The organism is Streptomyces jeddahensis, from assembly GCF_001642995.1.
GTDB classification, from domain to species: domain Bacteria; phylum Actinomycetota; class Actinomycetes; order Streptomycetales; family Streptomycetaceae; genus Streptomyces; species Streptomyces jeddahensis.
Window position 1 is genome coordinate 1 of record NZ_LOHS01000061.1, and the last position, 181,810, is coordinate 181,810.

Genomic DNA, 181,810 nt, shown 5'->3' on the forward strand with positions numbered 1-181,810 from the left:
GGTTCGGCAGCGCCCCAAAGGGGCGCGGGGAACTGCGCGACCAGCCGCGATGGTGCCGCAGACGATCGACGGCATATCGCGGCACCTCGAGCGGAGCGCTTAGCGGCGGGGCAGACTCCGCTGCCGCTCCCGGTAGTTGGCGGCCCTCTCCTTGCCGCCGCAAGCGGTGCTGGAGCACCAGCGGCGCCTGCCGGGGCGGCTGAGGTCGACGAACAGCAGTGAGCACGCGTCGCTCTCGCACTCCCTCATGCGCTCGGCCTCCGGGCTCGTGAACAGCCCGATGGCGTCCCGCGCCAGGGTGCTGAGGGCGGCCCCCTCGGCACCGTCGACCGGGGCGGCGAGTGTCGCAGCTCTGCCGTGCATGCGGGGGATCAGCGGAGGCTCGGCCGCGGCGGCGTTGATGGTCTCCTCGTCCGCCGGAGAGGGGGAGCCGCCCGCGATCAACGCCTTGGCTGCCCGGTAGACGGCCTCGCGCACGGTGCGCGCCCGTGCGAGGGCGGCCGCCGTGACCTCGACCGGCTCGACGAGAAGCCCGGCCTCGATGTACCAGCGCGCCAGGTCGGCGGGCGTCCGCAGGCGCTCGTAGCCGCCGTCGCGCCACCGCGCGCCGAGTGTGCCGGCGAAGTCCAGGCAGAGCCGTCCGGAGCGGAATCTGAACTCCAGGTCGGCAGCGGTCGGCTCGTCGACGGTTGCGCGCTCGATCACGTCACGAGTATAACTCGTGACGAATGAGGAAGGCCGAAGCAGGAGGAAGCATGAGCACGTCACGTCTCACGGTCGCTGTGCTGGGACCCGGCGGGGTCGGAGGGCTCATCGGCGCACTCCTCGCCCGTGCGGGACACCGTGTGCTGTGCCTGGCCGGACAGGACACGGCGGATGCCCTGCGGCGGGACGGCCTCACCGTCCGCAGCGGGCGCTACGGGCAATTCACCCTGCCGGTCGAGGCCGACACCGTTCTACGAGAGCCGGTGGACGCCTGCCTGATCACGGTCAAGGCGACGGCGCTTGCCCCTGCGCTCGACCGCGTCGACAGGGACGCCCTCGGCTCCGGACTGGTCGTACCGTTGCTCAACGGCATCGAACACCTCGACCTCCTCCGCGAGCGCTACCCCGCCGAGCAGGTGGCCGCCGCCACGATCCGCGTGGAGGCCACCCGAGTCGCACCCGGGCAGATCGAACACACCAGCCCCTTCGCCGCCGTCGAACTGGCCGGCCACACCGCGCTGCGGGACCGCCTCGACGGTTTCGCTGAGCACCTGCGAGGGGCGGGCCTCGACGTGACCCTCCGCGACGACGAGACGGCGATGCTCTGGGACAAGCTCGTCTTCCTCGCGCCCTTCGCCCTCCTGACCACGCGTCACCGCACGGACATCGGCGGCGTACGCACCGAACAGCGGCAGGAACTGCTCACCGTGATCCGCGAGATCACCGCCGTCGCACGCGCCACGGGCGCGCCGGCCGACGCCGACGCGGTCCTGGCCTTCTTCGACCGTGCTCCGGCCACCATGAAGTCGTCGATGCAGCGGGACGCCGAAGCCGGCCGCTCGATCGAGCTGGACGCCATCGCCGGCGCGGTACTCCGCACAGCCGAGGCCCACGACCTCGCCACTCCCGCCACCGCCCGGCTGGTAGCCGAACTGGCCGGCGGCTGAGGCGGGCTGCGGGCGCAACGACGAAGACCGACTCGCCACGATCAGCGCGCGTGCGTGCCTGGCCGCATGCCGGTCGCACCATGGATATGCGGTGGAGGGACGTCACGGCCTGGCCAGCCCTTTGCCTGCACGGTCAGCGTCCGGTTGGGGCGGCCACGGTTGGATCCGAGGGCGTCGACGGATGTCCGTCCGGTGGGGCGTGGCCGCCCCGGTCCGGTCGTACCGGGCTGATCGCCGCCAGCCGCGTCATGACGGCCAGGGCGGCGAGCGAGGCGACCACGAATCCGTAGTCGCCCTGCCGCCAGTACGCCACGGGCAGGCCGAGCTCGGGCACGCGCAGGCGCCCGAGGCCGAGGACCGAGGACGGCGGTACGGGCGTGGAGTCGACGGCGGGATTGTTGTCGCCCGCGGTGATCAGGTTCCCGTCGCGGAGGACTTTGCCGACGCGGTGGACGAGCAGACGCGGCGGCCTGGCGGGGTCGACCGCGACGACGACCTGGCCGCTCTTGGGTGTGCGGCCGCGCAGCGGCTGGTACACGACGACGTCTCCCGGCGACAGGTGCGGCCGCATCGAGCCGCCGAGGACGACGGTCGCGTGCCAGCCGAGTACCAGGCCGGGCGCGTGTGCCCAGATCAGCAGGCCTGCCGCCGTGCTGAGCCCGATGCGCGCCACGATCACCGTGAGGAGCCGCAGCCAGGACCTGAGGGACATCTAGACGGTCTGGGCTTCCCAGGTGAAGTTCACGTTGGGCGTGGAGCCGCCCTGGGTGGAGTCGGGGGCGGTGGCGCTGAACGTCCAGGTGACGCGGAAGGTCTTGGTCTCTGGCGGGTTTCCGGTGAGCGCCCAGGGGCCGATGCCGTTGGCGTAGTTGGTGCGGGTGGTGGTCAGGTTCTCGAGGGTGCCGGTGTAGTCGGTGGCGCCGGCGGGGGTGAATCCGTCGCAGGAGTCGAAGGAACCGCCCGTGCCGTCCTCGACGGTCACGTTGATGTAGGGGCTGATGTCGTTGGCGGGCGGGTTGGCCGTGGACGTGTAGAGCTTGATGTTCGTCGGGCTGGTCGCCTGGGACGTGATGGCGATGCACCTCGTGCCCGTGTCGCCCGGCGTGATGTTCGTGAGGTTGAACATGGGCTGGCCGTCGCTGTCGTTGGTCAGGTTGACTGAGCCCGCGGTCCAGGAGGTCCCGGAGCTGGTCGTCCGTCCCGAGAACGCGGCGTGGGACGCCTGCCAGACCAGCGCGCCGCTCAGAACGAGACCGATCGGAACAGGCACTACATAGGCTGCCAACGTGAGCGGGGATTTCCGCATGTCCGTGGTGGCTCCCTTCTGCCTTCTGTGAGGGGTGAATGGGTGGCCTCATCCGACCGACAGGTTGCTGAAGGAGTTGGAACCTGTTCTCATCGGGCGGGCCTTGAGGCCGGGAACCACGGTGGGTGTGTTGCGGGGAGTCGTGTCGCCCAGGCCGAGCTGTCCGTCGGCGTTGCCTCCCCAGCAGGAGACGTTGTTCCCGACGCGTACCCCGCAGGTGTGCGCCCGGCCAGCCGAGACGGTCGCCCACAGGGTGGCGGTGCCCACCTGCATGGGGCTGTTGCGGTCGGTCGTGTCACCGAGCCCGAGCTGGCCGTTGGCGTTGCGTCCCCAGCACCACAGCGTTCCCTTCAGCCGGGTGGCGCAGGTGTGGAGGCGTCCCGCGGCGACAGACGCCCAGTCGGCGCCGGTGCCGACCTCGGTCGGGTTGGTGCGGTCCACGTTGTCGCCCTGGCCGAGCTGGCCGTAGGTGTTCTCTCCCCAGCACCACAGCGTCTGGTCCGTCCGCGCGCCGCATGTGTGGGTATAGCTGGCGGCGATGTCGGCCCAGGCGGCGGTGCCCGCACGGGTCGGGACGTTGCGGTTGACGTTGTCGCCCAGGCCGAGCTGATACGAGGTGTTCCGCCCCCAGCACCACAAGGTGCGGTCGTGCCGGATGCCGCAGGTGTACTCGAACCCTGCCGTGAGGGCCACCCAGTCGGATGCGGTGCCCACCTGGACCGGAGTGTTCCGGTTGACGGTGTCGCCCAGGCCGAGCTGGCCGGTGTTGTTCCTGCCCCAGCAGTACAGGGTTCCGCTCGCCCGGGTCGCGCAGGTGTGGGTCTCACCGACGGCGATCGCCGCCCACGTCGTGCTGATGCCGACCTGTGTCAGCGTGGTGCGCTGGGTGTTGTCGCCGAGCCCCAGCTGGCCGTAGTTGTTCATCCCGGAACACCACAGCGAGTCGCGGCGGACGGCGCACGAGTGGTTGGGGCCGACGGACACCCGCTGCCAGTCGTTGAAGGTGCCCACCTGCGTACGGCTCGACCTGTCGGTCTTGTCCCCGAGACCCAGCTGCCCCGCGAAGTTGTCCCCCCACGCGTACAGGTTTCCCAAGCCGAATTCCTCGGCCGACTTCGCGATCGCCACCGAGGTGGATCTGCCGGATTGTTCTGCGGAAGCCCCTGGAACCATGGCAAGCGTCGACATTCCCATGCCCGCACACAACAGCACCGCCAGGGGTCTGACCCCCACTCCACCGCGGCTGTCGGCACGCATCCCGGCACGTCGGAGGAAGCGCAGCAGAACTCTCACACCGTCAGCTTCGGCGGATTCGACCACGACTTTTAGCCATCGGCGTGCGGAGCGTTCATTCGGGCTCCCACTGTTCGGGGGACGCGAATGGGGTTCACTTCCGGAAAGCCTTGCTGCGCGCCGGAATTCTGGGGAAGCGGCATAGGGGAAGTAGCCTCCGTCTGGACGATCACCGGGGCGAACGCAAGTGATCACCAGGACGTACGCTGCCGGGTAGTGCCCGGAGGGCGGCTGGTCGGGGAGGAGGGGCGTTGAGGGCCGACCATGGCAACAGGTTTTCGCCCGGGCAGATCGCACTCCTGCGAGGAGGCGGGCTGTGAAGGTCGGGCCGGCACGTGCTGCCGCGGTCCAGTGGGTCTCTGAGTACGCCGCATCCGATGCCGGCTTCCGGGGCGCCTACTTCTGCGGCTCGACCGTCGGGCTGCCGGACGACGCCGAGCTGCCGCCGTCCTCCGACATCGACCTTTTCGTCGTCACGGCCCAGGACCCGCCACGGGCCAAACCAGGCAAGCTCCGCTACCGGGGCGCCCTGCTGGAAGTCAGCCACCTGCCTTGGGCGCAGCTCGCCTCCGCCGACGACGTCCTCGCGTCGTACCACCTGGCCGGCAACTTCCGTACCGGCGCGATCATCGATGACCCCACCGGCCGTCTGCGCGAGCTGCACCAGCACGTCTCGACCCGATTCGCCGCCCGGCCCTGGGTCCTCCGCAGATGCCAGGACGCCCGCCACCGGATCGAGACCCGCCTCGCCGCGATCGTCACCTCGGCGCCGTTCCACGAGCAGGTCACCGCCTGGCTGTTCCCCACCGGCGTGACCTGCCACGTGCTCCTCGTCGCCGCCCTGCGTAACCCCACCGTCCGCTTGCGCTACCTGGCCGCTCGTGAGGTCCTCACCGACTACGGTCATCTCGGCCTCTACCCGGACCTTCTGGGCCTTCTCGGCTGCTCGCACCTGTCCGCGCAGCGCGTCCAGCATCATCTCGACGAACTCGCAGCGACGTTCGACGCCACCGTCCACGTGGCGAAGACGCCGTTCTTCTTCAGCAGCGACATCAGCCCCGTCGCGCGGCCGATCGCCATCGAGGGAAGCCAGGCCCTCATCGACGCGGGCCACCACCACGAGGCGGTCTTCTGGATCATCGCGACCTTCGCCCGCTGCCACACCATCCTGGCCACCGACGCTCCCCACCTGCACGAAGCCCTCGCCCCGGCCTTCCAGGCAGCCGTCGCCGACCTCGGCATCAGCTCGACCCGTGACCTCCTCGACCGGGCTGGGGAGGTCACCGGATGCCTCCCCCGGCTCTGGCAGACGACCGAGGACATCCTGGCCGGCAACCCGGACATCACAGAGTAGGGGCGGACAGAGCGCCGAACATGGTGAGGCTGGAACGCCTTCGGGCCGACCACGCGCCTGCCCTGCCGGCTCGGTATCGACGCCGACTGGTCGCCGATCGCTGAGCACGTGTCGTCAGCACGCGGAGCGGCAACGGACGTGCGCGATTCTTAGCGGGACGTTAGATCTCCGTGCCGGACCTTGTACGGGCAAGGCGGCCGCCCGCATGCTCATGCCGCACTTCGTTACCCGGCGAGGGCCCTTCCCCCACCTCATGGGCCCTTCCTGGGTCTCCCATGAGGGACTTTCCAACTGGAGCCGCCATGTCCTCTGCTGCCGCCATGCCCGGAACACCGCCCGGGGACCTCCGCGCGAAACGCCGCCTCGCCCTCGTCGGCGGATCGCTGGGCAACCTCGTCGAGTGGTACGACTGGTTCGTCTACGCCAGCTTCGCGATCTACTTCGCCGACTCCTTCTTCCCCGGCGACAACCCGACGACCCAGCTGATGAACACAGCCGGAATCTTCGCGGTCGGCTTCCTGATGCGGCCGGTCGGCGGCTGGGTGCTCGGCCGCGCCGCGGACCGGCACGGACGCAAGAGCGCGCTCACCCTCACCGTCACGATGATGTCGGTGGCCGCCCTGCTGATCGCCGTCGCCCCCACCTACGGCCAGGCCGGCTACTTCGGTGCCGTGGTGCTGCTGCTCGCGCGGCTGCTGCAGGGCATGAGCATCGGCGGCGAGTACGCGGCCAGCGCCACCTACCTGACCGAGGCCTCGGCCCGTAACCGGCGCGGCCTCGGCTCGTCCTTCCAGTACGTGTCGATGACCTGCGGCCAACTGCTCGGCCTCGGCATCCTGATCGCGATGCAGCGCACGCTGACCACCGCCCAGCTGGAGAGCTGGGGCTGGCGCATCCCGTTCGTGCTCGGCGCGCTCTTCGCCGTGGTGGTGTTCTGGATCCGGCGCCGGCTGACGGAGACCGACGCGTTCACCGAGGAGACGTCCGGTGAGGCGGGCGGCGACGACAACACGCGCGGCACGCTGAAGGCACTGTGGCAGCACCGGCGCCAGGCGGGCCTGGTCATGGCGCTCACCCTCGGCGGCACGGTCGCGTACTACACGTACACGACCTATCTCACGAAGTACCTGATCGGCAGCGCGGGCATGTCCAAGAACACCGCCACGCTCGTGAGCTTCACCGCGCTCGCCGTGTTCGCCGTGCTGCAGCCCTTCGCCGGGATGCTCTCGGACCGGATCGGGCGCCGTCCGCTGCTGATCACCTTCGCCGTCGGCTGCACCGTCGGCACGTATCCGATCATGACCGCCCTCGGGTCGGCCTCCTCGTACTGGCCGGCGCTGGGCCTGTCGCTGCTGGCCCTGGTGATCGTCACCGGGTACACCTCCATCAACGCCGCCGTGAAGGCGGAGCTCTTCCCGACCCGGGTGCGCGCCCTCGGCGTGGCACTGCCGTACGCGATCGCCAACGCCCTGTTCGGCGGCACGGCCGAGTACGTGGCGCTGTGGTTCAAGGACAGCGGTCACGAGACGATGTTCTTCTGGTACGTGTCCGGGTGCGCGCTGGTCTCCCTGGTGACGTACGTGCTGATGCCGGACACCCGGCACGCCGCGCTGAGCCGGGCCGAAGAAGCCGAAGAAGGCGCCGACTCGGGAGCAGCCGACACCGGCTCAGCCGAAGCCCGTGTTCGGGCGGCAGCGGCCACAGCGGATTTCGGGCGCTGACCCCGGCGGTGACCTGGACCGGCGGCTTTCCGTAAGCTGCGGCCCAGGTCACCAGGCCCGCGAGGGCCGCAAGCGTCAGTAGGAAGCCGGTATGCACGCGCTGCTCGTCGAGGACGACGACCGCATGGCCCATGCCCTGGGCACCGCCCTGGCCCAGCGCGGGCACACCGTCCGCAGGGTCGGCCGGGCCCTGGACGCCCTGCGGCACGTACGCGAGGCCGAGTTCGTGCTCCTCGACCTCGGCCTGCCCGACCTGGACGGCCTCGAGCTCCTGCGGCGGCTGCGCACCGTCTGCGACGCGCCGCTCATCGTGGTCACCGCGCGCTGCGAGGAGCGCGACATCGTGCAGGGGCTGCGTGCGGGCGCCGACGACTACGTGGTCAAGCCGTTCCGGATGGCCGAGCTGATCGCCCGTATCGATACCGTGCGCCGCCGGACGGGAACCGCGCACGGCGGTACGGACACCGGCCGTACCGCCGGTACAGGAGAGCCGGTCCGCACCGGCGACGTGGAGATCGACCTCGCGGGCCGCACCGTGGTGGTGGCGGGGGAGGAGGTCCGGCTCACCCGCCGCGAGTTCGACGTGCTCGCGTTCCTCGCCGCCCGGCCCGATCAGGTGCACTCCCGCGAGGAGATCCTGGACCGGATCTGGGGCGACGCCTTCCTCGCCGCATCGCGCTCCCTGGACGTGCACGTGGCGGGCATCCGCGCCAAGACCGGCCGGTCCGGCCTGGTCCGCACCGTCCGCGGCTTCGGCTACCAGCTCGGTTCCCCGCCCGCCCGCGAGGGAGGAGAGGGCGAGCGGGGCGGCGCGCCATGAGACGCAGACTCCTCGCCGTGCTGATGGTGCTCATGGGCGCCGCGACGCTGCTCCTTTCCGTGCCCCTCGCCGACGCCTACGCCCGAGGGCGGACCGAGCACCTGCTGCTCCAGCGGCGCTCCGACGCCGTGCGGTTCGCCGATCTCGCCGACCGGATACGCACCGGCCCCGACCGGCTGGAACTGCTCGCCGAGATCCGCCGCTACGCCGAGCTGTACGGAGCCGGAGTGGCCGTCGTCGACACGACGGGCCGCACCATCGCACGGGCGGGTTCCGACCCCGGTGCCACGGACTCGGAGGCGGACTACGCCCGGCGCCGCGCTCTCACGGGCCGCTCCACCGAACACCTGCCGACCGTGCGCCCCTGGGGGCCGGACACCGTCGTGCTCGCTGAACCGGTCGGGCGGGACGAGCGGGTGAGCGGCGCCGTCCTGCTGTCCGTACCGACCGACGCTGCCCGCCGCGACGTCACCGTCCGCTGGTCGCTGATCACCAGCGGGGCGATCGCCGCCTTCGCGGCCGCGGCCCTGGTCGCCGCGGGCATCACCCGGTGGCTGATGCGCCCGGTCCGCGACCTCGACCGGGCCGTGGAGAACCTGGCCGCCGGCAGCCTCCACGCGCGCGCCGTCTCCGACACCGGACCACCCGAGATACGCCGCCTGCGACGCCACTTCAACACGATGGCCGAGGCCGTCGCCGACTCCATCGCCCGCCAGCGCGACTTCGTCGCCGACGCCTCCCACCAGCTGCGTAACCCGCTCGCCACCCTGGTGCTGCAGCTCGAGAACGTCGAACCGCACATCGCCCCGGGCCCCGGCAGGGCCGAGCACAGCCGCGCCCTGGACGAGGCGGAACGCCTTGAGGAACTCCTCGACGGCCTGCTCGCCCTGGCCCGCGTGGAGTCCGCAACGGCGACGGTCACGGACCAGGACGTGTCCCAGGCGGTACAGGAACGCGTCGCGGCCTGGACGCCCGTGCTCGAGAGCGCCGGTACCACACTGATCCCCGACATCGCCGAGGGACTGCGGGCACGGGCACTGCCTGACGCGGTGGGCCGGATACTCGACGCGCTCCTCGACAACGCCGCCAAGTTCGTCCCTCCCGGCGGCCACGTCGAGGTGCGGGCCGCACCCGCCACGGACGGGCAGATCGTCGTCTCCGTCGCGGACGACGGCCCGGGAGTCCCCGACGACCAGGTGCCCCTGCTGTTCCGGCGCTTCGCCCGGTCCCCCGAGCACCAGAACGTCGCCGGCAGCGGACTGGGGCTCGCCATCGCCGACGAGATCGCCAGGATCAGCGGCGGCCGGCTCGGCGCAAGCAGCCGCAGCCCGCACGGACTGGCCGTGGAACTCCGGCTGCCTTCCGCGTGACCGCTCCGCCGTCCGTCGGCGTCAGCCGTACACGGAGCGGTAGTACGCCTCCGCGCCCGGATGAAGCGGCACCCGGCCGGTGGAGATCGCGAACCGCGGCTCCAGCCGGGCCCCCGCCGTCACCCCTCGCAGCAGCGACTGCCACCGGTCGAACACGACGTGGAGCAGCTCACGCACCGCGGGACCGGGCACATCGGCACGGGCCATCAGGTAGTTGCCGATCCCGATGGTGGCGACCGGTTGCGTCAGCCCGTACGCCCCAGACGGCAGCGTGACCGCCGCATAGACCGGACCGTAGCGCTCGCGCAGCGCGCTCACGAACCCGTCGAGCGGCAGAAACCGCAGCGGCAGTTCCCGCGCGAGAGCCGACAGTGCGGGTGTCGGCACGCCGCCGGACCACATCAGCGCGTCGACCCTGCCCTCGCGCAGCGCGTCGGCTGAATCCTCGAGGCCCAGCCGGCGCTCCTGCACCGGTGAGCGGCCGTCGGTCAGCCCGGCCGCCCGCAGCAGCCGGCCCGCCAGCACATTTCCACCGGATCCTGCCGAGCCTGTCGCGACCCGCCGGCCGGCCAGCTCCTCCACCGACCGCACCGGGCCGTCCGCAGGGACGACAAGATGCGTGTAGTTCACATAGATACGGGCCAGGGCGGTGACCCCGGCCGGCCGGGAGAACGGTGCGCGGCCCAGCACGGCGTCCTCCGATGCGTCCGCCATGGCCAGCGCCAGCTCCGCCGAGCCGTCCTCCAGCCTGCGGAGATTGTCCACGCTCGCCGCAGTGCCCACCGGAACTATCTCCAGTCGGTGCCCGCTCGCGGCCGCCGCACCGGCCAGCGCCCTGCCGAACGCGTTGTACGGCCCGCCGCGCGGCCCGGTCGCCACCCGCAGCCGCCGTACCGGACCGGAATCCTCGGCGCACCCGGACAGCAGCGTCGCCGCCACACCGCCGAGCCCGGCCCTGAGTGCCCGTCGGCGGCTCACCTCTGCGCTGGTCACCGCCGAAGGGTAACCGGCATGCGGCGGAACGCTGCGGCCGGGCGGCGAGTGACCGAGTGGTGCACGGCGGCGACGTTCGTATCCTGCGTGTGTGATGGCTGGTGTGGTGTGGCGCCCGCTGGAGTTGCGCGACGGAGGGTGGGCGCAGCCGCTGACGGGGTCGGTGACGGGGGACCGGCCTGATGTGTGGCTGGTGCGGGCGGAGGCCTTCAGGACGGTGGTGGCCCGTCTGGCCCATGCGGTGCTGGACCGGAACGAGACGGAGCGCGCGGCGGCGTTCCGGCAGGCCCGGGACAGGGACACCTATCTGGCGGGGCATGTGGGGCTGCGTCTGCTGCTGGGCGCGTATCTCGGTGTGCCGCCCGCCGATGTTCCGCTGGAGCGGCTGCCGTGCCCGATGTGCGGGGAGCCGCACGGGCGCCCTGTGGTGCCCGGCAATCCCGTGCATTTCTCGCTGTCCCACACCGGCGGGTTGTGCCTGCTGGCTTTCGCCGCGACGCCGGTGGGCGTGGACATCGAGGCGGTCCCCGACCTTGCCGCGGCCGATGAGGTCGGGGCCTGTCTGCATCCGCGGGAGAGCGCCGAGCTGAGCGCGCTCCGGGCGGTGGACAGACCCACGGCCTTCGCCCGGGTCTGGGCGCGCAAGGAGGCCTACCTGAAGGGCCTGGGCACGGGGCTGGGCCGCGCCATGTCACTGGACTACCTGGGGACGGCGACGGCAGCCCCGGCCACGGTGCCGGGCTGGACGATCGGGGATGTGGCCGTGGGCGACGGTTACGCCGCCGCGGTCGCCGTCCGGGCGAGCACGTCGTCGCCGTAGAGGCCCTGGACCCAGTTGGTCTGGTAGATGGTTTCGAGGTAGCGCTCGCCGAGGTCGGGGGCGATGGTCACTGCGGTCGGCTGCCGGTGGTGCCCCGAGTGCTCGGCGAGCCATCGGGCGGCGCCGCTGACGACGGTGCCGGTGGAGCCGCCGAAGACGAAGCCGCGGCGCGCCAGCTGGTGGCAGGTGCGGATGGTGTCGGCTTCGTTGACGTGTATCACTTCGTCCACGTACGACTCGTCCAGCAGCGGCGGACGGACGCTCGTGCCCAGGCCGGGGATCATGCGCCGCCCTGGGGTGTCGCCGAAGGTGACGGATCCCTCGCTGTCGATGGCCACGATGTGTACGGGCTTGTGCCAGTTGCGGAAATAGCGCGCGCAGCCCATGAGGGTGCCCGTCGTGCCGGCGCCGACGAAGAGGACGTCCAGGTCCGGGAAGCGGCGGGCGATGGCGGGGGCGGTGGTGCGGTAGTGGGCCATGTGGTTGTTGGGGTTGCTGTACTGATTGAGCCAGACGTAGCGGTCGTCTGAGGCGCACAGCGCGCGGACGTGGTTGAGGCGCGCGGCCAGCAGACCGCCGTCGGCGGCGGGCTCCGTGATGATGTGGATCTGGCTGCCCAGGGCTTCCATGAGCAGCCGGGTGGGCAGGTTGCAGCGGGCGTCGGTGACGCACACGAACCGGTAGCCCTTACTGGCTGCGATCATGCTCAGGGCCACTCCCAGGTTGCCGGACGAGGACTCGACGAGGATCGAGTCCTTGGTGAGCCGGCCGTCGCGTTCAGCGGCCTCGACCATTGCGGCGGCGGCTTTGAGTTTGATGGAGCCGGCGAAATTGAATCCTTCGCATTTCAGGAAAAGCCGCTGGCCGATGATCGCCTCGAGATCGACGTAGAGGTCGTCCTCATTGAATTCCTGCGGGGTGGAAATGACCGGCACGATCGCCTCCCGATCTTCGCTGAAACATCTCGTGCCGCTCCGTGATGCGTGCGGCTGAGAGAAGAGGTCGCCTGCGGAGGCGACGTCTTTCGGACTCCTCCAGTACGCGAGATCAGCGAGTTCCTGTCATGCCACCGGATCTCGGGGCTTGACAGGGGCTGCGATGAGGCGTAAAGGAGCGCGGTCGTTGATATTCGAGGCGAGTCGGGACGGCCGCGACTACAGAACAACGAAGATCGGCAATATCCGGGCGACTCCGATTACCGCTCCCGGTATGTGGTGTCAAGTGACGAAATTCAGCGGCGTGACGCGGATATGCGGGCCGGGCGTACTGGAGAGGCGGGCGCCCCGTCAGCCCCGTGCTCCACGCCCCTCGCCACATCACAACCCGAGCAAAAGGACCGACCCCGATGGCAATCAACACGTCCGCCGGCCGAGACTTCTGGCACGGTGTGCTGGCCGCATCCGGCGGCTTCACGCCACTTCCGCGCTGGACCCGGGAGCCGGCTGCCGGTCCGATCGCCGAGCACCACGCAGCGATCTCCGTCAGCCACGCGACAGCCCTGAGCCGGCTGGCAGACGACCTGGCCGTGCCGCTGAGCTCCGTGATCCTTGCCGCGCATGCCAAGGTGCTGGCCGCGCTGACCGGCGAACGCGACATCACCACCGGCTACATCGCCGGAGGCGTAGGCCAGGGCCGACCGCTGCCATGCCGGCTGACGACCGGACCCGACTCGTGGCGGGCTCTGCTGCTGCACACCCACCAGATCGCCTCGCAGCTGCTCACTCATCGGCACTACCCGGTCGACGACCTCAGGCGCCAACTCGACCTGGCCGAACCACTCTTCGACACCGTGCTCGATGCGACGGGCGCCGACGGCGATGCGGCCGGCGCCAGCTCCGAGCCGACCGCGGACAACGGCGAGTCGACCGCGGACAACGGCGAGTCGGCAACGGACGCAGTGCTGCGGGTGAGCATCGTGCGCCACGACGACGGCCGGCTCACGCTGCGGCTGCGCTACCGCACCGACGTCCTCGACGCCGAGTACGCCGCCCGCGTCGCCGGCTACCACCTCACCGCGCTCGCCCTGATCACCGCCGACCCGGACGCAGAGCATGCGCGGCAGAGCCTGCTGTCCGCGGAGGAACTGCGCTTCCAGCTCGACGGGCTTGCCGGGCCGGACCGGGGCCTGCCCGACGCCCGGGTCCATGAGCTGATCGAGCAGCGCGTACGGCACAACCCGCACGCGATCGCAGCCGTGCACGGCAACCAGCAGTGGACGTACCGGGAGCTCAATGCCCGCGCCAACCAGCTGGCGCGCGCCCTGCTGGCGCGAGGACTCGGCCGCGAAGACGTCGTCGCGGTGGTGATGGACCGCAACCTGGACTGGCTGGCCGCCGTCCTGGCGGTCTTCAAGGCGGGCGGTGTGTACCTGCCCATCGAGCCGCATCTGCCTGCCGAACGGATCAAGGCCATGCTCGCCCGTTCCGAGTGCAGGCTGGTGCTGACCGAACTCGCCAGCACCCGCACCCTCCAGACAGCCCTCGCGTCGATGCCGGCGGTCCGGACTCTGCTCACCGACACCGCCTACGAGGAGGGCCACGCCACGTGCGACCTCGGCGTGGCCGTCGCGCCGGACCAGCTGGCCTACATCTACTTCACCTCCGGCTCGACCGGGGAGCCCAAGGGCGCGATGTGCGAGCACGACGGCATGCTCAACCACCTCTACGCCAAGATCGACGACCTGGAGATCGCCGAGGGTCAGGTGGTCGCCCAGACCGCGCCCCAGTGCTTCGACATCTCGCTGTGGCAACTGGTCTCCGCCCTGCTGGTCGGTGGGCGGACGCTGCTGGTCGAGCAGGAGGTGATCCTGGATGTCGAGCGGTTCGTCGACAAGGTCGCTCGCGGCGGGGTCTCCGTACTCCAGGTCGTGCCGTCGTACCTCGAAGTCGTCCTGACCTACCTGGAGCAGCACCCGCGCGGACTGCCGGACCTGCGGTACGTATCGGTCACCGGCGAGGCGCTGAAGAAGGAGCTCGCCCAGCGCTGGTTCACCGCCAAGCGCCACGTCAAGCTGGTCAACGCCTATGGCCTGACCGAGACTTCGGACGACACCAACCACGAGATCATGGACCGCGCACCCGACGGCGACCGGGTCCCGCTCGGCCGGCCGGTCGGCAACGTGCACGTCTACGTCGTCGACGAGCACCTGAACCCGGTGCCGCTCGGCGCGCCGGGCGCGATCGCCTTCTCCGGGATCTGTGTCGGCCGCGGCTATGTCAACGACCCCGAGCGCACCCGGCCCGCCTACCTGCGTGACCCCCACCGTGCAGGCCGACGCCTCTACCTCAGCGGTGACTTCGGCCGCTGGCGGCCCGACGGCAAGCTGGAGTTCCTCGGCCGCCGCGACACCCAGGTCAAGATCCGCGGCTTCAGGATCGAGATCGGCGAGATCGAGAACACGCTGCTGCAGGTGCCCGGTGTCCGGGACAGCGCCGTGGTGGTCGCCGAACGGCCCGACCGCAGCGCGCACCTGGTGGCCTTCTACTCCTCCGCGCAGCCCCTCGACACCGGCGTTCTGCTGGACCGGCTGGGCGCCGCACTGCCCGCGTACATGGTCCCCTCGGCAGTCCACTGGCGCGAGGCCCTCCCGCTGACCGCCAACAGCAAGATCGACCGGAAGACCCTGACGGCCCTGGCCGCTCAACTCCACTCCGCCGAGGACGACGTCCAGGCGCCCGGCACGCCCACCGAACAGCGGCTCGCAGCCGCGTGGGCGGGCATCCTCGGCATCCCGCAGGGCCGGATCGGACGCCACGACCACTTCTTCGACCTGGGCGGCACCTCGCTGGCGGCCGTGAAACTCGCCATCAGCCTGGGCCGCGCGGTGTCCCTGGCGGACATCACCCGCCACCCGGTCCTCACGGACCTGGCCCGGCTCCTGGAGGCGCCCACCCGCCGGCAGCCGACCGCACAGCCGGTCACCGCGTGACCCCCTGCCTCTTCCTCGACACCACGGATTCCACGACCCCACGGACATCCCGACCAGCACCACCGCCAGCCAGCACCACTGAAAGCCAGCACCACCGAAAGGACGAAGACGATGTCCCTCCCCACCTCCGCCACCCCCACGCCCGCCGGCGCGCCCGCACCCGCGATGGACGTGGACCTGCATCCCGGCAAGCCCCCCATCCTGCACACCCCCGCCCACGCCTCCGAGGACGCGCCCGGCTGGGCGGCCGAACACCGCCGGGCGCTCCGCAACCTCGTCACCGAACACGGCGCGCTCCTCGTCCGCGGCCTCGGCCTGCGCGACACCGGCCAGGCCGGCGCCGTCTTCCACCACCTGGCCCCCCGCCTGATGACCGAGAGGGAATCCTTCGCACCCCGCCACACCCACGCGCCGGGCGTCTACTCGTCCACGGCCTGGCCGGCCAACCAGCCCATGTGCATGCACCACGAACTCAGCTACACCCACGCGCCGCCAGGTCTCCTGCTGCTGGCCTGCCTGACCCCGCCCGCAACCGGCGGAGCCACGGCCCTCGCCGACGCCACCGCCGTCCTCGACTCGCTGCCGTCCGCACTGGTCCAGCGGTTCGAAGAGGAGGGCTGGCTGCTCACGCGGACGTACAACGACGAGATCGGGGCGTCCTGGTCCGAGGCGTTCGGCACCGACGACAAGGCCGCCGTCGAGGAATACTGCCGCGCCAACACGATCGAGTTCCGCTGGCAGCCCGGCGGGGGCCTGCGCACCCGCCAGCGCCGCCCCGCCGTGGTGCGCCATCCGGTCACCGGCCGGCGCTGCTGGTTCAACCAGATCGCGTTCCTCAACGAGTGGACGATGGCCCCGGAGGTCCGCGAATACCTCATCGACGTCTACGGCCCCGAGGGGCTGCCCTTCAACACCCGTTTCGGCAACGGCGACCCGATCGGCGAGGACGTCGTCCAGCTCATCAACACGGTGTACGAGAGCCACACCGTCCGCGAGCCGTGGCAGGCCGGCGACCTGATGCTCGTCGACAACGTCCGCACGGCACACAGCCGAGAGCCCTTCGAGCCACCGCGCGACGTCGTCGTCGCCCTGGCAGAGCCGCTGCACCCGGCCACCAGCCCGTCGACCCTCGAGGAGAACACCCGATGACCACGTCCCGCCCGAACGTCCTGGAGTCCGCAATGCCACAGCAGACGACGACCACCCCACCGCAGATCACCGTGCCACCGTTCGCGGTGATCCCCGGCGCCCAGGTCCAGCAGACCCTGCAGGGCCAGGAACAGCAGATCGTGAACCTGGTCGAGGCCACCTACCGCCTGCACGCCGCCGGGGACTCGGTCAACCCGCCGTCGTACTTCCTGCGTTTCCCCGACCGCCCGACGGCGCGCATCATCGCGCTGCCCGCGTCGATCGGCGGTCAGGTGCGGGTGGACGGCATGAAGTGGATCTCCAGCTTCCCCGCCAACGTGACCGCCGGCGTCCCGCGCGCGTCGGCCGTCCTCATCCTCAACGACCACGACACCGGCTACCCGTTCGCCTGCCTGGAAAGCTCCATCATCAGCGCCAGCAGAACGGCCGCGATGGCCGCATCGGCGGCCGACCGGCTCACCCGCCACCGCGGGCGCCCCACGCGCATCGGATTCTTCGGTACAGGACTGATCGCCCGTTACATCCACACCTTCCTGTCCGCGACAGGCTGGTCCTTCGAGCAGACCGGCGTACACGACGTGTCCGCCGACAGCGCAGCCGGCTTCCGTACCTACCTGCAGCAGACCCCCACGGGGCGGATCACCGTGCACGACAGTCCCGAGCAGCTGATCCGCGCCAGCGACCTGGTCGTCTTCGCCACCGTCGCAGGCCGGCCGCACGTCACCGACCCGGCGTGGTTCGACCACAACCCCCTGGTGCTGTACGTGTCGCTGCGCGACCTCGCCCCGGAGATCGTCCTCGCCTCGGCGAACATCGTCGACGACGTCGACCACTGCCTCAAGGCCGACACCTCACCACACCTCGCCGAACAGCTCACCGGCAACCGGGACTTCCTGACCGGAACGCTCCACGACGTCATGACCGGCCGCGTGGAACTCCCGGAAGACCGGCCGGTGGTGTTCTCACCCTTCGGACTGGGAGTGCTCGACCTCGCTGTCGGCAAGCACGTGTACGACGAGGTGACCCGCGCCGGACAACTGCACGTCGTCGACGACTTCTTCCACGAGACGCGCCGCTATGGATGAGCGGCCCGAGGCAGGACCCTTTCCCGCGGGCGCAGGATCATCCGTCCCCTACGAGAAGTCGGGGCTGCCGGAGACGAACACCCGCACGTCCCACGCGCCGAGATCCAGGACGGTGCCTGCGGGCACCGAAGTGCCGCCCAGCGCGTCGGACAGGCCCACCGGCGCCTCGACGCGGGTGGGCTCCCAGCTCCAGTTGTGTACGACGTGCACGCGGCGTCCGTCGGGGGACGTCCCGGTCGTCGCCGTGACGGACGCCGGAAGGTTCCGCCAGCCGCTTCTCGCCGAGGGCGCCAGCCATGCGGCCAGCGCCTGGGCGAGGGAGCGGCCGGGCACCGTGCCGACGTACGTGACGCGCCCGTCGCCGTGGCGGCGGGTCGTGACCGCCGGCCAGCGGCCGAAGTGCGGGTGGTCGTACTCGACGAGCACGTCGGCGTCGGTGACGGTGAGGCCGTCGGCCCAGCGCGTCGCCGTCGCGTCCTCCCGCAACGGGAACGGGCCGCCGGGCGCGGCACGGACCGGGATTTCATGCACGAGATTGCTGAACTCGTCGTACCCGACACCCGCGGCCTCGACGAGACGTCCGGGGGCGGGCTCGTGCCGGGCCCGCGCCTCGTGGTCGGCATAGGCCGTGCGCGGGCCGACGACCAGGTGGCCGCCCGCGTGCGCGTAGGCCGCGAGCCAGTCGACCGTCGAGTCGGCAGCGAGGTACAGGGCGGGGACGACGAGGACCGGGTGACGCAGCGCGGCCGCCTCCGGCGTCATCCCCTCACGCTCACCCCGCGGGTCGTGCAGCTGCCGGGCGTGGACGATCCGCACCTGGCGGCCCGCGTCGAAAGCGCCGCGGTAGAAGGGGTCGAAGAACCGGTGGTAGGCGGTGGCGTCCGGGCCGCCGCCGGCCTCCGGCAGCGGCGGGTACTTCTGCATGAGCCACTTGCTCGGCGTCGAGTAGACCATCGTGATGTCGGCGTCCGGTTCGATCCCGGCAACGAACGTGCCTGCAGCCTCGAACTCGGCTCCCAGGCGGGCCAGTTCCGCATACGTACGGCCCGGCCGACCGGTGTGCGGAAGGACCCCGCCCCAGTAGGTCTCCGCGCCGAAGTGCAGCGTGTGCCAGTGCCAGTACTCGATCATCCGCGCCCCGCGCGCGACGAGCGCCCAGGCGGCCTGTCGCCACTGGCCGTCGTAGGCAGGGCGGTTGTCCCACGGGGTGCCGATGGAGCCGGCATTCGTCTCGGTGACCAGGAACGGCTCCTGCCGCGATGAGAACATCCAGTCCGCGGTCTGGTACAGCGCCCAGACGCCGGTGGTCTTCCAGTTCTGCTCGTGGTCGTCGGGCGTGGGGTCGGGGAGCAGGAGGCCGCCCTGCATGTCGTAGTACGGGTTGCCCGAGGCGATGTCGAGCCGGTCGGTGAGCTCGTCGTCCTCCACCGCCTGGCGGGTGTAGGAGATGCACGTGGTGACGAACTGCTCGGGCCGGGCGTACTCGCGGACGATGCCGGCCTGCCAGCCGATGAACTCGTTCACCTGGCGTGCCTGGAACTCCCGCCAGGCGACGTCGTACTGCGGCTGGACGTTGCCGTCGGGCGTCCACAGGTCGGCCCACGTCGAGAGGCGGTGCGACCAGTAGACCAGGCCCCACGCGCGGTTGAGGGTCTCGACGTCCCCGTACTCGGCCCGCAGGTGGTCCACGAAGCGCTGGAAGACACCGTGGTTGTGCAGCAGGTGCACGCCTGGCTCGTTGTCCACCTGGAACCCGATGACCGCCGGGTGGTGGGCGTACCGGGCGACGATCTTGCGGATGACCCGCTCGGCGTGGAACCGGAACGCGGGATGGGTGAAGTCGACCTCCTGACGGGCGCCCCAACCGAAGCGCTGTCCCGTGGCGTACTCGCCCGTGATCTCGGGGTACTGGCGCGCCAGCCACGGCGGAACGGCGTACGTCGGCGTCCCCAGGACGACCGCGATACCGCGTTCGTGGGCGCCGTCGAGCACCGGCTGCAGCCAGTCGAGATCGAACCGGCCGTTCTCCGGCTCCCAGGTCGACCAGACCGACTCGCCGACCCGGATGACGCTGAAGTGCGCGTCGGCCATCAGGTCGAGGTCGGTCTTGAGCCGTTCGTCGGGCCGTTCATACGGCTGGTACTCGTGATAGTAGGCGGCGCCGAAGAGGACGCGGGCGGGCAGAACCGCCATGGGATACCTCCGGGAGGTCGAGTGGTGGTACGGGGAGCGGGAGCGGGTACAGGTGCGTCACTGCCGGCGGTGCGCCCGTCGAGTTCGGGAAACGGTCTGTTGCGAACCGGTCTGTTACGCGGACGGGGAGGCCGTACGCCGCCCGTGTCCCCGGGTCGTACGGGGAGGCGGGGGCGCGGTCGAAGCGCGGACGACGAGGTCGACCGAGGGGTCGCTCGCCACCAGCGGGTCTGCCTGCGGGTTCTCGATGGCGTGTACAAGGCGCTTGAGGCCGTCCTGTGCCACGGCGTCGAACGGCTGACGCACCGTGGTCAGGGGAGGAGTCACATAAGCGGCGACCGGAGTGTCGTCGAAACCGACGACGCTGACGTCCTCCGGCACGCGCAGTCCGGCCTCCGTGAGCGCGCGGATCAGACCGATGGCCATGTCGTCGTTCGCGGCGAACACCGCCGTCACGTCCGGGTCGGAAGCCAGTTCGCGGCCCGCCGCGTACCCGGACGCGGCCGACCAGTCGCCCGCGACGACCGGCGGTTCCGGCCTGCCGCGCCCCGCCAGCGCCGCCCGCCAGCCGTCGAGACGATCCCTCGCCGCGTACCACGGTTGCGGCCCGGCGAGGTGATGGACCGTCAGGTGCTCGAGATCCAGAAGATGCTCGGTCGCCGCCCGCGCCATCACGTCGGCGCAGCCGCCTGCGGTCAGCACCCGGGGCGCGGTGAAGGGGGGTGGCGCAGAGAGGACCAGGACCGGTACGTCGACGCGGGCGGAGACCTCTCCCTCGTCTCCCCCCTCGTCGATCGGCTCGGAGATGACGATGCCGTCCACACCCTGATCGAGGAGCGAGTCCACGGCACCGGCGATGCCCGCCGGTTCGCCCTCCACCGTGTTGACCACGCGGAGGGTATAGCCCATGTCCCGGACGGCCCGCTCGATGCCCATGAGCAGCGAGGCGGGCCCGTACAAGGCCGTCCCGAGCGTCACCACACCGATGGAACGCGTCCGTCCCGAGGCCAGGGCCCGGGCCGCGTTGTTCCGTCGGTAGCCGAGTTCCCCGGCGGCCTCGAGAACGCGTCGGCGGACCTCGGCGGAGACGTACGGCTCGTCGTTGAAGACCCTCGACACCGTCTTCTGCGAGACGCCCGCCAGACGCGCCACGTCCACGCTGCGCGGCGCAGCCGAGCGCCCGCCCCGTCCCGCCGGTCGCGTCATGGTGCCCCCTGATGGCGCCGCAGCCTGCCCGATTCCGACAGGATCTCGTCCGTCGGCACCTGTCTGATTACGCAGTCATGTCTACGCAGTCAGACGGTCCCCGTCAAGACTCTCCCCGGCCGTGCGCCACGGGACGGGACGGCTCGGCCATCCGGTCAGGCTGATGGTGGGGTGGTGCGAGGTCACCCCGTCAAGGCCGCCCGGGCCACCCCGAGTGCCTGTTCGGCGTAGCTGCGGCCGAACAGCACGGCGTGCACCAGCAGCGGGAACAGCTGGTGCAGCCCGATGCGGTCTGCCCAGCCGTCGGCGAGCGGTGCTGCGTGCTGGTAGCCGTCCAGCACCTCGTCGAGGTGGGGGCAGCCGAAGAGGTGCAGCATCGCCAGGTCGGTCTCGCGGTGTCCGCCGTGCGCGGCCGGATCGATCAGCCAGACGTGTCCGTCGGCGCCCCACAGTACGTTGCCGTTCCAGAGGTCACCGTGCAGCCGGGCCGGCGGCTCGGCGGGCCCCGACAGCTCGGGCAGCCGCTCCACGAAGCGCTCGACCACGGCTGCTTCGGCGTGGCGGATGGTGCCATCGTCGACCGCCTGGCGCAGATAGGGCAGCACCCGGTGCTCGGCGTACCAGCGCGGCCAGTCGGTGCCGGGGATGTTGCGCATGGGGGCGAGCCCGATGTACGCGTCCTTCGGGCCGCCGGGCGGCGGGGCACCGAACGCGGGTGCGCGGGCGGCGTGCAGGGCGGCCAGTTCGCGGCCGAACCGGACCGCTGCCTCACCGCTCGGCCGGCCGGTCAGGACCCGGTCGGTCACCAGCCAGCGCCTGTCGTGGCCGTGCACGGCCGGGACGCGGACTGCGGCGGCGTCGCCCAGCCAGCGCAGCCCCGCAGCCTCCGCCTGCACCGCACGGGGGTCGTCGCCGCGCTTGACCATCACCATCTGCCCGCCGTCGAGGGCGACTTCGGCGAGGGTTCCGGACAGCCGGCGCGCACCGCCCACCGGGCGCCCAGTGAGCCGTGCGGCCGCGGCACCCGGGCCCTCACCGTGACCGTGCCCCGGGCGGTGGGTCATACGCCCGGGTCCTCAGGCACCCAGAGCAGCGGCAGGAACGCGTCGGTGACGCGCACCACGCCGAAGACGTTCGTGTCGAGCACCTGCCGCATCATGTCGACGGTCACCTCCGCTGCGCCGATCACGCTGTTGTCGTGCCTGCTGTCGCCCCTCCGTCCGTACCATGCCGACAGGGCCGCACGCATCCGAGGTGCGTCTCGCGTCCGAAAGCTGTCGGTGCGGGACCACGACAGCTTCACCGGCTTGCCGATCTTCTGCGAGATCTCGGCGGCCTCCGCGGCCACGTCGTGGAAGAGATGGCGCCCGAACGAACCGCCGCCCGGCACCACATGCACCGTCAGGGCATCCTGCGACGGCCCGAGCGCCGCGGCGATCTCCTGCTGGGCCACGATGGGCGACTTGAGGCTCGCCCAGGTCTCGGCGCGGTCCGAGCGGACGTCGCCGATCGCGTTGTCGGGCTCCAGCGGACTGTTGCTGGCGAACGCGAAGGTGAACTCGGCATCGATCGTCTTGCTCAGCAGCGGCGGTACGGCCATCGGCAGCGCTGCGGTCTTGAGCTTCGCCAGGACGGTGTCGACGTCAGGACGGCGGCCGGCGCCTATGAAAGCTCCACATGACCACTACGAGCGTTCGGTCCCGACGCGGTGGGGCATGGACGGCGTGCAGCGCGGTCGGCCGTGACTCCTGACGGCGCGTCACGGCGAGGACTGCGGGTGGATGAGGAGCAGGGCGACGTCGTCGCCGCGAGGTCCGCTTCGGTGGGCGTGGTGGATGAGGGCGTCGGCCAGAGCGTCCATGGTGCGCAGTTCGGCATGGGCGAGCTGGTCGGCGAGGTCCTGCGTGGCGTCCTCGATGTCGATGCCGGCGCTCTCGACGAGGCCGTCGGTGTACAGGGCGAGCACGGAGCCGGGCGGCAGGGGGACCTCGGTGGCCGGGTAGTCGGCGGCGGAGTCGATGCCGAGCAGGAGACCGGGCGGCACGTCGAGGACGTCGGTGTGCCCGTCGGGGTGGCGCAGGAGCGGTGGCGGGTGCCCGGCGCTGGCCAGGCATGCGGCGTGGTGGCCCAGGTCGAGGTGGACGTAGAGACAGCTGGTGAAGAGCCCGGGGTCGAGGTCGGTGAGAAGGCGGTTGGTACGGGCGAGTACGTCGCCGGGAGCCGCGCCGGCGGTGGCGTGGACGGCGGTGCGGACCTGTCCCATGAGGGCGGCTGCGTTCATGTTGTGGCCCTGGACGTCGCCGATGGCGGCGGCGACGATGTCGGTGTCGAGGCGGATGAGGTCGTAGAAGTCGCCGCCGACGTTTACGCCGCGGGTGGCGGGAAGGTAGCGGGCGGCCACCTCCAGGCCGGGGACGGAGGGCAGCCGCCGCGGCAGCAGACCGGCCTGCAGGCTGTGGGCGAGCGCCTGCTTGGTGTCGTAGAGGCGGGCCCGGTCCACGGCCTGGGCGATCAGTCCGGCCAGCGAGGTGAGGACTGCGCGTTCATCCGGAGGGAAGGGATGGGGCCGCTCGTAGGCGAGGACCAGGGAGCCGACCGGGTGGCCGGAGGTGATCAGCGGCAGGAAGGCCCAGGCGCCCATGTCGTCCTGCAGGACGGCTGGGGGATACGCGCGCTTCAGCTCGGCGAAGGTGGCGAAGAAGCTCGGGATGCCGGTGGTCAGGACGTGCACGGCAGGGGTGTCCGACGTCAAGGGGGCGGCGTCGAAGCGGTCCATGAGCTCGGCGGTGTAGCCGCGGTGGCCGATGATCCGCAGCCGGCCCTCCTCCGCGGTCATCAAGGCGAGGGCCTGGGCAGCGAAGGCGGGCATGACCTGGTCGGCGACCCGCTCGACCACGTCCTGCACCCCGACGGCCTCGGTGAGCGTGGCGGCCAGGTGCATCAGGTGGTAGAGCGCGGTTGCCCGGCCCGGTGCGGCGGGGTATGCGGGATGCCGCAGTTCCGGGGCGTCCGCGGCGTGGGCCGAGGCGGCGGGGGTGATGCGGACACTCATCCCGGAGGCGTCCGGGTAGAGCTGAAAGGAAAGCCACCGGTCAGGCGGGCGCAGGGCCGTGAAGGAGGTGGGCTGGTGGCTGAGCACCGCGGCCCGGTAGCGGTCTTCCACGACCGGGTCGTCCAGCCACGGCAGTGCCTGCCGGGGCACCGCGCCCAGCAGGTCAGGGACGCCGGCGCCGAGCAGGTCGGCGGCGGTGGCGGATACGTAGCTGAACCGGCCCTCCAGGTCCAGGGCGCAGCAGCCCCAGGGCAGGCGCTCGGCGAAGTCGAACGCGGCCGCCGCCTCTGCCGGTCCCGGGACGCGGGCGCGGCGCGGAGACAGGATCCGTGGCTCCGGATCGGGTAGCACCGGGTGACCGTCGTCTGCGGTCTGCTGCAGCAGCAGCCCCAGGCGGTGGCAGGCTGCCATGATCATGTCGCGCTCGTGCGGCGTCAGCTGGGGCGGGTGCGAGCCGGGCCACAGCAGCAGGAGTGCACCCCAGGCGGTGGTGCCGGTGGTGATCGGTGCGGCGGCCACCGTGAAGTCGTACGGGAGCACGAGCGCGGGCCGCGGATAGCGGCGCGCCATCTCCTCCCGGCTGCCGACCCACACCAGGCGTTGCTCGCGCACGGCGTCCGCCACCGGAACCGGGGCCGCCAGCGCCACCCGCGCCCAGTGCACGACGAACTCCTGCGGCGCCCCGATTAGCATCGCCAGTCGCACCACCTGCTCGCCCGGCGGCAGCAGGTACACCGCCACCACGTGGGCATCGCTCTCCCGTGCGATCTGGGCCACAGCGGGAGCCAGCAGCTCCGTGCGGGAGCCCGTGGCAGCGTCGAAGCCGACAGGGTCCTGCACGCTCTCACCTCCCTGGCGGCGGGCACCTCCCGCCGGTGGCGGCGCCTGCTCTGGCGGCGGGCGGGGATCTCCACACGTGTCTGCGCCCGGCGGCCGCCCCGGTGTAGTGGGGAAGGTCTGCATTCGCTCTACATTCGGTCTGCATTCGCTCTGCATTCAGGGCCTTACTACCCATAACGCAATCAAGCACCCATATTGGTGCAGACGTGACGTACGGAATGCCGTATGGCCTGACCACGATCACGGAAGTTCTCGGGCTGACCTCGACCAGCAGCCGTAGGACCTCGGCTTCCCCAGGGACGAGCGGCGGTGGCAGCCTGGAGGTGCAGCCAGCCGGAGACGGACTCGCCCAGGGGGCCTGAAGGCTCCGGAGGGGAGGCGCGGTGCCGGCACATCCGCCGCGGCGTACCGCAACCGACCCCCACGGCCGCGCCCTCCACATCGGCTGCGGTGCCGCCCTGATGAACCTCCGCGTCGCGGCCGTGCACGCCGACTGGCATCTGGAGATCCGGCTGCCACCGGAAGCCTCGGACAAAGACCACCGCCGCTGTCTCCTGACGGCGGATCAGGATCGGGCGCTGCCTTGCTGCGGGCGGTGTCCGGCCCGTTGGGTTCCTGTACGTGATGGCGAGCGCGGATCGCCGAGGCGGCCGCCAGGAGCGGCACCGCGCCGGTCCTGGCGGTTTCCTGCCTCACGGTTCCCAGACCGAGCAGTCGTGCGCGAACAGCACACGACGGGGATCGAAGTCGGCGAGCCGCTCCAGCCAGGGGTGGTAGGTGGGAAGCGGCTGTTCCGCGCCGTGCAGGGCGGCCTGGCGGGCCAACTGGTCCGACGCGAACTGCGAAGCGAAGTCGTGTGCCTGGCCGGCGAGGACGACGGTGCCGTCGCCTTGGCGGAGAACGAGCGACTGATGTCCCGGGGTGTGCCCGGGCGTCGGAATGATCCACGCGCCGGGCCAGACCTCCGTCTCACCGTCGAGCTCTTCGTAGGCCGCGCCGGGGAAGTCGACGAGTTCGTCGATGGTGTAGTCGCCGCGGCGGGCGGTGGTCAGCTCGACGTCCTGGACCAGGATGGGCTTGCCGCCCAGGAGGGGATTGCCGCCGCAGTGGTCGAAGTGCAGGTGGCAGTTCACCACCAGGGAGATGTCGTCCAGGGTGACTCCGGCCGCCGACAGGGCGTCCTGCAGCGCGCGGCGTCGCGGCCGGTAATGCGCCTCGGTCTCCGGGTCCGCGCTGCCGATGCCGGTGTCGAAGAGGATCAGCCCCTGGTCGTGTCGCACCAGATAGGCGAGCACGGGCTCAACCCGCGGTTGCGGGCCGCCCGTTTCCGACGCAGGCCGGATGAAGTACCCCAGGTCGAGTCGCCGCACCGCCCTGTTCTTCCCCATGCCGCCATCCTGGCAGGCCCCGACGTGCCCGCCGGCCGGTCCGCCGACAGCGGAACCGCCCCGACGTGCCCGCCGGCCGGTCCGCCGACAGCGGAACACATGCCTTCTCGTCAGCGCGCCGATCGGAGTACCCGGTACCACGTGCCCCTGACACGACGGGTTCGAGGGGCTTCCGCTGCTCCGGCCTGGGCTAACCCCGGTCCGGCCTGAGCAGCACCTCGCTGCCGATCGGGGTGAAGCCGCAGGCGAGGAAGGCACGCAGGGAGCGGGCGTTGCCCGGGGAGACCGCGGCGAAGACCGGTTCACCTTCGGGAACGAGGGTGAGGGCGTCGGCGAGCAGACCGCGTCCCCGGCCCCGGGCGCCGTCCTGGGGAGCGTGGAGTTCGATGCTCACCTCACGCCGCCCTGCGAGTCCGTCGGCCAAGGTGACCAGGCCGCGCTCGTCGCCGTAGACGCGGACGCGCGTGCGCACCTCGCGGGCGTGGCGGACGCGCGGGTGGTCGTCCGCGCCGGTCAGCACCGCCAGGCGCGGGGTGCCGCCCGTTCCGCGGGCGGTGAGGGTGGCGTCGATGACGCCGATCCGGCCGCCGGGGCCAGCAAGGCGGCGCAGGAAATCGGGGGCCAGGGAAGCGCCGAAGCCGTCCGGCTCCCCACCGCCCACCTCCCGGGCGCTCAGCGCGGTGGCGACGAAGGCGTGCCCCGTGAAGGCGACGGAACACTCCAGACCGCCCGGCAGGGGCGGCAGGACCGTCACACCTCCGTCGACCGGCGGGAAGCGGCCGTCGGCGGCGGCGGTGAAGTGGGCCAGCAGCGGATGCGGCTCAGGCACGGTCGGTCGCTCGGTGGGGCACGTGCGAGGTGAGGAAGTCCAGCAGCACGGCGTTGAAGCGCTCGGGCTGTTCGGCTCCCGGAAGATGCCCTGCCTGTTCGATGACGGCCAGGGTCGCGTGCGGTACGAGACGGCGGATGTCCTCGGCGGCGGCGACCGGGGTGTACACGTCGTCCGCGCCGACCACGATCAGGACCGGTGCCTCGACAGCGGCCAGCGTGTCCCGGTAGTCGGGCCGTTCGGCGCGTCCGCGCAGAGCGGCGGCGGCGCCCCGAGGGTCGGTGGCGCGCATCATGCCCAGGACGTGTGCGGCCACACCCGGCATGGCGGCGACGTTGTACGCGGCGATCATCTTGTCGATGACCTCGCTCGCGTAGCCGTCCATGCCCTCGGCGAGCAGCCGGTCGGCCAGGCGGTTGCGGAACTCCTTGCCCTCAGCGGTCTCGGCGGGCGCCGACGTGTCGGACAGGACGAGGGCCCGTACCCGCTGCGGATGCCGGCGCTGGAACTCCATGGCGATCTGGCCGCCCATGGACACGCCGCCCACCACGGCCCGCTCCACGCCCAGGTGGCCCAGGAGCGCGGCGATGTCGTCCGCGAAGTCGGAGAGGAACACCGTGCCGGGCGTGACGCCGCTGTCGCCGTAACCGCGCAGGTCCGGCGTGATCAGGCGGTATCCGGCCGCACCGAGCGCCGTGGCCTGCGGTGCCCACAGGCTGCGGTTGAACGGATGCCCGTGGATCAGGACGACGGGCGGCCCGTCCGACGGGCCCAAGTCGTCGTAGTGGATCGTGACGCCGTGCAGGGCTATGCGACTCATCCCCGGCACCCTAGTGCCATGATCGGCTAGGGCTCCAGCGAATTCCGGCACCCCGGGGCGGCTGCTCGAGCCGCGGCGCCGCGGGCGCCGGCCCGGGGCGCCGGGTCGAGGGCGTGCAGAGGCCCCGGGCGAGCGTACGGAGGCAGCCTCCTCTCGCCGCTCCAACGGGCTCCCAGAGAGACCGTCCCCGCGGTAAGGCCTGTCAACCGATTACGTACCTTTTGTCGGGGTAGACGAAAGAGCGACAAGCATTACTTGGAGGCCGCCATGATCGTGCTCGGCGTCATCTTGCTCGTGATCGGATTCGTCACCGGGATCAATATTCTGTGGACGATCGGAATCATCCTGGCGGCCATCGGCCTCGTCCTGTGGCTGCTGGGAACAACAGGTCATGCGGTGGGCCCCCGCCCCCACTACTGGTGATCTGCGTTCCGACCAGCGCAGCTGCCCGTCATCGGCTGCACATGGGCGTGGAGGAAACCCCGGCCTCCAGCAGGCCGGGGTTCGTCATGTCCTCGTTGGCGCAGGCCTGTTCGGCCATCGACCGCCACCGAGCCCGCGACTGCTTGGGTACGTCGGTGACGTCACAGCCCGTGGCATCCGCTCCGCCGCGGTCAGGCTGCGGGCTTCTCCCAGACCGAGACGTGCTTGCGGCTCTCGCTGGTGAAAGGGGCCCGGGACCAGTCCTCCCACCGGTCGCGCAGCCGTAGCCCGGCGAGCTGAGCCATCAGATCCAGCTCGGCCGGCCACACGTACCGGAACGGGATGGACCAGTGCTCTGCGTGTCCGTCGACGATCGTGACGTAGTTCGAGCTCATGGCCTGGGTGGCGACGTCGTAGGTGTCGAACGCCCACTGTGTCGGGCTGATGTGGAACGGTACGGCGTTCTGCCCGGGGGGCAGCCGCCGCAGGTCCGGCACCCCGACCTCGATGACGAAGCAGCCGCCGGGCCTGAGGTGGGCGGCGGCGTTGCGGAAGCAGGCCACCTGGGCGTTCTGCGTGGTCAGGTTGTTGATCGTGTTGAAGACGAGATAGGCGACCGCGAAGGTGCCCGCGACGCGTGTCGTGGCGAAGTCGCCGATCGTCACGCCGATGGTGTCGCCGCCTGGCTTGGCGCGCAGCCGGGACACCATGGCCTCGGACATGTCGATGCCGTGCACCGGGACCCCGCGGCGGGCGAGCGGCAGGGCGATCCTGCCGGTCCCGATGCCGAGTTCGAGCGCCCGGCCGTCGCCGGCGAGTCCGGCCAGCACGTCGACCGCGGGGTCCACGACGTCCGGCCGGAACATGTCCGCCGCCGACGCGTCATAGCCGGCCGCGACGCCCTCTCCGAAGTAGCCGTCCTTGTCGAGCATCCCCGGACCGTACCGCTCGAGGGCCCGCCGTCGCGCGGGGTTTTTTTGCCGGGGCCGGCGTCGCTCTGCCGCCGGCCCGGCAGGCCGGGGAATCACCACGCGGTGACCTGGTCCGTGCTCACGGCCGCGGTTTCCAGGGAGACCGGCAGACGGCCGCCGCCCGATCCAGCGCAGGGGCGAGCCGATCTGTTGCCGTGTGCTCCGCGTGGTTCGGTCGTTCCCACAGGGCATCGCGCGTTTGCACAGCACTGGTCACGGTCACTCGCCGCGGGAGAGCGGTCCTGCTCCGCCACGGAGGTCTCGGACGGATGTCTCGGACGGATGTCTCGACCGACGTCGGGGAGCGGGAAGACGTACCCAAGAAACCCAAAGAAACCCCAAGAAACACGGAGGAAGTGCCGTGAGCAGTGCGGACACAGAACGTGCCGAGGCGGCGAAGCTCCCGGAAGGTGACGTGGTGGGCATCCTGCTCGAGCAGCACGCCCGCATCCGGGACCTGTTCTCGGACGTGAAGAGTGCGGAGGGCGAGCACAGGCAGCAGGCGTTCGACGAACTGAGGGCACTGCTGGCGGTGCACGAGACCGCCGAGGAGATGATCCTGCGACCCGTCGCGCAGGACGTGGCCGGCGAGGCGGAGGCCGATGCCCGCAACCACGAGGAGCAAGCGGCGAACAAGGTCCTCGCCGACCTCGAGAAGATGGACGTCTCCGGCGCCGAGTTCGACGCCGCGTTCGCCAGGTTCGAGCAGTCCGTCATCGACCACGCGGAGCACGAGGAACGGGAGGAGTTCCCCTTCGTGATCCGGGACTGCGCCGAGGACAAGCGGAGGGGCATGGGCACGATGCTGCGGGCCGCCGAGAAGATCGCCCCGACGCATCCGCATCCTGGTGCAGCCGGATCTCCGATGGCCCAGTGGACGGTCGGGCCGTTCGCGTCTCTGGTCGACCGGACGAAGGACGCGCTGAAGGCCGCGGCGCCCGGCGGCTGATCCCGGGCCGAGACGGAGCGGCACGGCGCATGTGCACAGAACCTGGTGGCCGCGCTGGACGGCATGTACAGAGGTTTCTCCGGCGTACTGGGCGGGCGTACTCGGCCGGCCAGGAGCGGCCGCTGGGCGGTTACCTCGCGGCTCTGGCTGCCTTCGGCACGTACACGGGAGCCTGGGCTGCAGTGGTGCGCCGCCAGGGCCGGCCGCTGCCCGACCGGCCCGAACCGTGGGACGTGGCGCTGACCGCCGTCGCCACCTTCCGGCTGAGCAGACTCCTCAGCAAGGCACCGGTGACCAGCCCGCTGCGTGCCCCCTTCACGACCTTCGCCGGTCCGCAGGGCCCGGCCGAGCTGCACGAGAAACCGCGTACCGAGGGCGGCAGACAGACGGTGGGTGAACTTGTGTCCTGCCCGTTCTGCATGAGCGTCTGGATCGTTTCCACCCTCACCGCCGGCCAGCTGCTGTGGCCGCGTGCGACGAGGACGGCCATGGGCGCGCTGACCGCGCTGGCCGGGGCGGACGCGCTGCAATTGGCGTACAGCAGATTCGCCGACACGACCACATTCGCGGACAAGACCACATGACCCGACGGCCCGGTCAGCCATCCGCTTGGGCCGACGTGCCTTGGGTCGCGCTCATCGACCGGCTGGAGGCATCCTCGTTGTGCATGCCGGACATGGAGTTCGGTATCGACGTGGGTTGACCTGCGGCGACCGGGGTCGTTCGCAGGCCTCGGAAGGCGATCTCCACATTCGCCGTACCGTGCCACCACCCCTGTGGATCACAAGGGGGCGCTATGCACAGGGTGGACCTGGCCCGATGGGCTGACGAGGTTCTGACGGACCTGCCGGACGACGCGCGGGACGAAGTGTTCATGCTGATCGATGCGGTGGCTGACGTGCCCGGGCCATGGCCGGTGGGGATGTCTGCGGCGTTCGCGAGCAGCTGCTGGGTGACGTTCGTGGTCCATGGCGACGTGCTGGAGGTACTGGACGTCGGGTGGGCCGGCTGACGCCCGCCCCAGGCAGCGCGCCGTACGAACGCCTCACCGGCCGATCAGAACAGGGCCTCGAAGCCCTGTGGGGCGTACCGGTCCAGCAACCGGATCCGGGCCGCGTGCAGCCGGTGGGCGAGCACCTGCCCGACCCAGTGGCCGACCGCAGAGCCGAAGGCCGGATCGGCGTCCATCATCGTCCGCACGGCCAACGCGTCGAACTCATGGGTGCGCACCGGCGTCATGGCCTCCGCGCCCAGCTGCCAGACGTACGGGGCGAACAACCAGGACCAGCCGACCAGCTCACCGTGGCCCAGACTCTCGATGACGATGGTCCGCCCGCCCGGCACACGGAAGTCGAGGTTGACCGTGCCGGAACGGACGATCCAGAAACGGTCCGCGACGGCACCTTCCCGGAACAGGCGCGCTCCCTCGGCAAAATTCACCTCGCGGGCCAGTGCCATCAGTCGTTCCCGGTGGTCCGCCGACAAGGAGGCGGCGATCCGGGTGGGAGAAAGAGCATTCATGGTTGCCCTCCGTTCCCCAGTCCACCTCATGGTGCGTGAGACTCCATTGTCGCCCCGCGCGGTGCGGAGTGGGAAAGGAACGCTCAGGCCACCGCCGTGGCTCATGGCGGTCACAGCTCCCTCGCGAATGCGTCCTGGTACGCCGCCCTCCCTCCGAACACGTTGAGGCCGATGTGTCCATCGGTATACGTCGTGTCCGTCACGTCGATGATCCGCCTGCCGCCGAGGAACACCTGGATGCGGTCGCCCTCGGCGAGGATGCGGACCGGGTACGTCGTGCCGCGGCGGACCAGGGCCGGGACGCGGGCGAGGGCGGCGGCGTCGTCGAAGAACCCGTCGGCCTTGGCGACCAGGCGGATCACCCGTAGGTCGGGGTCGATGTTCAGGCAGTAGGCGTCGTTGCCGTCGGAGGAGGCGCGCCAGAGGAGGGAGAGGGCGCCGCCGGTGTCCGGGTCGGGGCCGCCGAGCCGTACCAGCGTGGTGAGGTCCAGATCCGTCGCCGTGCGCGCCGACATCGCGTTGGAGTCCTTGTCGAAGGTTCCGGAGTGGCCCGCGCTGTCGGTCGACCAGTGACCGGCTGGGATGATCGTCAACTTGCCGAGGTCCGAGCGGAATTCACCGCCGGTCGGAGCGGCCACCAGCGGCTTCACCCGGTCCACCAGGCGGTAGGTGCTCTCCAGCCGGTGCACCTTGAGCGACTCGACGTGCGCGGTGCCGCCCTTGGCGTAGAAGGCCATGCCGTCGGCATCGGGGTCGGGGAAGATCAGGCTCGTCACGGCGGCCCGGCCGTCGGCGCCGAACACCTCGACCGACGACATGTCCACGTACACGCGCAGGGTCACGCGGCCGTCGCTGGCCTTCATCGGCGCGGTCGTGCGGCCCGCGAAGTACTGGGTGAAGTCGCTCAGGCCCGATGCCGACCGGTCGACGAACAGCTGGTTCGCTTCGGCGTCGTATCCGACAGCCGTGTGCTGGTCGTCGTCGGCGCGGAGCCGGAAGCCGATCTCCGTGGCGGTGCCGAGGGTGATCTCGGCCTCGATCTCGTAGGCGATGCCGGTGACGCCCGCGAGCGGGTTCGCGGAGCCGGGGCTGACGGAGACGTCCTCGCGAGTGCTGGCCGGTGACGTGCGGAGCGCGGTCAGCTCGGGGACCGGGCGCTGCACCAGGCGGGCGCCGTCGGCGGTGTCCGTGAGGGTGAGTTCGCGGGGGATGCTCAGCTGGCCCTTCCAGGAGCCGGTCGGGGCGCTGAACGGGTAGTCCCAGTTGCTCATCCAGCCGAGCCAGACGCGGCGGCCGTCGGGCAGGCCGTAGAAGGACATGGCGGCGTAGTAGTCGCGGCCGGAGTCGGCGCGCAGGACCGTGCCCGCCATCTGGTCGGGGGCGAAGGACGTACCGTTCCAGTCTCCGGTGAAGTACTGGGCGGCCGAGCCGTTCGTGGCGCGTACGGCGCCCGTGCTCAGGGTGAGGACCCACTTCACCTTGTCCTCGTCGCCGTCGACCGGGAGCGGGAAGAAGTCGGGGCACTCCCAGACGCCCGGCGTGACCCAGTCGCCGTAGCCGAAGGAGCTGACGTGGGTCCAGGTGAGGAGGTCGGTGGACGTGAAGAAGCGGACGTGGTCGCCTCCGGAGACCACCATCAGCCACTGGTCGTGCTTCTCGTCGCGGATCACCTTCGGATCCCGGAAGGTCCAGCCGGCGTCGGGGCCGCCCGGGTTCTGCACGGCGGGGGTCGAACCGCCGTGCAGCTGCCATGAGCGGCCCTTGTCCTTGCTGTACGCGATGCGCACGCTCGCGTTTCCGCCCGGCTTGTCCGGGTGGTAGCTCGTGTAGTACGCGATCAGGCCCGAGCCGCCGTCGAAGAGACCGGAGGTGTCGTCGGTGTCGACGACCGCGCAGCCGGTCCAGCAGTGGCCGTACGCGTTCCAGGGCAGGGCGATCTGCAGGGCCTGCCAGTGGACGAGGTCGGTGCTGACCGCATGTGCCCAGCGGCCTTCGTCCTGGTGGAAGAGGTGGTACTCGCCGTCGTAGGAGAGCAGGCCGCAGGGGTCACTGGTGGAGCCGCTGAGCTGGGAGTAGTGGTACGTCGGGCGGTACGGCTCGGTGAAGTAGTCGGCGGTGCTGCGGACCTCGACGTTCTGGAAGTACGACGTCCCGTGCGCGGCCGCGGTGCCGACCGCCCCGCCCGTGGTGCGGGACACGCGGGTCCTGAGCGCCCTTACGCCGTCCACGTACAGCTCGATCGTCCTGCCCGTCGCTCGGGCCTCGACGCGGTACGTGCCGCCGGACGCGATGCGCCGGACGGGACCGGATGCGGACGCGAGGCGGGCGCCGGAGGAGCGGTCCAGCAGGACGACGGCGTTCCGGCCGGCGTCCAGGCGGGCCTCGTAGCCGCCGGAGCCGTTCGCGGACGCGCGCAGGACGAGGCCGGCCGAGGAGGAGGGGTCGCCGGGTGTGATGTCGGCCCTCGCCACCAGGTCCCCCTCGGTGAAGAGGGCCGTCCGCAGGCCGTTCTCGCCGCGGATGCCGCGCAGGTCGGGGGTCCAGGCCCCGGATCGGGCCGTCCAGCCCTGGACGCCGGTGACGAGGTCGGCGGCGGCGATGTTCTCGAAGGACACCGCGCCGGCCGATGCCGTGACGGCGAGTCGGCCCTTCACGTGGGACGAGTCCTGGGCGGTGATCACGGGGCTGTAGCCGTCGGGTGAGAGGAAGTTGGTCTGCCAGTGCACGCGCAGTTCGCCACGCTCGGCTTCGACGCGCAGGCGGTAGACCGCGTCGGCCTTGATGGTGGTCGCGTACGTGCCGAGGGTGACGTTGCCGTCGATGCGGTACAGCCGCAACCTGCCCTGGGCGGGGTCGACTTGGACGCCGTAACCGCGTGTGACCTTGGCGTCGGTGCGCACAAACAGCGACGCGACCGCGGAGGCGTCGTGCAGGAGCAGGTCGGCCTGGACCGCGGTGTCGTACGCCCGGGTCGTGGTGACGGCGCGGGCGGTGGCGCCCTGGGACGGGTCCGCGTGCCAGCCGAGCGAGGTCGCCGTCCAGCTGCCGCCGCTCGTGGTCCAGCCGGTGAGGTTGGTGGTGACCGCGGAGACGGAGAGCGGACCGAAGGTGACGGAGCCGCCCTGGGCGAGCAGGCCCACGGAGCCCATGTCGTGGCGGTGGTCCTCGGCGTGGAGGAGCCGCTCGCCGTCGACGTACACCGTGAGCTCCGGTCCGTCCACGGCCACTTCGAGGTCGTAGGGTCTTCCGGTCTGTGCGCCCGGCAGTGGCGCGGTGGCGAGTGTGTCGCCGGTCGCCAGTTCGTAGAGCCGTATGCGGGCGCGTTCCGGGTCGAGGGCGGCCGCGTATCCGGTCGAGCCGTCCAGGGCGGCCCGGAACACCAACGCACCCACGGCGGATCCCGATTCGGGCGTCATACGCGCCGTGTACGTGCCCTTGGTCGCGAGCTGCTGCTCGGACAGGGCGAGTGCGCGCTCGCGATGGCCGGGGGTCGCCTTCTGGCCGCCGTCGGAGGTGCGGCTCCAGGTTCCGGTGACGGGGAGGGGGTCGGGGACAGGGGTAGGGGCCGGGGTTGATGCGCGGGCGCTCGGGGTGGCGGCTTGGGCTGCGGGGAGGCCGGTTCCGAGGGGCAGGAGGGCGGCGGCGGTGCCTCCTGCGAGCAGGAGGGTACGGCGGGACACGCTCATGGCGGCTCCTGAGGGAAGGGCAGGGAAGGGTGGGCCACGGCCCGGGCGTCGTCCGCTCCGCGGGCCGTGGCCGGGTGTACCGGGTGTACCGGGTGTACCGGGTGTACCGGGTGTACCGGGTGTTCCGGATGTACTGGGTGTCAGACCGTCACGGCCACAGCGGCCGGGGGTCCTCGGGGAACGCCGACGCCATCTGCCAGGCGTCGAACCGCTCCAGGCTCACGTCGCCGTCGGCACCGATGCCGACGCCGACCGCCTCGTCGGGGCGGGTGGGGTAGATGCGGGCGGTGAGGGGACGCCCGTTGGCGAAGATCTCCAGTGCGGAGTGGTCGACGAGGACACGCAGGTCGACCCGGCCGTCGGGGTCCAACGGCAGCTCGCCGTACCGAGGTTCGGCGTCGACCGCCGGGTCGAGGCTGCTGGTCTCGCGGTGCAGGCGGAGGGTGCCGCTCGCTCCGTCGTGGGTCCGGCTCACCTCCACGACCGTGCGCTCCGCGCCGTCCGGTGTCTCGCGGACCACGAGCCGGGCGGTCGCTCCGGGGGCGAGGCGCAGGGTCGTCTCGATGTCCAGCTGGTCTCCGCGCACCGGGTGCAGCCGGGTGTACGGGTCGGTCAGCGGGCCCGCCGCCACCTCCACGCGCTCCCGCCGCAGCTGGGTCAGTTCAGGCACCGGGGCCTGGGCCAGCCGTCCGTCCGCACCGCGCGTGACGACCCTCGGCAGGGACATCACACCGCACCAGCCGGCCTGCGCGTTCGCCTCGTCCGTCCGGCCCTCCTGGAGCCAGCCGAACATGATGCGGCGGCCGTGCTCGTCGCGGGTGGACTGGGGGGCGTAGAAGTAGCGTCCGCCGTAGTCGAGGCGGTGGACGGCGACGGGGGTGAAGGTGTCGCCCTTATAGCGGCCGGTCCAGTACAGGGGGTGGTGGGTGGTGCCCTCGTCCCAGGCGGAGAAGACCAGGACGTCCGTACCGTCGCCGATGCCGAACAGGTCGACGCACTCCCACATCGTGCCGGTCCAGTCGAGCTCGCCCCGGTTCTGCGAGGCGTCGCCGGTCAGCAGGGGACCGACGTACCGCCAGGTGCGAAGGTCGTCCGACTCGTACAGGAAGGCCGTGCCGCCGACGCCTCGGATGCCCGAGCCCACCAACTGCCGCCACACCGTGCCTTCACCAGAGCCCTCCCGCCACACGCAGTGGTCGCGGAAAGCAGTGATGTCGATGCCCTCGGGCGGGGCGGTGATGACGGGGTTGGCCGGGTCCTTGGTCCAGTACCTCAGGTCCGCCGATCCCCTTGCCACACAGGGGAGTTCACGGTCTCTGTGCCTGCCGGAGTAGACCAGCGTGGGTACGCCTCCGTCGTCGACGAGGACGCCGGACCAGCAGCCGTCGCGGTCGGGGCCGTCGGTGCCGGGGACGAGGGCGACCGGTTCGTCGGTCCAGTGGACGAGGTCGGTGCTGGTGGCGTGGCCCCAGTGGATGCGATGGTGGGCGGGGGCGAGCGGGTTGTACTGGTAGAAGAGGTGGTAGACGCCGTTCCAGTGGGTCAGCCCGTTGGGATCGTTGAGCCAGCCGCCGGGCGAGGTGAAGTGGAAGTGGGGGCGGTGGGGGTCGCGCAGGGCGCGCTCGGCCAGCCCCTCGGCGACGGGAGTGCCGGAGGGGAGGGTGAGGTCGTGGGTCATGCGGCGGTGGTCTCCGCTTTCTCGGTGTCTTTCGCGGTGTCATGGGTGGCCTCGCCGGCAGGCCTGTCGGTGGCCTTGAGCACGCGGCGGGCGATGTCGGAGGCGGGTGCGCGCAGGTGGCAGCGCACCCAGTGGGGCTGTCCCTGGTCCTCGCCGACGATGTGACGGACGGGCTCGGTACGGCTGCACGTGCCGTCGGCGCCGTACGGGCAGGACGTGGGGTTGAGGATCTCCTCGCGGAGCCGGGCACGCTCGGCCGGGTCGTAGCTCCCGGCCTGCTCGGGGTCCGGTACGGCGGACAGCAGTAGGCGGGTGTAGGGGTGGGCGGGGGCGTCCATGACGGCCAGTGCGTCGCCGCCCTCGACGAGTTCGCCGGCGAACATGACCATCGTGGTGTCCGCGAGGTAGCGCGCGGAGCCCAGGTCGTGCGTGATGTAGAGCATGGCGATGTCCCGCTCGTCGCGCAGGCGCCGCATCAGGTTGAGCACGCCGACGCGCACGGAGACGTCCAGCATCGACGTCGGTTCGTCGGCCAGGATCAGACGCGGCTCGACCGCCAGCGCACGGGCGATGGCGACGCGCTGACGCTGGCCGCCGGAGAGTTCGTGCGGGTAGGACTGGAGCATGTCCTCGGTCAGGCCGACCGTAGTCATCACCTCCCGCAGCGCCTCGGTTGTGGCCGGGTGGCCGTGCAGGACGAGGGCCCTCGTGAGGAAGTGCTCGATGCGGTGGACGGGGTTGAGCGAGCCGAAGGGGTCCTGGAACACCATCTGGACCTTGCGGCGGTACGCCCGTGACGCCCGGCGCCGCTCTGTGCGCAGGACGTCCTCGCCGTCGAGCAGGACCTGTCCCGCGGAGGGCTGTTCGAGGCGGGCGAGGCAGCGGGCGATGGTGGACTTGCCGCTGCCGGACTCGCCGACCAGGGCGGTGATCCGGCCGGCGGGGAGGTCGAAGGAGACGTCGTTGACGGCTCGGACGCGGCGCCGGGAGAAGACGGTGCCCACCTGGAAGTCCTTGGTCAGGCCCCGTACGGACAGCAGGGGTTCAGTCATCGGGAGGCTCCTTCAAGACTGCGGGCCACCCAGCGGCCGGGCGCGACCTCGCGCAGGTCGGGGATGTTCATGGAGCAGTCCGAGCGGTCCTCGGGACAACGGACGTGGAAGCCGCAGCTGTCGGCGGTGCGCGGGGCGTCGAAGAGGCCGGTGAGCTCCCGGCGCGGACCGGTCAGCGGCGGGAAGGCGTTCATCAGCGCCTCGGTGTACGGGTGGAGCGGCTTGGCGAACAGCTCCTTGGCGCCGGCGAGTTCGACGATCCGTCCGCCGTACATCACGCCCATGCGGTCCGACAGCTCGACCATCAGGGACATGTCGTGGGTGATGAAGAGGATGGAGAAGCCCAGCTCCCGCTGGAGGTCGCGGATCTGCGCCATGATCTCCTGCTGCACGACGACATCGAGCGCGGTGGTCGGCTCGTCCATGATCAACAGTCGGGGGCGGAGCGCTACGGCCATGGCGATGACCACGCGCTGGCGCATACCGCCGGACAGCTGGTGCGGATACGCCTTCAGCCGCCCCGGGTCGATGCCCACCAGCTGAAGCAGCTCGCCCGCCCGCTCCCGCGCGGCCCGCTTCTTCATCCGCTCGTGCGTGGTGAAGATGTCGACGATCTGCTCGCCGATGGTGAGGACAGGGTTGAGGGAGTTCATCGCCGACTGGAAGACCATGGCGATCTGCCGCCACCGGAAGGCACGCAGCTCACGTGCGTCCAGCGCGAGGACGTCCCCGCCCTGAAAGCGGATGCTGCCCGCGGTGATCTCTGCCGGGGGCTTCAGCAGCCGCATCACCGCGTTGGCGATGGTCGACTTGCCGCAGCCGGACTCACCGGCGAGACCGAAGATCTCACCCGCGCCGATCTCGAACGACACGTCGTCCGCCCCCACGACCGTACGGCCGTCGCCGCGGTACTCGACCCGGAGGTCACGCACCTCAAGTACGGGGTCCATGACTCAGCCCCTCCTCTTCTTCACGGAGCGCAGCCTCGGGTTGGTGATCTCGTCGACCGCGTAGTTGACCAGCGCGAGCGCGAAGGCAACCAGCGCGATGCACAGCCCGGAGGGAACGAAGGCCCACCACGTGCCGGTCATCAACGCGCCGTCGTTGCTCGCCCAGTACAGGTTGGTGCCCCAGCTGACGACGCTGCTGTCCCCGAGGCCGAGGAACTCCAGGCCGGCCTGGGCGCCGATGCCGAAGATCACGCAGCCGAGCAGCGTGGTCATCACCACGGACGCCATGTTGGGCAGGATCTCGCGGAACATGATCCGCAGGGGGCGTTCCCCGGTGACGACGGCGGCGGCCACGAAGTCCTTGCCCCGGATCGACTTGGCCTGCGCCCGCAGTACCCGGGCCGAGCCCGCCCAGCCAGTGACGACGAGCACCAGGATCACGGTGGAGGTCCCGGGCGGCAGGAACGCGGCCAGGATGATGAGCAGAGGCAGCCCGGGCAGCAGCAGAAAGACGTTGGTCGCCAGGGTCAGCGCGTCGTCCACGATGCGGCCGAAGTACGCGGACGCGAGGCCGACGACGATGGCGACCGCGGTCGCCGCGAGCCCCACGGTGAACCCGACGAAGAGGGAACTGCGCGCGCCCCACAGGGTGAGGGCGAGCACGTCCTGTCCCTTGGCGGTCGTACCGAGCCAGTGTGCGGCCGAAGGGGCCCGACTGCCCGTGGAGTTAATGAGTGACGGGTCACCCGGGGCGAGGACGGGAGCGAGCACGGCGAGGAGCGCGAAGAGAGCGAGCAGCGTCAGCCCCGTCAACGCCTTCCTGTTGTCAATGAGCTGGCGCAGGAGTCCGCGCCGGCGAGCCGGACGCGCCGGGGTTGTCGGGGTGGTGGCCGTCGCGATCTCGATGGCGGTCATGTCGGCAACCTCCTCAGTGGACGCGGACGCGCGGGTCGAGGCGGACGTAGACGAGGTCGACGAGGAAGTTCGCGAGGAGCACCGCCGCCGTGATCGTCAGGAAGATGCCCTGCATCAGCGGGTAGTCCAGGCCCTGGACGGCCATCAGCAGCTGGTAGCCGATGCCGGGATAGGCGAACACGACTTCAGTGAGCAGGGCACCGCCGACGACGAAGCCGAGTGCCATGCCGAAGTTGGTCACGGACGGGAGCAGCGCATTGCGAGCGGCGTAGCGGAACATGATCCGTGAAGGGCTGAGCCCCTTGGCCTCGGCCATCGTGATGTAGTCCTCGGCCGCCGTGGCGATCATGGTGTTGCGCATGCCGAGCATCCAGCCACCGACGGAGACCAGCACGATGGTCAGCGCGGGCAGCACCAGGTGGGTAGCGACGTTCGAGAGGAACTCGGCGTCGAATCCGGGGGCCAGACCCGCGTCGTAGGCGTGCCGCAGCGGGAACCAGCCCAGGCTCACCCCGAACAGGTACAGGGCGCCCATCGCCAGCCAGAAGTACGGGAACGAACCGACGAAGATCAGCAGGGGTGGGAAGGCGGAGTCGAGGGCGCCGCCGCGCCGCCAGGCGGCGACGATACCGAGCAGATTGCCGACGACGGCGGCGATGACGAGCGCGACGCCACCGAGCAGCAGGGTCCAGCCGATCTGCGAGCCGATCACGTCGGAGACCGGGGTCGGGAAGCGGGTGATTGAGATGCCGAGGTCGCCGGTGAAGACGCTCGTGACGTAGGAGACGTACTGCTCCCAGAGGGGGCGGTCGTCCAGGCCGAAGAGTTTTTGCAGCTGGGCTATCTGGTCGGGCTGCATCGTGCCCTGGGCCTGCGCGAACATCCGGGAGACCGGGTCCCCCGGCATGAAGCGCGGGAGGACGAAGTTCAGGGTGATGGAGGCCCAGAAGGCGAGCAGATAGAACCCCAGGTTGCGCAGGATCAGACGCACGGGTCGTGCTCCCTGTCAGTGGGGGGGAACGGTCATGCGGTGTGCGGGGCGGCCGTCCGGGGAGGAGGACGGCCGCCGGTCCGCGGGGCGGCGTCAGCCCTTGACGGGCTTCAGCGACGTGAGCACGAGGATCGTGCTGCCGTTGCGGTTGCCGAGAGTGGCGTACGGGTTCTTCTCGGTGGGCCAGCCGGTGAAGCGGGCGTCCGTGTACGCGCCCCACTCGGGGCCGGTGAACAGCGGCACGACGGGCGCCTCCTCGTCGTACAGCTTCTGCAGGCCGTTCATCTGCTCGCGCTGCGACGGCTCGTCCGGGGCGGCGGCGAAGCCGTCGATGAGCTTGTCGGCCTTCTTGTCGCCGTAGCGGTGGTAGTTCTCGGTGGCCTTCTCGCCGACGGGCTTGACCATCACGGTCGACATCACACCGCGGAAGTACTCGTACGGGGTGGCGCCGTTGTTGCTCCACACGATGCCGGTGTCGAACGTGCCCTGCTCGTACGAGTTCACCACGGCCGACCAGTCAGGCGTCTTCACTGTGGCGGTGATACCGACCTTCGCGAGGTCCTGCTTGATGATGTTGGCGACCGAGATCCAGTCGGAGGAGGCCGAGCCGACGGAGATGTCGAGCGTGAAGGGCTTGCCGTTCTTCAGCAGCCGCTTGCCGCCGCTTTCCTTGTAGCCGGCCGCGTCGAGGGCCTTCGCCGCCGCGTCGGTGTCGTACTTCGTCCAGGTGCAGGAGGCCGCGAGGGACGTGTCGCGCCACTTGTCGTAGGTGCGGGCCAGACCCGTGCAGTCGGCGGGTTCGGCGTAGCCGTTCATCGCGACCTTGGTGATCTGGTCGCGGTCGATCGCCGTGCTGAGTGCCTTGCGCACAGCCGGGTCGTTGAAGGGGGCCTTGGTGGTGTTCAGCTGCCAGTTGATCATGGCGCCGGTGGCCGGGAACCAGTAGTGGTTGTGCTTCTTGTCCTTGGCGACGAAGGACTTCTCGATGTCCGGGATGAACGACTGCGTCCAGTCCACCTCGCCGTTGGTGAAGGCGACGTTGGCGCTGTCGTTGCCGGAGAAGGCGAGCATCCGGATGCCGGCGATCTGCTGCTTGGCCGGCTGCCAGTAGTCAGGGTTCTTGTGCAGCTCGTACGACTGGCTCTGGAACTTCTCGATCTTGGTATACGGGCCGGTGGCGACCGGGTTCGGGTTGGTGAACTTGGCAGGGTCCTTGACCTTGGACCAGATGTGCTTCGGCAGGATGTAGTGGCCGCCGATCTCGAAGAAGGCGGGCGAGAAGGGCTTGTTGAAGGAGAACTTCACCGTGTGGGCGTCGACCGCGGTGACCTTGTCGAGGTAGTCGAAGCCGCCCAGGACCTTCTTCTGGAGCTGGAAGGTGTAGACGACGTCGTCGGCGGTGAGCGCCTGGCCGTCCGACCACTTGACACCCTCGCGCAACGTGAAGGTGAGGGACTTGCCGTCCTTGGCCTGCTCCCACTTGGCGGCGAGCCACGGTGTGTCCTTGCCGTCGGCCATGCTGTGCACCACCAGCGGCTCGTACACCGCCTGCAGGGTCATCGGGGCGGCCTGCGGGGAGAGCGGGTTGAAGTTGCGCGTGAACGTCGCCAGGTCCTCGCGCGGGATGGTGAGCAGCTGGTTGCCGGAGGTGTCACCGGCGCCGGCGGCGCCCGAGCCGCCCGTACAGGCGGACAGGAGCAGGGTTGCGGCGGCCGTCGCGGTGACCGCTCTCAGGACGGGCCGCAGCCGCCGTGAGGGTATGGAGGGTGCCATAATGGAGACTCTTTTCCTCTCTTCAACACAGGACGAAGACGGGGATGGGATTACTCGGCGGACTGATTCGCGGTCAGACCGACGAGCGTTCGAGCAGCGGGCAGTCGATCGTCACCCGGTGGGTGTCGAGCGGCTGCCCCGCTGCGAGAGCGGCGAGCATGTCGACGCCCTTGGTGCCCATGGCTTCGAAGGGCAGAGCGAGCGTCGTCAGCTTCGGCCGCAGATAGGCGGCGATGAGTTCCTGGTTGTCGAACCCCACCACGGCCACGTCGTGCGGGATGCGCAGGCCACGTTCCTTGATCGCGTCGTACGCGCCCATCGCCATCCGGTCGTTGCCGCAGAACAGCGCGGTGGGCCGGTCGGCGGCCGGGCGGTCCAGCAGTTCGCAGGCGGCGGTGTAGGCGCCGTCGGCGGTAGCCCAGCCGGGGATGACGAGGGAGGGGTCGGGGGTGATCCCGGCCTCGCGCAGGGCACGTTCGTACCCCTCACGCCTGCCGATGGCGGCCGGGATCGCCGGATCGAGGTTGATGAACCCGACGCGGGTGTGCCCGGCGTCCAGGAGCCGGCGGGTCGCCCGGTATCCGCCCGACACCTCGTCGGGCAGGATGCACGGCAGCTCCCCTTCCGCGTCGTAGCAGTTCACGAGCACCGTCGGCACCTCGCGGGCGGCCTTCGGCAGGCTGACGGCCCGGTGCCAGGTCGTGGCGTACAGCAGCCCTTCCACGCGGTGCTCCAGCATCTGGTCGAGCGCGGCGGCCTCCTGTGCGGGGTCACCCTCGCTCGCGGCGATCAGCAGGAACCTCCGGTCGCTCCAGGCGCGGCTCTGCGCTCCTGTGATCACCTCGGCCGCGAAGGGGCCGGTCACGATCTCGGTGATCAGCCCGAACCACCCGCTGCGGTTCGCCGCCAGGGCCCGCGCCCCGGCGTTGGGCCGGTAGCCGAGCTCGTCGATCGCCTCCAGGATCCGCCGACGGGTCTCGTCGGGGATGGCGGCGCCGGGCTTGTCGTTGAGGACGAAGGAGACGGTGGTCCGCGAGACACCCGCACGGCGAGCCACATCGCTCATGGTCACGCGCTGCGTCTTGTTCGTGGCCACTTTCGGGTCCCTTCGGCCGTCCGGAGGCGCGACATCGCCTTCGGTTTCGCGCTTTAATAACGCGCGTTAGTTCCGTGTTGCACGGAAGTTACGTCCGACTTGAGCGGCATGTCAATACCTCGGCATGACGGCATCAGGCCACGGGCCCGGTGTCCTTCGCCGGTACGTATGCGCGGGAGCGCGGCGCAGGGTGGCCGCTCGCAGGCGGCCAGCGACCCGGCTGCCGCCCGACTGGCCGCCACCGGATTGTCCTTCAGCGCCATCGGCCACCGCCTGCGACTGTGGTGATGCCGTACCGCCCGCGCCCGTACCCGCGCCGCGAGCGAGCCCTGCATTGGCTCATCCGTCGCGGCTGCCCGGCGCCGTCGCCCCCATGCGGCGCTCAGCAGTAACACCCGACGTCGGTGACTTCGAGTATGTTGCCGCGTGACATGTACTCGACCCAGCACTGCTGGCCGAACGCCGCTGCCGTCACCCCTCGCGCCGGGGCCGGGGCCTCGGCCACAGCGGCAATGATCATGATGATCTCCTTACGCGCGTCGTCCGGGACGTCCCACAACACGTCGGCGGCGCGTTGGATCAATTCCACTCGCATTGCACACCCCTTGGCAGGAGCAGAGTGGTACGGCGGAGCACCCAGGACCCGCTGGACCTGCGGCCAACTACGACCAGAGTCGCTCGGCCTCTGTGCGCATGTACAGAGGCACAGCTGTAAAGAGGCACAGCAAAGCCCCCGGCACACGGTGCGGGGCGCACGCCTCTCTGCGGCGCCGCCGTGTCCTGAGGCCGGTGCCGGCTGCCGCCCGGGTTCCGCCGTGCAGTTGCCGAGGTGCGCGGCGGGCCCAGCACGCGCGAACGTGCACGGCTCGCCATGTCGCAGCGACGCAGCCGTGGCGAGGGCCCGAGGCCTGGTCCCAAGGTCGCTGTGGAGTTGGTTCCGTCGGCCGATGCTCGCCCCGGACATGGGGGCGAGCATGAGGGCTGTTCGATCGAGCTGAGGCGGGAGTGCGGATGGAACAGGTGGACTGGATCGAGGTCCCAGCCGGGCTGCTGCATCGCGGTACGCCCCTTGAGGAGGTGGCGCAGGTGGCCCACCGCTATGCCGACACCGGGGTGCCGGTGGAGTGGTACACGAAGGAAGCCCCGCGCACAGAGATCCACGTCCCGGCATTCCGGATCGCCCGAACCCAGGTCACTGTCGGCCAGTGGATACTCTTCGCGGTGGCCACCGGCAGGCCCGTCCCGCAGGCACCGGCGGACCACCCGGTCATCGGAGTCGCCTGGGAGGCGGCAACTGCCTACTGCCGGTGGCTCGGGAAACAGCTCGGCGGCCTTGACGTGCGGCTGCCCACGGAGGACGAGTGGGAGCGCGCCGCCCGTGGCGACGACTGCCGAGAGTTCCCATGGGGTGCGCAGTACCGCACCGGCCTGGCCAATCTGGTAGACCTCGGCATCGGCACCACGATGCCGGTCGGCTCGTTCCCCGGGGGCGCGAGCCCTTTCGGTGTCCTGGACATGGCGGGCAACGCCGACGAGTGGACCTCCACCCTCTACGCCCCCTACCCAGGCGCTCCGCTCGAGGTGCCGAGCGTCGAGGACTGGGCCTTCGATCCGCACGTCACCCGAGGCGGCGCCTTCTGCCACGATCGGGATCTGGCACGGTGTGCCCGCCGGCACGGCGCCTACATGCAAGACTTGGCGGCCATCGGCGTGGGCTTCCGCCTGGCTGCATCGGCCGAGTGAGAGGGGTGCCGCGGTCCCTGGTGGTCTCGTCTGTCCACGGACAGTGGGACGTGCCGGAGATCAGCGCTTCCTCGGACTGGCCGGCCCACCCGGACGAAGCGGATGGGCCGGTCTGGGCCGTGGCCGATCTGATACCCGACTGCGTCAGCGCCTTTGACCCGTTCGCCCGACGGCCCACGAGTCTGCCGGTTACGGCGTTACCGCATTGCCGCCGAAGGTGACGACGAGGCGGCCGTCCGTGGCGAAGGACCAGCCCAGGGCTCCGCTGTAGGAGGAGCAGCGGGAGCCGTTCGTGCCGGACCAGAACTGGTTCGAGCTGTCGGCGTTCCCGATGATCCGGTCGTTGGTCCCGCTGCTGCTGCGGCATGAGGTGTTGTTGCGGAAGACCGAGGTGCCGGCGTCGAAGTTGAAGTTGCGTTCGGTGTTGTCGATGCTGACGTTGTTCGAGATCGTCATCGTGCCCGGGTTGCTGTTGTAGGTGAACCCGTGCTTGCCGTTGTCGACGGCGAAGCTGCGCTGGACGACGTGGTTGACCGGAACGTCCTCGCCGCCGAGCTTGTAGCCGTTGCGGTCGCCGTTGCCGGCCTGCGAGCCGTCGCTGAGGGTGCCGTTCTCGTAGGAGAGGGAGTCCTCGATGGTCACCGGGCCGATGGGGTCCTCGTCGGCGTAGGTGTACAGGTCCCAGCCGTCGTCGATGTTGTTGTGCGCGACGGCGTAGCGGAAGACGTTCCCGGTGCCGGAGGTGAGCTTCGCCGCGAAGCCGTCGGCGTCCTCACCGTCGGAGTCGGCGTTGTCGTGCGATTCGGCGCTGAGGATGAGGTTGTTGGACGGCCACTGGCTGGTCGGGGTGGTGGAGGAGATCCGCCCGAGTTGCAGGCCCGTGTCGCGGTTGTAGCGCGTCACCGTGCGCTCGATGACGTTGTTGCTGCCGCCGACGAAGATGCCGTTGTCCCCGGCCCGCTCGACGACGATACCGTAGACATGCCAGTACGACCCCATCACCTGAAGTCCGCGGTTCGACGAACCCTCGCTCTGCGCCGAGAAGTTCAGCACCGGCTTCTCGCCCGGGTAGGCGGACAGCTTCGTTCGGGCACTCGACGTGCCGTTGTTGCCCACCGGGATGGTGACCGTCGACGAGTAGTTGTACGTCCCTCCGCGCAGGTAGATCGTGCCGCCGGAGGAGATACGGCTGATCGCCGAGGTGAGTGTCGTGGGGGCGGACTGCGTTCCGGCCGCGCTGTCGGTTCCGTTGGGCGCCACGTATAACGCGTTGCTCGACGGCGGTGTGGTGGTGTCGCTCACCTCGACAGCGAGGTAGTCGATGTTGGGGAGGCCGGCCGAGCTGGTGGGGCTGATCCGGATGGTGTTGCTGCCCGAACTCACCGGCACCGTGAGCGTCTTCGTCGTCCACGACTCCCATGTGCTGGTGCTCTCGAACGACGCCGACGTGGCCGCCGAGCCGTTCACCGTGACGTCCGCGGGCCGAGCGGTGGTGGTTCCGTTGGCGAAGCGGACCGTCAGTGTCGCCGTGCCCGAGGCGGGCGCGTTCACCGTGAACTGTGCGTAGGCGCCGACCGCGTTGGTGCCGTTGCAGAAGCCACTGCCGGAGTAGCCGGCCCAGTCGGAGTCGATGGTGCCGGTGCAGACCGCCGGTGAGTTCTCGGCCTCGTAACGGGTGCTTGCGGCCTGCGCCGTGGTGCCGGACAGCGCGACGAGTGTGCCGGCCAGGAGGCTGACGCAGGCGATGACGGGTCTCGGTTGCATCGTTTTTCTCCAGGGGGTTGGGGGGTTGGGTTGTCTGACCAGGGGTTCGGTGAACGGCTCTTCCGTGCCCTCTTCCCAGAGGTGACAGCGCGGGGGCGATCGGGCCTGGCGCCTGGAGAGCAGATGCATGGGGCTGACCCCTTTCAGCGGCGGCTCCAGCTGCGACGTCCGGCCGGTTCGACGACATGAACGGCGGGACAGTCGGACATCGCAGCCGAGGGATGGGGATCGGGAAAGCGCTTTCTCGGGACCGTAGGGGCCTTGCTGTGAACGCGTCAATAGACTCGTACTTGATTCTTATTCACGGACATGAACGACGGTTGGGATGGGTGGATCGTCGTCGCGTTGGGTCAGGCTCGGGGCGGGCGGCGGGTCGCCGCCGGGGCGAACTGGTACGGCGGCCGGGTCGGCTGCTGCTAATCCAGGCCGCCTGTCAGTGGCCGCGCTATTCTGCGCAGGTCCGACCAATTGCCCCGTTCCGGGAGATTCTCATGGTCTCGCGACTCAACCCGTATCTCAGCTTCGGCGGCGATGCCCGGCAGGCGATGGAGTTCTACAAGGAGGTGTTCGGCGGCACGCTGACGCTCAACACCTTCGGCGAGTACGGCCAGCAGGGCACGCCGGAGGCCGACAAGATCATGCACGCCATGCTGGAGACCCCCAGCGGCTTCACCCTGATGGGCGCCGACACCCCACCGGGCATGGAGCGCACAGCGGGCAACAACTTCTCGGTGAGTCTCAGCGGTGACGGCGACGCCGAGCTGCGCGGCTACTGGGAGAAGCTGTCCGCCGGCGGCTCTGTGTCCGTTCCGCTGGAGAAGCAGATGTGGGGCGACGTGTTCGGCATGTGCACGGACCGCTTCGGCGTCCCCTGGATGGTCGACATCATCCAACCACGGACCTGAATGAAGCCATCCGCGGTGACCCGGTCGGCTGATGCCGCATCAGGCGACGTCCGCTCTGCCGTGGCGGAAGCGTTGCGGCCGGATGGCGATCTCCGACCGGCGCATGGGGGGCGATGCATGGACCAGCAGGTGAGCCTGGTGACCTTGGGCGTCCAGGACTTCCGCGTACAGCAGCGATGTACCTACCAGTCGGCCGCACCCCGATCGCGCCGCGTCCCGCAGTGACATCCGTCTTCTGGCCGGCGGTGGGCACGGTGAGGTAGTCGGTGTAGCCGGTTTGCCGCCGACCCTCGGGTCCGGCGAAGCCGACGTCGACGGCCCTTGCGAGCGGTGGCGAAGTCGGTCATCGTGGCGCGGATGTCCTCGGCGGTCAGCTCTCGGGGGCCACGGGCTCCTGTCGCCCGGTGTGCGGCGGAGAGGCCGAGGAGGAGTCGGAGCCGGTTCCGGCTGAGGCGCGCTGTTCTTCGGGGCCTGCTCCGGTGCAGTACGGCACCGGAGCAGAACCCGCCCGACGTACGTCAGGTCAGTGCAGGTCCTGGACCGCCGGGTCGGTGAAGCCGACGGCGAAGACCGTGCGCAGGGACGAGGTCGTCGAGCCGTTGTAGCCGTAGCAGGCGTCCAGCGTGCTCGTCGGCGTGTGCTCGTCGTACCGCGGGTCGCTCGGGCTCCAGCAGATGCCCTCGGTCAGCCCCCACAACTCGTCGACCTGGGTCGTGTCGAGCTTCGGCCAGTAGCTCAGGGCCTGCGGCGGCCCGGCCGCCCAGTTGCCCCCGGCCGCGCAGGTCGTCCCGGCTCTGGTGTCGCCGATCCATGTGTGGGAATACACGCCGGGCTGGGTGCCGCAGCCCTTGTGGAAGGCGAAGTTGAGCACGCCCTGGTCGTCGGTCCAGGTCATGCCGCCCTGCAGCCCCCGGTAGCGGGAGGCGGCGTAGGCGTCCTGGATGACGGTCTTGCCGCCGGACATGTTGAGGAGCCCGGGGTAGGTCGAGGAACTCGTCGGGTTGAGCTGGTAGCGCACCACGCGGCCGCCGTCGACCCCGCCGTACCACTCGCCGGTGACCAGCTTGTACGGGCTGCCGCCGGTCTTGTCGAGGGAGAGCCAGGAGTAGCAGAGGTGGTCGGGGTCGAGGGTGCCGGCGTTCGCGTCGGAGTCGCACGCGGTGGGTGTGCCCGACTGCTGGTAGTAGTGCACCTCGGGCAGCACGTACGGGTAGCCGCACGCGCTGGAACGGCCGCCGGTGATGCCGTAGGTGTCGACGCCGGAGCCGTAGTCGTCGACCTTGGCGAGCTTGTTGATGTCGAACACCCGGATGCCGTGCGCGGTGTCCGTGACGTAGATGTAGTTGGCGTACCAGACGATGCCACCGCCGTGGCCGGTGACGAACTTGAAGTTCGACGCGCTCGACGAGGTGCTGGTCGGCTCGGCGAGCAGGACGTGGCGGTACTTGCCGGTGTCGCGGTCGATGAAGGTCAGCTTCAGCAGGTTGTCCGTCTTGCAGCCGCTGGAGGTCTCCCCGGACAGCGTCTCGTAGTGCCAGGAGACCGCGGCGACGTGCTCGCCCTGGATCGCGCCGTCGCCGCCGTCGGCCGTGCCGGTGGTGCTCAGGCCCTGCGGGTACCAGTGCTGAGTCGTGTCGTCGGCGTGCGCCGAGGACCAGCACCAGGCGACCTTGGTGGTCACCGGCGGCAGTGCCTCGGTCTCGTTCCCGGAGCAGGCCCGCATCGAGCGCAGGTTCAGCCAGGAGTCGGTGGCGCCCGACGAGTTCGTGGTGTAGTTCGTGGTGATGACGTCCGTCAGGCTGGCGTGGTCCGTCAGGTAGTTGGTGTAGAGGTTGTTCGTCGCAGCGGCATAACTGGTGTCCGTCATCTTGAACTGGTCGCCGCTGAGCGTCAGTTGCGTCACCGTGGGTGTGTCCGCCGCCGTCGCCGGCTGTCCCGTCAGCCCGGCGAACAGGGCGGCTACGGCCACGACCACGGCCAGTCGTCTGAATCTTCGTATGGGCGCCACGCGCACCTTCCATGAAGTGGACCGAGGCATGTCTCGTCTGGAACATGCCAAATGCGTAAAGCGCGTAGATCATAGGTGTGGAATGGCGCCGGGCGCGGGGTTGTATTCGCACATTTGACCTAGAGTTTGTGATGATCCGTTGGAGCCTGCGACCGGAGGCGCCGAACTCATGTGGGTGGCAGCCGGGCGAGGCGGGCAGCCGTACGTTGCCGACGTACAGGTCGGCGGTGACGGAGGCGCGCAGCGACATCGTCTGCGCGCGTCCTTGTGCAGTGGACTTGGCCCGCGCGTCGAGGCCGAGGCGCCGGCCAGGTCGAATTCCGCGAGAAGTTGTCGCGGAATGAGCGACAGTTCACGGCTCCTGGCGTCCCGGGCTGCGCAGGTAACGGCCGAACGACGCACCGGCGTCGACAGCGCATCGAGGTCGGAGCGCCCGGCGTATGAGCTGCGTCAAAGGCGAGCGGGCCGCCGTATGGGAGCCGTTAAGGGTGGTCGAAACCGGGCGGTGCGCGGGCTTTCCTGAAGCGGTCCGATCCATTCGATTCGAACCTCATCCAGGAGTTCACGATGGCCGACCTGGCCTTCGTCGTCGCCACGATCGCGGTGTTCGCGCTGGTGGCTCTCGTCGCCAAGGGGGTGGCGAAGCTGTGACCGCCGAGAACATCGTCGGCCTGGTCGTGGCCGTCGCTCTGCTGGGCTATCTCGTCCTCGCCCTGATCTTTCCGGAGAGGTTCTGAGCCGCGACATGAGCCCCGTACTTGCTGACGTGCTACAGGTGACCGCGCTGATAGCGGCGCTGGCCCTGGTGCACCGCCCCTTCGGCGACTACATGGCCGCCGTCTACGCGTCCGGGAGGCACCTGCGGGTCGAGAAGTGGATCTACCGCTCGATGGGCGCGAACCCCGACGCGGAGATGCGCTGGCCCGCGTACCTGCGGGGAGTGCTCGCCTTCTCTGCGGTCAGCGTGCTGTTCCTGTACCTGCTGCAGCGGGTGCAGGACAAGCTGCCGCTGTCCCTCGGCTTCAAGCCGATCAGCCCGGACCAGGCGTTCAACACGGCCGTGTCGTTCGTGTCGAACACCGACTGGCAGTCGTACTCGGGCGAGGTGGCGATGAGCCACGTCACCCAGACCGCCGGGCTGGCCGTGCAGAACTTCGTGTCGGCGGCCGTCGGCATGGCCGTCGCGGTGGCGCTGGTGCGCGGCTTCGCCCGGTCCCGCACCGGGGACCTGGGCAACTTCTGGGCGGACCTGGTGCGCGGCACCGTCCGCATCCTGATCCCCATCTCCGTGGTCGCGGCCGTGGTGCTGATCGCGGCGGGTGTCATCCAGAACTTCGGCGACATCCACACGATCATCACGCTCACCGGTGACAAGCAGGCCATCAGCCCCGGCGCCGTTGCCTCGCAGGAGGCCATCAAGGACCTGGGCACCAACGGCGGCGGCTTCTTCAACGCCAACTCGGCGCACCCGTTCGAGAACCCCAACGGCTTCACCAACCTGCTGGAGATCTTCCTGCTGCTGGTGATCCCGTTCTCGCTGCCGCGCACCTTCGGGAAGATGGTCGGCAACGTGAAGCAGGGGTACGCCATCGTCGCCGCGATGGGCATCATCTGGTTCCTCGCCGTCGTCGCGGTGACGTGGATCGAGTACGCCCACCCGGGCACCGCCTCGCAGATCGCAGGCGGTTCGATGGAGGGCAAGGAGCAGCGGTTCGGCGAAGGCCCGTCTTCCCTCTTCGCGGTGTCGACGACGATGACCTCGACCGGGTCGGTCAACTCCTTCCACGACTCCTTCCAGGGGCTGTCCGGCGGTGTGCTGCTGCTGGGCATGATGATCGGCGAGATCGCGCCCGGCGGTGTCGGCTCCGGCCTCTACGGCATGCTGATCATGGCGGTCATCGCCGTGTTCATCGCCGGTCTGATGGTCGGCCGCACGCCGGAGTACCTGGGCAAGAAGATCGGCACCCGCGAGATCAAGCTGGCCGCCTGCTACATCCTCATCACGCCCGCGCTGGTGCTGATCGGCACCGCGGTCGCGATGGCCCTGCCCGACGGCAAGGAGGCCATGACCAACATCGGGGCGCACGGATTCTCCGAGGTGCTGTACGCGTACACCTCCGCATCCAACAACAACGGTTCAGCGTTCGCGGGATTCGGCGCCAACACCCCGTTCTTCAACACGACGCTGGGCCTGTGCATGGCGCTGGGCCGCTTCCTGCCGATGGTGTTCGTGCTGGCCCTGGCCGGCTCGCTCGCCGAACAGCAGCCCGTCCCCGCCACCGCCGGAACGCTGCGCACGGAGAAGCCGCTGTTCACCGGCCTCCTCGTGGGCGCGATCCTGATCATCACCGGTCTGACCTTCTTCCCGGCACTGGCGCTGGGCCCGCTCGCCGAGGGGCTGGCGGCATGACCACCGACACCAACGAGCAAGAGGACTCGATGTCGACGGTTAACCCGACCCGGGCACCGCACCCGGACGTACGGACCGGGCCCAAGACACCGGAGGGCCGTGTGGGCGCGGGCCTCTTCGACCCCAAGCAGCTGGTCACGTCGCTGCCGGACGCCTTCCGCAAGCTCGACCCCCGAGTGATGATCAAGTCGCCCGTGATGTTCGTGGTGCTGGTCGGCTCGATCGTCACCACCGTGCTGGCGATCAAGGACCCAGGCGACTGGTTCGGCTGGGTCATCGCCGCCTGGCTGTGGCTGACCGTGGTCTTCGCCAACCTCGCGGAGGCGGTGGCCGAGGGCCGCGGCAAGGCGCAGGCCGACACCCTGCGCAAGGCCAAGACCGACACCGTCGCCCGGCGTCTCCTCAGGGACGGCACGTCCGAGGAGCGGGTGCCCGGCACCGAGCTGCGCGTCGGCGATCTGGTCGTCTGCGAGGCCGGCGACGTCATCCCCGGCGACGGTGACGTCGTCGAGGGCGTGGCGAGCGTCGACGAGTCGGCGATCACGGGTGAATCGGCCCCCGTCATCCGCGAGTCCGGCGGCGACCGGTCTGCGGTGACGGGCGGTACGAAGGTGCTGTCCGACCGCATCGTCATCAAGATCACGACGAGGCCCGGCGAGACCTTCATCGACCGGATGATCAACCTGGTCGAGGGCGCGGCCCGGCAGAAGACGCCGAACGAGATCGCGCTGAACATCCTGCTCGCGTCGCTCACGATCGTCTTCCTGCTCGCCGTGGTGACGCTGAAGCCGTTCGCGATCTACGCCGGGGCCGACAAGCAGACCTCGCTCATCGTGCTGACCGCACTGCTGGTCTGCCTGATCCCGACCACGATCGGCGCACTCCTGTCCGCGATCGGCATCGCGGGCATGGACCGGCTGGTGCAGCGCAACGTCCTCGCCATGTCGGGCCGTGCGGTCGAGGCCGCCGGCGACGTGTCGACGTTGCTGCTCGACAAGACCGGCACCATCACGCTCGGCAACCGGCAGGCCGCCGGGTTCGTGCCGGTGCGCGGGGCGACGGAGGCCGAACTCGCGGACGCCGCACAGCTGTCGTCGCTGGCCGACGAGACGCCCGAGGGCCGCTCCGTCGTCGTACTGGCGAAAGAGAAGTATGGGCTGCGCGAGCGGCACCAGGGCGAGCTGGCGCACGCCGAGTGGATCGGGTTCACCGCCCAGACGCGGATGTCCGGTGTGGACGTCGACGGGCACAGGATCCGCAAGGGCGCCGTCGGTTCGGTCATCGCCTGGGTCCGGGAGCAGGGCGGCTCGGTCGCCGAGGACGCGGACGGGATCGCGAACCGGATCTCCGAGGCGGGCGGTACGCCGCTGCTCGTGGCCGTCGAGGACGAGGTGGGGGCACGGGTTCTCGGTGTCATCCACCTCAAGGACGTCGTCAAGGACGGCATGCGCGAGCGGTTCGAACAGCTGCGCCGCATGGGCATCAAGACCGTCATGATCACGGGTGACAACCCGCTGACCGCCAAGGCGATCGCCGAGGAGGCCGGCGTCGACGACTTCCTCGCGGAGGCCACGCCCGAGGACAAGATGGCTCTCATCAAACGGGAGCAGGCGGGCGGCAAGCTCGTCGCGATGACCGGCGACGGTACGAACGACGCGCCCGCGCTGGCCCAGGCGGACGTCGGCGTGGCGATGAACACCGGTACCTCGGCCGCCAAGGAGGCCGGGAACATGGTGGACCTCGACTCCAACCCGACCAAGCTCATCGAGATCGTCGAGATCGGCAAGCAACTCCTCATCACCCGGGGCGCGTTGACGACGTTCTCGATCGCCAACGACGTCGCGAAGTACTTCGCGATCATCCCGGCGATGTTCGCGGTGGCGTACCCGTCGCTCGACAAGCTCAACATCATGGGCCTGGCCTCGCCCGAGTCGGCGATCCTGTCGGCCGTCATCTTCAACGCGCTGATCATCATCGCGCTCGTACCGCTCGCCCTGCGCGGCGTGCAGTACCGGCCGATGAGCGCGGACCGGATGCTGCGCCGCAACCTCGGCATCTACGGCCTGGGCGGGCTGGTCGCCCCGTTCGTCGGCATCAAGATCATCGATCTGCTCATCTCGCTGATCCCCGGGATCCGGTGAAGGACATGAACAACTCCGTAGTGAACACCGCGCGCCTGGCGTGGGCCGCCCTGCGCATGCTCCTCGTCCTCACCGTGGTGACCGGCGTCCTGTACCCGCTGGCCGTGACCGGCATCGGGCAACTGGCCTTCCACGACCAGGCCAACGGCTCGATGGTCAAGGTCGACGGCCAGGAGGTCGGCTCGCAACTGATCGGGCAGAGCTGGAACATCGAGGGCACCGACAAGCCCGACCCCAAGTGGTTCCAGGGCCGCCCGTCCCACAGTGGCTACGACCCGCTGGCCACCGGCTCCAGCCAGCTCGGGGCCAGCGACCCGCGGTTGGTCAAGGCGGTGAAGGAGGCGAAGGAGCAGGTCGCCGCGTTCAACGGCGTACCCGAGTCGGAGGTCCCCAAGGACGCCGTCACCGGCTCCGCCTCTGCGATCGACCCCGACATCTCCCCGGCGTACGCCCAGATCCAGGTCAAGCGGGTCGCCGCGGCGAACGGGCTCTCGACGGAGGCGGTCGAGAAGCTGGTCGAGGACCACACCCAGGGCCGTACGGCCGGTTTCCTGGGCGAGTCCCGGGTCAACGTCCTCGAACTCAACATCGCGCTGAAGGAACTGGCCGGAAACTGATGACCTCACCGCCGGGAGTCGACGGGCCGGGAGTCCCGGATCCGTCGGCTCCCGCCGCGGTCCCGCGCGTCGTCGACCAGCACCCGCGCAACGGCAGGCATCGGCGCAGCTCGCTGGAGCCGTCCACACCTTCGACAGCATCGAGTGCACCGCCCAGAGACTGGCACCGATCTGCGACAACTGCCGGTGCCGCATTCTCGGCCACGGCCTTCAAGCGGACGGACAGTTCTAGGCGTGCGGACCCGCCCAGGGTCCTTCCGCTCTCAGGCGGCCACGGCGTGGCCCTGCTTCAGTGCCTGTTCGCCGGACGTGCGGTCCACCAGACCGAGCAGGCGTCCCTCGGGGTCGGTGACCAGGACGGTGTGCACCCGCGCCCGCTCCATTCGCTGAAGCAGCGGGCCCAGAGGTTCGTGTGCCCGTACCGTCGCCGGTCCGGAGCGCAGCGCCTGTTCCGCGGTGCTCCCCGCGTGTGCCTCGGCGTCGCGCCGGCGCAGGAGACCGGTGACGACCCGCTGATCGTCGACCACCACGCACACGCTGTGCCCCGTGTCCCGCATCCGTGCCAGGACGTCGTCCACCGGCTGGTCCGCTGCGCAGGTGAGCACCTCGCGCTGCGCCACGTCCCCGGCGGACAGGGCCTGAGCGGTACGGCCCTCCGCGGGCAGCCCGGCGGCCAGCCAGTCGGCCTTGCCGGGCACGTAGTCGTAGACCTGCTGGAAGCCGAGCTGCTCCAGGCGGGCCGCGGCCCGCGGGCTCATGTCGCACATCCAGTCCCAGCAGTACACGACCACCGGCCTGTCCGGGTCGAGCCGTGCCGTCGCCTCGCGGTCCAGCTCCCGCAGCCAGATGTGCAGCGCGCCGGGCAGATGCATGTCGTCGTACTCCTCCCGCGGCAGCACCTCCACCAGCTGCGCACCCTCCTCGGCGAGACGGCGTACCTCCTGCCTGTCCATCAGCCGTGTGGGCATGGCTCCCACCTTCCCTCTTTGCTGCTGGGCCGGGCCTTTCCCTTCGGGTTCCACTGAAGGGACGGGGCATGCCCGCAGTGCTGCGAGCCGTGCTGCGCGGTGGAAGGCCACGTCCTCAGGTCGGTTCGACTCGTTCGGGAACGTCAAAGAGTCCGGCGTAGTCGCTGGGTATGCGGCTGAGGATTCCTTTGAGCTGAGTGCCGCTGACGGTGTCGGTGATGGCGCTGAGCACGGCCTCGGCATCGGCAGCGGCTTCCTGTTCGAGGGTGCCTGCCGCGTGCGCGACCCGAGTGACGAAGGTGGTGACGTCCCAGGAGGTCATGGTGGCGGCCGAGCCGGCGATGAGGGCCTCACCGGCTTCCGCGGGGAGCTGGGTGGCCACCTCACGCGCCATGACGGGTCCGATGCGGCGGCCGAGGACGCCGAGGACGATGTGAACGGCGTCCTCGGCGCTCTGCCGGTCGTCGTAACCACCGCGCTCGCACACGGCGGCGAGGTACGTCGCGTAATCGCAGAGGTGCCTGTCCATCGGCAGCCTCCCGTGTCGCTACCGGTCGGAGTGTGTGCCTACGGCTCCCCATGGGCCAGGGCGGGGATGGTGCCGCCGGCCAGGACGGCTGTCCGCTGGCGGTCCGAGAGGCGGTGATGGACCGCGTACTCCTCGCTGCGGGTGGTGTTGCGCACCCGGAGCGTCGGCGGTGTGCCGGGGGTGAGGGTTGCGCGGAGCCCGTCGATCCGCAGCCTGTCGCCCGCGGTGATGCGGTCGTAGTCGGCGGGGTCGTCGAACTCCAGGGCGAGTACGCCGAAGTTGGCGAGGTTCTGCCAGTGGATGCGGGCGTAGGACTTGGCGATGATGACGCGTAGCCCGAGATAGCGCGGGGTGATCGCGGCGTGCTCCCGGGAGGAGCCCTGTCCCCAGTTCTCGCCGGCGACGATGACGTGCCCTCCGGCGTCCCGGAGCCGGGCCGCGCGGTGCGGGTAGTCGGGGTCGAGGCGGGTGAGGGTGAACTCGGCGAGCTTGGGGATGTTGGAGCGGAAGGGCAGCGCCTTCGCTCCGGCCGGGGAGATCTCGTCGGTGGACACGTGATCGCCCGCCTTGAGCAGGACCGGGGCCTCGATGCTGTCGGGCAGCGGGTCGAGGTCGGGCAGGGCGGAGATGTTGGGTCCGCGCTCCAGTTCCACCTCGGCGGCCTCGTGCGGGGGCAGCGGCGGCTCGAGCATGGCCGTGTTGACCGTGGCGCGCTCCGGCAGGTCCATGGCGGGGTAGGTCACGCCGTCCCGAGCGGCCCAGTCGCGCGGGTCGGTGATGGCTCCGGTGAGGGCGGAGGCGGCCGCGGTCTCCGGGGAGCACAGCCATACCGCGTCGTCCTCGGTGCCTGAGCGGCCGGGGAAGTTGCGGGGGAAGGTCCGTAGCGAGTTGCTCCCGGCGGCCGGTGCCTGGCCCATGCCGATGCAGCCCAGGCATCCCGCCTGGTGCAGCCGGGCCCCGGCGGCGATCAGGTCGAAGACCGCCCCCGTGCGGAGGAGGTCCTGGAGGATCTCCCGCGAGGTCGGGTTGACGTCGAAGCTGACTCCGGGCGCGGCCTGCCGTCCTTCGACCATGGCGGCGGCGATGGCGAAGTCGCGCAGGCCGGGGTTGGCGGAGGATCCGAGCACCACCTGATCGACGCGCTCTCCCGCCACATCGCGCACCGGCACGACATCGCCGGGCGAGGAGGGCCTGGCGATCAGCGGCTCCAGCGTGGAGAGGTCGATCTCGTCCTGCAGGTCGTAGCGGGCGTCCGATGCGGCGCCGACGTCCGTGTAGTCCTGCTCGCGGCCCTCCGTGCGCAGGAAGTCGCGCACCGCTGCGTCGGCGGGAAAGACGCTGGTGGTCGCGCCGAGTTCGGCACCCATGTTCGCGATGACGTGCCGGTCCATCGCCGTCAGCCCTGCCAGCCCCGGACCGTGGTACTCCACGATGCGGTTCACCGCGCCCTTGACTCCGTGACGGCGCAGCATCTCCAGGATCACGTCCTTGGCGCTGACCCACTCCGGCAGGGCACCGGTCAGCCGTATCCCCCAGATCTCGGGCATACGCAGATACAGCGGCTGCCCGGCCATGGCCAGGGCGACCTCGAGACCGCCGACGCCGATCGCGAGCATGCCCAGGGAACCGGCGGCGCAGGTATGGGAGTCAGAACCGGCCAGGGTCGTGCCCGGGATGCCGAAGCGCTGCATGTGGGTGGGGTGCGAGACGCCGTTGCCGGGCTTGGAGTACCAGATGCCGAACCGGCGTACCGCCGAGCGCAGAAAGGCGTGGTCTTCAGCGTTGCGCTCGTCCGCCTGCAGCAGATTGTGATCCACGTACTGGACGCTGACCTCGGTACGTACCCGGTCCAGGCCGAGCGCCTCCAGTTCCTGCATCACCAGTGTCCCGGTGGCGTCCTGGGTGAGGGTCTGGTCGATACGCAGGCCGATCTCCTCACCCGGCACCATCCGCCCCTCGACCAGATGGTCCTCGATCAGCCGGTGCGCCACCGTGCCACCGGACCGTGGTCCGCCGCCCATGCCGCACCTCCGCGCGCTCGATACGGGGCCGGAGCCTCCGGAGTACGGTCCCCGCGTACCCGCAGACACGCCCGCGACCCGCAATCACGCCCGCGAGCCGCACGGAACGCGGCGCGGTTCGCCGCACGACCCGGACGTGCGTGGTGCCGTCGGACGTTTCCGGTGATGAGGGCCGGTGACGGACCATGTGAAGGGAGGGGCGGATCGCGGTTCGTCGGCCGTGGCGGCCGCGCGTCGTCTCCCGTCGGCAGGTGAGGGCGATGAAGGGTTCGATCCGGATCGGCAGTGTGCGTGGGGTGGTGCTGCGTGCGCACTGGAGTGTGCCGCTGCTGATGCTGCTGTTCGCCTACGCTCTGGCCAGCCGGACACTGCCCGGATACGCGCCCGGCCTGGCCGCGGCCGTGTACGCGGTCGCCGGTGTGCTCGGCGCTCTTCTGCTGCTCGCCAGCCTGGTGGTGCATGAGGCGGCACACGCGCTGACGGCTCGCAGGGCCGGAATCCCGGTGCGGGACATGACTCTGTGGGCGCTGGGCGGGATGACCCGGATGAACCGCCCGGCGACGGCACGCGCTGCGTTCGTGGTCGCCGTCAGCGGGCCGCTCGCCAGCCTGGTGCTCGGCGGAGCCCTGCTGGGCACGGCTGCCATGGTGGACGCGGCGCTGACCTGGCCGATACCCGTTGCCGTGCTGCTCTGGCTGGGCGCGACGAACGTCATGCTGGGCGTCTTCAACCTGCTGCCCGCCGCACCGCTGGACGGAGGCCGGGTCCTGCAGGCCGCGCTGTGGTGGCGTACCGGTGACCGGGACCGGGGGGAGCGGGCCGCCGGACGCAGTGGGCAGATCGTCGGCACGGCGCTGGCCGTGGTCGGCTGGCTGGCGTTGCTGAGGGGCGTGGCGAGCGGGTTGTGGCTGGCGCTCATCGGCCTGTTCGTGATGGTCATCGCCTCCGCCGAACGACGGTGGGCCGAGGTGGGCACAGCGGTGCGGGGCGTACGGGTGGCCGAGGCGATGACCACTCCGGTGGTCACCGGTCCGGACTGGCTGACGGTGGACCGCTTCCTGCCCGAGGTGGCAGCACACGCAGGTCATTCCGTGCTGCCGCTGCTGGACTTTGAGGGCCGCCCCAGCGGCGTCGTGCAGGTGCGCCGGCTCGCCGCCGTGCCGTCCGGGCGGCGGGAGTCGCTGCGCGTGCGGGATGTGGCGACCCCGATGTCACGGTGCACGGTCGCCGCACCGGACGAGCAGCTGGAGCGCGTCCTGGACCGCGTGGCCTCCGAGGACGGCGGACTGCCTATCCTCGTCGTGGACGGCGGCCGACTCGGCGGGATCATCACCGCGCACGACATCGGCCGCCTGGTCGAGCGGCACAGGACGGGCGCGGCCTGCGACGCTCCACCACACCGGCCGGGTACGGGCGAGTGGGGTCCTTCGGCGTAATGACACACGGGAAAGCAAGGGCACACGGGCAAGCAATGGCACACGGGAAAGACGATCAGCTGGCCCAAGTCCAGCGCGAGCACTGGCAGAGCACCTACCGCATCCATCCGGAGATGTACGGCGGCCTGCCGTCCGCCCCGGCCCGCCACGCCGCCGAGGCCTTCCGTGCGGCCGGGGCCCGCGACGTGCTCGAGCTGGGCGCGGGGCACGGCCGTGACGCGCTGTACTTCGCCCGCGAAGGCTTCACTGTGCAGGCCGCCGACTTCAGCCCCGTAGCCCTGTCGCACCTGCAGGAGGCCGCGCAGACCCAGGGCGTGGCCGAGCGGGTCGACACCGTGGTGCACGACGTCCGCGACCCGCTGCCCCTGCCCGACGCCTCCGTCGACGCGGTCTTCGCGCACATGCTGCTGTGCATGGCGTTGTCCACGGAGGAGATCCACGGCCTGGTCGGCGAGGTCAGGCGGGTCCTGCGGCCCGGCGGCATCTTCGTCTACACCGTCCGGCACACGGGTGACGCCCACTACGGCGGCGGTATCGCCCACGGTGACGACATCTACGAGCACGGCGGCTTCGCCGTCCACTTCTTCCCCCGCCACCTCGTCGACGCCCTGACCGAAGGATGGCAGCTCGACGACGTCCACAGCTTCGAGGAGGGCGAACTGCCCCGCCGCCTGTGGCGCGTCACCCAGACCGTTCCCCGATGACCGCACGGGTGGCGCCGTCCGAGCAGCCCGTCACCCCGAGACGTGATCGATGCGTGCGGCCCCTGCCGTTGCCAGGACGGCGTCCTCACAGCGGATCCGTACGGTCAACACCGCGGCATTGCACACGGTGAAGACGACAGCGGTCATCCAGGCGTTGTGCACCAACGGCAGAGCGATGCCCTCGGCCACCACGGCAGCGTAGTTCGGGTGGCGCAGCCACCGGTACGGGCCGCTGGTCACCAGAGGCATGCCGGGGACCACGAGCACGCGCGTGTTCCACCGCCGGCCCAGCGCGGCGATGCACCACCAGCGAAGGCCCTGCGCGGCCATGACGACGGCCAGCATCGGCCAGCCCACGAGGGGCACGAACGCACGGCCGGCCGCCCATACCTCCGTCAGGCATCCGGCGAGCAGACCGGTATGCAGCAGCACCATGGCCGGGTAGTGCCGCTGCCCGGCCTCGACGGCGCCGTGGGCCAGGCTCCAGAGACGGTTGCGGCGGGCCACTACCAGTTCGGCCAGCCGCTCGACCGCGACCGCCCCGATGAGCAGCGTGTACCAGATCACCGCCGGTGTCCCGCCTCACCAACGCAGCAGGACGAGTTCGGCACAGAAACCGGGTCCGAGAGCCGACAGCAGTCCCCATGTTCCGGCCGGCGGCCTGCGCCGGGCCGTGTCCCACAGCACGTGCAGGACCGACGCCGAGGAGAGGTTCCCCACCTCGGCGAGCGAGCCCCAGCTCGCGTCGAGGGCTCCGTCCGGCAGGTCGAGCGTCTCGGCGATGGCGTCCAGGACCTTCGGTCCGCCAGGATGGCAGATCCACGTCCCGATGTCGCGCCTGGTCAGGCCGTGGTCGCCGAGGAAGCCGTCGACGTCGGCGGCAAGATGCGCGCGGACGATCCCGGGAATTCCAGGATCTAGCACGATGTGGAACCCGTCGCTGGTGATGTCCCAGCCCATGACCCGCTCCGTGTCCGGGTAGAAACGGCTGCGGGAGGCCACGATCACCGGCCCGTCCACCTGTCCGTCCCCGTCAGCCGGGGGCATCGCCGTATCCCTGGTGTGCGCCTCGCACCCCTGCGCGACCAGCGCGGCGGCACCGTCCCCGAAGAGCGCGCTGCCCACCAGGTTGGCCGGTGACGTGTCGTCCCGCTGGAAGGTCAGCGAGCACAGTTCGACCGTCACCAGCACCGCGACATGTGTGGGCCAGCCACGCAGATAGTCGTGCAGCCTGGCGATTCCTGCCGCTCCGGCGGCGCATCCGAGTCCGAAGACGGGCAGTCGTTTGACATCCGGCCGGAGACCGAGCAGATCGACCAGGCGGGCGTCGATCGAGGGAGCAGCCATGCCCGTCGTCGAGGCGAACATCAGCAGGTCCACGGCGTCGGGCGGAATGCCGGCGGTCCGCAGCGCGCCCTCGACGGCATCGGAGCCCATCTCCACCGCGTTGCTGATGAACGCGTCGTTGGCCTTGCCGAAGTCGTCGAGAGAGGCGTACGCGTCGAGCGGCAGCACGGTATGGCGGGACCGGACCTTCGCCGCGGTGTGCAGCCGGTCGAGAACCGCCGGATCCACACCGGGCAGGCTGGCCTGGGCGATTTCGGTGATCTCGTGCTGATCATGCCGATACGGTGCCAGAACCTTGTGTACGGCGGCGATACGACTCATAGGCACCCCGGAACGACGTCGCGGACTTCGTCTGGGTTCCCCCTCTGCACCTCTCCAACCTCTCCAACCTCACGCCACGTCCATCGCCGCACCGGCCGCCCGTCCATAGTTCGACGGCAGGGCGCATGGGTACTCGTAAGACGCTTCCGGCGGCGGACGAACGGGCGGGCCCATCCGATCCACCGCACGGAGGCCGACGGCAGCCCGACGAGCACCACCGCACCACACGGCTGGCGTCGACGCACACAGGGAAGGACAGGCACATGCCTTCGGCGACTCAGGCTCGCAGTGCCCGGCGCTGGACCGAGCTTGGTGAGCCCGACGACGAGCCCGATCTGCTCGGCCAGTATCTGTCGCAGGTCGGTTCCACCCCGCTGCTCAGTGCGGAGGAGGAAGTAACGCTGGCACAGCGCATCGGGGTCGGGGTGGACGCTGCCGAACTATTGCGGCAGGAAGAGGCGGGCGAGCGCGTTCTGCCGCCGGAAGAGCGGCGCAGCCTGCAGGAGCTGGCCCGCGCCGGCCAGCAGGCCAAGGACCATATGATCCGGGCCAATCTCCGCCTCGTGGTGGCCATGGCCAAGCGGCACGCGCGCCGCGGTCTGCCGCTCCTGGACGTCATTCAGGACGGGAACCTCGGGCTGATCCGGGCCGTCGAGAAGTTCGACCCCACCAAGGGGTTCAAGTTCTCGACGTACGCGACCTGGTGGATCCGTCAGGCGATCGAACGCGGGCTGGCGCAGCACGCCCGCACCGTGCGGTTGCCCGTGCATGTCGTGGAGCAACTGTCCAAGATCGCCAAGGTGGAACGCCGGCTGCAACTCCGTCTCGGCCGGGAGCCCGCACCCCAGGAAGTCGCCGAGGAGGCCGACATCCCGGTGGACAAGGTGATCTGGCTTCGCCGGGTGGGCCGCGAACCCATCAGCCTGGACACACCGGTGGGCGAGAACGGCGAGACCGTGGTCGGCGATCTCATCCCGGACTCCGAGGTCCTGCAGGCCGCGGACGTCGCGGAGTTCCACGCCTTCGCCCGGCAACTCCGCGAGGCGATAGGCGCCCTGCCCTACCGCGAGTCCATGATTCTCTCGCTGCGCTACGGCTTGCACGACGGCCGGCCCCGCACCTTGGAGGAAGTCGCCCAGCAGGTGGGCCTCACCCGCGAACGGGTGCGTCAGCTGGAGAAGCAGTCGCTTGCGCAGTTGAGGTCCGCGGAAGGCTGGGAGCGATTGCTGGAGTGGGCAGGCTGAGACCGGCGGACCGGTCGTTCTTCTGGCAGGAGAGGCACATGCGATTCCACGACCGTCGGCACGCCGGCGATGACCTCGGCCTCCGGCTGCTGGTATGGGCAGCCGACGGTGAGCTTGCCGGCACCCTCGTCCTTGCTGTGTCGCGCGGGGGCGTCCCTGTGGCCGCGGAGGTCGCCCGCGCCCTGCACGCGCCCCTCGATGTCCTCGTGGCCCAGGAGATCTGTGCCCCCGGCGCGCCGGAGACGGTGATCGGCGCGATCGTCGCCGACGACCCGCCTCTGTACGACCGACGGGCCCTCGCGATGCTCGACCTGACCGAGGACAGGCTCGGTTCGTACGTTGCCCGGGTACGGACCGAGCTGTACCGCTGCGAAGCTCTCTACCGCAGCGGCCGCCACGCACCGGACATCGAAGGGCGGACCGTGATCCTCGTCGATGACGGGCTCACCCCCGGCGTCACGATGCGTGCTGCCGTGCGCCATCTGCGACGCCGGCAGCCCGCTCGGCTGATTGTGGCCGTCCCCGTCTGCGCCCCGAGCACCGCCGCCACGCTCCGGGAGGAGAGCGCCGACCTCATGTGCCTGCACCAAGCGCCGGAATCCCTGTACGCCGCCGACGAGTGGTACGAGGACTTCGGCCAGGTGACCGATCAAGAAGTGATCGACACCCTGAGCAGGCTCTCCGCTGAGTTGAGAGAGCGAAGCTGAGCCAGCGGAGCCGAGCCCATCACCTGACCCGTCCCGGCCACCTGGCCGGCCGGCTGACGGGGGCGACCCGCCTCCGCCGGCCGGCCATGCCATGGTCCACCTGCCGGTACTCAGGACTGGTACGGCTGCTGCCGCGGTTGCCCGTGCGTCTGAACGCCCTGGCCGCTCGCACCCTGCGCCTGCAGCTGCTCGGCCTGCTCCTTGGTCAGCTTCTGCTCCGCGCCGCAGAAGGTGCACTGCGTCATGTACTTCGTCGAGAAGGGGAACAGCGGCACGAAGAACAGCGTGAACTTCGTGACGCGCTTCTTGAGCGTGTGCGCGGAGGGGTTGCCGCAGTGGCCGCACACCAGCGTCAGTATGGCGAGCTGGTACAGGTAGCCCTTGGTGCCGAAAATGATCACGCCGTTGGTCCTTCCCGGGTCAGTGCCTGCCGGCACAGTGCCAGCGAGCGGCAAGATGGGGTCACAGAAGACAGTGTGGTGCACGTCGCTTCGCGACCCCGCGTCGGCCGATGGCCGGGGCGGATGCCGTGCCCCTTCCGGACCCGCTCCGGAGGAGGAGCCCTCACTCCGCCCTGAGGACGATGTCGAAGCGCACCGACGTCCACGTGCCTTCTGGTCGGCGCCCGTCCGGCGCCGGCGTACCGGCCTCGTGACGGTCGAAGGGACGGATGAGCGAGTGCTTCACGCCGAAGACCGAGTCGGTGTCCAGATACGGGTCGCCGGAGACGAAGATGTGCGTGGTGAGCGTGTGGAAGCCGGGCGCCGTCACCCTGAAGTGCAGGTGCGGTGCGCGCATCGGTGAACGGCCCGCATGGGCGAGGAGCCGGCCGACGGGGCCGTCGTCCGGGATCGGGTACGGCGTGGGGGTCAGACCCCAGAACCGGTAGCGGCCCTCGGCGTCGGTGAACATGTGTGCGCGCCCCGCGAGGGCGCCGTCGTCGTACTGGACGTCGTACATGCCGGCGTCGTCGGCCTCCCACACCTCGATGCGCGCCCCGGCGACCGGGTTGCCGTCGGTGTCCGTGACCGCGCCGCTGACCCACGACGGCTCGCCGCTCGCCCCGTGCGCGATGTCGCCGCCCAGCTCGATCCGAGGCGAGTGCTGGACGAAGAACGGACCGAGAACGGTGGATTCCGTCGCGTCACCGAGGTTCGGTTCGTTCACCGCGACAGTGAGCATGGAGATGCCGAGGACATCCGAGAGCAGCACGAACTCCTGGCGTGTGTCGGTGGTGATGCGTCCGGCCGCCGTCAGGAACTCGATCGCGGCGGTCCACTCGTCCTCGGTGAGCCGGGTCTCGCGTACGAACGCGTGGGCGTGCCGCACGAGCGCCTGCATCACCTCGCGGAACCGTTCGTCCTTCGCGGAGTCGAAGCTCGCGACGACCTTGTCGGTCACCTCCTGCTCGCGGCGGCCTTGTAGCCCACTGACATCCAGGATGTCGGCGGTGCGTTCGTCTGCCGTCTCTGACATCGATGTGCTCTTTCGATCGAGGGTCGGGGGCCGTGTCTCATACGTCGGTGAGGGGGACCAGCACCGGGGTGTCTCCGCGGTGTGCGCGCCCCAGCAGCTGCCGCATCGCGTTGTGTGTCACCCGGCGCGGGTTGGTGTCCGGCACCTGTGCCATGACCAGGTCGGTGGCCCGGTCGAGCTCCTGCTCGGCGAGGCCCAGATCGTGGAGCGAGCGCGGCGGGTCGAGCGTCGCGTAGAGGTCGAGCAGCGCGTCGAAGGGGTCGGTTCCGTCGTCGAGCGCCGCTCCGAGGTGGCGCGCCGCGTCGGGCGCAGCGGGCAGGTTGAGGCCGGCCACGTGCGGCAGGACGACGGAGTGCAGGGCGGCGTGTTCGAGGTCGTACGCGCCGCCGAGGACGTGGCACACCTTGTGGTGCAGTCCGGAACCGGCACCGGCGAAGGCGACGGCCCCGAGGTAGGTGCCGAACAGGATGTCGCGACGGGCTGCAACGTCCTGGCCGTCGGCGACGATGCGCGGCAGCGAGGACGCCAGCGACCGGACGCCCTCGACGGCCAGCGCGGAGCTGATCGGATTGTGCCGCGGTGCCCACCACGCGTCGACGCAGTGGGCGAGGGCGTTGAGCCCCGATGTCACCGACAGGCGTGTCGGCAGCGACAGCATGAGGGTGGCGTCGTAGACGACGACGCGGGGGAGCACCTTCGGGTCGACGCCGGTGCGCTTGTGGCCGTCCTCGGTGAGACCCCAGACAGGGGTCGCCTCGGAACCGGCGTAGGTCGTGGGGACGGCGAGGATCGGCAGCCCGGTGGTGAGCGCCGCCGCCTTGGCGGTGCCCGTCGTCGATCCTCCGCCGATGCTCAGCAGCAGGTCGGCCGCGTGCTCGCGGGCGGCCGACCGCACCGCTTCCGCCACCTCGGCCGGCACATGCGGCCTGACGGCGCTGAAAGTCGCCACGACGGGAACGTCCTTGCAGACGTCCTCGGCCAGAGCGCGTTCCCGTTCGGCCGCGATCAGCAGGACACGGGTCGCGCCCAGCCCGGCGACCTGCGCCGCCACGTCGGCCCGGGCGGTGCCCGAGCCGAAGACGACCCGCTGGCCCCAGGACTCGTAGACGACCGCAGACGGGAGGAGAGCCGTCACGCCGTCACCGCCCGCACCCGCGGTACGGCGCCCGCAGCGACCGCCCCGAGGAGCGCGGGTCCGGCGAAGGCGTAGAAGGCCCACTCGACGCCGGCGCCCGAGGCGAGCACGAAGGCGCCCAGCGACGGACCCACGATGGCGCCGAAACGCCCCACGGACAGGGCCCACGCGAGGCCGTTGCCCCGCACGGCGTCCGGATACCGCGTCACGATGAACGCGTTGCCGAGGATCTGCGAACCGATGAAGCCGAATCCGCTGATGAACATGAGCACGAACATGACGGGCGTCGGGGGGCGTGTGCTCATCGCGATCAGGCTCAGGGTGCCGACCAGGAACGCGACGACCACGACGCGCTTGGCGCCGAGCGCGTCCGCGACACGTCCGCCGACGATGGCGCCGAAGCCGACGCCCAGCCACATGGCCGCCGTCTGCAGCAGCGCCGACCCCAGGGAGAAGCCGGCGGCCTGCATGATGCTGGGCAGCCAGGTGCTGATGCCGAAGACGAGCAGGAGCCCGCAGAAGGACATGGCCCAGAAGAGTACGGTCGACACCGCGAGGCCGCCGGTCAGCAGCGAGCCGAGGCCGAGCCAGCGGCCCGGGTCCGAGGTCGGCGCGACGTCGGAGGGGGCGAGGCCCAGCCGCTCCTCCACGGCCCTCGCCTCGGTCGTCCGGCCCGTACGGCTGAGGTGGAACGGGCTCTCCGGGAGCCGGAGCACCAGCGGCAGCGCTACGAACACCGGGAGCACGCCGATCACGTAGAGCCAGCGGTACGAGACGTCTGGGAGCAGGGCCGTGCCGAGCAGTGGGGAGAGCAGGGCGCCGGCCGCGTAGCCGCTCATGATCAGGGCGACGTTGCGGCTGCGGCGGTCCGGCCGGCTGAGGTCGGCGACGAAGGCGTTGATCGTCGGCAGCACGACGCCCAGGCCGAGGCCCACGACCAGGCGTCCGGCGCCGAAGGACGGGACGCCGCCGGCGACCGCGCAGACCGCCATGCCGACCGTGAACACGGTGGTGCCGGCGAGCAGGAGCCGGCGCGGCCCGGTGCGGTGGACGAGGGCTCCGGCGAGTGCCGCGCCGACCAGCATCCCGATGCCGACGAGCGAGCCGATGGTGCCGGCCTCCGCCTTGTCGATGCCGAGCGAGGGGTCGCCCAGGATCGCGGGCACGGTGACGCCGTACACGGCGAGGTCGTAGCCCTCGAGGGACGCGACGACCCAGGCGGCGAGCAGGATGAACGTGCTCGCGGGCACTCTGCGGACGGCCGGGCCTATGGCGGACGGTGCGGTCATGGCCGGATCCTTTCTGCGACGGTGGCAGGAGCCTGGACCGGCTCGACTGCGATGGCAAGTGTCTTCAGGAGCGCCGGGACGTCGGACAGGACGCCCGCGGTGCCGAGGATGTAGAAGTCGGGCCGCCACAGGACGGCGGCGCGGCCGGTCTCGTCGAACCAGCGCCCGTAGACGCCGCCGACATCGGTGATCCCCTCGGTGGTGAGGCGGCGATCGGTCAGGTGGTGGACGGCCACGCCGAGCCCGTCGGCGAGCTCGGCGGCCGAGGCGTCGAGCGAGGTGCCGTCACGGCCGTCGACGAGGAGCACGAATCCGCGGCCGAGCACGTCGTCGAAAAGCCCCTCGGTGCCGTGCGACTCCACCCGGCCCTGCGGCATCAGCAGCCCTGCCTGCGGGGACTCGTCGTGCAGGCCCGGACCGAGGCCCGGGAAGCGCATCTTGTCGGGGTGCCCGTTCGCCGCGCGCTGGGCGATCAGGCGGGCATCCCGCTCGGCCGCGGCCACCGGATCGCGCATGGTCTGTACGCGTCCCAGCTCGATGCCCTTGGCGATGATGGCCCGCACATGCGGTTCGCGTTCACTCTGGTAGGTGTCGAGCAGTGCGTCGTCGGCGCCGCGCAGCACGGCGTCGAGCTTGAAGGCGATGTTCTGGGCGTCGCGGATGCCCGAGCACATGCCCTGCCCGAGGAAGGGCGGCATCTGGTGGGCCGCGTCCCCGGCGAGCAGGATCCGGCCGGTGCGCCAGCGCTCCGCGACGAGCGAACGGAACGTGTACGTGGCGACCCGGATGAGCTCGGCCTGCTCGCGGTCGAGGTAGGCGCCGACCCGTGCCCACACCCGGTCGGGCTCCCGCTCCACGGGGAAGGACTCCGCCGAGTCGAGCATGAAGCTGAACCGGTGGTGGCGGGGCCCCAGCGAGATGATCGATATCGGCTGCTCGGGGTCGCAGACCTGGCGGGCCTTCGGGACGTCCGCGGCACCGGTCAGACGGAAGTCGCAGACCATCCACGGCTCGGAGAATCCGTAGTCCTCCTGCTCGATGCCGAGCCATCCGCGGGTGAAGCTGTTGCCGCCGTCGCAGGCCACCACGTACCGGGCCGAGACGACGGCGTCGTCTCCTTCGACGTGGATGTCCACGCCGTGGTGCGTGCTCTGGAGTGCGGTGACCCGGGAGCCCATGCGGATCTCGACGTTCCCGAGACCGCGGACCACGCCGTCGAGGGCCTCCTCGAGGTACGGCTGGTACATCATGTACCACTCCGCCCAGCCCTGGCCCCCGACGGCGGCGAAGTCGTGCTCGATGAGCAACTCGCCCGCGCCGTTGCGCCATTCGTAGTTCCGCTGGACGTGCAGGGTGGGCAGCAGGTCGCGGGCGATGCCGAGACGGTCGAACGTCCGCATCGTCTCGTCGTCGAAGATGGCGGCGCGTGGAAGGTTGTAGAGGGTGGGGTAGCGCTCGAGCACGATCACGTCGTGGCCTGCCTGCCCGAGCAGTGCCGCGGTGACCATGCCCACGGGGCCGTACCCGATGACGGCGACGTCGTACACGTGCGTTCCCTTCTGTTCCGGTGCGGGTTCCGGCTGGCGTGTCACGGCTTCCGGCTCCGGTCAGACACCCGCGTACGCGGCCGCGGGGGCGAGGCCGAGGAGCTTCTCCGCGTTCTGGTGGCCGATCTTGAGCCGGTCGGCTTCGCTGATCGGCGCGGTGCGCAGGAAGTTCGTGGCCGTCTCGATGTCCTCGAAGGGGTAGTCGGTGCCGAAGAGGATGTGGTCGGCGCCCATCGAGAGCAGGGCGGTGAGCAGGGGCGCGGGGGAGCAGACGCCGCTGGTCGTGATGTAGAGGTTGTGGCGGATGTACTCCGAGGGGCGCCCGCGCCTGAGCTCGATGCCGTGGTGCGCGTGGAAGTCCCAGCGCGAGTCCATGCGCCACAGCACGAAGGGCAGTCCCTCGCCCATGTGTCCGAGCAGCAGCTTGGCGTTCGGGAATTCGTCGAACACGCCGCCGAATATGAGCCGCAGGACATGGGTGGCGGTGTCGACTCCCCAGCTCCACATGGGGCCGACGAGCTCCGGGTGCCCAGAGAACACGTGCGCGGTGTCGACGCCGTTGGCCGGATGCAGATAGAGCGGTACGTCGAGGTGCTCGGCACGCTCCCAGACGACGCGCAGGGCCGGGTCGTCCAGGTACATGCCGTGGGTGTGCGCGTTGACGAGGGCGCCGCGCAGGCCGAGCTGCGTCACGGCACGCTCCAGTTCGTCGGCCGCGGCCTTGGGGTCCTGCAGGGGCAGGGCACCGAAACCGGAGAAGCGGTCGGGGTGCCCGGCGATGACACCGGCCAGGAAGTCGTTGACCGTGGCCGCCTGGCGCACGGCCGCCGCGGGGTCCTTCTCCGCCTGGATGCCGGGGGAGTTGAGGGAGAGGACCTGCATGTCCAGACCGGCGGCGTCCATGTCGTCGAGGCGCTCCTCGGTGAGATCGAGGAGCCTCCGGGAGGCCTCGGCCCAGGCGCTCGGCTGCGCGATGGACGCGGTGGACGCGCCGTGGCCCACCAAGTCCGGGGTCACGAAGTGCTCTTCGAGGCCTATCAGCTTCATTGCGGAGTTCTCCTCGGTTCATGGCATGGGTTCGGGTGACACGCCGGGTATGAGCGAGCGGCGGCTACGGGGTGGGGCCGGGCGTGTGAGGTGACGGAGGGCCGGGCGTGTGAGGGTGTCGCCGGCGTGTTCGCAGCCGGAGGCGGTTCTGGGCGGCCGCCGGGTCGGCCGCCAGAGCGGCGGGGAGCGGCCGGGTGGCCGGGAGGGCCACCGCTCGCAGTTCACCAGAACGTAAGGCGTTACGCAATAGTGAATGCGAAACTTGCTGTGCGAGCTCGCACGCGCGGTCCGCCCGCACGGAAACCCGCAGGCCAAAGCGGGGAAGAGGGCGGGCCGAGCGCTCCTATACGCTGAGCGCGTTCATGCACCGGCAGGAAGAGGATGGCTCTGTGGCGTCGACTGGCCCGACCGAGAACGGGGAGAACCCGGAGCCCACGGCTTCCGACGGCCTCGGGCGACAGGGGATCCAGTCGGTCGAAACCGCGATGCGCGTACTGCTCGCGCTGGAGAGCGGCGGAGGCGCGCTCAGCCTCTCGGCGATCGCGCAGGCGAGCGGGATGCAGCCCAGCAAGGTGCACCGCTATCTCGTCAGCCTCGGCCGCATAGGGCTGACCTCGCAGGACCCCGCGTCGGGCCTCTACGACTTCGGGGCCGCCATGCGCCGCCTGGGGGCCGAGGCGCTGCGGCGCACCAACGAGGTGGCGGTCGCGAGCGGCCACGCGATGCGGCTGAGGGACCGCACCGGTCACTCCGTGAACCTCGCCGTCTGGGGCGACCGCGGCCCGATCGTCGTGAGCTGGGCGTACGGCACCCGCCCGCTCCCGCTGACGGTGCGGGTCGGTGCCACGCTTCCCCTGCTCGCGTCATCGGTCGGCCAGGTCTTCCTCGCGTACCTGCCCGAGAGCCTCACGGACGAGGTGCTCGGCGACGAACTCCGGGCCAAGGGCGCCGACTGGACGCGCGAGCGCGTCGCCGCCACGCGCGCCGAGATCCGCGAGCGCGGGCACGCCGTGACGCACGGCGGCGTCATCCCCGGCATCATCTCCATCGCGGCACCCGTGTTCGCGGCGAATGACCCGCTGCCGCTCGCCATCTCCGTCGTGCTGCCGGAGAGCATCGGCACGCCGGAACACCTCGCAGAAGTGACCGGCGAGTTGCACAGCACGGTGAAGGCCGCGTCGCACGAGCTCGGACACCTGTCTTAGCGCTGTGCTCTTATCGGTGTGGCAGCCGTGGGCTGCTGGCAGGTCGCGCTGACCGGCGCCGGCGAGGTGTTCCGCACCGACGCGGAGCGCATCCTCAAGGCCGTCGACGAGGCCGTCGCGAGGGTCGGGCGCTTCGCCGCCGGAGCCGAGGGGGTGCTGCGGATCGGCTGACCGGAGCCGCCTCGTACCGTCAACTGCCCGCCCTCGCCCGGCTGGTGAAGCGCGAGATGCCCCACGTGGTGCAGCGGTGCTATGTGTCTCCTTGTGCTTCGGACATGGCCAGGGCCTGTTCAAGCAGTGAAGTGGAGCGAGCGTGGTCTCCTTGGATGACGGCTGAGAAGCCGAGTTGGGCGATGCACTGCTGCTGCGACAACAGCATCGTGGATCAATGCCTGGCTCGAAGGGACGCCGACGGCCAGTGACAGGCAACTCGTCCTTCTTACGGCCGTGCTCATCATGCTGCTCACGCCGTCGATGCTCCGCAGCGGAGACCCTGCACTCCTGTACGCGGCGCGCACCCTTCGCGCGCACCACGGCCATGGAGAGAGCAGGCCCTGTGGAGTGACCCACTGCGGGTCGCCGCTGCGGCCTGCGCCGCCGACCGAATGCTGCGCGCGGCAATTCCGCGGCCGAGGCAGCCCAGTTGGTCGCTGACCTCCGTATCCACGACTACCGTCACACACGTTGGCGGTTTGGACGTCATGGACTGGGCATACGGCCCTGCCCTACGACCGAACCCGTACGTAGAGGAACTCGTCCGGCGTCAGGTCATCGTCATCGGCGACTTCCGCCATGGCTGAAGCAGCCGCCCACGCCATGGGTCACCTGCGGTCGACTTCATGCACACCCTGCTCGACGAGGAGTACCGCGACCGCGCCACCGGCCACACCGACGTCAACGCCAAAGCCCACATGTACATCAACCACTACTCGATCAGCTCCGGCATGATGACCTCCCGGGTGGCGCGGGTGCCAAGTACGCCAACGCCTACGTCGACCGCAGCGGCGAGCTGCTGACGGGCCCACACACCGACCGCATCGACCTGCCCGCTGGCCCCCGTCCAAGCTCTTCTGGTCGCTCACCCTCTACGACGCCGAAACAGCCGCCGAAGTCGACGCCGAAGGCCAGACCTACTCCTCGCTCAACTCAACTCCCTGGGCGACCTGCCGCAGCGCAACGCCCAGTTGAGTGGTCCGTTCTGCTGAACTCAGACTGCGTGAGCATGGCCTTGAGGCGGCGCCTACCGACCCAGGGGCCAGCTGTCTCCCTACCGTGCGCGTATGGCCACAACAACGAAAACCATGAGCCTGGCCGCCTGCGGCGGCTGCCTGGCTCTGCTCACCGCCGCGCTCGGCGGGACCGCCGCCGCCGACACTGTCTCGATCGGCAACCCCGTAGACGGCAGCAACGGATTCGGTGTCGTCACGGAAGGTGACGCCGTGCTGGGCAGTACCGAGAGCGAGGGGCCAGTCGCCATCGGGGGCGATCTGAGCTTCGGCTCCGGCTACAACGTCGCCTTGCACACCCCGGGTTCGTTCACAGCTCCGGGCGACGCGCAGCCGACAGCGCTCCTGGTCGGTGGTCGCGTCGACTACGCCGCCAGCGATCCGACGGGGGTGCTGAGGGTGCTGCAGAACGGCTACGTGAAGATCGGCGACATGACCGGGAGCCAGGTCATGAACACTGACGCCAACGGCGCCGAGGTCAACACGCACATCGGCCGCACCGGAGGCGGCTACGCCGCCATTCCGCACATCGAGTTGACCACCCGCGAGCCCGCCGCAGCGGTCGGCCCCGCTGACCTGATGGACTTCCCTTCCCTCTTCTCCACCTTTCGCGACCGTGCCGACACCATGGCCGCATGCGCGAACAACGTCACCCTCCTGGACGGCAACGAAAACCCGCTGCCCGACCAGCAGACAGTGGCACCCGGTTCCAACGTCAAGATCGCACTGACCCCGGGCGAGACGAATGTCCTCCACGTCACAGGTGAGACGCTCAACAACATCGCCAACCTCACCTTCCTCGACCAGCCGTCCGCCGACACCCCGTTCCTCGTCGTCGTGGACACCACCGCCACCGGCGGCACCTTCACCTGGCACACGCCCAACCTGGCCGGCGTGTCCGGTGTCAACGCCCCGTACATGCTGTGGGACTTCCCCGATGCCACGGACATCACGATCGCCGACGGCGACACCCTCGACGGCACCATCTACGCGCCGCGCGCGAACCTGACCGACCTGGATCCCACCAACATCCAGGGCGACATCATCGCCAAGACGCTCACCGCGGGTCCCACGGCCGGGTCGGGCGGTCCTGTGAACGCCGGCGAGATCCACTACTTTCCGTTCGCCGCCAACCTGCGGTGCGACGACAGCGGCGCGTCGCCGTCGCCGTCGGACATTCCCTCTCCGTCTCCTAGCGACAGCCCCGCTCCGCCTCCTAGCGACAGCCCCTCCCCGTCGCCCTCGGACAGTCGTCCACCCAGCCCCACGCCGCAGCCGCCCACTCCCGCTCCTGCACCGAGCCACGCCGGCCCCCACCTCCCTGACACGGGCGCCAGCGCTATGCACATCGCGGCCACAGTGGCGGCCCTGTTGGTCACATGTGGGGCTTGGCTGGCTGTGCGGGCGGGACGGCAGCGCAGCAGGAGGAGCTAGACCATGACGCCTCCGTCGCCGTGGCCGGGGGAGTGGAGTCGATGACCCGGGCGCCGTACGTGCTGCCCAAGTCAGACAAGCCGTTCCCGGCCGGGCACACCGAGCTGTACTCCACCACCCGGCGTATCGCCGCCACCGGCGTGTCGGCCATCGATCCGCACTACTCCGGTCTGGCCCCCGTCGAGGCCGTCAACCGCGCACTCGGCAAGGCGGGCAAGACCTTCGCCGACCTCGACGTGCTCGAACTGAACGAGGCGTTCGCCGCCCAGGTCCTCGGCTGCGTGGCCGAGTGGCCCGAGTTCGACCCCGCGATCCTCAACCCGCAGGGCGGCGCGATCGCCCTCGGCCACCCCCTGGGCGCCTCCGGCGCCCGCCTCGCCGGCACCGTCGCCCACCAGCTCGCCGCCAAGGGCTCCGGCACCGGCGTCGCAACCCTGTCCATCGGCGTCGGCCAGGGCCTCGCGCTCGTCCTCGAACGCTGAGACCTCGCCACACGGGTGCCGGACCTCGTTTGCTCGAGCGTGCTCAGGACGTGGCGCGGGCAAAGCGGAGGGACGCGGTGACAGTGGTGCGGCCGCGCATCATGCCCAGCTGGTTCCAGTCCATGCCGAACTGCTCCCGCTCCACGGTGAACTCCGTCGTGAGCGTGACCGCGTCGGCGCTCGCCTCGGTGAGCTGCGCCGTGAAGGACAGCGGACGGCTGATGCCCCGCACGGTCACCTGACCGGCAACCGGGACCGTCTTGTCCCCTCCGGCCGTCGCGCTGCGCACCACGAAGGTGATTTCGGGGTGCCGGTCCGCGTCGAAGAAGTCGGCGGATCGCAGGTGCGTGTCGCGCTTGGCGTTCTTGGTGTCCAGGGAGGCGGCGGCCAGGGTGATCGAACCGCTGGCGGAACCGTCGGAGCCGACCTCGCCTCCGCCGCTGAGACCGGTGAAGGTGCCCTTCACGGTGACCAGGCCCCACATCGTCTTGTGCCGCACACCCACCGTGGAGCGGGCGGGATCGAGCTGCCAGGTACCGGTTTCGATTGCCACGGTCATGAAGTCCTCCTGAGGGGATTGCGTGGGGTCAGCAGGTGCAGGGGAGGCGTCGCCCCCCAGTCGTCCAAATCTGGATGACCGCAGGCTAGTCGATACTCCAAAATTGGACAACAGGTAGACTGGGACGCCATGGCTGACTCTCCCGACCTCGCCGACCTGCCCGAACGTGATGCGGCAGGCGAGTCCGCGTTGCTGCCCCCCGAACTGCGCGCATGGATGGGGCTGCTAGCTGCGGCGGGTGCGATCGAGCAGCAACTGCGTTCACGTGTGAAGGAGACGCTCGGCGTCTCTCACGACGAGTTCCTGGTGCTGTGCCTCCTGGCCGACGGGCCCGCCACCGGCCTGCGCATGACACAGATCGCCGAGCGCCTCGGCCGCCCCAAGACCCGGCTCACCTACCAGGTGGCCTGCCTTCAGCACGCAGGGCTGATAACCCGCAGCACCGCGTGCGGCGACCGGCGCGGCGTCCAGGTCACGCTCACCGACAAGGCGCGGCGACTCCTCCGGGAAGCCTCCGGGGCGCTGGCCGAAGCCGTCACCCAGGCCGTCAACGGGCTGGAGGGCCCGCATGACTGCGCGCTGATGCGCAGCCTGCTGCCGAATTCGGCGGACGCCGAGGACACCGCGTAGATACGCCCTGGTCCCCTGGTGTGAGCCGGAGTCGATCTCCTGCCCCTGGCACTCCTGGGGTCGTGGAGCGTGGGCGTCCCGCCCTGGGCGAGTGCAAAGTAATTGAAACGTTAACCGAGCGCCTCGTGGTGCCACGCATTGCGATGGCGGAACGTTTCTGCATAGCTGTGGTCACGTCCGTGAACGCGCACCAACCCCCCACGAGGGGGAAGTCCGTTGAACCACACGCGGTCCTCGTCCAACAGAGCCACCACTGCCGACGCCGCCTCTCCCGCCGCCTCCGGAACCATGCCGGCCGACAAGCTGGCTTGGGGACATCCACGCCGCCACGGAGGTGCTCGCACGGCTCGTGGACAACGCTGTACGCCATGGCCTGCCTCTCTCACGCACAGGTCAGCGGATCAGGGTCCTGCTGGCCGTCACGGAGATGCGTGAGCTCGTCATCGACGTCGAGGACCGTTTCTAGAGACTGAGCGGGAGTGAGTCCTGGTGCCAGGACTCGTGCTCAGCCGTGTGCCCCGAACGGTTGTGGGCACACTGGTCCCCCGCTTTCGCTCCGCATCCAGCGCCGACGGATCGTGTCCGTGGTCCGGGAATGCGGGGGCGGGTTTCCTCACGCCCCGGGAGATCCGATGCGGCCTGGACGGTCCGATGCCCCACCGCATCGCTCCGGTGCTGTGGGGGCGGTGCCGTCCGTCGCCGGATCGGGCATCCCAGAGCGCGCCTGCCGATCGCCACGGCGGCAGCGTCGTGGCGCGTGGTGTGGCGTGTCTTCGTGGTCAGGGGCTTTTGCCAGTGCTGGGCGCCCCACCGGCTGGTGTAGGCGGGATCGACGGCGACGATGGTGACGCCGAGCTCGGCGGCCATCGACACCAGCCTGCTGCGCAGCTTCGAGGTGGGCATGCCGGAGATGAGCGTGCGGAACCGCTTGCGCCGCCCGTGCTTCTCCCGGGTCTTGTCCGCAGCAAAGTCCAGGTCTTCGATCGCGACGGCCAGGCCGTGGCGCTTGGCCCAGTGCAGCAGGCGGATCAAGGCATGCCGCACCTGCGCATCCCGATGCCGTGCGCTGCCGGTGAGGTCGTAGCCGAACCGGCGGGGCCCACCGACGGGGTTGCCGTGAGCGTCCAGTCGCCAGGCGGCCAAGTGGTCGGCGTTCATGTCCACCCCGACCACCCCACCGGACCGGGCCGCCTCCACAGGCACGTTCCTGACCGGCGGGATCTGCCAGGAGGCGGTCAGGTACCAGCGCCCGCGGACGGTGTCGTAGTGGATGCGGTAGGCCACGGCGCGGTTCGCTGCGACGCGGTCGGCCCACTGCTCGCCCCGGTGGCGGAAGCTGACCCGGCAGGCCAGCACGTACCGGCCGTGGGGCGCGTTCGCCAGCGCGGCCAGCGACGCCGGAAGCTTGATGCTCACCTCCCCGTCCAGGCTGACGCGGATGGTCTCGTTCCCGTACCGCTTCCCGGACTCGCCATCGGCCTTAAGGAACCAGCGCTCGGTCTCCCACCGCACACGCCACCCGGCCTCGGTCAGCTGGGCGGCTTGGAGGTGGTGCCGGGTGCGCAGCAGCTTCTTTCCGCCGCGTACCACCCGCACGCGTCCGGCCTCATGGTCGGCACGTTCCCGCTCCAGCCGGTCTTCGAGCAGGTGCAGGCGGCGGGACTTGGCAAACCACTCCTGCTTCGAGCGGTAACCACCCGGCGAGCCCTTGGAACCCTTCGCCCCGACCGGCAGTGACAGCCGCTGCGCGATCGTACGAACACCGGCCTCAAGGGACTGGATATGCGCGAGCTGACCGCGCCGGGCCAGCGCCCACTGGTCATGTGTGGCCTTGGTGATGCTGCCCGCCCAGCGTGAGGAGGACTCCCCGGTCACAGCCCGCTTGCGCTGCGCCCACTGATCACTGTCGTGATCCAGCCCCGCCGCGCAGCGGGCCTTCAGGTCGCGGGAGGCCAGACAGCCGAGCAGGCCACCGACCAGGCGCAGGACCTCTCGTCTTGCCCGGTCAGGCCCTTCATGCTGCCGCGGATCGCCACCCCGGACGGGCTGGGCACCACGAACGGCGCCGCCACCTCGCGCAGCCCGGCCATCCCCCACCCCTGCCCGATCACGAAGAACCCATCACCGCACCCAACGAACACCTCCCGCGAAGGTCACGCATTCGACACAAGAACTCCCGTTCCCAACGCCCGTCGCGCGGCGTCGATGCTCACTCATACACACCAGAACGCGCGCCCAAGTACTGTCAACCGGCAGCAGCTCCCAACCCCGCCTTCCCTGCCTTCGCCGAGGCGCTCCAGGGCGAGCGGGGTCGCGGCCTGAGGGAGGTTCAGAGGCTCAACGCCTACGTGACATGGTTCCAGCGCCCGGACGCCGGCACACCATGAGTCCCGGGCCGGTGGAGCCATGCCCCTCACCGCTGTGGGGTCCACGGCGCATCACGCCCCAGCCGACGCGCACGTCGGGGCGGCCTCTTCGCCAGGCGGGCTCATTCGGCCGTCCAGGCCCGCGCTGCTGAATCAGTCATCCATCCAGATGTTGACTTTCGGCTCATCAATCCAGAAGATGCCCCGTGTGACCCCCTCTGAGCATGGGCTCGCCCGTCCGGGCCTTCCGACCGACCTGGACGAGGCCGTCCACCGCTGCCTCGTCGCGGGGTTCGACGGCACCATGACCGTCCCCGACACCCTGAAGCGGCTCATCGACCGCGGTCTCGGCGGCGTCATCCTGTTCACGCGGAACGTGCGCGACGCGGAACAGGTCCGCCGGCTCACCGACACGCTGCGGGCGTTCCGCCCGGACGTGCTGGTGGCCATCGACAACGAGGGCGGCGGCATCGGTCACCTGGTGGGCGCGGGCGCGCCCGAGGTACCCGGCTCCTGGGCCCTCGGCGTCGTCGACGACACCCGGCTCACCGCCCGGTGCGCCGACGCGCTGGCCGGACACCTGGCCTCGCTCGGAATCACCGCCTCCTACGCCCCGGTCGCGGACCTGCAGCACCAGCCGCGCAACCCGATCGTGCGCACCCGTTCCTTCGGCGCCGACCCCGACCTGGTCTCCCGCCACCTGCGTGCCTGGATCACCGCCACCGAGGCGCGCGGGATCGCCTCCTGCGCCAAGCACTTCCCGGGCCACGGCGGCACCGTCACCGACAGCCACCATGAGACGGCGGTCGACCCGCGGCCGTATGACGAGCTCGACCTCGGCCCCTTCCGGGCCGCCGTCGCGGCGGGTGTGCCGATGCTGATGAGCGCGCACGTCGTCTTCCCGGCGCTCGACCCGGACCGGCCCGCCACGCTCAGCCCCCGCATCCTGAGCGGCCTGCTCCGCGATGAACTCGGCTTCGACGGCGTCCTGGTCAGCGACGCCCTGGAGATGAAGGCGATCGCCGATCGCTACGGCGAGGCGGCCGGCGCGCGGCTCGCACTCGCCGCGGGCGCCGACCAGGTCATCGTCGCCGTCCCGGACCTGGGCACCACGCTCGCCTGCCGGGACGCGGTGTGCGAGGCGCTCGGCAGCGGTGCCCTGCCGGCGGAGCGCGTGGCGCGGGCCGCGGCACGGGTGCGCCGCCTGGCCGAGCGGTACGCGACTCCGGCGGCCGCCGTCGCCGACTGGGACGGCGCGGCCGGGCTGGAGGCCGCGCGCCTGGCGGTGCGGAGCCGCCCCGGCCCTGGGCCCGTACGGGGCGCCCACGTCGTCGACCTGTTCCCGCCGCCGCACCCCGCGCTCAACTGGGGCGGCGAGGACCTGCTGACCGAACTGGGCGCCGTCGACCCCACGGCCACCGGTACGACGGTCGCCGGGCAGCCGGACGACCCCGCGGCCCTCGCTGCCGCCGTCCTGCGCCGGGCCAAGGGTGTGCCCCTGGTCGTCGCCACGTACGACGCCGGGCTTCACCCCTGGCAGGTGCACGTGCGGGACACCCTGCTGGCCGCGCGGCCGGACGCGGTACGGGTGTCCACCGGGATGCCGGAGGACCGGGACGTCCTGTGCTCGTACGGACGCGGCCGCGCGAACCTGCGGGCGCTGGCGGAGGCCCTGACCGGGGCGTGACCCCGGTCAGAACGCCCCGGTTCAGAACGGTCGTACGACCTCAGTGATTCCCCGTGCCGTCAGGTACGCGGTGTCCTCCGCCCGTCCGGCCAGGACGACCGCAGGGCGTGCGCCCTCCGCGCGCAGCCGCATCCAGGCCTCGAAGAAGGCGCCGCCCGGACCGGACGCCGAGCGGGTGGCGGGCGTGCAGTCCAGGAGCAGGGCCGTCTCGCGCGGTGACACGGACGGCGGCTTGGCCCGCAGGTCGGCCACCGTGCCGGCGACGGCGTCCGCGATCGGCTTGGCGCGGCCCGCCGAGTCGAACAGGCCCAGGGTGTACTCGAGTTCGGGGTAGTCGGCCAGCGAGCGGTCCACGTCGTGGGAGCACCACCAGGTCACGCCCCACAGCCCTGTGCATCCGGCCGCGTTCAGCAGTGTCGCGCGGGCGAACTCCGGGGCGTCGGCCGCCGGGATGTGCGGCTCGGGCGCTCCGGTCTCCTGGACCCAGACCGGGCGGGCGGGGTCGTCGGCGTAGGCCTTGGCGAGCTCCGTGCCGTACTCGGCGAGGTGCAGCACCTGCGGGGAGCGGGGGCCGTAGCGCCGCGCGCAGTCGCCCGAGAACACCCAGGGGTGGACGGTCGTCAGGTCGCCCTTGCGCGCGGACGCCTCGGGCGTGAAGGGATGGTCGTCGCCGTACCAGGCGGCGTCGTAGGCGGAGTGCGTGGCGAGCTGGCCCTGGCGCAGGCACTCGCGGGCCGCGGACAGCAGCGTGTCGAGGTAGTGGTCCACCTCGTCCACCGTCACCGGGTTGTGTTCGACCAGGTTGTTGAGCTCGTTGCCGAGCTGGAGCCCGATGAGGTTGGGGCGGCCGGCGAGGGCGCGACCGAGCGTACGCAGCAGATCCGCCTGCGCCTCGATCGCCTCGGGGTCCGTGAACACGTTGCGGTGGTGCCAGCTGCGGGTCCACTCCGGGTAGAAGTCGAAGCTGGACAGATGGCCCTGTACGCCGTCCACGAGGACGTCGAGACCGGCCTCGGCCGCCAGGTCGACCAGCTGCGCCAGCTGGTCCACCGCGGTGGTGCGGATGAGGGTGCGGTTGGGCTGCAGGAGCGGCCAGAGGTGGAAGACCCGGACGTGGTCGAGGCCGAGCCCGGCGATCTGCGCCAGGTCCTCGCGCGCGTGCCCCGCGTCGAAGTCGTGCCAGGCGTGGAACCAGCCGCGGCGGGGGGTGTAGTTGACGCCGAACCGCAGTGCGGCACCGGCGGACAGGTGCGGACTACTGATGGGGTCCTCCTCGAAAGCGGGCGCGACGAAGGGGCCTCTCTGAGACGGACGGAGCGGCGGACGCGCAGACGCGCGGCCACGGTCACCGGTCGGCCCTTGCCTCCTGCGAATGTATCAACCACCATGGCCGCCAATGAATAGTGATTTCAACCAGGGCTATGTGGTCGGTGTGGACGCCGGCGGCACCCGCACGCGTGCCGTCCTGGCGGACGCACGCGACGGCCGGCCACGGACCGAGGGCGCCGCCGGGCCCGGCAACGCCCTGACCGTCCCGGTGCCCGAGCTCACCGACCACCTCGCCGAGGCCATCGGCCACGCCGTGCCGGAACCGCTGCGCGGCCGGGTGGTGGCGGTGGCGGGCGGATTCGCAGGGGCCTCACGGACCGCCGCCGACGAACCCGGCCGACTGAGGGCGCACTCAGCCCTCTCCGCCGCACTGCAAAGGCTGGGCATCGCCGCCGGGGCGGTCGAGATCTGCAGCGACATCGAGGCGGCGTTCGCCTCAGCGCCCGGCCACCCCGCCGACGGCCTCGCGCTGGTTGCCGGCACCGGCGCGGTCGCGGCCCGCATCACCGGACGCGTGTGCACGGCCACCGCGGGCGGCGACGGCTGGCTGCTCGGCGACGACGGCAGCGGCTTCTGGATCGGCCGTGACGCGGTCCGCGCGGCACTGCGCTCGGCAGACGGCCGCGGCGGCCCCACAGCGCTGGCCGCCTCGGTCGGGCGGGCACTGGGCCTGCCGGGCGACGTGCTGCCGTACGACGACGCGGCGTGGACCCGAGCGCAGCGCGAGGCCTATCGCATGCACCTGCTCCCCGCCGTCATGGCCCAGCAGCCGATCCGGCTCGCCCGGCTCGCGCCCCTGGCGGCCGATGCCGCCCGGAACAAGGACCCGGTCGCTGAGGCGATCCTCGCGGAGGCCACCGGCCACCTCGTCGACACCGTCCGCGCCCTCGACCCGCGCGCCGGTGAGCGGATCGTCGCCACCGGCGGCCTGCTCGGCCCGGACGGCCCGCTGACGCCCCTCCTGACCGACCGTCTGCGCCCCCTCGGGCTGGACCTCGACTGGGTGGCCGACGGCTCCCGGGGCGCCGTGGCACTCGCGCGCCTGGCCCTCTGACCGAACCGCACGAACTCGTCCTCACGAAAGGGACCGGCCGCATGCCGATTCCAGAACCCATGGCCGCCGTGGCCGACCAGCCGCCCTCCGGCGAGGACAGCCGCCCCCTCTACCGGGACCCGGCCGCCCCTGTCGACGCCCGCGTCCGCGACCTGCTCTCCCGTATGACCCTGAAGGAGAAGGTGGGTCAGCTCAACCAGCGGATGTACGGCTGGAAGGCCTACCGCCGCACTCCGGACGGCTTCGAGCTGACCGACGCGCTGTACGCCGAGACGGAGCGCTTCGCCGGACTCGGCGCCCTGTACGGGCTGTTCCGCGCCGACGCCTGGTCGGGAGTCGACCACACCACCGGAGCCGGGGCGGCGGACAGCGCCGCGCTGGCCGACATGGTGCAGCGCCACGTCATGGAGCGCAGCCGGCTCGGCATCCCGGTGCTCTTCGTCGAGGAGGTGCCGCACGGCCACATGGCACTGGACGGGACGGTCCTTCCCGTCAACCTGGCCGTCGGCGCCACCTGGGACCCGGCCCTGTACGAACGCGCCGCCGCCCACGCAGCCGCCGAACTGCGGGCCCGCGGCGGCCATGTCGCCCTCGTCTCCGCACTGGACATCGTCCGCGATCCGCGCTGGGGCCGTACCGAGGAGTGCTTCGGTGAGGACCCGCACCTGGCGGCCCGGCTCACCGAGGCGCTCGTCCACGGAATGCAGGGCCAACCCGCCGGACCGCACGAGCTCTTCGCCGACGACAAGGCCCCCGTCGTCCTCAAGCACTTCGCCGGGCAGGGTGCCACCATCGGCGGCCGCAACTCCGCCGAGTCCGAACTCGGCCTCCGGGAACTCCACGAGATCCACCTCCCCGCCGCGCGTGCCGGAGTCCGCGCCGGAGCCGCCGCCGTCATGGCCGCGTACAACGAGGTCGACGGACAGCCGTGCTCCGGCAACCGGGCTCTGCTCCACGAACTGCTCCGCCGCCGCTGGGGTTTCGAGGGTCTGGTCATGGCGGACGGCCTGGCCGTCGACCGGCTGGCCCGGATCAGCGGCGACACGGTCTCCGCGGGAGCCCTGGCCCTGAACTCGGGTGTCGACCTCAGCCTGTGGGACGAGGGGTTCACCCGTCTCGAGGAGGCCGTCGAGCGCGGTCTCGTACGCGACGGCGCGCTCGATGCCGCCGTGGCCCGCGTCCTGACCCTGAAGTTCCGTCTCGGCCTCTTCGAACGACCGTATGCCGCGGACCGGCTGACCACCCCGGCGCCCCCTGCCGCCCATGGCAGGGAACTGAGCACCGCCCTCGCGCGGAGCGCGGTGACTCTCCTCCACGACGAAGGCCGCGTACTGCCCGTCTCTTCCAACGTCTCCCGCATCGCCGTCCTGGGCCCACACGCCGCCACCACCGCCCACCAGCTCGGCGACTACACGGCCCCGCAACACCCCGGCACCGGCACCAGCGTGCTCGACGCGCTGCGCCGTCTCGCCCCGCCGGGCGTCGACATCCGCCATGCCCGCGGCTGCGCGCTCACCGGCGGTGACCTCTCCGGCATCCCGGACGCGGTCGCGGCGGCCGGCGCATCCGACCTCGCCGTGCTCGTCCTGGGCGGCAGCAGCGCCCGTACGCCCGAGACGGGCTTCGCCGCCAACGGTGCTGCTCTCCAAGGCGTTTCCGAGATGACCTGCGGAGAGGGCGTCGATCTCGCCGGACTGCGGCTCGGTGAGGCCCAGTACGCGCTGCTGGACGCGGTCACGGCGACGGGTACGCCCACGGTGGTGGTCCTGGTGCAGGGCCGCCCGCACGCCGTCCCGGAGGCGGCGGAGCGTGCGGCGGCGCTGCTGACCGCCTGGTATCCCGGCCCCTGGGGCGGCGAGGCGATCGCCGAGGTGCTGCTCGGCCACGCGGATCCGGTGGGCAGGCTGCCCGTCTCCATCCCGCGTTCGGCCGGGCAGCTGCCGGTCTACTACAACCACAAGGACACCGAGTACGGGAACTACGTGGACGCCGGCGCACGGCCGCTGTACTCCTTCGGGCACGGACTGTCGTACACGCGTTTCGCTTACGGAGTGCCGCGCCTGTCGCACGACACGGCCGCCGCGGCAGGGCTGAACACCGGTGCGGAAGCGCCGACATGCGATGTGGAGGTGGCCAACACGGGGACACGGCACGGCCGGACCATCGTCCAGGTGTACGTCCGGCGGCTCACGACCCCCGTGTGGCCGCGGACCCTCGAGCTGCGGGCCTTCCGGAGCGTGGACCTCGCCCCCGGAGAATGGCGCACGGTCTCCATCGCGCTGGGCCGTGACGAACTCGCACAGGTGAGCGGGGACTTGGAAACGGCCGTCCTGCCGGGCACGGTGGAGATCCGAGTGGCCGAGTCGTCCTCGGCCGCGCTCGGCGCCGTACCGGCCGTTCTGCGCATCACCGGGTGATACGCAGAACGGCCGGTACGGCCCGGCTCAGAACTTCACCGCCCCCGACGCGACGCCCTTGTAGAACCACCGCTGCGTGATGACGAACAGCACCAGCACCGGAATGAGCGAGATCACCGACCCGGCCATCACCACCCGCTGGTCGTAGCCGAACGACGACGTCTGCAGCCGGGCCAGTCCCAGCGTGAGAGTGAGGTTCTCCTCGGAGCGCAGCACGATCAGCGGCCACAGGAAATCGTCCCAGGCGGCGATGAAGGTGTTGATGGCGACGACCGACATCGAACCCAGGGCGCTGGGCAGGTACAGGTACCGGAAGCGCTGCCATTCCCCGGCCCCGTCGAGCATGGCCGAGTCCTCGATCTCCCGGGGAACGGCGAGGAACGCGGCGCGCATGACGAGGACGTTGATGGCGCCGACGAAGCCCGGCAGCCACACGCCGACCAGGCTGTCGACCAGTCCCAGGTCCCGGACGCTCAGGAAGAGCGACACCATGATCGCTTCGAACGGGAACATCATCGAGGCGATCAGCAGCAGCCAGACCCCTTTCGCGCCCCGCCACGCCGGCTTGGAGAGCATGTAGCCGGCCATGGTGGAGAACAGCAGCTGGCTGACGAGCGACAGCACCACCACGATCATGCTGTTCCCGATGTACGTCGCCACCGGCACCTGGTCGAAGACCTGCTCGTACGCCCGCAGCGTCGGGTGCTGCGGCAGGAGGGAGGCGTCTGCGCCGAAGACGTCCTCCGTCGTCGACTTCAGCGAGGTCAGGAACTGCCACAGCAGCGGACCGACGGTGATCGCCAGCACGAACAGCAGCAGGAGGTAGCGGACCACGAGCTCGCGGGGGCGTCCGTAGTCCCGCCAGCGAAAGCGCCGCCGCGCGGGCCGCGGAGCGGCCGGGGTGCCGGTGGCCGCCGGAGTGCTCGTGGTCATTCCTCATCCCCTCTGGTGAGGCGCTGCGCCAGCAGCGTGAGGCCCAGGGTCAGTACGAAGAGGGCGACGCTGACCGCGGCGCCGTACCCGGCGTTGCCGCTCAGCGGATCGAGTCCGACGTCGCGGATGTAGAAGGGCAGGGTGCGGGCCTGGCCGCCGGGGCCGCCGGTGGGGCTGCCGAGCATGTAGATCTCGGTGAACACCCGCAGCGAGCCGATGCCCGTCAACACGCCGACCAGCAGCATCGTCTGCCGCACGCCCGGCACGGTGACGTGCCAGAAGCGCCGGACCGGGCCCGCGCCGTCCATGGCCGCCGCCTCGTGCAGGTCCTTCGAGACGTTTCCCAGCGCGGCGAGGTAGAAGATCATGTACCAGCCGAGCCCCTTCCACAGCGTCAGACCCATCGCGGACAGCAGGATCAGCCACGAATCGGACAGGAAGGGGATCGCGTCTCTGATCAGATGCGCCTTCTCCAGCCAGGTGTTGATCAGTCCGTCGTCCTTGAGCAGCCACTGCCAGCTCAGTCCGACGACCACGCTGGAGGCGATCACCGGCGTGTAGAAGGCGGACCGGAAGAACCCGATGCCCGGCAGCTGCTTCTCCACCAGCACGGCGAGCAGCAGCGGCAGCAGCACCATCAGCGGCACCACGATCAGCGCGTACAGCAGACTGTTGCGGGTGGCCAGCCAGAAGTCGTCGTCGCCGAGCATGCGGGTGTAGTTGGACAGCCCCACGAAGTGCGCCACTCCGCCGAGCGGCTTGGCGTCGGTGAACGACAGCACCAGGGTGTTGAGGAACGGGAACACACCGAAGCCCGCCGCGCACACGATGGCGGGAAGGGTCCACAGCCAGGGCAGCCACCAGCGGCGGTACAGGGCCGCGCCGTTGGCGTCCCCTGTGGGGCCGGGCCGCAGCGCCCGGCCCAGATGCCGCAGACGGCCCCGGGCCGGGCCCGGTACGGCGCTGCTCGCCGTACCGGGCCCGGCCGTCGGCTTCGCGATCTGCGTCACCACGGTCAGCCGCCCTGCTTCAGCAGTTCGTTGGCCTTCTCCTGGGCGTCCTTCACCGCCTGTGCAGGGCTCTTCTTGCCCTGCATGGCCAGCTGCACCTCGGCCACGATCGCGTTCCGCTGCGGGTCGGAGAGGACGACCTCGTCGGCGGTGGCGGTCTTCAGCTGCTCGGCGACCACCTTACGGGCCTCGGCGAAGGGGTCGTTGCCCTTCACCGTGGTGAAGAACGGGTCATCCAGCGACTCGGTGGTGGTCGGGAAGATCACCACGTTCGGGTCCTTGCACCAGGCCGTCTGGTTCTCCGCATTGGTGAGGAACTTCGCGAACGCCAGCGCGGTGGGCGCGTTCTTGCTGGTCGCGGCCGTCCCGATGTACTGCGGGGCGCCGGTGGTGTGGCCGAGCTTGTCGAACGGGTACTGGCCGACGCCGGTCTTCTTGTAGACCGACGGGCTGTTCTGCTTCACGAAGCGCACGAAGCTGGGGTTCGTCGATCCGTAGGCCACCTGGCCGTTGCTGTAGGGGGTCGAGGGGTCGTCGCTGGACGACAGCGAGTCCTTCGGCATCGCGCCGCCCTGGTACAGCTTCTTCATCCAGGCGACCCACTCGGTGGTCCTGGGGTCGTCGGCGAAGACGAAGGACTTGCCGTCGTCGGAGTACACCTTGATGTCCATCTGCTGCCAGTCGGCGGGTATGCGCCAGAGCGGGTTGGCCATCGTCGCGAAGTACTTGCCCTTGGCCGACTTGGCGATCTTCTCGTAGTCCTCGAACAGCCCGAAGATGGTCGTCGGCGGCTTCTCCGGGTCGATCCCGGCCTTCTCCAGCATCTCGGTGTTGTACGTCAGGTTGATTCCGCCGGTGTACCAGGGCAGCACGGAGTGGATGTCGGCGCCCGAGGGGTCCTTCAGGGTGCTCGAGTCCCAGAACGCCTTCACGAAGGGCTTCCCCGCCTCGGGGTCCTTCTCGTCCAGGTTGAGCAGGTAGCCGGCCTTGGTGAGGGCGGTGGCGGTGACCTTGTTCAGGTTGATCACGTCGGGCAGCTCGCACGCCTGGGCGTTCGCGACGTTCCTCTCCGAGAACTTGGCGTCGCCCGGGTCGTCGATCCACTTGACGGAGGTGCCGGGGTACTTCTTCTCGAACGCGTCGATCACCCCGTTGAAGAAGTCCCCGAAGTCCTTCTTCAAGTTGGTGGTCTGGAAGGTGATCTTGCCCTTGACGTCGCCCGTGAGCTTGCCGGAGCCGACGTTCTGCTGGTCGACCTTGCAGCCGCCGGCGGTGGCCTCGCCGTCCTCGGAGTCACCTCCGGAAAGGCCGCAGCCGGCGGCGGTCAGCGTCAGGACGATGAGCCCGGCCACGGATGCGGTCAGTCTTCTTGCGCGCATTGCTGCCCTCCTGCGGAGTGCGGGCCCCGGCCCTCCGCCCCCTACGGTGGTGGCGCGGGTGACCCTCGATAGCTGGTTCAATTAACCAACTTGAAGTTCGATTGATGAAAAGGTGGACCAAAATTCATCGGAGGTCAATGGTCTGCCGTGTTGCTTTTGGGTTCCGGAATCCACACCGCCTGGCCGCGGTGAGAACTCTGGTGGGTGCGGTCAGTGCCGGTGCTCGTGGTCCTGGTGAGAGGGGTCGCCGGGGTGCTCGTACCCGACGGCGTACACCACGCCGGCGCGTGCCCGGTCGAGCCAGGCGAAGAAGGCGCGCCGGCCCGCCGCCCTGCGCAGATCGCGCTCGATGCCCTCACGTACCTGCGCGTACGGCAGGAAGTCGGCTGGTGCCCGACCGCCGGCGTCCTTGGGCGCGAAGGGGTCGACACCTCGCCGCAGGGCCGCCTGGCTCAGGAAGCGGTCCGGATTGCGGTCGTAGTAGTCGCGTACCGCCGCATCGGGGATGACCTGGCTCCCCTCCAAGTGCGCGAGCAGGGCACGCGCGGCGGGGGAGTACGCGAGCACGGTCGCGACGATGCTGCCCATGTCGGCGACGTCGGCCGCCTGGATGGTGAGGATGCGGGGCGGCACGGCGTCATCCGATACCGCTTCAACAGATGCGGCCTCGTCCTCGTAAAGCAGGCGAGGTGCCAGGCCGTGCTGGGCGCAGGCACGGCGGGCCAGTTCGTCCGCGACGACCACCTGGGTCGCCCAGCGGCGCCGCTGCCGCTCGGCGCGGGCCAGGGCCTCGGGACGCGTGGCGCCCTCGCGCAGGGGTACGGCATGAAGCAGCCGGTCCACCCGCTCCGTGGCAATGGCCTCGCCGTGCACCAGTGCGGCCGCTGTGCCAGGCACCCGCGTGGCCGCCTCGGCGTGCGGGGACGCAGACGCGCCGCCGGGCGGTCGGACCACGGCCGGATGCACATGGCTGTGCCCGTGACCGCTCACGGCGTCACCTCCAGCGGAACAGCCTCGGTGTAGGCGACACTTCCGTGCCAGGCGATCTTCGCCATCAGCCAGTACGAACCCGGGGGCACCGCATCGCCGTCGACCTCGACGGTGATTTCCGACTGCTCCCCGGCAGCCACGGAGAAGCCCTGACAGGACGGAGCGATCCCCGGCCAGGTGCCCCAGGGCGACACCGCCCACAGCGTGCCGCTGATCGGACCGCGGGTGGTGTTCCGCACGGTCACCGGAACCCGGACCGTCTCACCGCTGCGCACGCTGACCCGCTCCGCTGCGAGCCGGGAGACCAGCGTGGGCCCGTAACGCCCGTCCGGTTCGCCCTCCAGGGCGGCGCCCGGCACGTCGAGGGCCACGACGTCCTCGTACGTCTGACCGCCGTACTCCAGCCGCGCGGCGAGCCAGTACCGACCGGGTACGGCGTCGGATGCGGGCGTCACCGTGACCTCGGCCGAGGTGAACCCGCCCGGGCCCAGGGCGTACGGAAGTTCCGCGGGCTCGGCGGACCAGCCGCGCGGCACCCGCACGGTCACGGTGCCCGACACCGCGGCGTCGGTGAGCTCCGAGCCGACCCGGACCGTCGCGGTGACGGGTCCGGAGACGGTGAGCGCGGTCGGTGAGACATACACCGCCACGGGCATGTTGCCGCGCGGGGCGGGGCCGGAGTTGTGGAGCCAGTAGCGGGTGAGGACTGGTTGCGCGGGTTCGTACGCGGCGATGCCGGGGCCCGTGGCGGCGGCAGCTTCGGACGCCTCGCCGGGGATGGCCACGACTGCGCCGCCTTCGCCGGTCTCGCCGGGCGTGGCCAGATCCGTGGCGTCCGCGTTTCTCTCGCCAAGGGTGGCCACGACCGTGCCGTCCCCGCGCGTCTCGCCAGGCGTGGCCACGACAGTGCCGTCCCCGTCCGTCTCGCCAGGCGTGGCCAGCACCGTGGCCACCTCGAAGCCGGTCAGGTCGGCGGCGAGAGTTCCGGCCTCCCCCGGAGTCAGCGGTGCCCCCGGCCTCTCCAGGACGTCGGCGCGGGCCCCGGCCGTCCAGGCCCGCGGGCCGCGCAGCCGGGCCCGGACCGGTCGGCCGGACACCTCGTGCATCCGTACGACGACCCCGCGCGCCGGATCCGCCGGTGTCACGCTGCCCCGGGCGAGCGGTGAGCCGAGCGGTTTGAGGGCGTCGAGCAGTACCCCGCCCGCGGGCTCGAGCCCCAGGAGGGTCGCCTTCCTCGGCAGTGCGGGCCCGTCCGAGGAATCCCTCAGCCGTGCGGTCAGCGGATGGTTGAACGCGTGCCCGGCCTGCGGCAGTCGCAGCTCCCGCCAGTCGCCCTCGCCCGCGACCACTGCGTACTCGAACGTGTGGGACCAGCGCTGGAGTTGGAAGGCCGACCCGTCGGGAGCCGTACGGCGCGGCGGATCGACCCAGATGCCGGACGGCCAGCCGGTGCAGGAGCGCATCAGCGACATGTAGAGGTCGCCGGAGACGGTGACCACGCAGCCGGGCGTACCGCGGTTGAGGACGGCGAAGCTGCGCCCGTCCCAGGCGTCGCCCGGCGGCAGGGCTTCGCCGCCGCCCGCGGCCGTGGCCCGCAGGGTTGCCGTGGCGTCGAGGTCGGCGATCAGCGCGTCGACCGCCTTCGCGTCGTCCTCGGGGCGGTTGCCCGCCACCACCAGGAGCGGCAGCCGCTCGAGGTCGCGGAGATCGGCCCCGGGCACCCACTCCTCGCGCAGTCCGGCGCGCGGCGCGACCCAGACGGCCGCCACGCCCGACTCGGCCAGCTGCCGGCGCAGCTCGCGCCCGGCGGCAGGGTCCCAGCCGAGCGCCTCGGCGACCACGGAGTTGCGGTCGGGGGCGCCCACGGCGATGCGGATGTCCGGGAGATTGGAGTCGACTTCGAGGTCGCCGTAGCGGGGGCCTCCTGCGATGGTCGAGGTCGCGGTGACGCCCGCGCGGACGAGGGCGGCCGCGAGCGGGGCGCCGAGTTCACCGGCGTCGTCCCAGGATGCGTACACGAGCTCGGCCACGCCGATCGACCGGTGGCCGAGGACGGCGCCGGAGTCGTCGCGGACCGCAACCCGCGCGGTGGACCCCAGCCCGAACCACGTGTTCGCCGGGTTGTCCAGAGTCCACGGGAACTGCTCGCTGTCCACCTCCACGAACCCGAAACCGCGCCCGATCACCGCGTCGGCCACCTCGTGCACCGGCAGCCCGCCCCGCACGTCCGAGGGCCAGCGGACCCGGATGAGGCGGTCGGCGCCGTCGTACCCGTCGATCGTGGTGGACACGTCCAGGCGGTCCACGCCCGTCCACAGCGTCAGCCGCTGCGTGTACCGGAACAGGCCGAGATCGCCGCGCACGGTGATCCGCGATCCGGCAGGCGAGTGCTCGACCTCGATGTCGGCCCGCGTGTCGCGGCTCCGGGCGGCCGTGGTGCCGGTCGGGGTGAGGTGCCAGGGGCCCTCGCCGAAGCGCGGATGCCGCGGGTACTCCTCCTGCACGACGAGCTCGTTGCCGATGTCGCCGGCGCGCAGCAGCTCCCGGCCGCCCTCGGCGAGGGCGCGCAGGCTGCTGACAGCACCGCCGCGCGCGGGGTCGACCGTCACTTCGTAGAACGCGTTGCGGATGGTGGTGCCCTCGCCCTTGGTCCACTCCGGCACGGAACCCTCGGCGAGCGGCAGCGCCTTGAGGCCGATGCCGGGCACCTCCGGTACGACGACCCGGAGTTCGCCGTCCTCGCGTACGGCGGGCAGCGGCAGACCGGTGTCGTCCAGCGGGACCAGGCCCAGATCGGCGACCGTCAGCACGTCCCGCCGCTCCCAGGTCGCGGAGTTGAAGACGACCAGGTCGGAGGCGCCGCCGGGCAGCGGCGCGACCTGCCGGGCGAGGGCATCGGTGGCGTCCGCGTGCACGGCATCGGCCAGGTCGTACAGCTCCCGCCAGCCCGTCAGCAGGTCGATGTAGACCTGGTCGGACTCCGAGCCGGTGATCGCGTCGTGGTGGGCTCCGTAGATCAGCTGCCGCCAGGCCTTGTCGAGGGCCGCGTCCGGATACGGCTGCCCCGTGACGAGCGAGGCGAGCGTCGCCCAGGCCTCGGCGTCGGCGAGCAGCGTCTCGCCGTACCGCTGGGCCTGCTTGGTGTCGATGTAGGAGACGTCCTTGCCGGTGTAGACCGGGTTCATGTCCCGGGTCTGCGGGGACGCCTTGCGGCCCTCCGCGTCGAGTTGGGCGCGCACGGCGGCGAAGAAGTCCCGCGGGACGGCGCTGATGAAGCGCGGCCAGACGTAGCGGGCGTTCCAGTCGCGGTGGATGTCCATCACCCAGCGGCACGGCGGCGCATAGTCCCCGCCGACCGGGAGCAGCACATTGCGGGTGAGCGCGACCTGCTTGAGCCCCTTGAACAGCTTGTACGCGGCCGCCTCCGCCTCGGGCAGCGTCGGCGCGTTGTCGATCGCCCAGCCCGCGCCGTAGTGGTTCACCATGTAGGCGGTCAGCAGGCCGCGCCCCGAGGGGGCGATCCAGTCGAACTCCGCCGGGAACTGCATGCGCTTCGGATCCCGCGGCTCCTCGCCGAACACGGACAGCGTCGGCCCCCACTGGTGGAACGGCCCGCGCGCCCACGAGCTGGAGCTGACTCCCGCGTCCGCCATCAGCCCGGGGAACTGCGGGTCGTGCCCGAAGGCGTCCAGCTGCCAGGCCGTCTCCGGCGAAGCGCCCATGATCCCGCGCTGGAAGCCGTCGCCGTACAGGGCGTTGCGTACGGTGGCCTCGGCGCCGGTGAGATTGGTGTTGGGCTCGTTGTAGGTGCCCCCCATGATCTCGACGCGGCCGGTGCGGATCAGCTGGCGCAGGAAGGCGCGCTCCTCCGGGAAGGCGTCCCAGTACGGCTTGAGGTAGTCGACCTCCGCGAGCACGAAGGTGTACGCCGGGTCACGGCGGGCCAGGTCGCAGTGGGCCCTGACCAGGCTCATGCCGGACTGGCCGCGCGAGTCGAAGGTACGGGCGGGCAGGCCGGTGGTGGCCGGATCGTCAGCGACGTCCCAGGTCTCGGTGTACGCGGCCTGCGTGTTCCACCAGACGGGGTCGTAGTGGAAGTGGCTGACCATGAACATGGTCCAGCCCGGCTCGGCCGCTGTGAAGGCGGCGGTGCGGCGCGCCACCTGGGCCGGGTCATCGGTGTCCTGGGCGGTGACGGTGATGTGCGTGCCGTCGCCGGGGGCGAGGTCGCCGGTCACGGGTATCTCGGCGCGTACGGTGCCTTCCTCGCCCGTGGTGGCGATCGTCTCGCCGGCGTTGCGGACGCCCGGGCCCTCGACGGTGAGGCGGACCGTCCGGCCGGGGATGTGACTCAGCTCGACGGCCACCACCTGGTGCGGCTGCTCGGCGGTTCCGACGAAGAGCTCGGTCGACTCGACAGAGGTGACGCGCATGGGGCTCCTACGAGGTGCTCGGCGGTGCCCCATCCTGACATCGTCGGGATGATTCAAACAACCATCTTCGTGCTTCTTCGGTGGTTCATCCATGCACTCTCAGTCGGGCGGTGACGGACACCAGGCGACGGGCACCAGCTGTGTCGCGCATGCGAAAGCCGCCCCGGTCGGGTGCGGGGCGGCTCGGTGTGCGGGTCGTCAGTGGGTGCTGCGGGTTGTCACCGCGTGCGCCGGGACTTCACCGCGTGTTGTCCGGCGATGTGGTCGGTCAAGGCCAGTGAGGCGCTCGCGCGCTGGTACGACAGCTGGGCGACGCGTACGTACAGGCAGTCGATGAGCACCAGCACCGAGTGGCGGGCGCCGATGCTGCCGGTACGGAAGCTGGTCTCCGACGAGGAGGAGATGAGCCGGATGTCCGCGGCCCGGGCGAGCGGCGAGCGCCGGTCCGCGGTGATGGCCACGGTCGTCGCCCCGCGCTCCTTGGCGAGCTCGACCGGTTCGATGGTCTCGCGGGTCGCCCCCGAGTGCGAGATGCCGATGGCGACGTCGGCCGGGGTGAGCAGGGAGGCGGACGTCGACGCCGCGTGCACCTCGGTCCAGCCGCGGACCGCACAGCCGATGCGGAAGAGCCGGGTCTCGGTCTCCTGGGCCACCGCGCCGCTGCCGCCGACGCCGTAGACGTCGATGCGCCGGGCGCGGGCGACCGCCTGGGCCGCGCGTTCGACGGCGTCGAGGTCGATCCGGTCGATGGTCTGCTGAACCGCGCGCAGGTCCGCGCTGCCGACGACCTGGACGACCCGTTCGAGGCTGTCGTCGGGGGAGATGTCGGGCCCGATCTCGGCGGTGCCCCAGTCGGAGACCTCGCCGCGGCCGCGCTCCTGGGCCAGTTCGATCAGCAGGTGCTGGTAGGAGTCGAGCCCTATGGCGCGGCAGAAGCGGGTCACCGTCGCCTGCGATGTGCCGGTGCGGCGGCCCAGTTCGGCGGCCGAGCAGTGGGTGACGGCGGCCGGATCCTCCAGGATCAGCTCACCGACCTTCCGCAGGGAGCCGGCCAGCCGGGGCAGTTCGGTGCGGATCAGAGTGGTGACGTCCGTCGGGGGCATGCAAAGAAGGTACCAGCCACCGTTGGACGGATGGATTGAATACCAGGACCGTGGACCTAGGGGGCAGGGTGGGGCCGGTGCCCCTGGGTGTTGGCCGTTCCCTATGCCGCTTGTGCCCTGGGCCTTGGGTGCGGAGCACTCATTGCTCACGGCGTGGAGCGTGTGATTTATTGATTCATCGAAGAGGAAGTGCAAGGTGGTTCAATCCACCAGTGGGGAGTGTCGCGTGTCCGTAGAGTCTGTGAGCGCCCAGGGCTTCGCGCGCGAGAGCCTGACCGTCCTCGATCGCATCACGGAGTCCGCCCGCGAATCCGTGGCGCGCGCCGCCGAGCTGATCGCCGCCTGCGTGCGTGCGGACGGTGTCGTGCATGCCTTCGGCACCGGTCACTCCCAGGCCATCGTCCTCGAACTCGCCGGGCGGGCGGGAGGACTGGTCCCCACGAACCGGCTGAGTATCGCCGACCTCGTCCTCTACGGCGGTGACGACCCGAGTGTCCTCGACGACCCCCTTCTGGAGCGCGAGTCCGGGGTGGCCGCGCGGATCTACGACCTCGCCGCACCGCGCCCCCAGGACCTCTTCGTCGTGATCTCCAACTCCGGCGTGAACAACGTCATCGTGGAGATGGCCCTCCACGCCAAGGAGCAGGGTCACCGCGTCCTGGCCGTCACCTCCCTGACCCACACCAGGGCCGTCCCAGCCGGGCACCCGAGCGGCAGGAAGCTCGCCGACCTCGCCGACGTCGTCCTCGACAACGCCGCCCCGCGCGGCGACGCGCTCCTCGAACTCCCTGGCGGCGGCTCCGTCTGCGCCCTGTCCACGCTGACCGGCGTGATGCTCGTCCAGATGACCGTCGCCGAGGCGTCCCGTCTCCTCCTCGCCGCCGGCGAACGCCCGCCGGTCTACGTCTCGGCCAACGTGCCCGGCGGCTTCGAGGGCAACCTGGAGCTGGAGAAGCGGTACGCGGGACGCATCCGTCGTACGGCGAGCTGAGCGGTATCGCACGGTGGCCGGGACCCGGAATCGGGCCCCGGCCACCCGCGGGTTGGTGCCCGAGTCGGTGTACTCCTCCAGGTAGGAGTCGTTACGTGGTGGCTCCGTCCTCAGAGATCGAGGACGTGCGGCAGGCCCAGTCGGTAGCGGATCCGGTCGGCGGCCTTGAGCTCGGCGAATCCGGGTGGTTCGGCGCCGCCGAAGAGACGGACCTCGTCGGCGCCGTGGGCTCCCGCGGCCTCCAGTACGGCGCTGGCGGCGCGGCGGCCGGTCTCGTTGGCGCACTCCATGGTCGTGAAGTCAACGTTGCTGTGGGCGCGTACGTGGTCGCCGGCGAGGAACAGGTTGGGGATGGCGGTGACGGCCTCGCAACGCAGTTCCCAAGAGGAGACGTCATTGAGGAAGTAGGTGTCGTCATTCTCGAGCCCGCCGCCGGCGCTCTGGGTGACGGCCGGGTCGAGGCTGCGCGCCTTACCGCCCCATTCCGCGCGCCGGTCGTACACGGTGACGTCGAAGCCGCGCTCGGCGAGCTCGTGGGCGGCGGTCAGACCGCCGATACCGCCGCCGAGTACGGCCACTCGCGTGCGGGCCCGCTGCGCCGCGGTCGCCCTCGCGGGCCGAACTCCGAGCACCCCGGCTGCCGCCAGCGATCCACCCCAGCCCAGCACCTGCCTGCGTCCCGGCATCGCATCCACCCCGCTCGACGGCACCATCGCCGGGACGCTAGGGAGGCACCCGCAAGATCGGAACGCCCGGCTTGCCATGTTCGCATCATCCGCACGTCGGTGAACCGGCGGTCCCGGTGCGGCACTTGATCTCCACGACGCTCGCACGCACGGAAGACCTGTTCACGCGCCGGGCCCACCGCTGACCCTGGCCGACGCGGGACATCGTCGATGCTCGCAGGGGGTACCAGGCGGGGCCGTGGCGGGCCCGGCGGCGGCCCCAGCGTTTGACCGGGAGACATACCGTCGGCACACCACAACCGAGAGAGCTCCCATGTACGAGCACGCCAGTGCACCGTTGCCGCCCACGCTGCGGCAGGATGGAGCCATGAGCGTAGTCAAGATCAACGTACTGACCGTCCCGGCCGAACAGCGGGAAACCCTGGAGAAGCGCTTCGCCTCCCGGGCACACGCCGTCGAGAACTCCGACGGATTCGAATGGTTCGAACTCCTCCGCCCGGCCGAAGGCACCGACAATTACCTCGTCTACACGCGGTGGCGCGATGAGGAGTCCTTCCAGGCCTGGCTTGAGGGACCGATGAAGGCAGCACATCAGGGCAGCGGCGCGGAGGGCGCAGAGCGCCCCAAGCCCGCGGCCACCGGCTCCACACTGTGGTCCTTCGAGGTCGTTCAGCAGGCTGCGCCGAAGAGCGCCTGAACCGTCCGCGTTCGGCGGTTCACCCGACGACGCCCGGCGTCACAATCGGACGCGACCCGTCAGCGACATCGGCGGGCGTTCAGCCGGGCGGCCTGGCGAGTCAGGTGGGTGCGCTCGGCGAGGTTGGGTGCCTCGTGGGCCGCCTCGGCGTACAGCCGGGCCGCCGTGTCCAGGTCGCCGTCGCGCTCGTGGAGGTAGGCCGCGACCGCGGTGTGGCGGGGCAGGGAGGCGTCCAGCTCGGCGAGCGCGGCCAGACCGGCGCGCGGTCCGTCGGCCTCCCCGACGGCGACCGCGCGGTTGAGCCGGACGACCGGGCTGTCGGTCAGGCGCGTGAGCTCGTCGTACCACTCGACGATCTGCACCCAGTCGGTCTCCTCGGCGGTGGGCGCGTCGGCGTGGAGTGCCGCGATGGCGGCCTGGGCCTGGAACTCGCCCAGCCGGTCGCGGGCGAGGGCCGCCTGCAGGATCTCGACGCCCTCGGCGATCAGCCCGGTGTCCCACCGGCCGCGGTCCTGCTCGGCGAGCGGCACCAGGCTGCCGTCGGGCGCGGTCCGGGCGGCGCGCCGGGCGTGGTGGAGCAGCATGAGGGCGAGCAGCCCGGCCACCTCGGGGTGGTCGATCGCGGCCGCGAGCTGCCGGGTGAGCCGGATGGCCTCGGCGGCGAGGTCGACGTCGCCGGAGTAGCCCTCGTTGAAGACCAGGTAGAGGACGCGCAGCACGGTGGCGACGTCGCCGGGCTGGTCGAAGCGCACGCCGGAGACGGTGCGCTTGGCCCGGCTGATGCGCTGCGCCATGGTCGCCTCGGGCACTAGGTAGGCCTGGGCGATCTGGCGGGTGGTCAGCCCGCCGACGGCGCGCAGCGTGAGCGCGACCGCAGACGAGGGCGTCAGCGACGGGTGGGCGCACAGGAAGTAGAGCTGGAGCGTGTCGTCCACCGCGGGCGCGGGCCCATGCGCAGGCTCCTCGTCGACGAGATCCTCACGCCGGCGACGAGCGGCGTCCGACCGGGCCGCGTCGAGGAACTTGCGCCACGCCACGGTGACCAGCCAGCCCTTCGCATCCCGCGGCGGGTCGGCCGGCCAGACGCGGACCGCCTCGACCAGGGCGTCCTGTACGGCGTCCTCGGCCGCCGCGAAGTCGGCTCCGCGGCGGACGAGGATGGCGAGCACGCTCGGCGTGAGGCTCCTCAGCAGGGCCTCGTTCATCAATGGCACTCGGTGATGGTGGGCGTCGCGGTCAGGAACGGGCGCACCTCCAGCCACTCGTGGATCGGCTTCCCGCCCGCCCCGGGCGCCGCCGACAGCTCCCCGGCCAGCTCGACGGCGCGCTCGTAACTGTCGACGTCGATCACCATCCAGCCGGCAATGAGGTCCTTGGTCTCGGCGAACGGGCCGTCGGTGACCGGCGGGCGCCCCTCGCCGTCGTACCGGACCCACGCCCCCTCGGGGGCGAGCGCCTGACCGTCGACGAACTCGCCGGTCTTCTCGAGCCGGGCCGCGAAGTCGTTCATGTACTGCACGTGGGCCGAGATCTCCTCCGGCGTCCACTGGTCCATCGGCACGTCGTTGACCGCAGCCGGGGCGCCGCGGTAGTGCTTCAGCAGCAAGTACTTGGCCATCGTGTTTCTCCTCACTGGTGCGACCCATTGTGGTCGCGTTCACCCCGGGGACGGAGCCAGCCACAGGTTCTCGACATCGCCGTCCAATTTTTTTCGGGCTCTCGTGGACCAGCCCGGGTGAGCGCCTCGCGGTGTCCGGGTCCACAGCGTGGCGTGAGGGCGAGAGCTTCGAAGATCGGCACCGACCAAACAACGCCCGCCCGCCCGCCCGCCCGCGCGCCCGGTTGGGATGATCAAGCTCTGACTCGTTCCTCTGCCCCTTCTCACAACCCTCTGAGAAATCTTAGAAAGCGCTGTCGCAGCTCTCGACAACCTCACCAGTTGCCCCGAACCTTGCGACAGCAACACCTTTCACACCCCCGGCCTTCAGGGTCCACCCCCCCACCCGCACCCGGAGATGGCATGAGCGCATCACAGAAGCCCGCAGAGACGTCCTCGGAGCAGTCCGCAGGGCGCCCATCGGAGGACTCATCGGAGAAGTCGGCGGTCCGCCGCAGAGCCCTGCTGGCTGCTGCGGGCGGCGCGTTCCTCAGCGGCGCCCTGGGCACGGGCACCGCCCACGCCGACGCCACGATCGCCGTCAATCCCGGGACTACATACGGGAGTTGGGAGGGCTGGGGCACCTCGCTGGCCTGGTGGGCGAACGTGTTCGGCAACCGGGACGACTTCGCCGACCTCTTCTTCACCACCAAGTCCGTCACGTACAACGGAAGAACGCTCCCGGGCCTGGGCCTGAACATCGCCCGCTACAACCTCGGCGCGTGCAGCTGGAACAGCGTCGACGGCGAGACCATGGCCGAGTCACCGAACATCCCGGCCTTCAAGCAGATCGAGGGCTACTGGCAGGACTGGCGCAACGAGGACCCGGCGTCCTCGGCCTGGGACTGGACGGCGGACGCCACCCAGCGCGCCGCACTGACCAAGGCGGTGCAACGGGGCGCCACGGCCGAACTCTTCGCCAACTCGCCCATGTGGTGGATGTGCTACAACCACAATCCGTCGGGCGCCTCCGACGGCGGCAACAACCTCCAGTCCTGGAACTACCGCCAGCACGCCTCCCACCTGGCCGCGGTGGCCCTGTACGCGAAGAACAACTGGGGCGTCGGCTTCGCGACCGTCGATCCCTTCAACGAGCCCGCCTCCACCTGGTGGACCGCCACCGGCACACAAGAAGGCTGTCACATGGACCCCTCGGTCCAGGCGGCCGTCCTCCCGTACATGCGCAGCGAACTCGACAAGCGCGGCCTGACGGGCATCCGCATCTCCGCCTCCGACGAGACGAACTACGACACGGCCCGCTCGACATGGGCCTCCTTCAACTCGTCCACGAAATCCCTGGTCAACCAGGTCAACGTGCATGGATACCAAGGGGCGGGCGGCCGACGCGACCTCCTCTACACGGACGTGGTGACGACGTCCGGCAAGAAGCTCTGGAACTCCGAGACCGGCGACGGCGACGGCACCGGCTGGACCCTGGCCCGCAACCTCTGTTACGACTTCCGCTGGCTGCACCCGACCGCCTGGTGCTACTGGCAGGTGATGGACCCGACGACGGGCTGGGCGATGATCGCGTACGACCAGAGCACGCTCCAGCCGACGACAGTCCAGACCAAGTACTACGTCATGGCCCAGTTCAGCCGCCACATCCGCCCCGGCATGACGATCCTGGATACGGGGGTGAGTTACGCGGTGGCGGCGCTGGACCGGACGGCGAGACGCCTGGTGATCGTGGCGCTCAACACGTCGTCCTCGGCCCAGACCTTCACCTTCGACCTGTCCCGCTTCGGCACGGTGACGGGCGGCACGGGCGGTCTCGTCCGCCGCTGGAACACCCTCACGTCCGGCAGCGGCGACCTCTATCGGGAGTACGCGGACACGTACCTGAACGGAAAGTCGGTGGCCGTGCCGTTCGCGGCGGGGGCGGTTCAGACGCTGCAGGTGGACGGGGTGGCGGTGTAGGTTCTGCCCGGCGGACAACTGATTGAGCGGTGTGGTCCGGTGACCTTTCGCGTGTCACGTCGGCGCCCAGCGCTGGCGTGACACACCGGCGCTGGGCTCGGACTCACCCCTGGTACAGGTCGATGTGGTTCCCGCCGGGGTCCTGCACCGTCGACGACCGTGGCTTCCACGGCCTGTCGACCGGTGCTTCGATCTCCAGGGCGCCGGCGGCGAGCGCACGCGCATGCGCGGCGTCGACGTCCCCGACGGCCAGGCCGAATTTGGCCGGCCCGCCGGGCCACGGGTGCGACTCGGGGTTGGCCACCGTCAAGAGGAAGAAGTCGTCGTCCGGGTAAGTGCCGAACTGGAACGAGGTGATTTCCTCGTGGTAGGCGGCGTCGAAAGCGTCGCGGTAGAACGCGACCGACGCAGGCAGGTCATCGGCCACGATCGTGACCTGGCTGATACGGCGGCTCTTCACGGGTAGCCCCTTCTCCATGTAGCGATCGACGGTCTCGATGAGCTTCGTCAGCGAGTCGGCTCTGGCTTGCAGGCGTTCACGGTGCTCGGCGAGCACAGCGCCGACGCCGTGCTCGCGAACCGCGCGCATCGCATCGACGGGAACCTGGAGACGGCGCAACGTCGCGTACAGACGCGCCTCGTCAACCTGGTCAGGCCGGTACCGTCGGTATCCGGTGTCGGGGTCGACGTAGGCCGGTTTCAGCAGCCCGACGTCGTCGTAATGCCGCAATGCGGTGATCGACAGACCGGTGACCAGCGAAAAGCTCCCGATGCTCAGCACGGGACCATTCTGCGAGTCTCGGGTAGCCCGAGAGTCAACAAGCAGCCGCTGCGGACGAAAAGTCCGGCCGACGACAGAGCCCCTCCTCGGAGCGGTGCTGACGGGGCGCTGATCCTCGAACGGTTCAGATGCTGTCGACCGGCTCCGCGCTGCAGCTGCGGATCACGCCCGGCACGCTGGGCGCGGAGCACAAGGCCGCGGTCCGGGTGGCGGGTTGAGGCTGCTTGCGCTCGACTGCACGTGCCGGGGGCGCGCCTCGTCCGCCACCTGTCATCGCGTCGTGATGCCGTCGGACAACTGCGCGTCCGCCGCTGCGAGTATCTCCGTCACGCGCAGCCCGAGAGGGGCGTTGCAGGGGTGCGGCCGGCCGGTGCGGGCCGATGCGAGGAGGGCGTCGGCGGCTCGCGTGAGAGCCTGGACGGCACCTTCGGAGGACGGAGGCAGGATGGTCGTGCCCGCCTTGCCGCGCAGCTCGACGACTGCTCCCGCAGCCGCGGGCGGGGCGGTGAGGCTGAGGGTCAGGGTGCTCGACGCCCCGCTGACGTGTGTGAGGACCAGGTGCACGGTGTCCTGCGGGCCGCGTGCGGCAGCCGCCACCTCTGCGACGTCGCCGAGCACCGGCAGCAGTACGGAGAGCGCGTGCGGGCCGACGTCCCACAGGGCCCCCTTCTCCCGGCGCCAGGACGACGCCGCGAACGGACTGTCACTGGTGAACACCGCACCCAGCCACTCGGCCCGTGCCGTGAACCAGCCGTCCACGGCGGCCTGTTCGGCGATCCAATCGTCCGCAGCGGTCTGGAAACGGGTGGTGAAGAAGACGACCGAGGCGACGCCCGCCTGCCCGGCGGCCTCGACGACGGCCTGCCCCTCCTCGACGGTTGCGGCGAGCGGCTTGTCGAGCAGCAGATGGCAGTGCGCCCGTGCGGCGCGCACCGCGAGCTGCGCCTGCACGGAGGGAGGCAGGGCAATGGCGACCGCATCCACCTCGGCGAGCAGGGCGTCCACGTCCTCGTACGCGCGCGTACCGTGACGGTCGGCCAGATCCCTCGCCGCGTCCGGGCGCCTGCCCCACACACCCGCGAAGTCCAGTTCTCCGTGCCCGCTCAACGCGGGGGCATAGGCCATCTCGGCCCACGGTCCTGTACCGAGCAGTCCGATGCGCATGCCGCACACCTCTCTTCGTCGTGAACCCCAGCTGCGACCGATGCCGGTCGCCCGACCGCCAGTGTGCAGTGACCGTTCCTCATCAGTGAGCAAGAGTGAGTCGTGGGCCCGAGCCTACGCAACTGGCGCATCCCGAACGGTTGTGGATGCACTGGTCGCCCAGTTTGACCGAGGCGGGCGTCGGGCCTGGGACGTTGTACCGGCACTTCCCCACCCGGGAGGCGCTCCTGGCGGCCGTGCTGCAGACGCGCTCCGAGGAGCTGGTGGCCCGCCGGGCGGACATCGCCCAGCTCAGTGACCCCTCTGAGGCGCTACGGCAGTGGCTGCGGGCGATGGAGGAGTACTTCAGCGCCTTCAGCGGACTGCCGGAACCGCTCATGACCGCGGCCAAGGCGCAAGAGCCGGACAACCCGCTCACGCTCCCCTGCGACACCCTCATCGCCACCACCGACGAGTATGTGCGGGCCGCGCAGCTCGCGGGGCACGTGCGCCCGTCAGTGAAGGGCTACGACCTGTTCCTCGCGGCGATTGCCGTTGCCTGGATCAGCGGCACCGGCGCCACCGAGGAGGAGTCACTCGGCCGTCTCCGCATGCTCGTTGAGAGCGGATACCGCGAGCGGGACGACGAGGCGTAGTCCACCGGACCCTACGCCCCCTCGGGGTCGGTCGCCGGGACACCCAGTGACCCGGCGGGAAATCCCGACGACAGCCGGCAGCCTCGCCAGCACGTTCATCGCATCTTGCCGCCCTCAAGGGTGGCGCACCTTTGAAGGGACAAATGATGAGAATTGCTGTTATCGGTGCAGGGGCGATCGGGGGGAATCTGGCCCGCAAGCTCAGCGCGGCCGGTCACGACGTCGAGGTGGCGGTCGCCCGGGGCCCTGAGGCCGTCCCGGGCGACGTGCTCGAGTTCGGAGCCCGCGCGGCGACCCCTGCCGCTGCCGTCCAGGACAAGGACGTGATCATCCTGTCCATCCCCTTCGGGAAGGTCCCGGAACTGGCTGATCTGCTCGCCTCCGTACCCGGCGAGACGGTGGTCATCGACACCTCCAACTATTACCCCCACCTCAACAGGCACATCGAGGCCGTGGACGACGGACAGGTGGAAAGCCTTTGGGTCACCGAACTGCTGGGGCGGCCCGTGGTCACGGCATGGAACGCCGCCCTGGCCGGCACCCAGCAGACCAAGGGCGTACCGGCGGGGACCCCGGGTCGCATCGCCATCCCGGTCGCAGCCGACTCCGATGAGGCACGGCGCGTGGCCATGCGCCTCGTGGACGACACCGGCTTCGACCCCTTCGACGCCGGCGCGCTGGCCGACTCCTGGCGCCAGCAGCCGGGCACGCCCGCCTACTGCACCGAGTTGACCCTTGAGGACCTGGGGCCGGCCCTGGCCGCGTCCGACCGGGCCGAGGCCCCACGTACGCGTGACCGCCTGATGGAGCGCTTCGCCGCCCTCACGTCCACGCCCACCCTGGAGGAGGTCGTCGAAATCAACCGCTCCGCCCACCGCTAACCCCCCGTCTCGACCGTTGACGCACCCGACGCCGCGCTCGTGCACGACACGAGGGTCGGATGTTGATCAGTGGCCTCTCCTGCATGCTCATCCTTCCCATGTCGCCGTTCCGGCAGATGCCGGGTGCGCAGCACTCCCTCTGCTCGCACCTATGTACTTGCGCCTGGAAACCGATCGGTTTACGTTTGATGAAACCGATCGGTTTCTCAGTGAGTCCGGGAGTTCATGATGAGCACACATCGGCCGGTGGCACTCGTGACGGGTGCGTCATCCGGCATCGGGAAGGCAGCCGCGCTCGCGCTGGTCGAAGCGGGGTTCGACGTGGTCGGCACAAGCCGCGACACCTCCCGCGTCACCCCGCTCGACGGCGTGACCTTCCTCGACCTCGACGTGGCCGGCGACGCGTCGGTCACCGCCGCGGTCCAGCAGGTGGCCGACCGGTTCGGGCGGATCGACGTCCTGGTCAACAACGCCGGTATGGGCTTGATGGGTGCGGCCGAGGAGACCTCCGTCGCGCAGGCCCAGACCGTCTTCGACGTCAACGTCTTCGGCGTGATGCGTATGGTGAAGGCAGTCCTGCCGCACATGCGCGCCCGGGGACACGGACGCATCATCACCCTCTCCTCCGTGGTCGGTTTCCTCCCCTCGCCTTACATGGCCGTCTACGCCGCGTCCAAGCATGCGATCGAGGGGTACTCCGAGTCCCTGGACCATGAGGTCCGCGAGCACGGTGTCCGGGCGCTTCTCGTCGAACCCGCCTACACCAACACCGGATTCGAGGCCAACAGCCCGCGGCCCGACACGCCCCTGCAGGTCTACGCGGACCAGCGGCGCGCCTTCGACCGCATGATGGAGACAGCCATCAAGGACGGCGACGACCCCGCCATCATCGCCAAGGTGATCGTCGCGGCAGCGACCGACCCGAAGCCGAAGCTGCGTTACACCGCCGGTCCCATGGCCGGACGCGCAAGCACACTGCGCCGCATCGCTCCTGCCGGGGTCTTCGACAAGCAGATCCGCAAGCTCAACCAGCTGGCCGGCTGACACCTGCCCGCCCCGAATTCGCCTCCGGGGGCGAGTGGGAGCCGCGCGCCGCCACGGGTCGAACTCGGCATCACCGAATCTGGACGGCCTGGCGAGCGGCGGTTACGGGGAGCTGCCCGCCAGGCGGTTTCTCGCGTTCGCCCGCCATGACCTCACCGATTTCAAGGAATTCTCGTGGAAAGTTCACTCACCCACCGCTTCGTCGACGTGAACGGGGTCAGACTGCACATCGCCGAGCAGGGGCAGGGGCCGCTGGTCCTGCTGCTGCACGGCTGGCCGGAGAGCTGGTACTCCTGGCGTCACCAGTTCGGTGCGCTGGCGGCGGCCGGGTACCGGGTCGTCGCCCCGGACCAGCGCGGCTACGCCCGCAGCGAGCAGCCGCCGGACGTCACCTCGTACACCCTGCTCCACCTCGTCGGCGACGTGATCGCCCTGATCGAGGAACTCGGCGAGGAGCAGGCGATCGTCGTGGGTCACGACTGGGGTGCACCCGTCGCCTGGACCGCGGCGATGCTGCGCCCGGACAAGGTCCGTGCGGTGGCCGGGCTCAGTATTCCGCCCATTCTGCCCGGCGGGATGGTCCCGCCCTCGATCACCCGCACCCAGTACGGCGAGGGCTTCTACCAGGTCTACTTCCAGCAGCCGGGAGTCGCCGACGTGGAGTTCGCCAAGGACATCCCAGAATCCTTCCGCCGCATCCTGGTCGGAGCCTCGGGCGACAACCCGCTCGGCAGGGAGCCCCGCCCGTTGGTCATACCCGACGGTCTGGGCCTCCTGGACACCATGCCGGAGTCACCCACGCTCCCGGCCTGGCTGACGGAGGAGGACATCCAGGCGTACGCCGAGGACTACGCCCTGCACGGCGAGCAGGCCTTCACCGGAGCCTTCAACTGGTACCGGAACATCGAACGCAACAACGAACTGCTCGCGCCTTTCCGGGGACGCGGGATCGACGTCCCCGCGCTGTACGTGGTGGGAGACCGCGACATGGTCACCTCGCTGCGCGGCCCGGACGGGGGCCCCACGCCGAGCGAGATTCTCCGTGGCCAGGGCGGATCGGGGAACCCGCTGGACGCTGTCGCGCCTCAACTGCACGGCCCGGTGGTGCTGCCGGGCTGTGGACATTGGACACAGCAGGAGCGTCCCGCCGAGGTCAACGCCGCACTCCTCGACTTCCTCGCCCACATCGACGGCCCGGCACCCCGATGACACGGTCGCCGACCACATCCTGCGGCTTCCCGTACAGCCGACTCACCCCCACCAGACAAAGGACACACTGATGCCAGAGCGCAACCCCATCCTGATCACCGGTGCCGCCGGCGAAATCGGTGGTGTGAGCCGAACGATGGTCGACATGCTGCTTGAACAAGGTCACCCCGTGCGCGCGTTCGTGCGACAGGACGACGAACGCGCGCACTCGCTCCGCCAGGCAGGGGCCGAGGTCTTCGTCGGTGACCTGCTCAACATCGCCGACGTGACCGCCGCACTGAAGGGCGTCCGCCGCATCTACTTCAGCATGAGCCTGTCGCCGTACTACACAGACGCCGTCAGCCTGATGGCCGCGGCGGCACGGGCCCAGGGCGACATCGAGGTCTTCGTCAACATGTCCGAGTACGAGCAGTCGTTCATGACGTTCGAGAAGATGACCGCGCCGGAGGAGGAACGGCGTGACTGGCTCGGCGGACTCATCACGCAGTGGTCGCCGCAGCAACGGGCCCACTGGGTCGCCGAGCGGGTGCTGGAGTGGTCCGGCCTCCCGACCGTCAACATCCGGGCGGCCATGTTCGTAGAGAACCCCCTGATGACCTGGCTGGCGCTGGAGCCGCTGAGCAGGGGTGAACTGCGCCTGCCCTTCGGCGACCACCGGCTCGCGCCCATCGCCGGTCATGACGTGGCGGAGGTGTGCGCGAAGATCCTGGCCGACCCGGCGCCGCACCTCTCCAAGTCCTACGAACTCAACGGTCCGGAACTGAAGGACGGGCACGGGTTCGCGGAGGACTTCGGAGCCGTGCTGGGACGCCCGGTCACCTACGTTCCCGAAGACATCGAAACCTGGAACGAGACCTACGTGGACACCGCCCTGGCCGCGATCCCGCACACCGCGGAACACCTGAAGACCCTGACCCGTTTGATGGGGGGCGGGGGGTACCGCGGCGTCACCGACCAGCTGGAAACCCTGCTCGGGCGCCCGCCGAAGACCGTGCGGTGGGCGCTGGAGAATCATCCGCGCATCCGGAAGCTGGTGTCTGCCTGAGCCGCCGAGCGGTCCGGAGCAGCATGAACAGACGTCACCGAAGCGGGCGCCGACGTGGGCGCCGGGACAACCGCACGCCGAACAGGACCAGATCGGCCACCAGGACCACGATGCCGATGATCAAGAGATAGAACAGGCCCTCTGCCACGGCACCGATGAGCCCCAGAACGATCGCCACGAGTAGCAGGAACAGGAAAAGCGCCATGAGAGAACACATCCTCTGGCTGTTCTCGGGGTGCCGGGGTGCCCGGCGCTGTCAGCGGCGCGCAAGGCGGCGGCCGCGCTCGGCGCCGGGCTCGTAAGGCCTGTCGTAGTGTTTGAAGATCACTTCTTCTTGCTCGACCGGCAGCACATCGTCCACGCCGATGGACGGCGCCTTCTTCACTTGTCCTCTGGAGTGCGCGACCTTGACGTAACCCGGTCCCAAGGTCGCCTCGTCCAGCGGAACGAAAACGAGCCGTTGCCGGGTCGGCAGTCCGGTACGGACCGTGGCCATGGCGGGTGCATCGGTGGTGGTGTCCACATAGACCGCCTCGAGGGCGCCGATCTTGCGCCCCTTGGGGTCGATCACGTCGCGGTTGCGCCACTCGCGGATATCGGCTGAGTGGATCATGCCTTGCTCCTTGCGGCCCGCGGCCGTCCCATGGAAGCCAAGCCCACGTGGGGGCGGCTCGCGTTTTCACTGTACTCCGGCCGATCAGGAGGAGAGGAGTAAACGCCAGGTCAGCGGTCCGGGGTGGCCGTCGGCGTCGCCGCGGACACCACACCCCAGGTGCGCTCAGGAGCGCACGAGTACGCCGATGCCGTCCTCCAGAGGTGTCTCTTCGCGGGATACGACGATCAGCTCGGCCCCGGTGGTGACGGCGGCATACAGCAGCGCGGCATCGGCGGGCTGTTTCTCGCGGCCGGTGGTCACGGAGGCGGGCAGGTCGTCGGCGGACAGGGCGATCTGGTCGGGAGTGGTCCCGAGCCAGATCTCGGGCCACTGCTCGGCGGGGTCGTTGACCATGAGGGCGTCGGCCTGGCCGTGTTGAAGGGCCGCGACAGTGGCGGGCAGACCTTCGCAGCCGGCGTGGGGCCGGTGAGCGCGCTGAGCGGCGAAGCTCTCGAGCCGGTCGCGGTCGTGGGCGGAGACCCGGCCGCGGAAGAGGTTGGAAAGCTGGGGCTCGAGCAGGGCCCGGCCCGGCTCGGTGTCGTGTCCGTTGCCGGGAACGGTGGCCACGCGGCGCCGTACCGGGGCGGGCAGGCAGTCGACCAGTACGCCGCGGGCCCAGATGTCACCGCACAGTACGAGAGTGTCGGCGTGGCCGAGGTCCATGAGGTGGGTCAGCTCACCGGCGAGCCGCTCGGCCTCCAGGTGCCACAGGTGGCGCGACATACGCAGGCAGGTGACGCGGCGGGGGGCGACCGAGCTGCTCGGCCAGCGCCCGGTTTGCAGCTCCACCTGCACGTCTTCAGGAACAGGATCGATGTCTTCGGGTTGACCACGGGTGAGGACGGCGGCGGCGTAGGGGATGTCCGGGGCGTGCTGCAGAGCCAGGGGCATCGCATCGGGAAGCGCGGCGTAACTGATCTTGTCCACCGGGGGAGGTTCGGGCAGTTCCTCGGTGAGGAGCAGCTCCCCGTGGGTGGCGAAGAGGGCCTGGCCGTGGTGGCCGGGCAGGTCGGCGTCGGTGCCGAGAGCGTCGGCGACGGTGTCGGCGGTCGCCGGGTCGGCGCCGAGTTCGATCAGGTGCGAGCGGGCGTGACGCCGGTGCAGCTCGATGGCCTTGTCCTGGTCCGGGTCGCCGGTGTCCCGAGAGGTGTCGACGTATACGGACGCGTACGGGCCCGGCCGGGCGTACAGGGCGTCGAGGAAGTACAGCTTCACAAAGATCACTCCTTGACCACTCCCTGTCGGCCTGGCTTCATGGGCTCCTCCGGCGGCCGCGGGCTGGTTCTAGCCCTCCGGGATGGCGAGCTCGCGGCCCCGGTAGAAGGACTCCTGCTCCTCGACGACGTACGGCGTCATCGCCGCGCGTCGGCGTGCCTCATCGTCCGAGGCGCGCCAGGTGTCACAGGACTCCTTGGAGTCCCAGAAGGACACACCGGTGACCTCCTCGCCGTCATCGGACCAGTAGGCGAAGGCGCGGCTCATGCCGTCGGGATGGGATTCCGGACGCCAGGCCCGCTGGAACTCCTCCAGAAGGCCTGGCCTGATGCGGCGCGTCGTGATCCAGACGTACTGCTCCTGCATCCTGGCCTCCTTCGTGCGACGTTCTGATCAAGGTGCCCTACCACCACCGTAGGAGGGCGGAGCGGGTTTCGCCTCCGCCACCCTCGGCCCCAGCCACCATCGCGGCGACGGGCCGCCCTTTACCGACACCCAACACCCTGCGTCCGGATGGTCCGGGACCGCTTCGGGTTCGAGGTGCCCGTCAGGAAATACGCCGCTACCGTCGAAAGAGGTGAGGTCGCGATCCAGGACACGTCCCGCGGCACGTTCCCGCCAAGGGTGGCAGCCTGCCGAGGGTGGGCGGCAGCCGGGAGACGTGATGTCCCCGCTTCCACGCGGCGACCTCGACGAGGCGCCGCATCATTCTTCGAGCGGCATCATCCAGCCATCGCCGGACCCCACGCTTCAGCGTGAGGCCGCGGCCCTTCATCTCGTGCCGACATCTCGTGCCGAGACGGCCCGAGAACCTGGAAGAAAGTGCAGAGCCATGCGAGCACATCGCGCCAAGCGCGCCTTCGTCTGCGTCGCGGCCGGCTTCGTGCTGGCCGGCGGCACCGCGATCGGTACGTCGGGCACGGCCGCAGCAGCGGCGCCCGCCACGACGACCGCCTCGGCCCCCACGGGCGAGCAATGCAAGTGGCACAAGGGCTACTACGACAAACACCACAAGTGGCACAAGGGCTACTGGGACTGCAAGTCGAAGCACGACGACAAGCACGACAAGGACCGTAAGGACAAGCACGACAAGGACCGTAAGGACAAGCACGACAAGGACCGTAAGGACAAGCACGACAAGGACCGTAGGAATGACAACTGACCTGCCCGCCAGCCCACACCACCACACGCGACTTCATGAGCAAGGGCGCAGTCGGCGCCCTTGCTGCACCTGCACACCCGACCTGTACACCTGACCGTCGGCGCTAGGGGGCCTCCGGTGTCGGCTTACGTCGGGCCGGCAGCTCGGTGTGCCTCGGTGGGGTCAGCGCCCGGGCCATGATCTTCTCCATGCCGAGCTGCGCCCCGGCGTGCAGGTGCTCCTCGTACCGCTCGTGGCCCAACTGCCCGCGCGCCATGTCCTCGCACAGCGCATGCAGCGCGTTGAACCGGCCGCTGTCGAGCAGCGGCAGTCCGACCGACTGCACGGTCCGGCTCGCCACCCCGTGCAGCTCAGCGGCCTCGGCCGGTTCGCCTTCGGCCATCGTGACCAGTGCCAGCAACTCGATCGCGAGGACCGAGCCGATCAGATCACGGAAGCTGTAGTGGAGGGCGAGTGCCTCCTCCAGCAGGGTCCGGGCATGCTCGAAGTCGCCTTCCACCCAGGCTGCGTACCCGAGCGCCTGCAGTGCGTAGGCCCGTGCCCAGCGTTCGCCGTGGTCCTCGCAGGTCTGCCGCACGTCCTCGCACAGCAGGACGGCGCTCGACAGGTCACTCCGGAAGGCCATCGTCAGCGCCAGTTCGACTTGGCACATCAGGACGATGCTGTTGAGTTCGCCGATCTCGTGGTAGCGGTCGAGGGCGGTGCGCAGCAGTTTCTCGGCGCTCGGCAGGTCGTTCGAGGCCATGGCGAGGACTCCGGTGTTATGCAACGCGTAGGTGGCTGCCGCGATCTTGCCGTAACGTTTTGCCTCTTCATTGCATTGCTCTAGTGCCGTCTGTGCGGCCACCGCGTCGCCCTGCAGAACTGCGACCTTGCCGAGCACCCAAAGGGCCTTCAGCCTGGCATCTTCGTGGTCGCAGTCGGCGTCGTGGTCGCAGTCGGCCTTGAGGCTGCGTTCCAACCAGTGGCGGCCTTCGGCGAGTTGCCCACAGCCGGCCCAGTAGAACCACAAGGTGCCCGCCAGATACCCGCCCTGATGGGCCTCGCCGGGCTCCGTCAGGGAGTAGTCGAGGGCTGCGCGGAGGTTCGACAGGTTCGCCTCGACGGACGCGGCGACGATGTCCTGCTGGGGTGAGAACCATTCCAGCTCGCACCTGCCGGCCAGGGCCGTATACCAGTCGCGGTGCCGGCGCCGCAGCCGCGCAGTGTCACCGGTCGCATCCAGCCATTCGGCGCCGTACGCCCTGACCGTGTCCAGCAGCCGGTAGCGCACTCCGGCCGGGGTCTCCTCCCGGCCCACCACGGACTGCGTCAGAAGCTCGCCCAGGAGGCCCACCACCGCATCGTCCGGCAGCCCGTGGCCACCACAGACGTACTCGGCCGCCTGAAGGTCGAAGTGCCCCGAGAACACCGAGAGCCGTGCCCACAGCATCCGCTCGTCCGGCGTGCACAGCTCATGGCTCCAGCCGATGGCGGTACGCATGGTCTGGTGGCGCGGCAGCGCATCGCGCCCGCCGCCGGTCAGCAGACCGAACCGGTTGTCCAGCCGGGACAGCAGCTGCGCCAGCGACAGGGCGCGCAGCCTGCCCGCCGCCAGCTCGACGGCGAGCGGAATCCCGTCCAGACGCCGGCACACTTCCAGCGCGTCGGGGAGATTCCCCTCGTCCAGCTCGAATCCCGGCAGGACGGCCGCGGCGCGGTCCGCGAACAGCTCGGCGGCCTCCGCCGCCTGCAGGGGGCAGAGGGCGAAGAACCGCTCGCCTTCCACGCCGAGCGGCCTGCGCCCCACGGCCAGTACCCGCAGGCCGGGCGCCCGATGCAGGAGATCCCGCACCAGGGACCTGCTCGCGTCGAGCAGGTGCTCGAAGCCGTCCAGGACGAGCAGGAGTTGGCGCTCTGCGAGATGGTCGACGAGTACGTCGCGGGGTGGCCTCGTCGTGCAGTCGGCCAGGTCCAGCGCCTCCGCGACCGCATACTCGACGAGGTCTGGCTGGCGCACCGACGAGAGGTCCAGCAACCAGACGCCGTCGCGTGGCTCGGCCAGCGCCGCGGCCCGCGCGGACAGCCGCGACTTGCCGATGCCGCCGGGCCCGGTCACGGTGACGAGCCGCTCCGCCTTGAGCACGTCCGTGAGTTCCGCGAGCTCGGCCCTGCGGCCCACGAAGGTGTTGAGTTCGATCGGGAGATTGCCGTGCCTGGTCGGTCTGTCAGAGCCGCCCGCATGGGGGTTAGGGTGCCCTAAGTTTCGCATATCGCGGCAGCGTACTCGCTAATGCGGAAAAGTATCACCATCTTGATGGACTCATGACGCGCCACTCATCCGCGGATATCACGTCCTTTGGATCGCCTGAGGGCACAGTGTCCGTGACGCGGCTACCTGGTACCGGGTGAGGAGTCAGGACAGCTGTGGCCCGCCCGACGCAGGCAACGACCCCGTGGACGGAGCGCGCGCGGGCACTGCGCCTGAGTACGCGTACTCAGGCTGACTGCGTCGCTTGGCCCTGACGCGGTCGGCCGGTGTTCCCGAACGATGGGGTCTCCCGCGTCGAGAGAGGTGTTCATGGGCCGTGACCTGCAGCTGCGCGTTGCTACTCCGGAGGATCTTGAGTGGATCCACGAACTGCGTCACCGGGTGTACGCACAGGAGTTGGGCCAGCATGTGCCGGATCCGGCCGGGCGGCTTCGCGACGGGCTGGACGGCGACAACGTCTATCTGGTCGCGGCGCGAGGCGCGGCCCGGATCGGCTTTGTCAGCGTGACTCCGCCCTGGTTGGGGCGGTACGCCCTGGACAAGTACCTGACCCGCGACGAGCTGCCGCTGCTGACCGAGAACGATGTGTTCGAAGTGCGCATCCTCACCGTCGAGCCGCGCTGGCGGGCCACCGCGGCGGCACCGCTGCTGATGTACGCGGCGCTGCGCTGGATCGCCGCCCGGGGCGGCCGCCGGGTGGTGGCGATGGGGCGCACCGAACTGCTCGACATGTACCTGGCCGTCGGCCTGCGCCCGGTCGGCCGTACCGTCCACAGCGGTGCGTTGACGTTCGAGGTGCTGACCGGCAGCGTGACCGAGCTGACGAAGCTCACGATGGACCGTTTCCGCACCACGCTGGAGCGTCTGCGCTCCGCAGTGGACTGGCAGTTGGACGTGCCGTTCGCACCCCGGCCGGACGGCTGCGAGCACGGCGGCGCCTCGTTCACCGCCATCGGCACGGACTTCCGTAGCCTGCACCGGCGTCATCAGGTGGTCGCGGCCGACGTGCTGGACGCCTGGTTCCCGCCGGCCCCCGGGGTGCGGGCGGCGCTCGCGGAAGATCCGGCGTGGGCCGCCCGGACCTCGCCGCCGACCGGCGCCGAAGGCCTGCTGGCGGAAATCGCCACGGCCCGTGCGCTGCCGGAGGAGACGCTCGCGGTCGGCGCCGGTTCATCCGACTTGATCTTCAGGGCGTTCGGCCAGTGGCTGACCCCGGAAAGCAGGGTGCTGCTCACAGACCCGGGCTACGGCGAGTACGCCCACGTCACGGAGCGGGTGATCGGATGCCGGGTGGACCGGTTCCGGTTGCGCCGCGAAGACGGCTGGCGGATTGATCCGGCCCGGCTGTCCGCCGCCGTCAGCTCCGGCCGCTACGACCTCGTGGTCGTGATCAACCCGAACAACCCGACCGGAGGCCACGTGCCGGCCGCGGAGCTGCGCTCGGTGATCGCAGCCGCACCGGCCCGAACACGCTGGTGGATCGACGAGGCGTACCTCGGCTATGTCGGCCTGACCGAGTCGCTCGCCGGTCTCGCCGCAACGGATCCGCGGGTCGTGGTCTGCAGCTCACTGTCCAAGATGTATGCGCTGTCCGGTATGCGGGCCGCGTATCTCGTGGCCGAGCCGGCCACTGCGGCGCAGATACGCCGATGGACACCGCCCTGGCCGGTCAGCCTCCCGGCCCAGCTGGCCGCGGTGGCAGCCCTGCGCGACCCGGCGTACTACAGCGACTGCTGGCTTCGCACCCACGCGCTGCGCCGGCAACTGGCCGCTGATCTCGCCGCGTTGGACGAGGCCCTGGCGGTCGAGGAGGCCGTGGCGAACTTCCTCACCGTGACCCTGCCGTCCGGCGGGCCGAGTGCCGCGCAACTGGTGACCGAGTGCCGCCGCCGCGACGTATACCTGCGCGACCTGTCGCCGTTGTCGCCGGAGTACCAGGGGCGCACCGTGCGCATCGCGGTCAGGGACACCGCCGAGAACGCGCGCATTGTGGCCGCGTGTCAGGCCGCTCTGGACGTGCTGCGGCCGGGTTCGGCTTCGCTCGTTCCGAGGCCTGCCGGTGTTCGGATGCCTGTGGGCGTTGCGGTGCCTGCGGGCGTTCCGGTGCCTGCAGGCGTTCGGATGTCTGCGGGCGTCCCCTCCGCCGGATCCGCTCGATGATCACCGTGGCCTCCCTGGCGCCCTACCTCGGTGGGGCGCTGGCGCTGGGCGGCATCGCGGTGGCGGCGTCCCGGCGCCGTGAGCTGCTGATCCGGTGGTGCGCCTGGGCGGTCGGAGTGCCACTGGTCACCGGTGCGTTCTGGTGGGGCCGCCCGGGCACCGCGGCTGTCGCCATCGTGGTCGGGGTGATTGCGGTGATGGAGTTCGGCGGGCTGATGCGGCTGGGCTGGACAGACCGGGTGGTGCTGGCCGCGGCGGTGGTCAGCGTGGTGCTGGCCGCCTGGCTGGCGCCCGGCCAGGTGCTCCGGGTCGTCGCGATCGGGGCGCTCGCGGTGGCCGCGGTGCCGCTCCTGGCGGGCGATGCCGACCATGGCCTGCACCGGCTCGGCGCCGGCCTGCTCGGGCTGGCCTGGCTGAGTGTGCTGGCCGCGCTGGTGCCGCTCGGGGCGAGCGCGCTTGCGCTGTTCGTGGCGGTCTCGGTCGCCGACATCGTGGCGTACTTCGCCGGCCGAGGGCTGGGCGGGCCGCGGCTGTCGCCACTGTCACCGGCCAAGCGGTGGAGCGGGACGCTGGCCGGGGCCGCGGCCGGCCTCGGCGTGCTCGTCGTCCTGTCCGCGCTGAGCTGGCCGATGGCGGTTGCGGTGGCGGTCGGCGGCCCGGCCGGCGACCTTCTCGAATCCATGATCAAAAGAGGTGCACAGGCAAAGGACGCCGGCCGCTGGCTACCCGGCTCCGGCGGCCTGCTGGACAGGATCGACTCGCTGCTCATCGCGCTGGCCGTCCTGCTTGTCCTGAGCTGACCCCCGTCCTTCCTGGCCGGGCAGCGGGCACAGTGACGAAGGACGGACGGCGATGGGCGTCCTCTCGGCACTGTGCCGCCCGCCTCAGGCAGACCCGGACTTGCGCTCGTATGGGCTGCGGTCAGCCGGGCCGGTCAGCCGCCGGTCGTCCGGCCTGCCGGAAGACTTCCTCCACGCCGTACGCGTCGCCGCGCTGCTCGCGCCGTCGATCACCCGCAAGCTGATCGACAGGTACGTCACCCAGCCGCTCCGCACAGGCGCCGAGACGGGGCTGGAAGAGCTGACCAACCGCGAACGCGAGGCCGTCGGCCTGGTCGCGCAGGGCCTGTCCAACGACGAGATCGCCGATCGCATGGTGATCAGCCCGATGACCGCGAAGACCCACATCAACCGGGCCATGGCCAAGCTCCACGCCCGTGATCGCGCCCAACTCGTGGGCTTCGCCTACGAATCCGGCCTGGTAGCCCCACGCAATTCCTGACCTCCACGGTCCGGGGCAGGCGGGCGCCCGCCGCGGTGCTAGACCCGCGGCCCGAAGCCGCTCGGCGACCAGTGCCGCTCGGCGACCAGTGCCGAGGTGCGCCGGTCATCCCCGGCCAGCTCAGGATGCCGGTGGATGTCGCGGGCATGCCGGGCCCTCAGGCAGGTCACTGGCTCGTGACGTAGGGGCGGTCGCGGCGGGCGTCATGGAGGACCGAGCCCCACCAGAGCAGCTGGTCGAGCATGACCTTGGCGGCGCCTTCCGGTCCCTCCGGGTCGAGGAGTGTGCCGTCGGGGGAGAAGAGCAGGTAGTAGCGGGGGAAGGAGACGTAGTCGCGGACGGTGTGGGCCTGCAACTCGTTGAAGACCTGCCGTAGGTTCTCGATCGCCAGCAGGCCGCCGCTGGCGCCGCTGTAGCCGACGAAGCCGATCGGCTTGGCCCGCCACTCGGTGTAGTGCCAGTCGATGGCGGCCTTGAGGGAGGCCGGGAAGCTGCGGTTGTAGTCGGGTGTCACCACGACGACTGCATCGGCGGCCTTGAGCCGCCGGGTCAGGTCGGCCATTCCGGAGGGACGGAGTGGGTCGGGCTGCATCGCCGGGGGTACGGACGGCAGTTCGAGCGGGATGTCCGTGTCTGCCAGATCGATCAGGTCGACCGCGAACTCGCCGTGCTGCTCGGCCTGTTCGACGAACCAGTTCGCTACCACCGGGCCGAAGCGGCCCTCCCGGACGCTGCCGACGATCACTGCAAGGTTCAGCCGCTCACTGGGCATGGAAGTGCTCCTCGTACGGAGTGGTTGGTGGGCCGGCCCCAGGTGGGGCCCGCGAACACCACACTGCCGGGTGGGCGGAGGACGAAGAAGGCCGGGCGGAGAGTGGTAGTGCCAGGGCCACGATCCGGTCCGGCAGGCGGTGTTACGTTCGACGAGTGAGCGAGAACGAGTTGGGCCTCTTCCTGCGCCTGTGCCGTGAGGCCGTCACGCCGGCCGAGGTCGGACTGCCCGCCGGGCCGCGCCGCCGTACTCCCGGACTACGCCGCGCGGAGCTGGCGACACTTGCCGGCGTCAGTGTCGAGTACGTCACCAGGCTGGAGCAGGGGCGGGATCGGCGGCCGTCACCGCAGGTGCTGTCAGCGCTGGCGGACGCGCTGCGGCTCACCGTCGGCGAGCGGGTCCACCTGCACCGGCTCGCCAAGGGCGCCGACGCGGGCTTCAGTTGCATGGGCGGGGCCGGGCCGAACAGGGTGGTGAGGCCCACCGTGCGGGCGCTTCTCGACCGGCTGGAACCGGCACCGGCCGTGGTGGTGAACCGGCTGAGCGAGATCCTGGCCTCAACGGACGGGTACCGGCGGCTGGCCGAGCCGATCGGACTGCTGGACGACAGCAGGCCGAATATCGTGCGGTTCGTTTTCACCGATCCGCGGGCGCGCACCGCCTACCCGGACTGGGACCGAGTCGCCGACGAACAGGTCGCGGCCCTCAAGCAGGGGCCGGGGCGAGCCGATGCCCATGTCGGCGCCCTGATGGACGAGTTGACCGTGTTGTGCGGGGCGGAGTTCGCCGGGCGGCTGGAGACTCTGCCGGGGCTGCCGAGAGCGAGCGGGGTCATGCGGATGGTCCATCCGGAGGTGAAGGAGTTGCGGCTGGCGTACGAAATGCTCGAACTGCCCGCCGACGACGACCAGCGGCTCATCGTCCACCTGCCGGCCGACGACGCGACCGCCGCCGCGCTCGACCGCCTCACCGGCCGCCACCCGGGCGCCCTACGGGCAGTCTGAACGGCCAGCCAACTCCGTGGCTGGAGCCGCACAGCCGCACCGAACTGCGGCGTGTTCGACGGGGCGTCGGCGAGCGCGTCCCGGCCTCTGCCACGGAAGGCCTCCTGGCCTCCCTGCCGCGGAAGGGCGTCCCGGCCCCCCTGCCGCGGACGGGCTCATACCCTCGGGGTCGCCCCCAGTATGTCCGTCCCCGTGATCGGTAGCGCCTCGAGCACCAGGATGGCTATGTCGTCTTTGATCGGCTCCGGGCTGAAGTCGTGAGTCGCCCGCCTGACGCGTTCGGCGACGGCCTGGGCTCCGAGACCGCCGCAGCCCCGCAGGATGTCGGCCAGGCCGTCGCCGTCGTCCAGCTGCCGCTTGCCACGGCGCCTTTCGGTCACGCCGTCGGTGACGCAGAGCAGCGTCTCACCGGGTGCGAGGACGAAGGTGTCCGCGTGGAACTCGTAGTCCTGATCTATACCGAGCAGGATCTGGGGGGAGGCCGCGGGAACCACGGAACCGTCCGCGGTCAGACGAAGGGGTGGCGGGTGTCCCGCGCTGGCCACCCTGCAGCGTGCGCCGCCTGCGGCAGATTCGGGTTCCAGCTCTCCGTACAGCAGGCTCAGGAAACGCGGCAGAGGCTGCTCGCCGCCGCCCGCCCGCGCCTCGATGTCCTCCTCCACCAGCGCCTCGTTGAGCCTGGTGAGCACCGACTCCACACCGTGGCCCTCACGGGCCAGCAGCCGGACCAGATGGCGGGCCAGCCCGGTGATCGACATCGCCTCCGGGTCACTGCCGCACACGTCGCCCAGCAGGAAGCACCAGCGCGTCTGGCCCATCGGGAACAGATCGTAGAAGTCGCCTCCGACGGTCAGGCCCTCGCCGTGCGGCTCGTAGACGATGGCACTGTCGACGCCGGGTATCCGCGCCAGGGACGGGGGCAACTGCCGGCGCTGGAGCGCCAGGCTGATGGTCGCCTGCCGGGTGTACTGCCGTGCGGTGGCCACGGCCTGGGCCACTCGCCGCGCCAGGTCCTCCAGGAGCCGCACCACACCCTCGGTCGGCTGCGCCACATCCGTACGGCCGAGCAGCAGCACTCCGTGATCGCGGCCATGGGCGACGAGGGGGAAGGCCAGCGCGGAACCGGCGGCCGTGTGGTCGTCCGCGAAGTCCGGCCAGGGCCAGGGGACGGCGGATCGGTCGAGTCCGGTCGGCGGAGACTGGCTCGTGAGTGCGGTGCGGAGCGCGGCGATCCGGCGCTCGTCGTTGTGCCAGACGTGGGACAGCCGCGGTCTTCCGCTCTCGGAACGCAGCCACACGGCACACCAGTCGGCGAGCCGGGGCACCAACAGCTGACCCGCGAGGGCGGCGACCATGTGCTCGTCGAGCTGTCCGGCGAAGAGTTCGCTGGATTCTGCGAGGAACGATGAGCCGCTGCGGTCGACCCACTCGGCAGTCCGGTAGCGGCCCTCTGCCGGCGGGGCCGGGCCGATGACCTCGGCGAAGCGCGGCTCACCGCCCAGTGTGCTGGAAGGGCTCGCGTCTGACTCGGACCTGTACGGGATGGCGTTCAACCGGAGCCAGACGATCTTTCGGGTGCGCTGATACGTCACGCCCCAGGATTCGGCGAGCGCTCCGAGCAGCTGGAGCCCGCGGCCGCGGCGCGGAGTGTCCGGGCCGCTGTACACGGCGCTGGCCGGATGGCGGTCTGCCACCTCGATGATGACGCCTGGATCGTCGGCCACTGGACGGCAGCTGACCTCGACGGGTGTGCCGGCGTGCAGGACGGCGTTGGTGACCAGCTCGCTGACCAGGAGCACGGCATCGTCGACCAGCCGGTCGCGAGCCGTGACGGGCCCGAGGACCGCCGTCGCGCGCGGTGTGGAAAGGGCTGTGCGGATGAACGCACGGGATGCGGCCGGAGCGTGCAGGCTTCCGGGCAGGGTGATCACCGAGGCGGACTCTTCCCGCGCATCCCGGACCGGCGGTACCCCTCCCACGGGAGATTCCTCATTCCTTAGGGCGATCAGTGGTCGATCGGTGATTTTTAGACATTTACTGCTAATAGGTGGCGTAGGTCACATAGTATGGCACCCGCTACCAGCGTCATTGATCACATGAGAAGCGAGTTCATGGCGATTACTCCGGCTTCATCGGCCTCCTCCCCTGTCGAGCAGCGAGGGACAGCGCTCGGCTCCCATGAATCCCGGCGACCCGCCGAATCCGCTCCCCAGCCGGTGTTGTCGGCTGGGGAGGAGAAGGTCAGCGCCGTCGGCTTGCGCTCCTTGCTCGCGGCGATGCATGCACTGTGCGATGGCGATTTCACGGTGCGTGCGGATATCGCGAGCGAGGGTCTGGTCGGCGAGATGGCCGGGGTCTTCAACCAGCTCGTGACCCGCAACGCCCACCTGGCGACGGAACTGCAGCGAGTGCGCCGCGAGGTGCTGCGGGAAGGCAGGCTGGACGAGCGGCTCGGCGCGAGCCCGGGCCAGGGGGCGTGGACGACCAGCGTGGACGCGGCGAACCAGCTGATGGACGCGCTGACCGGCCCGGTCTCCAACGCCACACGTGTGCTGGACGCGATCGCGGCAGGCGATCTGACCCAGCGCGTCGACCTGCATGACGGCAGCCGTGAGCTGCGCGGAGATCTGCGTCGGCTGGGAAACGGTGTGAACCGCACCGTGGACCAGCTGTCGCTGTTCACCGGTGAGCTGACCAGGATCGCCCGCGAGGTCGGCACCGAGGGCCGGCTCGGCGGGCGCGCGAAAATACAGGGGCTGTCCGGGAACTGGCGCGATGTGACCGAGGCCGTCAACACCATGGCGTCACGGCTGACGGCCCAGGTGCGGGACATCGCCGTGGTGACCACCGCGGTCGCGCGAGGTGATCTCACCCGGCAGGTGACGGTCGAGGCCACCGGCGAGCTGCTGGAACTGAAGCTGACCGTGAACACGATGGTCGACCAGCTGTCCGCCTTCGCCGACGAGGTCACACGGGTGGCCCGCGAGGTCGGCACCGAGGGCGAGCTGGGCGGCCGGGCGCAGGTCCGCGGCGTCTCGGGCGTGTGGAAGGACCTGACGGACAACGTCAACTTCATGGCGTCGAACCTGACCTCTCAGGTCCGCAACATCGCCCAGGTCACCACGGCGGTGGCCAACGGCGACCTCTCGCAGAAGATCACGGTGGACGCCCGCGGCGAGATCCTGCAGCTGAAGAGCACGGTCAACACGATGGTCGACCAGCTGTCCGCGTTCGCCGACGAGGTCACACGGGTGGCCCGCGAGGTCGGCACCGACGGGAACCTGGGCGGCCGGGCGCAGGTCCGCGGCGTCTCGGGCGTGTGGAAGGACCTGACGGAGAACGTCAACTTCATGGCGGACAACCTGACCTCTCAGGTCCGCAACATCGCTCAGGTGGCCACTGCCGTCGCCAAGGGCGACCTGTCCAAGAAGATCGACGTGGAGGCCAAGGGCGAGATCCAGGAGCTGAAGACCACCATCAACACGATGGTGGACCGGCTCTCGGAGTTCGCCGACGAGGTGACCCGCGTCGCCCGCGAGGTCGGCACCGACGGGAACCTGGGCGGCCAGGCGCAGGTCCGCGGCGTCTCGGGCGTGTGGAAGGACCTGACGGAGAACGTCAACTTCATGGCGGACAACCTGACCTCTCAGGTCCGCAACATCGCTCAGGTGGCCACTGCCGTCGCCAAGGGCGACCTGTCCAAGAAGATCGACGTGGAGGCCAAGGGCGAGATCCAGGAGCTGAAGACCACCATCAACACGATGGTGGACCGGCTCTCGGAGTTCGCCGACGAGGTGACCCGCGTCGCCCGCGAGGTCGGCACCGACGGGAACCTGGGCGGCCAGGCGCAGGTCCGCGGCGTCTCGGGCGTGTGGAAGGACCTGACGGAGAACGTCAACTTCATGGCCCTGAACCTGACCTCTCAGGTCCGCAACATCGCCCAGGTCACCACGGCGGTGGCCAACGGCGACCTGTCCAAGAAGATCACCGTCGACGCCCGCGGTGAGATCCTGCAGCTCAAGGACACCGTCAACACGATGGTCGACCAGCTGCGCGCGTTCGCCGACGAGGTCACGCGCGTGGCGCGCGACGTCGGCACCGAGGGGCAGCTGGGCGGCCGGGCTCAGGTGCCGGGCGTCTCGGGCGTCTGGAAGGACCTGACGGACAACGTCAACTTCATGGCGGACAACCTGACCTCTCAGGTGCGCAACATCGCCCAGGTCGCCACCGCCGTCGCCCAGGGGGATCTGTCCAAGAAGATCGATGTGGACGCGCGTGGCGAGATCCTGGAGCTGAAGACCACCATCAACACGATGGTGGACACGCTGTCCTCGTTCTCCGCCGAGGTGACCCGCGTCGCCCGCGAGGTCGGCAGCGAGGGCCGCCTCGGCGGTCAGGCCCGGGTCGAGGGCGTGTACGGCACATGGAAGCGGCTGACCACCAGCGTCAACGAGCTCGCCCTGAACCTGACCACCCAGGTGCGGGCCATCGCCGAGGTGGCATCCGCCGTCGCCCAGGGCGACCTGTCCGGCTCGATCTCCGTCGAGGCGCAGGGCGAGGTCGCCGAGCTGAAGAACAACGTCAACCTCATGGTGGCGAACCTGCGGGAGACCACGCGCGCAAAGGACTGGCTGGAGTCCAACCTGGCCCGCATCGCCTCCCTCATGCAGGGGCACCGTGACCTGGTCGAGGTCGCCGATCTGATCCTTCGCGAGCTCACTCCGCTGGTCAACGCCCAGTTCGGGGCCTTCTTCCTCGCCGCACCCGGGGCGAGGCCCGGCGAGGGCCTCGAGCTCATCGCCGGATACGGCACGGACCAGGACACCGCGCCGCTGCCGCATGCGGGAACCTGCGGCCGTGGCCTGGTCGCCCAGGCAGCCCTGGAGAAGAAGCGCGTCCTCATCAACGACGTCCCGCAGGACTACATCACCATCAACTCAGGCCTGGGCGCAGCTCCTCCGGCCAGCGTCGTCATCCTGCCGATCCTCTACGAGGACATGGTGCTCGGCGTGATCGAACTGGCCTCCTTCAGCCGGTTCAGCGAGGTGCACCTGGCCTTCATCGACCAGTTCGTCAACACCATCGGTGTCTCGATCAACACGATCATCGCCAACGCCCGCACCGAGTCGCTGCTGTCCGAATCCCAGCGGCTCACCACCGAGCTGCGCCAGCGCTCGAACGAACTCCAGCGTTCCAACGCGGCGCTGGAGGAGAAAGCGGCGCTGCTGGCGACGGCGTCGCAGTACAAGTCGGAGTTCCTGGCCAACATGTCCCACGAGCTGCGCACGCCGCTCAATTCGATGCTCATCCTGGCCCGGCTGCTCGCCGACAATCCCGAAGGCCTGCTGTCCGCCCAGGAGGTGCAGTTCGCCACCACCATCCACCGCTCAGGCTCCGACCTGCTCCAGCTGATCAACGACATCCTCGATCTGTCGAAGATCGAGGCGGGCCGGATGGACGTCCGGCCACGCAATCTGCCGATCATGAAGCTGCTCGACTACGTCCACGCGACCTTCCGGCCGCTCGCCATAGACCGCGGACTGTCCTTCGAGATAGCCACCGACGAGGACGTGCCGCGCGAGCTGTTCTCCGACGAGCAGCGCATCCAGCAGATCCTGCGCAACCTGCTCTCGAACGCCCTCAAGTTCACGTCGTCGGGCCAGGTGAAACTGCGTGTCGAGCGGGCGGACGGAATGGAGTTCACCGAGCAGACGCTGCGCGAGGCCGACGCTGTCGTCGCCTTCTCCGTGACGGACACCGGCATCGGCATCCCGCCGGACAAACTCGCCGTGATCTTCGAGGCGTTCCAGCAGTCCGACGGCACCACCAGCCGCAAGTACGGCGGCACCGGGCTCGGCCTGTCCATCAGCCGGGAGATCGCCGGGCTGCTCGGCGGCCGGATCGTCGCCGAGAGCGAGGTCGGTGCCGGCTCCTGCTTCACCCTCTACCTCCCCGTGCACTACCAAGGGGTCGCCCCCGTGCCCGTGCCCGACCCCTCGACCGTCCGGGCCACCGACGCCACAGCGCCCACCGTGATTGCCGGCCCGAGCGGGCCGCTGCCCGACACCACCGGCCACGCGCCGGGCAACGTCTTCGTCAGCGGAGGCGACCCGGTCGGCCTCGCGACCCCGGGCAGCTCGGAGGGCCGCGACGACAGCTGGCCGGAGCTCGCACGTCTCGACGAGTGGCAGGCCGGACGGGCTCGCCGCGTGCTGGCCGGGGGCCGCATCCTCATCGTCGACGACGACATCCGTAACGTCTTCGCGCTCACCCATGCGCTGGGCCGGGTCGGCGTGACCGTCACCTACGCGGAGGACGGCCGGGAGGGCCTGGACGCACTCCACCGCAATCCCGACGTGTCGCTGGTCCTGATGGACGTGATGATGCCGGAGATGGACGGCTACGAAACCATCCGGGCCATCAGGAACACACCACGCCTGGCCACCTTGCCGATCATCGCGCTGACCGCCAAGGCCATGCCGGGCGACCGCGAGAACGCGCTCGACAGCGGTGCCGACGACTACGTGCCCAAGCCCGTGGACATCGACACTCTGCTGTCCTCCATCTGCGACCTGCTCGATCCGCCCGGACGGGCGGACAACGCCAGGGAAGAGACGGAGACCGACGGCGGGGGCGCCGACACCCGCGGGAGCGACCAGGGCACAGGCGATGGAGTTCCCCCCTGCTCGAGCGGAACCGAGAGCTCGGGGGAGGGACAGGGGACGGCATGAGCTTCAGCGCATCCGACAAGGGCGGCATTCTGATCGTCGACGACATGGAGGAGAACCTGATCGCGCTCGAGGCCGTCCTCAGCCCCCTCGAGCAGCAGATCATCCGGGCCTACTCCGGCGAGGAGGCGCTGAAGGCGATGCTGCGACAGGATTTCGCCGTCGTCCTGCTGGATGTCCTGATGCCGGGCATGGACGGCTTCGAGACCGCAGCCAACATCAAGCGCCTCGACCAGACCAAGGACGTTCCCATCATCCTGCTGACCGGAACCGACGCCGACTCCGACGTCGCCTACCGGGGCTACGCGATCGGGGCCGCCGACTTCCTCACCAAGCCCATCGACCCCTGGGTGCTGCGCACGAAGGTCGGTGTCTTCCTGGAACTGCACCGCAAGAACCGTCAGCTCGCCCACCAAGCGGCGGAGTTGCGGCGCCTGTGGACCGAATCGGCACGGTCCGAGCACCGCACGGAGGACGTCGCCGAGCTGCTGGCCAGGTCCGAGACCCTCCTGCGCCGCTGCGATGACCCTGACGCGGCCGGGCTCGCCGCCCGCGTCGCCGAGGTGCGTCACGCCATCCGAAACCTGCGGTGCTGATCCGCGCTGGGACGTGGATCGGGTGGGGGAGCGGACGGAGCGGCGCGGCTTGCCCCGGGCCCGGTGGCGGCGGTGCTCCTACGTCGTCGTCACTGCGCCGGGTGTGGTGCACTGGGAGGAGAACGGCAGCGACATCGAGCCGGTGCGGGTAACCGTCCGTAGCCGACCTCGGCTCCGGGCCCGAGCACCCTGCCCCTTCCCAGGAGCAGCGCAGGAGCCGCGACCAAGGAGAGGCGATGAAGCCGCCTCCATTCACGTACTGCGACCCCGAATCCGTCGATGAGGCCGTCGCGCTCAAGAGCGAGTACGGCAGCGACTCCCTCGTCCTCGCGGGAGGACAGAGCCTTCTGCCCATGCTGAACATGCGGCTGGCCAGGCCGGAAGTGCTGATCGACATCAACAAGATCGGTGACCTGCAGAGGATCGAGCGCTGGGACGACATCCTGGAGGTCGGTGCCGGGGTTCGCCAGTACGAGCTGGAGGACCACCAGCTGGTCGGCGAACTGGTCCCGCTGCTGCCGGAGGCCACCGGCTACATCGGCCACATCGAGTGCCGCCATCGCGGCACGGTCGGCGGCAGCCTGGCGCATGCCCACTCCGCCGCCGAACTGCCGTGCACGGCGGTGGCGCTCGACGCGACGGTGGTCGTGCGGGGGCCGTCGGGCATCCGCACCATCGAGGCCCGGGACTTCTTCCAGGGCCGGATGACCACGGCCTTGGAGCCCGAGGAGGTCCTCGTCGCCGTCCGGTACCCGGTGACGCCGCAGGCCGCCGGCCACGGTTTCGTGGAGGTGGCCCGGCGCGCGGGCGACTTCGCGCTCGCGGGCGCCGCCGCGGTGGTGAACCTCGGCGAGGACGGCTGTTTCACCTCCGTCTCCGTCGGCGTCTCGAGCATCTCCGACACGCCCGTCCGCGCCTCCGCGGTGGAGAGCGCGCTGATCGGTGAGGCCCCGACAGAGAACAACATCGCCAGGGCAGCCGAGGAGATCGTGCCCTCGGTGACCGCGGCGGACGACCTGCACGCCACGCACGACTACCGCCGGCACCTCGCCTCCGTCGTGGTGCGGCGCGCGATCACCGCGGCCGTGGCGCGCGCTCACGAGAGGAGGAACGGGACGTGACGACCTCCAAGGCCTCCACGACCTCCATCGCCGCCAAGTACGGCACCGCCCGCCGGACCGTGACCGTGCACGTCAACGAGCGGGACGTCACCCGCGAGGTGTCGACCCGCACCACGCTCGCCGACTTCCTGCGCGACGAACTCGGCCTGGTCAGCGTGCATCTCGGCTGCGAGCACGGCGAGTGCGGATCCTGCACCGTCCTCTTCGACGGCCACTCCGTACGCTCCTGCCTGATGCTGGCCGTCCAGACGGACGGGCACACGGTCGAGACCGTCGAGAGCCTGGCCGGCAACCCGGCGGAGCTGCACCCCATCCAAGAGGCCTTCGCCGAGGAGCAGGGGCTGCAGTGCGGCTTCTGCACGCCCGCGATGGTGCTGCGTACCAAGGAGATCATCGAGACCGGTCGTGATCGGGAGTTGACCGATGCAGAGGTGCGCCACGAGATCTCCGGCATCCTGTGCCGCTGCACCGGCTACCAGAACATCGTCCGTGCGGTCCAGTCGGCCCAGCGACGATGCCGGGGGGGAGGTCGTGACGCATGACCTACGCGTACATCGGCAAGGATCGCAGGCGGGTCGAGGACCCGCGGCTGCTGGTCGGCCGCGGCGGGTACATCGCGGACCTCAGATTGCCAGGAATGCTGCACGCCGCGATCCTGCGCAGCCCCGTGCCGCACGCGCGGATCAGGTCCGTCGACGCCACCGAGGCCCTGAGGTTGCCGGGGGTCGTCGCCGTGCTCACCGGCGAGGACTGCAAGGCGAAGCTGAACCCCTGCATGAACTTCGGTCCGGCCACCATCGCGCAGTACCCGCTGGCCGTGGACAAGGTCCGCTACGTCGGCGAGGCCGTGGCGGCCGTCGTCGCGGAGAACAGGTACCTCGCCGAGGACGGCGTGGACCTGCTGGAGGTCGACTATGAGACCCTCCCGCCGGTCACCGATCCCATGGCGGCGATGGAGCCCGAGTCCGCCCTGCTGCACGAGGAGCACGGCAGCAACATCGGCTACGAGCGGACCTTCGAGTTCGGCGATGTGAACGCCGCATTCGCCGGGGCCGACCTCGTCGTGGAGGACACCCTGCACTGGGGCCGCTCGGCCGGAGTCCCGATGGAGACCACGGGCGCGGTGGCCCAGCCCGGCTTCAACGGCGTACTGGAGATCTACTGCAACTCGCTCAACTTCAGCTACTTCTCCTTCCTGATCGCGGCCACACTGAGAATCCCCTCGAACAAGCTGACGATGAAGCCGGTCCCGGCGGGCGGCAGCTTCGGCAGCAAGCTCGCCGCGCACAAGGTGCCCACCCTCGCCGGCTTTCTGGCCCTGCAGGTGGGCCGCCCGGTGTCGTACGTCGAGGACCGGCTCGACAACCTGATGAACTCGGACCACCACGGGTGCGACCGCTTCTACGAAGCGCGGATGGGCTTCCGCGCCGACGGCACCATCACCGGTCTCGACATCGACGTCGTCGACGACTACGGCGCCTACATGCAGTTCGGGGTCGGCCACCACGGCAACGCGTTCTCCCAGGTCGTCGGCCCATACCGGTTCCGGGACGTGCGGTACCGCATACGGGCCGTGCTCACCGACAAGTGCCAGCAGGGCGCCTACCGCGGCTTCGGCTCCGAGGTGCACAACTGGGTGCTGGAGCGGCTGGTCGACCAGGGCGCGGCCCGGCTCGGGCTCGCCCCCGAGGAGATCCGCCGCTGCAACTTCATCCAGCCCGACCAGTTCCCGTACACGATCCCCGGCGGCAACCTCTACGACAGCGGCGACTACCCCGCCGTACTGGACAAGGCCCTGTCGATGATCGACCTGAACAAGTGGCGCGCAGAGCAGAAGCGGCTGCGGGAGGAGGAGGGCCGCCACATCGGCATCGGCCTTGCCACCACCCAGGAACGCAGCGTCTTCAGCTCCACCGAGTTCTGGTCCATGGTGGAGAAGCCCGTCCTGCCCGTCACCTCCAGCCCCGAGAGCGCGACGGTGACGATCGACCCCACCGGGCAGTTCCAGCTTCTGCTGCACTGCCAGTCGATGTGGGGCAACAGCCCCGAGACGGTGGGGGCCACCGTCCTCGCCGAGGAGTTCGGGATCCCGCCGGAGAGCGTCAACGTCCGGTACGCCGACTCCGCCCACGCGCTTCCCAGCACCGGACCGGGCGGCAGCCGCTACACCGTCATGGTGGCCGGTGCGATCCGGGGCGCGTCGCGCAAGCTGCGGAAGAAGCTCATCGACATCGCCGCGCACACCCTCGAAGAGGCCCCGGAGGACCTGGAACTCGTCGACGCGCGCGTGCAGGTCAGGGACGCTCCGGAGACGGGGCTGACCCTCGCCGAACTGGCGGCCACCGCCTACTTCTTCGCGCTCAGCCTGCCCGAGGGAATGACGAGCGGGCTGGAGGAGTCCTACACCTACGACCACCCCTACACGACGCTTCCGGCACCGGACGGCTCGGACTTCGGCGTCTTCTATCCGATCATGGGCCATGCCTGCCACATCGTGGTGCTGGAAGTCGACCCCGACACCGGGATCCCCTCCTTCCTCGACTACGTGGCCGTGCACGACGCAGGGACGATCGTGAACCCCAGGAGCCTCGGCGGCCACGTCACCGGCGGCGCCACACAGGGCATCGGGACCACGCTCTACGAGGAGCTTGCCTACGACGAGGACGGGCAGTTCCAGTCCTCGACCTTCAGGGACTACCTGATCCCCACCGCGAACGAGGCCCCGGCGTTCCGTATCGGACACGTCCAGACACCCTCGCCGTTCACCGAGTACGGCATCAAGGGCGGCGGCGAGGGCGGCCGCATGGTGGCCCCTGCGGCCGTGTCGGCGGCCATCGACGACGCCCTGCGGGAGTACGGGATGCGCGTTCGGCGGCTGCCGGTCAAGCCCGCGGACATCGTGGCGACGGTGCGGGCGGGGCGCTCTGCGGAAGGGGCGGTCTGATGTCGCGGGCGCAGGGCCTGCCTGCCGCAGGCGGCACATTAATGCATGCTCAAGAGGCGAGCGGCAGGTCCTGCTCGGTCCAGATGCATTTGCCCTCGTCGAGATGGCGAGTGCCCCAACGCTGAGAGAGAGCGGCCACCAGGTGCAGCCCCCGGCCGCCTTCGTCGGTGTATGAGGCGCGCCGGATGCGCGGGCTGGTGAGGCTGCCGTCATAGACCTCACAGATCAGCGACCGGCTGCGCAGCAGGCGCAGGCGTATGGGGCCGCTGGCATGCCGGATCACGTTGCCGACCAACTCGCTCACCAGGAGTTCGGTGGTCATGGCGAGATCGTCCAGACCCCAGACGGCCAGCTGGCTGCGGACGTATTCCCGGGCCTGTCCGGCTGCCCGCGGGTCGTCCGGAAGGCTGCATGAGGCGACGTTGTCGAGGGGTGTGCCCCGCGTGTGGGTCAGGAGGAGGACCGCGTCGTCGTTGGTCTGCTCGCCCTCGGGCAGCAGGTTCGAGACGATGACGTCGCACAGGTCGTAGAGACGTCGGGTGTCACCGTGCTGAGTGCCGGTCGAGAAGTACGAGGTGCGGGCCACGGCCGACGCCAGCGTCTGGCTGAGCTGGGCCAGTCCCTGGTCGATGTCGCGGGTGGCGGATTCGACGAGGCCGTCCGTGTAGAACACGAGAAGGCTCTCCTCCGGCAGGCGCAGCTCGTGTGTTTCGAAGGGAGGTTCGGCGGCGCCCAGCGGCGGGTCGCTGGCCAGCTCTGGGCAGTGGACCATCCCATCGGGATGGACGATGACGGGCGGGAGATGACCGGCCAGGGAGAGCGAGCAGGTACGGGTGACGGGGTCGAACACGGCGTAGGAGCAGGTGGCGTATTTGTCGTGGCCCAGGTCGGCGACGAGTTCGTTGAGGTGGTGGAGCAGTTCGTCCGGACTCAGTTCGAGGTCGGCAAGGGTGCGGACCGCGGTGCGCAGCTGCCCCATGATGGCGGCTTCGGCGATGCCGTGCCCCATGACGTCGCCGATCACGATGGCGACCCGGTCGCCGGACAGCGGGATCAGGTCGTACCAGTCGCCGCCCACCTCTTCACCCTTGGCCGCGGGCATGTAGCGAGCGGCGGCGCAGGCGGCCGGCAAGGAGGGCAGCGTCCTGGGGAGCAGGCCGCGCTGGAGTTCCTGGGCGCGGGTGTGCTCCACGTCGTACAGCCGTGCTCGCTCCAGTGCCTGTGCGATCAGCCCGCTCAGGGCGATCAGCAGGGTGCGTACCTCCTCGCTGAACGAGCGCGGCCTGGAGAAGGAGATCACACAGCAACCGATCGCATGCCCGGAGGCGATGAGAGGAAGGAACGCCCATGCGTTCTTGGCCGACGCGGCCACGACGCTCCCGAACTGTGGATAGCGCCGGACGTACTCGGCGGGCGACTCGAGGAATCCGGGAGTGCGCGTGCGGAGCGTTTCGGCGATCGCCATGTGGCTTGTGAGCGAGATCCCGTCGATCTGCCGCAGGAACTCTTCTGTGTATCCGACGGCTCCGACCGCATGCAGTCGGCCGCCCTCAAGCGCGTGGACCACCAGCCCGTCGGCGCCGAAGGGCGGCAGGACACGCTCCGCGACGGCCTTGACCACGTCGCTCGACGTGACGGCTTCCGCCAGCGCCGCGGTCAGCTCGCCCATCTGGACGGTCCGCTCAGCCGCGATCTTCCGCCGGGCGCCGGCCGCGGCGTCTCCCACTTCGCCCAGGTTGTCGGCCGACCGCTCGGCTTCCCCTGCCCGCTCGTCGGTGACGTCGGCGAAGTAGATCGTCAGCCCACCGCCCTGCACGGGGACCAGCCGGAGACGGTGGACGCGCTGATCGGCGGGCCAGTGGAGATCGAAACTGATCGGCTTCCTCTCGGCGGCCGCGCGCCGGCACTGGGCTTCGAGACCGGGTGCGCGTCCTGCGGGAATGTCCCAGAGAGTGGTGCCCAGCAGCGTCCGGCCGGGCCCGAGGAGACGCTCGGCCGCCTTGTTGACGAAGGTGATCCGCCAGTCTTCGGCCACCGCCAGGAACCCGTCGCCCATATTCCGGAGGGTGGCGACGACCGGATCGCACGCGGCCTGTCTGTGAGCCGGGCCCCACAGCGTGCCGACCATACGGCCAGAGGCGCCGTCCTCACCCGGCACGATGTGGCCGCGCGCCCGCACCCATCCCGACGTGCCGTCGCTGTGGTGCACACGGTATGCGGTGTCGTACGCCGTCCCGCCGGCGAACGCCTCACGGATGTCGGCCGTGAACGTCGGCAGATCCTCGATGCCCGCGAGGTACCAGCAGAGGTCCGCGCTCTCGTCGAACGCGTGCAGCCAGTCGCCGGACAGGTCGATGACCGGTGGGGTGAGCGATACGGAACCGGCCGCCGCGTCGTATTCCCAATGCCTGATCGCCACCACGCGGGGCACATCCAGCACATCCCCGGCGGGCACATCGGGCCAGGGCGTTTCCCTGGGCGCCGAGACGACGTTCGACGGCGTGCCGGGACGTTGCTCGAGGCGTCCGGCCGCCCACGCCGCCACGGAGCCCAGAAAGGACCGCTGCACGGGATCCGGCTCGTCGCGCCCTGCCGTGAGCACGGACAGCGCACCGATGCGCCCGCCGGTACCGAGCAGAGGCACCGCCGCGATACCGGAAGCCCCGGTCCCCATGCTGTCCTCGGCTGCCCAGACGAAGGCACCGCTACGCAGGGCGCGTGCGGGGGCCACGTCCTCGTCCTCGTGGAGGTTCAGCCATGCCTCGGCGATCTCTGGCGTCAGCCCGCTGGCCGCCACCAGACGCAACCGATGAGAACCGGGATCGCGCCAGTGCACCAGTCCGCCGAGGCCACCCAGGTCGGCGGTCGCCTGCTGCAGCGCCACGTTCAGTGTCTCCGCCATCGACAGTCCGTGGTCGACGGGCGACAGCCACGGTGGCCGCATCGCCTCCGCCTGCTCGATGCGGCTCCCGGGCCTCGCGTTCGCAGCTGCCACCTCGTCTCCTGAAAAGGTCGCGCGTCAAGCCCCGGTCGTGCAATGACCCGTCATCGGATATCCGTACGGCACTGCCGTCGTAGATCGGAGGTTCACTTTTTGGCAGGTATTGACACTGTATCCCTGGCCCTGTCGTGCTTTTGGCCCTGTCGGGCTTTCAGTGCTATTCAGCGGTATTTGGTGATAACCGAACGTGTGCCGTGCCGAGGGGCCGCCGCCGACCGGCTACGGCAGGAGCTGCTCAGTCCAGATGCATTTGCCGTTGGACGTGTAGCGGGTTCCCCAGCGGTGTGAGAGTGCGGCGATCAGCTGCAGCCCGCGGCCGCCTTCGTCGGTCTCGCCTGCGCGGCGAACGTGGGGGGTGGTCAAGCTGCCGTCGGTGACCTCGCAGATGAGGGAGTGGCTGCGGATAAGGCGCAGCTGGATGGGACCTCTCGCGTGACGGATGACATTGCCGATGAGCTCGCTGGCTATCAGCTCTGTCGTCCATATGAGGTCGTCCAGGTGCCAGTCGGTGAGCTGGTGCCGTATGTAGTCGCGGGCTTGGCCTGCGGCGATCGGATCTTCGATGAGCGTGCAGAATGCCACGTCTCCAGCGGGGAGAGCGTGGGTGCGGGCCACGAGTACCGCGGCATCGTCGCTGGTCTGCTCCTTGGTGGGCAGGAGAGTGGACGTGAGCGTGGTGCACAGCTTCTCGAGGCGCCCGGTGTCGGCATCCCGGTGAGTGGTCGTGGTGCCCAGATCGTTCCCATCGGGCGTCTGGGTGTTGGCGAGTGCGGTGGCCAGGTGGCCCATGCCGCTGTCGATGTCGCGGAACGCGGACTCGACCAGTCCGTCGGTGTAGAGCACGAGCAGGCTTCCTTCGGGCACCGTCAGCTCCACGGTCTCGAAGGGCGGTGTGGCCGCGCCGAGCGGCGGGTTCTGCGGCAGCTGCGGGAAGTGGACGGTGCCGTCGGGCTGGACGAGGGCAGGTGGGGGATGGCCGGCCCGGACGATGGTGCACACGCGGTCGGTGGGGTCGTAGACCGCATACAGGCAGGTGGCGAAGGACTCGTCGCCAAGGTCGCTGACCAGGTCGTTGAGGTGGGAGAGCAGCTCGTCGGGGGGCAGTTCGAGTCCCGCGAGTGTGTGGACCGCGGTGCGCAGGCGCCCCATGGTGGCCGCTTCGGACAGTCCGTGGCCCATGACGTCTCCGATGACGAGCGCGACCCGCTCGGCGGACAGCGGGATGACGTCGTACCAATCCCCTCCGACCTCCAGGCCCTCGGTGGCCGGCACGTAGTGGGCCGCGGCGGTGACGGCTGGCAGGGAGGGCAGGGCGCGCGGGAGCAGGCCGCGCTGCAACTCCTGGGCGCGGGTGTGCTCGGCGTCGTACAGGCGGGCCCGTTCCAGAGCCTGGGCGACCAGCCCGCTGAGCGCGGTCAGCAGGGCCCGGTCCTCCTCGCTGAACTGACGCGGCTGTGAGAAGGAGAGGACCAGGCAACCGACGGGACGACCGGAGACGATCAAGGGCAGGTAGGCCCAGGCATGCTCGCCTCCCGCGCTTGCGAGATCGGCGGCATCCGGGTAGCGATCAAGGAACTCCCGCCTGGAGACGAGGTACTGCGGGGAGCGGTGGTGGACGGCGTCGGTGAACGGGCTGTGATCGGACAGGCTGATCGTGTCGGGGCAGTCGTCCAGAAGTTCCTGGCAGTAGCCGGCGCTTCCTGCCATCCGGAGGCTCTCACCGTCCACGAGCTGCACAAACAGACCGGTGGCACCGAACAGGGGCAGGACACGCTCTGCAACGGTATCCACGACGTCGCTCACAGCGACCGCCTCGGCGAGTGCCGCGTTGAGGTGCCCGATGTACGTGGTGCGCTGCGCGGCGGCGCGCTGTGCCGCCTCATGCTGCTCGTCCGCCAGCCGCTTGTCGGTCACGTCGGTGAGGTAGACCGTCACACCGTCCGGCGAAGGGACCAGACGGAGGTGGTACCAACGCCGGTTTGCAGGCCACTGGACATCGAAGCCGGTCGGAGCGCCCGCGGCGGCGGCCTGCCGGCAGCGGTCCTCCAGATCGGGCACTTCGGCACCGGGAACGTCCCACAGTGCGCGGCCGAACAGTTGCTGTGAGGGGCCGAGGAGGCGCTCGGCGTGGAGATTGACGAACTCGATCCGCCAGTCGGCATCCACCGTGAGGAAACCGTCGCTCATGTGCAGCAGGGAATGGGCGACCGAATCCAGGGCCGCCCGCTTCTGGGTCGTGTCCCACACGGTGCCCACAAAGTGAGCCGGCTCGCCGTCGTCGCCGAGAACGACATGGGCGTGGGCCTCCACCCAGACGACCGTGCCGTCCGGCCGGCACAGCCGGTATTCCGCTGCGTAGTCGCTGCGCTGCCGGATGGCCTGCTCCACCGCGGCCACCACGCGCGGCAGGTCGTCCGGGTGGACGAGCCCCACAACGGTGTCGACCCGTCCGTCGAAGGTCTCCGGGTCGATGCCGAGTATGGCCAGCGTCGCCTCGTCATAGATCACCTTGCCCGTGCGCAGATCCTGGTCCCAGCTGCCGACGCGGACCCCCTCGCGCGCCTGCTGGAGCCGGGGCCCGGCCAGATGTTCCGCGTTCCACCAGGCGGGGCCGAGGCTGCCCGTGACGGGAGCGGGATCTATCAGGCGCTCGCATACCCACTGTGCGAGCGCCTCGAGGAAATCCCGCTGCGCGACGGAGGGAACTCCACACACGGTCACGACCGAGAGCACTCCGAGCGAGCTGCCCCCTGCGGCGAGCAGCGGGACAGCGACGATCCCTGCGTCGGCGGGAAGGGCGCAGGCCCGCGTGTCGGTCGCGGGCAGCCACACCAGCGCGCCGTCCCGCAGGGCCCGGACCGGTGCCGTCTCGTCCTGCCAGCCGAGAGTCTCCCACTCCTGGGCGAACTCTCGGGGCAGCCCGCCTATGACCGCCAGGTGCAACGGCCGGCTGTCACCGGGTATGCGCAGGTGCACCATGCCGCCCAGCCCACCGAGATCGGCCACCGCGTGATGGAGAGCGAGCTGCAGCGTCTCCGCCTGGGTCTGCCCCTCGCTCATGTTCCTGAGGACACGCATCCGGGCGGCTTGCGGCGTGCCCGTCGCCGTCGCCGTCGGCGGAGCCTGACCGAGCTGTTCGTCTGGGGCCATATGGACCACACTCACCGTCCCGCTAGACGGGGCGCAATTTCCACCACTGCACATTCATGCAGGTCGAATGAGGATTATGCCCATATCTTCTCATTCTCCCGAGGGCATCCAGCGTCATGAGGGGATCGAAGACGCTTAATGGGGAATTCGCAGGTGGGAGGCCTGCCTACGGCGCTGGTCAGGAAATGAGCCCAGGCGGGGGAGTACGGCGATACTGAAGTCGGCGAGCACCGCTTACCGTCGGGCGTGGTCCTGACGTGCGGTCGGCAGCGATGGGGTGCCGGTGACGGACATGACGACGGAGTAGAGCACTGTGTCGGCGGCGATGAACATGCGGTTGCGTTTGGCGCCGCCGAAGCGGATGTTGGCGACGGTGTCGGGGACCAGGAGGCGGCCGAGGAGCGTGCCGTCCGGGTCGTAGCAGTGCACGCCGCCGTGCATGGCGGCGGCCCAGAGCCGGCCGGCGTCGTCGAAGCGGATGTTGTCGAAGTTGCCGATCTTGCACTCGGTGAAGATCTCGCCGCCGGTGAGGGTGCCGTTCTCCTGGACGTCGAAGACGCGGATGTGGTTGGCGCGGCTGTCCGAGACGTACAGACGGCGCTCGTCGAGGGAGAAGACGAGGCCGTTGGGGCCGCTGAAGCCGTCGGCGATCAGCCGTACTTCGCCGCTGCTGGGGTCGGCGCGGTAGATGTTGCAGGCGCCGATCTCGCTCTCGGCACGGTGGCCCTCGTAGTCGCTGGTGATCCCGAAGTCGGGGTCGGAGAACCAGATCGAGCCGTCGGACTTCACGGCGGCGTCGTTCGGGCTGTTGAGCCTCTTGCCCTGGAAGCGGTCGGCGATCACAGTGATCGAGCCGTCGTGTTCGGTGCGGGTGACGCGGCGGTTGCCCTGCTCGCACGTGATGAGGCGGCCCTGGTTGTCCAGGGTGTTGCCGTTGGGGTGACCGGCGGGTGAGCGGAAGACGCCGACCGTTCCGGTGGTCTCGTCCCAGCGGAGCAGGCGGTCGTTGGGGATGTCGCTCCACACCAGGTACCGCCCCGCCGGGACGTAGACGGGGCCCTCGGCCCAGCGGCAGCCTTCGAAGAGGGTCTCCAGCTTCGAGTCGCCCGCGGTGCACCTGCCCGTGCGGAACCGCTCATCGAGGATCTCGTACAACTGCGGTTGCTCGCCGGGCATGCTGCCATCCTCACCATCGAGTCGAATGGTCATCCAACAAACCGAGACTATGCAGAATGACGCATCATTCCCTAGCGATCGACCGGAAGCGATCGACCGGACAGGAACGGTACCCGTCGTTCGCAGGTTCCTGTACGCGGCCCGCTCGTGAAGCTCGATGAGCATGCCGCGCCCTTCGGAGCCGGGTAAGTTCTCCGGCCCGAGCGGTCCGCCTCACGGCTGAGGCGACGGAGACCGAAGCGAGGAAGAGGGGACTCGCGCCGTGGCCGAGACGGATGACGACGTCGTCCCGCTGCGAGGAGGCCGCATCACCTGCGGTGTCGTCCGTATCGGCGACACTGTCCGCAGGCCGGCTTCGGCGGCTTCGCCGTTCGTCGCTGCGCTGCTCCGTTTGTTGGAGAGGCGAGGGTTCTCAGGGGCGCCGCGCTATCTCGGGCGGGATCAGGCGGGCCGGGACACCTTCAGCTATGTGCCGGGCTGGGTTCCGGAGAAGCTCCGGCCGTGGACCGATGCGCAGGTCGCGTCAGCCGGTGCGCTGGCACGTGCCATGCACGAGGCCACCCGGGGCAGTCGTCTTGCAGGGCGGCACCAGGTCGTGTGTCACCACGACCTGGGACCCAACAACGCCGTCTTCCAGGATGGGACGCCGATGGCCTTCATCGACTTCGACATGGCCGCGCCGGGCAGCCCGCTGGAGGATGTCGGGTACATGGCCTGGCTGTGGTGTGCCTCCTCGAAGGCGGACGCGCCTCCGGTGGACTCTCAGGCCGCCCAGGTCCGGGTGCTGGCCGACGCCTATGGTCTGGCTGGACCTGAACGCGCAGTACTGGTCGACGCGATGCTCGAACGACAGGCGCGTAACGTCCGGTTCTGGGCGGAGGCGCAGGCCGGTTCCGGGACCGTCGAAGCCACTCGCGCCCAGATCGCCGATCGCATCGCCTGGTCCCGGCGCGAGCATGCACACACAGCTGCACACCGCGGGGTGTTCGAGGCCGCCCTCGCGTGACGCCTGGCGGCGCGACGGCCCACATCGAACATCATCAGAGCCGCTGGATGTCCCGAGGTCCCGGGCAGGGAGGTCCCGGGCAAGGCGGGGGAATCCCACTGATGTCGGCGCCTGCGTACACAGGCGTGACCTAAGCAGGTCGGGCGAAGTTCGCTGCGGTGGGCAATGCGTGTGGGTCGGTGGGCCACGTCGATCAGGCCATTCGGGGTAACCATCAGATGGGCCCGCCTGGGAGGTCGGCCATCCCGCGGCCGCACATCCCCGTTGCCGATCAGGCCACACCTGCACAATCACCTGAGCAGCGGGGACTCGGCACACAAGCAGATCAGCGATGGGACCGACCACCGTGTCGGCGCGGTCGGCGCCCCAGGCGCAGACCCTGCCGCGCAGAGGTCGCTTCGCCCGCATCGAATGTGGAGGAACTCATGCGCATGCTGTGGGACGCGTTCCTGGCAGCGGTCCAGGAACGAGGTGAATACCGCACACGGGCGGAGGCCGAGCGGGCCAGCCGGGTCGTGCTGGCACTCCTGGGTGCCCACCTGGTGGGTGAGGCACGTGCCGAGCTGGCGGACCGGCTTCCCGAGACGTGTGCGCTGGTGCTGCTGAACCCTCTCCAGGCGCATGAACCGCTCTCGCCCGAGCGGTTCATCCGGGCCACGGCGGCATGGATCGAGGGGGCGACCGAGAGGACGGCCACCTGGGATGTCAGCGCGGTGCTCAGCGTGGTGGCCGACGCCGCAGACGAGGACCTGATGAGCAGGGTCCTCCTGCAGCTGCCTCCCGGCTACGACCTGCTCTTCGGCCGGCCACGTCCCGCAGAGACCTGAGCAGTGCCCTGCCGGGTGCGCTCAGCCTTCAAGGTCAGCGTGTCGCGCTCGCGCGGGTTTGTGGATGCTGTCAGCAGCGGCGGGTCTGGTAGGGCACGGGGGAGGGGGGTGGTTCGGTCGGTGTCGGGCACCGGGTCAAGGCGAGGGAGAGGGTCAGTGCGATCCCGCCCGCGACGACGAAGAGGGTGGTGCTGATCCCGTTGGCGGTGGCGATGCGAAGCTGTTCGCCGGAGAGGTCGTCGAGGCCGGCGGTCGCGATCAGGACGAGGACGGCGAGGCCGACAGCTGCGCCCACGCCGGAGCCGGTGGAGGCGATGCCTGAGGCAATGCCTTGCTCGCGGTCGGGGATCCCGGTCGCGGCGGCGATGAACATGGTGGTGAAGACGATCCCGTCGCCGAGGCTGAGTGCCACCAGGCCGGGGATCAGTTCGATGTATGAGCCGTTCGGCGAGATGGTGAGGCCGAGGGCGACGGCACCGAGCGCACCGATGCCGAGGGCGGCGATCAACGTACCTCTGAGACCGAACCGCGTCACCAACTGGCCCGCTGTGGTCGAGCCGGCGACCACCACCGCTGTGGGGATCAGGAAGCCGGCGCCGGTCTGCAAGGCGTCGTAGCCGAGGACTTCCTGGAAGTAGAGGGACAGGAAGTAGAGCACTGAGCCGAACGTCGCCATGAACATGAATGCGATGGCGACGCCGGTGACGAGGTTGGGGTTGGAGAGCAGCCGTGGCGGCATGAGCGGGTCGGAGCTGCGCCGCTCGATGACGGCGAAGGCTGCGATCAGCAACAGGCCCACTGCCGCGCTGACGAGGATGCCCGGCGAGAGCCAGCCGTGTGCCGGGCCCTGGACCAGAGCGAACACGATCATGGTGACGCCCAGGGTGACGCTGAGCGCACCGGGGAGATCGAATGTGCGGCCTCTCTCGCGCTTGCCGTCCGGGGGGATCACCACGAAGGCGAGCAGCAGCGCGGGTCCCGCCAAGGCGACGGTGACCAGGAACACCGCTTCCCAGCCGAACGCCTGAGTAAGAAAGCCGCCGAGCAGTACACCGATCACGAGTCCCGCCGCGCCGGCGCCGCCCCAGATCCCCAAGGCGCGATTGCGCATCCGGCCTTCCGCGAACGTGGTGTTGATGAGTGCCAACGTGGTGGGGAAGACGAGGGCTCCGCCGAGACCTTGGACGGCACGGGCGGCGAGCAGCATCCCGGGCCCGGTCGCGAGGCCGCCCGCGAGCGATGCTCCGGCGTAGAGAGCGAGGCCGGTGGCCAGAACGCGTCGTCGTCCGAGCAGGTCGGCGGCGCGCCCGCCGAACAGGAGGAAGCCGGCCGAGGCCACCGCGTAGACGCTGATGACGGACTGGAGCGTCTGCGCGGAATACCCCAAGTCCCGGGCGATGTCGGGGAGTGCCACCACCACGATGTACTGGTCGAGCGAAACGATCAGCATGGCGAAGGACAGGAGCGCCAGCGTCGCTGTCGCACGGTTCCAACCGAGGCCGCCTGGCGCAGATGACGTCTCTATGGGTCGCACGGCACAGTACTCCTGAGCACAGCACTCCTGATGGGCAGTCACGTCACGTCTGCGCTTATGGCCTGCTGGGACATCGGCCTGTACGCGGCGGGTGATCCTCGCCGTGCAGGACGGTCGCCCAGACACGATACGGCTCGCCGTAGCCGATCCCGTCAACGACCCGCCCTTGTCGGGGGACGCCGTCGTCGATCCGGGTGCGGACAGGCAGTCCGTTCGACCGGCGCTCACTTCCGTCGGTGCCGGTCCGGCATCAGGAGGCTACGCGTCGGCCCCGTAGGTCCCGTACTCCGGAAGCCCCGTCCATTCGAAGGTGTGCACGGACAGGCCGCCCGGTGTCGTCTGATGGCTGACGAGCCGCAGGCCGGCCGGTGCGCCGCCGTCCGGGAACAGGCGTCGGCCCTGGCCCACCACGACCGGGGCGATCACGAGCCGCAACGTGTCGATCAGCCCGGCAGCCAGCAGGGACTGGGCCAGCCGGGCGCTGCCGTGGATCTGCAGTTCCCGGCCGGGCTGCCGCTTCAGTTCGGCGACTTGGGCGGGGATGTCGCCGGACAGGATCGTGGTCGGGTTCCACTCGGCCTTGGTCAGGCTGTGGGAGGCCACGTACTTCGGCAGGCCGTTGAGGATGCGGGCGTAGGGGTGGTCGGTCATCTTCGGCCAGTCCCGCGCGAAGTTCTGGTAGGTACGGCGGCCGAACAGGAACGCGTCCGCTTCGCCGAGCCAGGTGCCGGCCAGCCGGTCGAACTCCTCGTCCAGGTGCGGCACGAACCAGCCACCGCGCGTGAACCCGTCGCTGGTGTCCTCGTCCGGGGACCCCGGCCCCTGGGAGACACCGTCAAGCGTCAGGAACTCCTGCACAACGAGCTTCATCACGCACCACTCTCTCTTCGACCTGGATGGCCGATTCAGCCGCTTCGGCGGGAAGACGCCACCGTACCCACTCCTCAGACGCCGTGGGGCGCAGAAACTCATCGGTCCGAACGCTGCTGATCGTGGCAGCCTGCGCGGGCCCGCGTGGGGTTGAAGGCCGTCAGCCGCCGTAGGTGCTCAGCAGTCGGTCGTACTCTGCCTGGGTGACGGGAATGACGGAGCCGTGCTTGGCTTCCGGGGGCAGCTGGTACTCCTTCGACGGAGTCCACTTCCCGGAGTCGAGATCGGTGGTCTCGAACGGGACGTAGTTGCGCCCCCCGAATTCGTCGATGAACATGTACCACTTCTCCTCGGTGTTCGACTTGAACACGGCCGGGCCCTCACCCTGGCTGATGTCCCCCTTGCCGATGCGGTCGGCCACGAAGTCGTACGAGGTGGAGGTCAGTTCGCGGGACTTCTCGGCGGTGATGAACTTCGCGCCCGGCAAGGAGGATGTTTGGTCCCGCTCGTCCTTCGTGTAGCGGTAGTACACACCGTTGTGCTTGATGACGGCCGAGTCGATGACCGCGTGGCCCGGATCGTGCCAGACCCTGGGCTCGCTGAAGGTACGGAAGTCCGTGGTGGTGGCGTACAGCATCTTGTTGTACGTCGTGCCCGTGTGGTCGAGGTCGTCCTCCGCGTAGAGCTTCGAGGCCCAGAAGACGACATAGGTGCCGAGCTCGTCGGCGTAGCAGGCCTTCGGCGCCCAGGTGTTGCCGGCGGTGTCCGGGGATACCTTGACCAGGCGCTGGCGGGTCCAGTTGACCAGGTCCGTGGAGTCCCACACCACGATCGAGTTGCTGCCCGTGCGCTGCGCGCTGTCCCAGGTGTACACCACCTGCTCATCGGTGCCGCCCGACGTCCGCAGATCCGTGGCGATCAGGTGGAACCTGTCGCCCTCCGGGGCACGGATCAGGAACGGGTCGCGGAGGCCCTTGGTGCCGACGCTGGAGGTCAGGACAGGCTGTCCGGCGTTCAGTTCCCGGTAGTGCAACGGATCGTTGCCCCGGCTGAGGGCCATCCGGATCCGTTCGTCGTCGGCGGAGGGGTTGCCGACGAAGTAGACGAGCAGGTATCCGACGTAGACCGGTTTCGGTCGATTCACGGTGGGTGCTCCTGTATCAGTGCGGCAATGCGCGTCAGGCGGGTGGCAGGGAGATCGTGATCCGTGTCCGGTGTCCGGCGTCCAGGGCGACCTTCCTGGCGTGCGGGCCCAGCGCGCAGGGACGGGTACGAGCGGTCGTGGTGACGGAGGCGATGCCGCGGCGGCTGATCAGCGTGACCTCCTGCGTCGTGTCCGAGGTGACGGTCACGGTCGCGGTATGGCCGGACAGATCCCAGTCCAGGCTGTGCACACGGATTCCGCCCCGGCCCCGGATGCCGGTGATCGTGCCCTTGCCCCACTGCTCGGGCAGCGCGGGAAGGAGTTCCAGAACGCCGGGCCGGGAGTAGAGCAGCGCCTCGGCCAGCACGGCGGGCAGTGCGTGCGCAGCGTCCGCGTTGTAGATGTCCCGGCCGGGGTTGTGGGAGGTCATGAGCGACCGGAAGAGCATGTCACTGCCGATGATCTTCCGGAGGTTGTCGTACACCTTGGCGCCGTCCTTGAGCCGGGCTGCTGCCAGGGCGCGATGGAGGCTGCCGTGTGCGGAGAGGTTCTGGTCTCCGCGCAGCTCGAGCGCGTTGAGCGCTGGGGGCACGAGGTCGGGCCGTTCCTCCGGGTTGATCTCGTGCAGGGGCCAGGCAGCGTAGAGGTGCTGGATGTGGCGGTGGTCGTAGTGGTCGGTCAGACGGGGCCAGGACCATTCGGCGAGCGCGCCGTCCTCGTTGATCCGGTAGTCGGGGATCTTGTCGAGCAGGGCCGTCCAGCGTTCGACGCCCTCGCCGTTGCCCTGTTCGACGCCGAGGGTGTTGGCGGCGCCGATGGCGGCCTGGAGGGCGTGTCGGCCGGCCATGATGTCGCCGGTGGCGTTGACGGACAGGTGCTCGCCTGTGTTGCCGGGGGTGTTCTCCATGGAGAACGACGGCACGAAGACCACCTTGCCGTTCGCGTCGCTGCGGGTGAGGAAGTCCTCGTAGAACAGGGCCAGTTCCATCAGCGCGGGACCGAGCCTGTCCCGTAGGAAGGCCTGGTCCCCGGTGACCTCGTAGTACTCCAGGAGTGGGTGGAGCAGCCAGTCGGCGCCGCCGGTCCAGCAGTGGCCGGGGAAGTCACCGCCGTTGAAGTGGAGCATGTGGCCGTACTCGCCGTCCGTACGTGAGGGGGCGAGGAAGCCACGGGCGCCGTAGAGGTTCCTGGCATTGGTCCGCCAGTGGTCAAGCTGACCCAGGACCAGGTCGAAGTAGCCCTGCATGGCTTCTGTCATGTCGAGGATGGTGCCGCCGGCCACCTGGAGGTTGACGTTGGCGTCGGTGGTGAAGTCACCGGCCCAGGCGGCGGTCCACGCCCCCGTCCAGATACCGGTCAGGCGGGGCGGCAGAACACCGCTGGAGCTGAGGAAGAGGTAGCGGCCGGAGTCGTAGAGCCGCTCCAGGAGGGCAGGGTCGATGACCGTGCGGTCGGCCTTCTGGCGTGCGATCAGCTCCGTGGCCGACAGCTGGCGGTCGGCCTCGGGGACGTTCATGACGAGGCGGGAGCGGTCGTACAGTTCCGAGTGGATCTCGGTGTGCCGGCGGAGCAGCGCCTCGTAGTCGCCTTCCAGGGCGGCCAGCCCGGTGTGCAGGTGCCGGGCATCCCAGGCAGGCGGGGTCTCGTAGCGGTCCAGTCGGGTCAGGAGTGTGAGCCTGGCCGCCCCCGTGACCACGACGGTCGAGCCGCTGACCGCGACCGTGCCGCCGGTGGGCACCACACGGGTGACGCCCTCGTAGCCGTACGCGCCCATGCCTTCCGGGTAGGTGCCGCGCAGGTTCAGCCACCCGGTGCCCTCACCGGCCTCCGCCACGGTGGTGAAGCGCATCCCGGCGTGCGGGGCGTCGGGCCCGCCGTGGACGGTCGGTGTGTCGTCGAGCGCGGTGTGCACGCTCAGGGTGACATCGGCGGTACGGCCCGGGGCCGGGACCAGTTCGTGGACGATGACACGGTCGGCACGGGAGACGAAGATCCGGCGGGACCAGGTGCCGTGCACGTCCGTCCAGGCGGAGGTGACCTCGCCCGTGCGGAAATCGGTGACCCGCATGTACCGGTCGTACCGGTCGGTGACGTGGCCGTCCGTGGTGGCGATTCGGAGCTCGTATGCGGGGTGGTACGTCTGGGTCCAGCGCAGCTCCCACCCGGCCGCGAAGTCCTGGCTCGCTCCGGCGTAGTCCCCGGCCAGCGCCTTGTCCCGGACGGCCTCCAGCCGATCGGCGAGCACGGGCGGGGTGAGGTCGCGGGTGCCGTTCGGCAGGACCAGGCGGTGATGGTTGAGGACGATCTTTTCCAGCGCCGGGTCGCCGTACACCACGGCCCCGTACTCGCCGTTGCCGGTGACGAAGCCGTCGGTCCACGACTGGGCGGGGGTGGTGTCATGTATCCCCCGGTCGGGCAGCGCGACCTGAGCCGGCGTGAGCGCGGTCGTGTCGCCCCCCGAGGGGTGTGCGGAGTGCATCACTTTCCTGTCCTTGGTGCGGTGGAGAGTCACAGGTCGGCAGGGGGCGGCTGACGGGCGCCGCCGCCTGCCGACCGTACCCTGTCGGTGATCTGCGGTGAGGGTGAGGTGCTGCGTCGCCGTGCGGGCGAAGGTGGCGACGGGATGCCGCTCGCGGCGATCAGGTGGCCGAAGGCGCCGCGTGGGTCGTCTCGGCCGTGTCACGGCTGTGACCTGGGCCTGATTCCGGAGTCTTGGGGTGGCCGCGGCGACGCACCGCAGCACGCCCACGTCCAAAGGAGGTCAGCCGAGCAAAGCCGCGACGTCGGCCCCTTCGCGTACGAAGACGGGGATGCGCTCCAGTGGGGCGTCCGCGTCCAGCGTCGTGCCGCCCTCCCACACGCACCGGGTGGCCGGATCGAGCCAGCGCGCGCCGGACGGCAGGTACACCGGGCGGGTTCGCGCGCCCGCCTCGTACACGGGCGCCACGAGCACATCGGGCCCGAGCAGGAATTGGTCGTCCACGTCCCAGGAGCGTTCGTCTTCGGGGAAGTCGAAGAACAGCGGGCGCATCGGCGGGGCGCCGGTGCGGTGGGCGTCCTCGGACAGCCGCGTCAGGTAGGGGCGCAGGCGCTCGCGCAGCAGCAGGTGGTCTCGGAGGATGCCGTATGCCTCTTCTCCGTAGGACCAGGCCTCGTTCGGCCCGCCGGTCATGTCCGCGGAGAATGTGGGGTGGTTGGGCTTCCGGTCGCCGTGGAGGCGCATGACGGGGCTGAAGGTGCCGTACTGGAACCACCGGATCAGCAGCTCGCGGTAGGCGGGGTCGTCCGGGTCGCCGCCGCCGAAGCCGCCGATGTCGGTGTTCCACCAGGGGATGCCGCTCATCGCGACGTTCAGCCCGGCCCTGATCTGGCGGGCGAGGGAGTCGAAGGTGGTGGGGATGTCGCCGGACCACAGCAGGGCCCCGTACCGCTGGCTGCCCGCCCACGCGGACCGGACCAGGGAAAGCGGCCGGTCCTCGCCGGCGGCGCGCAGGCCCTCGGCGACCACACGGGTGTGCAGCACGGGGTAGAGGTTCGCGACCTCGGCGGCCGGCCCGACCGCGTAGACGGCGCGGTCGGCGACCTCCCGAGTCAGGTCGGGTTCGCAGGCATCCAGCCAGAAGCAACCCACGCCCACCGCTCGGTAGTTGTCGTTCAGCCGCTGCCACAGCGCGGCGCGTGCTCCGGGGTGGGTGGCGTCGTAGTACGCCATCGGGCGTGTCAGCGCATCCCCGCCGTGCCGGGACGGCCACGGGAAGGTGAGCAGACCGCCGTCGGTGTCCCGGACGAGGTGTCCGGCCGAGCGTAGTTCGTCGTAGGTGTCGCTGCCGGGCTCGACGGTCGGCCACACCGAGACGGCCAGCTTCACCCCGAGGTATGTCAGCTCCTTGACCATGGCGGCCGGATCGGGCCACTCACTCTCCTCGAAACGCCAGTCGCCCATCCTCGGCCAGTGGAAGAAGTCGCAGACGATGACGGACAGCGGCAGTCCACGCTCCTTGTACTGCCGTGCCACGCTGAGGAGTTCGTCCTGGGTGCGGTAGCGCAGCTTCGACTGCCAGAAACCGGACGCCCACTCGGGGAGGAGGGGCGGGCGTCCGGTGGCCTGGGTGTACGCGTCCAGGATCTGGGCGGGAGTGTCGCCGGCGGTGATCCAGTAGTCGATGCGCCCGCCCGCGTCGGCGGTCCACCGGGTGGTGTCGGCGCCCAGTTCGACGCGGCCTGTGGCGGGGTTGTTCCACAGCAGTCCGTAGCCGCGCGAGGAGTGCAGGAAGGGGATGGCGGCCACGGTGTTGCCCTGGACGAGGTCGATCACACAGCCCTTCTGGTCCAGGCGTCCGTGCAGATGCTGACCCAGGCCGTGCAGCCGTTCACCGTCGTAGGCCTCGAAGTGCTGTTCCGTACGGCCGCCCGCCGCATGGACGCGAGGCCCGGCATGGTGGGTGTAGGGGGTCTTGTCGGCGAGGAGTTCGCGGCCCGAGGCGGCATGCAGGAACCTCAGCCGGCCGTCCGCTGCGGCCTCGACGGCGAGGTGGCCGTTGACCAGGCGGGCACAGCCGTCGTCCGATACGGACAGTTCGGCGTGCGGCGACGGGGAGGGGCTTTCCAGCGCGCCGGGAGCGGCGGGATCTATAGTCCCGGCCGCCGCCTGCACCCGGACGGCATGCGGCCCCCAGGGCTCGATGCGCAGGATCTCCTCGGCGGTGTGGCGTTCCAGACCACCCGCGCGGATGCTGTAGGGCAAGGCAGTTCCTCTGTTCTTCTCAAGGGCCCAGACACCTGCATGCGTGCGGGCGACGTGGCCACGATGGCCGGTACCGTCTGCGGCGCTCGACGGCACGGGCCACCCCGGATTCAGTGCGTCTTGTCGTAGGCCTGCTGGTAGATCTGCAGGAAGCGCTTCAACCCCAGCTTGTCGAGCTGGGTATTCGGGGTAGCGGGGGTGGCGGCCCCGCGCTTCGAGGGCTGTGCGGGGACGGGTCCTACGGTTGCCGGACGAGGAGCGCTGCGTCGAACCGGTTCGGCAAGCTAGCACCGGGAAACCCGACCAGCAATCCCTTCGGTGCGAGGATCTACCCGCCCCTGACCGGGAATACGGAAATGCGGCCCGGGGTGTTGACAGGCCCCCGGGCTGTTCCTACCTTCGCTTCACGCGAACCGGTTCGACGGCCGGTCATCGCTCCTCGTCCCATCCATACCGGCACGCCGTACCGTCACGACCGGCGGGCGCTCCCTCGTCCGCGATGTCGAACCGGTTCGACCAAAGGAGTCCCCGTGAACATCGGTGAGATCGCCCGGCGAGCCGGTGTCTCGCGGAGCACCGTGTCCTACGCGCTCAGCGGCAAGCGCCCGGTGTCGGAGGAGACGCGCCGGAAGATCCAGCAGGTCGTGGACGAGCTGGGCTACCGACCCAGCGCCAGTGCCCGCGCCCTGGCCAACGGGCGGACCAGCACCCTCGGCCTGGTCTTTCCGCCGGCCGGGAACCACTACACGGGGATGCAACTCGACTTCATCGGCAGCGTGGTGGAGGCCGCCGCGGCCTACGACTACGACGTGCTGCTGTCACCGAGCGGCGTGGACAGCGACCGCTCGTTCCAGCGGCTGCTGGGCGAGCGGCGGGTCGACGGCGCGATCCTGATGGAGATCAGGCTGGAGGACGACCGGGTGGACCATCTGGCCGCCCTGGACTTCCCCTCCGTCGCCATCGGCCGTACCGCCCGTCCGGAGGGCGGCTGGTGGGTCGGCCTGGACCACACAGCGCTGGCGGCGGCGTGCGTCCACCACCTGGCGGATCTCGGCCACCGCCGGGTCGCCTTCGTCAACCGGCCCGAGCAGCTGCTGCGGGCCGGTTACGAATCCGCGCACCGCGGCCTGGACGGCTTCACCAAGGCCGCGGCCGAGCGCGGGCTGACGGTGAGGACGTACTGCTGCGGGGACGATGCCGCCTCGGGCCAGGCCTGCGTGGAACGGATCCTGCACGACGACCCGGCGACCACGGCCCTGGTCACGCTGAACGAGGCCGCGCTGGGCGGCCTCTACCGGGGGCTCGCCCAGGCGGGCCGCCATGTGCCGCGCGACTTCTCCGTCACCGGGGTCGTGGCCAGCCGCTGGGCGGAGACGGTGACCCCGCAGCTCACCGCGGCGGACGTACCGGCAGAGGAGATGGGCCGGCGCGCCGTCGACCTGCTGGTGGAGCGGCTCGACCATCCCGATGCGCCGCCCCGGCACCATCTCCTCGCGCCGCCGATCTCCCTGCGGGCCAGCACCGGCCCCGCGGGAGCCACGCCCACCGCGGACGCCGGGTCGAATACGGCCGCCCTGACCGCACGACACGGGTAACTCCCGTCCTCCTTCTTCACCTCGCTGATCGCTGCCACCTCACATCAGTGCCGTTCGGCGTGCCCGCTTCCAGCAACCCCTTGTCCTCGGCACCCACATGTCAAGACCAAAGGAACCCGCGATGAACAGCTCCGCCAGACAGCGCCGTCTGACCGCCGCAGCCCTGACCGCCCTGGCTGTGGCCGCCAGTGCCACAGCCTGTTCCTCCGGCTCGGGCAGCACCGACGCCAAGGGCGCCGGCAGCGGCACGTACACCATCTGGGACCCGTACCCGCAGTTCGACAAGGGCTCAGCCTGGACGAAGCTGCTGGACAAGTGCGGCAGCCAGGCCGGCGTGAAGATCGAGCGGACCGGCTTCGACACCAGCGACCTGGCCAACAAGACGCTCCTGGCGGCGCAACAGGGCAACTCCCCGGACGTCCTCATCGTGGACAACCCGGTGGTATCGACCCTGGCCGAGGCGGGCGTGCTCACCACCACCGACGACAACAAACTGGACACCTCGAAGGTGGACCCCAACCTGCTCGCGGCCGGCCAGTCGGGCGGGAAGACGTACGGCACGCCGATCGGCGCCAACACCCTCGCCCTCTACTACAACAAGGAGGTGCTGAAGGAGGCCGGGGTGGACATCGCCTCGGTCAAGGACTGGAAGTCGCTGACGGCGGCGCTGGCGAAGGTCAAGAAGGCGGGCAAGAAGGGCATCACGTTCTCGGCGATCGGCACGGAGGAGGGCAGCTTCCAGTTCCTGCCGTGGTTCTGGGGCGCTGGCGCCAAGCTGACCGAACTCGACTCCGCCCAGGCCGTGTCCGCGCTGTCGCTGTGGAAGGACTGGCTGAAGCAGGGCTACGCCCCGAACTCGGTGCTCAACAACACCCAGACGACCAGCTGGCAGGAGTTCGCCAGCGGCGACTACGCGTTCAGCGAGAACGGCACCTGGCAGCTCGCCAATGCCGAGAAAGTCGGATTCGAGTACGGCGTCCTGCCCATCCCCGGCGCCGGCGGAGGCAACGCAGCGGCCCCGACCGGCGGCGAGTTCGTCACCATCCCGGTCCAGGACGACACCGGCCGCTACGCCACATCCCAGAAGCTGGCGACCTGCCTGACCAGCACCGACAACCTCTACGACACCGACACCACCCTGTCCTATGTGGCCCCCACCAGCGAGGTCCAGGACAAGCAGGTGGCGGCGAACGCCGAACTGAAGCCGTGGATCGACGCGGTCAAGTCGGCCAAGGGGCGCACCAGTGACGACCTGGGCACCACGTACCCCAAGATCTCCGAGCAGATGTGGAAGGCCGTCCAGTCGGCCCTCAGCGGCGCCGAGTCGCCCGAGGAAGCGCTGGCCAAGGCTCAGTCCGCCGTCAAGTAGCCAGGGATTTCCGGTCCGCAGATGAACCACACGACACAGCTGCCGGACCGCCGGTCCGTGTGCGCCAGGAACGGGGCGGCCACCGCCGCCCCGCCCCCGGCCCACGCGCGAGCACGGCGCCGTCCGACCTCCCAGCAGTGGGCCGCCTGGGCCTTCCTCGCCCCGGTGACCCTCTACCTCGTCCTCTTCTACGCCTATCCGCTCTACCGCAACATCGACCTGAGCCTGCGCAACTACACCGTCCGCTCCTTCGTCCAGGGCGACGCGCCCTTCACCGGCCTCGCCAACTACCGCACCGTCTTCGACGACCCGACCTTCGCCCCGGCCCTGCTCCACACCGTGGTGTTCACCGCCGTGTGCCTGGTCTTCCAGTACGCCATCGGCCTGGCCCTCGCGGTCTTCTTCAACCAGCACTTCCGGCTCTCCGCCACGCTGCGGGCCCTGTTCCTGGTGCCCTGGCTGCTGCCGCTGATCGTGTCGGCCTCCACCTGGTCGTGGATGCTCAACAGCGACTCCGGCATCGTCAACGCCGCCCTGCACACCGTCGGCATCGACCCGGTGAACTGGCTGACCTCGCCGTCCTGGTCGCTGACCTCCGTGATCATCGCCAACATCTGGATCGGCGTCCCGTTCAACCTGGTCCTGCTCTACAGCGGCCTGCAGTCCATCCCCGCGAGCCTGTACGAGGCGGCGGCCCTCGACGGGGCGAATGCCTGGCAGCGCTTCCGGCGCGTCACCTTCCCGCTGCTGCGCCCGGTGTCCGCGATCACTCTGCTGCTGGGCCTGGTCTACACGCTCAAGGTCTTCGACATCATCTGGATCACGACCAAGGGCGGCCCGGCGGATTCGTCCACCACCTTCGCCACCTGGTCCTACCAGCTCGGCTTCGGCAATCTCCTGCCCGCCTTCGGCCCGGGCGCGGCCGTCGGCAACCTGCTCGTCGTCGCAGCCCTCGTCTTCGGCCTCATCTACGTCCGGGTCCAGCGAAAGCAGGCGTCGTCATGAGCCGAAGCGGTAAGCGCACGTGGGGAAAGACGGCCGTCGGCCTCCTGCTGACCGGGATCATGCTCTTCCCGGTCTACTGGATGCTCAACGTGTCCCTGACCCGCGACCAGGACATGCGCAAGAGCCCACCGGACCTGTTCCCCGCCCACGGCACGCTGGAGGGCTACCGCACGGTCCTCGACGAGCAGCTGCCCTACCTCGGCACCAGCCTCGTCATCGGCCTGGGCACCGTCGCGCTGACCGTGGCCCTGTCCGCCCCCGCCGGATACGCGCTGGCCAAACTGCGCCCGCGCGGCGGCGGCATCCTCAACTTCGCGCTGCTGGCCGCCCAGATGATCCCCGGCATCATCATGGCGATGGGCTTCTACGCCATCTACCTCCAACTCGGCCTGCTCCAGTCCGTCCCCGGCCTCATCGTCGCCGACTCCACCCTGGCCGTCCCGTTCGCGGTGCTCATCTTCACCGCGTTCATGTCCGGCATCCCCGGCGAACTCCTCCAGGCCGCGAAGACGGACGGCGCCGGGCCGTTGCGCACCTTCTGGTCCATCGTCCTGCCGATGAGCCGCAACGCCGTCATTACGGTCTCGTTGTTCGCGTTCCTGTGGTCCTGGTCCGACTTCGTCTTCGCCAGCACCCTCGTTAACGGCGGCGCCCACGAGCCGATCACCCTCGGCATCTACCACTACATCGGCAACAACAACCAGGAGTGGAACGCCATCATGGCCACCGCCGTCGTGGCCTCGCTGCCCGCCGCGGCGATCCTCGTCCTCGCCCAGCGCTACGTCGCCGCCGGCGTGACCGCCGGTGCGGTCAAGGACTGACCATGACCTCCTCTTCCACCTCGCCACGGCCCCACCGTCCGTACGCCGGACGGCCCGCCACCCCCGCCCGAGAAACGAGTGACGCTTCATGACCGCCGACCGATCCGGCCCGGCCTTCTCCGTCCACGACATCCCGTTCAGCACGTACGGGTCCTGGTTCGGCATCTCGCCCGTGGTGGCGGAGAAGACCCATGCCGAGGACCTCCACCTCGTCTCGCACCAGAACGGCATGCACGCCGTCCTGCGCTTGGTGCCGCTCGACACCGCGACGGGGGAGCGGGCCGAGACCCGCGTGGAGGCGACACCGGGCCTGCTGAGCTGGATCAGCGCGGCGGGCCGCGTGGATCTCGCCTACGAGTCGCCGGACACCGTACGCCTGCGCGGTACGGGCCTGGCCCTGCGCGTCTCCGCGGCGGCCCGGACGCTGACCCCGTTCAGCGGCACGTACTTCTTCCGCGATGCGGCCGCCGACGCGTACGTGTTCACGTCGTACGAGACCGGACGCCGTTACCGCGTCACCCTGCTCTCCGGCACGGTGGCCGACACGTTCGGAAGCCAGGCGCTGGGCAGCGGCGACCGCGGCCTGACCCTCGCTGCCGGCACGGACGTGGACGGACCCTGGGAGATCGCGGTCGAGGAACTCGACACCGCCCGCGCGCCGTACGCGCCGACGGCGCCCTTCGGCAAGGTCGTCGAGGCCGCCCGGAACTCCTTCGCGGACTTCGCCGACACGGTGGCCCCCTGGCGCTCGTCCGGCACCCCGGCCGCTGAACTCGCCGCCTACGTCGTGTGGTCGGCGACCGTACGGCCGACGGGCCTGGTCACGCGTCCCGCCGTACTCATGTCCAAGCACTGGATGGACAAGGTCTGGAGCTGGGACCACTGCTTCAATGCCCTGGCCCTGGCCCCCGGCTGCGCCGAACTGGCCTGGGACCAGTTCCACCTGCCCTTCGACCACCAGGACGAGACCGGGGCGCTGCCCGACTCGGTCACCCACTCCGAGGTCCTGCACAACTTCGTCAAACCGCCCATCCACGGCTGGGCCTTCGGCCGACTGCGCCGCCGGCTGCCGACGCCTCCCAGCCGCGCCGAGCTGGCCGAGACGTACTACAGACTGGAACGCTGGACGGACTTCTGGCTCACCGCCCGGCGCGCCCCCGGGGCCGCCCTGCCCCACTACCAGCACGGCAACGACAGCGGCTGGGACAACGCGACCACCTTCGACCCCGAACGCATGGTCGTCACCGCGGACCTGGCCGCCTTCCTGACTCTCCAGCTTCATGAACTCGCCCATCTCGCAACCTACTTGAACAGACCGGATGAGGCCCGCCGGTGGACGCGAGCCGCCGAGGCGACCCAGGCGGCGATGCTCGACCAGCTCTGGACCGGTGACCGGTTCGTCACCCGGGGAGCCGACAGCGGCGACACCTGGCAGAGTTCCAGCCTCCTCGACCTGATGCCCATCGTGCTGGGCGAGCATCTGCCGGACGACGTCAGCGGCGTGCTGGCCGGCCGCATCGAGGCCCACCTGACTCCGCACGGCCTGGCCACCGAGCTGCCGACCTCGCCGCACTACCTCTCCGACGGCTACTGGCGCGGCCCGATATGGGCCCCCGCCACGGTCCTCATCGAGGACGGGCTGCGCCGCAGCGGACACCACCGGCTGGCGGACGAGATCAGCGCCCGCTTCCGCGCCCTGTGCGAGACCCACGGCTTCGCAGAGAACTTCGACGCCCTGACCGGAACGGGCCTGCGAGACCGCGCCTACACCTGGACCGCCAGCAGCTACCTCCTCCTCGCCGAGGCACACGCACGCCGAGGCGGCCACTGATTCCCAGGCGCACTCCGGGTGCGTAGGGCCCGGGTGACGAGGCATGCAGCTGAGCCTGCCCTTCATCGGATCTCAGAGCATGAGGCGGTCGATGGTGATGGGGAGGGAGCGGACGCGGCGGCCGGTGGCGTGGAAGACGGCGTTGCCGATGGCGGCCGCGAGACCGACCAGACCGATCTCGCCGACACCCTTCGTTCCGACCGCGGTTGCGCGGTCGGGACCGCCGACGAACAGCACCTCCATGTCGGGAACGTCGGCGTTCACCGGCATCAGGTAGTCGCCGAAGGTCGCGTTGGCGATGCGCCCGGTGACGTCGTCGGTGGCCGTCTCCTCGAACATCGCCTGGCTGATGCCGCCCACGGTGCCGCCGATGATCTGGCTGGTCGCCGTCTACTCGTTGAGGATGCGCCCGCCGTCGATGGCGGAGACGACCCCGTGCCACACGCAGCAGACCCAGTTCGACCGTGTGCGGATCGACGAAGTGCCGGTTCGCCATTTCGGGGTTCGTACAGCCGTCACGGACAATTCCTTCCCGGGCTATAAGTTTCCTCGCCATGCGGTCGGCAGGAGGGCCCGCAGAGAAGCGGAGAACTCTTTCCCATACCTAGGGGAACCGTTCGCTGGGAACGAGGCCGGGGCTTGTGCCGGGCACTCCAACGCGGCGGCGTCCCGCCATTCAGCACGATCAAGCCATTCCGCAGCGTCTGCGGAGGAGCTCAACGCCGTCGCCTTCGAGGTCGTCGCAGTACGTCGAGCGTCCGGTCATCGCCATCACCAGAGCCAAGGTGGCACCGGAGACAAGCTCACCGGAACCGGCAGTGAAGGGGCCGTCATTCGCGACGAGTCTCAGGCCGCCGATGCGCCCCTTGGCAACGACCACGAGGTCTGATCCCTGGTAGTACTCGGCCACGGACGTGACCACCTCGATCGGGTACTCGTGGCGGATTCCCAGCGGGCGCCTGATGTCTTCTCCGTGCACGATCGTCTCGCCGAGCATGGCCATGGCAGGGAGGGGAGGTTTGGTCGTGCTCGGGACCACGCGCCGGAATCTCTCCAGCGTCTCGGCTGGGGTTGTGCCCAGCTGCTCGGCCAGCCTCATGGCCACTTGCTTGTCGAAGTCGAACCGACAGCGGATCACCCCCGCCATCCAGCGCACGGCGTTGAGGCTTGCGGCCGCGGTGAGGTGCGCCAGCACCTCGCGCACCGACAATTCGGTGCAGAGCGACGGTGTTGCCCACTGCTCGTCGGTGAGGTCTGCGAGATCAGCCGCCAGCGCCGCTCGCTCAGCGTGGATCAAGGGCCAGACTGCAGTCCTCCGGCTGCGGTCTGCGGTCAGTTCGGGATCAGTCATGCGGCAGCCTCTCCTGTCACGGGTAGTGCTCTGAGTTTCACCTGAGCCGGAACAGGCTCGTCCGGCAGGGGCGTTCAAGGAGAAGACCCTTGCCCCGGAGCAAAGTCATCGCCCGTGAGTGAATTGTTCTGAGGGCGCCCGAACCCGGATCGCACCCCCGGCCGGTGGGGAGGCCATCTCTTCGAGGAACTGTGCGGCCCAGGCCGTCAGGTCGGAGGAGGGGCGCCGTGGTCCTTGGGCGCGGTGCCGGGCCGTAGACGCTCGACCGCTTCGTCCGACAGCAGCTCCTGCAGGTCTCCCCAGCGGCGGTAGAGCGTCGAGGGCCACGCCTGCGCGCTGGGCGACAAGCGGCACCGTCAGGCCTCGACCCACCGTGGAGGCCAGTTCGCGAACGGGGCGTGCACCGAAGCCTGGACCCGGGCGCTGCGTCCGCCGGGGCGCGGGCGAAGAGGCGTTGATTGTAGTTCGTTGTGCACGACCAGCCACGCCGAGGCGGTCTCGAGGCCTGTTCGGTTTCGGTGCGGGCGACTGCTTCAGTGCGGCCCGGAAGCCGCAGCTTCCAGCGCACCGAGGCGTACGTGTGGTCAACGGAGCCGGTAGGCTGTTCCGCTTCCTGGCCGCGGATCAGCCGGGTGACATGGGGCGGAGGGCGAACTCGCCGCGGCCGAGCGGGAGCTCGTGGGGCTCCGCGCGCGCCGGGGCGGACGGCCGAAGAAGGAGCAGACCACGTGAGCGCTGGCTACATCACCACCGGCGGCAGCGACCGCTATCACACGGGTGTCGACTGCCCGGCCTTCCAGCGCGGCGTGCGCGGCAGCGAGGCGCAGGGCAACACGCTACGGCCCGTCATCCCGCTCACCCCTGAACAGGCGGGGCACGTCCGGCAGACCCCGTGCCCGGAGTGCTGTGGTGGGAGCGCCCGGTGACTGCGGACCTGGTGCCGGATCTGGTGCTGTTCCTGCAGGCGCGGTTGACAGAGGATGAGCACGCGGCGTTGCAGGCGGCCAAACCGGGAGGGCCGTACTGGTCACAACAGATCGGCAGTGGCGCCCGGCCCTACCACGTCGGCTCCTCTCCCGACCCGAAGGCGCCACGTTCCGAACCGCGGGTGGTCGACTCCGAGCGCCCCCGAATCATCGACCACATCGCCCGCCATGACCCGGCTCGCACCCTCGCCGAGGTCGAAGCCAAGCGGCAGGTGATCCGCCTGCACAACTTCAGCGAGGGGCACGAGTGCTCGACCCTGGACGGCAACGGCGATATCGACCACTGCACATGGGTCATGGAGAGTGAGGCATGCACGACGCTGCGCCTGCTCGCCCTGCCCTACGTCGACCATTCCGACTACCGCGAGGAATGGCGGCCGTAGCCGAAACGCCCGGTCACAACCCGCCGTTGGCAGATGTCGTTGTCCGCCCATCGCCGTCGGCGATACGGGTGACGGCAGCGGATGACACTGACCGGCCCTGCTCCGGAAGGGCTCCAGGTGCGCAGATCAGGGGCCCGGCATCAAGCGGCGCGACTCCTGCTGCGGCGGCAGGTGTCACTCCTGGCGGACGGGAACGTTGACGTCGTCCACGTTGATGTGGCCCCAGCCGCCCGTCGCCCGGTCGACGACCTCGACGTAGATCCGTTCACCGATGTGGGCGGACAGGTCGAAGACGACGCGGCGGTATTGCTCGACGTCGCGGCCGGTTGTCTTGGCCAGGACCTTGCCATCGCCGGCGCGGACTACGGCCGCGTAGAGCCGGTCGGGGTCGTTGCCGCCGGACACGAGCAGATCGACGACGCCGTCTCCGCCGAGGGTGACGGTGGCGGAGCGGAGAACGCCGGTGGCGTCGTCGCCACCTGCTGCCGGGTTGAATCCCCACAGGTGGTGGCCGGCCGGGTCCTCCCCGGTCTCGGCCTGGTTGAAGGGGCCGCCCCAGCCCCAGTCGGTGCGGGTGGTCACATTGGCGTCGCTGAAGGTCGTGCCCGAGACGACGGTCCATCCGGTGAGGTCCCCGGTGGCGAAGTCGTGGTTGGGGAGGGCGTCGACGTCCGTCGGGCGGGGCGGGTCGTACGCGGCGGGGGCGACCGGCGTGTCGTAGGCGCCGTTCATGCGCCAGACGTCCAGGGACACGACTCGGGCGGAGCCGCCCTCACTGGTCAGACGCAGGCCGGTGGCGTCCTCCCTGGTCGGGTAGACGCGGCTGGTGAGGCTGTTGGTGCCGTTGACGTACGCCTCCAGCATCGAGCGGTCGAGCAGGACCCTCAGCTTCAGGCGTCCGCCGTCGAGCTCCACGGTTCCTCCGTGGACGCCCTTGCGAACGTCCGGGTCGAGGCTGGAGCGGCCGCGGTCGATCCAGAAACGGCGCTCGGTCGTGTCGTAGGAGAGCAGGGTCTGCTCGCTGCCGTCGGCGCTGGCACGGACGGCCAGGGTGATGGTCGTGGCGTCGTGGGGCTCGATGACGGCCTCGATGTCCAGCATGTCGCCGGAGACGTCGGCGAGTCTGCGGTTGGCTTCCTGCACCGAGGTCTGGCGGATCTCGGCAAGTCGGCTGCCCCGCAGGCCGTTCGCCTCGGCGATCGGTTCGACTCCCAGGGTGCCGTCCTGGCGCAGTGAGACGCTGACGGGCATGCCGGCGTTGTGCGCCCAGCCGGACTGGGCGTGCTGCTGTTCGCTGCGGCGGTCCTGGGTGATGCTGAAGAGGACGGACCGGCCGTCGGGCGTGACGAAGCCGGACGGGCCTGTGAAGTGCTGGCCGAAGTCGAACTCGCGGGGCTTGTCGTGGTCGGGCACGAAGCGGCACTCGCGTTTGTCGAAGGTGCCGATCCAGTAGTAGGTGTGCTTGACGGCGTTCGTGTTGAACGACTCCCACCATGGGCTGACCAGCAGGATGTGCTTGCCGGTGCGCTTCCCCTCCGGGCCGGGGAGCGGGAGGAGGACCGGCAGCTCCCACATCTCTCCGGGTTCGGGCACCTTCGTGAGGTCGTTCCAGTACAGCGGGCCGCGGTACGTCCACGGGCCCTCGGGTCTGCGTGCGGTGTAGACGAGTGCGGTTCCGCCGTGCTTGCGGGTGACCTGCGTGCCGTTGTAGTCGACGATGCCGCTGCCGACCAGCTGGTACCAGACGCCGTCCTCCTCCCAGACGAACGGGTCGCGGAAGTTCTCCGCCCACGCGGTGCCGGGGCCTGCCGGGAGCCCTGCCAGGGCTTCGGTGACCGGCTCGGACCTCATCGTCCAGGTGGGGAGGTCCGTGTCACCGTCGGTCGGGTAGGACGACAGGGCGATCCCGGTGCGCTGCCGGTAGGGGAGCCGGTCGTCACCGCCGGTGAAGAAGAGCACCGGCCCCCGGTCGCCGTCGACACAGGCCGAGCCCGACCAGCAGCCGTCTGGTGCGACCGAGTCCGCGGCGGGGGCGAGGGCGATGGGGAGGTCGCGCCAGTGCACCATGTCGGTGCTGACCGCGTGTCCCCAGTGGATCTGGCCCCAGTAGGGGCCCAGCGGATCATGCTGGTAGAAGATGTGGTACTTGCCCTTGAAGTACACGGGCGCGTGCGGCTCGTTCATCCAGTGCCAGGGCGGCAGCATGTGGAACTGGGGGCGGTGCCGGTCGCCGTCGAAACGGGCCCGGTCGAGGGTCAGGTCCGGACGGGGCACGCGGCGGGCGGGCAGCGCCGCGACCCGCTCGGCGTACTCTCGCTCCGCGGTCGTGTCGTCCAGGGTGCCCGGGCGCATCACGAGGCTGTCCATCAGGCCCATGTACATGTTGGCGTGGAACTCGCCGTTGATCAGCGTGGGCCGGTTGTGCCGCCCGATCAACAGGGGCTCGGCGGAGGCCAGTTCGGGGGCCATGTCCGGGGTGGCGGCGGTGCCGATCAGCCGGCCGTCGCGGTAGAGCCGCAATTGCAGGGCGGCCGGGTCGTAGGTGGCGGCCACGTGTGTCCATCTGCCCTTGGCGGCCGGCTGGTCCAGGGCTCCCTTGACCTCGATCAGGTCGGTGCCGAAGCCGAGTTGGAAGACGATCTGTCCGAAGCGGCGCAGGCCGAGCAGGAATCCCGTCTTCGCGTCCGGGTCGTGCTGGTTGACCAGGGCCTGAGCCTTGCCGTCGATGCCGTGCTCGTAGGCGTAGGGGGCGATCCACGCGTCGACGGTGATGCCGCCGGCGGGGTCGAGCCTGCCGGGGCCCTCGGCGGTGACGACGGTGGAGTAGCCGTCGAAGTACAGCGCCCGGCCGCTCACGCCACGGCGCCGCACGGGGTCGCTGTCGGGCTTGTAGCGGGCGTCGGTGAAGACGTAGCCGATGGGGTCGGCGGTCCCGGAAACCGCCTCGCGGGTGACCGTGCCGGTGCGCTCGTCGAAGTCCCAGCGGGCGGTGGGGCTTTGAGGGCCACGTCGTTCCTTGGCGGCGGCGGGAGCGGGAGCGAACGAGAGCGGTACGACGGCGCCGCCTATGGCGGCAGACACGACAGTGAGGGCCGTTCTTCTCCTCATGGCTGGCTCCTGGGTGGTGTGCGGCAGGCCTGACGCTCTGCCAAATCGGTTTAACCGGTGGCTCGGCATCGTTCGCGCGCCGCTCCTGCTAACGCAAGAGCTAACGCAGGCCGATTTACCTCGGCGTTACCCATGAACTTCGTAAAACGGCACATAAGGTCACCGTTTCTTCTTCGATATATCCGGAGTGTTGACATCGGGCGACGCGCGCATCACTCTCATCGCAACGTGCTAATCCGATTTAACAACGGAGCTGAGCGACTGATGTCTGAACGTCGTGTGACCATGGCCGATGTCGCCCGCAAGGCGGGCGTCTCGCCAACGACCGCGTCGTTCGCCCTGTCCGGCCGCACCGACATGCGCATCTCCGACGCCTCCCGCCAACGCGTCCTGGACGCCGCTCGCGATCTGGGCTACCGCCCGAACGTCACGGCACGCAGCCTGCGCACGAAGTCGACGCAGACCATCGGTTTCGTGTCGGACCGGATCACCACGACACCGTTCGCGGGCGATGTGATCCGCGGGGCGCTGGAGGCTGCGCGGGAGCGGGACCACCTGCTGTTCATCACGGAGGCCGGCGGGGATCGCGGAGCCGAGTCGTCGCTGGTCCACGCACTGCTGGACCGCCAGGTCGACGCGGTGATCTACGCGTCCATGTTCACCCGGTACGTCACTCCGCCCAAGGAGCTGTTCGGGCGCCGGGTGGTCCTGCTGAACTGCCTGGCCCCCGGCTTCGACGCGCCATCTGTCGTCCCGGACGAGCTCGAGGCAGGCCGGGACGCGGCCCGTGCCCTGCTCGCGGCCGGCCACACCGAGGGCATCTGGGCGATCGGCGGCCACCAGGCCGTTCCGGCCACGCCCGAGGGGATCATCGCCGGCAACGAGCGCATGCGCGGCCTGGAGGAGGTCCTGCGAGCGGGCGGCGCACGCCTGGACGGTGTCGTCGAGTGCGACTGGGACACGCGGGACGGCCACCGCGAGGTGTCCGCACTGCTTGCGGCGGGCCACCGCCCCCGGGCGCTGGTGTGCCTGACCGACCGCGTGTCCATGGGTGCCTACCAGGCGCTCGGCGAGGCGGGTCTGTCGGTGCCCGGCGACGTGTCGGTGGTCTCCTTCGACGATCAGGACATCGCGTCCGTACTGCGGCCGGCCCTCACCACCCTGAAACTGCCGCACTACCAACTCGGCCGCCGTGCCGTGGAGTTGATCCTGGGCGAGGGGCCGCTCGAAGCAGGCGTACACCGTGTGCCCATGCCGCTGCAGGAGCGTGCCTCCATCGGCGCCCCCGCCCAGGGCTGACACCGGGCACCCGGAAACGGTCGTCCCGCCGCCCGAACAGTGAAGATCGCCGGGCGGCGGGACGACCACCAAGAACAGCGACCGTCGCAACCGGTCGCCAAGGCGGGTCCGGCAAGACCCGTCTCAGTGAGATGGAGGAACCTCGTGGTGTTCAGAACCAGGCGCCTCGCCGGTGCGAGTGTAGCCGTCGCGGCGGCGACCGCGCTGGTCGCCGGATGCGCGACCGGGAGCGGCGGCAGCACGTCCGGAGCCAGCGGCAACACGCTGACCCTGTGGACGCACAATGCCGGCAACTCGGCCGAGCTCGACGTCGTCAAGAAGATCATCAAGGACTTCAACGGCTCGCAGAGCAAATACAAGGTCAAACTCCAGGCGTTCCCGCAGAGCGACTACAACAACTCCGTCGTGGCAGCCGCCTCGGCCCGCAAGCTGCCCTGCCTGCTCGACGTGGACGGCCCGAACGTGGCGAACTGGGCCTGGGGCGGCTATCTGTCCCCGATCGACGTCTCCGGCAGCGAGGTGCCGCTGTCCGACCAGCTGGCCAGCACCGTCGGCCGCTACAAGGGAAAGCTGTACGCGTTCGGCTTCTACGACGTCGCCCTGACCTTCTTCGCCCGCAAGTCGGTGCTGAACACGTACGACATCCGCATCCCGACCACGGACAAGCCCTGGACGAAGGCCGAGTTCGATTCCGCGCTGGCCAAGCTGAAGAAGAGCGGGAAGTTCGCGTACCCGTTGGAGATGGGCACGGGCGGCAGCGGCGAGTGGTGGCCGTATGCCTTCTCCCCGCAGCTGCAGAGCTTCGGCGGCGACCTGATCGACCGTGACGGCTACAAGACCGCCTCCGGCACCCTCGACGGCAAGAAGTCCGTGGAGTGGGCCACCTGGTTCCGCTCGCTGGTGACCAAGGGCTACATGGCGAAGAAGTCCGGAGCCGACCCCAACAAGGACTTCCTGGCAGGCAAGAGCGCCATCCAGTGGGACGGCAGCTGGAACGCGGCCAAGAACGCCGAGAAGCTCGGCGACGACCTGGCCATCATCCCGCCGGTCGACTTCGGCGACGGGCCCAAGATCGGCGGCGCCTCCTGGCAGTGGGCCATGAGTTCCACCTGCTCCAACAAGGCAGGCGCGCAGGCGTGGCTGAAGTTCTCCCGCCAGACGAAGTACTTCGTCGACTACGCGAAGGCCACCGGCACCATCCCGGGCACCGAGGCCGCCGCCAAGCAGGTCGACGGCTACCAGCCGGGCGGGAAGTTCAACGAACTCGTCCAGTTCGCGCGCAAGTACGCGGTCGTGCGCCCGGTCACCCCGGCCTATCCGTACATCTCCACCGAGTTCCAGAAGGCGGCCCAGGACATCATCGCCGGGGCCGACCCCAAGAACGCGCTCGGCCAGGCCGCGAAGGCCATCGACAACGACCTGAAGTCGAACAACTACTACGCCGGCTGACCCACCCCGGTCCGGTCCGGGCTCCCGACCGCGCTTCCCGCGCCGCCCGGACCGGACCGGCACCCCTGGAGCTACCGTGACCACCATGATCGCAGCCCTCGAGCGACTGCGTCCGGTCCGGCGAACGCGAACGACACACGCCCGTCGCCGTGAGAGCCTCACCGCCCTCGGCATGGCCACCCCGGCCGTGGTGCTGCTGATCGTCTTCGTCGTCGTACCGCTCGCCCTGACCTTCGCCTTGTCCTTCACCGACGCAAGGCTCATCTCGCCCACCCCGCCGCATTTCGTGGGCCTGGACAACTTCACCCGCCTCATCCAGGACCCGGTCTTCTTCAAGTCCCTGCGCAACACGGCGTACTTCGCCGCCGTCGTCGTCCCGCTCCAGGCCGGTCTCGCGCTGGTCCTGGCACTGCTGGTCAACGCGAAGGTGCGCGGCGTCAACTTCTTCCGCACCGTCTACTTCCTGCCGGTCGTCACCTCCATGGTGGTCGTGTCCCTCCTGTGGACCTTCCTCTACCGGCAGGACGGCTTGATCAACCACATGCTCTCGGCGCTCACCTTCGGACACGTCGAGGGCCGGGACTGGCTGGGCGACCCTGCCACCGCCATGCCGGCCATCATCCTGATGTCGGTGTGGCAGGGCGTCGGCTTCCATATGATCATCTGGCTGGCCGGCCTGCAGACCATCCCCGCCGAGCTGTACGAGGCCGCCGACCTCGACGGGGCCCCCCGCCGGCACCGCTTCCGCCATGTCACCTGGCCCGGACTGCGCGCCACCCGCACGTTCGTGCTGATCACCATCACCATCCAGGCGCTCGGCCTCTTCACTCAGATCAATGTCATGACCGAGGGCGGCCCCCTCGACTCCTCCACCACCGTCGTCTACCAGGCGATGCGCACCGGCTACGAGCAGCAGCAGACCGCGTACGCGGCGGCGATCTCGCTGGTCTTCTTCGTGCTCGTGCTGGCCGTGTCCCTCGTCCAGCGCTTCCTGACCCGGGAGAAGGACTGACATGACCTCCTTCCTGAAGAACCTCGGCGGTCACACCGGCCGTGTCATCCTTGCCCTGGTCTTCGCACTCCCGCTCGTCTTCATGCTGGTCTCGTCGTTCAAACCGGACGACCAGATCTTCGGCGACCTGGGATCCCTGCACGCCTTCCTGCCGGTCGGCGCCCTGTCACTGGACAACTACACCGGCGTATTCGAGCGTGTCCCGGCGGCACGATTCCTGCTGAACTCCGTGCTGATCTCCTCGATCACCGTGGTGCTCGGCGTCATCGTCAACAGCCTCGCCGCCTTCGCCCTGTCACGGATGCGCTGGCCCGGCCGGAAACTCGTCCTGACCGCGGTCATCGCCACCCTCATCGTCCCGTTCGAGACCTTCGCCCTGCCGCTCGTGTGGTGGGTCAACCAACTGCCGCTGCTCCGCGTCAACGGCTTCCACCTCGAGTGGACCACCGGCTGGATGGACACCTACCAGGTCCAGATCCTGCCGTTCGTCGCCAACGCCTTCTCGGTCTTCTTTTTCCACCAGTACTTCCAGAGCATCCCCAAGGAACTCGACGAGGCGGCGATCGTGGACGGCGCCGGCTGGTTCACCATCTACCGCCGCATCGTCATGCCGCTGTCCGGACCGGCCGTCGCCACCGTCGCCATCCTCACCTTCCTGCCCGCCTGGAACTCCTACCTGTGGCCGCTGATGGTCGTGCAGAGCGAGGACCTGCGACCGGTCATGGTGGGCATCTCCTACTTCTTCCAGCTCAACGTGGGCTGGGGCCAGATCATGGCGTACTCCTCCATGATCACCGTGCCGATCCTGGCCCTTTTCGTGGCCTTCCAACGGTCGTTCGTCAACAGCATCGCCTCCACCGGCGTCAAGGGCTGACCGCGCTCCCTCGACCCCCACACCGAAAGGACCCCTGCGTGTCCGTCATGCCCGCAGACGCCCACCTGCCCGTCGCGCACCTGCGCCCGTCCCGCAACTGGATCAACGATCCCAACGGGCTGGCCTTCCACGACGGCCACTACCACGTGTGCTTCCAGTACAACCCGTACGGACCCGAGCACGCGAACATGCACTGGGGCCACTTCCGCAGCCCCGACCTGATCAGCTGGGAGGAACTACCACCCGCCCTCGCCCCCATGCCGGGCGGAGAGGACGCCGACGGCTGCTTCTCCGGCAACGCCGTCTCCGACGGCGACCGCATGATCGCCTTCTACTCCGCATTCCGCACCGACCGCTGGGCGCAGCCCGTCACCACCGCCGAGTCCCGGGACAACGGTGTCACATGGACGCAGCGCGGCAGCCTGCTCATCCCCGAACTGCCCGACGGCACCACCATGTACCGCGACCCATACGTATGGCGCGAGGCCGGCCGCTGGCGCATGCTGGTCGGCTCCGCCCTCGCGGACGGCCGGGCGGCGGCACTGCTGTACGAGTCCGGGCACCTCGAGCAGTGGGAGTACCGCGGCCCGTTCCTGGACCGGGCCCCGCAGCCGGTGGCGCCGGGCGCCGATACGGGGCTGGGCTGGGAGTGCCCCCAGTACCTGCACGCGGACGGACGCGGCGCCGTCATCCTCAGCGCCTGGGACCCGGAGCTCGGGCCCCGTCGGACCGTGGTCTACACCGGGCGCGAGCAGGACGGCCGCTTCCTGGCCGCCGCCCCCGCCCTGCTCGACCACGGCCCCGACTTCTATGCCCCGGCGCTGTTGCCCGCCCCTGACGGCCGGTGGCTGCTGTGGGGCTGGTCATGGGAGGCCCGCGACCCCGCGTGGGTGCGCGAGGCCGGCTGGGCCGGGCTGCTGACACTGCCGCGCGAGGTCACACTCGCCGAGGACGGCTCCGTACGACAGCGACCGGCCACGGAACTCCTCGCGCTGCGCGACGAGCGCGCGGTGACGGCTTCCGGCGAGACCGCCGGAACGGTCGTACTGGGGACAGTGGGCCCGAGCTTCGACCTGACAGCCCGTCTGGAACCCCGCGCCGCCGGGACGACGGGGGGACTACGGCTGGTCACCTCCGCCGACAGCGCCGAGTACCTCGACATCAAGATCGACCCCGCCGCAGGTGAACTCGTCGTCGACCGCGACCACGCCTCCCTCGACCCGCGCGCACACGGCGGCACGTACCGCGTCCCCTGCCCCGAGGCGAGAGCGGTGTCCGGCGCTCCGGTCGAACTGCGCCTGGTGGTGGACCGGTCCGTCGCCGAGCTCTACCTCCCGTCGGGCCGGACGCTGACTCTGCGGTTCTACCCCACCGGTGGCGCCCCCTGGCGGATCGAGGCCCGCGCCGGAGGCGAGGGCGGCCTCGGCTACACGGTCGCGGCCTGGAACCTGCGGCCGTACACCATGCGGTATGCGTCTGACGTGAGTGCCGAGCCGGCGCTCACGGACGTCAGTGGCGTCCTGAGGTGAGCGGTGCGGAGCAACCGCGGTGGTGTCTGGCGCGGAGTGCCAGGAGAATCCGGGCCGGTGGGCGCGGTGGGTTTTTTCCATGTTCGAATGCGGGGCGTGGAGTGCCGATCAGCTGACGTGGGCGGCGATGGTTCGCGCACATTCCAGGGACTCCGTGTGCGTCGTGTCCACCTCTAGGTCATAAAACACCCCTTTGTGAACCACATCCGCCTGCAACACGGCCATACCCTGGACGCGATCTCCGCGTGCGACCTCACGCGCTGCGGCGACCGCACTCTCACACCTGACACTGACCCACAACACAGCCAGTGCGCCCAGAGCCTTCTGCCACCGCTGCTGGGACGCCGCTCCTCCGAGGAAGACGTCATCGATGACGACTCTGGCGCCTGCACGAGCCATCGCCACGACGCCCTCCATCCAGGCCGCCTGCAGCGCCATGAAGTCCGCCCCGACGCTCACCTCGCCGTTCGGAGCGAACTTGATCCCCGCGTCAGACGCCTGCATCTTCGAGGGCAAGGAGTCGACGAACGAGTCAACCCCGAACGCCAGCCACGGATCCGGCAGTACGGCCTGCAGGCAGCGTACGATCCCGGACTTCCCCGAGCTGGAACCACCATTGAGAATGATCACCTGAGTCGTCACCGCGCAACAGTAGGGCGCTTCCTGCACGGCACGAAACGAATATCGGCACACACTGCCGTGCCGAAGAGGGACTTCGTACGAAAAGCTGGAACGGACCGGATTCCGGGACATCCTTCGACCGCCTGGTGCACCACGCCGAGGTGATCTCACTCAAGGGCCGACTGGGGTCTCGTCCAGGGGAGATCAAGGGCGTGGACCCCTGTTCGGTCTCGCCGGACGCGTCGGCCTCTGAGCCGTCATGCCCGTTCACCCAAGCCCAGTGAGTGCGAGGGGCAGGTGCGGCGTGCGGCCCACACCGTGCGCTCGGTGCGCACACGCAGGTCGCTGCGGTGCAGGATGCTGTGAGGGCCGTCGGTGTCGAGTAGCTGATCGAGAGCCGTCAGGTCCTTGGCCGTCAGGGCGGATGCGACGCTGCCGCGCATGCGGCGCAGGCTGCTGAGCGCGTAGCGGCCTACTGCGTTGGTGTGGGTCTGGCCGTTGTCGACGGTGATGGTGCGTTCGCCTTCGACGGCGAAGCCGGCTGTTGCCAGCTTGGCTCCCCAGTCGGCGCCGCGGTGGGGGACGTGCTCGGCGTGGTGGTGGTCGAGTGCGGCATGGCAGCGCTCTTCAAGTCCGGGAGCTTCTTGTGGGGCGCTTTCGGGCAGGAACCGAGGGAAGCCGGCCAGCTCGACGACGGCGAACAGCCCGCCCGGTGCCAGCAGGTCGTGGACCTGGTGCAGGGTGCGATCGGGGTCGGCCATGTGGTGCATGGAGGCCGATGCCCAGACCAGCTCCGGCGTACCGAGTTCGGGCCACGCCGTCGCGTCGAGGTCGGCCTGAACGAGGTGCACCCGGTCGGCTGCTCCGGCCGCGGCTGCTTTCTCCTGCAGGCGGTGCAGGTGGGCGGCTGAGGAGTCGACGGCTGTCAGCTCGGCCTCGGGAAAGTGCTCGAGCAGAGCGAGCGTGCCGGCTCCGGTCCCGCAGCCCAGGTCCACGATGCGGCGGGGGCCGGTCTCGAGGGGTAGCCACGAGATGACGGACGCGATGTGTTCGGCGAGCACTTCCGCGTCCAGGTCGAGGATCTCCGCCTGGTCGCCTGCATCGTGCTCGTGAGCGTGGTGCGCGCCCTGATGCCCTGTGTACGGGGAGGGGTGGTTCATGCGCCCACGCTAAGCGGGTCATCCGCGTGTGGCCTTGCGGGTTTCGGAATGCGCAAGGCGATGGCCGGCTGAACTGCGGAACACGCAAAACAGTTACGGTGACGGGCGCTTTCGCTTGCCCGGCGTCCTCGCCGCGCTGGTGGCCACGGCGGGCGCCGCGGTCGAAGATGCCCAGGATCTCGCACGGTCCGCCCTCGGCGCCGATGGCGTGCGGGAGAATCGTGGGGCACTCCGCCGCCTGGTTGGTGTCGATCCGAAAGCGCCGGTTGCCCGGGAGCAGGGTCGCGGTGCCGCAGAGGACGACGAGGTTGCCCGATCGTCGGCAGCAGGCCAGACGGCACGACAGCATCTGCACCAGGGAAGTTGACTGTGCCGCCGGACGGCGTCGCCCCGCCGAAGCTGACCTCGTCGTCGGAGAACATCGCGTTGCCATGGCCGAAACTCGGCGCGTGATCTTTTTCTGGTGCACGCCGACACACTCGTCGGTGACTAGCAGCGATACCTGGCCACGCGCAGCCGTGGGTGGCCACTCTGTTGCGTAGACCAAGCGATGAGTTTCGCTGCGAAAGAGGGTCTTCTTGGGTGGACGCGGTTGTCGTGAGGTGGCAGTAGGGCGCCGCCGCCCAGTCCCCTAATCATGGGGGCCTATCAACTCGACCAATCCTGATGACGAGTAAGGAGACCTCCAGCGTGAGCGAGATTGTGGTCCAGAAGATCCTTCGGCCCGAGCGCAGGGTATCGGGCCCATGGCTGGAGGTGATCGCCTCGAACCTCGACTACCACCGAGCAACCTTCCTGTGGAAGTGCGAGGGCCTCTCCGACGCGCAACTGCGGCTACGGCCTGTGCGGTCGTCGGCGTTGACCCTGCTGGGGCTCATGCGTCACCTGCAGGGGGTCGAGCGCGCCTGGTTCCAGCGCACGCTGGCGGGCACGAAGCCTCACTTCTTCCCTTATCGAACCTACGTCACTGCTGACGGTGCCGAGTGGTACGACGAGTCGGACCCTACGTCGGCCAGGGACGTCTACGAGGACTACCTAAGGGCGTGCGAGGAGTCGCGGCAAGTGTTCGCGAAGGTGACCGACGACGTGGCGCGCATCGTGCCGAACCCGGAGTTCGGTGACACCGATGTGCGGTTCGTCCTCGAGCACGTGATCGAGGAGTACGCCCGCCACGTCGGCCACGCGGATCTCCTCCGCGAAGCCATCGACGGCGCCACTGGCGAGTAGCCAGCCCTTGTTCTCACAGGCCGGTCACCACGGTTCTTGCGACGGATTGCGTAGTCAGCCGTCCGACCGTAGGCGCTGACGCGTGTCGGTGAGGACGGCTGAACTGGACTTTGACACGACCCCGTCCTCCACCAGGACGCCCGGGCCCAGCTGGAGGACTTGCGGTTCTCCTGCTCGCGCAGCCAGCCGCGCAGGGGCGGGGCCACTCCAGGTCACCCGCGCCTCGGCGGAGGCGTCCAGTAGCTCGCCGAGCGCGGCCAGGTCCTCCGCCCCAAGTACTCCCGCAGGGCGGCCCGGGCGCACCGTGTCGGGCAACGCATCGATCCCGCCCTCGTCCAGGTGATGTGCGGCGGAGCGAGCTTCGGCAACTCGGCGGCGACGTGCCACGTCTTTCCGTCGTAGTGGAGAAAGAACGTCGAGTACCCGTCGGCCTTCTCGGTGGCGGTGCTGAGGTGGGCTCTGTCGCGACCGATCGCCCAGCCCTCGGTGGCGGAGGCGGCGGCGACATCCATGATCTCGGCATCGTCGGACTCGCTGACGTACGCGCTGCGCCAGCCCTCCTCCGCCGCCGGACCGACGGACGGCGAGGCAGGCGTGTGCGAGGCCTTCCCAGGGGCCAGACTGACGGACGGGGAGACAGGCCTGGGCGAGGCCTTCCCGGAGCCGCCGGTCCGCTGCCCACATCCCGCCAGAGCGAGGATGAGGACGGCGGACAGCACCGCGGCCCTACAGCGCATGAGTAAGGGCATCTACGGACCTCTAGATGATCTATTCCAAGGGGTCAGTGAGCGTAGGACGGTTTGTCCGGTGGCGTCGTTGTGCCAGATCGCGGCGGTCAGCGCGAGGATGCGTTGCATGACGCGGGCTATGACCCCTCCGGGTGTGCGCCCTCGGTGCCGTTCGAGGTCAAGCTGTCCCTTGAAGGTCTCGTTGATCGATTCGATGACCTGCCGCAGCGGCTTGAACAGGGCTGCACCAGGCCGTTCCCGTTCACCTTTACGGGCCGGCCGCAGCAACTGGACTCCACGCTCGGACAGTTCGCGTTCGAAACCACGGCCGAAGTAGTTCTTGTCGCCGATGAGAGTCTGTCCGTGGCGCTCCCGGAAGCTCGCATTCGGCGGCAGGAGGTCGAGGAGGGTCTCGCGTTCGTTGGCCTTGGCCCCGGTCAGGGCGAAGGCGATGGGCAGGCCCTGAGGGTGCAGACCAGGTGCAGGGGCAGGCCCAGAAGAAGCGCCTGTGGCTGGGGCAGTAGCCGTATTCGGCGCAGCCTGCCAGGTCGGAGCGTTTGACGGTCTCGCGGGAGCGGCCGCATTCCACCGGGGTGGAGTCCACGACCCATACGTCGTCGGCTCCACACTGAGGTGGTGGTGGCCAGGATCCGGTTGACGCTTCGCATCAGACCGGCGGCCTTGCGCAGCCGCTTGTTGTAGCCGGGCTGCTGGGGCAGGTAGGGGAAGAGGTGGCGCAGGTGGGCACGGGCATGGCGGAGCCATTTGGCCTCGGAGGTGAAGCCGAGTGTGGCCTGCATCATGGCGAGGGTGACCAGTCCGGCATCGCTCAGGCGGGGCGTAATGCCGACCGGCGGGCGCCACGGCGCCAGGTCGGGATGCTCTTTCAGCATGTCGTCGGTCGTCGCATAGAGTGCTGTCGCGAGGGTGTCCACGTCGTTCGCCATAAGACGATCTTGGACACCCTCGTTCTCGTCTCCGCAGGCACCCTTGGACCACACCACCAGGAGGAACCAGTGTCATACCCGCAACCGCTCACCCCCGAGGAGAAACTCGCCGACGCGAAGAAGCAGCTGAGCCTCCCGCGTATCGTCGTGATCTGCGGCTCCACCCGTTTCATGACCGAGATGACCGAGGCCGATCTGCGGGAGACCAAAGCCGGAAAGATTGTCGTCAAGCCGGGTTGCGACATGAAGTCGCCGCACGAACTTTGGTTCGATCCTGTTGAGGCCGAGGCGCTGAAGGTTCGACTCGACGATCTGCACCGTGCGAAGATCCGGCTCGCTGATGAGGTGCTCGTAGTCGGCGACTACATCGGAGACAGCACCCGAGCCGAAATCGCCTACGCCCGGTCGCTGGGCAAGCCCGTGCGGTTCACGCACCCCGAAGTCGACCCCGACGCCTGACCGCCCACCCCCACACCCTCCGCAGGCACCCCTTGGAATTGATCCTCTAGGTTGTCGGGGAGCCCAGAGTCTACGAGCCCCAGACTGCAGGGCATCCACCCTGCGGGGCATCCACCATCTGAAGCAGCTCCAGCCAGTGCGACAACCTCCCAGGAGGGCGGCATCGCGCCACTGCGCCTGGGCGCAACGGCCTGGCGGGAGTGTTCGGCAACGCGGAGGCGCCACCGGCGGCCGGCGTCCCGCCCCCGCGGGAGGCATGGGCGGCGAACACCAGCTCTTCTTCCGCCGCATGGGCCGGATGGCCCCCCGAGGGCGTAGAGGATGAGACTGGCTGCGCACGTCCTCGACGACGGTATCGATGCCTGGATCGGCACCGTTGGGGACGCCTGGACAACGCACTCAGGAGCCCCAGATCGGCCTGTTGCGAGGCGCTTGTTGCTGGCTGGAAGATCTGTCTTGGCGGCGTAGGTTCGTCGGTGAATAGCAACGCAATGCGGTCGGCGGATGGCATGGTGTAGGCCCACGACGGCAGACATGGAGGCAGGTTCATGGACGTGGCCTCGGCGGGTGCGCTCGCAACGGCGATCAGCGCAGCGGCTGCAAGTTCTTTGGGGACGGAAGCGGGGCGGCGGTCGTGGGAGTCATTGCTTGCCTTGTGGCATCGCGCCGGAACCAGTCGCCAGCGAAGTGAGATTGACCGTCCTGAGCCACAGGACATTGACCTTCCTGACCCACAGGACAACGATCAAGTCCGCGCCCTCATCGGGCGAGTGATCGAGGAAGGCGAGCGGGATCCCGCCTTTGCCGCCGAGTTGGCGGACTGGGCCCGCCAGTACGGCTTCGCTGACGGAAGTGTTCAGAACACGGTGTCCGGCAACGCCCGAATCGATGGGCCGGTCATCCAAGGCAGGGACTTCTCAGGCCCCATCACCTTTGGCAGTTGACCTTTACGTCAGGACGAGCGAGTCGAAGCGACCGAGATCGATGGCTTCGCCCTTCACAGGAGTGCACACAAGCTGAAATCCGACGACTCAGGACTGGACGAGTCGGGAGTCCCCGCGCCGGCGCACCTGGCGGTCCCCAAGGGACCTACACTGCAAGGCACTTGTGGCGCTGCCCGCAGACAACGGGAACGGAGACGTCATGTGGAAGGCCCCGGTCAACGCGCGGGAGGCGCTGCCCTACATCGTCAACGCGGCGCGACGCGACGGTTACCTCGGGCTCATGGTCATCCTCGCCCGCACCGCAGAGGCCAGGACCCTGCACGAGGAGCTGTCGCGGGACTGGACCAGCATCCACGACGTGACCGGCCACCGCATCGCGGTGCTCTGCCCCGATCCCCACTTTGTGGACGATCCGGAGGAAGAGCCGTACTACACGGCAGTGGAGACCCCGACCTCCCGGTTCTGGACCAACTTGACGCTCGACGACTGCGTCGACTTCAAGCACACCCGAGTCCTGATCCCCGATGGCGCCTGGAGAGGCGTCCCGGTCCCACGTCCGCCGTACCCGGAGGATGTGCAGCAGGCCGCGTGGACCGAGGCGGTGTCCCGTTGCGCCGAGTTCTTCGGCATCGGCGAGAGTCGGCTTCCCGCCGTTCTCGTGGTCTGCTTCCAGGAGCGGACAGATGTGCTGATCCAGCTTCGCCCGGCGACCAGCCTCTACAAGCTGTGCAAGAGGATCGCGTCGCACCCCGGCTACTCGCCCGAGTACGACTTCCGGTTGCGGGAGCGGGCCCGCCTCACCCGCCTCGTGGAACGCTTCCCTCGGTACGGGCTCGGGCGGCACGAGTGGCGGAAGGCCGACGACCCCCCGACGAGCATGGCGCGGCTGCTGGACGTCGACGCCGTGCGCAAGCAGATCGACGGGCTGCGACACCATATGACGCTGGTTGAGCACGTCGACCCCGAGGCGCACCGCGCGTGGTCGGAGAGCCTCGCGGAGCTGATCCGTACGGACGCCGCCGAACAGACCGCGCAGGCCCGCCTGTCGGAGATCGCCCGCGCGGTCCGGGAGCACCCGAGGAAGGCCGACTGGCGCAGGCTGGACCAGAAGGTCAGGAAGGTCCAGCGCGCCCTGCGGAAGGCCGCTGACCCACCCGCGGAGCTGCACTACGTCCCGGAGAGCCAGGACGAGAGGGCCGAGCGCGAGGCGCGGCTCGCCGCTCTGCAGGCGGAGCTGACCCAGACGGAACGATGGCTGGACAGCAGGCCGGGGCTGGCGAAGGCATGCAGGAAGGCAGCCCAGGACGAATTGGCCCCCTGCGCCGTCGAATCGCTGAAACGCTCCGAGTACATCTCGCTCCGCAGGGGCTATTCCGCCGAGCGTATCCAGGTAGTTCGCCCGACAGGCCCGCCGCCCGCGTCCAAGGGCTCGGACATGCCCACCGGCGCGGGTGTCACGGCGGGTACGGACAACGACCTGTCGGGGACCGTCCACGGCCCCGCCGTGCAGGCGGGGCATATGGGAGACGTCCACGTCCATGTCCACAGGCCGCGACGACCGTCGGGGACCGATGGGCTCGCCTGGCTTCACCGTATCTGGGCCCGGAGGGGACGCCGGGACTGAGCGCGGTCCGTGCGGTCCGCCAGACCACGGACATCGCGGGCGGCGACCCGCGTCCTCCGAACTGCGCGGGTGGGGGAGCCCGTCGCTCAGATCGGGTGCGCTCCACGTACGGCGGCCCCAGCGCACCTACCGCGCCCACACGGTGTTCCGTATCGCTCTCAGCCGGTGGCGCGATCCCCACCTGGCCGACGCGCTGACCCGCAACGCGTCCAGCACGACAGCACCGAGCGGGTGCTGGAGGTCAGGCACGGCCTGGAGTTCGTGGTCCGAGCGGCGAATCTTCGACCAGGGTCTGCCGGTACGGGCGGCGTGGCCCGTCGAACCACAGCCGCCGACCGGTCACTTCGACCCGGTGCTGCTGGCCGGAGGGCAGCCGTAGCCCATCGTGGACGGGCGGGTAGCCAGGGCGAAGGCGCTGACGATGCGGCCGGAGGCGGTAGCCGCTGGCGACGTCGAGGGTGAGCAGGGCCCGCTGCTTCTCGCGGCGGACGACACCGTGGTGGTGCCTGTCGAGAACTCCAGCCGCAGGGTCTTGGCTGTGCGAGGCCTCCTGAGGGGCGTCAACTGCACTGCAGTTGCCGCAGGGCGTCCTCAGGAATGCCGGAGCCAACGCCGTCGGAGGAGTACGGCGATGCTGCCCAGTGTGAGCCCTCCAGCGGCGGCAGCGGCCATCTGCGGGACGTAGTCGCTTGTCCCGGTGTGAGCGAGGCCGCCGTGCAGTGGTGGAGCGACGACGCTTGTGGTGGGCTGCGGGGTGGGCGCGCCGGTCGCCGGCTCGGGCGGGGCAGATGGTGATGTGGGCTGTGTCGTGGGAGTCGGGCTGGGTTCGGGTGCGGCGGTGACGGTGATCGTGACGGGTTCGGAGCTCGAAGCCGGGCACCCAAGGTCGCTTGCGAAGTTGGCGGTGATGGTGTGCTCGCCCTCGGCGAGATCACCGGTCACCAGGGTGGCGGTGCCGTCCTCTAGGGCGGCTGAGCCGATCTCCTGCCCGTTGTCGGTGAAGGTGACGGTTCCAGCCGGGATGCCCAGGGTGCAGGTCACCGTCGCTGAGAAGGTGACAGGGGCGCCGGTCTGGGGCTGTTGTGGATCGACCGTCAGCGTGGTGGTGCTCTGCGCGCCCGCGACCCGGTTCGCCGGCCGCGTTGACGGAACCGTTTCCCAGCTGACCGTACTGGTTACGGCCCCACGTCCATACCTCGTCGCCGGCCGTCGCCGCGGCCGTGGGCCTCGCTGCGACCAGTGCCACAGAGACAATGGCCAGCCCCAGGGCGACCACCATCGCGCAGAATCCCACGAGGGCCGGCATCCGGCGAGACCGCCGACCCTGGATTCGACGACCAAGCCCGTCAACGGACAACTCCACACCTCAGCCCTTCTGCGGACATCACACTGCATCAGATGACCAGCACCTTGCTCCGACCAGCCCATGTCCAAGGAGCACCTGAGGCGGCCGATTGGCCGAAACGCTCAATCGAGTGCCCCGGCTGTCGGCCAGTCGGGTAATGAGAAGGGCCGCCGAAGCCTGCCGCGCAGGCGCATTCGAGGCGACCCTCCCCCTCTGCCGGAGGTTCAGCTGACACGAACTCATGTGCACCAGGCGCTATCCGGCTACGTCGAGCAGGCGGACCGGGTACAAGACGGTGATGCGCCCCCGGGCCAGGCGCAGCAGGCCCCGGGCGGCGAACTCGTGCAGGACCTTGGTGCAGGTCTCGCGGGATGTGCCAGCCAGAGCGGCGAGCTGTTCGTGGGTGAGGGTGATCTGGGGGTGGCGGGCGCTGGGCCGGAGCTTCCCGGCGGGGGTGTCAGCGCGGGTGGCCGACGTGGTCAGCGTGGTGGCGATGCGCTGGCTGAACGTCGGCCGTTTCCGTACTGCCGGTCACCAACGGTGCTTCCGGAACTTGTAGTGGGCGTGGTGACGGCCTCTGACTCCTGAAGTGACGTCCAGGTTGTACGCGTTACTGCGGATTGACCCTCGTGCTCGTGGTGCGTTTGTATCCCGGTGGGCCCCGGCGCTGGGCCGGGGGAGCAAGCGTTCTACGGGGAAGCAGGGGGAGTGCATGTCCAGAGCCATACGCGCGGTGTCGGTCGGGGTTGTCACGGGGGCCGTGGTCGCGCTGTCGGCGACCTCGGCGTTACCCGCACCGGCGCCGCAGACCGAGCGGGTCACCGTGTCGGCGACGAGGGAGCAATCGAACGGCGGCTCGGGCGCTCCGGCGCTCAGCGCCGACGGCCGCTATGCCGCCTTCGCTTCATACGGCTCAAACCTGGTGCCGGGCGACACGAACGACGCGTCGGACATCTTCGTGCGCGATCTGCGCAAGGGAACCGTGGAGCGGGTCAGCGTAGCCTCGGACGGGACTCAGGCCGACGGCGCCTCCCACGGCGTGACGATCAGCGGCAACGGCCGGTACGTCGTTTTCGTCTCCTCGGCCGGGAACCTCGTCGCGGGCGACGAGCTGCCGGCGCGCTCGTCGAACGTGTACGTCCACGATCGCCGTACCGGCCGCACGGAGCGCGTGAGCAGGGGCGCGGACGGCGGAACGGCCTCCGTGTACGGCAAAATCGCCGTCTCGCACAACGGCCGGTACGTGGTCTTCAACGCGCCGGCCGGTCGTATGGAGGCGGGCGAGACGAACTTCCATCTCGCCGCCTACGTGACCGACCGCCGCACCGGCGAGACCCGGCGGATCAGCAACCGCACCCAGCCGGAGTGGAGCGTCTTCAGCCTCGACATCAGTGCCGACGGCCGTTATGTGGCGTACTTGCAGCGCCACCCGCGCGGCGGTCGCGGCGAGTTGTGGGTGTTCGACTGCCGTACCGGCACCGAGGAGCTGGCGAACGTCACGCCGGAGGGCACACCGTCGACTGGGGACGCCGTTTCCGTGTCGCTCTCCGCGGACGGCAGCCTGGTGGCCTTCAGCACCGGGGCCCACGATGTGGGCGGCGGCCCGGGCCCCAACAGCACCTCCGGCTACGTGCGGGACCTGCGCGCGGACACGACCCGGCGCATCGACCACGACAGGCCGGGCCGAGAGGCCTTCTTAGGCACAGTGGTGCTCAGCCCCGACGGGCGGTACGTGGCCTATCCGTACGGTGCACCGACCGCGGGCGGCGACTTCGTCGACAACCTCTACGTGCAGGACCTGCGGACCGGCAAGTCCCGGCTCGTCAGCGTGACCACCGGAGGCGGGCCCGTGACCGACGACCACTTCACTCTTCCCATGTCGTTCAGCAGGGACGGCCGACTCCTCATCTTCATCTCGTCCTCGGCCCAGCTCGTGCCCGACGACACGAACGGCCAGGCGGACGGCTTCGTCCGTCGACTGCGCTGAGTCACCCGGTGCTCGCATTCTGAGACACCCGCGAGCGCGGGGGCAGTCAGTGCCAGACTGCCCCCTTGCTCTCGTTCGCCACGGTTATTGGCACCAGGCATGCCGCTCCACAGCGACCGCCGTACGACCAGGCTCGAAGCGTACAGCCGGTGACCGCTCACATGCAGCCGATGCCCTTCTTGACCAGGGGCCAGGCCTCGAGGCCGCCAGGCGTGCGGACGTACGCTTTGGACCGGTCGGGTGTGAGCCACAACTGCCAGTCTTGATAGTGGTATCCGGTGTCGTGCGCGTCGGCGGGCATCGCCCGGACGTCGCCGTCGTACGGGGCGGTGAGCATGACGTCGGCGTCGAGCACGCCGTCGGGGTCGCGGGCGTAGCTCCTTGCGTCCTCGCCCCGGCCCAGGTGCAGGAAGTGCGCTTTGTGCCAGTCGCAGTGCTCTGCGCCGGCGTAGCTGTTGATCTCTGCGACCGGTGCCCTCTTGCCGTCCTTGGCCGTCCAGATTTCGTACTCCAGTGAGTCCGTGAAGCTTGCCGGGAGTTCGGCCGGGTCGCAGGAGGCGTTGGTCTCCGGGCCCCAGCCGGGCCGGTTCTTCTGGTCCTTGGCGACAACGACGGCCACTTTGGTCCGGCCGCGGACGTCGAAGGAGAACAGCACGCGGTCCGATTCCCTGCGCTCCACGCTATAGCCCGACTGGGGAAGCTGCGGCTGGAACATGTCGAAGTAGAGCTTCAGGCCTTCCTCGGGCGAGTTGCCGCCGTCACGCTTGCTCCACCCGTCGGGGCCGCCGCCGTCGTAGATCTCTCCGTCGCACTCCAGCGCCCGGCCCGCGGCGCCGGACGCGGTCCGGACTGCTTGTGGGGTGTCCTCATCGAGGAATTCGGTGGGGACGTACAGCGGACCGCTGTAGGGCGTCGCCGGCGGCGTGCCCTCGACCACAATGTCCGGCCCGCTTCCGTTGTCGCACGCCACCGCCGTCACGGCCGCCAGCACCGTCACCGCCACACGTGTTCTGCGCATTCCCCGCCCTCTGTTCCACGGCTGTCGTTTAGGTCCTCCGACGCGGGAGCGGGCCGGAACGTTCGAAGATTAGCGGACCGTCTGGAACGTACGCCGGTATGCCTGCGGGGACATCCGATCAGGCTTCACGGTGAATTGCCTGGGTATCCTGGCCGCACTCGGATGCTGAACTCGCCAACTGAGGCGCTCAGTCACACTGCGACTGATTTCCAGACGGCCGTCCACCGGTGTTGCGGGCGGCTGGCTGGGGCGGGCCGGCGCGCGGACGGCACCGCGTACGGGCCCAGCGCAGTGTTTCTTGCCGTCGTCACTGCTCTGGTCTGCGCCGCGCTCGCCGCCGCCACCGGCAGTCGGCCGGAATTCGGCGTCTGGCTGCTGCTTGCGCCCGTCGGTGTGCTCCTGGCAGCCGTCGACCATCGCGTGCACCGGATGCCCGACGTGCTGACCCTGCCGCTGGCCGGCCCAGCGACCGGGTTCTGTGTCCTCTTCTGACTCAGGGGTCCCGGGCACTGTTACCTGACGGTCCGTCATGAGACCGTACGAGGATGACGTCGCCGTACGGACTCGAGGGCAAGGTCGCTATCGTCACTGGCGGCTCGCGCGGTATCGGGCGGGCCGTCGCCGAGGCGTTCGTGCGGGCGGGCGCGCGGGTGTGCCTCACCGCGCGGGATCCGGACGCGGTGCGTCTCGCCGCGGAGGAACTGGGCGGCGTCGGGCTGGCGGGCAGCGTCGCCGATCCGGTCCGCCTGCGGGAGCTCACCGAACTCGCCCTGCGTGCGTTCGGCCGCATCGATGTCGTCGTCAACAACGCCGCGACCAACCAGCCGTATGGCCCGCTCATGGACGCCGACCCTGACCGCTGGCGCGAAGCGTTCGCCGTCAACGTCGAGGCGCCGCTGCGGCTCGTCCAGTGCGCCTGGCGGGCCTGGATGCGCGAACACGGCGGCGCGGTCGTCAACATCTGCACCGAGGGTGCCGGGCATGTCGGCCCGAACGTGGGTGCGTACGGAACCAGCAAGGCCGCCCTGCTGCACCTTACGCGCCAGCTCGCGGGCGAGCTGGCGCCGAAGGTGCGGGTCAACTCGGTCTCTCCCGGTCTTGTCCGCACGGACATGGCCCGCTTCGTCTGGGAAGGCGGCGAGGACGCCATCGCCGCCGGGCTGCCACTCGGCCGCATCGGCGAGCCCGAGGACATCGCGCGCGCCGTGGTCTGGCTCGCCTCGGACGCGGCGGACTGGATCACTGGCGCCGATCTGCTCGTCGACGGGGGCACCCGGGTCAGAACGGCGTACGCCTCCGGCACGTCCCCGGGAGCGTACGCCGTCCATGACCGGCTGCGGTCATCCTCGCCACGTCACATGTGACGCCACCTGCACCACCTCACTCCTGCCGGTGGCCTCCACTCGCTTCGAACCCTCACGGGACAGTGCGATCCCGAAGAGGATCAGCAGGCAGATGCCTATGCTCACCCTGCCGGGGACCGTCGCGGCGCTCGTGCTGTTCGGGAGCGCCGCGCTGTTGCCCGGACCGTATGGGTAGTTCGAGCCGAAGGCCAGCCCGCAGCGCACCGACAGGCCGTCCTCAAAAGGTGCATGTGATGTTCCCCGGATCGACAGCGTGTCAACTGGGGCGCGCGGCGCGCTCGCCGATGTACCCAGACGGGCAACTCTCGCAGCGCTGGAGGAAGAACACCACATGCCGCTGAAGAGCTACGGCGTGCTCGCCGCCCGTGCCGTCGACCGAGGTCGCGAGGGCGTCGCCGACGACACCCCCCATTCCCAGATACACCTCGTCGACGACGCGGGCACCCACTACCGCGCCGCTGTCAACGTCAAGTCGCAACAGGCCCCTTCGGAGCTGCTGTATCTCGTCGACGAGAACTTCACCCACGCCGTGACCGGGAAGCTCCCGGCCGCCGGCAGCAGCTGGACGGACCTGCCCTCGCATTCAGGCGAACGCGCGTACCGGGCTGACACCACCGCGACGCTCACCGTGGTCACGGCGAGCCGACTATCACAGCGTGCCCGCTCCGAGCCGCGTGCACGCGGCTCAGCTCAGACTCCGCAGTACGGCTGGAAGCGGTGATCGGCCGGACCCTTACGCCCGAGGGCGTTTTTCACCCACTGGGCGACGACCTGGTCCTTGGTGGCCTGGTCGTGCTCCGTCGTGTCCAGCGGGCACTTGTCCTGCAGCAAGACGTTGGTGACATAGGCGTCCGGGCCGTTCAGGAACGAGCTGGTGTACGGGACGACGACCTCGTCGTACTTCGTGGCGATCTGCGTGTAGTCCGGGCCCACCGGGGTCTCGGGGTCGGCGTTGAGTTTCTGGAGGAGGTCGGAGCCGGCGGTCTGGTCCACACACGAGGGGCAGACGGTGGCTCCGGCGGCGAGGGCCAGCGGGTTCGAGGTGCCGTGGTTGGACGGCACGATGCCGACCAGATCGTCCACCTTGGTTGCGCCCCCGAGGAACTTGACGTAGTAGCGGGGCATCATCCCGCCCTGGCTGTGACCGACGATGTCCACCTTGCGCGCTCCGGTCGCGCCGAGTACGGCGCCGACGAAGTCGCGCAGCTCGGCCGCGGAATCGGCGATCGGCTCGGTGGCGGCGGTTCCGTAGTTGAAGGCGAATATGCAATAGCCGGCGTCTGCGAGCTCGGGGGAGAGGGTGGCCCAGTTCTCGGCCATGGTCTTGAAGGTGCCGTTGACCAGCACCACCGGCTGAGGGTGCGCCGCGTCAGGCTTGCAGGACCAGTCGTTCGCGCCCACTGGGGGGACGTCTGTGACGTCGGCGTGAGCGGGCGATGCCGTGCCCGTGAAAGCGAAGGCCACTGCGGCGGTGGCAGCGGCCAGAATCCGGCGGGGAGAACGGAGACGCATTCGAAATGGAACCTTCCCTGAAGAGCCGAGCGGGAGCCCGAACCCGGTTCGGCAATGCCGAACAGTCAGCGGAATAGTTACTTCCGCGGCAACGTGCGTCAACCCCTGGCACGGCAAAGAGTGAGGACCACCACTCGTTCCCCGGACGGCATCCACATGAAATGGGCCTCCCACCACAGGCAGGAGGCTCTCTCGGAAGCCAAGCCGCAGCCAGCGGCAGACGACGCGGACCACGGCCGCGTGGTGGCACGGCCCGCGCGGCGGATGTTTGCGCAGTGGCTGCTGCGCAGGCCCATGTCCCTTTCTGCAGGTGATTGACTCCATCGTTGTGAACTGCCGGCGGGGCGGTCGCTGAGGTTTCCTCAGGCTGAGCGATGCTCGGGTGTTGCGGTGCGGCTGCTGCCGAAGTGAGCCTGGTCAGCTCGACTGCTTGGTCTGGTTGGCTTTGCTGCCGGCGAGCCTATAGGACTCGGTTCCGGTGTCGATCAAGGTGGCGTTGAAGGTGAGCCGGTCCACGATCGCCGAGCAGAACCGCGGGTCGGTGAAGGTGCGGCTCCAGTCCGTGAAAGCCCCGTCGGATACGACCGGGCTGCTGTTCTTGTCCTCACGCCAACCGTGCCCGGCAGCGGTCTGCAGCTCGCCGCGTCGCGTCCACCCGGTTTCCCAAGGGCGGCCGCCCGTGCGCGGGGCCGAACAGGCCACCGCTGGCGACTACTTTGTATCGGGATCTTCCGGGCCGGGGGAGCGGGGCGGGCTGACCAGGGGGCGCGGCTGCCGCCGCTGGGAGGTCC

Annotated in this window: 146 protein-coding genes and 11 pseudogenes; 72 read left to right on the top strand and 85 right to left on the bottom strand. The window is 69.9% G+C overall.

What is annotated here, in order from left to right; all coding sequences use genetic code 11:
• Positions 1–99: 99 nt before the first annotated feature.
• Entirely contained in the window at positions 100–705 is a 606-nt protein-coding gene (locus STSP_RS09850) for a CGNR zinc finger domain-containing protein (RefSeq protein ID WP_107441251.1), read from the bottom strand.
• A 50-nt stretch (positions 706–755) separates the two neighbouring features.
• Between STSP_RS09850 and STSP_RS09855 the strand changes: the two genes are divergently transcribed.
• A complete protein-coding gene (locus tag STSP_RS09855; protein WP_067274866.1) occupies positions 756–1,652 on the top strand; it encodes a ketopantoate reductase family protein in 897 nt (298 codons plus the stop codon).
• Between the two features lie 133 nt (positions 1,653–1,785).
• Here STSP_RS09855 and STSP_RS09860 read toward each other — a convergent pair whose 3' ends face one another.
• From STSP_RS09860 to STSP_RS09870, 3 genes are all read right to left on the bottom strand, one after another.
• Entirely contained in the window at positions 1,786–2,364 is a 579-nt protein-coding gene (locus STSP_RS09860) for a signal peptidase I (protein ID WP_067274869.1), read from the bottom strand.
• Entirely contained in the window at positions 2,365–2,922 is a 558-nt protein-coding gene (locus tag STSP_RS09865; RefSeq protein WP_078067029.1) for a hypothetical protein, read from the bottom strand.
• A gap of 84 nt (positions 2,923–3,006) precedes the next feature.
• Positions 3,007–4,053, bottom strand: a complete 1,047-nt coding sequence (locus tag STSP_RS09870; protein WP_198547302.1) for an RCC1 domain-containing protein — start codon at positions 4,051–4,053, stop codon at positions 3,007–3,009.
• Positions 4,054–4,567: 514 nt separating this feature from the next.
• Here STSP_RS09870 and STSP_RS09875 point away from each other — a divergent pair.
• From STSP_RS09875 to STSP_RS09890, 4 genes are all read left to right on the top strand, one after another.
• Positions 4,568–5,605, top strand: a complete 1,038-nt coding sequence (locus STSP_RS09875; protein ID WP_067274876.1) for a hypothetical protein — start codon at positions 4,568–4,570, stop codon at positions 5,603–5,605.
• A 320-nt stretch (positions 5,606–5,925) separates the two neighbouring features.
• The gene (locus STSP_RS09880) at positions 5,926–7,326 is read left to right on the top strand and encodes an MFS transporter (RefSeq protein ID WP_067274879.1); all 1,401 of its coding nucleotides are present in this window, start codon (positions 5,926–5,928) and stop codon (positions 7,324–7,326) included.
• A 91-nt stretch (positions 7,327–7,417) separates the two neighbouring features.
• Entirely contained in the window at positions 7,418–8,146 is a 729-nt protein-coding gene (locus tag STSP_RS09885; protein WP_067274882.1) for a response regulator transcription factor, read from the top strand.
• A complete protein-coding gene (locus tag STSP_RS09890; RefSeq protein ID WP_067274885.1) occupies positions 8,143–9,516 on the top strand; it encodes a HAMP domain-containing sensor histidine kinase in 1,374 nt (457 codons plus the stop codon). The genes STSP_RS09885 and STSP_RS09890 overlap by 4 nt, the downstream gene beginning before the upstream one ends.
• 21 nt (positions 9,517–9,537) lie before the next feature.
• On the opposite strand, the gene STSP_RS09895 is transcribed toward STSP_RS09890, so the two are convergent.
• Positions 9,538–10,509 carry a TAXI family TRAP transporter solute-binding subunit gene (locus tag STSP_RS09895; RefSeq protein ID WP_232789571.1) on the bottom strand — a complete coding sequence of 324 codons (972 nt, stop codon included), beginning with the start codon at positions 10,507–10,509 and terminating at the stop codon, positions 9,538–9,540.
• Between the two features lie 94 nt (positions 10,510–10,603).
• Between STSP_RS09895 and STSP_RS09900 the strand changes: the two genes are divergently transcribed.
• Entirely contained in the window at positions 10,604–11,329 is a 726-nt protein-coding gene (locus tag STSP_RS09900) for a 4'-phosphopantetheinyl transferase family protein (protein WP_078067032.1), read from the top strand.
• Here STSP_RS09900 and sbnA read toward each other — a convergent pair.
• A complete protein-coding gene (gene sbnA / locus STSP_RS09905; RefSeq protein WP_067274890.1) occupies positions 11,284–12,264 on the bottom strand; it encodes a 2,3-diaminopropionate biosynthesis protein SbnA in 981 nt (326 codons plus the stop codon). The two genes, STSP_RS09900 and sbnA, sit on opposite strands and share 46 nt — an antisense overlap.
• Positions 12,265–12,674: 410 nt before the next feature.
• Here sbnA and STSP_RS09910 point away from each other — a divergent pair, with 410 nt between their 5' ends.
• From STSP_RS09910 to sbnB, 3 genes are all read left to right on the top strand, one after another.
• Complete coding sequence (locus STSP_RS09910) at positions 12,675–15,257, top strand: non-ribosomal peptide synthetase (protein WP_067274893.1); 2,583 nt, start codon at positions 12,675–12,677, stop codon at positions 15,255–15,257.
• 111 nt (positions 15,258–15,368) lie between these two features.
• Entirely contained in the window at positions 15,369–16,406 is a 1,038-nt protein-coding gene (locus STSP_RS09915; RefSeq protein WP_067274895.1) for a TauD/TfdA family dioxygenase, read from the top strand.
• Between the two features lie 32 nt (positions 16,407–16,438).
• Positions 16,439–17,491 carry a 2,3-diaminopropionate biosynthesis protein SbnB gene (gene sbnB / locus STSP_RS09920; protein WP_067275200.1) on the top strand — a complete coding sequence of 351 codons (1,053 nt, stop codon included), beginning with the start codon at positions 16,439–16,441 and terminating at the stop codon, positions 17,489–17,491.
• Between the two features lie 48 nt (positions 17,492–17,539).
• On the opposite strand, the gene STSP_RS09925 is transcribed toward sbnB, so the two are convergent.
• From STSP_RS09925 to STSP_RS09960, 9 genes and pseudogenes are all read right to left on the bottom strand, one after another.
• A complete protein-coding gene (locus STSP_RS09925) occupies positions 17,540–19,684 on the bottom strand; it encodes a beta-galactosidase (RefSeq protein WP_067274898.1) in 2,145 nt (714 codons plus the stop codon).
• Between the two features lie 114 nt (positions 19,685–19,798).
• Positions 19,799–20,890: a LacI family DNA-binding transcriptional regulator gene (locus STSP_RS09930; RefSeq protein WP_078067034.1), complete on the bottom strand. Its 1,092-nt coding sequence runs from the start codon at positions 20,888–20,890 to the stop codon at positions 19,799–19,801.
• A 182-nt stretch (positions 20,891–21,072) separates the two neighbouring features.
• The gene (locus STSP_RS09935) at positions 21,073–21,954 is read right to left on the bottom strand and encodes a fructosamine kinase family protein (RefSeq protein ID WP_067274903.1); all 882 of its coding nucleotides are present in this window, start codon (positions 21,952–21,954) and stop codon (positions 21,073–21,075) included.
• Positions 21,955–21,977: 23 nt separating this feature from the next.
• Positions 21,978–22,088 (bottom strand): annotated as a pseudogene (locus STSP_RS39545) (short-chain dehydrogenase); the annotation flags it as partial.
• 75 nt (positions 22,089–22,163) lie between these two features.
• Positions 22,164–22,490, bottom strand: a pseudogene (locus STSP_RS39550) (molybdopterin cofactor-binding domain-containing protein); the annotation flags it as partial.
• Positions 22,491–22,649: 159 nt separating this feature from the next.
• Positions 22,650–24,782 carry a SpoIIE family protein phosphatase gene (locus STSP_RS09945; protein ID WP_067274908.1) on the bottom strand — a complete coding sequence of 711 codons (2,133 nt, stop codon included), beginning with the start codon at positions 24,780–24,782 and terminating at the stop codon, positions 22,650–22,652.
• 692 nt (positions 24,783–25,474) lie between these two features.
• Positions 25,475–26,170 (bottom strand): N-acyl homoserine lactonase family protein, encoded by a 696-nt coding sequence (locus STSP_RS09950; protein ID WP_067274911.1) that lies wholly within the window; start codon positions 26,168–26,170, stop codon positions 25,475–25,477.
• Between the two features lie 190 nt (positions 26,171–26,360).
• Entirely contained in the window at positions 26,361–26,999 is a 639-nt protein-coding gene (locus STSP_RS09955; protein WP_067274913.1) for a hypothetical protein, read from the bottom strand.
• Positions 26,992–27,819: an alpha/beta fold hydrolase gene (locus STSP_RS09960; RefSeq protein WP_067274915.1), complete on the bottom strand. Its 828-nt coding sequence runs from the start codon at positions 27,817–27,819 to the stop codon at positions 26,992–26,994. Before STSP_RS09960 ends, STSP_RS09955 begins: the two co-directional genes overlap by 8 nt.
• A gap of 267 nt (positions 27,820–28,086) precedes the next feature.
• Here STSP_RS09960 and STSP_RS39555 point away from each other — a divergent pair, with 267 nt between their 5' ends.
• On the top strand, positions 28,087–28,242 hold the full coding sequence (locus tag STSP_RS39555) for a DUF6131 family protein (RefSeq protein WP_198547303.1): 156 nt from the start codon (positions 28,087–28,089) through the stop codon (positions 28,240–28,242).
• Positions 28,243–28,433: 191 nt separating this feature from the next.
• On the opposite strand, the gene STSP_RS09965 is transcribed toward STSP_RS39555, so the two are convergent.
• Positions 28,434–29,174 (bottom strand): class I SAM-dependent DNA methyltransferase, encoded by a 741-nt coding sequence (locus tag STSP_RS09965; protein WP_067274918.1) that lies wholly within the window; start codon positions 29,172–29,174, stop codon positions 28,434–28,436.
• A gap of 400 nt (positions 29,175–29,574) precedes the next feature.
• Here STSP_RS09965 and STSP_RS09970 point away from each other — a divergent pair, with 400 nt between their 5' ends.
• The 3 genes from STSP_RS09970 to STSP_RS09980 all read left to right on the top strand — a co-directional run bounded on the left by STSP_RS09970 (position 29,575) and on the right by STSP_RS09980 (position 31,174).
• A complete protein-coding gene (locus tag STSP_RS09970) occupies positions 29,575–30,162 on the top strand; it encodes a hemerythrin domain-containing protein (RefSeq protein WP_067274920.1) in 588 nt (195 codons plus the stop codon).
• Positions 30,163–30,191: 29 nt separating this feature from the next.
• Complete coding sequence (locus STSP_RS09975; RefSeq protein ID WP_067274922.1) at positions 30,192–30,746, top strand: DUF1360 domain-containing protein; 555 nt, start codon at positions 30,192–30,194, stop codon at positions 30,744–30,746.
• A gap of 212 nt (positions 30,747–30,958) precedes the next feature.
• Positions 30,959–31,174, top strand: a complete 216-nt coding sequence (locus STSP_RS09980) for a hypothetical protein (RefSeq protein ID WP_067274925.1) — start codon at positions 30,959–30,961, stop codon at positions 31,172–31,174.
• A 44-nt stretch (positions 31,175–31,218) separates the two neighbouring features.
• Here STSP_RS09980 and STSP_RS09985 read toward each other — a convergent pair whose 3' ends face one another.
• The 10 genes from STSP_RS09985 to STSP_RS10030 all read right to left on the bottom strand — a co-directional run bounded on the left by STSP_RS09985 (position 31,219) and on the right by STSP_RS10030 (position 44,419).
• A complete protein-coding gene (locus STSP_RS09985) occupies positions 31,219–31,683 on the bottom strand; it encodes a cyclic nucleotide-binding domain-containing protein (RefSeq protein WP_067274928.1) in 465 nt (154 codons plus the stop codon).
• A gap of 110 nt (positions 31,684–31,793) precedes the next feature.
• Positions 31,794–35,369: a GH32 C-terminal domain-containing protein gene (locus STSP_RS09990; protein ID WP_067274931.1), complete on the bottom strand. Its 3,576-nt coding sequence runs from the start codon at positions 35,367–35,369 to the stop codon at positions 31,794–31,796.
• Positions 35,370–35,517: 148 nt separating this feature from the next.
• Positions 35,518–37,047 carry a glycoside hydrolase family 32 protein gene (locus tag STSP_RS09995; RefSeq protein WP_067274934.1) on the bottom strand — a complete coding sequence of 510 codons (1,530 nt, stop codon included), beginning with the start codon at positions 37,045–37,047 and terminating at the stop codon, positions 35,518–35,520.
• The gene (locus tag STSP_RS10000; RefSeq protein WP_067274937.1) at positions 37,044–38,099 is read right to left on the bottom strand and encodes an ATP-binding cassette domain-containing protein; all 1,056 of its coding nucleotides are present in this window, start codon (positions 38,097–38,099) and stop codon (positions 37,044–37,046) included. The genes STSP_RS09995 and STSP_RS10000 overlap by 4 nt, the downstream gene beginning before the upstream one ends.
• Positions 38,096–39,049, bottom strand: coding sequence for an ABC transporter ATP-binding protein (locus tag STSP_RS10005; protein WP_067274940.1), 954 nt, complete (start codon positions 39,047–39,049; stop codon positions 38,096–38,098). The genes STSP_RS10000 and STSP_RS10005 overlap by 4 nt, the downstream gene beginning before the upstream one ends.
• 3 nt (positions 39,050–39,052) lie before the next feature.
• A complete protein-coding gene (locus STSP_RS10010) occupies positions 39,053–39,964 on the bottom strand; it encodes an ABC transporter permease (protein ID WP_067274943.1) in 912 nt (303 codons plus the stop codon).
• 13 nt (positions 39,965–39,977) lie between these two features.
• Positions 39,978–40,955: an ABC transporter permease gene (locus STSP_RS10015; RefSeq protein WP_067274945.1), complete on the bottom strand. Its 978-nt coding sequence runs from the start codon at positions 40,953–40,955 to the stop codon at positions 39,978–39,980.
• Between the two features lie 93 nt (positions 40,956–41,048).
• Complete coding sequence (locus tag STSP_RS10020) at positions 41,049–42,728, bottom strand: ABC transporter substrate-binding protein (RefSeq protein WP_067274948.1); 1,680 nt, start codon at positions 42,726–42,728, stop codon at positions 41,049–41,051.
• A gap of 73 nt (positions 42,729–42,801) precedes the next feature.
• Positions 42,802–43,824 (bottom strand): LacI family DNA-binding transcriptional regulator, encoded by a 1,023-nt coding sequence (locus STSP_RS10025; RefSeq protein WP_078067036.1) that lies wholly within the window; start codon positions 43,822–43,824, stop codon positions 42,802–42,804.
• Positions 43,825–44,206: 382 nt separating this feature from the next.
• Complete coding sequence (locus tag STSP_RS10030) at positions 44,207–44,419, bottom strand: hypothetical protein (protein WP_067274951.1); 213 nt, start codon at positions 44,417–44,419, stop codon at positions 44,207–44,209.
• Between the two features lie 416 nt (positions 44,420–44,835).
• Between STSP_RS10030 and STSP_RS10035 the strand changes: the two genes are divergently transcribed.
• On the top strand, positions 44,836–45,567 hold the full coding sequence (locus tag STSP_RS10035) for a formylglycine-generating enzyme family protein (RefSeq protein WP_067274953.1): 732 nt from the start codon (positions 44,836–44,838) through the stop codon (positions 45,565–45,567).
• Positions 45,568–45,756: 189 nt separating this feature from the next.
• On the opposite strand, the gene STSP_RS10040 is transcribed toward STSP_RS10035, so the two are convergent.
• Positions 45,757–47,331: a carbohydrate-binding protein gene (locus STSP_RS10040; protein WP_067274956.1), complete on the bottom strand. Its 1,575-nt coding sequence runs from the start codon at positions 47,329–47,331 to the stop codon at positions 45,757–45,759.
• Positions 47,332–47,822: 491 nt separating this feature from the next.
• On the opposite strand from STSP_RS10040, the gene STSP_RS10045 reads away from it, so the two are divergent.
• On the top strand, positions 47,823–48,236 hold the full coding sequence (locus tag STSP_RS10045; RefSeq protein WP_067274959.1) for a VOC family protein: 414 nt from the start codon (positions 47,823–47,825) through the stop codon (positions 48,234–48,236).
• Between the two features lie 523 nt (positions 48,237–48,759).
• Here STSP_RS10045 and STSP_RS39560 read toward each other — a convergent pair.
• Positions 48,760–50,244, bottom strand: coding sequence for a hypothetical protein (locus STSP_RS39560; protein ID WP_232789572.1), 1,485 nt, complete (start codon positions 50,242–50,244; stop codon positions 48,760–48,762).
• Between the two features lie 647 nt (positions 50,245–50,891).
• Here STSP_RS39560 and kdpF point away from each other — a divergent pair.
• The 4 genes from kdpF to kdpC are packed head-to-tail and all read left to right on the top strand — an operon-like array spanning position 50,892 to position 55,412.
• Positions 50,892–50,981, top strand: coding sequence for a K(+)-transporting ATPase subunit F (gene kdpF, locus STSP_RS10055; protein WP_016434100.1), 90 nt, complete (start codon positions 50,892–50,894; stop codon positions 50,979–50,981).
• Between the two features lie 8 nt (positions 50,982–50,989).
• On the top strand, positions 50,990–52,654 hold the full coding sequence (gene kdpA / locus STSP_RS10060) for a potassium-transporting ATPase subunit KdpA (protein WP_067274962.1): 1,665 nt from the start codon (positions 50,990–50,992) through the stop codon (positions 52,652–52,654).
• Positions 52,651–54,795 carry a potassium-transporting ATPase subunit KdpB gene (kdpB, locus tag STSP_RS10065; protein ID WP_067274965.1) on the top strand — a complete coding sequence of 715 codons (2,145 nt, stop codon included), beginning with the start codon at positions 52,651–52,653 and terminating at the stop codon, positions 54,793–54,795. The genes kdpA and kdpB overlap by 4 nt, the downstream gene beginning before the upstream one ends.
• Before the next feature lie 5 nt (positions 54,796–54,800).
• Positions 54,801–55,412, top strand: coding sequence for a potassium-transporting ATPase subunit KdpC (kdpC, locus tag STSP_RS10070; protein ID WP_067275205.1), 612 nt, complete (start codon positions 54,801–54,803; stop codon positions 55,410–55,412).
• Between the two features lie 263 nt (positions 55,413–55,675).
• On the opposite strand, the gene STSP_RS10075 is transcribed toward kdpC, so the two are convergent.
• The 3 genes from STSP_RS10075 to STSP_RS10085 all read right to left on the bottom strand — a co-directional run bounded on the left by STSP_RS10075 (position 55,676) and on the right by STSP_RS10085 (position 58,930).
• Positions 55,676–56,380, bottom strand: a complete 705-nt coding sequence (locus tag STSP_RS10075; protein ID WP_067274966.1) for a CBS domain-containing protein — start codon at positions 56,378–56,380, stop codon at positions 55,676–55,678.
• A gap of 115 nt (positions 56,381–56,495) precedes the next feature.
• Positions 56,496–56,909, bottom strand: a complete 414-nt coding sequence (locus STSP_RS10080; RefSeq protein WP_067274968.1) for a DUF2267 domain-containing protein — start codon at positions 56,907–56,909, stop codon at positions 56,496–56,498.
• A 38-nt stretch (positions 56,910–56,947) separates the two neighbouring features.
• Positions 56,948–58,930, bottom strand: a complete 1,983-nt coding sequence (locus STSP_RS10085; protein WP_067274973.1) for an aconitate hydratase — start codon at positions 58,928–58,930, stop codon at positions 56,948–56,950.
• Between the two features lie 260 nt (positions 58,931–59,190).
• Here STSP_RS10085 and STSP_RS10090 point away from each other — a divergent pair, with 260 nt between their 5' ends.
• Together STSP_RS10090 and STSP_RS10095 are read left to right on the top strand one after the other, a co-directional pair.
• Complete coding sequence (locus STSP_RS10090) at positions 59,191–60,366, top strand: site-2 protease family protein (protein WP_067274974.1); 1,176 nt, start codon at positions 59,191–59,193, stop codon at positions 60,364–60,366.
• Positions 60,367–60,401: 35 nt separating this feature from the next.
• Complete coding sequence (locus STSP_RS10095; protein WP_067274977.1) at positions 60,402–61,070, top strand: class I SAM-dependent methyltransferase; 669 nt, start codon at positions 60,402–60,404, stop codon at positions 61,068–61,070.
• 30 nt (positions 61,071–61,100) lie between these two features.
• Here the strand turns inward: STSP_RS10095 and STSP_RS10100 are convergent, their stop codons facing one another.
• Both STSP_RS10100 and STSP_RS10105 read right to left on the bottom strand, forming a co-directional pair.
• Complete coding sequence (locus STSP_RS10100; RefSeq protein WP_067274980.1) at positions 61,101–61,637, bottom strand: isoprenylcysteine carboxyl methyltransferase family protein; 537 nt, start codon at positions 61,635–61,637, stop codon at positions 61,101–61,103.
• 15 nt (positions 61,638–61,652) lie between these two features.
• On the bottom strand, positions 61,653–62,738 hold the full coding sequence (locus STSP_RS10105; RefSeq protein WP_067274981.1) for a type III polyketide synthase: 1,086 nt from the start codon (positions 62,736–62,738) through the stop codon (positions 61,653–61,655).
• A 263-nt stretch (positions 62,739–63,001) separates the two neighbouring features.
• Between STSP_RS10105 and STSP_RS10110 the strand changes: the two genes are divergently transcribed.
• Together STSP_RS10110 and STSP_RS10115 are read left to right on the top strand one after the other, a co-directional pair.
• Positions 63,002–63,982, top strand: coding sequence for a sigma-70 family RNA polymerase sigma factor (locus STSP_RS10110; RefSeq protein ID WP_067274984.1), 981 nt, complete (start codon positions 63,002–63,004; stop codon positions 63,980–63,982).
• A 38-nt stretch (positions 63,983–64,020) separates the two neighbouring features.
• Positions 64,021–64,689, top strand: coding sequence for a phosphoribosyltransferase (locus STSP_RS10115; protein ID WP_067275206.1), 669 nt, complete (start codon positions 64,021–64,023; stop codon positions 64,687–64,689).
• Positions 64,690–64,799: 110 nt separating this feature from the next.
• On the opposite strand, the gene STSP_RS10120 is transcribed toward STSP_RS10115, so the two are convergent.
• The 6 genes from STSP_RS10120 to STSP_RS10145 all read right to left on the bottom strand — a co-directional run bounded on the left by STSP_RS10120 (position 64,800) and on the right by STSP_RS10145 (position 71,183).
• Entirely contained in the window at positions 64,800–65,090 is a 291-nt protein-coding gene (locus STSP_RS10120; protein WP_067274987.1) for a zinc-ribbon domain-containing protein, read from the bottom strand.
• Positions 65,091–65,253: 163 nt separating this feature from the next.
• Complete coding sequence (locus STSP_RS10125) at positions 65,254–66,165, bottom strand: dioxygenase family protein (protein WP_078067038.1); 912 nt, start codon at positions 66,163–66,165, stop codon at positions 65,254–65,256.
• A gap of 37 nt (positions 66,166–66,202) precedes the next feature.
• The gene (locus STSP_RS10130; RefSeq protein WP_067274990.1) at positions 66,203–67,300 is read right to left on the bottom strand and encodes a maleylacetate reductase; all 1,098 of its coding nucleotides are present in this window, start codon (positions 67,298–67,300) and stop codon (positions 66,203–66,205) included.
• The gene (locus STSP_RS10135; RefSeq protein ID WP_067274993.1) at positions 67,297–68,589 is read right to left on the bottom strand and encodes an MFS transporter; all 1,293 of its coding nucleotides are present in this window, start codon (positions 68,587–68,589) and stop codon (positions 67,297–67,299) included. Before STSP_RS10135 ends, STSP_RS10130 begins: the two co-directional genes overlap by 4 nt.
• Complete coding sequence (locus tag STSP_RS10140) at positions 68,586–70,181, bottom strand: bifunctional 3-(3-hydroxy-phenyl)propionate/3-hydroxycinnamic acid hydroxylase (protein ID WP_232789573.1); 1,596 nt, start codon at positions 70,179–70,181, stop codon at positions 68,586–68,588. The genes STSP_RS10135 and STSP_RS10140 overlap by 4 nt, the downstream gene beginning before the upstream one ends.
• A gap of 15 nt (positions 70,182–70,196) precedes the next feature.
• Entirely contained in the window at positions 70,197–71,183 is a 987-nt protein-coding gene (locus tag STSP_RS10145; protein ID WP_067274996.1) for an amidohydrolase family protein, read from the bottom strand.
• Positions 71,184–71,572: 389 nt separating this feature from the next.
• Here STSP_RS10145 and STSP_RS10150 point away from each other — a divergent pair, with 389 nt between their 5' ends.
• The 5 genes and pseudogenes from STSP_RS10150 to STSP_RS10160 form a co-directional block, all read left to right on the top strand.
• A complete protein-coding gene (locus tag STSP_RS10150; RefSeq protein ID WP_232789574.1) occupies positions 71,573–72,388 on the top strand; it encodes an IclR family transcriptional regulator in 816 nt (271 codons plus the stop codon).
• Positions 72,389–72,406: 18 nt separating this feature from the next.
• On the top strand, positions 72,407–72,559 hold the full coding sequence (locus STSP_RS36840; RefSeq protein WP_232789575.1) for a hypothetical protein: 153 nt from the start codon (positions 72,407–72,409) through the stop codon (positions 72,557–72,559).
• Between the two features lie 668 nt (positions 72,560–73,227).
• Positions 73,228–73,404 (top strand): hypothetical protein, encoded by a 177-nt coding sequence (locus STSP_RS39070; protein ID WP_157902804.1) that lies wholly within the window; start codon positions 73,228–73,230, stop codon positions 73,402–73,404.
• Positions 73,405–73,668: 264 nt separating this feature from the next.
• Positions 73,669–75,048 (top strand): choice-of-anchor A family protein, encoded by a 1,380-nt coding sequence (locus tag STSP_RS10155; protein WP_067275006.1) that lies wholly within the window; start codon positions 73,669–73,671, stop codon positions 75,046–75,048.
• Between the two features lie 5 nt (positions 75,049–75,053).
• Positions 75,054–75,530 (top strand): annotated as a pseudogene (locus STSP_RS10160) (hypothetical protein); the annotation flags it as partial.
• A gap of 43 nt (positions 75,531–75,573) precedes the next feature.
• Here STSP_RS10160 and STSP_RS10165 read toward each other — a convergent pair.
• Positions 75,574–76,089 (bottom strand): YceI family protein, encoded by a 516-nt coding sequence (locus STSP_RS10165; RefSeq protein WP_067275019.1) that lies wholly within the window; start codon positions 76,087–76,089, stop codon positions 75,574–75,576.
• A 129-nt stretch (positions 76,090–76,218) separates the two neighbouring features.
• Between STSP_RS10165 and STSP_RS10170 the strand changes: the two genes are divergently transcribed.
• Entirely contained in the window at positions 76,219–76,719 is a 501-nt protein-coding gene (locus STSP_RS10170) for a MarR family winged helix-turn-helix transcriptional regulator (RefSeq protein WP_067275023.1), read from the top strand.
• A 462-nt stretch (positions 76,720–77,181) separates the two neighbouring features.
• Here STSP_RS10170 and STSP_RS10175 read toward each other — a convergent pair.
• Positions 77,182–78,809, bottom strand: a pseudogene (locus STSP_RS10175) (IS200/IS605 family accessory protein TnpB-related protein).
• A gap of 475 nt (positions 78,810–79,284) precedes the next feature.
• Between STSP_RS10175 and STSP_RS10180 the strand changes: the two are divergent.
• Positions 79,285–80,772 carry a glycoside hydrolase family 3 N-terminal domain-containing protein gene (locus STSP_RS10180; RefSeq protein WP_107441254.1) on the top strand — a complete coding sequence of 496 codons (1,488 nt, stop codon included), beginning with the start codon at positions 79,285–79,287 and terminating at the stop codon, positions 80,770–80,772.
• Positions 80,773–80,793: 21 nt separating this feature from the next.
• Here STSP_RS10180 and STSP_RS10185 read toward each other — a convergent pair whose 3' ends face one another.
• Positions 80,794–82,035 carry a glycoside hydrolase 5 family protein gene (locus STSP_RS10185; protein ID WP_067275028.1) on the bottom strand — a complete coding sequence of 414 codons (1,242 nt, stop codon included), beginning with the start codon at positions 82,033–82,035 and terminating at the stop codon, positions 80,794–80,796.
• Between the two features lie 133 nt (positions 82,036–82,168).
• Between STSP_RS10185 and STSP_RS10190 the strand changes: the two genes are divergently transcribed.
• Positions 82,169–83,155 (top strand): N-acetylglucosamine kinase, encoded by a 987-nt coding sequence (locus STSP_RS10190; RefSeq protein WP_067275031.1) that lies wholly within the window; start codon positions 82,169–82,171, stop codon positions 83,153–83,155.
• A 59-nt stretch (positions 83,156–83,214) separates the two neighbouring features.
• Positions 83,215–85,572, top strand: a complete 2,358-nt coding sequence (locus STSP_RS10195) for a glycoside hydrolase family 3 N-terminal domain-containing protein (RefSeq protein ID WP_067275034.1) — start codon at positions 83,215–83,217, stop codon at positions 85,570–85,572.
• A gap of 27 nt (positions 85,573–85,599) precedes the next feature.
• On the opposite strand, the gene STSP_RS10200 is transcribed toward STSP_RS10195, so the two are convergent.
• The 6 genes from STSP_RS10200 to STSP_RS10225 form a co-directional block, all read right to left on the bottom strand.
• Positions 85,600–86,505, bottom strand: coding sequence for a carbohydrate ABC transporter permease (locus STSP_RS10200; RefSeq protein WP_067275039.1), 906 nt, complete (start codon positions 86,503–86,505; stop codon positions 85,600–85,602).
• A complete protein-coding gene (locus STSP_RS10205; protein ID WP_067275209.1) occupies positions 86,502–87,515 on the bottom strand; it encodes a carbohydrate ABC transporter permease in 1,014 nt (337 codons plus the stop codon). The genes STSP_RS10200 and STSP_RS10205 overlap by 4 nt, the downstream gene beginning before the upstream one ends.
• A gap of 5 nt (positions 87,516–87,520) precedes the next feature.
• Positions 87,521–88,894, bottom strand: coding sequence for an ABC transporter substrate-binding protein (locus STSP_RS10210; protein WP_067275040.1), 1,374 nt, complete (start codon positions 88,892–88,894; stop codon positions 87,521–87,523).
• Positions 88,895–89,104: 210 nt separating this feature from the next.
• Positions 89,105–89,884, bottom strand: coding sequence for a malonyl CoA-ACP transacylase (locus STSP_RS10215; RefSeq protein ID WP_067275042.1), 780 nt, complete (start codon positions 89,882–89,884; stop codon positions 89,105–89,107).
• Positions 89,881–94,317 carry a glycoside hydrolase family 38 N-terminal domain-containing protein gene (locus STSP_RS10220; protein WP_067275044.1) on the bottom strand — a complete coding sequence of 1,479 codons (4,437 nt, stop codon included), beginning with the start codon at positions 94,315–94,317 and terminating at the stop codon, positions 89,881–89,883. The genes STSP_RS10215 and STSP_RS10220 overlap by 4 nt, the downstream gene beginning before the upstream one ends.
• 218 nt (positions 94,318–94,535) lie before the next feature.
• Entirely contained in the window at positions 94,536–95,420 is an 885-nt protein-coding gene (locus tag STSP_RS10225; RefSeq protein WP_067275046.1) for a MurR/RpiR family transcriptional regulator, read from the bottom strand.
• A gap of 226 nt (positions 95,421–95,646) precedes the next feature.
• On the opposite strand from STSP_RS10225, the gene STSP_RS10230 reads away from it, so the two are divergent.
• Entirely contained in the window at positions 95,647–96,411 is a 765-nt protein-coding gene (locus STSP_RS10230; protein ID WP_067275047.1) for a sugar isomerase domain-containing protein, read from the top strand.
• Positions 96,412–96,521: 110 nt separating this feature from the next.
• Here the strand turns inward: STSP_RS10230 and STSP_RS40090 are convergent, their stop codons facing one another.
• On the bottom strand, positions 96,522–97,124 hold the full coding sequence (locus tag STSP_RS40090; RefSeq protein WP_232789576.1) for an FAD-dependent oxidoreductase: 603 nt from the start codon (positions 97,122–97,124) through the stop codon (positions 96,522–96,524).
• A 340-nt stretch (positions 97,125–97,464) separates the two neighbouring features.
• Here STSP_RS40090 and STSP_RS10240 point away from each other — a divergent pair, with 340 nt between their 5' ends.
• Positions 97,465–97,794, top strand: coding sequence for an antibiotic biosynthesis monooxygenase family protein (locus STSP_RS10240; protein WP_067275049.1), 330 nt, complete (start codon positions 97,465–97,467; stop codon positions 97,792–97,794).
• Between the two features lie 59 nt (positions 97,795–97,853).
• On the opposite strand, the gene STSP_RS10245 is transcribed toward STSP_RS10240, so the two are convergent.
• Together STSP_RS10245 and STSP_RS10250 are read right to left on the bottom strand one after the other, a co-directional pair.
• Positions 97,854–98,999 carry an RNA polymerase sigma factor gene (locus STSP_RS10245; RefSeq protein ID WP_067275052.1) on the bottom strand — a complete coding sequence of 382 codons (1,146 nt, stop codon included), beginning with the start codon at positions 98,997–98,999 and terminating at the stop codon, positions 97,854–97,856.
• Positions 98,999–99,412 carry a YciI family protein gene (locus STSP_RS10250; protein ID WP_067275057.1) on the bottom strand — a complete coding sequence of 138 codons (414 nt, stop codon included), beginning with the start codon at positions 99,410–99,412 and terminating at the stop codon, positions 98,999–99,001. Before STSP_RS10250 ends, STSP_RS10245 begins: the two co-directional genes overlap by 1 nt.
• Positions 99,413–99,814: 402 nt before the next feature.
• Between STSP_RS10250 and STSP_RS10255 the strand changes: the two genes are divergently transcribed.
• Complete coding sequence (locus tag STSP_RS10255; protein WP_067275059.1) at positions 99,815–101,371, top strand: glycoside hydrolase; 1,557 nt, start codon at positions 99,815–99,817, stop codon at positions 101,369–101,371.
• A 103-nt stretch (positions 101,372–101,474) separates the two neighbouring features.
• On the opposite strand, the gene STSP_RS10260 is transcribed toward STSP_RS10255, so the two are convergent.
• Positions 101,475–102,152 carry a VOC family protein gene (locus STSP_RS10260; protein WP_067275060.1) on the bottom strand — a complete coding sequence of 226 codons (678 nt, stop codon included), beginning with the start codon at positions 102,150–102,152 and terminating at the stop codon, positions 101,475–101,477.
• A gap of 270 nt (positions 102,153–102,422) precedes the next feature.
• A complete protein-coding gene (locus STSP_RS10265; protein WP_067275062.1) occupies positions 102,423–103,316 on the bottom strand; it encodes a Gfo/Idh/MocA family protein in 894 nt (297 codons plus the stop codon).
• Between the two features lie 146 nt (positions 103,317–103,462).
• On the opposite strand from STSP_RS10265, the gene STSP_RS10270 reads away from it, so the two are divergent.
• The 5 genes from STSP_RS10270 (at position 103,463) to STSP_RS10290 (ending at position 108,130) form a co-directional block, all read left to right on the top strand.
• Positions 103,463–103,951: a TetR/AcrR family transcriptional regulator gene (locus STSP_RS10270; RefSeq protein ID WP_078067040.1), complete on the top strand. Its 489-nt coding sequence runs from the start codon at positions 103,463–103,465 to the stop codon at positions 103,949–103,951.
• 146 nt (positions 103,952–104,097) lie between these two features.
• Entirely contained in the window at positions 104,098–104,832 is a 735-nt protein-coding gene (locus tag STSP_RS10275; protein WP_067275210.1) for an NADPH-dependent F420 reductase, read from the top strand.
• 228 nt (positions 104,833–105,060) lie between these two features.
• A complete protein-coding gene (locus STSP_RS10280) occupies positions 105,061–105,876 on the top strand; it encodes an oxidoreductase (RefSeq protein WP_198547305.1) in 816 nt (271 codons plus the stop codon).
• A gap of 174 nt (positions 105,877–106,050) precedes the next feature.
• A complete protein-coding gene (locus tag STSP_RS10285) occupies positions 106,051–107,085 on the top strand; it encodes an alpha/beta fold hydrolase (protein ID WP_067275069.1) in 1,035 nt (344 codons plus the stop codon).
• Positions 107,086–107,155: 70 nt separating this feature from the next.
• The gene (locus tag STSP_RS10290) at positions 107,156–108,130 is read left to right on the top strand and encodes an NmrA family NAD(P)-binding protein (RefSeq protein WP_067275071.1); all 975 of its coding nucleotides are present in this window, start codon (positions 107,156–107,158) and stop codon (positions 108,128–108,130) included.
• A 34-nt stretch (positions 108,131–108,164) separates the two neighbouring features.
• On the opposite strand, the gene STSP_RS39570 is transcribed toward STSP_RS10290, so the two are convergent.
• From STSP_RS39570 to STSP_RS10305, 4 genes are all read right to left on the bottom strand, one after another.
• The gene (locus STSP_RS39570) at positions 108,165–108,335 is read right to left on the bottom strand and encodes a hypothetical protein (RefSeq protein WP_198547306.1); all 171 of its coding nucleotides are present in this window, start codon (positions 108,333–108,335) and stop codon (positions 108,165–108,167) included.
• 51 nt (positions 108,336–108,386) lie between these two features.
• The gene (locus STSP_RS10295; protein WP_067275073.1) at positions 108,387–108,743 is read right to left on the bottom strand and encodes a PRC-barrel domain-containing protein; all 357 of its coding nucleotides are present in this window, start codon (positions 108,741–108,743) and stop codon (positions 108,387–108,389) included.
• A 165-nt stretch (positions 108,744–108,908) separates the two neighbouring features.
• Positions 108,909–110,000: a baeRF2 domain-containing protein gene (locus STSP_RS10300; RefSeq protein ID WP_067275075.1), complete on the bottom strand. Its 1,092-nt coding sequence runs from the start codon at positions 109,998–110,000 to the stop codon at positions 108,909–108,911.
• 69 nt (positions 110,001–110,069) lie between these two features.
• Positions 110,070–110,366 carry a hypothetical protein gene (locus STSP_RS10305; protein ID WP_067275077.1) on the bottom strand — a complete coding sequence of 99 codons (297 nt, stop codon included), beginning with the start codon at positions 110,364–110,366 and terminating at the stop codon, positions 110,070–110,072.
• Positions 110,367–110,832: 466 nt separating this feature from the next.
• Here STSP_RS10305 and STSP_RS39575 point away from each other — a divergent pair, with 466 nt between their 5' ends.
• Positions 110,833–111,162: a hypothetical protein gene (locus STSP_RS39575; protein WP_067275078.1), complete on the top strand. Its 330-nt coding sequence runs from the start codon at positions 110,833–110,835 to the stop codon at positions 111,160–111,162.
• Between the two features lie 103 nt (positions 111,163–111,265).
• On the opposite strand, the gene STSP_RS10315 is transcribed toward STSP_RS39575, so the two are convergent.
• Positions 111,266–113,413 (bottom strand): ATP-binding protein, encoded by a 2,148-nt coding sequence (locus STSP_RS10315; RefSeq protein ID WP_157902805.1) that lies wholly within the window; start codon positions 113,411–113,413, stop codon positions 111,266–111,268.
• Positions 113,414–113,722: 309 nt separating this feature from the next.
• Here STSP_RS10315 and STSP_RS10320 point away from each other — a divergent pair, with 309 nt between their 5' ends.
• From STSP_RS10320 to STSP_RS10330, 3 genes and pseudogenes are all read left to right on the top strand, one after another.
• Complete coding sequence (locus STSP_RS10320) at positions 113,723–115,573, top strand: pyridoxal phosphate-dependent aminotransferase (RefSeq protein WP_078067053.1); 1,851 nt, start codon at positions 113,723–113,725, stop codon at positions 115,571–115,573.
• Entirely contained in the window at positions 115,570–116,373 is an 804-nt protein-coding gene (locus tag STSP_RS10325; RefSeq protein WP_198547307.1) for a phosphatidate cytidylyltransferase, read from the top strand. Before STSP_RS10320 ends, STSP_RS10325 begins: the two co-directional genes overlap by 4 nt.
• A gap of 154 nt (positions 116,374–116,527) precedes the next feature.
• Positions 116,528–116,854, top strand: a pseudogene (locus STSP_RS10330) (response regulator transcription factor); the annotation flags it as partial.
• 38 nt (positions 116,855–116,892) lie between these two features.
• Here the strand turns inward: STSP_RS10330 and STSP_RS40750 are convergent.
• Together STSP_RS40750 and STSP_RS10335 are read right to left on the bottom strand one after the other, a co-directional pair.
• A complete protein-coding gene (locus STSP_RS40750) occupies positions 116,893–117,024 on the bottom strand; it encodes a hypothetical protein (protein ID WP_269801034.1) in 132 nt (43 codons plus the stop codon).
• Positions 117,021–117,626 carry an NADPH-dependent FMN reductase gene (locus STSP_RS10335; RefSeq protein WP_067275083.1) on the bottom strand — a complete coding sequence of 202 codons (606 nt, stop codon included), beginning with the start codon at positions 117,624–117,626 and terminating at the stop codon, positions 117,021–117,023. Before STSP_RS10335 ends, STSP_RS40750 begins: the two co-directional genes overlap by 4 nt.
• A 155-nt stretch (positions 117,627–117,781) precedes the next feature.
• Between STSP_RS10335 and STSP_RS10340 the strand changes: the two genes are divergently transcribed.
• Positions 117,782–118,630 (top strand): helix-turn-helix domain-containing protein, encoded by an 849-nt coding sequence (locus STSP_RS10340; protein ID WP_067275084.1) that lies wholly within the window; start codon positions 117,782–117,784, stop codon positions 118,628–118,630.
• Positions 118,631–118,785: 155 nt separating this feature from the next.
• Here STSP_RS10340 and STSP_RS10345 read toward each other — a convergent pair whose 3' ends face one another.
• Positions 118,786–120,609 carry a SpoIIE family protein phosphatase gene (locus STSP_RS10345; RefSeq protein ID WP_067275086.1) on the bottom strand — a complete coding sequence of 608 codons (1,824 nt, stop codon included), beginning with the start codon at positions 120,607–120,609 and terminating at the stop codon, positions 118,786–118,788.
• Between the two features lie 297 nt (positions 120,610–120,906).
• Here STSP_RS10345 and STSP_RS10350 point away from each other — a divergent pair, with 297 nt between their 5' ends.
• The 5 genes from STSP_RS10350 to STSP_RS10370 all read left to right on the top strand — a co-directional run bounded on the left by STSP_RS10350 (position 120,907) and on the right by STSP_RS10370 (position 130,019).
• Complete coding sequence (locus STSP_RS10350; RefSeq protein ID WP_078067054.1) at positions 120,907–125,361, top strand: HAMP domain-containing protein; 4,455 nt, start codon at positions 120,907–120,909, stop codon at positions 125,359–125,361.
• A complete protein-coding gene (locus STSP_RS10355; protein WP_067275087.1) occupies positions 125,358–125,954 on the top strand; it encodes a response regulator in 597 nt (198 codons plus the stop codon). Before STSP_RS10350 ends, STSP_RS10355 begins: the two co-directional genes overlap by 4 nt.
• Positions 125,955–126,190: 236 nt before the next feature.
• Positions 126,191–127,075, top strand: coding sequence for an FAD binding domain-containing protein (locus tag STSP_RS10360; protein ID WP_067275088.1), 885 nt, complete (start codon positions 126,191–126,193; stop codon positions 127,073–127,075).
• Positions 127,072–127,617 carry a (2Fe-2S)-binding protein gene (locus STSP_RS10365; protein WP_078067041.1) on the top strand — a complete coding sequence of 182 codons (546 nt, stop codon included), beginning with the start codon at positions 127,072–127,074 and terminating at the stop codon, positions 127,615–127,617. The genes STSP_RS10360 and STSP_RS10365 overlap by 4 nt, the downstream gene beginning before the upstream one ends.
• Positions 127,614–130,019 carry a xanthine dehydrogenase family protein molybdopterin-binding subunit gene (locus tag STSP_RS10370; RefSeq protein ID WP_067275091.1) on the top strand — a complete coding sequence of 802 codons (2,406 nt, stop codon included), beginning with the start codon at positions 127,614–127,616 and terminating at the stop codon, positions 130,017–130,019. Before STSP_RS10365 ends, STSP_RS10370 begins: the two co-directional genes overlap by 4 nt.
• A 49-nt stretch (positions 130,020–130,068) precedes the next feature.
• On the opposite strand, the gene STSP_RS10375 is transcribed toward STSP_RS10370, so the two are convergent.
• The 3 genes from STSP_RS10375 to STSP_RS10385 all read right to left on the bottom strand — a co-directional run bounded on the left by STSP_RS10375 (position 130,069) and on the right by STSP_RS10385 (position 137,346).
• A complete protein-coding gene (locus STSP_RS10375; RefSeq protein ID WP_232789577.1) occupies positions 130,069–133,014 on the bottom strand; it encodes a SpoIIE family protein phosphatase in 2,946 nt (981 codons plus the stop codon).
• A 225-nt stretch (positions 133,015–133,239) separates the two neighbouring features.
• On the bottom strand, positions 133,240–136,080 hold the full coding sequence (locus STSP_RS10380) for a SpoIIE family protein phosphatase (RefSeq protein WP_232789578.1): 2,841 nt from the start codon (positions 136,078–136,080) through the stop codon (positions 133,240–133,242).
• 324 nt (positions 136,081–136,404) lie between these two features.
• A complete protein-coding gene (locus STSP_RS10385; RefSeq protein ID WP_067275093.1) occupies positions 136,405–137,346 on the bottom strand; it encodes an SMP-30/gluconolactonase/LRE family protein in 942 nt (313 codons plus the stop codon).
• A gap of 262 nt (positions 137,347–137,608) precedes the next feature.
• Here STSP_RS10385 and STSP_RS10390 point away from each other — a divergent pair, with 262 nt between their 5' ends.
• Both STSP_RS10390 and STSP_RS10395 read left to right on the top strand, forming a co-directional pair.
• Positions 137,609–138,352 carry an aminoglycoside phosphotransferase family protein gene (locus tag STSP_RS10390; protein WP_067275094.1) on the top strand — a complete coding sequence of 248 codons (744 nt, stop codon included), beginning with the start codon at positions 137,609–137,611 and terminating at the stop codon, positions 138,350–138,352.
• A gap of 425 nt (positions 138,353–138,777) precedes the next feature.
• Entirely contained in the window at positions 138,778–139,179 is a 402-nt protein-coding gene (locus STSP_RS10395) for a DUF2267 domain-containing protein (protein ID WP_067275096.1), read from the top strand.
• Positions 139,180–139,249: 70 nt separating this feature from the next.
• Here STSP_RS10395 and STSP_RS10400 read toward each other — a convergent pair whose 3' ends face one another.
• The 5 genes and pseudogenes from STSP_RS10400 to STSP_RS10420 form a co-directional block, all read right to left on the bottom strand.
• Positions 139,250–140,713, bottom strand: a complete 1,464-nt coding sequence (locus STSP_RS10400) for an MFS transporter (protein ID WP_232789579.1) — start codon at positions 140,711–140,713, stop codon at positions 139,250–139,252.
• A gap of 258 nt (positions 140,714–140,971) precedes the next feature.
• Positions 140,972–141,583 carry a dihydrofolate reductase family protein gene (locus STSP_RS10405; RefSeq protein ID WP_067275099.1) on the bottom strand — a complete coding sequence of 204 codons (612 nt, stop codon included), beginning with the start codon at positions 141,581–141,583 and terminating at the stop codon, positions 140,972–140,974.
• 169 nt (positions 141,584–141,752) lie between these two features.
• Positions 141,753–142,742 (bottom strand): annotated as a pseudogene (locus tag STSP_RS10410) (glycoside hydrolase family 43 protein); the annotation flags it as partial.
• Positions 142,743–142,761: 19 nt separating this feature from the next.
• Complete coding sequence (locus STSP_RS10415; RefSeq protein ID WP_078067042.1) at positions 142,762–145,206, bottom strand: glycosyl hydrolase family 95 catalytic domain-containing protein; 2,445 nt, start codon at positions 145,204–145,206, stop codon at positions 142,762–142,764.
• Positions 145,207–145,488: 282 nt separating this feature from the next.
• Complete coding sequence (locus tag STSP_RS10420) at positions 145,489–147,471, bottom strand: glycoside hydrolase family 31 protein (protein WP_078067043.1); 1,983 nt, start codon at positions 147,469–147,471, stop codon at positions 145,489–145,491.
• A 530-nt stretch (positions 147,472–148,001) separates the two neighbouring features.
• On the opposite strand from STSP_RS10420, the gene STSP_RS10425 reads away from it, so the two are divergent.
• From STSP_RS10425 to STSP_RS10445, 5 genes are all read left to right on the top strand, one after another.
• The gene (locus STSP_RS10425; RefSeq protein ID WP_067275103.1) at positions 148,002–149,066 is read left to right on the top strand and encodes a LacI family DNA-binding transcriptional regulator; all 1,065 of its coding nucleotides are present in this window, start codon (positions 148,002–148,004) and stop codon (positions 149,064–149,066) included.
• A gap of 121 nt (positions 149,067–149,187) precedes the next feature.
• Positions 149,188–150,435: a sugar ABC transporter substrate-binding protein gene (locus STSP_RS10430; protein WP_067275105.1), complete on the top strand. Its 1,248-nt coding sequence runs from the start codon at positions 149,188–149,190 to the stop codon at positions 150,433–150,435.
• 21 nt (positions 150,436–150,456) lie between these two features.
• Positions 150,457–151,440 carry a carbohydrate ABC transporter permease gene (locus tag STSP_RS10435; RefSeq protein ID WP_067275109.1) on the top strand — a complete coding sequence of 328 codons (984 nt, stop codon included), beginning with the start codon at positions 150,457–150,459 and terminating at the stop codon, positions 151,438–151,440.
• Entirely contained in the window at positions 151,437–152,261 is an 825-nt protein-coding gene (locus tag STSP_RS10440; RefSeq protein WP_067275116.1) for a carbohydrate ABC transporter permease, read from the top strand. The genes STSP_RS10435 and STSP_RS10440 overlap by 4 nt, the downstream gene beginning before the upstream one ends.
• Before the next feature lie 88 nt (positions 152,262–152,349).
• Positions 152,350–154,092, top strand: coding sequence for an amylo-alpha-1,6-glucosidase (locus STSP_RS10445; RefSeq protein WP_067275118.1), 1,743 nt, complete (start codon positions 152,350–152,352; stop codon positions 154,090–154,092).
• A gap of 72 nt (positions 154,093–154,164) precedes the next feature.
• On the opposite strand, the gene STSP_RS40095 is transcribed toward STSP_RS10445, so the two are convergent.
• The 4 genes and pseudogenes from STSP_RS40095 to STSP_RS36845 all read right to left on the bottom strand — a co-directional run.
• A complete protein-coding gene (locus tag STSP_RS40095; RefSeq protein ID WP_067275120.1) occupies positions 154,165–154,452 on the bottom strand; it encodes a molybdopterin-dependent oxidoreductase in 288 nt (95 codons plus the stop codon).
• A gap of 30 nt (positions 154,453–154,482) precedes the next feature.
• On the bottom strand, positions 154,483–154,611 hold the full coding sequence (locus STSP_RS40755) for a hypothetical protein (RefSeq protein ID WP_269801035.1): 129 nt from the start codon (positions 154,609–154,611) through the stop codon (positions 154,483–154,485).
• 166 nt (positions 154,612–154,777) lie between these two features.
• Positions 154,778–155,443: a maleylpyruvate isomerase family mycothiol-dependent enzyme gene (locus tag STSP_RS10455; RefSeq protein WP_067275129.1), complete on the bottom strand. Its 666-nt coding sequence runs from the start codon at positions 155,441–155,443 to the stop codon at positions 154,778–154,780.
• Between the two features lie 144 nt (positions 155,444–155,587).
• Positions 155,588–155,919, bottom strand: a pseudogene (locus tag STSP_RS36845) (TetR/AcrR family transcriptional regulator); the annotation flags it as partial.
• 252 nt (positions 155,920–156,171) lie between these two features.
• On the opposite strand from STSP_RS36845, the gene STSP_RS10460 reads away from it, so the two are divergent.
• Both STSP_RS10460 and STSP_RS10465 read left to right on the top strand, forming a co-directional pair.
• Positions 156,172–156,369 carry a hypothetical protein gene (locus STSP_RS10460; RefSeq protein WP_067275133.1) on the top strand — a complete coding sequence of 66 codons (198 nt, stop codon included), beginning with the start codon at positions 156,172–156,174 and terminating at the stop codon, positions 156,367–156,369.
• On the top strand, positions 156,366–156,812 hold the full coding sequence (locus STSP_RS10465) for a DUF6221 family protein (RefSeq protein WP_078067044.1): 447 nt from the start codon (positions 156,366–156,368) through the stop codon (positions 156,810–156,812). The genes STSP_RS10460 and STSP_RS10465 overlap by 4 nt, the downstream gene beginning before the upstream one ends.
• A gap of 174 nt (positions 156,813–156,986) precedes the next feature.
• On the opposite strand, the gene STSP_RS10470 is transcribed toward STSP_RS10465, so the two are convergent.
• Positions 156,987–159,920, bottom strand: coding sequence for a GH32 C-terminal domain-containing protein (locus STSP_RS10470; protein WP_157902806.1), 2,934 nt, complete (start codon positions 159,918–159,920; stop codon positions 156,987–156,989).
• 264 nt (positions 159,921–160,184) lie between these two features.
• Between STSP_RS10470 and STSP_RS10475 the strand changes: the two genes are divergently transcribed.
• From STSP_RS10475 to STSP_RS10495, 5 genes are all read left to right on the top strand, one after another.
• On the top strand, positions 160,185–161,219 hold the full coding sequence (locus STSP_RS10475; RefSeq protein WP_067275138.1) for a LacI family DNA-binding transcriptional regulator: 1,035 nt from the start codon (positions 160,185–160,187) through the stop codon (positions 161,217–161,219).
• 144 nt (positions 161,220–161,363) lie between these two features.
• Positions 161,364–162,668, top strand: coding sequence for an extracellular solute-binding protein (locus STSP_RS10480; RefSeq protein ID WP_067275141.1), 1,305 nt, complete (start codon positions 161,364–161,366; stop codon positions 162,666–162,668).
• A gap of 85 nt (positions 162,669–162,753) precedes the next feature.
• A complete protein-coding gene (locus tag STSP_RS10485; protein WP_232789580.1) occupies positions 162,754–163,680 on the top strand; it encodes a carbohydrate ABC transporter permease in 927 nt (308 codons plus the stop codon).
• A gap of 1 nt (position 163,681) precedes the next feature.
• Positions 163,682–164,554, top strand: a complete 873-nt coding sequence (locus tag STSP_RS10490; RefSeq protein ID WP_067275144.1) for a carbohydrate ABC transporter permease — start codon at positions 163,682–163,684, stop codon at positions 164,552–164,554.
• A 47-nt stretch (positions 164,555–164,601) separates the two neighbouring features.
• Positions 164,602–166,083, top strand: a complete 1,482-nt coding sequence (locus tag STSP_RS10495; RefSeq protein WP_332835359.1) for a glycoside hydrolase family 32 protein — start codon at positions 164,602–164,604, stop codon at positions 166,081–166,083.
• 108 nt (positions 166,084–166,191) lie between these two features.
• Here STSP_RS10495 and cpt read toward each other — a convergent pair whose 3' ends face one another.
• The 3 genes and pseudogenes from cpt to STSP_RS40100 form a co-directional block, all read right to left on the bottom strand.
• Positions 166,192–166,725 carry a chloramphenicol phosphotransferase CPT gene (gene cpt / locus STSP_RS10500; protein ID WP_067275148.1) on the bottom strand — a complete coding sequence of 178 codons (534 nt, stop codon included), beginning with the start codon at positions 166,723–166,725 and terminating at the stop codon, positions 166,192–166,194.
• Positions 166,726–166,961: 236 nt separating this feature from the next.
• Entirely contained in the window at positions 166,962–167,864 is a 903-nt protein-coding gene (locus tag STSP_RS10505) for a class I SAM-dependent methyltransferase (RefSeq protein ID WP_067275150.1), read from the bottom strand.
• 103 nt (positions 167,865–167,967) lie between these two features.
• Positions 167,968–168,171: pseudogene (locus tag STSP_RS40100) on the bottom strand (XRE family transcriptional regulator); the annotation flags it as partial.
• 383 nt (positions 168,172–168,554) lie between these two features.
• Here STSP_RS40100 and STSP_RS10510 point away from each other — a divergent pair.
• A complete protein-coding gene (locus STSP_RS10510) occupies positions 168,555–169,091 on the top strand; it encodes a DinB family protein (RefSeq protein WP_078067047.1) in 537 nt (178 codons plus the stop codon).
• A 212-nt stretch (positions 169,092–169,303) separates the two neighbouring features.
• On the opposite strand, the gene STSP_RS38325 is transcribed toward STSP_RS10510, so the two are convergent.
• Positions 169,304–169,828: a hypothetical protein gene (locus STSP_RS38325; protein ID WP_157902807.1), complete on the bottom strand. Its 525-nt coding sequence runs from the start codon at positions 169,826–169,828 to the stop codon at positions 169,304–169,306.
• Between the two features lie 12 nt (positions 169,829–169,840).
• Positions 169,841–170,766: pseudogene (locus tag STSP_RS10520) on the bottom strand (IS982 family transposase).
• Between the two features lie 69 nt (positions 170,767–170,835).
• Between STSP_RS10520 and STSP_RS10525 the strand changes: the two are divergent.
• The 3 genes from STSP_RS10525 (at position 170,836) to STSP_RS10535 (ending at position 173,793) form a co-directional block, all read left to right on the top strand.
• The gene (locus STSP_RS10525; RefSeq protein WP_067275153.1) at positions 170,836–171,225 is read left to right on the top strand and encodes a hypothetical protein; all 390 of its coding nucleotides are present in this window, start codon (positions 170,836–170,838) and stop codon (positions 171,223–171,225) included.
• A 548-nt stretch (positions 171,226–171,773) separates the two neighbouring features.
• Positions 171,774–172,169 (top strand): hypothetical protein, encoded by a 396-nt coding sequence (locus tag STSP_RS39075; protein WP_067275157.1) that lies wholly within the window; start codon positions 171,774–171,776, stop codon positions 172,167–172,169.
• Positions 172,170–172,368: 199 nt separating this feature from the next.
• A complete protein-coding gene (locus STSP_RS10535) occupies positions 172,369–173,793 on the top strand; it encodes a coiled-coil domain-containing protein (protein WP_067275158.1) in 1,425 nt (474 codons plus the stop codon).
• 591 nt (positions 173,794–174,384) lie between these two features.
• Here STSP_RS10535 and STSP_RS41145 read toward each other — a convergent pair.
• From STSP_RS41145 to STSP_RS36865, 3 genes and pseudogenes are all read right to left on the bottom strand, one after another.
• Entirely contained in the window at positions 174,385–174,891 is a 507-nt protein-coding gene (locus STSP_RS41145; protein WP_408646258.1) for an Ig-like domain-containing protein, read from the bottom strand.
• 43 nt (positions 174,892–174,934) lie between these two features.
• A pseudogene (locus STSP_RS41150) lies at positions 174,935–175,099 on the bottom strand (RCC1-like domain-containing protein); the annotation flags it as partial.
• Positions 175,100–175,393: 294 nt separating this feature from the next.
• Positions 175,394–175,633 (bottom strand): helix-turn-helix domain-containing protein, encoded by a 240-nt coding sequence (locus tag STSP_RS36865; protein ID WP_078067055.1) that lies wholly within the window; start codon positions 175,631–175,633, stop codon positions 175,394–175,396.
• A gap of 217 nt (positions 175,634–175,850) precedes the next feature.
• Between STSP_RS36865 and STSP_RS10550 the strand changes: the two genes are divergently transcribed.
• Entirely contained in the window at positions 175,851–177,125 is a 1,275-nt protein-coding gene (locus tag STSP_RS10550; RefSeq protein ID WP_078067050.1) for a TolB-like translocation protein, read from the top strand.
• 157 nt (positions 177,126–177,282) lie between these two features.
• On the opposite strand, the gene STSP_RS10555 is transcribed toward STSP_RS10550, so the two are convergent.
• Positions 177,283–178,143, bottom strand: coding sequence for a hypothetical protein (locus tag STSP_RS10555; protein WP_067275172.1), 861 nt, complete (start codon positions 178,141–178,143; stop codon positions 177,283–177,285).
• A 217-nt stretch (positions 178,144–178,360) separates the two neighbouring features.
• Here STSP_RS10555 and STSP_RS10560 point away from each other — a divergent pair.
• From STSP_RS10560 to STSP_RS40765, 3 genes and pseudogenes are all read left to right on the top strand, one after another.
• Positions 178,361–178,611: pseudogene (locus STSP_RS10560) on the top strand (prepilin peptidase); the annotation flags it as partial.
• 77 nt (positions 178,612–178,688) lie between these two features.
• Positions 178,689–179,507 carry an SDR family oxidoreductase gene (locus tag STSP_RS10565; protein ID WP_067275188.1) on the top strand — a complete coding sequence of 273 codons (819 nt, stop codon included), beginning with the start codon at positions 178,689–178,691 and terminating at the stop codon, positions 179,505–179,507.
• A 331-nt stretch (positions 179,508–179,838) separates the two neighbouring features.
• Entirely contained in the window at positions 179,839–180,228 is a 390-nt protein-coding gene (locus tag STSP_RS40765; RefSeq protein ID WP_067275189.1) for a DUF2278 family protein, read from the top strand.
• On the opposite strand, the gene STSP_RS10575 is transcribed toward STSP_RS40765, so the two are convergent.
• Positions 180,198–181,019: an alpha/beta fold hydrolase gene (locus STSP_RS10575; RefSeq protein ID WP_067275192.1), complete on the bottom strand. Its 822-nt coding sequence runs from the start codon at positions 181,017–181,019 to the stop codon at positions 180,198–180,200. The two genes, STSP_RS40765 and STSP_RS10575, sit on opposite strands and share 31 nt — an antisense overlap.
• 417 nt (positions 181,020–181,436) lie before the next feature.
• Positions 181,437–181,721, bottom strand: coding sequence for an ATP-binding protein (locus STSP_RS39585; protein WP_067275195.1), 285 nt, complete (start codon positions 181,719–181,721; stop codon positions 181,437–181,439).
• Between the last annotated feature and the right edge of the window lie 89 nt (positions 181,722–181,810).

Excerpts from the sequence above, each read along its gene's own strand:
- STSP_RS10110 (WP_067274984.1), top strand. The coding sequence starts at position 63,002 with ATGCCTTCGGCGACTCAGGCTCGCAGTGCCCGGCGCTGGACCGAGCTT.
- STSP_RS10000 (WP_067274937.1), bottom strand. The coding sequence starts at position 38,099 with ATGACTGAACCCCTGCTGTCCGTACGGGGCCTGACCAAGGACTTCCAG.
- STSP_RS10030 (WP_067274951.1), bottom strand. The coding sequence starts at position 44,419 with ATGCGAGTGGAATTGATCCAACGCGCCGCCGACGTGTTGTGGGACGTC.
- STSP_RS10280 (WP_198547305.1), top strand. The coding sequence starts at position 105,061 with ATGAGCACACATCGGCCGGTGGCACTCGTGACGGGTGCGTCATCCGGC.
- STSP_RS10040 (WP_067274956.1), bottom strand. The coding sequence starts at position 47,331 with ATGCAACCGAGACCCGTCATCGCCTGCGTCAGCCTCCTGGCCGGCACA.
- STSP_RS40090 (WP_232789576.1), bottom strand. The coding sequence starts at position 97,124 with ATGGTGCCGTCGAGCGGGGTGGATGCGATGCCGGGACGCAGGCAGGTG.
- STSP_RS10080 (WP_067274968.1), bottom strand. The coding sequence starts at position 56,909 with ATGGACAGGCACCTCTGCGATTACGCGACGTACCTCGCCGCCGTGTGC.
- STSP_RS10275 (WP_067275210.1), top strand. The coding sequence starts at position 104,098 with ATGAGAATTGCTGTTATCGGTGCAGGGGCGATCGGGGGGAATCTGGCC.
- STSP_RS10435 (WP_067275109.1), top strand. The coding sequence starts at position 150,457 with ATGAACCACACGACACAGCTGCCGGACCGCCGGTCCGTGTGCGCCAGG.
- STSP_RS09995 (WP_067274934.1), bottom strand. The coding sequence starts at position 37,047 with ATGACCCACGACCTCACCCTCCCCTCCGGCACTCCCGTCGCCGAGGGG.
- STSP_RS10170 (WP_067275023.1), top strand. The coding sequence starts at position 76,219 with ATGGCTGACTCTCCCGACCTCGCCGACCTGCCCGAACGTGATGCGGCA.
- STSP_RS10245 (WP_067275052.1), bottom strand. The coding sequence starts at position 98,999 with ATGAACGAGGCCCTGCTGAGGAGCCTCACGCCGAGCGTGCTCGCCATC.
- STSP_RS10295 (WP_067275073.1), bottom strand. The coding sequence starts at position 108,743 with ATGATCCACTCAGCCGATATCCGCGAGTGGCGCAACCGCGACGTGATC.
- STSP_RS10380 (WP_232789578.1), bottom strand. The coding sequence starts at position 136,080 with ATGAGCGAGGGGCAGACCCAGGCGGAGACGCTGCAGCTCGCTCTCCAT.
- STSP_RS10200 (WP_067275039.1), bottom strand. The coding sequence starts at position 86,505 with ATGACCACGAGCACTCCGGCGGCCACCGGCACCCCGGCCGCTCCGCGG.
- STSP_RS10135 (WP_067274993.1), bottom strand. The coding sequence starts at position 68,589 with ATGACCGCACCGTCCGCCATAGGCCCGGCCGTCCGCAGAGTGCCCGCG.
- STSP_RS39570 (WP_198547306.1), bottom strand. The coding sequence starts at position 108,335 with ATGGCGCTTTTCCTGTTCCTGCTACTCGTGGCGATCGTTCTGGGGCTC.
- STSP_RS38325 (WP_157902807.1), bottom strand. The coding sequence starts at position 169,828 with ATGCGCTGTAGGGCCGCGGTGCTGTCCGCCGTCCTCATCCTCGCTCTG.
- STSP_RS10360 (WP_067275088.1), top strand. The coding sequence starts at position 126,191 with ATGAAGCCGCCTCCATTCACGTACTGCGACCCCGAATCCGTCGATGAG.
- STSP_RS09890 (WP_067274885.1), top strand. The coding sequence starts at position 8,143 with ATGAGACGCAGACTCCTCGCCGTGCTGATGGTGCTCATGGGCGCCGCG.
- STSP_RS10320 (WP_078067053.1), top strand. The coding sequence starts at position 113,723 with ATGGGCCGTGACCTGCAGCTGCGCGTTGCTACTCCGGAGGATCTTGAG.
- STSP_RS09915 (WP_067274895.1), top strand. The coding sequence starts at position 15,369 with ATGTCCCTCCCCACCTCCGCCACCCCCACGCCCGCCGGCGCGCCCGCA.
- STSP_RS09900 (WP_078067032.1), top strand. The coding sequence starts at position 10,604 with ATGGCTGGTGTGGTGTGGCGCCCGCTGGAGTTGCGCGACGGAGGGTGG.
- STSP_RS10225 (WP_067275046.1), bottom strand. The coding sequence starts at position 95,420 with ATGCCCCCGACGGACGTCACCACTCTGATCCGCACCGAACTGCCCCGG.
- STSP_RS10075 (WP_067274966.1), bottom strand. The coding sequence starts at position 56,380 with ATGCCCACACGGCTGATGGACAGGCAGGAGGTACGCCGTCTCGCCGAG.
- STSP_RS10355 (WP_067275087.1), top strand. The coding sequence starts at position 125,358 with ATGAGCTTCAGCGCATCCGACAAGGGCGGCATTCTGATCGTCGACGAC.
- STSP_RS09925 (WP_067274898.1), bottom strand. The coding sequence starts at position 19,684 with ATGGCGGTTCTGCCCGCCCGCGTCCTCTTCGGCGCCGCCTACTATCAC.
- STSP_RS10405 (WP_067275099.1), bottom strand. The coding sequence starts at position 141,583 with ATGAAGCTCGTTGTGCAGGAGTTCCTGACGCTTGACGGTGTCTCCCAG.
- STSP_RS09855 (WP_067274866.1), top strand. The coding sequence starts at position 756 with ATGAGCACGTCACGTCTCACGGTCGCTGTGCTGGGACCCGGCGGGGTC.
- STSP_RS10455 (WP_067275129.1), bottom strand. The coding sequence starts at position 155,443 with ATGACTGATCCCGAACTGACCGCAGACCGCAGCCGGAGGACTGCAGTC.
- STSP_RS10385 (WP_067275093.1), bottom strand. The coding sequence starts at position 137,346 with ATGCCCGGCGAGCAACCGCAGTTGTACGAGATCCTCGATGAGCGGTTC.
- STSP_RS10180 (WP_107441254.1), top strand. The coding sequence starts at position 79,285 with ATGCCCCGTGTGACCCCCTCTGAGCATGGGCTCGCCCGTCCGGGCCTT.
- STSP_RS10335 (WP_067275083.1), bottom strand. The coding sequence starts at position 117,626 with ATGCCCAGTGAGCGGCTGAACCTTGCAGTGATCGTCGGCAGCGTCCGG.
- STSP_RS09990 (WP_067274931.1), bottom strand. The coding sequence starts at position 35,369 with ATGAGCGTGTCCCGCCGTACCCTCCTGCTCGCAGGAGGCACCGCCGCC.
- STSP_RS10325 (WP_198547307.1), top strand. The coding sequence starts at position 115,570 with ATGATCACCGTGGCCTCCCTGGCGCCCTACCTCGGTGGGGCGCTGGCG.
- STSP_RS10090 (WP_067274974.1), top strand. The coding sequence starts at position 59,191 with ATGAAGGGTTCGATCCGGATCGGCAGTGTGCGTGGGGTGGTGCTGCGT.
- STSP_RS10125 (WP_078067038.1), bottom strand. The coding sequence starts at position 66,165 with ATGTCAGAGACGGCAGACGAACGCACCGCCGACATCCTGGATGTCAGT.
- STSP_RS10395 (WP_067275096.1), top strand. The coding sequence starts at position 138,778 with ATGCGCATGCTGTGGGACGCGTTCCTGGCAGCGGTCCAGGAACGAGGT.
- STSP_RS10475 (WP_067275138.1), top strand. The coding sequence starts at position 160,185 with ATGTCTGAACGTCGTGTGACCATGGCCGATGTCGCCCGCAAGGCGGGC.
- STSP_RS10085 (WP_067274973.1), bottom strand. The coding sequence starts at position 58,930 with ATGGGCGGCGGACCACGGTCCGGTGGCACGGTGGCGCACCGGCTGATC.
- STSP_RS10255 (WP_067275059.1), top strand. The coding sequence starts at position 99,815 with ATGAGCGCATCACAGAAGCCCGCAGAGACGTCCTCGGAGCAGTCCGCA.
- STSP_RS10485 (WP_232789580.1), top strand. The coding sequence starts at position 162,754 with ATGATCGCAGCCCTCGAGCGACTGCGTCCGGTCCGGCGAACGCGAACG.
- STSP_RS10250 (WP_067275057.1), bottom strand. The coding sequence starts at position 99,412 with ATGGCCAAGTACTTGCTGCTGAAGCACTACCGCGGCGCCCCGGCTGCG.
- STSP_RS10495 (WP_332835359.1), top strand. The coding sequence starts at position 164,602 with ATGCCCGCAGACGCCCACCTGCCCGTCGCGCACCTGCGCCCGTCCCGC.
- sbnB (WP_067275200.1), top strand. The coding sequence starts at position 16,439 with ATGCCACAGCAGACGACGACCACCCCACCGCAGATCACCGTGCCACCG.
- STSP_RS10470 (WP_157902806.1), bottom strand. The coding sequence starts at position 159,920 with ATGAGGAGAAGAACGGCCCTCACTGTCGTGTCTGCCGCCATAGGCGGC.
- STSP_RS10145 (WP_067274996.1), bottom strand. The coding sequence starts at position 71,183 with ATGAAGCTGATAGGCCTCGAAGAGCACTTCGTGACCCCGGACTTGGTG.
- STSP_RS10115 (WP_067275206.1), top strand. The coding sequence starts at position 64,021 with ATGCGATTCCACGACCGTCGGCACGCCGGCGATGACCTCGGCCTCCGG.
- kdpC (WP_067275205.1), top strand. The coding sequence starts at position 54,801 with ATGAACAACTCCGTAGTGAACACCGCGCGCCTGGCGTGGGCCGCCCTG.
- STSP_RS39575 (WP_067275078.1), top strand. The coding sequence starts at position 110,833 with ATGCGAGCACATCGCGCCAAGCGCGCCTTCGTCTGCGTCGCGGCCGGC.
- STSP_RS10415 (WP_078067042.1), bottom strand. The coding sequence starts at position 145,206 with ATGCACTCCGCACACCCCTCGGGGGGCGACACGACCGCGCTCACGCCG.
- STSP_RS10305 (WP_067275077.1), bottom strand. The coding sequence starts at position 110,366 with ATGCAGGAGCAGTACGTCTGGATCACGACGCGCCGCATCAGGCCAGGC.
- STSP_RS10575 (WP_067275192.1), bottom strand. The coding sequence starts at position 181,019 with ATGCGTCTCCGTTCTCCCCGCCGGATTCTGGCCGCTGCCACCGCCGCA.
- kdpA (WP_067274962.1), top strand. The coding sequence starts at position 50,990 with ATGAGCCCCGTACTTGCTGACGTGCTACAGGTGACCGCGCTGATAGCG.
- STSP_RS09960 (WP_067274915.1), bottom strand. The coding sequence starts at position 27,819 with ATGAGTCGCATAGCCCTGCACGGCGTCACGATCCACTACGACGACTTG.
- STSP_RS10095 (WP_067274977.1), top strand. The coding sequence starts at position 60,402 with ATGGCACACGGGAAAGACGATCAGCTGGCCCAAGTCCAGCGCGAGCAC.
- STSP_RS10350 (WP_078067054.1), top strand. The coding sequence starts at position 120,907 with ATGCATGCACTGTGCGATGGCGATTTCACGGTGCGTGCGGATATCGCG.
- STSP_RS10020 (WP_067274948.1), bottom strand. The coding sequence starts at position 42,728 with ATGGCACCCTCCATACCCTCACGGCGGCTGCGGCCCGTCCTGAGAGCG.
- STSP_RS10490 (WP_067275144.1), top strand. The coding sequence starts at position 163,682 with ATGACCTCCTTCCTGAAGAACCTCGGCGGTCACACCGGCCGTGTCATC.
- STSP_RS09930 (WP_078067034.1), bottom strand. The coding sequence starts at position 20,890 with ATGACGCGACCGGCGGGACGGGGCGGGCGCTCGGCTGCGCCGCGCAGC.
- STSP_RS10010 (WP_067274943.1), bottom strand. The coding sequence starts at position 39,964 with ATGACCGCCATCGAGATCGCGACGGCCACCACCCCGACAACCCCGGCG.
- STSP_RS10210 (WP_067275040.1), bottom strand. The coding sequence starts at position 88,894 with ATGCGCGCAAGAAGACTGACCGCATCCGTGGCCGGGCTCATCGTCCTG.
- STSP_RS09885 (WP_067274882.1), top strand. The coding sequence starts at position 7,418 with ATGCACGCGCTGCTCGTCGAGGACGACGACCGCATGGCCCATGCCCTG.
- STSP_RS10290 (WP_067275071.1), top strand. The coding sequence starts at position 107,156 with ATGCCAGAGCGCAACCCCATCCTGATCACCGGTGCCGCCGGCGAAATC.
- STSP_RS10445 (WP_067275118.1), top strand. The coding sequence starts at position 152,350 with ATGACCGCCGACCGATCCGGCCCGGCCTTCTCCGTCCACGACATCCCG.
- STSP_RS09965 (WP_067274918.1), bottom strand. The coding sequence starts at position 29,174 with ATGCTCGACAAGGACGGCTACTTCGGAGAGGGCGTCGCGGCCGGCTAT.
- STSP_RS10220 (WP_067275044.1), bottom strand. The coding sequence starts at position 94,317 with ATGCGCGTCACCTCTGTCGAGTCGACCGAGCTCTTCGTCGGAACCGCC.
- STSP_RS39075 (WP_067275157.1), top strand. The coding sequence starts at position 171,774 with ATGGACGTGGCCTCGGCGGGTGCGCTCGCAACGGCGATCAGCGCAGCG.
- STSP_RS09860 (WP_067274869.1), bottom strand. The coding sequence starts at position 2,364 with ATGTCCCTCAGGTCCTGGCTGCGGCTCCTCACGGTGATCGTGGCGCGC.
- STSP_RS10045 (WP_067274959.1), top strand. The coding sequence starts at position 47,823 with ATGGTCTCGCGACTCAACCCGTATCTCAGCTTCGGCGGCGATGCCCGG.
- STSP_RS10190 (WP_067275031.1), top strand. The coding sequence starts at position 82,169 with ATGAATAGTGATTTCAACCAGGGCTATGTGGTCGGTGTGGACGCCGGC.
- STSP_RS10195 (WP_067275034.1), top strand. The coding sequence starts at position 83,215 with ATGGCCGCCGTGGCCGACCAGCCGCCCTCCGGCGAGGACAGCCGCCCC.
- STSP_RS40765 (WP_067275189.1), top strand. The coding sequence starts at position 179,839 with ATGCCGCTGAAGAGCTACGGCGTGCTCGCCGCCCGTGCCGTCGACCGA.
- STSP_RS09950 (WP_067274911.1), bottom strand. The coding sequence starts at position 26,170 with ATGGGGAAGAACAGGGCGGTGCGGCGACTCGACCTGGGGTACTTCATC.
- STSP_RS10505 (WP_067275150.1), bottom strand. The coding sequence starts at position 167,864 with ATGAACCACCCCTCCCCGTACACAGGGCATCAGGGCGCGCACCACGCT.
- STSP_RS10005 (WP_067274940.1), bottom strand. The coding sequence starts at position 39,049 with ATGGACCCCGTACTTGAGGTGCGTGACCTCCGGGTCGAGTACCGCGGC.
- STSP_RS10240 (WP_067275049.1), top strand. The coding sequence starts at position 97,465 with ATGAGCGTAGTCAAGATCAACGTACTGACCGTCCCGGCCGAACAGCGG.
- STSP_RS09980 (WP_067274925.1), top strand. The coding sequence starts at position 30,959 with ATGCACAGGGTGGACCTGGCCCGATGGGCTGACGAGGTTCTGACGGAC.
- STSP_RS10105 (WP_067274981.1), bottom strand. The coding sequence starts at position 62,738 with ATGAGTCGTATCGCCGCCGTACACAAGGTTCTGGCACCGTATCGGCAT.
- STSP_RS10315 (WP_157902805.1), bottom strand. The coding sequence starts at position 113,413 with ATGCGAAACTTAGGGCACCCTAACCCCCATGCGGGCGGCTCTGACAGA.
- kdpB (WP_067274965.1), top strand. The coding sequence starts at position 52,651 with ATGACCACCGACACCAACGAGCAAGAGGACTCGATGTCGACGGTTAAC.
- STSP_RS10265 (WP_067275062.1), bottom strand. The coding sequence starts at position 103,316 with ATGCGCATCGGACTGCTCGGTACAGGACCGTGGGCCGAGATGGCCTAT.
- STSP_RS10035 (WP_067274953.1), top strand. The coding sequence starts at position 44,836 with ATGGAACAGGTGGACTGGATCGAGGTCCCAGCCGGGCTGCTGCATCGC.
- STSP_RS39070 (WP_157902804.1), top strand. The coding sequence starts at position 73,228 with ATGCACACCCTGCTCGACGAGGAGTACCGCGACCGCGCCACCGGCCAC.
- STSP_RS09880 (WP_067274879.1), top strand. The coding sequence starts at position 5,926 with ATGCCCGGAACACCGCCCGGGGACCTCCGCGCGAAACGCCGCCTCGCC.
- STSP_RS09985 (WP_067274928.1), bottom strand. The coding sequence starts at position 31,683 with ATGAATGCTCTTTCTCCCACCCGGATCGCCGCCTCCTTGTCGGCGGAC.
- STSP_RS09935 (WP_067274903.1), bottom strand. The coding sequence starts at position 21,954 with ATGACCCACCGCCCGGGGCACGGTCACGGTGAGGGCCCGGGTGCCGCG.
- STSP_RS10430 (WP_067275105.1), top strand. The coding sequence starts at position 149,188 with ATGAACAGCTCCGCCAGACAGCGCCGTCTGACCGCCGCAGCCCTGACC.
- STSP_RS10555 (WP_067275172.1), bottom strand. The coding sequence starts at position 178,143 with ATGCGCAGAACACGTGTGGCGGTGACGGTGCTGGCGGCCGTGACGGCG.
- STSP_RS10440 (WP_067275116.1), top strand. The coding sequence starts at position 151,437 with ATGAGCCGAAGCGGTAAGCGCACGTGGGGAAAGACGGCCGTCGGCCTC.
- STSP_RS10565 (WP_067275188.1), top strand. The coding sequence starts at position 178,689 with ATGACGTCGCCGTACGGACTCGAGGGCAAGGTCGCTATCGTCACTGGC.
- STSP_RS10370 (WP_067275091.1), top strand. The coding sequence starts at position 127,614 with ATGACCTACGCGTACATCGGCAAGGATCGCAGGCGGGTCGAGGACCCG.
- STSP_RS09910 (WP_067274893.1), top strand. The coding sequence starts at position 12,675 with ATGGCAATCAACACGTCCGCCGGCCGAGACTTCTGGCACGGTGTGCTG.
- STSP_RS10270 (WP_078067040.1), top strand. The coding sequence starts at position 103,463 with ATGCACTGGTCGCCCAGTTTGACCGAGGCGGGCGTCGGGCCTGGGACG.
- STSP_RS09975 (WP_067274922.1), top strand. The coding sequence starts at position 30,192 with ATGTGCACAGAACCTGGTGGCCGCGCTGGACGGCATGTACAGAGGTTT.
- STSP_RS10535 (WP_067275158.1), top strand. The coding sequence starts at position 172,369 with ATGTGGAAGGCCCCGGTCAACGCGCGGGAGGCGCTGCCCTACATCGTC.
- STSP_RS39555 (WP_198547303.1), top strand. The coding sequence starts at position 28,087 with ATGATCGTGCTCGGCGTCATCTTGCTCGTGATCGGATTCGTCACCGGG.
- STSP_RS10165 (WP_067275019.1), bottom strand. The coding sequence starts at position 76,089 with ATGACCGTGGCAATCGAAACCGGTACCTGGCAGCTCGATCCCGCCCGC.
- STSP_RS10550 (WP_078067050.1), top strand. The coding sequence starts at position 175,851 with ATGTCCAGAGCCATACGCGCGGTGTCGGTCGGGGTTGTCACGGGGGCC.
- STSP_RS10155 (WP_067275006.1), top strand. The coding sequence starts at position 73,669 with ATGGCCACAACAACGAAAACCATGAGCCTGGCCGCCTGCGGCGGCTGC.